The organism is Pseudonocardia nematodicida (assembly GCF_040105385.1).
GTDB classification, from domain to species: Bacteria; Actinomycetota; Actinomycetes; order Mycobacteriales; family Pseudonocardiaceae; genus Pseudonocardia; species Pseudonocardia nematodicida.
This window is the reverse complement of the sequence record NZ_JBEDNQ010000004.1, coordinates 110,110-339,052: the sequence shown is the minus strand read 5'-3', so window position 1 is coordinate 339,052 and position 228,943 is coordinate 110,110. Positions and strand designations below refer to the sequence as shown.

General features: G+C 73.1%; 202 protein-coding genes, 6 tRNA genes, 1 other RNA gene, 1 pseudogene and 1 riboswitch (2 of these 211 running past the window's edge). Of the genes and pseudogenes, 110 read left to right on the top strand and 100 right to left on the bottom strand.

The annotated features are described in order from the left end of the window. Together WIS52_RS11995 and WIS52_RS11990 are read left to right on the top strand one after the other, a co-directional pair. A protein-coding gene (locus tag WIS52_RS11995) for a hypothetical protein (protein ID WP_349298259.1) crosses the window boundary here: on the top strand, positions 1–136 show its 3' portion. It extends 680 nt beyond the left edge of the window; only the last 136 of its 816 coding nucleotides appear in the window; its start codon lies off the left edge, out of view; its stop codon occupies positions 134–136. 68 nt (positions 137–204) lie between these two features. Then, positions 205–876 (top strand): hypothetical protein, encoded by a 672-nt coding sequence (locus WIS52_RS11990; RefSeq protein ID WP_349298258.1) that lies wholly within the window; start codon positions 205–207, stop codon positions 874–876. Between the two features lie 90 nt (positions 877–966). Here the strand turns inward: WIS52_RS11990 and WIS52_RS11985 are convergent, their stop codons facing one another. Both WIS52_RS11985 and WIS52_RS11980 read right to left on the bottom strand, forming a co-directional pair. Continuing rightward, the gene (locus WIS52_RS11985) at positions 967–2,853 is read right to left on the bottom strand and encodes a glycosyltransferase (RefSeq protein ID WP_349298257.1); all 1,887 of its coding nucleotides are present in this window, start codon (positions 2,851–2,853) and stop codon (positions 967–969) included. 66 nt (positions 2,854–2,919) lie between these two features. Next, complete coding sequence (locus WIS52_RS11980; RefSeq protein ID WP_349298256.1) at positions 2,920–6,144, bottom strand: arabinosyltransferase domain-containing protein; 3,225 nt, start codon at positions 6,142–6,144, stop codon at positions 2,920–2,922. A gap of 194 nt (positions 6,145–6,338) precedes the next feature. Between WIS52_RS11980 and WIS52_RS11975 the strand changes: the two genes are divergently transcribed. The 3 genes from WIS52_RS11975 to WIS52_RS11965 all read left to right on the top strand — a co-directional run bounded on the left by WIS52_RS11975 (position 6,339) and on the right by WIS52_RS11965 (position 10,676). Next, positions 6,339–9,182: an acyltransferase family protein gene (locus WIS52_RS11975; protein ID WP_349298255.1), complete on the top strand. Its 2,844-nt coding sequence runs from the start codon at positions 6,339–6,341 to the stop codon at positions 9,180–9,182. Between the two features lie 53 nt (positions 9,183–9,235). Continuing rightward, positions 9,236–9,910, top strand: a complete 675-nt coding sequence (locus WIS52_RS11970) for a class I SAM-dependent methyltransferase (protein ID WP_349298254.1) — start codon at positions 9,236–9,238, stop codon at positions 9,908–9,910. Positions 9,911–10,025: 115 nt separating this feature from the next. Beyond that, positions 10,026–10,676, top strand: coding sequence for a nitroreductase family protein (locus tag WIS52_RS11965; RefSeq protein WP_349298253.1), 651 nt, complete (start codon positions 10,026–10,028; stop codon positions 10,674–10,676). 191 nt (positions 10,677–10,867) lie between these two features. Here the strand turns inward: WIS52_RS11965 and WIS52_RS11960 are convergent, their stop codons facing one another. Next, positions 10,868–11,623, bottom strand: a complete 756-nt coding sequence (locus WIS52_RS11960) for a decaprenylphospho-beta-D-erythro-pentofuranosid-2-ulose 2-reductase (RefSeq protein ID WP_349298252.1) — start codon at positions 11,621–11,623, stop codon at positions 10,868–10,870. A 19-nt stretch (positions 11,624–11,642) separates the two neighbouring features. Further along, positions 11,643–13,043, bottom strand: a complete 1,401-nt coding sequence (locus WIS52_RS11955) for an FAD-binding oxidoreductase (protein ID WP_349298251.1) — start codon at positions 13,041–13,043, stop codon at positions 11,643–11,645. Between the two features lie 99 nt (positions 13,044–13,142). On the opposite strand from WIS52_RS11955, the gene WIS52_RS11950 reads away from it, so the two are divergent. Beyond that, positions 13,143–14,972, top strand: coding sequence for a hypothetical protein (locus tag WIS52_RS11950; RefSeq protein ID WP_349298250.1), 1,830 nt, complete (start codon positions 13,143–13,145; stop codon positions 14,970–14,972). A 21-nt stretch (positions 14,973–14,993) separates the two neighbouring features. On the opposite strand, the gene WIS52_RS11945 is transcribed toward WIS52_RS11950, so the two are convergent. From WIS52_RS11945 to WIS52_RS11930, 4 genes are read right to left on the bottom strand one after another with little or no spacing between them, the layout of a single operon-like run. After that, the gene (locus WIS52_RS11945) at positions 14,994–15,752 is read right to left on the bottom strand and encodes an ABC transporter permease (protein WP_349298249.1); all 759 of its coding nucleotides are present in this window, start codon (positions 15,750–15,752) and stop codon (positions 14,994–14,996) included. Then, positions 15,749–16,621: an ABC transporter ATP-binding protein gene (locus WIS52_RS11940; RefSeq protein ID WP_349298248.1), complete on the bottom strand. Its 873-nt coding sequence runs from the start codon at positions 16,619–16,621 to the stop codon at positions 15,749–15,751. Before WIS52_RS11940 ends, WIS52_RS11945 begins: the two co-directional genes overlap by 4 nt. Beyond that, entirely contained in the window at positions 16,618–16,932 is a 315-nt protein-coding gene (locus tag WIS52_RS11935; protein ID WP_349298247.1) for a transcriptional regulator, read from the bottom strand. The genes WIS52_RS11940 and WIS52_RS11935 overlap by 4 nt, the downstream gene beginning before the upstream one ends. Beyond that, positions 16,929–17,552 carry a hypothetical protein gene (locus WIS52_RS11930; RefSeq protein WP_349298246.1) on the bottom strand — a complete coding sequence of 208 codons (624 nt, stop codon included), beginning with the start codon at positions 17,550–17,552 and terminating at the stop codon, positions 16,929–16,931. Before WIS52_RS11930 ends, WIS52_RS11935 begins: the two co-directional genes overlap by 4 nt. A gap of 159 nt (positions 17,553–17,711) precedes the next feature. Here WIS52_RS11930 and WIS52_RS11925 point away from each other — a divergent pair, with 159 nt between their 5' ends. Further along, positions 17,712–18,167 carry a GtrA family protein gene (locus WIS52_RS11925; RefSeq protein ID WP_349298245.1) on the top strand — a complete coding sequence of 152 codons (456 nt, stop codon included), beginning with the start codon at positions 17,712–17,714 and terminating at the stop codon, positions 18,165–18,167. A 69-nt stretch (positions 18,168–18,236) separates the two neighbouring features. Here WIS52_RS11925 and WIS52_RS11920 read toward each other — a convergent pair whose 3' ends face one another. The 6 genes from WIS52_RS11920 to WIS52_RS11895 all read right to left on the bottom strand — a co-directional run bounded on the left by WIS52_RS11920 (position 18,237) and on the right by WIS52_RS11895 (position 23,617). Further along, the gene (locus WIS52_RS11920; RefSeq protein ID WP_349298244.1) at positions 18,237–19,064 is read right to left on the bottom strand and encodes a hypothetical protein; all 828 of its coding nucleotides are present in this window, start codon (positions 19,062–19,064) and stop codon (positions 18,237–18,239) included. A gap of 290 nt (positions 19,065–19,354) precedes the next feature. Then, complete coding sequence (gene glfT1 / locus WIS52_RS11915; RefSeq protein ID WP_349298243.1) at positions 19,355–20,260, bottom strand: galactofuranosyltransferase GlfT1; 906 nt, start codon at positions 20,258–20,260, stop codon at positions 19,355–19,357. Next, on the bottom strand, positions 20,257–21,021 hold the full coding sequence (wzt, locus tag WIS52_RS11910) for a galactan export ABC transporter ATP-binding subunit Wzt/RfbE (protein WP_349298242.1): 765 nt from the start codon (positions 21,019–21,021) through the stop codon (positions 20,257–20,259). The genes glfT1 and wzt overlap by 4 nt, the downstream gene beginning before the upstream one ends. A gap of 6 nt (positions 21,022–21,027) precedes the next feature. Continuing rightward, positions 21,028–21,897 (bottom strand): galactan export ABC transporter permease subunit Wzm/RfbD, encoded by an 870-nt coding sequence (gene wzm, locus WIS52_RS11905; RefSeq protein WP_349298241.1) that lies wholly within the window; start codon positions 21,895–21,897, stop codon positions 21,028–21,030. Between the two features lie 138 nt (positions 21,898–22,035). Continuing rightward, complete coding sequence (locus WIS52_RS11900; protein ID WP_349298240.1) at positions 22,036–22,593, bottom strand: bacterial proteasome activator family protein; 558 nt, start codon at positions 22,591–22,593, stop codon at positions 22,036–22,038. A gap of 34 nt (positions 22,594–22,627) precedes the next feature. Continuing rightward, the gene (locus WIS52_RS11895) at positions 22,628–23,617 is read right to left on the bottom strand and encodes an NAD(P)H-quinone oxidoreductase (protein ID WP_349298239.1); all 990 of its coding nucleotides are present in this window, start codon (positions 23,615–23,617) and stop codon (positions 22,628–22,630) included. A 96-nt stretch (positions 23,618–23,713) separates the two neighbouring features. On the opposite strand from WIS52_RS11895, the gene WIS52_RS11890 reads away from it, so the two are divergent. Then, the gene (locus tag WIS52_RS11890; RefSeq protein WP_349298238.1) at positions 23,714–24,421 is read left to right on the top strand and encodes a GNAT family N-acetyltransferase; all 708 of its coding nucleotides are present in this window, start codon (positions 23,714–23,716) and stop codon (positions 24,419–24,421) included. A 7-nt stretch (positions 24,422–24,428) separates the two neighbouring features. On the opposite strand, the gene ypfJ is transcribed toward WIS52_RS11890, so the two are convergent. Further along, positions 24,429–25,361 (bottom strand): KPN_02809 family neutral zinc metallopeptidase, encoded by a 933-nt coding sequence (ypfJ, locus tag WIS52_RS11885; protein ID WP_349298237.1) that lies wholly within the window; start codon positions 25,359–25,361, stop codon positions 24,429–24,431. A gap of 90 nt (positions 25,362–25,451) precedes the next feature. Here ypfJ and WIS52_RS11880 point away from each other — a divergent pair, with 90 nt between their 5' ends. Beyond that, the gene (locus WIS52_RS11880; protein ID WP_349298236.1) at positions 25,452–26,579 is read left to right on the top strand and encodes an endonuclease/exonuclease/phosphatase family protein; all 1,128 of its coding nucleotides are present in this window, start codon (positions 25,452–25,454) and stop codon (positions 26,577–26,579) included. 17 nt (positions 26,580–26,596) lie between these two features. Beyond that, positions 26,597–26,681: transfer RNA gene (locus WIS52_RS11875), tRNA-Ser, on the top strand. Between the two features lie 959 nt (positions 26,682–27,640). On the opposite strand, the gene WIS52_RS11870 is transcribed toward WIS52_RS11875, so the two are convergent. The 4 genes from WIS52_RS11870 to WIS52_RS11855 all read right to left on the bottom strand — a co-directional run bounded on the left by WIS52_RS11870 (position 27,641) and on the right by WIS52_RS11855 (position 31,851). Next, entirely contained in the window at positions 27,641–28,993 is a 1,353-nt protein-coding gene (locus WIS52_RS11870) for a protein rep (RefSeq protein WP_349298235.1), read from the bottom strand. A gap of 295 nt (positions 28,994–29,288) precedes the next feature. Further along, positions 29,289–30,260 (bottom strand): FtsK/SpoIIIE domain-containing protein, encoded by a 972-nt coding sequence (locus tag WIS52_RS11865; RefSeq protein ID WP_349298234.1) that lies wholly within the window; start codon positions 30,258–30,260, stop codon positions 29,289–29,291. A 209-nt stretch (positions 30,261–30,469) separates the two neighbouring features. Continuing rightward, the gene (locus WIS52_RS11860; protein ID WP_349298233.1) at positions 30,470–30,853 is read right to left on the bottom strand and encodes a hypothetical protein; all 384 of its coding nucleotides are present in this window, start codon (positions 30,851–30,853) and stop codon (positions 30,470–30,472) included. 221 nt (positions 30,854–31,074) lie between these two features. After that, positions 31,075–31,851 carry a hypothetical protein gene (locus tag WIS52_RS11855; RefSeq protein WP_349298232.1) on the bottom strand — a complete coding sequence of 259 codons (777 nt, stop codon included), beginning with the start codon at positions 31,849–31,851 and terminating at the stop codon, positions 31,075–31,077. Positions 31,852–32,017: 166 nt separating this feature from the next. Between WIS52_RS11855 and WIS52_RS11850 the strand changes: the two genes are divergently transcribed. The 3 genes from WIS52_RS11850 (at position 32,018) to WIS52_RS11840 (ending at position 34,638) form a co-directional block, all read left to right on the top strand. Next, entirely contained in the window at positions 32,018–32,257 is a 240-nt protein-coding gene (locus WIS52_RS11850; protein WP_349298231.1) for a winged helix-turn-helix domain-containing protein, read from the top strand. After that, complete coding sequence (locus WIS52_RS11845; protein ID WP_349298230.1) at positions 32,254–33,147, top strand: hypothetical protein; 894 nt, start codon at positions 32,254–32,256, stop codon at positions 33,145–33,147. Before WIS52_RS11850 ends, WIS52_RS11845 begins: the two co-directional genes overlap by 4 nt. 1,053 nt (positions 33,148–34,200) lie before the next feature. Next, on the top strand, positions 34,201–34,638 hold the full coding sequence (locus WIS52_RS11840) for a hypothetical protein (RefSeq protein WP_349298229.1): 438 nt from the start codon (positions 34,201–34,203) through the stop codon (positions 34,636–34,638). Between the two features lie 282 nt (positions 34,639–34,920). On the opposite strand, the gene WIS52_RS31690 is transcribed toward WIS52_RS11840, so the two are convergent. From WIS52_RS31690 to WIS52_RS11825, 4 genes are all read right to left on the bottom strand, one after another. Next, on the bottom strand, positions 34,921–35,241 hold the full coding sequence (locus WIS52_RS31690; RefSeq protein WP_432422473.1) for a hypothetical protein: 321 nt from the start codon (positions 35,239–35,241) through the stop codon (positions 34,921–34,923). A 3,413-nt stretch (positions 35,242–38,654) separates the two neighbouring features. Beyond that, positions 38,655–39,731, bottom strand: a complete 1,077-nt coding sequence (locus tag WIS52_RS11835; RefSeq protein ID WP_349298228.1) for a hypothetical protein — start codon at positions 39,729–39,731, stop codon at positions 38,655–38,657. Between the two features lie 289 nt (positions 39,732–40,020). After that, complete coding sequence (locus WIS52_RS11830) at positions 40,021–40,359, bottom strand: hypothetical protein (protein WP_349298227.1); 339 nt, start codon at positions 40,357–40,359, stop codon at positions 40,021–40,023. Between the two features lie 403 nt (positions 40,360–40,762). Further along, entirely contained in the window at positions 40,763–41,680 is a 918-nt protein-coding gene (locus WIS52_RS11825) for a tyrosine-type recombinase/integrase (RefSeq protein WP_349298226.1), read from the bottom strand. Positions 41,681–41,890: 210 nt separating this feature from the next. On the opposite strand from WIS52_RS11825, the gene WIS52_RS11820 reads away from it, so the two are divergent. From WIS52_RS11820 to WIS52_RS11800, 5 genes are all read left to right on the top strand, one after another. Next, positions 41,891–42,451: a DUF1707 SHOCT-like domain-containing protein gene (locus WIS52_RS11820; RefSeq protein WP_349298225.1), complete on the top strand. Its 561-nt coding sequence runs from the start codon at positions 41,891–41,893 to the stop codon at positions 42,449–42,451. A 93-nt stretch (positions 42,452–42,544) separates the two neighbouring features. Further along, the gene (locus tag WIS52_RS11815; protein ID WP_349298224.1) at positions 42,545–42,901 is read left to right on the top strand and encodes a nuclear transport factor 2 family protein; all 357 of its coding nucleotides are present in this window, start codon (positions 42,545–42,547) and stop codon (positions 42,899–42,901) included. Next, positions 42,898–43,458 (top strand): GNAT family N-acetyltransferase, encoded by a 561-nt coding sequence (locus WIS52_RS11810; RefSeq protein WP_349298223.1) that lies wholly within the window; start codon positions 42,898–42,900, stop codon positions 43,456–43,458. Before WIS52_RS11815 ends, WIS52_RS11810 begins: the two co-directional genes overlap by 4 nt. Positions 43,459–43,563: 105 nt before the next feature. After that, entirely contained in the window at positions 43,564–43,857 is a 294-nt protein-coding gene (locus tag WIS52_RS11805; protein ID WP_349298222.1) for a putative quinol monooxygenase, read from the top strand. Between the two features lie 130 nt (positions 43,858–43,987). Then, the gene (locus WIS52_RS11800) at positions 43,988–44,464 is read left to right on the top strand and encodes a DinB family protein (protein WP_349298221.1); all 477 of its coding nucleotides are present in this window, start codon (positions 43,988–43,990) and stop codon (positions 44,462–44,464) included. Between the two features lie 7 nt (positions 44,465–44,471). Here the strand turns inward: WIS52_RS11800 and WIS52_RS11795 are convergent, their stop codons facing one another. Together WIS52_RS11795 and WIS52_RS11790 are read right to left on the bottom strand one after the other, a co-directional pair. Next, positions 44,472–46,319, bottom strand: coding sequence for an alpha/beta hydrolase family protein (locus tag WIS52_RS11795; protein WP_349298220.1), 1,848 nt, complete (start codon positions 46,317–46,319; stop codon positions 44,472–44,474). Between the two features lie 333 nt (positions 46,320–46,652). Further along, the gene (locus WIS52_RS11790; RefSeq protein WP_349298219.1) at positions 46,653–47,096 is read right to left on the bottom strand and encodes an SRPBCC family protein; all 444 of its coding nucleotides are present in this window, start codon (positions 47,094–47,096) and stop codon (positions 46,653–46,655) included. Between the two features lie 51 nt (positions 47,097–47,147). Here WIS52_RS11790 and WIS52_RS11785 point away from each other — a divergent pair, with 51 nt between their 5' ends. Then, complete coding sequence (locus WIS52_RS11785) at positions 47,148–47,513, top strand: VOC family protein (RefSeq protein WP_349298218.1); 366 nt, start codon at positions 47,148–47,150, stop codon at positions 47,511–47,513. On the opposite strand, the gene WIS52_RS11780 is transcribed toward WIS52_RS11785, so the two are convergent. The 3 genes from WIS52_RS11780 to WIS52_RS11770 all read right to left on the bottom strand — a co-directional run bounded on the left by WIS52_RS11780 (position 47,467) and on the right by WIS52_RS11770 (position 49,348). Then, on the bottom strand, positions 47,467–47,691 hold the full coding sequence (locus WIS52_RS11780; protein WP_349298217.1) for a hypothetical protein: 225 nt from the start codon (positions 47,689–47,691) through the stop codon (positions 47,467–47,469). The two genes, WIS52_RS11785 and WIS52_RS11780, sit on opposite strands and share 47 nt — an antisense overlap. Positions 47,692–47,724: 33 nt before the next feature. Beyond that, positions 47,725–48,570: an NAD(P)-dependent oxidoreductase gene (locus WIS52_RS11775; protein ID WP_349298216.1), complete on the bottom strand. Its 846-nt coding sequence runs from the start codon at positions 48,568–48,570 to the stop codon at positions 47,725–47,727. A gap of 79 nt (positions 48,571–48,649) precedes the next feature. Beyond that, entirely contained in the window at positions 48,650–49,348 is a 699-nt protein-coding gene (locus WIS52_RS11770) for a FadR/GntR family transcriptional regulator (protein ID WP_349298215.1), read from the bottom strand. 286 nt (positions 49,349–49,634) lie between these two features. On the opposite strand from WIS52_RS11770, the gene WIS52_RS11765 reads away from it, so the two are divergent. From WIS52_RS11765 to WIS52_RS11755, 3 genes are all read left to right on the top strand, one after another. Beyond that, entirely contained in the window at positions 49,635–50,492 is an 858-nt protein-coding gene (locus tag WIS52_RS11765; RefSeq protein WP_349298214.1) for a transketolase, read from the top strand. Beyond that, positions 50,489–51,478: a transketolase family protein gene (locus WIS52_RS11760; RefSeq protein WP_379610562.1), complete on the top strand. Its 990-nt coding sequence runs from the start codon at positions 50,489–50,491 to the stop codon at positions 51,476–51,478. Before WIS52_RS11765 ends, WIS52_RS11760 begins: the two co-directional genes overlap by 4 nt. 83 nt (positions 51,479–51,561) lie before the next feature. Then, positions 51,562–51,963: a YccF domain-containing protein gene (locus WIS52_RS11755; RefSeq protein WP_349298449.1), complete on the top strand. Its 402-nt coding sequence runs from the start codon at positions 51,562–51,564 to the stop codon at positions 51,961–51,963. Here the strand turns inward: WIS52_RS11755 and WIS52_RS11750 are convergent. Further along, positions 51,936–53,282, bottom strand: coding sequence for an MFS transporter (locus WIS52_RS11750; RefSeq protein ID WP_349298213.1), 1,347 nt, complete (start codon positions 53,280–53,282; stop codon positions 51,936–51,938). The genes WIS52_RS11755 and WIS52_RS11750 overlap by 28 nt on opposite strands. A gap of 80 nt (positions 53,283–53,362) precedes the next feature. Next, entirely contained in the window at positions 53,363–54,619 is a 1,257-nt protein-coding gene (locus WIS52_RS11745) for a M18 family aminopeptidase (protein WP_349298212.1), read from the bottom strand. Positions 54,620–54,653: 34 nt separating this feature from the next. Between WIS52_RS11745 and WIS52_RS11740 the strand changes: the two genes are divergently transcribed. The 3 genes from WIS52_RS11740 (at position 54,654) to WIS52_RS11730 (ending at position 58,815) form a co-directional block, all read left to right on the top strand. Then, positions 54,654–56,132 carry a GMC family oxidoreductase gene (locus WIS52_RS11740; protein WP_349298211.1) on the top strand — a complete coding sequence of 493 codons (1,479 nt, stop codon included), beginning with the start codon at positions 54,654–54,656 and terminating at the stop codon, positions 56,130–56,132. Between the two features lie 41 nt (positions 56,133–56,173). Then, entirely contained in the window at positions 56,174–56,671 is a 498-nt protein-coding gene (locus tag WIS52_RS11735; protein WP_379610565.1) for a GNAT family N-acetyltransferase, read from the top strand. 83 nt (positions 56,672–56,754) lie between these two features. Continuing rightward, a complete protein-coding gene (locus WIS52_RS11730) occupies positions 56,755–58,815 on the top strand; it encodes a M3 family metallopeptidase (RefSeq protein ID WP_349298210.1) in 2,061 nt (686 codons plus the stop codon). A gap of 66 nt (positions 58,816–58,881) precedes the next feature. Here WIS52_RS11730 and WIS52_RS11725 read toward each other — a convergent pair whose 3' ends face one another. After that, a complete protein-coding gene (locus WIS52_RS11725; RefSeq protein WP_349298209.1) occupies positions 58,882–60,234 on the bottom strand; it encodes a glycoside hydrolase family 16 protein in 1,353 nt (450 codons plus the stop codon). A gap of 320 nt (positions 60,235–60,554) precedes the next feature. On the opposite strand from WIS52_RS11725, the gene WIS52_RS11720 reads away from it, so the two are divergent. Continuing rightward, positions 60,555–61,244 carry a response regulator transcription factor gene (locus tag WIS52_RS11720; RefSeq protein WP_349298208.1) on the top strand — a complete coding sequence of 230 codons (690 nt, stop codon included), beginning with the start codon at positions 60,555–60,557 and terminating at the stop codon, positions 61,242–61,244. Here WIS52_RS11720 and WIS52_RS11715 read toward each other — a convergent pair. Beyond that, positions 61,229–62,302 (bottom strand): pyridoxal phosphate-dependent aminotransferase, encoded by a 1,074-nt coding sequence (locus tag WIS52_RS11715; protein ID WP_349298207.1) that lies wholly within the window; start codon positions 62,300–62,302, stop codon positions 61,229–61,231. The two genes, WIS52_RS11720 and WIS52_RS11715, sit on opposite strands and share 16 nt — an antisense overlap. Before the next feature lie 60 nt (positions 62,303–62,362). On the opposite strand from WIS52_RS11715, the gene WIS52_RS11710 reads away from it, so the two are divergent. The 6 genes from WIS52_RS11710 to WIS52_RS11685 all read left to right on the top strand — a co-directional run bounded on the left by WIS52_RS11710 (position 62,363) and on the right by WIS52_RS11685 (position 68,515). Continuing rightward, complete coding sequence (locus WIS52_RS11710) at positions 62,363–63,049, top strand: dienelactone hydrolase family protein (protein WP_349298206.1); 687 nt, start codon at positions 62,363–62,365, stop codon at positions 63,047–63,049. A gap of 74 nt (positions 63,050–63,123) precedes the next feature. Beyond that, positions 63,124–65,118: an acetoacetate--CoA ligase gene (locus tag WIS52_RS11705; protein ID WP_349298205.1), complete on the top strand. Its 1,995-nt coding sequence runs from the start codon at positions 63,124–63,126 to the stop codon at positions 65,116–65,118. Between the two features lie 77 nt (positions 65,119–65,195). Continuing rightward, positions 65,196–65,285: transfer RNA gene (locus tag WIS52_RS11700), tRNA-Ser, on the top strand. A gap of 54 nt (positions 65,286–65,339) precedes the next feature. Beyond that, a tRNA-Arg gene (locus WIS52_RS11695) sits at positions 65,340–65,412 on the top strand. A 117-nt stretch (positions 65,413–65,529) separates the two neighbouring features. After that, a complete protein-coding gene (locus tag WIS52_RS11690; RefSeq protein ID WP_349298204.1) occupies positions 65,530–67,101 on the top strand; it encodes an FAD-dependent oxidoreductase in 1,572 nt (523 codons plus the stop codon). Between the two features lie 25 nt (positions 67,102–67,126). Continuing rightward, the gene (locus WIS52_RS11685) at positions 67,127–68,515 is read left to right on the top strand and encodes a diacylglycerol/lipid kinase family protein (protein ID WP_349298203.1); all 1,389 of its coding nucleotides are present in this window, start codon (positions 67,127–67,129) and stop codon (positions 68,513–68,515) included. A 19-nt stretch (positions 68,516–68,534) separates the two neighbouring features. On the opposite strand, the gene WIS52_RS11680 is transcribed toward WIS52_RS11685, so the two are convergent. Genes WIS52_RS11680 through WIS52_RS11670 form a run of 3 tightly spaced genes read right to left on the bottom strand, consistent with a single transcriptional unit; the run spans position 68,535 to position 71,898 of the window. After that, a complete protein-coding gene (locus WIS52_RS11680; RefSeq protein WP_349298202.1) occupies positions 68,535–69,926 on the bottom strand; it encodes a DUF2252 domain-containing protein in 1,392 nt (463 codons plus the stop codon). Then, positions 69,923–70,372, bottom strand: a complete 450-nt coding sequence (locus WIS52_RS11675) for a DUF1622 domain-containing protein (protein ID WP_349298201.1) — start codon at positions 70,370–70,372, stop codon at positions 69,923–69,925. Before WIS52_RS11675 ends, WIS52_RS11680 begins: the two co-directional genes overlap by 4 nt. Then, positions 70,369–71,898: an MFS transporter gene (locus WIS52_RS11670; RefSeq protein WP_349298200.1), complete on the bottom strand. Its 1,530-nt coding sequence runs from the start codon at positions 71,896–71,898 to the stop codon at positions 70,369–70,371. Before WIS52_RS11670 ends, WIS52_RS11675 begins: the two co-directional genes overlap by 4 nt. Before the next feature lie 237 nt (positions 71,899–72,135). Between WIS52_RS11670 and WIS52_RS11665 the strand changes: the two genes are divergently transcribed. From WIS52_RS11665 to WIS52_RS11655, 3 genes are all read left to right on the top strand, one after another. Next, complete coding sequence (locus tag WIS52_RS11665) at positions 72,136–74,898, top strand: AAA family ATPase (RefSeq protein WP_349298447.1); 2,763 nt, start codon at positions 72,136–72,138, stop codon at positions 74,896–74,898. A 140-nt stretch (positions 74,899–75,038) separates the two neighbouring features. Then, entirely contained in the window at positions 75,039–77,234 is a 2,196-nt protein-coding gene (locus WIS52_RS11660; RefSeq protein WP_349298199.1) for an LLM class flavin-dependent oxidoreductase, read from the top strand. After that, positions 77,231–78,130, top strand: coding sequence for an LLM class flavin-dependent oxidoreductase (locus tag WIS52_RS11655; RefSeq protein WP_349298198.1), 900 nt, complete (start codon positions 77,231–77,233; stop codon positions 78,128–78,130). The genes WIS52_RS11660 and WIS52_RS11655 overlap by 4 nt, the downstream gene beginning before the upstream one ends. Positions 78,131–78,152: 22 nt before the next feature. Here WIS52_RS11655 and WIS52_RS11650 read toward each other — a convergent pair whose 3' ends face one another. The 4 genes from WIS52_RS11650 to WIS52_RS11635 all read right to left on the bottom strand — a co-directional run bounded on the left by WIS52_RS11650 (position 78,153) and on the right by WIS52_RS11635 (position 80,849). Next, on the bottom strand, positions 78,153–78,488 hold the full coding sequence (locus tag WIS52_RS11650) for a DUF3040 domain-containing protein (RefSeq protein WP_349298197.1): 336 nt from the start codon (positions 78,486–78,488) through the stop codon (positions 78,153–78,155). A gap of 199 nt (positions 78,489–78,687) precedes the next feature. After that, positions 78,688–79,524, bottom strand: coding sequence for a MerR family transcriptional regulator (locus tag WIS52_RS11645; protein ID WP_349298196.1), 837 nt, complete (start codon positions 79,522–79,524; stop codon positions 78,688–78,690). Between the two features lie 49 nt (positions 79,525–79,573). Further along, positions 79,574–79,732, bottom strand: coding sequence for a hypothetical protein (locus tag WIS52_RS11640; protein WP_349298195.1), 159 nt, complete (start codon positions 79,730–79,732; stop codon positions 79,574–79,576). Positions 79,733–79,748: 16 nt separating this feature from the next. Then, on the bottom strand, positions 79,749–80,849 hold the full coding sequence (locus WIS52_RS11635) for a sodium:calcium antiporter (RefSeq protein WP_349298194.1): 1,101 nt from the start codon (positions 80,847–80,849) through the stop codon (positions 79,749–79,751). A gap of 116 nt (positions 80,850–80,965) precedes the next feature. On the opposite strand from WIS52_RS11635, the gene WIS52_RS11630 reads away from it, so the two are divergent. Next, positions 80,966–82,261, top strand: coding sequence for an aspartate aminotransferase family protein (locus tag WIS52_RS11630; RefSeq protein ID WP_349298193.1), 1,296 nt, complete (start codon positions 80,966–80,968; stop codon positions 82,259–82,261). A 17-nt stretch (positions 82,262–82,278) separates the two neighbouring features. Here the strand turns inward: WIS52_RS11630 and WIS52_RS11625 are convergent, their stop codons facing one another. Continuing rightward, a complete protein-coding gene (locus tag WIS52_RS11625) occupies positions 82,279–83,118 on the bottom strand; it encodes an SDR family NAD(P)-dependent oxidoreductase (protein ID WP_349298192.1) in 840 nt (279 codons plus the stop codon). Between the two features lie 159 nt (positions 83,119–83,277). Between WIS52_RS11625 and WIS52_RS11620 the strand changes: the two genes are divergently transcribed. Next, positions 83,278–83,682 (top strand): hypothetical protein, encoded by a 405-nt coding sequence (locus WIS52_RS11620; RefSeq protein ID WP_349298191.1) that lies wholly within the window; start codon positions 83,278–83,280, stop codon positions 83,680–83,682. A 13-nt stretch (positions 83,683–83,695) separates the two neighbouring features. Here the strand turns inward: WIS52_RS11620 and WIS52_RS11615 are convergent, their stop codons facing one another. From WIS52_RS11615 to WIS52_RS11600, 4 genes are all read right to left on the bottom strand, one after another. After that, positions 83,696–84,088, bottom strand: a complete 393-nt coding sequence (locus tag WIS52_RS11615; RefSeq protein ID WP_349298190.1) for a group I truncated hemoglobin — start codon at positions 84,086–84,088, stop codon at positions 83,696–83,698. Between the two features lie 120 nt (positions 84,089–84,208). Continuing rightward, the gene (locus WIS52_RS11610) at positions 84,209–88,600 is read right to left on the bottom strand and encodes a Pls/PosA family non-ribosomal peptide synthetase (RefSeq protein WP_349298189.1); all 4,392 of its coding nucleotides are present in this window, start codon (positions 88,598–88,600) and stop codon (positions 84,209–84,211) included. A 248-nt stretch (positions 88,601–88,848) separates the two neighbouring features. Further along, positions 88,849–89,556 carry a hypothetical protein gene (locus WIS52_RS11605; RefSeq protein WP_349298188.1) on the bottom strand — a complete coding sequence of 236 codons (708 nt, stop codon included), beginning with the start codon at positions 89,554–89,556 and terminating at the stop codon, positions 88,849–88,851. Then, positions 89,557–89,976 carry an STAS domain-containing protein gene (locus WIS52_RS11600; protein WP_349298187.1) on the bottom strand — a complete coding sequence of 140 codons (420 nt, stop codon included), beginning with the start codon at positions 89,974–89,976 and terminating at the stop codon, positions 89,557–89,559. A 274-nt stretch (positions 89,977–90,250) separates the two neighbouring features. Between WIS52_RS11600 and WIS52_RS11595 the strand changes: the two genes are divergently transcribed. Then, positions 90,251–91,201, top strand: coding sequence for an NADP-dependent oxidoreductase (locus WIS52_RS11595; protein WP_349298186.1), 951 nt, complete (start codon positions 90,251–90,253; stop codon positions 91,199–91,201). 54 nt (positions 91,202–91,255) lie between these two features. Next, complete coding sequence (locus WIS52_RS11590) at positions 91,256–92,236, top strand: zinc-dependent alcohol dehydrogenase family protein (protein WP_349298185.1); 981 nt, start codon at positions 91,256–91,258, stop codon at positions 92,234–92,236. Between the two features lie 4 nt (positions 92,237–92,240). Here WIS52_RS11590 and WIS52_RS11585 read toward each other — a convergent pair whose 3' ends face one another. From WIS52_RS11585 to WIS52_RS11570, 4 genes are all read right to left on the bottom strand, one after another. Further along, the gene (locus WIS52_RS11585) at positions 92,241–93,461 is read right to left on the bottom strand and encodes a macrolide family glycosyltransferase (RefSeq protein ID WP_349298184.1); all 1,221 of its coding nucleotides are present in this window, start codon (positions 93,459–93,461) and stop codon (positions 92,241–92,243) included. Positions 93,462–93,562: 101 nt separating this feature from the next. Beyond that, positions 93,563–94,978, bottom strand: coding sequence for an APC family permease (locus WIS52_RS11580; protein ID WP_349298183.1), 1,416 nt, complete (start codon positions 94,976–94,978; stop codon positions 93,563–93,565). Between the two features lie 167 nt (positions 94,979–95,145). Next, positions 95,146–95,739 (bottom strand): large conductance mechanosensitive channel protein MscL, encoded by a 594-nt coding sequence (gene mscL / locus WIS52_RS11575; protein ID WP_349298182.1) that lies wholly within the window; start codon positions 95,737–95,739, stop codon positions 95,146–95,148. A gap of 200 nt (positions 95,740–95,939) precedes the next feature. After that, positions 95,940–96,653, bottom strand: a complete 714-nt coding sequence (locus tag WIS52_RS11570) for a FadR/GntR family transcriptional regulator (RefSeq protein ID WP_349298181.1) — start codon at positions 96,651–96,653, stop codon at positions 95,940–95,942. A gap of 55 nt (positions 96,654–96,708) precedes the next feature. On the opposite strand from WIS52_RS11570, the gene WIS52_RS11565 reads away from it, so the two are divergent. From WIS52_RS11565 to WIS52_RS11525, 9 genes are all read left to right on the top strand, one after another. After that, entirely contained in the window at positions 96,709–97,941 is a 1,233-nt protein-coding gene (locus tag WIS52_RS11565) for a CynX/NimT family MFS transporter (RefSeq protein ID WP_379610606.1), read from the top strand. A gap of 237 nt (positions 97,942–98,178) precedes the next feature. Further along, positions 98,179–99,423 (top strand): tryptophan synthase subunit beta, encoded by a 1,245-nt coding sequence (gene trpB, locus WIS52_RS11560; protein ID WP_379610608.1) that lies wholly within the window; start codon positions 98,179–98,181, stop codon positions 99,421–99,423. Next, on the top strand, positions 99,420–100,214 hold the full coding sequence (trpA, locus tag WIS52_RS11555) for a tryptophan synthase subunit alpha (RefSeq protein WP_349298178.1): 795 nt from the start codon (positions 99,420–99,422) through the stop codon (positions 100,212–100,214). Before trpB ends, trpA begins: the two co-directional genes overlap by 4 nt. Positions 100,215–100,892: 678 nt before the next feature. After that, positions 100,893–102,275: a ferredoxin reductase family protein gene (locus WIS52_RS11550; protein WP_349298177.1), complete on the top strand. Its 1,383-nt coding sequence runs from the start codon at positions 100,893–100,895 to the stop codon at positions 102,273–102,275. 26 nt (positions 102,276–102,301) lie between these two features. Beyond that, the gene (locus WIS52_RS11545) at positions 102,302–103,327 is read left to right on the top strand and encodes a DUF4142 domain-containing protein (RefSeq protein WP_349298176.1); all 1,026 of its coding nucleotides are present in this window, start codon (positions 102,302–102,304) and stop codon (positions 103,325–103,327) included. Positions 103,328–103,332: 5 nt separating this feature from the next. Further along, positions 103,333–104,286, top strand: a complete 954-nt coding sequence (locus tag WIS52_RS11540; protein ID WP_349298175.1) for a hypothetical protein — start codon at positions 103,333–103,335, stop codon at positions 104,284–104,286. Between the two features lies 1 nt (position 104,287). Next, positions 104,288–104,782 (top strand): hypothetical protein, encoded by a 495-nt coding sequence (locus WIS52_RS11535; protein WP_349298174.1) that lies wholly within the window; start codon positions 104,288–104,290, stop codon positions 104,780–104,782. After that, positions 104,782–106,173, top strand: a complete 1,392-nt coding sequence (locus tag WIS52_RS11530; protein WP_349298173.1) for a DUF6529 family protein — start codon at positions 104,782–104,784, stop codon at positions 106,171–106,173. Before WIS52_RS11535 ends, WIS52_RS11530 begins: the two co-directional genes overlap by 1 nt. 35 nt (positions 106,174–106,208) lie before the next feature. Beyond that, positions 106,209–106,673 carry a Rieske (2Fe-2S) protein gene (locus WIS52_RS11525; protein ID WP_349298172.1) on the top strand — a complete coding sequence of 155 codons (465 nt, stop codon included), beginning with the start codon at positions 106,209–106,211 and terminating at the stop codon, positions 106,671–106,673. Between the two features lie 21 nt (positions 106,674–106,694). Here the strand turns inward: WIS52_RS11525 and WIS52_RS11520 are convergent, their stop codons facing one another. After that, positions 106,695–108,170, bottom strand: a complete 1,476-nt coding sequence (locus WIS52_RS11520; protein ID WP_349298171.1) for an aldehyde dehydrogenase — start codon at positions 108,168–108,170, stop codon at positions 106,695–106,697. A 93-nt stretch (positions 108,171–108,263) separates the two neighbouring features. On the opposite strand from WIS52_RS11520, the gene pcaD reads away from it, so the two are divergent. Beyond that, positions 108,264–109,022, top strand: a complete 759-nt coding sequence (gene pcaD, locus WIS52_RS11515; RefSeq protein ID WP_349298170.1) for a 3-oxoadipate enol-lactonase — start codon at positions 108,264–108,266, stop codon at positions 109,020–109,022. Positions 109,023–109,035: 13 nt separating this feature from the next. On the opposite strand, the gene WIS52_RS11510 is transcribed toward pcaD, so the two are convergent. Further along, positions 109,036–109,620, bottom strand: coding sequence for a CGNR zinc finger domain-containing protein (locus WIS52_RS11510; protein ID WP_349298169.1), 585 nt, complete (start codon positions 109,618–109,620; stop codon positions 109,036–109,038). 55 nt (positions 109,621–109,675) lie between these two features. On the opposite strand from WIS52_RS11510, the gene WIS52_RS11505 reads away from it, so the two are divergent. After that, positions 109,676–110,680 (top strand): EamA family transporter, encoded by a 1,005-nt coding sequence (locus WIS52_RS11505; RefSeq protein WP_349298168.1) that lies wholly within the window; start codon positions 109,676–109,678, stop codon positions 110,678–110,680. Here the strand turns inward: WIS52_RS11505 and WIS52_RS11500 are convergent. Both WIS52_RS11500 and WIS52_RS11495 read right to left on the bottom strand, forming a co-directional pair. After that, positions 110,626–111,078 (bottom strand): PTS sugar transporter subunit IIA, encoded by a 453-nt coding sequence (locus WIS52_RS11500; RefSeq protein ID WP_349298167.1) that lies wholly within the window; start codon positions 111,076–111,078, stop codon positions 110,626–110,628. The two genes, WIS52_RS11505 and WIS52_RS11500, sit on opposite strands and share 55 nt — an antisense overlap. Then, entirely contained in the window at positions 111,075–111,308 is a 234-nt protein-coding gene (locus WIS52_RS11495) for a PTS glucose/sucrose transporter subunit IIB (RefSeq protein ID WP_349298166.1), read from the bottom strand. The genes WIS52_RS11500 and WIS52_RS11495 overlap by 4 nt, the downstream gene beginning before the upstream one ends. Positions 111,309–111,408: 100 nt before the next feature. On the opposite strand from WIS52_RS11495, the gene WIS52_RS11490 reads away from it, so the two are divergent. Beyond that, the gene (locus WIS52_RS11490; protein WP_349298165.1) at positions 111,409–112,737 is read left to right on the top strand and encodes a PTS transporter subunit EIIC; all 1,329 of its coding nucleotides are present in this window, start codon (positions 111,409–111,411) and stop codon (positions 112,735–112,737) included. Between the two features lie 198 nt (positions 112,738–112,935). On the opposite strand, the gene WIS52_RS11485 is transcribed toward WIS52_RS11490, so the two are convergent. Next, positions 112,936–113,619 (bottom strand): DsbA family protein, encoded by a 684-nt coding sequence (locus WIS52_RS11485; protein ID WP_349298164.1) that lies wholly within the window; start codon positions 113,617–113,619, stop codon positions 112,936–112,938. Between the two features lie 135 nt (positions 113,620–113,754). Here WIS52_RS11485 and WIS52_RS11480 point away from each other — a divergent pair, with 135 nt between their 5' ends. Continuing rightward, on the top strand, positions 113,755–116,055 hold the full coding sequence (locus tag WIS52_RS11480) for a heavy metal translocating P-type ATPase (RefSeq protein ID WP_349298163.1): 2,301 nt from the start codon (positions 113,755–113,757) through the stop codon (positions 116,053–116,055). A gap of 8 nt (positions 116,056–116,063) precedes the next feature. Here the strand turns inward: WIS52_RS11480 and WIS52_RS11475 are convergent, their stop codons facing one another. The 5 genes from WIS52_RS11475 to WIS52_RS11455 form a co-directional block, all read right to left on the bottom strand. Then, positions 116,064–117,101: a YdcF family protein gene (locus WIS52_RS11475; RefSeq protein WP_349298162.1), complete on the bottom strand. Its 1,038-nt coding sequence runs from the start codon at positions 117,099–117,101 to the stop codon at positions 116,064–116,066. 76 nt (positions 117,102–117,177) lie between these two features. Next, a complete protein-coding gene (locus WIS52_RS11470) occupies positions 117,178–117,843 on the bottom strand; it encodes a class II aldolase/adducin family protein (protein ID WP_349298161.1) in 666 nt (221 codons plus the stop codon). Further along, complete coding sequence (gene otnK / locus WIS52_RS11465; protein WP_349298160.1) at positions 117,840–119,096, bottom strand: 3-oxo-tetronate kinase; 1,257 nt, start codon at positions 119,094–119,096, stop codon at positions 117,840–117,842. The genes WIS52_RS11470 and otnK overlap by 4 nt, the downstream gene beginning before the upstream one ends. Before the next feature lie 35 nt (positions 119,097–119,131). Then, positions 119,132–120,505 (bottom strand): GntP family permease, encoded by a 1,374-nt coding sequence (locus WIS52_RS11460; protein ID WP_349298159.1) that lies wholly within the window; start codon positions 120,503–120,505, stop codon positions 119,132–119,134. 42 nt (positions 120,506–120,547) lie between these two features. Next, a complete protein-coding gene (locus tag WIS52_RS11455; protein ID WP_349298446.1) occupies positions 120,548–121,900 on the bottom strand; it encodes a homoserine dehydrogenase in 1,353 nt (450 codons plus the stop codon). A 91-nt stretch (positions 121,901–121,991) separates the two neighbouring features. Between WIS52_RS11455 and WIS52_RS11450 the strand changes: the two genes are divergently transcribed. After that, the gene (locus tag WIS52_RS11450; protein WP_349298158.1) at positions 121,992–122,795 is read left to right on the top strand and encodes a DeoR/GlpR family DNA-binding transcription regulator; all 804 of its coding nucleotides are present in this window, start codon (positions 121,992–121,994) and stop codon (positions 122,793–122,795) included. A gap of 38 nt (positions 122,796–122,833) precedes the next feature. Here WIS52_RS11450 and WIS52_RS11445 read toward each other — a convergent pair whose 3' ends face one another. From WIS52_RS11445 to WIS52_RS11405, 9 genes are all read right to left on the bottom strand, one after another. Further along, a complete protein-coding gene (locus WIS52_RS11445) occupies positions 122,834–124,867 on the bottom strand; it encodes a cytochrome c oxidase assembly protein (RefSeq protein WP_349298157.1) in 2,034 nt (677 codons plus the stop codon). Positions 124,868–124,946: 79 nt separating this feature from the next. Beyond that, complete coding sequence (locus WIS52_RS11440) at positions 124,947–126,584, bottom strand: serine/threonine-protein kinase (protein WP_349298156.1); 1,638 nt, start codon at positions 126,582–126,584, stop codon at positions 124,947–124,949. 321 nt (positions 126,585–126,905) lie between these two features. Next, positions 126,906–127,751 (bottom strand): alpha/beta fold hydrolase, encoded by an 846-nt coding sequence (locus WIS52_RS11435; RefSeq protein WP_349298155.1) that lies wholly within the window; start codon positions 127,749–127,751, stop codon positions 126,906–126,908. A 32-nt stretch (positions 127,752–127,783) separates the two neighbouring features. Next, on the bottom strand, positions 127,784–129,121 hold the full coding sequence (locus WIS52_RS11430) for a geranylgeranyl reductase family protein (RefSeq protein WP_349298154.1): 1,338 nt from the start codon (positions 129,119–129,121) through the stop codon (positions 127,784–127,786). A gap of 139 nt (positions 129,122–129,260) precedes the next feature. Then, positions 129,261–129,614 carry a hypothetical protein gene (locus tag WIS52_RS11425; protein ID WP_349298153.1) on the bottom strand — a complete coding sequence of 118 codons (354 nt, stop codon included), beginning with the start codon at positions 129,612–129,614 and terminating at the stop codon, positions 129,261–129,263. A 42-nt stretch (positions 129,615–129,656) separates the two neighbouring features. Continuing rightward, complete coding sequence (locus WIS52_RS11420) at positions 129,657–130,358, bottom strand: TIGR04282 family arsenosugar biosynthesis glycosyltransferase (protein ID WP_349298152.1); 702 nt, start codon at positions 130,356–130,358, stop codon at positions 129,657–129,659. Further along, the gene (locus WIS52_RS11415) at positions 130,355–131,002 is read right to left on the bottom strand and encodes a glycosyltransferase family 2 protein (RefSeq protein ID WP_349298151.1); all 648 of its coding nucleotides are present in this window, start codon (positions 131,000–131,002) and stop codon (positions 130,355–130,357) included. Before WIS52_RS11415 ends, WIS52_RS11420 begins: the two co-directional genes overlap by 4 nt. 44 nt (positions 131,003–131,046) lie before the next feature. Then, positions 131,047–132,108, bottom strand: coding sequence for an NAD-dependent epimerase/dehydratase family protein (locus WIS52_RS11410; RefSeq protein WP_349298150.1), 1,062 nt, complete (start codon positions 132,106–132,108; stop codon positions 131,047–131,049). A 42-nt stretch (positions 132,109–132,150) separates the two neighbouring features. Beyond that, entirely contained in the window at positions 132,151–132,924 is a 774-nt protein-coding gene (locus tag WIS52_RS11405; protein WP_349298149.1) for a nucleoside phosphorylase, read from the bottom strand. A gap of 287 nt (positions 132,925–133,211) precedes the next feature. Here WIS52_RS11405 and WIS52_RS11400 point away from each other — a divergent pair, with 287 nt between their 5' ends. After that, entirely contained in the window at positions 133,212–134,417 is a 1,206-nt protein-coding gene (locus tag WIS52_RS11400) for an LCP family protein (RefSeq protein WP_349298148.1), read from the top strand. A gap of 55 nt (positions 134,418–134,472) precedes the next feature. On the opposite strand, the gene ku is transcribed toward WIS52_RS11400, so the two are convergent. Further along, complete coding sequence (ku, locus tag WIS52_RS11395; RefSeq protein WP_349298147.1) at positions 134,473–135,585, bottom strand: non-homologous end joining protein Ku; 1,113 nt, start codon at positions 135,583–135,585, stop codon at positions 134,473–134,475. Positions 135,586–135,671: 86 nt separating this feature from the next. Here ku and ligD point away from each other — a divergent pair, with 86 nt between their 5' ends. Both ligD and WIS52_RS11385 read left to right on the top strand, forming a co-directional pair. Next, positions 135,672–136,604, top strand: coding sequence for a non-homologous end-joining DNA ligase (gene ligD / locus WIS52_RS11390; RefSeq protein ID WP_349298445.1), 933 nt, complete (start codon positions 135,672–135,674; stop codon positions 136,602–136,604). An 87-nt stretch (positions 136,605–136,691) separates the two neighbouring features. Beyond that, positions 136,692–137,279 (top strand): putative glycolipid-binding domain-containing protein, encoded by a 588-nt coding sequence (locus WIS52_RS11385; RefSeq protein WP_349298146.1) that lies wholly within the window; start codon positions 136,692–136,694, stop codon positions 137,277–137,279. Positions 137,280–137,284: 5 nt separating this feature from the next. On the opposite strand, the gene WIS52_RS11380 is transcribed toward WIS52_RS11385, so the two are convergent. From WIS52_RS11380 to WIS52_RS11360, 5 genes are all read right to left on the bottom strand, one after another. Beyond that, on the bottom strand, positions 137,285–138,229 hold the full coding sequence (locus WIS52_RS11380; RefSeq protein WP_349298145.1) for a prephenate dehydrogenase: 945 nt from the start codon (positions 138,227–138,229) through the stop codon (positions 137,285–137,287). 211 nt (positions 138,230–138,440) lie between these two features. Continuing rightward, on the bottom strand, positions 138,441–139,043 hold the full coding sequence (locus WIS52_RS11375; RefSeq protein ID WP_349298144.1) for a hypothetical protein: 603 nt from the start codon (positions 139,041–139,043) through the stop codon (positions 138,441–138,443). After that, entirely contained in the window at positions 139,040–140,401 is a 1,362-nt protein-coding gene (locus tag WIS52_RS11370; protein ID WP_349298143.1) for an amidase, read from the bottom strand. The genes WIS52_RS11375 and WIS52_RS11370 overlap by 4 nt, the downstream gene beginning before the upstream one ends. 37 nt (positions 140,402–140,438) lie before the next feature. Beyond that, positions 140,439–141,839, bottom strand: a complete 1,401-nt coding sequence (locus WIS52_RS11365; RefSeq protein ID WP_379610591.1) for an MFS transporter — start codon at positions 141,837–141,839, stop codon at positions 140,439–140,441. A gap of 373 nt (positions 141,840–142,212) precedes the next feature. After that, positions 142,213–143,424 (bottom strand): M20 metallopeptidase family protein, encoded by a 1,212-nt coding sequence (locus tag WIS52_RS11360; RefSeq protein WP_349298142.1) that lies wholly within the window; start codon positions 143,422–143,424, stop codon positions 142,213–142,215. A gap of 111 nt (positions 143,425–143,535) precedes the next feature. Here WIS52_RS11360 and WIS52_RS11355 point away from each other — a divergent pair, with 111 nt between their 5' ends. From WIS52_RS11355 to WIS52_RS11345, 3 genes are all read left to right on the top strand, one after another. Continuing rightward, positions 143,536–144,051, top strand: coding sequence for a tRNA adenosine deaminase-associated protein (locus WIS52_RS11355; RefSeq protein ID WP_349298141.1), 516 nt, complete (start codon positions 143,536–143,538; stop codon positions 144,049–144,051). A gap of 2 nt (positions 144,052–144,053) precedes the next feature. Beyond that, entirely contained in the window at positions 144,054–144,533 is a 480-nt protein-coding gene (locus WIS52_RS11350; RefSeq protein ID WP_349298140.1) for a nucleoside deaminase, read from the top strand. Positions 144,534–144,554: 21 nt separating this feature from the next. Then, positions 144,555–144,642 (top strand) — tRNA-Ser (locus WIS52_RS11345). Positions 144,643–144,659: 17 nt separating this feature from the next. Here the strand turns inward: WIS52_RS11345 and WIS52_RS11340 are convergent. Further along, the gene (locus WIS52_RS11340; protein ID WP_349298139.1) at positions 144,660–145,331 is read right to left on the bottom strand and encodes a class I SAM-dependent methyltransferase; all 672 of its coding nucleotides are present in this window, start codon (positions 145,329–145,331) and stop codon (positions 144,660–144,662) included. A 128-nt stretch (positions 145,332–145,459) separates the two neighbouring features. Between WIS52_RS11340 and WIS52_RS11335 the strand changes: the two genes are divergently transcribed. From WIS52_RS11335 to WIS52_RS11315, 5 genes are all read left to right on the top strand, one after another. Next, positions 145,460–145,834: a hypothetical protein gene (locus tag WIS52_RS11335; protein WP_349298138.1), complete on the top strand. Its 375-nt coding sequence runs from the start codon at positions 145,460–145,462 to the stop codon at positions 145,832–145,834. 44 nt (positions 145,835–145,878) lie between these two features. Then, the gene (locus tag WIS52_RS11330) at positions 145,879–146,703 is read left to right on the top strand and encodes a S1 family peptidase (RefSeq protein ID WP_349298137.1); all 825 of its coding nucleotides are present in this window, start codon (positions 145,879–145,881) and stop codon (positions 146,701–146,703) included. A gap of 318 nt (positions 146,704–147,021) precedes the next feature. Further along, the gene (locus tag WIS52_RS11325) at positions 147,022–149,367 is read left to right on the top strand and encodes a molybdopterin cofactor-binding domain-containing protein (protein ID WP_349298136.1); all 2,346 of its coding nucleotides are present in this window, start codon (positions 147,022–147,024) and stop codon (positions 149,365–149,367) included. A gap of 9 nt (positions 149,368–149,376) precedes the next feature. After that, a complete protein-coding gene (locus tag WIS52_RS11320) occupies positions 149,377–149,847 on the top strand; it encodes a (2Fe-2S)-binding protein (protein ID WP_349298135.1) in 471 nt (156 codons plus the stop codon). A 65-nt stretch (positions 149,848–149,912) separates the two neighbouring features. Continuing rightward, positions 149,913–150,218, top strand: coding sequence for a hypothetical protein (locus tag WIS52_RS11315; protein ID WP_349298134.1), 306 nt, complete (start codon positions 149,913–149,915; stop codon positions 150,216–150,218). Positions 150,219–150,267: 49 nt separating this feature from the next. Here WIS52_RS11315 and WIS52_RS11310 read toward each other — a convergent pair whose 3' ends face one another. Beyond that, entirely contained in the window at positions 150,268–150,582 is a 315-nt protein-coding gene (locus tag WIS52_RS11310) for a DMT family transporter (protein ID WP_349298133.1), read from the bottom strand. A gap of 13 nt (positions 150,583–150,595) precedes the next feature. After that, positions 150,596–150,659, bottom strand: a riboswitch (guanidine-III (ykkC-III) riboswitch). A gap of 139 nt (positions 150,660–150,798) precedes the next feature. On the opposite strand from WIS52_RS11310, the gene WIS52_RS11305 reads away from it, so the two are divergent. From WIS52_RS11305 to WIS52_RS11275, 7 genes are all read left to right on the top strand, one after another. After that, positions 150,799–151,692 carry a metal ABC transporter solute-binding protein, Zn/Mn family gene (locus tag WIS52_RS11305; protein ID WP_349298132.1) on the top strand — a complete coding sequence of 298 codons (894 nt, stop codon included), beginning with the start codon at positions 150,799–150,801 and terminating at the stop codon, positions 151,690–151,692. Further along, a complete protein-coding gene (locus WIS52_RS11300; RefSeq protein ID WP_349298131.1) occupies positions 151,689–152,423 on the top strand; it encodes a metal ABC transporter ATP-binding protein in 735 nt (244 codons plus the stop codon). Before WIS52_RS11305 ends, WIS52_RS11300 begins: the two co-directional genes overlap by 4 nt. A 35-nt stretch (positions 152,424–152,458) precedes the next feature. After that, positions 152,459–153,274 (top strand): metal ABC transporter permease, encoded by an 816-nt coding sequence (locus WIS52_RS11295; protein ID WP_349298443.1) that lies wholly within the window; start codon positions 152,459–152,461, stop codon positions 153,272–153,274. Positions 153,275–153,332: 58 nt separating this feature from the next. Beyond that, complete coding sequence (locus WIS52_RS11290) at positions 153,333–154,346, top strand: YoaK family protein (RefSeq protein WP_349298130.1); 1,014 nt, start codon at positions 153,333–153,335, stop codon at positions 154,344–154,346. 81 nt (positions 154,347–154,427) lie between these two features. Further along, positions 154,428–154,835 (top strand): RidA family protein, encoded by a 408-nt coding sequence (locus WIS52_RS11285; protein ID WP_349298129.1) that lies wholly within the window; start codon positions 154,428–154,430, stop codon positions 154,833–154,835. Continuing rightward, positions 154,828–155,712 (top strand): amidohydrolase family protein, encoded by an 885-nt coding sequence (locus WIS52_RS11280; protein ID WP_349298128.1) that lies wholly within the window; start codon positions 154,828–154,830, stop codon positions 155,710–155,712. Before WIS52_RS11285 ends, WIS52_RS11280 begins: the two co-directional genes overlap by 8 nt. Beyond that, a complete protein-coding gene (locus WIS52_RS11275) occupies positions 155,709–157,055 on the top strand; it encodes an MFS transporter (RefSeq protein WP_349298127.1) in 1,347 nt (448 codons plus the stop codon). The genes WIS52_RS11280 and WIS52_RS11275 overlap by 4 nt, the downstream gene beginning before the upstream one ends. A gap of 4 nt (positions 157,056–157,059) precedes the next feature. Here WIS52_RS11275 and WIS52_RS11270 read toward each other — a convergent pair whose 3' ends face one another. Then, a complete protein-coding gene (locus WIS52_RS11270) occupies positions 157,060–157,962 on the bottom strand; it encodes a LysR family transcriptional regulator (RefSeq protein ID WP_349298126.1) in 903 nt (300 codons plus the stop codon). 31 nt (positions 157,963–157,993) lie between these two features. Here WIS52_RS11270 and dapA point away from each other — a divergent pair, with 31 nt between their 5' ends. From dapA to WIS52_RS11240, 6 genes are read left to right on the top strand one after another with little or no spacing between them, the layout of a single operon-like run. Continuing rightward, entirely contained in the window at positions 157,994–158,902 is a 909-nt protein-coding gene (dapA, locus tag WIS52_RS11265) for a 4-hydroxy-tetrahydrodipicolinate synthase (RefSeq protein ID WP_349298125.1), read from the top strand. Further along, the gene (locus WIS52_RS11260; protein ID WP_349298124.1) at positions 158,899–159,612 is read left to right on the top strand and encodes an RraA family protein; all 714 of its coding nucleotides are present in this window, start codon (positions 158,899–158,901) and stop codon (positions 159,610–159,612) included. The genes dapA and WIS52_RS11260 overlap by 4 nt, the downstream gene beginning before the upstream one ends. Continuing rightward, positions 159,609–160,757 carry a CaiB/BaiF CoA transferase family protein gene (locus tag WIS52_RS11255; protein WP_349298123.1) on the top strand — a complete coding sequence of 383 codons (1,149 nt, stop codon included), beginning with the start codon at positions 159,609–159,611 and terminating at the stop codon, positions 160,755–160,757. Before WIS52_RS11260 ends, WIS52_RS11255 begins: the two co-directional genes overlap by 4 nt. Next, positions 160,754–161,392, top strand: a complete 639-nt coding sequence (locus WIS52_RS11250) for a flavin reductase family protein (RefSeq protein WP_349298122.1) — start codon at positions 160,754–160,756, stop codon at positions 161,390–161,392. Before WIS52_RS11255 ends, WIS52_RS11250 begins: the two co-directional genes overlap by 4 nt. After that, positions 161,389–162,564 carry an acyl-CoA dehydrogenase family protein gene (locus WIS52_RS11245; protein ID WP_349298121.1) on the top strand — a complete coding sequence of 392 codons (1,176 nt, stop codon included), beginning with the start codon at positions 161,389–161,391 and terminating at the stop codon, positions 162,562–162,564. Before WIS52_RS11250 ends, WIS52_RS11245 begins: the two co-directional genes overlap by 4 nt. Further along, positions 162,561–163,325 (top strand): hypothetical protein, encoded by a 765-nt coding sequence (locus tag WIS52_RS11240; RefSeq protein WP_349298120.1) that lies wholly within the window; start codon positions 162,561–162,563, stop codon positions 163,323–163,325. The genes WIS52_RS11245 and WIS52_RS11240 overlap by 4 nt, the downstream gene beginning before the upstream one ends. Before the next feature lie 22 nt (positions 163,326–163,347). On the opposite strand, the gene WIS52_RS11235 is transcribed toward WIS52_RS11240, so the two are convergent. Then, complete coding sequence (locus WIS52_RS11235) at positions 163,348–163,914, bottom strand: GyrI-like domain-containing protein (protein ID WP_349298119.1); 567 nt, start codon at positions 163,912–163,914, stop codon at positions 163,348–163,350. A 104-nt stretch (positions 163,915–164,018) separates the two neighbouring features. Between WIS52_RS11235 and argG the strand changes: the two genes are divergently transcribed. Next, positions 164,019–165,443, top strand: a complete 1,425-nt coding sequence (gene argG / locus WIS52_RS11230; RefSeq protein ID WP_349298118.1) for an argininosuccinate synthase — start codon at positions 164,019–164,021, stop codon at positions 165,441–165,443. Between the two features lie 56 nt (positions 165,444–165,499). On the opposite strand, the gene WIS52_RS11225 is transcribed toward argG, so the two are convergent. Then, positions 165,500–166,801 carry a DUF222 domain-containing protein gene (locus WIS52_RS11225; protein ID WP_349298117.1) on the bottom strand — a complete coding sequence of 434 codons (1,302 nt, stop codon included), beginning with the start codon at positions 166,799–166,801 and terminating at the stop codon, positions 165,500–165,502. Positions 166,802–166,911: 110 nt separating this feature from the next. On the opposite strand from WIS52_RS11225, the gene WIS52_RS11220 reads away from it, so the two are divergent. Further along, complete coding sequence (locus WIS52_RS11220) at positions 166,912–167,217, top strand: nucleoside triphosphate pyrophosphohydrolase family protein (RefSeq protein WP_349298116.1); 306 nt, start codon at positions 166,912–166,914, stop codon at positions 167,215–167,217. Between the two features lie 56 nt (positions 167,218–167,273). Here WIS52_RS11220 and WIS52_RS11215 read toward each other — a convergent pair. Beyond that, positions 167,274–167,361, bottom strand: a tRNA-Ser gene (locus tag WIS52_RS11215). An 80-nt stretch (positions 167,362–167,441) separates the two neighbouring features. On the opposite strand from WIS52_RS11215, the gene ffs reads away from it, so the two are divergent. Together ffs and WIS52_RS11205 are read left to right on the top strand one after the other, a co-directional pair. After that, an RNA gene (ffs, locus tag WIS52_RS11210) (signal recognition particle sRNA small type) lies at positions 167,442–167,536 on the top strand. Between the two features lie 62 nt (positions 167,537–167,598). After that, positions 167,599–170,064: a DNA polymerase III subunit gamma and tau gene (locus tag WIS52_RS11205; RefSeq protein ID WP_349298115.1), complete on the top strand. Its 2,466-nt coding sequence runs from the start codon at positions 167,599–167,601 to the stop codon at positions 170,062–170,064. A 5-nt stretch (positions 170,065–170,069) separates the two neighbouring features. On the opposite strand, the gene WIS52_RS11200 is transcribed toward WIS52_RS11205, so the two are convergent. Further along, the gene (locus tag WIS52_RS11200; protein ID WP_349298114.1) at positions 170,070–170,837 is read right to left on the bottom strand and encodes an N-acetylmuramoyl-L-alanine amidase; all 768 of its coding nucleotides are present in this window, start codon (positions 170,835–170,837) and stop codon (positions 170,070–170,072) included. Between the two features lie 129 nt (positions 170,838–170,966). Here WIS52_RS11200 and WIS52_RS11195 point away from each other — a divergent pair, with 129 nt between their 5' ends. Together WIS52_RS11195 and recR are read left to right on the top strand one after the other, a co-directional pair. Then, positions 170,967–171,281: a YbaB/EbfC family nucleoid-associated protein gene (locus WIS52_RS11195; protein WP_349298442.1), complete on the top strand. Its 315-nt coding sequence runs from the start codon at positions 170,967–170,969 to the stop codon at positions 171,279–171,281. Position 171,282: 1 nt separating this feature from the next. Beyond that, a complete protein-coding gene (recR, locus tag WIS52_RS11190) occupies positions 171,283–171,900 on the top strand; it encodes a recombination mediator RecR (RefSeq protein ID WP_349298113.1) in 618 nt (205 codons plus the stop codon). A gap of 94 nt (positions 171,901–171,994) precedes the next feature. On the opposite strand, the gene WIS52_RS11185 is transcribed toward recR, so the two are convergent. Together WIS52_RS11185 and leuA are read right to left on the bottom strand one after the other, a co-directional pair. Next, complete coding sequence (locus tag WIS52_RS11185; protein WP_349298112.1) at positions 171,995–172,210, bottom strand: hypothetical protein; 216 nt, start codon at positions 172,208–172,210, stop codon at positions 171,995–171,997. A 434-nt stretch (positions 172,211–172,644) separates the two neighbouring features. Then, positions 172,645–174,441 (bottom strand): 2-isopropylmalate synthase, encoded by a 1,797-nt coding sequence (gene leuA, locus WIS52_RS11180; RefSeq protein ID WP_349298111.1) that lies wholly within the window; start codon positions 174,439–174,441, stop codon positions 172,645–172,647. Positions 174,442–174,724: 283 nt separating this feature from the next. Between leuA and WIS52_RS11175 the strand changes: the two genes are divergently transcribed. Beyond that, positions 174,725–175,030 carry a hypothetical protein gene (locus WIS52_RS11175; RefSeq protein ID WP_349298110.1) on the top strand — a complete coding sequence of 102 codons (306 nt, stop codon included), beginning with the start codon at positions 174,725–174,727 and terminating at the stop codon, positions 175,028–175,030. Here the strand turns inward: WIS52_RS11175 and WIS52_RS11170 are convergent. Further along, positions 174,993–176,423 (bottom strand): YlbE family protein, encoded by a 1,431-nt coding sequence (locus WIS52_RS11170; protein WP_349298109.1) that lies wholly within the window; start codon positions 176,421–176,423, stop codon positions 174,993–174,995. The two genes, WIS52_RS11175 and WIS52_RS11170, sit on opposite strands and share 38 nt — an antisense overlap. Continuing rightward, positions 176,420–177,811, bottom strand: coding sequence for an FdrA family protein (locus WIS52_RS11165; protein WP_349298108.1), 1,392 nt, complete (start codon positions 177,809–177,811; stop codon positions 176,420–176,422). The genes WIS52_RS11170 and WIS52_RS11165 overlap by 4 nt, the downstream gene beginning before the upstream one ends. Positions 177,812–177,946: 135 nt before the next feature. Here WIS52_RS11165 and WIS52_RS11160 point away from each other — a divergent pair, with 135 nt between their 5' ends. From WIS52_RS11160 to bar, 12 genes are all read left to right on the top strand, one after another. Continuing rightward, positions 177,947–179,185, top strand: coding sequence for a PucR family transcriptional regulator (locus WIS52_RS11160; protein WP_349298107.1), 1,239 nt, complete (start codon positions 177,947–177,949; stop codon positions 179,183–179,185). 200 nt (positions 179,186–179,385) lie between these two features. Further along, entirely contained in the window at positions 179,386–180,813 is a 1,428-nt protein-coding gene (locus WIS52_RS11155; protein WP_349298106.1) for a uracil-xanthine permease family protein, read from the top strand. Next, positions 180,810–181,634 carry an FAD binding domain-containing protein gene (locus WIS52_RS11150; RefSeq protein WP_349298105.1) on the top strand — a complete coding sequence of 275 codons (825 nt, stop codon included), beginning with the start codon at positions 180,810–180,812 and terminating at the stop codon, positions 181,632–181,634. The genes WIS52_RS11155 and WIS52_RS11150 overlap by 4 nt, the downstream gene beginning before the upstream one ends. Beyond that, the gene (locus WIS52_RS11145; RefSeq protein WP_349298104.1) at positions 181,631–182,119 is read left to right on the top strand and encodes a (2Fe-2S)-binding protein; all 489 of its coding nucleotides are present in this window, start codon (positions 181,631–181,633) and stop codon (positions 182,117–182,119) included. Before WIS52_RS11150 ends, WIS52_RS11145 begins: the two co-directional genes overlap by 4 nt. After that, complete coding sequence (cutA, locus tag WIS52_RS11140) at positions 182,116–184,494, top strand: aerobic carbon-monoxide dehydrogenase large subunit (RefSeq protein ID WP_349298103.1); 2,379 nt, start codon at positions 182,116–182,118, stop codon at positions 184,492–184,494. The genes WIS52_RS11145 and cutA overlap by 4 nt, the downstream gene beginning before the upstream one ends. Beyond that, positions 184,491–185,144 carry an SRPBCC family protein gene (locus tag WIS52_RS11135; RefSeq protein ID WP_349298102.1) on the top strand — a complete coding sequence of 218 codons (654 nt, stop codon included), beginning with the start codon at positions 184,491–184,493 and terminating at the stop codon, positions 185,142–185,144. The genes cutA and WIS52_RS11135 overlap by 4 nt, the downstream gene beginning before the upstream one ends. Continuing rightward, the gene (locus tag WIS52_RS11130; protein ID WP_349298101.1) at positions 185,141–186,553 is read left to right on the top strand and encodes an amidase; all 1,413 of its coding nucleotides are present in this window, start codon (positions 185,141–185,143) and stop codon (positions 186,551–186,553) included. The genes WIS52_RS11135 and WIS52_RS11130 overlap by 4 nt, the downstream gene beginning before the upstream one ends. 88 nt (positions 186,554–186,641) lie before the next feature. Further along, complete coding sequence (locus tag WIS52_RS11125; RefSeq protein WP_349298100.1) at positions 186,642–188,720, top strand: hydantoinase/oxoprolinase family protein; 2,079 nt, start codon at positions 186,642–186,644, stop codon at positions 188,718–188,720. Continuing rightward, positions 188,717–190,645 carry a hydantoinase B/oxoprolinase family protein gene (locus WIS52_RS11120; protein ID WP_349298099.1) on the top strand — a complete coding sequence of 643 codons (1,929 nt, stop codon included), beginning with the start codon at positions 188,717–188,719 and terminating at the stop codon, positions 190,643–190,645. Before WIS52_RS11125 ends, WIS52_RS11120 begins: the two co-directional genes overlap by 4 nt. An 87-nt stretch (positions 190,646–190,732) precedes the next feature. After that, on the top strand, positions 190,733–191,428 hold the full coding sequence (locus WIS52_RS11115; RefSeq protein WP_349298098.1) for an SDR family oxidoreductase: 696 nt from the start codon (positions 190,733–190,735) through the stop codon (positions 191,426–191,428). Positions 191,429–191,552: 124 nt separating this feature from the next. Then, a complete protein-coding gene (locus WIS52_RS11110; RefSeq protein WP_349298097.1) occupies positions 191,553–192,488 on the top strand; it encodes a carbamate kinase in 936 nt (311 codons plus the stop codon). Between the two features lie 22 nt (positions 192,489–192,510). Continuing rightward, complete coding sequence (gene bar, locus WIS52_RS11105; RefSeq protein WP_349298096.1) at positions 192,511–193,614, top strand: barbiturase; 1,104 nt, start codon at positions 192,511–192,513, stop codon at positions 193,612–193,614. A gap of 73 nt (positions 193,615–193,687) precedes the next feature. Here bar and WIS52_RS11100 read toward each other — a convergent pair whose 3' ends face one another. Beyond that, positions 193,688–193,879, bottom strand: a complete 192-nt coding sequence (locus WIS52_RS11100; protein WP_349298095.1) for a hypothetical protein — start codon at positions 193,877–193,879, stop codon at positions 193,688–193,690. A gap of 26 nt (positions 193,880–193,905) precedes the next feature. Here WIS52_RS11100 and WIS52_RS11095 point away from each other — a divergent pair, with 26 nt between their 5' ends. The 3 genes from WIS52_RS11095 (at position 193,906) to WIS52_RS11085 (ending at position 197,149) form a co-directional block, all read left to right on the top strand. Then, the gene (locus WIS52_RS11095; protein WP_349298094.1) at positions 193,906–194,433 is read left to right on the top strand and encodes a CGNR zinc finger domain-containing protein; all 528 of its coding nucleotides are present in this window, start codon (positions 193,906–193,908) and stop codon (positions 194,431–194,433) included. A gap of 374 nt (positions 194,434–194,807) precedes the next feature. Then, complete coding sequence (locus tag WIS52_RS11090; RefSeq protein ID WP_349298093.1) at positions 194,808–196,070, top strand: aspartate kinase; 1,263 nt, start codon at positions 194,808–194,810, stop codon at positions 196,068–196,070. Between the two features lie 5 nt (positions 196,071–196,075). Next, positions 196,076–197,149: an aspartate-semialdehyde dehydrogenase gene (locus tag WIS52_RS11085; protein ID WP_349298441.1), complete on the top strand. Its 1,074-nt coding sequence runs from the start codon at positions 196,076–196,078 to the stop codon at positions 197,147–197,149. 77 nt (positions 197,150–197,226) lie between these two features. Here WIS52_RS11085 and WIS52_RS11080 read toward each other — a convergent pair whose 3' ends face one another. Both WIS52_RS11080 and WIS52_RS11075 read right to left on the bottom strand, forming a co-directional pair. Next, positions 197,227–198,252 carry an endonuclease/exonuclease/phosphatase family protein gene (locus WIS52_RS11080; RefSeq protein ID WP_349298092.1) on the bottom strand — a complete coding sequence of 342 codons (1,026 nt, stop codon included), beginning with the start codon at positions 198,250–198,252 and terminating at the stop codon, positions 197,227–197,229. Positions 198,253–198,330: 78 nt separating this feature from the next. Beyond that, positions 198,331–199,545, bottom strand: coding sequence for an MFS transporter (locus WIS52_RS11075; protein WP_349298091.1), 1,215 nt, complete (start codon positions 199,543–199,545; stop codon positions 198,331–198,333). A gap of 126 nt (positions 199,546–199,671) precedes the next feature. Here WIS52_RS11075 and WIS52_RS11070 point away from each other — a divergent pair, with 126 nt between their 5' ends. Beyond that, a complete protein-coding gene (locus tag WIS52_RS11070) occupies positions 199,672–201,129 on the top strand; it encodes a catalase (protein ID WP_349298090.1) in 1,458 nt (485 codons plus the stop codon). Between the two features lie 57 nt (positions 201,130–201,186). On the opposite strand, the gene WIS52_RS11065 is transcribed toward WIS52_RS11070, so the two are convergent. Beyond that, complete coding sequence (locus WIS52_RS11065; protein ID WP_349298089.1) at positions 201,187–202,461, bottom strand: MFS transporter; 1,275 nt, start codon at positions 202,459–202,461, stop codon at positions 201,187–201,189. A gap of 116 nt (positions 202,462–202,577) precedes the next feature. Here WIS52_RS11065 and arsC point away from each other — a divergent pair, with 116 nt between their 5' ends. After that, on the top strand, positions 202,578–202,922 hold the full coding sequence (gene arsC, locus WIS52_RS11060; RefSeq protein WP_349298088.1) for an arsenate reductase (glutaredoxin): 345 nt from the start codon (positions 202,578–202,580) through the stop codon (positions 202,920–202,922). Here arsC and WIS52_RS11055 read toward each other — a convergent pair. Beyond that, positions 202,919–204,763 carry a prolyl oligopeptidase family serine peptidase gene (locus tag WIS52_RS11055; protein ID WP_349298087.1) on the bottom strand — a complete coding sequence of 615 codons (1,845 nt, stop codon included), beginning with the start codon at positions 204,761–204,763 and terminating at the stop codon, positions 202,919–202,921. The genes arsC and WIS52_RS11055 overlap by 4 nt on opposite strands. 64 nt (positions 204,764–204,827) lie before the next feature. On the opposite strand from WIS52_RS11055, the gene WIS52_RS11050 reads away from it, so the two are divergent. Further along, the gene (locus WIS52_RS11050; RefSeq protein WP_349298086.1) at positions 204,828–205,229 is read left to right on the top strand and encodes a hypothetical protein; all 402 of its coding nucleotides are present in this window, start codon (positions 204,828–204,830) and stop codon (positions 205,227–205,229) included. 33 nt (positions 205,230–205,262) lie between these two features. Here the strand turns inward: WIS52_RS11050 and WIS52_RS11045 are convergent, their stop codons facing one another. After that, positions 205,263–205,853 carry a TetR/AcrR family transcriptional regulator gene (locus WIS52_RS11045; RefSeq protein WP_349298085.1) on the bottom strand — a complete coding sequence of 197 codons (591 nt, stop codon included), beginning with the start codon at positions 205,851–205,853 and terminating at the stop codon, positions 205,263–205,265. Between the two features lie 166 nt (positions 205,854–206,019). Between WIS52_RS11045 and WIS52_RS11040 the strand changes: the two genes are divergently transcribed. After that, positions 206,020–207,186 carry an LLM class flavin-dependent oxidoreductase gene (locus WIS52_RS11040; RefSeq protein WP_349298084.1) on the top strand — a complete coding sequence of 389 codons (1,167 nt, stop codon included), beginning with the start codon at positions 206,020–206,022 and terminating at the stop codon, positions 207,184–207,186. A gap of 7 nt (positions 207,187–207,193) precedes the next feature. Here the strand turns inward: WIS52_RS11040 and WIS52_RS11035 are convergent, their stop codons facing one another. After that, positions 207,194–207,622, bottom strand: coding sequence for a DUF1707 SHOCT-like domain-containing protein (locus tag WIS52_RS11035; protein ID WP_349298083.1), 429 nt, complete (start codon positions 207,620–207,622; stop codon positions 207,194–207,196). Between the two features lie 48 nt (positions 207,623–207,670). Here WIS52_RS11035 and WIS52_RS11030 point away from each other — a divergent pair, with 48 nt between their 5' ends. Continuing rightward, positions 207,671–208,165, top strand: a complete 495-nt coding sequence (locus tag WIS52_RS11030) for a class I SAM-dependent methyltransferase (protein ID WP_349298082.1) — start codon at positions 207,671–207,673, stop codon at positions 208,163–208,165. Positions 208,166–208,402: 237 nt separating this feature from the next. Here WIS52_RS11030 and WIS52_RS11025 read toward each other — a convergent pair whose 3' ends face one another. Beyond that, the gene (locus WIS52_RS11025; protein WP_349298081.1) at positions 208,403–209,320 is read right to left on the bottom strand and encodes an excalibur calcium-binding domain-containing protein; all 918 of its coding nucleotides are present in this window, start codon (positions 209,318–209,320) and stop codon (positions 208,403–208,405) included. 114 nt (positions 209,321–209,434) lie between these two features. Continuing rightward, positions 209,435–210,376, bottom strand: coding sequence for a zinc-binding dehydrogenase (locus WIS52_RS11020; RefSeq protein WP_349298080.1), 942 nt, complete (start codon positions 210,374–210,376; stop codon positions 209,435–209,437). A 156-nt stretch (positions 210,377–210,532) separates the two neighbouring features. On the opposite strand from WIS52_RS11020, the gene WIS52_RS11015 reads away from it, so the two are divergent. The 4 genes from WIS52_RS11015 to lnt all read left to right on the top strand — a co-directional run bounded on the left by WIS52_RS11015 (position 210,533) and on the right by lnt (position 216,919). Beyond that, the gene (locus WIS52_RS11015) at positions 210,533–211,774 is read left to right on the top strand and encodes an ATP-grasp domain-containing protein (RefSeq protein ID WP_349298079.1); all 1,242 of its coding nucleotides are present in this window, start codon (positions 210,533–210,535) and stop codon (positions 211,772–211,774) included. A 31-nt stretch (positions 211,775–211,805) separates the two neighbouring features. After that, entirely contained in the window at positions 211,806–213,809 is a 2,004-nt protein-coding gene (locus WIS52_RS11010; protein WP_349298078.1) for a hypothetical protein, read from the top strand. Beyond that, the gene (gene mptB / locus WIS52_RS11005; protein ID WP_349298077.1) at positions 213,806–215,302 is read left to right on the top strand and encodes a polyprenol phosphomannose-dependent alpha 1,6 mannosyltransferase MptB; all 1,497 of its coding nucleotides are present in this window, start codon (positions 213,806–213,808) and stop codon (positions 215,300–215,302) included. The genes WIS52_RS11010 and mptB overlap by 4 nt, the downstream gene beginning before the upstream one ends. A gap of 72 nt (positions 215,303–215,374) precedes the next feature. Further along, positions 215,375–216,919 carry an apolipoprotein N-acyltransferase gene (lnt, locus tag WIS52_RS11000; protein WP_349298076.1) on the top strand — a complete coding sequence of 515 codons (1,545 nt, stop codon included), beginning with the start codon at positions 215,375–215,377 and terminating at the stop codon, positions 216,917–216,919. Between the two features lie 14 nt (positions 216,920–216,933). On the opposite strand, the gene WIS52_RS10995 is transcribed toward lnt, so the two are convergent. The 3 genes from WIS52_RS10995 to WIS52_RS10985 form a co-directional block, all read right to left on the bottom strand. Next, positions 216,934–218,394: a glycosyltransferase family 39 protein gene (locus tag WIS52_RS10995; RefSeq protein ID WP_349298075.1), complete on the bottom strand. Its 1,461-nt coding sequence runs from the start codon at positions 218,392–218,394 to the stop codon at positions 216,934–216,936. 178 nt (positions 218,395–218,572) lie between these two features. Continuing rightward, positions 218,573–218,646: transfer RNA gene (locus WIS52_RS10990), tRNA-Pro, on the bottom strand. A 35-nt stretch (positions 218,647–218,681) separates the two neighbouring features. Next, the gene (locus tag WIS52_RS10985; protein ID WP_349298074.1) at positions 218,682–219,632 is read right to left on the bottom strand and encodes a metallophosphoesterase; all 951 of its coding nucleotides are present in this window, start codon (positions 219,630–219,632) and stop codon (positions 218,682–218,684) included. Positions 219,633–219,670: 38 nt separating this feature from the next. Here WIS52_RS10985 and WIS52_RS10980 point away from each other — a divergent pair, with 38 nt between their 5' ends. Beyond that, positions 219,671–220,141: a GatB/YqeY domain-containing protein gene (locus tag WIS52_RS10980; protein ID WP_349298073.1), complete on the top strand. Its 471-nt coding sequence runs from the start codon at positions 219,671–219,673 to the stop codon at positions 220,139–220,141. Between the two features lie 69 nt (positions 220,142–220,210). On the opposite strand, the gene topA is transcribed toward WIS52_RS10980, so the two are convergent. From topA to WIS52_RS10960, 4 genes and pseudogenes are all read right to left on the bottom strand, one after another. Further along, entirely contained in the window at positions 220,211–223,087 is a 2,877-nt protein-coding gene (gene topA, locus WIS52_RS10975) for a type I DNA topoisomerase (protein WP_432422472.1), read from the bottom strand. Positions 223,088–223,304: 217 nt separating this feature from the next. Beyond that, positions 223,305–223,904: a hypothetical protein gene (locus WIS52_RS10970; RefSeq protein ID WP_349298439.1), complete on the bottom strand. Its 600-nt coding sequence runs from the start codon at positions 223,902–223,904 to the stop codon at positions 223,305–223,307. Positions 223,905–223,991: 87 nt separating this feature from the next. Then, positions 223,992–224,594 carry a hypothetical protein gene (locus tag WIS52_RS10965; protein WP_349298072.1) on the bottom strand — a complete coding sequence of 201 codons (603 nt, stop codon included), beginning with the start codon at positions 224,592–224,594 and terminating at the stop codon, positions 223,992–223,994. A 754-nt stretch (positions 224,595–225,348) separates the two neighbouring features. Beyond that, positions 225,349–227,505, bottom strand: a pseudogene (locus WIS52_RS10960) (sodium-translocating pyrophosphatase); the annotation flags it as partial. A gap of 392 nt (positions 227,506–227,897) precedes the next feature. Here WIS52_RS10960 and WIS52_RS10955 point away from each other — a divergent pair. Continuing rightward, positions 227,898–228,943: the start of a DEAD/DEAH box helicase gene (locus tag WIS52_RS10955; protein WP_349298071.1), read on the top strand. The gene runs 1,477 nt beyond the window's last position; only the first 1,046 of its 2,523 coding nucleotides appear in the window; its start codon is at positions 227,898–227,900; the stop codon falls past the right edge of the window.

The following is a 228,943-nucleotide window of genomic DNA, read 5'->3' as shown; positions in this document are numbered from 1 at the left end:
GGACGCTCCGGCCCACCTCCGGTTGCTCGTCCGACTCGACGGTGTGGTCCCGGATGGCTACCGGCCGATGGCCGGACCTCGCTGGGAACTCTGGCCAGACCGACCGCGGCCGTTCGGGATACGTGATCGGACGTAGGCCGATCCCGGGATGGCTCGGGGTCGGCACCCGATGATCGCCTCGACCGGCGCGGCGAGGATCGGATCATGCCCTCGACCCGGACCTGGCGCCGTATCACCGTCTGGCTGCACGTGCTCACGTCGGTCGGCTGGATGGCGCTGGCCGCGTCGCTGTCGGCCTCGCTCGCCCTCGCCGTCACCACCGACGATCCCGCGCTGCGACACGGCGTGCTGCTCACCGCGCACCATCTCGACGGCGTGCTGCTCGCGCCGCTGGCGGCCGGCTCCGCGCTGACCGGGATCGTCCTCGCCGCCGCGACCCCGTTCGGGTTCTTCCACCACTGGTGGGTGGCGGTGAAGTTCGCGATCACCCTGGTGCAGCTCTACGTCGGGATCTTCGTGCTGTCGTCCGCGCTCGGCGACGCGCTCGCCGACCCGGCCGCGGCACCGACCGGATCGCTGGTCGCCGCGAGCGCGCTGATGGCGTCGGCGATCGCGTTCCAGGCGTGGGTCTCGATCGACAAGCCGTGGGGGCGCTCGCCGTGGGGCGAGCGCCGGCCGAAGCCGGTGGCCGGGCCGCGGTGGATGTTCGTGGCGTGTTCGGTCGCCGTCGTCACCGACATCGGGCTCGCGTTCGCGCTCGGGCACCCGATGCCGGTCGCGGCGATCGTCGTCCTGGTCGCCGTCCTGGTCGGGCGGCGGCCGCGTGCCGTCGGAGCGCGCGGCCGGGCTGCCCCGCTCGCGTCGTCCGGCGGATGAATCCGCCGAGATGCAGCTCCGGGTCGTTGCCGGGACGCGCCGGCGACCGTGGTCTGCATCTCGATGCGGAGCGGTCCGGCGAGGGACCGGTCAGGCTCCGTCGTAGAGCCTGGCCCAGGTGTCGCGGGCGGTGAGCCGCGGCTCGGCGGCCTTCCAGGCCCGGGCGGCGCCGGGGCCCTCGGCGTACAGCCGGCGCACCGTGCGAACTCCGCGCTTCGAGAGCTCGCGCAGCCGCTCCCGGTCCCGGGTCCGGATCCGGACGCCGGTCTCGGCCATGTCGGTCACGATCGCCCGCTCGAACAGCGCGACGTGCCACCAGTGCGCCTCACCGGCGGGCACCATCCCGGACCGGAACGGCACCCGTCCGGACGCCTGCATGACGGCGCGCTTGAGCCAGGTCAGCAGCATCCGGCTCGGCTCGCCCCCGGACAGGTGCACCACGCTCTCCCGCGGGTCCGGTCCCAGCTCGGCGATCGGCACCGGGGTCGTCTCGGGGTAGGCCGCGCGGATCCGGCGGATCTCCGCCGCGGCGGCGGCGGAGCCGTCGTCGAGGATCTCCGGACCCCGGAGGAAGTCCTCGACGGCGGTCAGCAGCGTCGCGGCCAGCCCGTACTGCATCGCGACCAGGTACTGGGCCAGCAGCTCCACCACCGTCGTCGTGACGGTGCGCCGGTCGAACCCGGTCCGCAGCGCCGCGGTGATCAGGCCGTTGCGCTGGTTGAAGTAGCGGTGCCACTCGTCCCAGTCCTTCCAGCCGAAGTCGGCGTGCCACACGCCGGCGCCGGGGAGGGAGACGGTCGGGAATCCGTGCTCGCGGGCGCGGTAGCCGAACTCGACGTCGTCCCACTGGAAGAACAGCGGCAGCGGGTAGCCGATCGCGCGCACGATCGGCGCCGGGATCAGGCAGGACCACCAGCCGTTGTACTCGGTGTCGACGCGGCGCTCCTGGACCATCGGCAGCTGCCGCTCGTCGCGGCCGAGCAGGTAGCCCTCCTCGAGGGCGCCGGGCACCGGCTTGCCGACCCGCAGCCGCTCCGGCTCGGCGTACTCGGCGGTGATGTGCACGTGCCCGGGGTGCAGCAGGTTGAGCATCTGGCCGCCGACGATCGTCGGCCGCTCGGTGCAGGCGGCGAACCCGGTCAGTCGGACGACGATCTCCGGGTCGAGCAGCACGTCGTCGTCCATCAGCAGGACGTCGTGGTCGTCGGCCGGGTCCCCGGCGGTCGCCTCGTAGAGCCCGCGGGTGAACCCGCCCGCGCCGCCGAGGTTGGGCTGGCGCACGTAGGCCAGCCGGTCGCCGAACGCCTCGGTGATCGTCGCGAACCGGTCCCGGGACTCCAGCGGGTCGCTGCCCTGGTCGACCACCCGCACGAGCTCGACCCGGTCCAGTGCCACCGGGTCGTCGAGCAGCGCCTGCAGGGTGTTCAGGCAGTCGGAGACCCGGTTGAAGGTGCAGATCGTGATCGAGGTGGGGCGGGGCGGACGCGGTACGACGACCGACCACTCGACGTCGGACACGGTCAGCTCGCCGGTGTCGGTGGCGAACTCCAGCCACATCCCGCCGCCGTCGAGGAACCGGTCGATCGCACCGGTCAGTGTCACCGGGCCGGGCCCGGCGACCTCCGCGGTGTCCACCGCGCGGGCCACCTTGTTGGTGTCCGAGGCCATCAGCCACACCCGGCCGCGACCGCTCGCGGCCAGGTCCACCCGGACGTCGGACACCGCGGTCCAACGCTGCCAGTACGTGGCGTGCAGCCGGCCCCAGTAGGTGTTGGTGACGACGTGGGTGGCCGGGGTCAGCTCCAGCCGGTTCCGCTCGCGTCGCGCCGCGCCCCTGAGCACCTCCGCGTAGAGGTCCTCGGGGACGAGTGCGGTCGGACCCGTGAACGGTCCACGTTGGACGATCAGGCGTCCCGGCCGGGGATCACCGGCGCGGGTCTCGGTCTCGCCGTGGGTGGACCGGGCCGTGTCCAGCATCTCTCTCCGAGTGCCTCTCGTCGTGGAACGTGTGTCGTACAGGTCGGGATCGAGTCTGCCGTCACCTCAGCCCGGGAGTGGACCCGGGTCACCCGGTGCGGCACCGATCTCACCCACCTGTTGCCACCCCCACATGGTGCGCTGATCCCGTTGCACCGGCGCGGGAACGGCATTCGGGACATACGGCTCGTAGATCCGGAACTGGCCCCAGTCGAAGTCCCACTCACCCGGCAGGTAGGTCGGCAGCACCCGCTCGGCGGCGACCATGTCGGTCCAGCCCAGCGGGCCGCCACCGGAGGCCGAGCCCCACTCGTCGCCGACCGAGCGCTGCTGGGTGTCGGCCAGCAGCCGGAACGCCGGCACGTCGGCGATCCCGGCGTTCACATCGAAGCGGCGCAGACACGGGTGGACGAACGCGGTCGGCCAGTCCAGGTAGCCCGGCCGGCCCGCCACGACCTCGGTCAGCGGGGTCAGCTGCGGAACCCGCGGCTGTGCGACGGCGATCCAGGCGTTCGGCCCGATCGCACCGTCGGTCGCGACGACGCGCACCCGGTCGGCCTCGGCCGCCGGCGTGCCGCTGAGGTCCAGCCGGACATCCCGCCAGGCCCGGCCACCGGCGGCCGTCCCGGCCGGGTCCGCGGTACTGGTCACGGTGCCCGCGTTGCCGTCCGGGACGACCTGCTCGACGACCCGGCCGCCGTCGGCGAACTCCAGGGTCAGTGTGTTGCCGCCACCGATCGCGCCGGCGACGCCGAGCACCAGCGGCGCCTCGCCGGTGCGGGCGGCCTCGGGCAGTGCGTACCAGCCGGAGCGGTACTCGCCCGTGTGGTCCGGGTCGCCCGACCAGCTGCCGAGGACCGGGCCACCCTGCGGGCCGGTGCCGCGCACACCGGGCAGCTCGTCACCGGTGCCGTCGCGGTCGCGCAGCGAGCCGGGGCCGGTCGGCGGCAGCCCGTCCGGCCGGAAGCCCTCGACCAGCGGGGGCTGGTCCAGCGGGCCGGGCGCAGCGGGGCGCAGCACGCCGGCGGCCGGGTCGGTCTCGACCAGCAGGCGTCCGGCGAGACCGCACCGCGACCCGGTCGGGTCGGTGATGATGTCGGCGCCCAGCGAGTAGGAGCCCACCTGTTTCTCCAGGCCCTTGGCCAGCGAGGCGACCTGGAACAGCACCATGAACGCGCAGATCAGCGCGACCGGGGCGGAACCGAGCCGGACGGCCTGGGCCTGGCCGATCCGCCGCCGTCGCGACCCGCCCGTCGACGCACCGGCGACCACCGGGCGGGGGACGTCCGGTGTCCGCAGATGCTCGACGAGCCCGACGACCAGCGAGACCGCCGCGAGCCCGAGCAGCAGTGACGTCGCCGCGAACCCGTTGACCGACGGCGCCTTGTCGAACCACGGGACGCCCCAGTTCGAGACGTACCACCAGGTGTTCGGCCCGGTGAACGCGAGCGCGGTCACCGCGAGCACGGCGGACAGGAACAGCGCCTGGTTGCGGCGGGAGCGCAGTACACCGGTGCTGGTGGCGAGCGCGGCCAGCGCGGCGACGCCGGCGCCGAGCGCGGCGAAGGCGCCGAAGTGGTGGGTCCACTTGGTCGGGGTCAGCGCCAGCACCGCGAACGACAGCACGGTGCTGCCGAGCAGCCGCCGGGAGAACCCGAGCGCCGCGCCGGGGATCCGTCCGCGGCGCAGCAGCACCATGGCCGCGACCGCGAGGCACGTCAGGAGCAGCAGCACCGGGAAGCGCCGCTGAAGGGAGCCGTCCCGGGAGTCGGTGAACAGTAGCTCGTACCGGTAGATCTCCTGGTACCAGGGCAGGTTCGGGCCGAGCTCGGTGCGGACCCGGGTCGCCTCGGAGATGGTCGCCCAGGTCTGGTCGCCGAACACCGCGACCAGCACGACGAGCCCGGCGGCGAGCAGCGGCGCCAGCGTCGGGACCCAGCCGGCGACGCGGGCCCGTTCGGTGAACAGCCGCAGCAGCGGGCGCGCCGCGGCCAGGAACGGGGCGAGCGCGATCAGCCCGGTCGGGGTGGCGGCGACGGCGAACGCGCCCGCGATCAGCGCCCCGGCGACCGGGGTCAGCCGGCGGACGGCCAGCGCGCGTTCCAGCAGCACGAACGACAGCAGCGCCGCGATCACGACGACGCTCTCCGGGCGCAGGCCGTTGTCGAACGGCAGCCAGAAGCACAGGAACACCCCGGCCGCCGCCCAGCCGGCGGAGCGGCTGCGGCGGACCCGGGTGCCGAGCCGGGGCAGCAGCACCCGGCTGATCAGGAACCAGGACGCGATACCCATCGCCAGCGCGGGCAGGCGCAGCCACAGCACCGCCTCGGAGACCCCGCTCCACAGCGAGTAGAGCTGGTAGAACCAGCCGAACGGTGCCTCGGGGGAGTTGAACCAGCGGTAGTAGTTGCCGATGTAGCCGGCCGCGTCGTTGCCCCGGGAGATGGCCAGGATGTAGCCGTCGTCCGAGGTCATCGAGCCGATCACGGCCCACACCGCGAGGACGCCGACGACGACGGCGTCGCGCACGGTGTCCCGGCCGCGCAGCGCTCCGGACAGCCGGCGGCCGTGCACGATCCGGCGGCCGTCGCGCTCGTCGAGCCGGCGTAGGTAGAACAGGCAGCCGGCCAGGGTCAGGACGGCGAGGACCCCGGCGGTCGTCTTGAGCCAGCCCGCGGAGCTGTCGTAGCGGTTGTCGGCGTCGAACGAGACCGAGGTCGCGCCCATCGGGTCGGTCCGGGCGTCGAGGTCGGAGTAGACGCCGACGATCTGCGGGCGGACGTCGCCGTCCTGCTCGTACAGCGTCCGCCCGTCCAGGGTCACGGTGGTGGACCCGCCCGTCGAGGTCACGTCGAGCGTGCCTCCCGAGCCCAGCGGCTCGTCGACGATGCGCTGCCCGCGGTTGTCGATCGTGAGCAGGCCGCCGTCGACGCCGATCCGCATCCCGACGGTCTCGCCGTAGTCCGCCTGTTGCGGCACCGTGGTCAGGACGGTCGCGGGGCCGGGTGTCCGGTCGTCGAGGCTGCGGATCGCCGTGTCGTCGATCGAGACCTGCAGTGACTCGGGGCGGTAGGCGACCAGCGGTGCGTCGAGCGGCGCCGGGCCGGTCTCGGCGTTCGGCCAGGTGACCGTCGCGGTGGTCTGCTCGACCGGCAGGAACGGCACGGCCAGCGCCAGCACCGCGGAGATCAGGCCGAGGCAGGCGGCGACCCACCGGTCCGCGCGGCGGGAGCCGAGACGCTCGGCGGGGGTCCCCCGCCGATGGTCGAGCTCCGAGTCTGCGGTCAACACGCCGCCGAGGCTAGACAGGCCTTCGGGATCGTTCCCGACGGCCCCGCGGGTGTTGCCGCGCCGGGTTTCGCCCGGCCGGGGCCTCAAGTCCCGGCTCTACCGACGGTGATCACTGTGTGTCACCGGATGCGACATTCGGGCTCACTTCGGGTGTCACCGGTGACGGTGATCGGGACCTCTCGTTGGCCCCTCACGTGAGCATCCGCACTTCCGAGCGCCCCGCGTCCGAGCCCGCCGTCGCGGCCGGGCCGGGTGTCGCCCGTACCACCCTCGACCGGGGCGGACGTCCGGGCGGCGGGTCCCCGGCGGGGCGCGGCGAGGTGCACGCGCTGACCGGGCTGCGGCTGCTCGCCGCGCTGTGGGTGGTCGCGTTCCATTTCCACTTCACCCCGCTGGCCGGGGTCGCGGTGGTCAGCGACTGGCTCGGCCCGCTGGTCACGGAGGGTGCACTCGGGGTCGACCTGTTCTTCGTGCTGAGCGGATTCGTCATCGCCTGGACCTACCTCGAGCAGCTCGGTCCGCGGTTGCGGGCCCGCGACGCCGGTGAGTTCGTGTGGGCCCGGGTGGCGCGGATGTGGCCGGCCTACGCGGTCGTGTTCCACCTGTTCGGGGTGTGGCTGGTCGCCCGCGCGCTGTTCGGCTCGGGCGACGAGATCGCCTACCAGGCGGTCCAGCCGGAGCTGAGCGTCGGCGCCTGGCTCGAGCAGGTGTTCCTGGTCCAGATGTGGACCCAGCCGTACCTCGACGGCGCGTCCTGGGTCGGCCCGACCTGGTCGGTCAGCGCCGAGTGGCTGGCGTACCTGTTGTTCCCGCTGCTCGCGGTGGTCTTCTTCCGGCTGCGCCGGCTCCCCGCGGTGGTGCTGGCGGCCGGCTCCCTGCTGTGCCTGACCCCGATCGCGGCGGCGTTCGTCGTCGTCGGGTCGCCGTACTACCCGTACAGCTGGCTGGTCCGGATCCTGTGCGGGTTCTCCGCGGGCGTGCTGGCGATGCTCGCGGTGCGCCGGATGCGCGAGACCGAGCGCGTCCGGGCAGCCGCGTCGTCGACCGCCACGGTGGCCGCCGCGGCCGTGCCGTTCGTCCTGCTGGCCGGCGGCGTGCACGGCGGGGGACTGCACGGGCTCGCCGTGCTGCTCTTCCCGGTCCTGATCGGCGCGCTCGCGCTCGCCGACCGCGGACCGGTGCACCACCTGCTCACCCGACCCTCCGTCGTGCACGGCGGGCGCATCTCGTACGCGCTCTACCTCGTCCACATCCCGATGTTCGAGATCTTCTGGCTCCTGAGCGACTCCGGTGTCCTCCCCGCTGGCGGGGAGACCGGGCACCTGATCGCGCTCACCGTCTTCGTGGGGACCCTGCCCGTGGCACACCTGCTCTACACCCTCGTCGAACAGCCCGCCCGTCGCTGGATGCGTGGCCTGCCCTCCCGCGCCGCCGCGGCGCCGGCCCGTCCCACTGCTGCTCCGGCGCAGGTCGAGACCGCCCCTCCGGCGTACGTCGACACCGAGGCGGCGCGGCAGGATCCCGTGACGTCGGCGCTGCCGGTCGCCGTGACCCGGGAACACACCGCTGTGGACAGCTCTGTGGACGGGTGCGTCCGGCGGCCCGTCACGACGGACGACGCCCGGGTCGACCCGGAGACGGCCGTGCTGCCGCGGATCGACGACGAGCCGGTGCCGGAGGCTCTTCCGGTCCAGGCCGGCCGCGGGCCGGGGGGCCGCACCGAGCCGGCGCGGGACGTCGTGCCGGCCGGGGCGGACCCGGTCGACGCCGAGCCGGCTCCGGTCGGGGTCGCCGGCGCGGCCACGGCGGTTCCGTCGCCGGTCGCGTCCGGGTGGGCGCCGGCGGGCCCGGTGCCGGCCCAGCAGGTGCCGGACGGGGTGGTCGCGGCCCCGCACGCGCCGGACGGGGTGGTCGCGGCTCCGCACGCGCCGGCGGAGGTGCAGGTCGTGGCGGAGAACGCCGCCTGGCCGGTCGTGTCCGGGTGGGCACCGGACCCCTCGCTGGTGGCCGACCCTGCTCCGGCCGGATGGTTCGAGCCCGCCGCCCCGGTCGTCGCCGAGGCCGTCCCCGTCGCTCCGATCGCTCCCGCGCCCGTGCCGGTGGCACCTGTCGCCGCCGGGCCCGCCCCGGCCGCGCCGGTCGCCGGCGAGCCCGTGCGCGTCGCTCCGGTCACCGCCCGGTCCGTACCCGACGCGCCGGTCGTCGCCGAGCCCGTCCCGGTTCCCGCCGTACCGGCCCGGACGGCTCCGGTCGTGCCCGGTGCCCGGCCGGCTCCCGCCGTGACCGAGCCGCGACCGACGCCCGCCGTGACCGGGGCCGGGCCGGCCGCCGTCGTCCCGGTGGTGACCGGGTCCGTCCCCGGCGGTGCCGCCGAGCCCGGCCGGGGCGGTGCCGCGGAACCCGCCCCGGGCGGCGTCGCGCCTGCCGGTCCGGTCGCCGAGCCCGAGCCGAACCCCCCGGCGAGCGAGCCGCAGCCGGCCGAGCCGGAGATCGTGCCGGTCCTCCCGCTGCCGACGTCGCCGGTCCGGACCCCGCGGCACGTCGAGGAGCCCGCGGCCCCGGCCGCGGCGGAGACCGGCCTCGACATCGATCTGGACGGCGTCCCGGACGACACGACCCGCCGGATCCTGCGCCGGCTGGCCGTGGCCCGCGCGGCCGGGTCGGGGGACCGCGCCGACCAGGGGCTGTGCGCCGACCTGGTGGCCACCGCGCTGCTGCGCGACCGGCGGTTCGGCGACGACGTGCTCGTCGACGGTCCCGGCGTGTCGACCGGAGCCCACCGGATCGAGCGGCTGCGCGAGCTGCAGGTCGCCGCGCGCGAGCTCGCGGGGGAGGGCGACGGTCGCGGCGGCGTCGTGCCCGCGCCGCGCGCGCTGCGCTCGGCGGCCGCGCTGCCGGGCACCCGCACCGGGGTCGAGCACTGCGGCCGGGCCGCCCGCCGGCGCGACGACGCGCACGGCAGCGCCGCCACCCCGATCGTCGCCGCCTCGGCGGCAGCGGCCCGGCGCCGCCGGAAGCGGCCCGCGCACGGAGCCTGAGCACCGGGCCCGGGCCGCCCTCGTCCCGGGGCGGTCGGGAAGGATGGGGATCGATGATCCCCACCACCCCGCCCGGTTCCGACCTGCCGGGCCCCGCACCCGTCGCGCCGGAGCGCGCGGCCCTGCACTGGTTCCTGCGCCTGGTCCACAACATGGTCGGCCGGGGGCCCTACCTGGACGTCGCGGGTACCGGCGGCGCGATGCTCGCCGGTCTCGCCCGGCTGGGTCCGGCGGCGGGACTCGCCGGATCCGACGCCGAGGCCGCGGCGATGCGGGAGGGTGCGCCCGGCTGCCCGGTGCACCACGCGATCGACGAGCTGCCCGGTCCGGTCGCCTCGCTCACCGCCGTCGAGGTGCTGGACCGGCTGCCGGACGCCGGCCTCGACGGCGACACCGGCCCGGGCGGCTGGTTCCGCGCGCTGGAGCCGGGGGGCTGCGCGCTCGTCGTGGCCGCGGATGCGGAGGGTCGCGGCCGAGATCTCGCCGGCGCCCGGTGGTTGCCGCCGCGCGTGCCCCGGGGGCACGTCCGGATCCGGGAGATCCTCGTCGAGCGCGGGTTCGAGATCGTCCGGGAGGGGTCGGACGGGCTCACCGCCGGCCCGTACGGCGGTATCCCCACGCGGCTCGACCCGCGCACCGCCCCGGCCCGGGCCCAGCGTTCCTCCGGCCGGATGACCCTGGAGGTCGGGGCAGGCGAGCGCGCCGTCCTGATCGCCCGCCGCCCCTGACCCCACGCACGATCTGCGGACACGCGCGCCGGATGCGAGAACGCGCTCCCGATCCGGCGCGTGTTCGCGTCGGTCGTGCGCGCGTCGAGCCGGTCGGGGAGGCAGGATCGCCGGTATGACCGATGTGCTGGCACTGGGGCCCGACGAGCTGCTGACCACGACCCGATCCGTCCGCAAGCGCCTGGACCTGGATCGGCCCGTGCCGATGCCGCTGATCCGGGAGAGCCTGGAGGTGGCGCTGCAGGCGCCGAGCGGGTCGAACCGGCAGGGGTGGCACTGGATCGTCGTCACCGACCCCGGGAAGCGGAAGGTGATCGGCGACTACTACCGCGAGGTGTTCACCGCCTACCGCAACTCGGACGCCTACCCGGCCAACCGGACCTGGGGCGACGCCGACCGGGACGCCACCCAGAACCGCGTCGCCGACAGCGCGTCCTACCTCGCGGAGCACATGGCCGACGTCCCGGTGCTGATCATCGGAGCGCTGAAGGCGTCGGCCGAGCTGCCCGCGTCGAACCAGGCCGGGTTGTGGGGGTCACTGCTCCCGGCCGCGTGGAGCCTGCAGCTCGCGCTGCGCGCCCGCGGCCTGGGCAGTGCGTGGACCACCCTGCACCTGCAGTACGAGAAGGAGATCTCCGCGCTGCTCGGTATCCCCGACGACGTCCGGCACGGCGTCCTGCTGCCGGTGGCCTACTACACCGGTGAGACCTTCAAGCCGGCCAAGCGCCAGCCCCTCGACGAGGTCCTGCACGTCGACACCTGGTGACCACGGCCCGGCCCTCGCCCTCCGGGCTCCGGCTGCCCGGCCTCCGGCTGCCCGGCCTCCGGCTGCCCGGCCTCCGGCTGCCCGGCCTCCGGCTGCCCGGCCTCCGGCTGCCCGGCCTCCGGCCGCCCCACTCATGACGCTTCAGTTCGGTATGGCCGAACTAAAGCGTCATGAGTGGGGGGCCGGGAGGGTCAGATGGGGAGCTTGCGGAAGATCGGGCGGGGGACGTGGCGCAGTGCGCTCATCACGAAGCGCATCGGGGCGGGGGCCCAGACGAGCTCCTTGCGGTTGCGCACCGCGTCGGTGATCACGTCGGCGACCGCCTCCGGGGTGGTCGCCAGTGGCGCGGCGTCCAGGCCTTCGGTCATCTTCGTGCGCACGAAGCCCGGCCGGACGATCGTGACCCCGACCCCGCTCGGCCGCAGCGCCTCGGTGAGGCCGGTGTAGAACGCGTCCATCCCGGCCTTGGTGGAGCCGTAGACGAAGTTCGACCGCCGGGCCCGCTCGCCGGCGACCGAGGAGATCGCCACGATCGAGCCGTGGCCCTGCTCGCGGAAGCGCTCGGCCAGCGCGACGCCGGTGGACACCGTCGCGGTGTAGTTGACCTGGGCCAGCTCGACGGCGTGGTCGACGTCGGTCCAGCCCTTCTCGTTGTCGCCGAGCAGCCCGAACGCGACGATCGCGACGTCGACGTCCCCGCCGGCGAAGGCCTTCTTCACGACCTCGGCGTGCGTGTCGATCTTCATGGCGTCGAACTCGACGGTCTCGACGCCGCAGCCGAGACCCTCCAGTTCGGTGCGGGCGGCATCCAGGCGCGGGCCGGGGCGGGCGGCGAGCACGACCCGCATCGGGCGGTCCGCGGCGAAGGCACGGACGGTGGCCAGGCCGATCTCGGAGGTCCCGCCCAGGAGGAGGATGCTCTGCGGGTTGCCGACTGCGTCGATCATGGTGGGGAGAACTCCAGGTCTACAGGGTCAGGCGCAGGCGCCGGGACATGTCGGAGGCGAAGACGCCGGTCGGGTCGGCGGCGTCGCGGGTCGCCTTCCACTCGTCGAACCGCGGGTAGCCGGCGGCGAAGCTCTCCGGCGACGTCCGGGACTCCTTGGCCAGGTAGAGCCGGCCGCCGGCGGCGAGCACCATCTCGTCGAGCTCGGCGCAGAACCGGGACAGCCCGGGCGCGATCGGGAAGTCGACCGTGATCGTCCAGCCCTGGGTGGGGAACGACAGCGGGGCGGCGTTGCCCTCGCCGAAGCGCTTGAACACGTTCAGCCCGGACTTGTGCGGCGACCGCGAGATCTTCTCGACGATCCGGCGCAGCGCCGCCTCCTCGCCCGTCGGGACGACGAACTGGTACTGCAGGAACCCCTTCGACCCGAAGATCCGGTTCCACTCACCGAACAGGTCGAGCACCTGGTAGAAGGCGGTGATGTTCTGCACCGAGCCGCGCTGGCGTCGCGGGGCCTTGCGGAACCACAGCTCGGAGAACGCGGTGAGCGAGAGCTTGTTGGCCAGCCCGTTCGGGAAGACGTCCGGGAAGGTCAGCAGCTGCGGCGCGTCGAACTTCAGCGGGTCGGCCTTCAGCTTTGCCGGGAGCTGGTCGACGGTCGCGAGCGAGCCACGGGTGAGCACCGAGCGGCCCGTCCTGGCGCCGGTCGAGGTGGTGTCGAACCAGGCCGCGGAGTAGCCGTAGGTGTCGTCGGAGCCGTCGGTGAGCAGCTCCAGCAGGCCGTCCAGGTCGTCGGTCCGGTCGGTGTCGACGACGAAGTACGCCGACTCGGTCCGGTGCAGCTGCACCTTCGCGCGGACGATCACGCCGGTCAGGCCCATGCCGCCGACGGTGGCCCAGAAGAGGTCGTCGCCGGGGGTGAGCTCGGTGACCGACCCGTCCGCCAGGACGAGCTGCAGCCAGGTGACGTGGTTGCCGAAGCTGCCCTTGGTGTGGTGGTTCTTGCCGTGCACGTCGGCGCCGATCGCGCCGCCGATCGTGACCTGGCGGGTGCCGGGCAGCACCGGGACCCACAGGCCCAGCGGCAGTGCGGCGCGCATGAGCTGGTCGAGACTCACCCCCGCATCGACGTCCGCGACGCCGGTGTCCGGGTCGATCGCGTGGATCCGGTTGAGCGCGGGCATCTCCAGGACGGCGCCGCCGGCGTTCTGCGCGGGGTCGCCGTAGGAGCGGCCGAGGCCGCGGGCGATGATCCCGCGCTCGCTCGCGGTGCGCACCGCCTCGGCGACGTCCTCGACGCCCTGGGGGGTGACGACCTGCGCGAGCGTGGGTGCGGTCCGTCCCCAGCCGTGCAGGGACTCGACCCGGCGCGGCGGCGACCCGGTCCTGATGCTGCTGGTGGGGGCGGTGGTGTCCGACATCGTGGCTCAGGCTACCGAGGGGGCGTTGCGCACTCGTGAGTGGTTGTCGTGGCCAGGACCGCGATAACCACTCACGAGCCCGGAGGGCACGATGGGGGTGTGCCGCAGACGGTCGAGACCGCAACACCGCCTGGTGGCCGGCACGCACGTCTCCCGCTCCCGGCGCGTCCGCGGTTCACGACCGCCGGGATCTACGTACTGCTCGGTGTCGGCTACCTGCTGGTGTCGTTGTGGCTGCAGCGCCGGGTGCTGGACGACCCGTCCGGGCTGCTGATCGGGCACGTCACCGCGGACGCCGACATGTTCGGCTGGTGGCTGAACTGGTTGCCGTTCGCCGTCGCGCACGGGCACAACCCGCTGCTCACCGACTGGATGCACTGGCCGTACGGGCTGAACGCGCTGTGGAACACCGCGGTGCCGCTGCTGGCCGTGCTGCTCGCGCCGGTCACCGTGACGGCCGGGTCGGTGGCCGCGTTCAACGCCGGCGTCGTCCTCGGGCCGGTCGTGTCCGGGCTGCTGCTGGTGGTGGCGCTCGGGCCGTACGTCTCGTCGCCGGGTACCCGCGGCTGGGTCGCCCGAGCAACCGCGGGGGCGTTGTACGCGTTCTCCCCGTTCCATCTGGCGCACGCGGTGGCCGGGCACCTCAACCTCGTGTGGTCGGTGCTCCCGCCGCTGCTGCTCCTGCTGGCCCACCACCTCTTCGCACGTGGACCGCTACGACGCCCGTGGTTGCTCGGCGGGCTGACCGGGCTCGTCCTGGTCGGCCAGCTCGTGCTCTACACCCAGACGCTCGCGATCGGGGTGATCGCGCTGGTGCTGGCGGCCGCGGTCCTGGCCGTGCGCTTCCCGCGGCGGGTCCCGGAGCTGCTGCCCGGGCTGCTGCGCGCCGGTACCGCGTGCGTCACCGTGTTCGTCGCGGTCGGGGCCTACCCGCTCTACCTGGTGCTCGCCGGCCCGAACCGGCCCCGCTCGGCGATCCGCGACGTGCACTCCACCGGCGCGGACCTGGCGAACATCCTGATCCCGACCCGGATGACGGCGCTGCGGTTCACCCCGGACGCGACGGGGGACCGGCTCACCGGGCACATCGGTGAGCAGGGCGGGTACGTCGGCGTCGCGATGATCGCGCTGGTCGTCGTCGCGGTGCTCGTGGTGCGGTCGACGGCGCTGCGGCTCCTCGCGACCCTGGGCGCGCTGACCTGGCTGTGCTCGCTCGGGACCGGGATCGTGCTGCTCGGTTCCGACACCGGCATCCCGCTGCCCTGGCTCGTGCTCGCCGAGGTGCCGCTGCTGGGAGACATCGAGCCGGTGCGGATCCAGGTCGTCACCGCACTCTGCGTGGCCGCCGTCGCCGGGTTGTGGATCGACCGGATGCCGCTCACCACGGGCCCGGCGACGGTCGCGTCGCTGGCCCTCACCGGCTTCGCGCTGGCGGGCTGGCTGCCCGCTGACGGCCAGCAGGTGCGGCCCGCGCCGGTCCCGGCGTTCTTCCACCAGCCGGGCGACGCCGTCGGCCCGGACGACGTCGTCGAGATCTACCCGCGGATCTCGGCGGCCTGGGACGACGGCGCGCAGGGCCTGCGCTGGCAGGCCGCATCCGGTCCGGACTTCAAGATCCGCGGCGGCTACTTCATCGGCGCCGACCCGGAGGACGACGTGGTCACCCAGTCCCGGTGGAACCGCTTCCAGATCGGCGCGCAGTGGGTGGCCGAGGGGAAGAACGACCCGAGCGACGACTACACCGGGCGCGCCACCGAGGAGCTGCGTGGGCTCGGGGTCACCGCCCTGGCGGTCGTGCCGGGACGGTCTCCGGACGGCGGCGGCGACGACCGCGTCGTCGAGTGGAGCCGGCGGGTGACCGGCGATCCCGGCCGGTTCGACGGCGGTGTGTGGATCTTCCGGCTGCCGCCGGCGGGACCGGTGGGCTGAGACCTCACCGCGGACCGTGGCTCAGCGGAAGCGGCGGCCCTCGTCGCGCCGGTAGGCCCAGACCGCGAGCCCGGCGAGCGCGACCGTCCAGACCACGAACGTGACGACCGCCAGTGCCATCGGCGCCGCACCGCCGAGGGTCCAGATCAGCAGGTCACGGGCGCCGCGGGAGGGCAACAGCCCGGAGGCCACCTGCAACCAGTCGGGGAAGATCTCCGGCGGCATCAGCAGCCCGCCGCCGAAGGCCATGGGGAAGAACACCAGCTGGGTGACCGGCAGCGCCGCCTTCGTCGGCAGCGAGTAGCCGATCGCCAGCCCGCCGAACAGGAAGGGCAGTCCGGCCACGAGGAGCATCGCGACGGCGGCGAGAAGCCGCTCGGGCGCGACCGTCGCGGGGGTGAACAGCGCCCCGATCACCACGACCGGCAGCAGTCCGAGCAGCGCGAACGACGCCCCGACCGCGAGCCGGCCCACGATCCGGGCGACCGGCGGCGCCGGCAGGGTGCGCAGGTAGGGGTCCCACGGCTTCTCCCGGTCGTCGGCGACCCCGACCCCGAAGGTGAACAGCAGACCGCTCAGCACCCCGAACAGGGCCAGCTGTGCGACCGATGTCGTCGCCTGCACCGGGTCGTCCACCCAGTCGAACGGCAGCACGAAGAAGACCAGGGCCAGCGCCGGGAACAGCGCGGTGGACAGCACCGCGATCGGCACGCGCATCTGTTCGAGGACCAGGTAGCGCGCGTGCGCGGCGGCGAGCCGGCTGGTGTCGATCGTGGTCATCGGTCGGCTCCGGTCAGGGTCAGGAACGCGTCCTCGAGCGAGGCCTGCGCGACGCCGAGGTCGGCGAACGGGGCACCCGAGCCGACCAGGTCGCGGACCAGCTGGTCGGCGTCGGCGGTGTGCAGGGTCCAGCGGTCGCCGTCGCGCTCGGTGTGCTCGACGCCGGGCAGCTCCGGCAGGGTGGCCGCCCGCAGCGTGACCCGGCTGCGCCGCACCGTCCCGCGGACGGTGTCGACGTCGCCGTCGGCGCGGATCCGGCCCCCGGCCAGGACGACGACGCGCTGCGCCAGGCTCTCGATCTCGTCCAGGTAGTGGGTGGTCAGCAGGACCGTGCCGCCGCCGGCGTGGAACTCCCGCACCGCGTCCCACAGCGCCCGGCGTCCCTCGACGTCCAGCCCGGTGGTGGGCTCGTCGAGCAGTACCAGCCGGGGACGTCCGGCGAAGGCCAGCGCCAGCACGAGCCGCCGCTTCTGCCCACCGGACAGCCCGCCGGTCTGCCGGCGCTCCAGCCCGGCGAGGCCGAACCGGTCGAGCAGCTCACCGGCCGGGACGGGGTCCGGGAAGTGCCCCGCGACGAACCGGACGACCTCGCCGACCCGCAGCGTGTCGGGCAGGCCGGTCTGCTGGGGCGTCATGCCCAGCGCGACCCGGTTCACGGCGTCGCGCGGGTCACCGCCGAACAGCCGCACCGTCCCGGCGTCGGCCCGCCGCAGCCCGGCGGCCAGGTTCACCAACGTCGACTTCCCGGCGCCGTTCGGGCCGAGCAGCCCGGTCAGGCTGCCCGACTCGAGTTCGAAGCCGATGTCGTCGAGGGCGGTGACCTCGCCGTAGCGACGGGTCACCCCGTCGAGCCGCAGTGGCGGAGTCACGGGCTCACCTCCTCGTCGACCTGCGGGGACAGCAGTGAGCGCAGCGTCGCGGTGTAGTCCTCGAACGCGCGCCGGCCGGTTCTCGTCAGCTCGACGTAGGTGACCGGGGTGCGGCGCTGGTGGGTCTTGGTGATCGCGACGTAGCCGGCGTCCTCCAGCTTGCGCAGGTGGGTGGACAGGTTCCCGGCGGTCATCGAGAGCAGCTCCTGCAGGCGGGGGAACGTCATCCGGTCGCCCTGCTGCAGGGTCGCGAGCGTCGCGGTGACCCGGAGCCGGGCCTGGGCGTGGATGACGGGATCGAGCTCGGTCATCGCCGGGCTCCGCGCGCCAGCCCGACGGCGACCAGCGCGCCCCCGCCGCCGATCGCCATGACCAGGTTGTTCCACGGGAACGGGGCGAGCGCGGTGGCGACGGCGACGACCTGCAGTGCGATGCCGAGCCCGTAGTCGATCGGGCTCCGCCACAGCGCCCCGCTCACTGTGTAGACCACGCCCGCGACCAGCACGAACAGCGCCGGAAGGAACGCACCCGGGGCGGTCGCCGCGAGCTCGGGGGCGACGAACCGGAGCAGGGCGACGGCCGTCACCCCGGTCGAGATCATCGCGACCATCCAGCCGACGCCGTACATCGCGCCGTAGGTCCGCGACGGCCCCTGCACCCCGCGGTCGGTCCGGACGCCGAGGACCACGCTGAACACGACCCCGACGACGACGGCGACGAGCGTCGCGATCCCGGCCGCGGTGGGCGACCAGAGTCCGGCGCCCGCCGCGAACCAGGACAGGCCGATCACCAGCCAGCTCACGCCCCAGACGACGAAGTACGGCCCGAAGCCGGGCTCGTTCCTGGCCTGCTCCCGGTCGATGATCGCGAGCGCCTCGGCCGGTGACGCCGGCGGTCGCTCGTCGAACTCTCCGGTCCGTCGCTCGTCCACGGTCCCTCCCGGGTCATCCGTCAACTGGTTTGCCGACACACGTACTTTGTAGCGCAAAGTTGTTCGCAATGTCCAGGCCGGGCGGCGTACGGGCAGGTGGAAGAGGGTTGGGTCGGGCCGGGAGGTGGTCTCGCGTTGCGCGCCGCTACCCTCGATGACGTGACCGCCACCGAGCCCTCGCGGGCCGAGAGCCCGGCTCCCGACGGTGCCGCCGCCCCCGCGCCGCGCCGCGGTCTTGTCCGCCAGCTGGGCAGCTTCGTCGCGATCGGTGTGCTGGCCGCGATCGTCGACTTCGGCGTCTACCACCTGCTGCTGAACCTCGGCCTGTGGGTGCCGGTGTCGAAGGGGATCAGCTTCATCCTCGGCACGACGACCGCCTACCTGCTCAACCGCCGGTTCACCTTCACCGGCGCGAACACCGGCGGGAAGGGCCGCTTCGCCGGCTTCGTCGCCCTCTACGGCACGACGTTCGCGGTGAACGTGGGGATGAACTCCCTGGTCCTGTACCTGCTCCCGCCCATGGACTGGGACATCACCCTCGCCTGGGTGATCGCCCAGGGCACCGCCACAGCGATCAACTTCGTGATGCTCCGTTACGTGATCTTCAAGGACTGAGCTTCGCACCCCTGCGCGTCGCTTCGCACCCGTAGCAGCAGGTGCGAGGTATCGCGTAGGGGTGCGAAGTCAACGGCTCAGGACGAAGCGGAGCCTGGGGAGCATCCCGTCTGTGGTTGTCGATTCGATGTCCTTCCAGGTCCAGCGGACGACCGTGAGACCGGTCGCGCGGATCTGGTCCTCTCTGAGCTTCTCCTCCCACAGCACGTCCTCCAGGTTCTGGCCGCGGCGCAGCGCTCGTCCGTACTTGATCCGTCCGTCGAACTCGCCCACGACTCCTCGCCCCGGCCAGGCGAAGTCGGTGCGGTGCCGGGTTGTGGGAACGGACCACTGCAGGAGCGGAACCGGCAGGCCCGACGCGAGCATCCGGTAGCGGCTCAGAGTCTCGCCGGGGCTCTCGCTGAGCCCGTCGGCCAACGCGATCGCCCTCCTCGCGGTCGCTGCACCCGGGGTTCCGGCTGCTCGCTCGATGATCCGGTCGACCTCGTCAGGCGTCGCCGCTCCGGGATCGGGGCTCCTCGTCCGCGCCGCGACGACTGCTCGGTGCAGCGCACCGTCAAGGGGCACGAGAGCCTTCGGGACCGGCAAGGTCCGGGCCATGTCGACGACGGTCCGGGCCGGAGTCGTCACCCGGATCCCGTCGACTGTGAGCACGTCGTCGGGCGGGAGTCGACCCGCGTGTATGTGGACGTCACCGCGGAGCCGTCCGCCGTAGGACCGGTCGCGGATGACGTGCAGGCGTTGCAGTGGAATCTTCCACAGCGGCAGCCGGAGGAGCACCGCAGCGGTCGCGAAGCCGAATGCGGCGTCGGACGCGAGGCCGGGGCCGGCTGCTCTGCTGCGGAGCGCGTGTTCCGTCGCCGGATCGTGCGCGGCGTCGTCGGCGAGCCGGTACACCCCACGTCGCACCGCGACCAGGGTGCCCGTGCGCAGCAAGCGGTCGATCTCGGCGCCGTCGAATCCGGAGTCCCTGAGCACCGCGCGGTGCAGTAGCCCGTCGGCATCTGGCTGGAGGAGCGCATCCACCCCGCCACAGTCCCGCGCCAGATGCCTCTCGCCGAGCCGAGTATCCGGCCTGTGGATGGCCGCGCAGGGTTGTGGATGGCTTCTTCGCACCCCTTGCCCTCGCTTCGCACCCGCCGCTACGGGTGCGAAGCACAGCGAACCGGTGCGAAGCGCGATCCGGGTTACGGTGCCCGGTGGAAGTGTTCGTTGCGGCCCTTGCGGAGCAGGCTGAGCCAGTCTCGGAAGGCGCGAGGGTCGCGCTTGGTGATCAGGAAGTACCAGGCGAACCTCGGCAGCTCGAGCAGGCCGATCCTGCGCATCCCGGGCTGGGCCATCAGATAACCCCGGTTGCGGTAGGTGTAGTAGCGCTTCACCGGGTCACCCGGGTCCTGCGCGTGCAGCCGCCCACCGAGCATCGGCTTGAACTCGTCCGAGCCCTGCGGGTGCAGGTAGGCGGCCTGCAGCGCGGTGCCGAAGGCCAGTCCGGAGCGCTGCATCCGGCGGTGCATCTCGACCTCGTCGCCGCGGACGAACAGCCGCAGGTCCGGCACTCCGATGACCTCCAGTGTCGAGGCCCGGAACAGCGCACCGTTGAAGAACGAGGCGATCCCCGGGAGGAAATCGGAGTCGGCGCCGAGCGCGGACCGGGTGCGGTGCCAGGTCACCCCGCGTCGCAGCGGGAACGCCAGCCGGTCCGGGTCGGCCTTGTCCGCCACCACCGGGGACACCGCGGCGAGGTCCCGGCGCTGCGCGACGTCCAGCAGCGTGGCGAGCGTCGAGGAGTCGGCGGCGTGGCCGTCGTCGTCGGCCAGGAAGATCCAGTCCGCGCCCATCGCGAGCGCGTGCAGCATGCCGAGCGCGAACCCGCCGGCGCCGCCGAGGTTGGTCCAGGACGGCAGCCACGTCGTCGGGAGACCGCAGGCCTCGACCGCCTCGCGGGCCGGCTGGTCCGGACCGTTGTCGACGACGATCAGGTGCGCGAGCGGGTGCGTCTGCTTCGCCATCGCGGTCAGCGAGTCGACGAGCATGTCGGCGCGGTGCCGGGTGACGATCACCCCGACTACCGATCCGGGGGCGAGAGGACTCACGCGCTGTCCTCGGTGGGCGTCCGGCCCTTGTAGTGGTCGAGGACGTCCTGCAGCGGGCCGTACTCCTTGATCGTCCCGTGCTCCATCCACAGCGCGGTGTCGCAGAGGTCGGCGAGGAACTCGTCGGAGTGCGAGGCGAAGACCAGGATCCCGGAGCGCGCGACGAGCTCGTGCAGCCGTCCGCGGGCCTTGTTCAGGAACTCGGCGTCGACCGCGCCGATGCCCTCGTCGAGCAGGAGGATCTCCGGGTCGATCGAGGTGACGACGCCGAGCGCGAGCCGGACCCGCATGCCCGTCGAGTACGCCCGCAGCGGCATCTCGAGGTAGTCGCCGAGCTCGGTGAACTCGGCGATGTCGTCCATCCGGGCTTCCATCTGCTTGCGGGTCATGCCCAGGAACAGCCCGCGGATGATGATGTTGTCGAAGCCGGAGATCTCCGGGTCCATCCCGACGGCCAGGTCGAAGACCGGCGCCACCTTGCCGTGCACCAGCGAGCGTCCGCGGGTCGGCTCGTAGATCCCGGCCATCAGGCGCAGCAGCGTCGACTTGCCCGCGCCGTTGTGCCCGACCAGCGCGACACGGTCCCCGCGCTGCAGGCTGATCGTCACGTCGTTCAGCGCCTCGATGATCGGCACCTTCGACCCGGTGCCGATCCGCCCGCCGGCGCGGCCGAGCACGGCCTTCTTCAGCGAGCGGGTCTTGGCGTCGAAGATCGGGAAGTCGACGGCGGCCCGGTCGATCCGGATCCGGGGTTCAGGCATGTCGGCTCACACCCAGTACGCGACGCGGGAACGGTAGTTGCGCAGGCAGACCAGTGCGGCGGTCCAGCCGACGATCGTGATGGCCCCGGCGACCAGCCAGTACCGGCCGACGATCTCCTGGCCGAGCAGCGGCTGGCGGAGGATCTCGACGAAGTGGAACACCGGGTTCAGCTCGACCAGCTGGGCGCGCTCGCGGACCGCCGGGTTGTCGCTGAGGATGTCCACCGACCAGACGATCGGGGTCAAGTAGAAGATCAGCTGGGTGACGCTGGCGATGATCGGCGGGATGTCCCGGAACCGGGTCGCCAGGATGCCGGCGAGGATCGCGATCCAGGCACCGTTGAGTGCCAGCAGCGCGAACGCCGGGAACGCCAGCAATGACGTGAGGCCCAGCGGGTGCGGGAAAATGATCATCAGCGCGAGCCAGACGACCATGTTGTGCAGGAAGAACAGCGTCTGGCGCCACACCAGCCGGTAGATGTGCAGGCTCAGCGGCGCGGGCAGGAACTTGATCAGGCCTTCGTTCGAGATGAAGACCTCGCTGCCCTCGATGATGCAGCCGGAGATGAAGTTCCAGATCAGGAGGCCGACCGCGACGTGCGGCAGGAACTGCGCGATCGACACCTGGAACAGCGCCGAGTAGAGGATCCCGAGACCGAGCGCGATGACGCCCATGCTGATCGAGATCCACAGCGGCCCGAGGACCGAACGGCGGTAGCGCTGCTTAATGTCCTGCCAGCCGAGATAGCCCCACAGCGGCCGCTGCCGCCAGCCCGCGGCGAGATCCGCGAACGCCCGCTTCCAGCTGCGCGGGCTCGACACCTCCACCGGGTCGACGAGGTCGCCCGGCTCGTTGTCGGTCACGGTCACGGCCACCCGACGAGGGTACTCACGGCCCTGTGCCGGGTCCGGCCGGGGATGGCCCGGTCCGCCGACGGGGTCGCGCTGGTCGGACCGCGTTGCCGCGGTCCCCGTGAAGATCGGGGGACCGCGACCGCGGACCGATATGGCCCGTCAGAGGTACTGACCGGTGCCCCGGCCCATGCCCTCCGGCATCCCGCCCTGCTCCGGACCGGGAATCGCGCCCGGCGGCAGACCCTTGCGCATCTGCTCCAGCTGGGCCCGCGCGGCCATCTGCTGGGCGAACAGCGCCGTCTGGATGCCGTGGAACAGCCCCTCCAACCAGCCCACCAGCTGGGCCTGCGCGATCCGCAGCTCGCTCTCCGACGGCGTCGCGTCGGCGGTGAAGGGCAGGCTCAGGCGGTCCAGCTCCTCGCGCAGCTCGGGCGCCAGGCCGTCCTCGAGCTCCCTGACCGAGTTCTCGTGGATCTCCTTGAGCCGGCTGCGGGACGCCTCGTCGAGCGGGGCCGCCTTCACCTCCTCCAGGAGCTGCTTGATCATCGTCCCGATCCGCATGACCTTGGCGGGCTGCTCGACCATCGACGCCGGGCTCTGCTGCTCGGCCTCGTCGTCGGACTTCGGGACGCGGGCCATGCCGACCGGGCGGCCGTCGGCGCCGACCACCACGACCTGCTCCTCGGGGGTCTCCTGCTCGTCGCTCATGGGCGTCATTCTGGCCCCGGCGCGCCCGGTCCCGCAGTGAGGATCAGGCGTCCGGGTTCACCAGCAGGAGCTTTCCGACGACGCCGCCCTCGGCCAGCCGGCGGTGCGCGCCGGCGGCGTCGGACATCGGGTACCGCTCGAAGACGACCGGGCGGACCGTCCCGGCCGAGAGCAGCGGCCAGACGTTCTCGCGGACCCCGAGCACGATCTCCGCCTTGGAGTGCGGGCCCTTCACCGGACGCCCGCGCAGGCCCATCGCGGAGACGTGCCCCCGCTTGGCGAGCAGCGCGCCGATGTTCAGCTCGGCCTTCACCCCACCCTGCATCCCGATGATCATCAGGCGGCCGTCGCGGGCCAGCGCGGACAGGTTGTTCGCCAGCCCCTTGGCGCCCATGTTGTCCAGGATGACGTCGGCGCCGTGGCCGTCGGTGGCCTTCTTCAGCTCCTCGGCGACGTCGAGGTGGTAGTCGATGACGATGTCCGCGCCGAGCTCCCGGCAGAACTGCATCCGGTCCGGGTGGACGGTCGCGGCGACCCGGGCCCCGAACGCCTTGGCGATCTGGATCGCGTGCGTCCCGATGCCGGACGACCCGCCCTGGACCAGGAACGTCTCGTCCTCGGCGAGCCGGCCCTCCAGGAACACGTTGGACCACACGGTGCAGGCGACCTCGGGGAGCCCGCCCGCATCCTCCAGCGACACACCGTCCGGGACCGGGAGCAGCTGCGGGGCGGGGACGGCGACCTTCTGGGCGTAGCCGCCGCCGGCCAGCAGCGCACACACCTCGTCGCCGACCGACCAGCCGTCGACGCCCTCGCCGAGCGCTGAGATCCGTCCCGAGCACTCCAGCCCGAGGATCTCCGACGCGCCCGGCGGGACCGGGTAGTTCCCCTGCACCTGGAGCAGGTCGGCCCGGTTCACCGCGGACGCGACGACGTCGATGACGACCTCGCCGGGTCCCGGGACGGGATCGGGGACGTCCTCCCAGGCCATCTGTTCGGGGCCGCCGTACTCCGCCAGGGTGATCGCCTTCATAGGAGGCACCGTAGGTGCCTGTGAGTGGTTTTCGTGGCCCCAGCCCCACGAAAACCACTCACAGGCCGGAGGTCTGCGACGGCACACTCCCCGGGCATGGCGACGACCGACGAACGCGCGGACTGGCTCCCGGCGCCGATCGACCCGGTGCCGGACCCCTGGCCGATCGGCGGTCTCGTTCTGCGCACGCCACGCCTGGAGCTGCGTCCCGAGGACGACGCGTCGGTCCGCGAGCTCGTCGCGATGATCCACTCGGCCGGGGTCCACCCGGCGGACGACATGCCGTTCTCGGTCCCCTGGACCGAGGCCGAGCCGCAGCACCTGGGCCGCGGCGTCCTGCAGTACATGTGGTCGCTCCGGGCGAAGGCCTCACCGGAGTCGTGGAGCCTGCAGTTCGTGGTGCGCGCCGGGGGCGAGGTGATCGGCACACAGGGTCTGAGCGGGGACCGGTTCGAGGCGCTGCGCGAGGTGTCGACGGGGTCCTACCTGGGACGACGGTTCCAGGGGCTCGGTCACGGCACCGAGATGCGCGCCGCGGTGCTGGCGTTCGCGTTCGACCACCTCGGGGCCCGCACGGCGCGGTCGGAGTACAACGAGGGCAACACCGCCTCGGCCCGGGTGTCGGCCCGGCTCGGCTACGTCCACGACGGCACGACGCTGCTCGTCAGCCGCGGCGAGCCGGTGACGCAGCACCGGCAGCTTCTCGCCCGGGAGGCGTTCGCCCGGCCCGGGTGGCACCTCGGCGTCGAGGGTTACACGGATGACCTGGCGGGCTTCCTCGCCGCCGACCCACCGGCCCGCTGAGGGCGGCTCAGCCCAGGTCGCGGGCGGCGAACGTGTCGCAGGCGTTGGCGTCGCCGGTGTCCAGCCCGGTGGTGAACCAGCGTTCCCGCTGCGCGGACGTGCCGTGCGAGAACTGCGACTCGTCGACCCGCCCGCTGCCCAGGGTCTGCTGGATGTGGTCGTCGCCGATTCGGGCCGCGGTGTCCAGGGCGGCGTCGATGTCGGCCTGGTTCAGCTCGGTGATCAGCGGCCTGCCGGACGGCCCGGGCGTCGTGGTCGCGTGGTGTGCCCACACCCCGGCGTAGCAGTCGGCCTGCAGCTCCAGGCGGACCGAGCCGGACGTCGGCCCGGTCTCCCGGCCGACCTGCCGGTTGGTGCCGACCAGGTTCTGGATGTGGTGGCCGTACTCGTGCGCCATCACGTAGGCCTGCGAGAACGGCCCGCCCTGCGCACCGAACCGGGTCTGCAGGTCCTGGAAAAACGTGAGGTCGATGTAGATCTCGGAGTCGGCCGGGCAGTAGAACGGCCCGCTGTCCGACGACGCCGACCCGCAGCCCTGGGTGCTGACGCCGCCGGCGAAGAAGTTCGTCCGCGGCGGCACGAACCCGGAGGAGAACTGGCCCTCCCAGAACTCGTCCAGCGAGTTCACGACGGCGACGACCCGGCAGTCGGTCGAGGTGTTCGCCGACGCCCCGGTGGCGCAGTTCTGCTGCAGCGACGAGTTGTCGGCGGTCTGCCCCGCACCGACCTGCTCCAGGCTCGGATAACCGCCCCCGGCGGCCATGCCACCCATGTCGACGCCCGCGAACTGGGACAGCAGCAGGTAGATGATCACACCGACGATGCCGAGCCCACCGCCCGCGCCGGCCACCCGGCCACCGACCCGTGGCCCGCCGCCCCCGGACCGCCGTAGATCGTCCACACGGGACGTGTCCAGGCGTGCGTTCTCGTCGAACCGCACAGCGACCTCCCCCAGTTTCCCGGTGAGGATCCCACCACAACCCCGGGCAGGGTCACCCGCCGTTCACGTTCCCCTGACAGGGTGACGGCCGTGCGCTCCCGATTGCTCCCCGCCGTCCTGGTCGCCGCGCTCGTCCCGTCCGTGCTCGGGGCCGGTTCCGCGGAACCTTCGCCCGAGGTCAGGGTCGCGACCTTCAACGCGTCGCTGAACCGGGCGGCGGAGGGCGAACTGCTCGCCGATCTGTCCACACCGGACGACCCGCAGGCCCGCCTGGTCGCGGACACGATCCAGGAGGTCCGCCCGGACGTCCTGCTGGTCAACGAGTTCGACCACGACCCGGCCACGGTCGAGAAGTTCCGGGACAACTACCTGGCCACCGGCGCGAACCCGATCGACTACCCGTACGCGTTCGTCGCGCCGTCCAACACCGGCGTCCCGAGCGGGTTCGACCTGAACGGCGACGGCGTCGTCGGCGGCCCGGACGACGCGCTCGGCTTCGGCGAGTTCCCCGGCCAGTACGGGATGCTCGTGCTCTCGCGCTTCCCGTTGGGCGAGGCGCGGACCTTCCAGAACTTCCCGTGGAAGGACCTGCCCGGCAACCGGATCCCGCCGGGCTTCTACGACCCCGCCGCGCTCGAGGTGCTGCCGCTCTCGTCGAAGTCGCACTGGGACGTGCCGGTCGAGGTCGGCAGCGAGACGGTGCACCTGCTGGCGTCGCACCCGACTCCGCCTGCGTTCGACGGCCCGGAGCAGCGCAACAAGCGCCGCAACGCCGACGAGATCCTCTTCTGGCGGCACTACGTGACGCCGGGTCCCCTGGCGGAGGCCCTGGTCGACGACGACGGGGTGCCCGGCGGCCTCGCGGACGACGCGCCCTTCGTGATCGTCGGGGACCTCAACTCCGACCCGTTCGACGGCGACTCGTTCCCCGGCGCCGCCGACCAGATCCTCACCGCGCCCCGGGTGATCGACCCGGAGCCGCGTTCGACGGGCGGGGTCGAGAACGCGAACCCGGACCACGCCGGTGACCCCGCGCTGGACACCGCGGACTTCGCCGACCCGGTCCCGGGGAACCTGCGGGTCGACTACGCGCTGCCGTCCGAGCCGATGGAGGTGCGCGGTTCCGGGGTGTTCTGGCCGGAGTCGGGTGACCCGCTCGCGCGACTGAACGAGGCGTCCGACCACCGGCTGACCTGGGTCGATCTTCGGGTGCGCTGAGCGGTACCCTGCCCGGCGGAAGCGTGGCAGAGCGGCCGAATGCACTCGCCTTGAAAGCGAGCGTGCCGAAAGGCACCGGGGGTTCGAATCCCCCCGCTTCCGCAAATCCCAGGTCAGGGCTCTGTTAGCCCTGACACCGTAGCAGCCCAGCGAGCCGGTCTCGGCTCACTGTGCGCTCGCCTGTGGCGCGTGCGTAGCCGCCTGCGGGATGTCCGGTGGGGCACTCCTCGACTTTCAGCCGCTCTGCCACGCAAGGGCCTGACATGTCGCGACCCGAGGCACGGTCGAAAATCAGGACTTGCAATCAAGGCCCACCGGAAGGCATGGTGCTGGTCCGACAGACGGACGAGACTCGCAAGGGCTGCCACCCGTACGAGCCCCGTCCGCGACCTGGCCAGGTCAGGGCACGCTGTCGAAGAACTCGCGTAGGACTCCGTACACGTGCACGGCGATCAGGCCGAGTCGGGTCCAAGTGATCATCTTGGACTCGTCTCGATCGTCCTGCCGTCCCTTCCTGTGCTTGCCCTTGCGGGGCCTTTCCACCACTCAACTCACCTCCTCTGGTGGCCACGTGGACCACCGGAGGACGCTTGCCAACTGGCTGCTCAGGCAGGTGCCGCAGAAGGTACGGCAGGGTCGAAAATCCGCCAATCTTCGAATACGTGTTCGGCATCACTGTAACGGCAGTGTAATCTCAAGCGAGTGCACAAATTGGCAGCTCAGCGAGACTGCATCACGAACGAATCACCAGTTTAGGAACATTTCCGCTCTGGAAGCACTCCCTGGCGCCGTTCCCTACGACGGTCCAGAGTGCTCCGCGCCGTACCGGCTTGCAAGCCTGTACTGCAGACCCCGGGCGCGTAGCCACTGCTCGGCTGCCTCGATCCCATCAGCCTCGACCAGCGCGAGGAACTCCTCCGCCTGGTCCCGGATGGCCTCCCAGGTCTCCGGGGCCAACCACAGCTCACGGGTTCCCGGAGTGGCCCGACGGGGCCCCTGGCGCCGTGCCAGAGCCCGACGCTCTGCCCGGTTCAGGGGGAGACCGGAGGCCCGTCCCCGGTTCACGCCGTCATCCCGAGCGCCAGCAGGGCCCTCGACCCCGGGGCTACCCGTGGTCCGGGAGGCGGGGGAAGTCGCTTGAACGGCGTCGCCCAGGACCAGGACAACCCCCGATCGTTGAGCCACACGATTGCGCCCGATGCGCCGTCGCGCTCAGCAGCGGTCAACAGCTCCTCAGAGTGGTTGCGGATCTCGCGCCAGCTCTCCCGAGGCAGAACGAGCGTGTCCTCTCCGCCCATGTCGTCTTCCACGATCTCGTCGTCGGTGATGATCTCGACCCCGTAGCGCTCACGGGTACCGACCGACCACGTCATGGTCCGGCGACGAGGCATCGCCCGTTCGTACTCGGCGAACAGGTCCCAGTCGTCCGCGTTCCCGGTGGCAGCGAAGTCGGCGAGGATCTGGAACGGGGTCCGGGACGCGGTAGGGCATCGCCCGTCGCACTCGTGACCCGGCTGTCCGATCCGGGTACACCCACCCCGGCCGCGCTTGTGAGCGGACCCAGATAGCTCCAGCTGGATCTTGGACAGGTACGACCCGAGCACGCCGGGACCATCGGCCCGGCGGACGTCCAGACCACCTTTACCGGCGATCGGTTCATAGACCGATCGGCAGGATTCCGAGCACCGGCGGTGCGTCGTCTTCCCGTTGTCCTCGGCGTCGGGGCAGCCGTAGCGGACCAGGCCCCGGCGCCAGCGCTCGAACCACGCCCCGGCAAGTTCCTCCACCATCTCCTGAGACATCGGGGAGTCGAACAGCACCAGGGCGTGACGGTGCGGGTGGAACCCGGCCGCTTCGCTGTGAGTGGTCTCTAGGACGCACACCCACCCGGTGATGCCGTAGCGGGCTACCTCTGCGGCGTAGGCCGCACCGGAGGTGACCCGGCCCCAGGCGTAGGTCACTGCCTCCACCGTGGACACCAGAGACAGCCCGGAGTGATGCCGGGCGGTCAAGGTGATCAGAGCAGCGGAGCCACCCTCAGCGTGGACACGCTCGACCACGGTCTCGATCTCAGCCGCACGGCGAGCACCGACCTTGCTCGCACAACACGGGCAGGACATGACACCGCAGGACACGAGACCCGCGTAACCGGCGACCCGGGAACCCTCGGGCCCGGTGATCCTCAGCGTCGGACCACCCTCACCGGTACGGGAGACCCGGCCACACTTACGGACCCCGGCCAGTCCGGAGACTTCCCACAGCACCCGACGGAGCCGGTAGCGGTCCGCCCGGCGCTCAGCAGCCGTGAGGGCCGTAGACGGGTTAGCCACGTTCTTACCGAGAGGCGCCTGCGGCGCCTGGCCCCGCGCCCCCGACCTGCGGCCGGGCGCGGTGCCGACGTCCAGGGCGCTCACAGGACGCCTCCGGCAACCGACACGACGCCACCGGCGAGACCACCGGACCGGTCGCACCACCGACCGTGTGCAATGGGCGACAGACTGCCTCCGGCGGGACCTCCGGTCGGGGCCTCGGCTCGGACAGGGTGGGTTTCCCTGTCCTCACGACGGCATCCCAGGGACAGCACGGCCGCCGTAGGACCCGCAAGCCTGGCAGCGTCGGCCGCCGGATGGGCCCGGAGGTTGCGGGCCCTACGACGACCGTGCCAGCACTTCGTGTGCCGACGTGAGGACAGGGAAACAAGAAACGAGGTCACGCGGCATCACGACCAGAAACACGAGAGACGTAATCGGAATACGACAGAAACGGGGAACGAATACGGGTGAGTGGCTTCCCGGGTGAGGACACCAGGGCGACGCCAGGCAAGGCCGATGCGTGAGCAGCAGCCGTGTCCTGGTCCGCGTCAGGGTGGAGCAGCTTCACGGCGTCGTAGTTGTCGACGCGTAGTGATATGCGAGTAGAGCACTGACCTCTTTCAGTGGAACCGACGACACTGGCCTCACTGCGTTGTGCGACCAGTACGACCCGGATACCGGCCTTCCGGCCCTCGGCGAGTAGGCGAGCCACGTACGAACGGACCCGCTTACCGATCTTGCTATCGGCAGCGTCCAGGTAGCGGAGCAGTCCCGGGTATTCCTCGAACACCAGGAATCGCAGACCCTCGGATTCCGGCAGGGAATCCCGATCGTGCGGAATGCGAGAAATGCGCTGATCCATCTCCGTGACGTAGCGGCTAATGCGATCCTCGACAATTGCAGGATCAGGTAATCCGAGCACGGAATGCGAGAATGGCCGGAGCAGGATTCCGGACGGGTCTATTCCGTCCACGGTGATGTTGTCCCGCTCGGCGAGTTGCGACAGCAGCGAGTACAGGAACACGGATTTGCCGGAGCCGGTGGCGCCCTGGACCGCGATGTGCCCCAGGTCTCCGGGTTCGGCGGTGACGTCCTGGCCGTGCTCATCGGAGCCCAGGGCCACCGGGCCGGACAGTGGGCCGACAGGCAGGCTCAGGACGGTTGCTAGCGGGTCCTCTGCCAGCAGGGTCACCAGGACGTGGCTGTAACCCCTGGGCTCGACCCGGAGGGACTGAGCGCCCATAGAACGGGCGATCCTGCGAGCCTGGCCGGTAACGTCCTCGGGCAGCATCCCGGGGGTCAGCCGGACCGTGAGCACAGTCGGCGGGCCCAGCCGGACGAACTCGACACGCGGGACGACGTGCGTCACGCCGGTGACGGTGTCGACGTCGTTTGTGAGTCCGATCGACTCACAGCACCGGTGCCAGGTCTCGACTACCGCGTCTACTTCCGCCTGGTCGGCGGCGTCGGTTCGATTCCTCGACCACCAACGCATAGCGGATTCCTCTCTAAATGTGGGACGGCCCCGTCCCCGGAGTAATCACAGGAACGGGGCCGCGTTTACGGGATCAGTTAGAGCTAGGCGGCATTCTCGGCGGGCTTGTGCCCACGCCCGTGTCCTCCGATTTCGATACCGGCAGCGCGGAAACTCATCTGGACGCGACGGGCGTCGTCCACCCATGGCACGGCGACCAGGTCGCGGAACTGGACCGGCTGCCCAAGCTGAGTCTGCGGAGCCTCGGCGGCGGCGATCTTCACACCGGCGATCTCTGCCCGGTTGTTCTCCGGGTCATTGACCAGGACGTCCACGACGAACACGGGGAGCCCAGTCGTCTCGTCCTTTGCCTGATTCCCGGACCGCTTACGGGAACCATCCGAGAGCTGGACGTACTCGGCGCGCTCGGCAACCTTGCCGGTGCCGATGAACTGAACCTTGCTGGTGTCAACCGGAATCGAACGCATTTTAGACAGCCCTCTCGTGTGTTTTGAATGCGGGGAATCGGGCCCTCGGGCCAGCCCTAGAGTTAGGGCTCAGAACTCAGCTAGCGAGAATGCAGAATGCGAGAATGAGAATCAGAGCGGCGAGACAAGCGCCGGAAAGAACGGGGACGACGAACGATTGTCGGGGGCGGACTGTCGGTGTCCAGCGGTCGTGACCGTCGGACGGCCAGTGCTTAGGCACGTCAACCGGCCAAGCTGAGCGCGAGCTGAGCAGGGTCCGTCCGCAGCGGGGTTGAGGGCGGCATGGTCAAGGTCCCGTGAAGCGTGCTGATCACGACGTCTCCGCGTTCCGTCCAGGTCCCGAGCACGGTCCGACGCTTGCCAGCGTGGATCAGGACGTCACCGGAGCGAACCTCGTCCGCTCTGGTGAGCGTGGTTCGCGAGGGCTCGTGTTCAGCCTCCGGGGGCTGGCACTCACCGGCGTGGATCTCGTCGGCCCGCCGGAGCTCAGCGGGGGAACGGGGTTCCGGGACGATGGGGGTCGGGGACTGGCGGTCCCCGGTGTCGGGCTCGATCCAGCATCCGGGGCACTTCGCGCCGCACCACTGACCGGCGGTGCACTCGACCGTCCAGGAACCATCCTCGGTACGGGTCATGGCGGTGTGCGGGAACCACGCGGCAGCGTCGCCGAACTCGACCAGCGACCCGAGCACTCCTGACCGGCCGGAGACCTCACGGACGACGCCGGAGCGGGAACCGTGGACCACCGCATCCCGGATCACCGGACCGTCGTACGCGGGGTCAGCCTCGGTCTCCTGGTCCTTGGACTCCGCAGGACCGTCCTCGGTGGGCGTCTCCTGGACCTCAGCGGCCAGGGCCTCAGCGACGCGCTGACCCTCAGCGGTGAAGTCGTAGAGCGCCGGACCGTTGCCGGACACCTTGTCGGCCAGGCCCCGCCGGACCAGCGCGGCCCAGGTGGACGGGCGGACGGTGCCGACCTGAAGCAGGCAGAGGCTCATAGCGAGGGTCAGGCGGTGGGCCTGAGCGGTTGGGGTCTGGTCGTACACGAACATCGGGGCTCCGTCCTCGCGGCCAGGCTTCGATGACCCGGTCTAGTCATCTAATTTACATGACCAGGTTTGGTCAGGCAAGAACCGGGCCACCTAGACGCTAAACTGCCTGGTCATGCCCACCGGCCAGTACGAACGTCCCCACCAGCGGATCACCGCTGAGCTACGGGACAAGATCACCGGTGGGCGCTGGCAGGTCGGGGACCGTCTGCCGCCGATGGCTCAGCTACAAGCCGAGTACGGGGTCGCCAAGGGCACGATTCAACGCGCCCTCAGGCAGCTGGAAGCCGACGGCCTAGTCGTTGGCAAGGCGGGGTCAGGAATCTACGTACAGAGAGTGGAACTGAGTACGTGACGATCTCTAACACGCCCGCCGGGCGCCTTCTTGAGATTTTCGATGAGTTCCGAGGGGTCGGAACCTCTCACTTTCGAGAGATCTGGGCGATTACCCTCGATCATGCAGTTGGGTCGTCAACCGAGGTTAGGAATATGGGCGAAGTTGCCCACTTGCTACGTCAGGTTGAACTTACGACGCTGGGCCTATCGGAGAGCGAACTAGGCTATGATACGGCTGGATTGCTACATGCATACCCACAGTGGGCAGCCGCTATTTTTGAGTGGAACATAACTATTCACGAAGGCCATCGGTATGCCAGCACCGGGATTCTGAGCCGCGAGGCACGCGATGCCCTTGCCTCAACGCACAATACCCTGCGATCCGCAGCCCGCGAAGGCGTCCTGCCTCGCAACTCACGAGATGAAATACTGACCCAAGTTTCGGAAACCATCTCGGAAGTTCTCGGTCAGGTTCAGACCGAGGATCAGTTGCCCGAGTGGAGCCGAATCCAACTTGCCGCGAAATTGACTGAAGTTCGCGAGGCAATTCGGAACATTCGGTTTCGAGGGGATCAAGCTGTCGGCGACGCTTTGATCGGTGCTGTCGCTAGCTTCGGCACCATGGAGGATCCGAAGCGGCACCTCCCGAATCACGGAGCCAAATCACCGCTCCACATCCGGATCGAGTCCTGGTCAACAACACTCAAGACCACAGCCCAGAACTACTACTCAGCTCTCGCGTCACCTCTCGCCATCTCTTACTTTCTCGCCACTAGCGACCCTTTAGGTGCGGGACTCATCCTCGCTACTCAGTCGCCAGAGGCAATTGCCAAGGCAACACAAGCCCTGCTCGGACGTTCGGATCCCCAGATCACCGACGGCTCCGACGGGAGCACCTCTGCCGAGTAGCTGGTTTGATGGGAGCTGCTCAGTCCGCTGAGATTGTCGAAGCCCGGACTAGAACCTCGCTCAATGACGTAGACCACCAGCTGATCCGGTGGTGCGCTAACGGCGAAGGCCATCGAAGCGACTACTTGTCCGTGCAAACGATCTCCTGGCTGGAAGCCTGGTCGATCTGGTACTTGGGCCAGGAAGTACCGCCAGACTCCATCATCTGGTCACGAACCGTTCGTTGGTGGGGCCGCGTAGGTAAAGCGCTCGCCTTCGCAGGAGGTGCAACCGTCCTGCTGGACTTAATCGGACCCGACCGGCTTCGACGAACTGGGGCCAGCCTCCGAAAGACTCTTCTTGCTCAGGTAATGGAGGACGCCGGAGCAGCCGTCAAGGCGATCGTGACGGCGTTTGGACTTATACTCGTCGGTTCTATGTCGCTTGGATTCTGGCTAATGTCCAGATCGAACGGCGGACTACTGGTGTACGTGCTCCCAGGTTGGCTCATCGGCATTCTCAATGCGACATTAGGCGCGTTCATGAGCTTAATGTTCTTGTGGGGAACGATGCTAATCGTTGTTGTCATTATGAGCACCGTCGCCGACGCACTTGATCGGCCAGTGCCAGCGTATACCTTACGCTGGTTTGCAGCCTCGCTCCTACTAATCGGATTCGGACTAGACATGCTCGCGTCCTAGCGTTGCCGGAATCGCTCTATCGCCTGTAGTCCCATCGGCGTCAGTAGTCCGCTGTCAGTCAGGAAGCCTCGTTGGACCAGGCGTCGGCGCGCTCCGTCGGCGTACCGGTTGTCCGGCCGGGGCCAGCGGTCGGGATCAGTACCGGTCTGCTCTGCGTAGAGGCGGAGCAGTACTCGGAGCTGAGAGGGGGTGAGGACAGAGCGATCCACGCGAACAAGCTTGCCACCTCCAGCACCCAGAAGCGACCCCCAGAATCAATCATCAATATTGAGTATATGACGCTCGACTAAGTCTAAACGCCAGTCGTGTAACTAGTCCGAGCCGGTGACGATCATTCCGTAACCGGCCATCGGTTACGTAGCGTGTGTTCCTCGTGACCAAGATTCTCACTAAGAAACGTGCTCGGTTCCTCCGCAAATTCTGGGGCTACCTTCTCCTGCCAATCATCGGTATTGCGATCTGGTCCGTCCAGGTTGGTGCCGCGCCTATCGCGATCATGTCGGGCGTCGCGGCCCTGTACATGTTCTTTCAGGCGCCGGTGCCCTGTGGTGCCCCGATCAGGAAGCGGTACCGAGACAGCGAGCAAGAGTACTGCCGTAGGAATGCGAGGGGACTGCTCGGCGGCTGCAATCAGAACGTCCAACATAAGTGGGCAAATGCAAAGCTGCTCGCTAGTCGCAGCAAGTGGGGTGAATTCCTTCGAAACGTCATGAGTAACGGCAAGGGCGTAGCCGCCGGTGTCAGTGCCCTTGCCGCTTGCCTGTCCACCCTTATCGCGGCGGGTGCCTTATTGGTAAGCCTCGTAAACTAGCCGTTCACGGCAGCCTCCGGGCGACGTCGAACATGTCGCCCATGGTGGTTCCGAGGGATTGCATGACGTCCAGCGAGCGATACTCCGGTGCGTTGGCCCCTAGCCACCTCGTCAGGTCCCGGTGGTAGGTCACGAAGGCCTCAAACGCTGCCCACTGCCGGGCCCCAGCAGGGGCGTCGGGGTCCAGCTCCATCACCGGTGCCCGGAGAGCCTCAGGGAGTCCAGGCGGGACGCCCGGTGCAGGGTCGTCCCGTCGGCGTAGGCGATGGATCAGGGGAGCCATCAGGCACCCTTAGCGGGGTGCCAGCGGGCACGTGCGGCTGTGCGTGCTGAGTCGGTCCGGGACATCGGTCCGGACCTTCCTGCCGGAGACACGTCCGGCTCAGCGCTTAGCTTCTCCAACCGGAGGCGAGCGGCCATCGAAGCCATCTCCTGGCGGTGAAACCTCAGCTCAGTGATGAGGGGGTGTGTGACCTCCTGACCCCGGCTGCCCTTGGTTGTCATCGGCGACCCGGCCGCACGCCAAGCCGCGTTAAGCTCAGCGACCATATCGGCGAGAGACGCAATATCGTAGAGGGTGCGAGCCTCGGCGTTAGTAAGCATGTGCTGATTGGCTACATCGTAGTAATATGTAGACCCGGCAGGTCCCAAGTCTTCCGGTGTAGCCGGGGGAACGTAGTCCGTTTGGTTGTTATCGATCATTCGTTCTCTTAGTAAATCCCAGTTCTTGATGCGTCGATCCTGACTAAGGTGCCGCAATACCGCCCGGGCAGGGGACGGCCGGGGCAGGAGCTACCCCCGTACCCGCCCTGGCCCTGCCCGCTTAGCGAGAGCGGACAGCTCCGGTGTGTGGCTAAGCTAAGCCTGAATGCGTAAGCCGAATCAGCTCGAAGCTGAAGCGCTGTTGTTAACGGTACACGCGAATACCTAAGCATCAACACATTCTGCTCTAGCTGCTTACATCTTGTCGCGAATCTGAACGCGCTTGCAGCGATAGCTGCAACGAGAACAAGCTGAATCCGAAACGCTTAAGACTCTGCGCTCGTCACGCTTTCTCCGCTGCTTAACGGACCAGCCGCTGACCGTTCGGTGCGTCTGCTAGGACTACGAGCCGCGCCCGTGCCTCGGCTGGCATCACCAGGTCCAGCGTGCCACCTGCCCTTACCACGGCGGAATGTGGTGCGAAGTGGGTTAGTGCTAGCGACTTGTCCTTGTTCGAATAGCGGTGAACGAGGCTAACCGCCTCGTGGTGATTCTCTTCGGTATAGCCGGTACCTAGCGTTGCCACGATCTTGCTAGCCGACGGTCCACTACGGCCCGTTCCGGGGTCGTAGCCTAGCGGCTTAGCGACCGCTAGATATGCAGTCCAGAGGCTGCTAAGGGGTGCGACGGTGGCACGTGCGTCGGCTAGGGCCTGGGCTTCGTCAACCGACAGGTCCCCGGCCCCACGCCCGGTGAGGTCCGGGACACGAGTAATGGCGTCGGTAAACGCCGGAGAGGCATCGTTATAACGAGTGATGATCTCGGCGAGTAGATCATCGGCTACCGGGAGGAAAGCCTCGGCGAGTAGCCGGTCATGAATCTTAGTGATCGCACCCTGGACGGTTGGGCGGTCTAGCCGTGCGTAAGACAGGGCCCGGTGAAGGTCCAGGACGGCGGCGTCAAACTCCTCCTGAGTCTCGGCATTGGCGATGCCTGCCTCTGCTTCCTCGGTGGTCAGGATACGGGTGACAGTCCTCTTGGACTGCTCATGGGCCGTAGCGAGGCTATGGGGCAAGTCAATGCCAGCATTAGTAATGGCATTGATAGCACTTACGTGCTGACGGTTAATCATTGGTTTGATTTCTTACTTAGTTCCGGGCGGGAGCTTGCGACCCGAAGTAATATCGTTGAAGGTCTGCTTGTCATCCCACCTGCCATGTGTGAGCGGGTACATCATTCGCGAGAACTGGACCTCCGGCGAATCGTCCTCGGGTCGACGGGGACCAGGACCATGACCGGCCGACGGGTCGTAAGCTCGCTGTCGAACCGGTGGTCCGTCGTCCGGGTGCCCACCATGACCGGAAATCGCCTCATCGGTGGCGGAGTGCGGGGGCAACGGCTCCCCGCTAGTAAGGCGCCGCTTCAGACGTGCGGCAGCGCCGTTCTCCTGCTGCTCTCGCAGCATCTGATTAAAGTTGAGCACTTATGATTCCTTAATGGCGTCGATTATCGACGACGCCAATCGCATTAGGCGTTAGTGGAGGTCCGGCGAGGACTACTAGGGGTAGCTCCGCCTCGATAGCGGCGAGCCGAGTATGAGCACTGTCCGAAGGCAGGCACTTATGAGCCCTGCCGAAGGAGTAATAGGTGAGGCAACTTCGGTTAGGGCACTGAACACTCCCGGGAGCCCCAGCTAGCCGACACTGTTCGCAGCTAACCTGATTCCACCGTGCGAGTGGTTCCCCGCAGGCACACGGTGATGGTTCAGCGGCTCGACAGTCGTCACATCTACCCCGTCCGGGCCGGGTAGCAGTGAACTGCTGCCCGCACTGGGCGCAGTTCCGTTGGTACTTCATTCATTCCTGATTTCTCCCTCTCCTGTTGGTGATTTAAGAGTGCATGCCCGTTTGGGCCTACCCTGAGGTACCCGAGAGCAAAAAAGTCGCTCTATGTGCCTCTGCGGAGGCAGCAATGGCCCTTCTAGCGGGTCGTATGGGTGAATCCCGAGTGGCTCTGATGAGCCATCCGATCAACTCCTCGCGGTCCTGCTCGTCGAGGGTGAGCGCCAGGGCATAAACGATCTCAGCCGAGGACCGACGGCGATCTGTGCGGCACGGCATGCACCGGGTAGATAGCCCGGTCCGCGTCCTGCGGTCCTTAGTAAAGCTAGCCTGTTGCGATGTCCTGCCGCAGTCCCGGCAGCGAGCGATCACCAACACCGGTAATGGATCATTACGGTGATGGCGACGGCGTAGACGACGGTGATCATTCACCACCCTCGCGGATCGTCTCTTGATCAGTCCCGGACACGCGCGCCAGGCGGGACATGTTCTTCTCGCTCGGGAAGCCAATCCCTGACTGCCAGTTCGCAAGCGTTGCCGGAGAAACCTCTAGCCGCTTGCACTTCTCTGCACGTGTTCGCTCCTTCATCCGGGCGATTGCCCATGCCACGCCCCGGCGGAGCTTCTCGCGCTCCTCAGTATTCATTGAAACCTCTTGTTGTGGTTGACATTCTTGGGGAAATGAAAAGGGCCGCACCGGTGCCAGACGAACACCGGTACGACCCTAGGGGTGATCTATTGAGACGGATGGATGATTAAAGATCGATCAGGTCCTTAACTACCACTACTATGTCTATTAGTCCTAGTACTTACTGGTCAGCGATGGTAATCATTGGGAATCGCCGTAAGAATTCCATCAGACCAGTGTTCTAGGCGCGTTCGATCCTCATCGCAGTCCGCTAGATAGTCGGCTGCCTGACGGTGAGCCGTTGGGGACGATGTGACGTCCCCTCGGACGATTGCCTCTGCGGTCCAATACCGCTCACCGGCCGGAACCTGATCCGGCGCGAACCGGGACCAGGTAGGCCGCCTACGGCCGTCTGTAGCGCTCTCAGCGGCCCTGCGGTTACTACGCCGCTTAGCGATGCCCTGGGAGCGTTCACGGCACGACGTTGAACAGAACGACGGCCACCGACCCCGGACCGTGACAGGGAAGCGCTCGACCATGAACCACTGCTGGCAGCCGATGGCCTGACAGCAGCCTGTGAAGACCAGGAGGAGATCGCCATAACGATCTACGACACCGTTGGTCACTTTCCACCGGGTGTGGATCACATCGGCTTCCAGGCGACGGGCACGGAGCCACTCCCGGCGCTCAGCCGGAGTCTTGTCCTCCGGGACGACGTACTTGCCCTTGTTGTAATGACGTAGGTCCGGCTTTGAGACGATAACGGGGTCAGAAGTTGTACACCTATCTCCGGCCTTGTTGTGCTTACGTGGATTAAGCATGGTTCCTCTTGATGCTCAAATGGGTTAATTACTAAATGGGTCGGCTGTTCGCCAACTAGGTCGACACCACACAAGTTGCGGTACCTCCAACCAATCTTGCAGGACGGACGTGTACTCGACTTCTATGGTCTCGTAAACAGCGTCGTCCCCAAAGGGTGAACCGGATACAAGGCGGCGTTCCTCAATGAGCCGAGTCTCGCCGACTCTGTCTGAGAGCGACGCTAGAAGCTCAGCACGATCATTGGTCTCTTTATCGTGCCGATCCCGGTAGCCCTGTTCAACCGCCTCACGGTTCTTGGCCTGTTCGTCGGCGAACCTATTGGGGATCGCATCTAGCGCGGGGGTGTACATGCCGGTCCGGTGATAGACCTTGCCAACCTTGGTGAGCAGCCCCAGGTCTGCGAGCTTCCCCACCGCCTTCTCTGCGGTGGACTTCGATACCCCTAGTGTGGCCGCTGCCTGCGACGTTGTGGTCTCCGGCAGCATGTGATGAATCCATGCCGGTACGTGTCCCAACTCCAACCCCGTACGAACCACTACAAATAGATTATACCGGTATAGTTTATTTGTAGTCCTTGGTACGCATTCCAGGTTGATCCGGTACTGGTTGCCGTAGCGGCGGGTGGAGGCAACCAGCGTCATGAATCCGTTCTGGACCAGCCTCTCCCGGATCTTCCCTGCGGCTACCTGGTCAGTCATTCCAAGCTGCGAGGCCAACCACCGAGCAGAGACGTTCGGGGAGTACGCCCCCATTTCCTGGCAGCGGGCCAAGATGGCGAGGCAGGCAGCCCGCTCATTAATACCAGCCCTGCCTTTTGACCACTCATGGTCAAAAACCCACTGCACCATGCCGTCGATCTTCTCAGGAATATCGTTGCCATAGTTGAACTTGTTATCGCACCAGGCATAGACTTTCCGTGCCTTCGTCTCCAGGGACTCGGACCGATGTTCCGAGTCCAACGCTAGGGGAGACTCGTGCACCTGGGCGATGAACTCGTCTTCTGTGAGCCCTTGCCGTATCGCTTGGAAGCAAGCCGTACGCAGGGAATCAAATACCCAATTACTGCCCACCATGCTATAGCTCTGCAGAGCGTCAATCATGCTGCGTCCTGTCGCTTAGGTCATTCATTTAGTTGCGTTGTAGAGCCAAGCCCGGTAGAGGTGCTTCTCTACGTACAGGTCTTTCTCATCCTGACGGAGTGGAAGGTCCATCTTTCCTAGCATTTCTAGGACTTTCTTTCGTGGCATGTCCCACGACTTCACGATGTATTTGATGTACCAGCGGTTCTTATGGTCGTCGATAGTTTCCATATCTGGTGTCCTTTATGGCATAAGAATGACCGGTAGCCGCTAAAGGGCTACCGGCCCGTGGCTAGTTCGTTCCTCTCTGCTAGTACGGTGTTGCGGATGCGTAAGCCTGCGACCAGGTTTCCCGCCGGTGGTCGCAGTCGACCCCTGGGCAGTCCGGATACAGGTCCAGGATCGTGAACCAACACCGGTGGAACGTCATGGTCCTGTCGTCCAGGATTGTCGAGTGCTGTTCCGACCAGCAGACGGAACGGCAGTAGTCGTCAACCTCGTTGAACACCGCGTCGTACGGGTAGAGGATAACGCTGGCCCTGACTGAGAGCGCCGCGCCGTCGCCGATCGTCCTAGCGAACAGCAGGGTTCCGTGATCGGACACGATGAACTTGCGGCACCGATAGTTCTCCCACCGTGCCAGTGTCATGCCGTACAAGTACCAGTATATCCGTGAGAGCAACGTCCATCCTCCGGTTCGTTAGGGGAGCCGTTAGATAGGACGTCGCAAAGCCGAGGCGGTTCCTGGTCCATTCGAGTGCTGCTCATTCTCTATTCGCTAGCAATGGCGCGTGGCGAGTGCGTCCCTTCGTTCCTGAATCGCCGACACGGGGGACGGTACAGAGGAAATAAGCGGTGTCCAGGCACCGCTAAGCGGAGAGGGTTAACAGGGGCTTAGCGGGCTTAGTGATTAAGCAGATCGGCATGTGAGAGGTATTTACGATGTGCAACTGTCGACCGCGTCACAGTCGGTTCGTGGTGCCTGGGAGGCGGGCTTGGAACCGCTAAGGGTGGTTAAGCCGGGCTAACAGGACCTCCCACGGTCCTGCGGGTCAGAGGCGATCTCCTAGCCCGGCTCGGCGGTGCGCCGCTAACGCCCGTTCATCGGCAGCGGATGCCCCGTACCGCTCGACCATGGCGCGTGAGCGCCAGCCGGTAAGCCGCATGAGGTCTGTCTCGCCGTTGCCATCGGCGAGCCATCGGTGAGCAAACGTGTGCCGGAAGCGGTGCGGGTACAGACCGACGATCCCGGCAGCCTTGCCCCGCCGCAGTAGAACCATCCTGACCGCGTTGCCCGTCAAGGGCCCCTGAGCGCCCAGCCACAGGGCGTCGGTCGTCCCGGCCAGGCGGTGACGCCTGCGGGACCGGAGGTAGCGGCTCAGCGACTCTGCGGACCTGTCGCCGAACGGGATCACTCGGGACCGGCGTCCCTTGCCCAGCACAGTCATGGCCCGGACGGTCATGTCCACGTCGGAGATGCGGAGGTCCAAGAGCTCAGCCCTGCGAGCACCGGTGTCCAGGAACAGTCGCACCAACGCGGTGTCCCGCCGGTCATCGAACGACCGGCCCCGGCATACGTCCAGCAACCGGCTGATCTCATCGTCGGACAGGACCGGGGTCAGCTTCTCGGGCACGGCCGGGGGCGACAGCCGACGAAACGGCGACTCGTCGATCTCCTCTTCTACGTCGGCCAGCCACCGGAACCACTGCTGCAACGATCGGTAGTGCTGGTTGACGTAGGCGGGGGACAGGCGGCGCCCCGCGTGGTTGCCGGACGGCCGGTCCGCCATCCATGCGAGGTACCGGGTGATCTCGCGGTGCGTGACCTCCTCCGGGGTCACCTCCGGCCCCAGGAACTCCACCAAGGAGTGAGCGGCGCCCAGGTAGATGCTGATCGTCCGCTCGGACTTCCCGGCCGCTTGTAGATGTTGCTGCCACAGGGGCAGGAACTCCGTTAAGGTGTCTTCCATCCGTGCACTCGCCTCCGTTGATAGCGAGAGCCTGACCCGAGTAGATCCGCAGGTGGCGAGACAAGTTGATCATCTCGCCTTGAAAGCGAGCGTGCCGAAAGGCACCGGGGGTTCGAATCCCCCCGCTTCCGCCAGGTCGGGGCGGTCCCCGAGAGGTGATCGGGGGAAACCCCGGTCTCCCGAACCGATCCCGTCCCTATCGTCGGTCCGGTGACTGCAGACGATCGCCAGGACGGCCCGGTCGCTCCCCGCGATCTCCGGGTCTCGCACGCCGAACGGGACCATGTCGCGGCGCTGCTCGACCGGCATCACGCCGAAGGCCGGCTCGACGGCGCCGAGCTCGCCGAACGTCTCGCGCGGGTGTCGGCGGCGGTCACGCGCGCCGACCTGAACCGGACCGTCGCCGACCTGCCCGGTGCGCTCGAGACCGTCCCGACCCGGGACGTGCTCGAACTGACGAACATCGGCGGGAACCTGCGCCGCTGGGGCGAGTGGCTCGTGCCGCCGCGGGTGATCGTGCGGTCCCGGTTCGGCAACGCCCACCTCGACATGCGGCGCGCCCGGTTCGTGACCGGCGAGGTGCTGATCGAGTCGGACCTGACGTTCGGGAACCTCGACGTGCGGCTGCCGAAGGGGGCCACGGTCGATGTCACCGATGCGCGCACGAAGGTGGGCATGGTCCGAGACAAACGGGGCGCGTCGGCGAAGCGCGGCGATCCCCACGTCATCGTGGTCGGCGGGGTGCAGTGGGGGAACGTCACCGTCCGATGAGAGCTATGACGCACGCCACATTCTCGGCGGAATCCGACGATCGGGACGTCCTCGCGGGGGTCGGCACTGACGTATCCGTGGGAGGAGCCGAAGATGAGCGAGAGTGCCCGCGCCGAGGTCGTCCGCAGGTTCGCGGCCGCATTCGCCACCTGTGACGTCGACGCGATCGTCGACTCGGTGGACGACGGCGTCGTCTGGGAGCTGAACGGCCGCAAGGTCGGCGAGTCCAGCACGGCGTTCGCCGAACAGATGCGTACCGACCTCTCGGCGGGCAGCGCCGAGGTGACGATCGAGCAACTGATCGAGGACGGCGACACGGTCGTCGCGCTCAACCGGGGGCGGTTCGTACCGCACGACGGCGGGGAGGCAGCGCAGTTCGTGTCCGCCGAGGTGTACACCTTCGCCGGCGACACGATCACCCGCATCCGGACCTACCAATCGCTCGGGTGAGCGGGCGGGACGCCCGGATCGTCACCGTGCGGACCCGGCGGCTCGTACTGGAGCCCCTCACCGTCGAGCACGCCCGGGAGGCGGTGGACCTGCTGAGCGCGCCGTCGCTGCACGAGTTCATCGGTGGCGAGCCGCCGACCCTGCGCGACCTCGTCGAGCGGTATGGCCGCCAGAGCGTCGGACACTCGCCGGACGGCACCGAACGCCGGCTCAACTGGATGCTGCGGCACCGCACGGACGGGTTCCTGGTCGGCACGGTGCAGGCGACCGTGCGGGACGACGACCGCGCCGACATCGCGTGGGTCGTCGGCGAGCCCCATCAGCGGCGCGGGTACGGCACCGAGGCCGCGAGCGCCATGACCTCGTGGCTGTTCGCCACCGGGGTCGTCGAGGTCGCCGCGATGATCCATCCGGGGAACCGCCCGTCCGAGGCGCTCGCGCGCACGCTCGGACTGGTGCCGACCGACCGCACCGTCGACGGCGAGCGGGTGTGGTCCGCTACGACAGCGCGACCAGCAGCGCCAGGACCGACAGGACGAGCGGGACCGGGGTCATGACGCGACGCTCGCCGGGCGACGGGGAGATCGCGTTCTGGCTCCACCGATGATTCCGCGTTCCGGGCCGAGTCGCCTCTGGTGACCGCCCAGCCAGGAGGACCTGACGTGATCATCGTTGCCGGACACCTGATCGTCGATCCCGCGAAACGGGACGCGTACCTGAGCACCTGCACCGAGGCCGTCCGCGCGGCCCGGTCGGCGCCGGGCTGCCTCGACTTCTCGCTCACTCCCGATCTGCTCGACGACTCCCGGGTGAACGTGTTCGAGCGGTGGGAGTCCCCGCAGCATGTCGCGGCGTTCCGTGGCGAGGGGCCGGGTGAGGATCAACAGGCGGCGCTGCGTGGCGGCTCCGTCGCGGAGTACGACGTCGGGGGCACGCGCCCACTGCTCGGTGGATGAGCACGGCGATGTCGGTGATGTGCAATCGCGGGAAGCGCGATGTCAGTGAACTGGCCGTTGTGTGACATCGCGAGGACTGTCGGTCCCGGCTGACACCATCCCCGCCATGACCGCCCGCACGATCCCCCCGATGACCGCCGACCCCGTCACGACGCTGTCCGCCTGGCTCGACTTCTACCGCGCCACCCTGATCGCCAAGTGCGACGGCCTCACCGACGATCAGCTGTGCACGGCGTCGGTGCGGCCGTCGTCGCTGACGCTGCTCGGCCTGGTCCGGCACCTCGCCGCCGTCGAACGGCACTGGTTCCGGGAGGTGCTCGCCGGCGAGGACGTCCCGCCGCTGCACGGGCGCGAGGCCGGCACCGGGCACGACGGCGGGATCGTCCTCGACGGCACCGGCTTCGCCGAGGCCCGCACCACCTGGGACGACGAGGTGGCGCGGGCCCGCGCGATCTGCGCGGCCGCGGCGCCGGACGCGGTGGGGAGCCTCGACGGCAACGAGGTCTCGCTGTGCTGGGTGCTCACCCACGTGACCGCCGAGTACGCCCGGCACGCCGGGCACGCCGACCTGATCCGGGAGCGGATCGACGGCCGCACCGGCGTATGAGCCGCGATCACGCCGCCGTCAGGGCCGTGGAGGCGGTCATGACGGTCGCGACGATCCCCATCGCGACGGCCGGCAGGTACGGGTTGCGCGTCGCCCGGTACACCACCCGGGAGAGGACGGTGGCGATGGGCACGATCGCGAGCACGTTGATGACGACGTTGAGCGGCGTGAAGACGGCGAATCCCACGCTGTCCAGCGGCGTGTTCCCGGTGGCGACGAAGTAGCCGAGCGCCAGGACGAGCAGCAGGATCGCACCCAGGGTGTTGAAGAACGCCAGCACCGCGACGTCGATCCATTCCCGGCCGCTGATCCGCACATGGTTGAACACGTTCGTGGCGATCGAGAGGGCGACAGAGAAGGCGAGGAAGAAGGGGAGGTACTTGACCGCCTCGAGCGCCGTGTCGGCTCCGAAGGCGTGGAAGTTCAGGATCGTCCAGACGTGGAGACCGGTGCCGAACAGGTGATGCACGAGAAGGACGACGACATACATGCACACCGGCGCGAATACGCCGAGCGCCAGCGTCCGCCACGTCGCGCCGTTCGTGAGCACGACGCCCTGCTCCCGCAGATCGAGACCACGGTCCCTGGCGTATCGGCGGTAGTTGAGGAACAGGACGAGGAACGTGAAAAGGGCGACGAGCAGTGACCACGACGCCAGGGCGAACGATGCGGTCTGGCGGAAGAATCCCGGCGCGAGCGCACTGGCGATCCAGAAGACGGGGACGAAGGTGCCCATCGCGAAGACCGCCGTCGCCGACAGGCCTCCCCAGAGCCAGATCCTGCCCCTCCGGTCGACGGCTCTGGGGGTCACCGGCCCGTCCGCCCGGAGGGTGCCGAACCCCCTCGTCCGGAGTACGGCGAGGACGACGCCGGTCATGAACACGAAGAGGCCGGCGATGCCGATGGCGCTGAAGAACGTCTTCCACAGCCAGATCTGATCGTCCGGACCCAGCGGGTCGGGGGCCGGAAGGGATGCCTGGAAGAACTCGATGCCGTCACCGGCCACCCCCGGCGACAGCAGGCTCCAGGGGTGCAGGATCGGCCGGTCGTAGAGGACCCGGATGACCTCCTCGCCGCCGACGTCCTCCCGGTGGAGCGTGTGGCTGTCCCGGAATTCGAGCCCGGCAGGGTTCCTGCCGAAGTGCAGGAAGGACTGGGCGACGTCTTGGTGCAGGAAATCCCGGGGTGCGCTGACCGTGCCGTCCTCGAGTACGACGCGGTGGAACGTCACGTCGTACTGCGCGGCGGCGACCCCGACGTCCCGTCCGCCGTAGATGTCGACGTAGTCCCGGTTCGACTCGGGGATGAACGACGCGATCGCCTGACCCTCGACCATCACGGGGTCGTTGACCACGTAGAGCGCGGAGGAGATCAGCGGCCGCTCGGCCTCGTCGTCCAGTGCGACGGCCTCACTGACGGCGAAGGCGCCGTTCGAGTTCCCGGTGATCCCGATGCCGGCCCGGTCGACGTGGGGCAACGCGGCCACGTACTGCACGCCGTCGTAGAGACCACGGTATGCGGACTCGTCGTCGACGGTGTCGGAGTTCCCGTGCCCGTACATGTCGATGGAATGGACCACGTATCCGCGGCGGGCCAGCTCGATGTAGTGCTGAGCCGGGTACTCGCTGTTGAGGCTCCCGCCGTGCGCGATCACGACGGCCGGTGCCGGGGTGTCGGCCGTCGCGTTCTCCGGGACGAAGAGCTGGCCCGCCTGCCGGTGGCCTTCGGGCGTCTCCCACGTCGTCCGGCTGACGGTGACCGAGCCTCCCACGGTCTTGATCAGACCGGCGCCGAGCCCGCCGATGAGGCAGAGGATCAGCCCGACGACCAGCATCGACACGGGGTTCGTCGACACGGCGTTCGTCGACACGGGGTTCGTCGATGCTGTGTTCCGCACCGACAGGGCCTGACCGCCGGCGGATTCCCGCGACGTCCTTCCGGGCATGCTCGTGTCCTCGTCGTTCTCGGTCGCTGCCGCGGTCGGCCCGGTGTGCCTCGTTCACGCAGGTCGGATCGGTCGGTCGGCGGGCCCGGTCGGCGGGCCGGCCTGATTCGACGGTATGCCGCAGGCACACGGTCAAGATTGACCCGTGATGATCACCGGAACGGGGGAGCCGTGAGCTGCGTGAGCGGCGTGCGGGTGTGAGGGTCGCCGGGTGCCGGGACCGGCGGGGAGCCGTATGCGACGTCAGCTGTCGACGAGTGCTGCGAGCCGGTCCAGCGAGGCCCGCAGACGTTCGGCGGTGGTGTCCCGGGCCCGGGGCAGCCGGTTCTCGTCGGTGAGCCGCGACCAGTCGTAGGTGTGGGTGACCAGCGTGCGCGTCCCGTCGACCGGTTCCAGCTCCCAGCGCCAGAGGTGACCCGGGGGTCGCTTGCCGGGCTCGGACGGCAACCAGGCGATCAGCCGGCCCTCGACGAACTCGGTGACCCGGTTCTCCCGATCCGATCCCATGGTCAGGGTGGTGGTGAAGACGTCGCCGACCCGGCGGACGCGCTGGCCGGGCGCGGCCTCGGCGAGGTTGTCGTTGCCGTCCCACCGGGGCTGCTGCGCCGGGTCGGCGATCAGCTCGAAGATCCGGTCCGGGGTCGCGGGAATCTCCCGGCTGCTGGAGACGACGGTCGGCTCGGCCACCGACACAGTCAACCACCGTCGCGCAGGCTCCGGCGCCACTACGCTGCCCCGATGATCGACCGCATCGCATGGGCGACCGTCGCCGTCGCCGACCAGGACGTCATGCGCGGCTTCTTCGTCGACGTCCTCGGGTTCGAGGTCCGGACCGACACCGAGATGTGGCCGGGCGCCCGCTGGCTCGAGGTCGCCCCACCGGGGGCCGAGACCGGCCTCGTGCTGAGCGGCGCCGCCGACTTCGGGCGCGAGCCGGACACGCAGTACCCGATCGGCCTGGTCGCGCGGGACCTGTCCACCGTGGTCGACGCCGCTCGCACGCGGGGCCTCACCGCGACCGATCCGGAGTCGCAGGGCTGGGGCACGTTCGTCCGGGTCACCGACCCGGAGGGCCGGGACCTGCTGGTGCGGGCAGCGGACTGAGGCCCAGCACGCCGACGATCGGGTTCTCGGCCTGGAAGAACACCGCGCCGAAGTAGGCGGCGGCCGCGGTGCCGTAGATGAAGAAGTCGTAGCTCTCCACCGCCGTCCCGATCATCGACGCCATCGAGACCTTCTTCGGATCGTCCTTGCGGGCGTCGGTGCCTGCGGGCGTGGACATGGACCTGCTCCTGTCGGGGAAGGGGAGGAAGGGTCAGTAGGTCTCGACGACGCGGGAGTCGTCGCGGTCGAGCAGGCCGGCCTCGGCCGCACGCAGGTAGCGCTCGCGGGCGAGGTCGAGCAGGGGAGCGTCGGCGCCCGCCGCGGCGGCGGCGTCGGCGACGAGGCCGGAGTCCTTGACGAAGATGCCGATCGTGCTGGTGACCTCGACGTCGGTGCCCTGCAGCATCCGCGGGCCCCGGTCCGAGAGCATCCAGGACCCTGCCGCGCCGGTCTCGATCAGCGAGAGCACCTCGGCGCGGTCGAGTCCCAGCCGTCCGGCCAGCGCGAGCGCCTCGGCCGCGGCGACGATGTGCACCGAGCACAGGTGCTGGTTGACCACCTTGATCGCCTGACCGGCGCCCGGGTCGTCGCCGACCTCACGGATCGTGCCCAGGCACTCCAGGACCGGGGTGACCGTCGCAATGGCGTCCTCCGGGCCGGAGGCGAACAGGGTCAGCTCGCCGGTCCGCGCCCGGGCGACACCGCCGGTGACCGGCACGTCCAGCACGGTCGCGCCGGCATCGGTGAGCCGGGCCGCGGCGGCCCGGACGGCGTCCGGACCCACCGTGCTCATCACGACCCAGTGCTTCCCGGCGACCTGTGCCGCGGGAGTCGCGCTCACCAGCGTCCCGAGCTGGTCGCCGGTCGCGACCATCACGACCACGACGTCGGCGTCGCCGGCGGAGGAGAGGTCGGGCACCACGGTGAGCCCCGCGCCCGCGGCGCGCTCGGCTGCGCCGGGCGACGGGTCGACGCCGGTCACCTGGTGGCCGGCGGCGAGCAGGCGGGAGGCCATCGGCAGCCCGATGGCCCCGACGCCGACGAAAGCGACACGCATGGGACTCGTTCCCTCTTCTCGGTACGGCAAGGACGGGGTCGCCGGGGCGACCCCTGCGGGGTGTGGATCCGGTGGGGCGTCAGGGCTCGCCGACGAGCGAGGACCAGACCTCGAAGTGCCGGCGCATCGCGATCCGTGCGCCGTCGGCGTCGCGCTCGCTGATCGCCTCGACGATCCCGTAGTGCACGGTGTCGATCACCCGGGTCTGCCCGGGCTCCAGCGGGGTCCGCTCGACCGCCCGTCGGCGGCGTTCCACGACCTCGTCGCGCAGGGCGTGGCTCAGACCGTCGTGCACGATCGAGAAGATCGGGTTGTCGACGACCCGGAACAGCCGCCGGTGGAACTCCAGGTCGGTCTCGACGGCGGCCGCCCCGTCGTTCGCCGCGCTCTCGGCGACCATCCGGTCCACCAGGGCGCGGAGGTCGTCGACGTCGTCGGCGGTGGCCCGCCGCGCCCCCGCCTCCGCGACCGACAGCTCGAGCATCTCCCGGGCGGAGCGGAACTGGCCGCCGTCGAGATGACCGAGCTGCTGGGCGAGGTCGAAGTAGAGCCGGATGAAGCCGGCGTCCGGGGTCTGCAGGTAGGAGCCGCGGCCCTGGGCCCGCTCCAGGAAGCCGAGCATCTCCAGCATCGAGAGCTGCTCGCGCAGCGAGCCGCGGCTGACGTCGAGGGTCGCGACGAGCTCGCGCTCGGTGGGCAGGCGCAGCCGGCCGCTACCGGGCTCGCGGGTCGCGGCCGCGGCGAGCTGCTGCACCAGGTGCGACAGGTCGACGCCCATCGAACGGACCTCCTCGTCTCCGTTGCCCTGGCGGGAGATTGGTCGAACCAGAGCGATCGAGACAGTAGGGCCAGGCCTCGTCGCGGTCAATGAATTGGTTCGACCTTCTTCGTTCACGCTGCAAGAGGGGCGTGGTTCACGGTCGTCGCTGTCGTTGACAGCGGAGCGCTCCGCGGCCTACCTTCCCGGTATTGGTTAAACCAATCCTGCGGAGTCGCCGGTGGTGCGATGTGACCGGTGCGCAGGACGTGCATCGACACGATCGACACCGGAGGTGGCCCCACCCATGACCTCGCCAGTGACCAGCCCGCCCGACACCCAGGCGGACCGGGTGCGCGCGGCAGCCACCCGGATCCGCCGGCACGCACTGACCATGGGTGAGGTGCAGGGCCAGGGCTACATCGGCCAGGCACTCGGGGCGGCCGACGTGCTGGCCGCGTTCTACGCGCGCGAGGGCGGCGAGCTCCGGCTGCGCCCCGAGGACCCGGAGTGGGACGACCGCGACCGCTTCCTGCTCTCGATCGGGCACTACGCGATCGCGCTCTACGCCGCGCTGGCCGAGGCGGGCACGATCGCGGTCGACGAGCTCGGGACCTACGGGTCGGACGACTCGCGGCTGCCGATGTCGGGCATGGCGTCCTACACCCCCGGGATGGAGATCTCCGGCGGGTCCCTGGGGCACGGCCTCGGCGTCGCCTGCGGCATGGCGATGGGCCTGCGCCACCGCGGGAACTCCGCGCGGGTGATCAACCTGCTCTCCGACGGCGAGCTCGACGAGGGCTCCACCTGGGAGGCCGCCCTGGCCGGGGCGCACCACGAGCTGTCCAACCTGGTCGCGGTCGTCGACGTCAACGGCCTGCAGGCAGACGGCCCGACGCCCGGCGTGCTGCGGACCGAGCCGGTCACCGACAAGTGGCGGGCGTTCGGCTGGCACGCGGTGCGGGTGGACGGCAACGACGTCGACGCGCTGCTCGCCGGGCTCGACGAGATCCGCGAGCACACCGCCGGCCCGTCTGTCCTGATCTGCGACACCCGGACCGGCCGCGGCGTGCCGTTCCTGGAGACCCGGGAGAAGGCGCACTTCATGCCGGTCGCCGAGCACGAGTGGGCGGCCGCCCGCGCCGCCCTGGAGGAGCAGCAGTGAGCACGCCGACGACCAAGCGCCTCACCACCTCGGCGATGATCGCCTCGTTCGCCGATCCCGACCAGCGCACCATCACCGCGCCGTTCGGGCACGCGTTGAACGCGGTCGCCGAGCAGCGACCGGAGATCGTCGGGCTGTCGGCCGATCTGGCGAAGTACACCGACATGCACGTCTTCCGGGACGCCAACCCGGACCGGTTCTTCCAGATGGGCATGGCCGAGCAGGCGATGCTCGGCGCGGCCGCCGGGATGGCCGAGGTGGGCCTGGTCCCGTTCGCGTCGACCTACTCGGTGTTCGCGACGCGCCGCGCCTACGACTTCCTGTGCCTGGACATCGCCGAGCCCGGGCTCAACGTCAACGTCGTCGGCGCCCTGCCCGGGCTGACCACCGGCTACGGGCCCAGCCACCAGGCGACCGAGGACCTGGCGATCCTGCGGGGCTGCCCGAACCTGACGATCGTCGACCCGTGCGACGCGATCGACATCGAACAGGCCGTGCCGCAGCTCGCGGCGCACGCCGGGCCGACCTACCTGCGGCTGCTGCGCGGCAAGGTGCCCGCGGTGCTCGACGAGTACGGCTACACCTTCGAGCTCGGCAAGGCCACGGAGCTTCGCGGCGGGCGCGACGTCCTGTTCGTCTCGACCGGCCTGATGACGATGCGCGCGCTGCAGGCCGCGGCCCGGCTGGAGGCCGACAGGATCGACGCCGCCGTCCTGCACGTGCCGACGATCAAGCCGCTGGACACCGAGACGATCCTGGCCCAGCTGCGGACCGACCGGCTCGTCGTGACCTGCGAGAACCACACCGTCGTCGGTGGGCTGTCCGAGGCGGTCGCCGCGGCGGCCGGGTACGCCGGGATCTCCACCCGGATCCGGACGGCCGCGCTGCCCGACGAGTTCCTCGCCGCCGGGGCGCTGCCGACCCTCCACGACCGCTACGGGCTCTCGACCGACGCGCTCGTCGAGCAGGTGCGGACGTCGCTGTAGCGCGGCCCCGAGGCGTGATCCCGGGACGGGCTCAGGGGGAACCCTGAGTGCCGGCCGGGGATCCCGGGCATCCTGGAGCCATGCTGCGGCTGATCCTCAACGTCATCTGGCTGGTGCTCTCGGGCTTCTGGCTGTTCCTCGGCTACATGGCCGCCGGGATCGTCGCCTGCCTGCTGATCGTCACCATCCCGTTCGGCATCGCCTCGTTCCGGATCGGGGTCTACGCACTGTGGCCGTTCGGCCGGGACGTCGTCCGCGACCCGTACGCCGGGGCGATGTCGATGATCGGCAACGTGCTGTGGGTCGTGCTGTTCGGCTGGTGGCTGGTCATCGGCCACATCGTCACCGCGGTCGCGCTGGCCGTCACGATCATCGGGCTGCCGCTGGCCTGGGCGAACCTCAAGCTGATCCCGGTGTCGCTGCTGCCACTCGGCGCCCGGATCGTCGACGCCGACCGCTACGTGCCCACCTCGCGCCTCATCTGACCGACCCCGGCCTGACGGGCGGCGGCCTCGACCGACTTCTCGACGGTCTGCGGGGCCTTCGGCATCAGCAGCAGCGCGATCATCGACACGACGCAGGTGCCGACGATGTACCAGCTGATCCAGGTGCTCCGCCCGGTGCTGCCGAGGATCGCCGCGGCGATCAGCGGGGCCGGTCCGCCGGCGATCACCGACGCGAGCTGGTAGCCGATGCCGGCGCCCGAGTAGCGGATGTTCGCCCCGAAGCTCTCGGCGATCAGCGCGGCCTGCGGCCCGTACTGCATGTCGTGGAACACCAGCGACACCACGATCGCGAGCAGCACGAACCCGGCCGTGCCGGTGTTGAGCAGCCCGAAGTACGGGAACGCGAACAGCGCGGTGCAGACGATCCCGATGCCGTACATCAGCCGGCGCCCGATCAGGTCGGACAGGAAGCCGAACAGCGGCACGCTGATCAGCCCGACCGCCGAGGCGACGAGCGTCGCGTTCAGGATCTGCCCGCGCGGCAGGTCGAGCGCGCGGGTCCCGTAGGTCAGCACGAACGTGATGAACAGGTAGAACGGTGCCTGCTCGGACATCCGGACGAACGCCGCGGTGAGGATCTCCCGCCACTGTCCGCGGAAGGCCTGCGCGAACGGGTTGCGCACGACCTCCTGCCGCTCGCGCACCGCCGCGAACTCCGGGCTCTCCAGCACCCGCAGCCGCACGTACAGCCCGACCGCGACGAGCACCAGGCTGACCAGGAACGGGATCCGCCAGCCCCACGTGAGGAACGCCGGGCCGGTCGCCGCCGAGGTCACGATCACGACGGCGGTCGAGAGCAGCAACCCGAGCGGGACGCCCATCTGCGGCCACGACGCCATGAACCCGCGCCGCTTGACCGAACCCCACTCCATCGCCAGCAGCACCGAGCCGCCCCACTCGCCGCCGACGGCGACGCCCTGCGCGATCCGCAGGACGGTGAGCAGGATCGGCGCCGTGACCCCGATGGCGGCGTAGGTGGGCAGCACGCCGATCAGTGCGGTGCCGATCCCCATCAGCAGCAGCGTGACGATCAGCGTGGACTTGCGGCCGATCCGGTCGCCGTAGTGCCCGAAGATCGCCGCGCCGATCGGCCGGGCGGCGAACCCGACGAACTGGGTGCCGAAGGCCAGCAGGATCCCGGTGAACTCGTTCTCGCCGGGGAAGAACAGCTGCGGGAACACCAGCGCCGCGGCCGTGCCGTAGAGGAAGAAGTCGTACCACTCGATCGTCGTGCCGACGGTCGAGGCGAAGACCGCCTTCCGCCGCTGCGAGCTCTGTAGAACCGCCTGATCCGCCATGTCGCGCCCCCCGGGCCCCGGCACCGTTGCCGCTGGGGAGCACTGTCCACCCGAATTGTTGCGCAGTGCAACTTAAGGGGTCACTGGGGGTCGGAGAGGAACTCCACGCCGGCCCGGGACAGCAGGGCCGGGTCGTGCACCCCGCAGAGCTCGCGGGCCGAGTGCATCGACAGCACCGGGATCCCGACGTCGACGGTCCGGATCCCCAGCCGGGTGGCCATGATCGGTCCGACGGTCGACCCGCAGGGCACGGTGTTGCGCGAGACGAACACCTGGTTCGGCACCTCGGCGGTGCGGCAGGCGCGCTTCCAGGCCGCCGCACCGGGGGCGTCGGTGGCGTAGCGCTGGATCGCGTTGACCTTCAGCGACGGGCCGCGGTTCGGCACCGACAGGTGGTCCGGGTCGTGCTTGTCCAGGTGGTTCGGGTGCGCGGCGTGCGTGACGTCGACCGACAGGCACCGGGACCGGGCGAAGACCGGCTGCCGGGCGTCGAACCCGCCGGCGAGCCGGGTCAGCACCGTCTCCAGCAGCGGCCCGGCGGCGCCGGTGGCGCTGTCCGACCCGATTTCCTCGTGGTCGAAGCCGACGAACACCGGCACCGTCCCCGGGTCGCGCTCCGCCGCGGCGATCAGCGCGCCGACCCCGGCGTGCACCGAGGCGAGGTTGTCCAGCCGGGGCGCGGCCAGCAGTTCGTCGTCGCGGCCGAGCGTGGCCGGCGGGGTGAGGTCGTAGGTGAACAGGTCGTGCGCGGCGACCTCGGACGGGTCCACGCCGGCGCTCCCGGCCAGGAACTCCAGCAGGTCCCCGTCGCGCGCGTCGCCGAGCCCCCAGACCGGCAGCAGGTGCCGCTGCGGGTCGAGGGTCAGGCCCTGGTTGACGCCGCGGTCGAGGTGGATGGCCAGCTGCGGGATGCGCAGCAGCGGGCGGTCGACCCGGACCGGGACGACCCGGCCGTCGTAGAGCGCGAGCCGCCCGGCCAGCCCGAGGTCCCGGTCCAGCCAGGAGTTCCACAGCGCACCGCCGTAGACCTCGACGCCGGCCTGTCGCCAGCCGGCCGTGCCGACGTCCGGGTTGGGCTTGACCTTGAAGCCGGGGGAGTCGGTGTGCGCGGCGAAGACCCGCAGCGGCCGCTCGCCGGGGGTGGCCGGCTGCGACCAGGCCAGGATCGTGCCGTCGCGCACCAGGTAGCGGCCGCCGGCACCCTCGACCCACGGCCCGTCGGCGGGCTGCTCGACGAACCCGGCCGCGGTCAGGCGGCGGACGGCCTCGGCGACGGCGTGGTACGGGGACGGGCTCACGGTCAGGAACGAGGCGAGATCACGGGCAGCGTCGGTCACGTCCGGCATCCTCTCAGTAGGAAGGAGCGCAGACGTGACCGACAGCTTCGACGTGGTGGTGGTCGGCGCGGGCTCCGCCGGGTGCGCGCTGGCCGGCCGCCTGGCCGGGCGCGGCGTCCGGACCGCGCTGGTCGAGGCGGGCGGCGCCGTGCCCCCGGGGGACACCCCGATCGCCTCGCTCGCCGCCACGGCGCCGGGACACGCCCTGAACTGGGCGTACCCCGTCGCGCTGGCCCGGGGCCGGGAGGGCACCGTCCCGCGCGGCCGGGCGCTCGGCGGGTCGAGCGCGATCAACGGCGGCTACTTCGTCCGCGCGGTGCCCGCCGACTTCGCCGGCTGGGCGGTCCCGGGATGGTCCTACGACGACGTCCTGCCGTACTTCCGGCGCCTGGAGGACGATCTCGACCTCGGGTCCGACACCGCACGGCACGGTGACCGCGGACCGTTGCGGATCTCCCGGCCCGCCGGCCGGCTGCGTGCCCCGGCGACCGACCCGTTCCTCGCCGCGTGCGCCGCGCTCGGGTACCCGTCCGAGCCGGACAAGAACGCGGGCGGACCACCCGGGGCGGGACCGGTCCCGACCAACGCCGTCGACGGGCAGCGGGTCAGCGCGGCCGTCGCCTACCTCCCGCCGCCGTGGGGCCGGGCGGCCCCGCTGGACACCCTGACCGTCCACAGTGACCTGCTGGTGGACTCCCTGGTGCTCGAGGGCGGCCGGGTCGCCGGGGTGCGGGCCGGGGACGTCGAGCTGCACGCCGAGGAGACCGTGCTCGCCGCGGGCGCGGTCGGCACCCCGGCGCTGCTGCAGCGCTCCGGGATCGGCCCGCCGGACACGCTGCGTGCGGCCGGTGTCGTCGTCCGGCACGAGCTCCCCGGCGTGGGGCGTGGCTGGTCGGACCACCCGTCGGTCTACCTGCCGCTGCGCAGCGGGCTGCCCGCCCCGCACCCGGACGCCGTCGCCGGGCAGGCCTCCCTGAACTGGGACTCCGGCACCGATCCCGCCGGTGACCTGGAGGTCCTGCTCTTCGCCCGGCCGTTCGCGCCGGGCGGGCCGGAGCACCTGATGTGCGCGCTGCAGCGCCCGGACAGCCGCGGGACGCTCGAGATCGTCTCGCCGGATCCCGCCGCGTCGCCGCGACTGGACTACCGCTACCTGCGCACGGTCTCCGACCGGCACCGGATGCGCGCCGCGGTGCGGGTGGGTGCCGAGGTCCTGCGGGCGGCGCGATGGCGCCGCGCCGAGGGCGGTCCGGACGGCTCCGTCCTGGGCAACGACACCCGGCTCGACGAGTGGATCCAGGCCCGGCTGACGACCTCGGTGCACCTGTCGGGCAGTGCGGCGATGGGGAACGGCCCGGACGCCGTCGTCGACGCCGGGCTGCGCGTGCACGGACTGTCCGGCCTGCGCGTCGCCGACACCTCGGTGCTGCCCACCGTGCCGCGCCGCGGACCGGCCGCGACCGCGATCATGCTGGGCGAGCGGACCGCCGACCTGGTATCCGGGCAGGGGTGAAACCCCTGGCCCGCAACCGGTCACCGGCGTACGGTCCTCGCGTGATCCGGGCGGCGACAGCCGTGGACGCCGCGGCGATGCGGGCGATCGAGCGGGCGGCCGGTGAGCCGTACCGCGAGATTGGGCTGGCCGTCGTCGCCGACGACGACCCGCCCCCCACCGCCGTGCTGGTCGCCTTCGCGGCGGCCGGGCGCGCGTTCGTCGACGAGCGAGCCGGCGAGCCGGTCGGGTACCTGCTGACCGAGATCGTCGACGGCTGCGCGCACGTCGAGCAGGTCTCGGTGCTGCCCGCGCTGCGCGGCCGCCGGATCGGGGCCGGGCTCGTCGAGCACCTGGCCGGCTGGGCCCGGGACCACCGGCTGCCCGCGCTGACCCTGACCACCTACCGGGACGTGCCCTGGAACGGGCCGTACTACGTCCGGCTCGGCTTCCGGGAGCTGGTCGAGCTCACCCCCGGGCTGCGCGCGATCCGGGCGGCCGAGGCCTGCCGGGGTCTGGACGTCTGGCCGCGCCTGGCGATGCGCCGGGACCTGACCTGAGGCGGCTGCGCCGCCCGTGAGTACTTTTCGGGGCTCTGGCCACGAAAAGTACTCACGGGCGCGCAGCGCCTAAGGTCGCCGCCATGACGAGCGCGGACAACCCGTTCCTGACCCCGAGCGCGCTGCCGTTCGGGCTGCCCGACACCACCCGGATCACCGACGCGCACTACCTGCCGGCGTTCGAGGCCGGCATGGCGCAGCAGCGCGACGAGGTCGCGGCCGTCGTCGCGGCGGGGGAGCCGACGTTCGAGAACACGGTCGTGGCGCTGGAGCGTTCCGGCGCGGTGCTGGACCGGGTGTCGCGGCTGTTCTTCACCCGGGTCTCCGCGGACACCTCGCCGGCGGTGCAGGAGATCGAGGCCGAGGTCGCCCCGAAGCTCGCCGCGCACGCCGACGCGATCTCCCTCGACCCCGGCCTGTTCGCCCGGGTCGACGCGCTGCACACCCGCCGGCACGAGCTCGGCCTCGACGCGGAGTCGCTGCGGCTGCTCGAGCGCCACCACCGGGACATGGTGCGGGCCGGGGCGCGGCTGCCCGCCGCCGAGCAGGACCGGCTGCGCGCGCTCAACGAGGAGCTCTCGGCGCTGTCCACCGAGTTCGGCCGGAAGCTGCTGGCGGGGGCGAACGGCGCCGCGGTGCACGTGACCGACCCGGCCCGCCTCGACGGCCTGTCCGCCGACGCGATCTCCGCCGCGGCGGCCGCGGCCACCGACCGCGGGTACGACGGCGGCTACCTGCTGACCTTCGTCCTGCCGACCGCGCAGCCGGTCCTGGCCTCGCTCACCGACCGCTCCCTGCGTGAGCAGGTGTACCGCGCCTCGGTCTCGCGCGGTCTGGGCGGCGAGCACGACACCCGCGACGTCGTGCTGCGGATCGTGACGCTGCGCGCGGAGCGGGCCCGGCTGCTGGGGTACCCCGACCACGCGTCCTACGTGATCGGCGCGGCCGACGGCGGCTCCGGGGTCAGCACGGCCGGCACGGCGGAGGCCGCGGGGCAGATGCTGGCGGGCCTGGTCCCCGCGGCGACGGCGAACGCCGACCGGGAGGCCGCCGAGCTGGCCGGGCTCGCGGGCGGGGAGATCGAGCCGTGGGACTGGGCGTTCCACGCCGAGCGCTACCGCCGGGAGCACTACGCGGTCGACGACGCCGCGCTGCGCCCGTACCTGGAGCTGGAACGGGTGCTGCACGACGGCGTCTTCCGGGCCGCCGGGCTGCTCTACGGCATCACGCTGACCGAGCGGCACGACCTGCCCGCCTACCACCCGGACGTCCGTTTCTGGGAGGTGCGCGACGACGACGGTGAGGTGCTCGGTCTGTTCGGCACCGACCTCTGGGCGCGGGTGTCCAAGCGCGGTGGCGCGTGGATGAACGCGCTGGTGTCGCAGTCGTCGCTGCTGGGCACGGCGCCGGTCGTGATGAACACGCTCAACCTGGTCAAGCCGGCCGCGGGGGAGCCGGCGCTGCTCACCCTCGACGAGGTGCGCACGCTGTTCCACGAGTTCGGGCACGCCCTGCACGGGCTGTTCTCCCGGGTCCGCTACCCGACGTTCTCCGGCACCTCGGTGCCGCGCGACTTCGTCGAGTTCCCCAGCCAGGTCAACGAGATGTGGCTGGAGGACCCGCAGATCCTCTCCTCGTTCGCCCGCCACCACGCCACCGGCGAACCGCTCCCGCCCGAGATGCTGACCGCGGCGCTCGCCGCCCGCGGCTACGGCGAGGGCTTCGCGACCACCGAGTACCTGGCCGCGTCCCTGCTCGACCAGGCATGGCACCGGCTCTCGCCGGAGGAGGCGGCGGCGGTGACCGACGTCGCCGCGTTCGAGCAGCAGGCACTGGAGGCCGCCGGGATCGCGCACCCGCAGGTCCCGCCGCGCTACCGGACGACCTACTTCAACCACGTGTTCGGCAGCGGCTACGCGGCCGCCTACTACTCCTACATCTGGGCCGAGGTGCTCGACGCCGACACCGTGGCCTGGTTCGGCGAGCACGGCGGGCTGCACCGGGACAACGGCGACCGGTTCCGCGCCGAGCTGCTGTCCCGCGGGGGCGCGGTCGACCCGATGGAGGCCTACCGGTCGTTCCGCGGGCGGGACCCGGAGATCGGCCCGCTGCTGGAGCGGCGCGGGCTCACCAGCACGACCTGAGACACGACCGCCCGCCGTCGTCCGATGGGGAGCGCCGGACGACGGCGGGCGGTGCGGGCCTTCGGGTCAGGAGTACTGGCGCATCCAGGCGACCCGCATCTCCGAGGGCTGCACCGGGCTGCCGTTCGGGAAGTAGTCGAGCTGGATGGTGGCGTGCATCGGCCCCGGCGGGAGGGTGGCCGGGTCCTCGGAGCGGAACCACTCCTCGCCGTTGATGTAGCCGATGATCGCGTTCGGCGTCCACTCGACGGCGTAGTTGTTCCACTGCGTGATGTCGATCCGGCGGGTCGACTGCACCTGCCGGTTGTCGTCGCCGTAGTGCAGGAAGAACGACACGTCGTCGCTGGCGCTGGTGGTCTCGGCGAAGTCGACCTCGCCGCCGCGCGGCCAGGGGATCTCGCTGGGCCAGAGGATCAGCACCGGGTGGTATTGGACGTCGCCGGCCGGGAACTGGGCCCGCATCTCCCACTTGCCGTACATCTGCGGGGTGCCCCAGGAGACGCCGCCGGTGTTGCCCTGCGAGTCGCCCCGGATGACCAGGTTGCCGTTCTCGACCGAAACGGCGTCCGGGGTGCGGCGGCCCTGGCCGTCGTGCCCCTCGCTGTCGTAGGCCGACCAGTTCCCGCCGAGCGAGCTGCCGGGGAACTCGTCCCCGCCGGCCGCCTGCCAGCCACGCTGCAGCGCGGCCTGGATGCCGTCGCCGGGGTTCTGCGGGGCGCCACCACCACCGCCCGTGGAGCGCGGGGCCGGGGCGTCGCCGGACGGCGCGTCCCCGGATCCGGAGCCCCGCTCGGCCCGCTCCCGGGCGGCCTCGGCGGCGGCCAGCGCCGGCCCGATCTGCCCGGCGGCACCCTCGGCGGCGTCCCCGAGCGCGTTCGCGCCGCCGTTGCCGATGGCCGGGTTGGTCGCGAGGGTGTTCTCCGAGGAGGACCGCCGGGACGAGTCGTCGACGAGCGCGGCGTCCAGCGACGGGTCCTCGGCGCCCGGCTGCAGCAGGGTGAACACCATCGCGGCGGCCAGCACCGCGGCCACACCGACGCCCAGCGGCGCGAAGCGGCGCAGCCGGGAACGACCGGCGGGAGCGGAGCGGTCGACCGCGACCAGCGAGGAGTCCGTGTCGTGCAGGTCGGCGAGCGCGCCGCCGGAGGTCTCGACGGCGGCGTGCCGCCCGGTCCCGGTCACCGGGCCGGCGTCGAACGAGTCCCCGCCGGCGAAGTCGTCCTCTGCGGACCAGGCGCGGTGCCGGCCGGAGGCGGACACGCCCTCCTCCTGCAACAGGACCGCGGCAGGAACGGCAGCGGACGCGTCGCGCCCGGCCCGGGAGGACGGCACAGAGGGGGAGCTGTGCTCTGCGGCGACCCGCTCGACCGGCTCCCGGGTGTCGAGCCGATCCACCGCAGCGGAACTCTTCCGTCGCATGGAGCAAGACTCTAGGTAAGGTGACCTAGGGTGAACACCCCTGCTGAGAACGGTGGTCGCTCCCGGGCGCTAACAGGTAGATCATGTGCGCCCACAGACGAAATCGGACCTTTCGAGGGGTTGTCTTACGCCGAACGGAGCAGCCGATTTCTCAAGGTAACTCTAATAGACCAGTAGTGTCGGGTGAATCGCACCGTTAGTCGATTGTGACCGGCTCCAGGTCGCGACAGTGTGGACACGATGCTCTCGCACGCTCCCCTCGAAGGCCACCACGCACCGTGAACGGCCGCGCCGCTCCCGCCCCGACCCTCCCCATCCCCGTGCCCCGTCATCCCGCACCGCCGCTGACCGTGCTCCTCGCGCTGCCGTCGTCGGCGACCTCGGTCTCCTTCGCGCGCGGGCTGCGCCACGACCTCGCCGCCGAGGGGGTCGATCTCGTCGCCGTCGGCGACGGCATCGAGCTGCTCGACTCCGTCCGTGCCGGTCGCGGCGACCTGCTGGTGCTCGACATGGAGCTCCCCGGGCCGGACCCGTCGGTGCTCGTCGGGGCGGTGCAGGCCGAGTCCCCGTCGACGCCGCTGATCGCGGTCGTCCCGCGCGAGCGCCGGGCCGGCATCCTCACCCTGCTCCGCGGTGACCGGGACGACTTCCTGATGCGCCCCTTCATGCCCGACGAGCTCGCGGCCCGGATCCGGCTTCGGCTGCGGGCCGCGGCCGGGCTGCCCGCGCCGACCGTGCTCGGGCACGGCGGGCTGGCGGTGGACGCCGACGCCGGCCAGGTCTTCGTCGACGGCCACCGGGTCGCGCTCTCGCCGACCGAGTACGCCCTGCTGCTCGCCCTGGTCGAGCGGGCCGGAGAGGTCGTCACGCACGGCGAGCTCGCCGGCCGGGCCTGGTCCGAGCCGGTGTCGGCGAACCTCGTGCAGGTCTACATCTCCTACCTGCGGCGCAAGATCGGGTCCGAGCGCATCCGGACCGTCCGCGGGGCGGGCTATCAGCTGGAGGGGTGACCGGGCCGGCCCGGGAACGACGCGGCGGCGTCGAGCAGCAGGTCGTTCTCCGGCGGGTGGCTGATCGAGACCCGCACGCCGTCCGGCTGGAACGGCCGCACGATCACCTTGCGCTCCAGGCAGTGCGCGGCGAACTCGGCGGCACGGTCACCGAGCGGCAGCCAGACGAAGTTGGACTGGGTCTCCGGCACCGGATAGCCCTCGCCGCGCAGGGTCGCGGCGACCCGGTCCCGCTCGGCGACGAGGTCGGCGCACCCGGCGAGGATCTCGTCGCGGTGCTCCAGGGCGGCGATCGCGCCGGCCTGGGCGACCACGCTCACGCTGAACGGCGGGCACACCTTCCGCAGCGCCGTGGCCACCTCCTCGGACGCCAGCGCGTACCCGACCCGCAGCCCCGCCAGCCGGTAGGCCTTGGAGAAGGTCCGCAGCACCACCAGGTTCGGGTGCTCGTCGAGCAGCGGGCGTCCGGAGACCGCGTCCGGGTCGGTGACGTACTCGGCGTAGGCCTCGTCGAGGACGATCAGCACGTCCGGCGGGACGGCGGCCAGGAAGCGGGCGAACTCCTCACGGTGCACCGCCGGCCCTGTCGGGTTGTTCGGGCTGCACACGAACACCAGCCGGGTCCGCTCCGTGATCGCGGCGGCCATCGCGTCCAGGTCGTGCCGGTGGTCATCGGTCAGACCGACGGTGCGGGCCTGCGCCCCGCCGATGTGGGTGACGATCGGGTAGGCCTCGAACGAGCGCCAGGCGAAGAGCACCTCGTCGCCGGGGCCCAGGCAGGTGATGTTGACGAGCTGCTGGCAGATCGTCACCGAGCCGCAGCCGACGGCGACGCGCTCCGGGGCGATCTGCTGGAACCCGGCGATCCGTCCGATCAGCTCGACGGCCGCGAGATCGGGGTAACGGTTGGCGCCCGCGGCGGCCCGGGCGACCGCCTCCAGCACCGGCGGCGCGGGCGGGTCCGCGACCTCGTTGCTGGCCAGCTTGATCGCCCCGGGGATCGCGCGGCCCGGTACGTACGCGGGCAGGGTGTCCAGATCGGGACGGATCGGTGTCATACCGGCAACCGTAACCGTCAGGAGTCGAAACGCGGGCCGACGCTCTGGTTGAGTGAACCCATGACCGGGACCCGGACCGAGGCCGTTCCGCTGACCGACGGTGGTGAGCTTCCGCTGACCGTCGCCGAGCCCGACGGGCCCGTCCGCGGTGGGGTCGTCGTGCTGCACGAGGCGCGCGGCGTGACCGACTCGGTGGTGGGGCTGCTGACCGGGCTGGCGGCCGACGGCCTGCTCGCCGTCGCCCCGCACCTCTACCACCGCCGTGGCACCGACGATCCCGCTGGCACCGACGCCGAGGTGGCCGAGCGGGTCGGCGGGCTCCGGCTCGACGAGGTGATGGACGACTGCGACACCGCGTTCGGCTGGCTGGCCGACACCGGGCTCCCGTCCGACCTGATGGGGGTCCTCGGGTTCGACCTCGGCGGCACGGTGGCGTTGCAGGTGGCGGCGAACCGGACGCTCGGTGCCGCGGTCACGGTCGCCGGGCAGGGCATCGAGCACTCGCCGTCGCCGAGCGTGCCGGCGCTGGTCGAGACCGCGCCGGAGCTGACCTGCCCGTGGCTGGGGATCTACTCCGAGGGCGACAGCGCCGCCGTCGGACGGCTGCGGGACGCGGCGGCGAAGTCGGAGGTCGCGACCGACGTCGTCGTGTACCCGAGCACCGGATACCGCTTCGACGACGACCCGGACGCCGCCGCCGAGGCCTGGGAGCGCGTCCTGAACTGGTTCGACTCACACCTGCGCTGAGCACACCGCGCCCCTCGCCGGTGTGGTGTCCGACCACTGGTGCGCGGCATGCAGGTTCGGGGAAGCTGGCCCCTATGACGTCAGTGCAGACCGTGACCGATCCGGACACCCCCGAGGTGGTGTGGCGGCCCGATCCCGAGAAGCTGCCGGACACCGAGATCGCCGCCTTCGCCCGCTGGGTCCGGGACGAGCGCGGCGCGCCGGTCACCGATGTCACCGACTACGCCCAGCTGCACGACTGGTCGGTGCGGGACTCCGACGGCTTCTGGGCGGCCGTCGCCGAGTACTGCGGGGTGATCTTCCACGACCGGCCGACCGCGACGCTGGGTTCGCGGGACATGCCGGGCGCGGAGTGGTTCCCGGGCTCGACGCTGAACTACGCCGAGCACGTCCTGACCCCGGGGCCGGGCCGGGCCGACGACGACGTCGCCGTCGAGTTCGCACGCGAGGACGGCCTCGAGCGCACCGTCACGCACGCCGAGCTGCGCGAGCAGGTCGCCCGCGCCCGCGCCGGGCTGGTCCGGGCCGGGGTCGGCGAGGGGGACCGGGTCGTCGCGCTCGCGCCGAACTCTCCCGAGACCCTGGTCGCGTTCCTGGCGACGGCGAGCCTGGGCGCGATCTGGTCGTCGTGCTCACCGGACTTCGGCGCGCGGGCGGTGCACGACCGGTTCGCCCAGATCGAGCCGACGGTGCTGGTGGCCGTCGACGGGTACCGCTACAACGGCAAGGGCTTCGACGTCCGGAAGAACGTGGCGGTGCTGCAGGAGCAGATGCCGTCGCTGCGCCAGACCGTCCTCGTGCCCTACCTGGACCCGGACGCGACGCTGGACAACACGACGTCGTGGGCGGAGTTCACCGCGGAGTCCGCCCCGCTGGAGTTCACCGCCGTCGGGTTCGACCACCCGCTGTGGGTGCTCTACTCGTCGGGCACGACGGGCCTGCCGAAGGGCATCGTGCACGGCCACGGCGGCATCGTGCTCGAACACCTCAAGGCGATGCGCCTGCAGCACGGCCTCGGGCCGGGGGACCGGTTCTTCTGGTTCACCACGACCGGCTGGATGATGTGGAACTTCCTGGCCGGCGGGTTGATGGCCGGGGCGACGATCGTGATGTTCGACGGCAGCCCGGGCCACCCCGACCTGAACGCGCTGTGGGCGCTGGCGGCGAAGCACCGGGTGAAGCTGTTCGGGGTGTCGGCACCGTTCGTGCAGTCCTGCCTCAAGGCCGGCCTGCGCCCCGGCGACGACCACGACCTGTCCGCCATGGAGGCGCTCGGCTCCACCGGCGCGCCGCTGTCGTCCGACGGGTTCCGCTGGATCGCCGACGCCGCGGGCAGCCACATCCAGATCTGCTCGGTGTCCGGCGGGACCGACGTCTGCGCGGCCTTCCTGAGCTCGGCCCCGACCGTGCCGGTGTGGCTCGGTGAGCTGTCCTGCGCCGCGCTGGGCGCGGACGTGCGGTCCTTCGCCGAGGACGGCACCGACCTGCTCGACGACGTCGGCGAGCTGATCATCACCAACCCGACGCCGTCGATGCCGGTGATGTTCTGGAACGACCCGGACGGCACCCGGCTGCGCGAGTCCTACTTCGAGGACTTCCCGGGTCACTGGCGGCACGGCGACTGGGTGCGGCGCACCCCGCGCGGCTCGTACGTGATCTACGGCCGGTCGGACTCGACGCTCAACCGCGGCGGGGTCCGGATGGGGACCGCGGACTTCTACTCGGTGGTGGAGAACTTCGCCGGCGTCGCCGACTCGCTGGTGATCGACACCACCGCGCTGGGAGCCCGGGAGGAGGGGGCGCTGCTCTGCTTCCTCGTGCTCGACGACGGCGTGACCCTCGAGCAGGTCGAGCCGGACCTGCGGAGGGCGCTGCGTTCGGAGCTCTCGCCGCGGCACGTGCCGGACCGGTTCGTCGTCGTCGACGCGGTTCCCCGGACGCTCAACGGCAAGAAGCTCGAGGTCCCGGTGAAGAAGATCCTCTCCGGCGTCGCGCCGGAGAAGGCGGTCAGTGCCGGGGCGCTGCAGAACCCGGACGCGCTCACCCCGTTCGTGGAGTGGGCCCGGTAGCCCGCGCGGGCCCCCCGGTCGATCGTCGGCCGGGGGGCCGTGTACTGTTCTCCTCGCTGGTGGCCGTGAGGCACCGGGGAGGCTTCGCCTAGTCTGGTCTATGGCGCCGCACTGCTAATGCGGTTTGGGGTAACCCCCCATCCCGGGTTCAAATCCCGGAGCCTCCGCACCGGCGCGACGGGGTCGACACGAACCGGCGAGCCGACAACTGGATAGTTCACGCGCCCGTAGCTCAACGGATAGAGCATCTGACTACGGATCAGAAGGTTAGGGGTTCGAATCCCTTCGGGCGCACAAGACACGGAATCGAGCCCCGACCGGCAGTTGCGGTCGGGGCTCGATTCTTTTCCCGCTCTCCTGCCTCCCGTGCCTGGTCCGTGTGCTGAGATCGATCACGGGGGTGGCAGTCCTGTGGACGATGAGTACGACCTGATCTGTGTCGGCTCCGGGATCGGCGGCTGCGCGGCGGCCGCCGTGGCCGCCGACGCCGGAGCGCGCGCACTCGTGATCGAGCGGGCCGACGTCGTCGGTGGAGTCACGGCGGTCTCCGGCGGACAGATCTGGGTCCCGGGCAACCGGTGGGCCCGGGAACTCGGGATCGCCGACTCCGCCGAGAACGGCGCCCGCTACATCGACGGGGTGGCCCGCGGCCACAACGACCCGGACCGGACCCGCGCGCTGCTCGGCGCGGCCGGGGAGGCGATCGAGTTCTTCACCGGGCGGGGCCTGGCCCTCCGGGTCATCCGTGGCCTGCCCGACTACTACTTCCCCGACGCGGCCCACTCCGTGCCGGACGGCCGCTATCTCGACCCCGTCCCGCTGCCGGCGAGCGCGCTCGGCGACTGGGCCGGCCGCCTCCGGCGCACCGCGGTGTGGAGCATGGGCGGCGGCCTCGGACCCGGTACCGGCGACGACGGACCGTCCGATCCCGTGCTGACGACCGGGCAGGCCCTGGCGGCCTACTTCCTCCGGGCGGCACTCGACGCCGGCGCGCAGGTCATGACCGGGGCGACGGCGACGGGCCTCCTGACCGGCGACGGCGGCGTCACCGGGGTCGTTCTCGACGACGGCCGGGAGATCAACTCTCGTGCCGGCGTGGTCCTGGCGACGGGCGCCTACGACCGCGACCCGGACCTCGTCCACCGGTTCGAGGGCGTGCTCGACGACCACGGCACCGGCGCGCCGCCGGGGATCATGGGGGACCACCTCCGGATGGCCGCCCCGCTCGGCGCGTCGATCTGGTCGCTCCCGGCGGCCCGGAACACCGTGCAGGTGGGCTTCCCGACCGGTGGGACCGACGAGGCGGGCGAGGCCCGCTACCGCACCCACTGGGTGATGCACCCGCACGAGATCATCGTGAACTCCCGCGGCGAGCGGTTCGCCGACGAGAGCTTCTACCCGGCGATCAACGCCGCGCTCCAGCAGCTCGACGGGGCGTCCCAACGTCTGTCGAACTGGCCCGCGTGGCTGGTCTTCGACCAGGACCTCGCCGAGCGCGGAGTGGTGGAGGTCGACCCGGAGCGGGTCGTCAGCGCGCCGTCGGTCCTGGAGCTCGCGCGGACCGCCGGTATCGGCGAGGCCGGCCTCGCGTCCACAGTGGCTCGGTACAACGACGCCTGTGCCCGGGGCCGCGACGACGCCTTCGGTCGCGGGGAGCGTCCTTGGTCGGTGGCGATGAGCCGGATGGCCACGGGCGGCGGGCCCGGGAACCCGATGCTGGGGCCGATCGCGCGACCGCCCTTCCACGCCGCCCGGCTGGCCCGGGTCCAGGCGGGGCTGGGATCGGCCGGGCTCGAGGTGGACGGCTCGGCGCGCGTCGTCACCTGGGTGGGCGAGGCGATCCCCGGGCTCTACGCCGCGGGCAACGCGACCGCACGCAACGACATGGGCTTCTCCGCGCAGAGTGGGACGTCGAACCTCCGGGGGCTCGTCCAGGGCTACCTGGCCGGGCGTGACGCCGCCCGCCGCCTGGCGGGCACCTGACCGCGGACGTCATCCGAGGAGGGTGATGCCCGATGCCGCCCCCGGCGGCACGGTCTCCGGCGTGCCCCTCCCACCACCGATCGTCGGACGCAGGCTGGCCGCGGCGGGCGCGCTGCTCGCCCTGCTCGCGGCGGTGGTCACGGTCCTGACGTTCCTTCGGGACCCGCTGGCGACGGCGCTCGCGCTGGTCCTCGTCGTCGTCGCGGTGGTCGCGGGCTGGGACGCGCTCGTCCACCGCGGCGGCCGGCGGATCCTCGCGGCCGCGACGGCGGGCGCGGCGCTCCTGGTGGCGCTCGCGGTCCTGCTGGTCACCGGCTCGGTGCTGCGGCTGGTGACCGTCCTCGTGCTGGCCGCCGTCGCGACCGCCGCGGCCCGGGCGGCGATCGGCCGTGATCTGGCGCCGGTGCCCGTCTCGTCGACGGCCGTGGGCCCGGCGGGGGCGGGGGTGCTGATCGTGAACCCGCGGTCGGGCGGCGGGAAGGCCGACCGGTACGGCCTGGTGGGGCTCGCCTCGAGCCGCGGTGTCCGGCCGGTGGTCCTCGAGCCGGGGGACGACCTGCGCGCACTCGCCGAGGAGGCGGTGGCCGGCGGGGCCGACGTGATCGGGATGGCCGGCGGCGACGGCTCCCAGGCGCTGGTCGCCGACGTCGCCCGACGGCACGACGTCGCCCACGTGTGCGTTCCCGCCGGTACCCGCAACCACTTCGCGCTCGACCTGGGGCTGGACCGGGACGACGTCGTCGCCGCGCTGGACGCCTTCGGACCGGCCGTCGAGCGCCGGGTCGACCTCGCGCTGCTCCGCAACCGCGCCGGCGACCGCGTGTTCGTCAACAACGCCTCGCTCGGGGTGTACGCCACGGTCGTACGTTCCGGTGCCTACCGCGACGCGAAGCTGGCGACCACCGCGTCGGCGCTGCCCGAGCTGCTGGGGCCCGGGGCGCCGCGGCCCGACCTGCGCTTCACCGGCGCCGACGGTGTGCCGGTGCACTCCGCCGACGTCCTGCTCGTGTCGAACGGCGCCTACCGGCTGAACCGGCTCGACGGCTTCGGCACCCGCGAGCGTGTCGACGGCGGTCTCCTCGGCGTCGTCACGGTGACGGTCGACCGCGCCCGGGACCTTCCCGCCGTGCGCACGGCCGAGGCGCGTGGCCGGATCGGGCTCCTGCACGGCTACCGGGAATGGACGACGCGCGAGTTCGAGGTGGGCTCCGCCGAGCGGACCCTCGCCGTCGCGCTCGACGGGGAGGCGCTGCGGCTGGCCCCACCGCTGCGGTTCCGGTCGCTGCCCGGGGCGCTCCGCGTCCGGATCCCGGTCGGCGCCCCGGGCGTCGCGCCCGCGGCGCGCGCACCGGCCGGTCTGTGGAGCGGGGTCACCGCCCTGATGCGGGTGCTGGGCGGTCGGCCGGCGCGGTGACGAGCCGCACGCCACCGCCTCACACGCCGGCCTCCGCCACGATCCGGCCGTCGGAGATCGCGCCGAGCAGCGCGCGGTGGTCCCGCTCGTTCCGGTCGGCGCAGGTCGTCGCGAACCTGACCATGGCCTGGTCGAAGGCCGTCCCGGACCCGAGGTAGGACGCGATGGCCACGCAGTCGCCGGAGCGGGCGTGCGCGCGGGCCAGCGTGCTGCCGCACAGATCGGCGTACACCCGCATGCCGCGCGGGACCATCGCCTCGACCTCGACCGATCCCTTCCAGTCCCGGAGCTGGCGGACGTAGAAGTCGCGGGTCACGCCGTCGATCCCGGGCTGCCGCTGCCAGCCGAGGAAGATGTCGCCGACCGCCTGCATCAGCCGCTGGCCCTCGACCACCCGGCGTCCGGCCGAGTCCTGCGGTGCCGGCCCGAGGTAGCGCTCCAGCACCGACGGACCGGCCTCCTTGGCCTGCAGGAACAGCGGGTCGCGGGAGTCGCGGCCGAGCAGCAGCAGCATCCACGAGCGGGTGCCGACGCTGCCCACCCCGACGACCTTCCGGGCGATGTCGACGAGCCGGTACCCGTCGAGCAGGAACCGGCGGTCGGCCGGGAGCGTGTCCCGGTAGTCCCGCAGCAGTCCGCGCAGTGCGGCCTCCTGGCTGGTGTCCCCGGGCAGGAGGTCGCGCAGCGGGACGATCAGCGGCGGGGCAGCCGCGAGCCGGAGCTCCCCGCCGTCGCCGGTGGTGAACCGGTGCAGCGCCCCGATGTTGTCCCGGCTCCGCGACCGGGCCACCCCGCGTTCGACGCGCGTGCGGCGCCGGCCCAGGTCGCGGGCGTAGCGGGCGCGGATCTCCTCGGCGTCGGCCCGGGTGTACCAGACGTCGAGGGTGGTCATCGCGGCGAACCGGCGCATCGCGAGCCGGTAGGACCGGGCCGCGACCGCGACCGTGGCGCGTCGGTCCCGCCCCCGGAACCCGCGCTCCCGCCCGGCGATCTCCAGGCTCGCGACGAGCCGCTTCACGTCCCACTCCCACGGGCCGCGCAGCGTCTCGTCGAAGTCGTTGAGGTCGAACACCAGACGCCGCTCGGGCGAGGCGAAGAAGCCGAAGTTGGACAGGTGCGCGTCGCCGCAGAGCTGGACCGTGAACCCCGAGACGGGTGTGCCGGCCAGGTCGTGGGCCATCACCGCGGCCGCCCCCCGGTAGAAGCTCAGCGGCGAGACCGCCATCCGTCCGTACCGGATCGGCAGGAGCTCCGGGACGCGGCCGGCGTCGTCGGCGGTGAGCAGGGCGAGCGCGTCCCGGTCCGTCCCGACCTCGGCGTGCGCGCTGCGCGGCGCCTCCTTCCGGGCCGCCCGGCCGCGCTCGGTGCGTTCCCGCACCGTGCCCCGCGCGGGCCCCGGCGCGCCGGTCACCGGGCCTCCTGGTGGTGACCCGGACCGGCCGGGGTCGGCGAGGCGGCGGACCCGGCCGCGGCGGCCCGGGACACCGCCGCCGACAGCTGCCGCCCGCCCCCGGCCAGTGCCCGCCGCCACGGCGGGACCCCGTCGATCTCGATCTCCAGCGAGAAGCTCAGGAACGTCCGGATCAGCACGATCAGCCCGAGCACCGCCACGTTCTCCCACGTCGGTTCGACGGCGACGGTCCGGACGAGGTCGGCGGCCACCAGGATCTCGAGGCCGAGCAGCAGCGCCCCGCCGAACGTCTCGCGCAGGCTCCGGTAGGCGGTGTGGCCGCTGCCTGTGCGCCACCAGACCCGGCCCGACAGCGCGGCCGCGAGCACCAGGCCCAGCACGAGCACCGCCGCGGCGACCACCTCGAACACGGTCGCGACGTGCTCCATCCCCACTGCGACCGTCATGGCCGAGCGGCGCGGCCCGCCGGCACGCCCAGGGTGTGCGTGGTCGATGCGGCGGCCGCGGCGTAGTCGATGGTGTGCGGCCGCCCTGGCCGGTGCGCGGCGAAGATCGCGATCATGATGCTGAGCCCGGCGAAGACCGTGAGCACGACGGAGCCGGCCGAGAACCCGGCGGCGAGCGCGTCACCAGGTGCCGCGCCGCGCGCCGCCCGGGCCGAGATCACGTTCCCGTAGACACCGGCGGCGACCGCCGTCATGACCGCACCGCCGACGTAGCGGGCCATGTTGGAGATCCCGGACGCCTGCCCGACCTGCTCGGCGGTGACGCACGAGGTCGAGATCGACGACGCCGGCCCGTTGGTCAGCGAGAGCCCGGCGGCGACGCACAGCAGCGGGACGAGGAACGTGCCGTAGGTCCACGACGGCGTGACCAGGGTGAGCAGGGCGAAGCCGGCGGTCAGCACGACGAACCCGCCGAGGACGGCCGTCCGGGTGCCGAACCGGTGCGCCAGCGGAGTGACCAGCGGCGCCAGCACGATCACCACCGCGGCCAGCGGCAGCATGGCGAGGCCGGCGAGCAGGCTGGAGAGCCCGAGCGTGGCCGGGTCCTGCAGGTACAGGCTGAGCATGAAGCTGAGCGCGGCGATCGCCCCGGCCCCGACGAAGATCACCCACGTGGCGGCGACGAGCCGGGTGTTGCGCAGCAGCCTCAGGTCGACCAGCGGGGACGCCACCCGCCGCTCGACGGCGACGAAACCGACCGCGGCCACCACCGTCAGGACCAGGCAGGCCGTCGTGGGCACCGAGAGCCATCCCCAGCTCGGCCCCTCGGTCATGGCGAACACGAACGGCACGAGGACGCAGGCGATCAGCGCCGTGCCGGCCAGGTCGATCGTCGGCGCCCGGTTCGGGTCGCGGGACTCGGCGACCGTGCGCACCGTGAGCGGGATGCAGGCCGCCGCGACGACGGCGTCGATCCAGAACAGCCCCTGCCATCCGGTGAGCTCGTTCAGGACACCCCCGAGCACCGGGCCGCCCGCCGCGCCGGCCGCGGCCGCCGCGCCCCACAGGCTGACCGCGCGCATCTGGGCCCGGCCCGACGAGGCGACCGAGAGCAGGCTCAGCCCGCAGGCGAGGATCGTGGCCCCGGCCGCGCCCTGGATCAGCCGGCCGAGCACGACCATCCAGCCGCTCCCGGCCAGCGCGATCAGCACGCACGAGATCACGAACAGCGCCAGCCCGGCCACGAAGACACGGCGGCGGCCGAAGACGTCGCCCAGCGCACCCGAGGTCACGATCACGGCGGCACCGACGAGCAGGTACCCGGTCACCGCCCACTGCAGCACGTCCACTCCGACACCGAGGTCGGCGCTGATCGAGGGCAGCAGGATGCTCACCGCCGAGGTGTTGGCGTTCACCACCAGCGTCGACACGCAGGCGGCGGTCATCACGCCCAGCCCCGGACGGCGACCGGCGTCGTCCGGGCCACCGCTCGTCCGGGCGCCGGCCGCGCCGTCGTCCGTCGTCATCGCTCGGCCGTCGTCATCGCGGAGCCGTCGTCGTCACAGAGCCCTCCCGGGTCGCCGGCGGTCGCAGCGAGGCGATGGTCTCCCGCCGACCGCGGCCGGGCCTCACTCGTGGAGGGCGAGACGCCGCGCCGAGGGGCACGTGGGGGTCGTGGGCGGAAGGGCGAGACGCCGCGCTGCTGCACCCCTCAGGGGCCGGACGGCCCGGCGCGGGACTCTAGGGTGGGGGCGGGGGTGGACATGCAGCTGTTCGGGCGACGAGCGGAGACCGGAGCCCTCGACCGGCTGCTGGTCCGGGCGGCCGGCGGCGCCGGTTCCGGGCTGGTGCTGTGGGGCGAGCCGGGGGTCGGCAAGACCGCCCTGCTCGAGTACGCGGTGGGGGCCGCGCCCGATGCCACCGTGCTGCGGTGCCGGGGCACGCGGATGGAGGCCGGGCTGGCGTTCGCGGCGCTGCACGAGCTGCTGTGGCCCGTGACGGATCGCCTGGAGGCCCTGCCCGGCCCGCAGGCCGCGGCGCTGCGTGGTGCGCTGGGGCTGAGCCGGGACACGGCCAACCGCTTCCTCATCGGCGCGGCCGTGCTGTCGCTGCTCTCGGGCCTGGCCCGGGAACGACCGGTGCTCGTGGTGGTGGACGACGCCCAGTGGGTCGACGAGGCGACCGCGCACTGCCTGGGCTTCCTGGCCCGGCGGGTCGCGACCGAGGCGGTCGCGGTCCTGCTCACCGGTCACGAGGATCCCGCCTCGGGCCCCTGGGAGGGGTTGCCGGCACTGGAGGTCGTGGGCCTCGCCGACGACGACGCCCGCTCGCTCGTCGCCACCGTTGCGCCGGACGCCGACCCGGGCCTGGTCGAGGACACGATCCGTGCGGCGGGGGGCAACCCGCTGGCGTTGCACGAGCTGCCCACCCTCGACCGGGAGGCCGGCGACGAGACCCTCCTGCCGTCCGGGGACCCGGTGCCGGTGGGGCCCCGGTTGCGACGGGCGTTCTGCGCACGGGTCGATGCCATGACGCCACCGGCCCGGGCGTTGCTGCTCCTGGCCGCCGCCGAGGACCGGGGCGACCGCGACGTCGTGCACCGTGCCGGGGCCGGCTGGGGTGTCGACCGGCGCACCTGGGACGAGGCCCTGCGTTCCGGGTTGCTCGAGGTCTCGGGTTCCCGCGTGGAGTTCCGGCACCCGCTGATCCCGGCGGCCGTCTACGACGGCGCGCCCTTCCTGGACCGGCAGGTCGCGCACCGGGCACTGGCCGCCGCCCTGCCGCCCGATGCCGTCGAGGAACGGGCCTGGCACCTGGCGGCCGCCGCGGACGGTCCGGACGAGGCGGTCGCCGTGCTGCTCGAGCGCGCGGCCGAGCAGTGCCTGCGGCGCAGTGCGGGGCCGACGGCGGCCCGGACGCTGCGGCGGGCGGCCGAGCTGTCCCCGGTGCCGTCCGACGCCGCGCGCCGGCTGGCCGCCGCCGCCCGCGCCGCGTGGGACGCCGGTCGCGCGCAGGAGGCGCGACAGCTGCTCGACGACGCCGAGCGCCGGGACGACGAGGCCGCCGTCGCCCGGTGGAGCGGCGGGCTGCGCGGGATCCTCGAGTTCGTCCACGGCCGGCCGGAGCGTGCCCAGCGCTACCTGGTCTGCGACATGGCCGCCGTCCCGGACGCCCGCGGAGCGGTGGAGCTGGGCGCGGTGGCGGTCCGCGCCGCCTGGTCGGCCGGCCGGCCCGATCTCCAGCAGGAGGCGCTGCGGCGGCTGCTGGACGTCGACGCCGGCGACGACCGGTCCCTGGCGGAGCTGCTGCCCGCCCTGCGGGGCTGGTGGGCCTGCTACGACGAGACCGGCGAGCTCACCCCGGTCGCCCCGGACGGGGCCGGGGACCTCGTCGCCCGGCTCGGGGCGGCGGCGTGGAGCCTGCTGCCACCGGTGCCGCTGGCCCAGGCCTGGGGGATCGAGGGACCGCTGGCCGACGTGCTCCGCGTGCAGGCCGCCCAGCTGCGGCGCCGGCACGAGCTCGCCGCGCTGGCGATGGTGCTGTCCCAGACCGCGGTCCTCGATCTCTTCGCCGGCCGGTGGGGTGAGGCCGAGGCCGGGGCCGCCGAAGGTCTCCGGCTGGCCGGCGAGGTGGGCGCCGACCACGTCGTCACCCAGTGCCGCACGTCCCTCGCGTGTCTGGCCGCGGCGCGTGGCGACGACCGCACCGTCCACGAGCACACCACCCGGACCCTGCAGGTCTCGGTCCCGCGCGGGGTGCGGGCGCTCAGCGCGGCGGCGTACTGGCACCGCGGCCGGGCCGCGCTGTTCGACGGGCGCCCGCAGGAGGCACTGGAGCACCTGCTGCCGATCACCGACGCCGGCCACGAGGCCGCCCATCCCACCGGCGCGCTGTCGGCCGCCGCGGACACCGTCGAGGCCGCGGTGCAGGTCGGGAGCGCCGAGGTCGCCGAGGCCGGGGCCGCCATGGTGGCGTCGTGGGCGCAGCGCACGGGTGCCACCTGGGCCCGGGCGACCGCCCACCGGCTCCGCGCCCTCGTCGGCGGTGGGATCGAGGCGGAGGCGGAGTACCGGGCTGCCCTCGACGTGCCGGGTGCGACGGACCAGCCGCTGGAGCACGCCCGCACGCGGCTGCTGTACGGCGAATGGCTGCGGCGGGCCCGCCGCCGGGCCGACGCCCGGCTCCAGCTCGCCGGGGCCGCGGAGGTCTTCGAGCGGCTGGGCGCGGAACCCCTGCGGGAACGGGCGCTCCGCGAGCAGGCACTGGCCGAGGGGCCGACCGCCCGACGGGAGCCCGGTCCGCCGGGCCGGGCCGGGCTGACCGCGCAGGAGCTACGGGTCGCGCGGCTCGCCGCGGACGGCCTGACCAACCGGGAGATCGCGGCCCAGCTGCTGATCAGTCCCCGCACGGTCGGCCATCACCTGGCCAACGTCTACCCCAAGCTGGGCATCGACTCCCGCGCCACGCTCGCCCGGATCGACTTCGCGGGCGACCTGCGGCTGGGCGGGGCCGCGCCGGGCCGGTGACAGGTCCCGGCCGTCCGCGGATGACCGATTGCGTGCCCGATCCGGCCGCGCCCGGTTCTCCGTAAGGTCGGTCGCGACCACCGTCGGCGCCGTCCCGATCGACGGCCCGCCGCCGCGACGACCACGGAGTGGGCTGCGACGTGAACCACGGGCACGCACTCGAGTTCGGTGTGCGGCTGCCGGCCACGGGATCCGACCCCGAGCGGTCCGTCCGCTGGGCCCGCTCGGCCGAGGACCTGGGTCTCGACCTCGTCGTCGCCGGTGACCGGCCGGATCTCCCCGCCCCGGAGGCGTGGACGCTGCTGTCCTGGATCGCCGGCGTCACCACCCGGGTCCGGCTGACCACCGGCGGGCACGACGACACCGCCCGGAACCCGGCGATGCTGGCCCGGGCGGTCGCGGGCCTCGACCACCTCAGCGGGGGCCGGGTCGAGCTCGGCCTCACGGCCGGGGGCGCCGCCTGCGAGACCCTCGACGTGGTCGAGGAGCTGTGGAACGTCCTGGACGGCGGGCTCGCCCGCGTGCAGGGCGACCGGCACCGGCTCGCCGGGGCGCAGAAGGCCGCGCCCGCGCACGAGGTGCCGGTCACGGTGGGCGGACCGGACCCGACCGACCCCGGCCTGGCGCGGCTGGCGGGTGCCCGGGCCGACGGCTGGTCGGTGCCCCTGACGACCACCGAGGATCTCGCCGCGGGGATGCGCCTGGTCGACCGGGCGGCCCGGGACGCCGGCCGCGACCCGCGCGAGATCCGCCGGTGGATCACCGTGCAGCGGCGGGCCGGGCGGCGGACCGTCGAGGCCTGGGCGACCGAGCTGCGGGAGCTCGTCGTCGAGCACGGGGTGGGCACGATCGTGCTCGACACCGACGACCACGACACCCTGGTCCGGTTCGCCCGCGAGGTGGTCCCGGCCGTGCGCGCGGGCGCCGGCGCGGCGTTCCCGCGGGGCGCGGCCGGGGTCCGGGTGCGGCGCTCGTCCGTGCTCGCCCGGCGCCGTCCCGGCATCGACTACGACGGCGTCCCCGCCGGGCTGGCCGCGGTCGTCGAACCGGGCGACCTCGGCTACGCGCGGCTGCGGTCGGGCTACCTGCGCGGCGGGTCCCCGGGCATCGTCCTGCAGGCGGCGACGACCGGGCAGGTGGTGAAGGCCCTGGGGTTCGCCCGTCGCCACCCGGACCTCCCGCTGTCCCGGCGCAGCGCCGGGCACGGCGTCTCCGGCCGTTCCACCAACGACGGCGGCATCGTCATCGACGTGTCACCGATGAACACGATCGAGGTGCTCGACGAGGCGACCCGCCGGGTGCGCATCGGTCCGGGCGCGCGCTGGACCGACGTCGCGACCGCGCTGGCCCCGCACGGCTGGGCGATCAGCTCGGGCGACTACGGCGGCGTCGGCGTCGGCGGGCTGGCCACGGCGGGCGGCCTCGGCTACCTGGCCCGCGCGCACGGGCTCACGATCGACCACCTGCGCGCGGTGGAGATGGTGCTCGCCGACGGCGAGGTGGTGCGCTGCAGCGAGCAGGAGAACCCCGACCTGTTCTGGGCCGTCCGCGGCGCCGGGGCCAACTTCGGGATCGTGACGTCGTTCGAGTTCGAGGCCGACGTCGTCGGCCCGGTGGCGTTCGCCGCGCTCACCCAGGACGCCCGGGACACCGCGCGCTACCTCGTCGAGTGGGGCCGGTTCGTCGAGAACTCCCCACGCGACCTCACGAGCTTCCTCATCGTGCCGCCGTCGCGCCGCGGACGGTCGACACTGGCGATCTCCCGCACCGTGATCGACTCCGGGGACCCGGACACGGTGCTGGCCCGGCTCGAGCCGCTGGCGGCGATCTCACCGATGTACGAGCAGGACGTGACCGTCACCACCTACGCCGACATCATGGGAGGGGCGAGCGACGACGCCCCGGTCTCCCGCGGCGAGCCGATCTCGCGCAGCGGGCTCCTGCGGCACGTCACCCCCGAGTTCGCGTCGGTCGCGAGCCGTGTGCTGCGCAGCGGTGACGTGCACTGGTTCCAGCTGCGATCGGTCGGCGGCGCGGTCGCCGACGTCGACCCGGACGCCACCGCCTACGCCCACCGGGAGGCGAACTTCTCGCTGGTCGTGATGGGCGCCGACGCCGACGCCGTCGACGCGCAGTGGGCGCTGCTCGCCCCGTACCTCGACGGCATGTATCTCAGCTTCGAGTCGGGCCTGCGGCCCGAGCGCATCGAGCAGGCATGGCCGCCGCGGACCCTCGCCCGGCTGCGCGAGCTCAAGGCGACCTACGACCCCGACGGCGTGTTCGACGACAACTTCGCCCTCACCCCGTCCCGATCCCCGGAAGAGAGCCCGCGTTGACCGACTACGGACACGAGCTGACCTTCGGCTGCTTCGTCACCCCGGTCGCCCGCCCGCCGATGCGCCCGGTCGAGCTCTCGCTCGTCGCGGAGCGCGCCGGTCTCGACCTCGTGACGTTCCAGGACCATCCGTACCAGGCCGCGTTCACCGACGCCTGGACGCTGATGTCCTTCGTCGCCGCGCGCACCGAGCGGATCCGGATCAGCGGGAACGTGCTCAACCTGCCGCTGCGCCCGCCCGCGGTCCTCGCCCGTGCCGCCGCGGGCCTGGACCGGCTCAGCGGCGGCCGGGTCGAGATGGCGCTCGGTGCCGGGGCGTTCTGGGACGCGATCGTCGCGATGGGCGGCCGCCGGCTCGAACCGGGCCAGGCGGTGCGGGCCACCGAGGAGGCGATCGCGATCATGCGGGGGATCTGGGCGGTCGACGAGCCCGGCGTCCTCCGTGTCGACGGCGAGTTCCACCGTGTCGACGGCGCCAAGCGCGGTCCGGCCCCGGCCCACCCGGTGCCGATCCACATCGGAGCGCTCAAGCCCCGGATGCTCCGGCTGACCGGCCGGCTCGCCGACGGCTGGCTCCCGTCGCTGAACTACCTGCCGGACGGTCCGGCGTCGCTGCCCGACATGAACGCCCGCATCGACGAGGCCGCCACCGCGGCGGACCGGTCCCCGGCCGCGGTCACCCGGTCGCTCAACATCGGCGGCGAGTTCACCCGCTCCGGCACCGGGCTCTTCGCCGGGCCGCCGGAGCGGTGGGCCGAGCAGGTGGCCGGGATCGCCCTCGAGCACGGGACCTCGGGGTTCGTCCTCACCTCCGACGACCCGGGCGCGCTGGAGATCTTCGGCCGCGAGGTCGCCCCGCGGGCCCGCGAGATCGTCGCCGCCGCCCGGAAGGGCTGAGGGCGCCGGCCCGGCCGTGGATTCAGGGGTCCGTGGAGCGGGGCTCGGCCACGAACCAGGCGATCGGGGCGATGACCAGCGCGGCCAGCATGCCCCACAACACGAGCCCGGCCCCGGACAGGGCGAAGCCGAGGACGATGAGGACGACCCCGGTGACCAGCGACCACCGGCACGCCCGCATCAGCACGGTCCGGCGCGTCGCGCCCGCGTCCCGGCCGAACAGGAGCCGCATCGTGGGATCGCCGTCGAGGGCGGCCTCGATCTCGCGCAGCCGCCGTCGTTCGCGGCGCGTCAGCGGACCCGTTCCGGGCGGTGGTCTTCCGTTCGGCGGTGGTGTGCCGTTGGTGCTGCTGCTCACGGCGCCTCCGGTGCAGACGACGGCGGACGCGGTGATGCTCCCGATCCGGGCCGGGGCCGGGCCTCATCCGATGCGGGTGAATCGCTCCCCGAGCCGCCTCTGATCACCGCCTCGGTGCCGATCGGTGCCGACGGCGGCACCGGACGGAACCCGGACGACGATCGCGGCACTCGCCCGGTCGGAGTGATCGGGCGAGCGCTCACCGGACCGGGGCGTGGGCCTCCGGGAACAGGCCGGCTACGAGGGCGTAGGCGTCGGGTGGGGCCGTCACGTCGAGGCGGGCGCCCCGGCCGGTCACGGTCAGCGTGAGAGTGAGGAACGGGCAGCACTCCGCCTCGGCGGCGATCAGGGCCGCGATCGCGGGGATCCGGGCGTGCGGGATCTCGGCCCGGACGGTGCCGTCCGCGAGCCGCCCGGACGGGATCCCGGCCAGGGCGGCGTGCCAGTCGCGGGCCCGGTCGGCGTACCCACCGGCCGGGAGCGAGCAGGCGATCGGCGGGTCCGCGGCGGCGACCGCCACCGCCCCGTCGCCCGCCGGCGAGGCCCACCGAGCGCTCGCCGCTCCCGCCGGCGGGGGACGGCGTGATGCCGCCGCCGCGTCTCCGCCCGTGCGGACGGTCTCCGCACCCCGATCGGCGGGGAACGCGCAGTCCGGACCGCACGGCCCGTCCCGCTCCGGCATCGCGTCGAGCCGGGCGCGGGTCGCGGTCAGGCGGTGCCGGATGCCGGACAGCGCCCGGCTGCGCGCGTCGACGTCGGTCGCCCGGTCGGCGACCAGGCGCAGCAGCCGGTGCCGCACGTCCCGGCAGGGGCCGTCCCGCCGGGCGTCGAGCAGCTCCCGGATCCCGGCGAGCGGGACGCCGAGCTCCTTCGCGGCCGTGATGAACCCGAGCCGTTCGAGGTCGCCGTCGTCGTAGCTGCGGTAGCCGGCCGCGGTACGACGGGCGGGGAGCAACCCCCGCGCCTCGTAGTAGCGCAGCGTCGTGGCGGGGACCCCGGCCTTCTCGGCGAGGCCGGAGATGCGGTAGCCGGTCATGGCGGCGACGGTAGGCCTTCGACCGGGTGGAAGGTCCAGCCCGAGCCGGTCAGTCGTCGTCGGCGGGTGGTGGCGCGACCTGCGACGTGCCGACCTGGCTGCCGGCCGGTGAGGAGTCGTCGTCGCCGGAGGTCCCCAGCACCAGCACGAGGCCGGCGATCGCCGCCACGATCGCCAGGGCGGCCCACACCCGGTCCCTCGTCAGCATGGCTCCTCCCGCCGGGTCAGTCGGTGTCGATCGGCACGCCGCCGAACGCCGTGAGGCTGACGACGAAGTAGGCGAGGTACAGGATCAGCAGCACGACGCCGTGCCACCGGCGCAGCCGCCCCGTCGCGAGGAAGATCGCGGAGAGCACGGTCATGCCCAGCAGCACGGGCAGGTGCCAGATCAGGGTCTGCCGTTCGACGGTGATCGCCCCGCCGACCAGCAGGATGATCCCGAGCTTGCCGGTCACCGAGAACACGACGCTGCCCAGGACGTTCGCGACGGCGATCTCCGGGGCGCCCCGCCGGGACGGCTCCACGGTGATGAAGACGTCCTCCAGGGACAGGGCGATCGTCGCGATCGTGACCCCGAAGACGGTGCCGTCGATGTCGAACGTGGTCAGGATGCCCTCGGTGCCCCGCCCGGCGACCACGGCGCCGACGACCAGCCCGGCCAGCGCGACGACGGCGAGCCCGATCGAGGCGCCGCGGGACTGCCGCCGGGCCTTGAGGAAACCCTGGTCGACGCGCAGGTCCGGCGGGAGGTCGAATCGGGCGGGCCGGCCGGGGCCGCTCCCGGTCGTCGCCGTGCCGGTGGTGCCGTTGCGGGCCGCCGTCCCGCCGGGTGTGACCCCGGCCCGTTCGAGCTGCTCGTAGAGCTCGGCGTTGCGCCAGATCGGCCGTCGTGACGAGTACTCGCGGTAGGCGATCCAGCCGACGAACGCCACGAACAGCAGCACGAGGACGACGCCGACCGCGACCGTCAGCGCCCCGGCCAGCGCGAGCAGGAACATCACGACCGGCGCGAGGACGTAGAGGACGAGATAGTCCCGCGGCACCTCCACCGGTGTCGGCGCGATGATCGCCGCGAGGGCGAGCACGATGCCGGTCAGCGCGATCGTCGTGCCGATCACCGTGCCGAGCGCGACGTTGCTGAGGTCCTCGAGGTTCAGCACGATGCCGAACGCGAGGTCGTCGAACTCGATGCCGGTGAAGACGACCGCGACGAGGAACAGCGACACCGTCCAGCGGCTGGCCACGCGGACCAGGTGGCCGATGAGCTTCTCGGCGCTGTAGACGAGCACCGCGACGCCCAGGACGAACTCGACCACCGGGATCATGCGTCCACCCCTCGCCGGCTGCCGGAGATCGAACGATGATGCGACCAAACGTTGCGCTATGCAACGCCAGGCTGATGTGTGGACACGCAGGTGGGGTGGTTCGTAGCGTTCCCGCCATGTCGGACACCAGTGCTCCCGAGGCCCACCTGATCCGCTACTCGGGCCACGGGCCGTTCGCCCCGGGCGTCGTCGACCGGGCGGTGGGGAGCTCGGTGTTCCTCGAGGACGGCCGCGAGCTGCTCGACTTCACCTCCGGGCAGATGAGCGCGATCCTCGGCCACTCGCACCCGGAGATCGTCGCGTGCGTGCGCGAGCAGATCGGCCGGCTCGACCACCTGCACAGCGGGATGCTCTCCCGGCCCGTCCTGGAGCTCGCCGAGCGGCTGGCGGCGACGCTGCCGGACCCGCTGGAGAAGACGATGCTGCTCTCGACCGGGGCGGAGGCGAACGAGGCCGCGCTGCGGATGGCCAAGCTCGTCACCGGCGGGCACGAGATCGTGTCGTTCGCCCGGTCCTGGCACGGGATGACCCAGGGCGCCGCGGGGGCCACCTACGTCGCCGGGCGGACCGGCTACGGCCCCGCCGCTCCGGGCAACTTCGCGCTTCCGGTGCCGGACCGGTTCCGCCCCGACGTCGTCGACGCCGACGGGAACCTGGACTGGCGCCGCCAGCTCGACCTGGGCTTCGACCTGGTCGACGCCCAGTCGTCCGGCAGCCTCGCCGCGTGCCTGGTCGAGCCGATCCTGTCCTCCGGCGGCGTCGTCGACCTGCCGCCGGGCTATCTGGCCGCGCTGCGGGACAAGTGCCACGAGCGCGGCATGCTGCTCATCATCGACGAGGCCCAGACCGGGCTGTGCCGCACCGGCGACTGGTACGCGTTCCAGCGCGACGGCGTCGTCCCGGACATCCTCACCCTGTCCAAGACCCTCGGTGCCGGGCTGCCGCTGTCCGCCGTGGTGACCAGCGCGGAGATCGAGGCCCGGGCCCACGAGCGCGGCTACCTGTTCTTCACCACCCACGTCAACGACCCGCTGACCGCCGCGGTCGGCAACACCGTCCTCGAGGTGCTGGGCCGGGACCGGCTCGACCTGCGCGCCCGCGAGCTCGGCGGGCTGCTGCAGCGCGGTCTCGACGAGCTCACCGGCCGGCACGCGGCGATCGCCGACGTCCGCGGCCGGGGTCTGATGGTCGGGCTGGAGCTGGCTCCCGACGACGACCGGGCCGGCGGCGCGGACCGGCTCGGCGCGGCCGTCACCCGGCGCTGCGCCGAGCTGGGGCTGCACATGAACATCGTGCAGCTGCCCGGGATGGGCGGGACCTTCCGGATCGCCCCGCCGCTGACCGCGACCGAGGCCGAGATCGAACGCGGGGTGTCCATCCTGGACAAGGCCCTGACCGACACCTCCCCGTAGCGGCGCCGCCGGCCGCGTCAGCGGGTGCGGCGGGAGCGGACGGCGCGGGTGACGATGCGCTGGTAGCCGGTGGGCAGTACCCGCACGAGCGCGTCGAGCACCCGGGCGTCGGGGCCGATCAGCACCCGGCGCCGGTCGTGCCGGACCCCGTCCAGGATGGTCCGCGCCGCACGGTCCGGGCTCGTCCGCAGCAGCTTCTCGAAGCCGGCCGCCGCCGCGCCGGCGTCCTGTCCGAGTGCGGCGCCGGCGCTCGGGTCGACCCGGGCCGAGCGGGCGATCGCGGTCCGGATCCCGCCGGGGTGCACGCAGGTCGCCGACACGGGGGAGCCGGTCAGCTCCAGGTCCTGCCGCAGTGACTCGGTGAACCCGCGCACCGCGTACTTGCTGGCGTTGTACCCGCTCATCAGGGGCTGCGCGAACAGCCCGAACACGCTCGACACGTTCACCACGTGCCCCTCGCCGGACGCCTCCAGGTGCGGCAGGAACGCCGTCGTCCCGTACAGCACGCCCCAGAAGTTGACGTCCATGACCCAGCGGTAGTCCGCAGTGGACAGGCTCGCGACGGTCCCGGACAGCGCGACGCCGGCGTTGTTGACCAGCAGGTTCACCCCGCCGTGTTCCGCGACGACCGTCGCCGCCCAGCCGTGCACGGCCTGTTCGTCGGCGACGTCGAGCACCGTGCTGGTGACCCGCACGCCGGTGCCGGTGAGGCCCGCGGTGGTGGCGGCGAGCCCGTCGGCGTCGACGTCGGCGAGCGCGAGGTGGCAGCCCTCGCGGGCCAGCCGGCCGGCGAGCGCGCGGCCGATGCCGGACGCGGCTCCCGTGACGGCGGCGGTGCGGTCGGCGAACGTCCTCATCGGGCTCCCGGGTCCGTGCGGTGGATGGAGCCCCATGATCGTCGCCGGGCCGCCGGGCCGCACGACTGCTCCGATCGGTCGGACTTGCCGCCACAGTGGAACGACCCGCTAACGACCCCGCACCGGACGCGATGCTCCGGGTGCGAGAACGGCAGGTGCATGCGGAACGACGGACCCTACGAGCGGTACTACGCGGAGCGCGCGCGAGCGGGCGGGTACGCGACGAGCCGCCGCTGGCTGCTGCTGGTGCTCACCCTCCCGGTGGTGATCGCCACCGGTCTCGTCCTGCTGCGAGGACTGCTCCTGGAGGCGAACGGCACCGACCGGGTCACGGCGCCCGTCGCCGTCGCCGAGATCGGCGAGTACCTGGTCGGGGCGGATCTGCACGCAGGCGACTACGTCACCCCGGGGCCCGGGCCCGACGGTCAGTCGTGCCGCTACCAGCGCTCCGGAACCGGCGGCGAGACGGTCGCGGAGGCGACGGTGCACGGCCCGGCCGCGGCCCGGCTGCTCGACGGCGAGACCGTCGTCTTCGACGGCGGGTGCGTCTGGTCGTTGCGGTGACGGGGCGCCGCGTTCAGGCCGCCGCGCCCGCGACGACCTGCGGCCGGAAACTCTCGATGATCTCCATGAACTCCGCGCGCTCGGCCGCCGGGACGGCGAGGAAGTTCAGGGTCGCGTCGATCTCGGTGGCGACGGCGTCGAACTGCTCGTCGGTGATGTCGAGGGTCGCGTGCGCCCGTTCCATGTCCAGGCCGGGATAGCACGACGGGCCGCCGGTCGCCTCGATCGACCACGCCGTGACCAGGAACTTGTAGCCCGGGGCGTTCGCCGGGTCACCGTGGTGGGCGTGCACCGCCTCGTTGGCGTTGACCGAGGCGCTCGCGAAGAGGCGGTCGACGAGCACGTCCACCGCGCCGGCGATGGCGTAGGTGCCACCGAGGCGCTCGAACAGGGACTTCTCGGGCATGCGCTGCTCCACTCCGTCGTGCAGGCGGCGGTACCGGGACGCGATCGTATGACGACGATCACATCCACGGTGCCCGGTCCGGCCGACGACGTCAATGGTGCACAACCGGTCCGTCCGGCCTCAGTCGGCGATCGCGTGCTGCCCGGGGGAGTGCAGTCCGTCGTGGAGGGCCGGGACCCGCGCGCGCAGCCCGGGCGGCAGCCGGTCGGCCAGGGCCGCCCGCCCGCCCGCGTCGAGGCTCCCGGCGACGGTCTCCAGCACCGCCACCGAGGCGGAGGTCGCCTGGTCCAGGTCGTGCACCCCCAGCTGCCGCTGGACCCGGGACAGGAACACCTCGTCGGTCAGACGGCGCGGGCCCGCCGGGTCCTCCGATCCCGGGATGTCCTGCCCGGCGTCGGACACCGGCGCAACGGAGCGGTGATCCGGCGCCGGCGGCTCGTCGGCGGACTCGGGCTCGGCCGGGTTGCCGCCCCAGGACTCACCGGGGCCGACCTGCTCGCCCTTCATGAGGAACGAGTCGGCGGCCAGCCGCGCGCCGTCGCCGATCTCGGTCGAGTAGTGCACGAACGCCTGCACCCCGATCGACGCGCCGTCGCCGACCCGCACCCGTCCGGACTCGAAGCGGCCGTCCTCCAGCGAGTGGCACTGGATCACCGAACCGGCGTTGAGTACGGCGTCGTCGCCGATCGTGACCAGGCTCTTCTCCGGCAGCGAGGCACCGTCGTCGAACACCCGCCGGCCGGCGGGCAGACCGGCGAGCCGGTTGCGCCAGACCAGCAGCGGGCTGCCGGCCAGGACCGGGCGGACGTAGAGCTTCCAGAGCCGTTCGTGGAACCAGAAGTAGCGGTCGTAGATCGACGCGGTGCGCGGCTGCAGCCCGCGGAAGCCGAGGGTGGCCCGTTCCAGCAGTGCCGACCAGGCCATCAGCAGCAGCGGGCCGAGGAACACCGCGGGCCCGAGCGCCCACAGTCCCCAGGACGGCCACAGCGCGACGGTGAAACCGATCGGGACCAGCGCCAGCGCGACACCGAACGCGCGGACCAACAGGGTCGTGAGCAGCGTCGTCGTGTTGTAGAGGTTCTTCGACCGCAGCCGCCGGGCCAGCTCCTCGTCGGTGTCCGGGTGGTTCGGGTGCGGGCCCGCGCCGGTGCGCGGGATCTCCATCGGCGGGGACCCGAGCAGGCCGACGTCGGAGCGGACCGGGCCCTCGGTCGGCACCATCACCTTCGTCGCCAGCAGGACGTTCTCCCCGGTCCGGGCGTCCGGCGGGAAGTGCACGTCGTTGCCGACGAAGTTCCGCTCGCCGACCTCGACCGGGCGGACCCGGAACGAGTCGTGCGACAGGTCGGTGTTCATGATCCGCAGCCCGTCGGACACCATCGTCCCGCCGCCGACCGACGACAGGTGCGGTGCCTCCTGGCGCAGCTGTGTGCCGAAGTTCGACCCGGTCTGCTGCATCCGTCCCAGGTCGTAGCCGAGCGCGCGCAGGTAGCCGGTGACGAACGAGCTGTCCCCGAGCATCAGCACCAGGAACCGGGAGTTCGACAGGCCCGTCACGATCTGCTGGGCGAGGTGCCGGATCCCGAACAGTGCGTAGGTCTCGCCCGGCCGCACCAGCAGCGACGCCACCCGCGGCACCACCAGGACGACGAGCGTCGCACCCAGTACCGCGAGCAGATAGAGCGCCATCACGGCGAGGGCGCCGACGGCGAAGAACCACCAGTGCATCCCGAGCTGCGCGGCGGTCAGGCCGATCCAGCCGGCCACCTCGGGCGCGAACCGGGAGAACAGCCAGGTCGTCAGCGCCAGCAGCGCGGTCCCGAGCAGCCACCCACCGCCGACGACGAATCCGCTGTAGACGAACCGGCGGGCGCGCCCCGCTCCCGACGGGGGCGCGGTCCGGTAGTCGGCGTCGGCGGCGCCGGCGGGTGAGCCGTGCCAGACCTCGCCGGCCGGGACGGTGTGCCCGGAGCGCAGCGCCGAGGCGTGTCCCAGCTGGGCACCGCCCTCCATGCCGGTCCAGGTGTCCAGCACCGACGCCTCACCGACCACGCAGTCGTCGCCGATCTCGACGGTGCCGAACTCAAGCGCCCCCGGCACCGCCCGGTACCCCTGCAGCGACGTCTCCGGGTACACGACGGTGCGACGTCCGATCCGGATCAGGTCGGTCGCGACCGGGACGTTGCGGGTGAAGATCGCGGTGTTCCGGCCGATCCGGGCACCCAGCAGTCGCAGCCACCACTGGTACGGCGGGGTGCCCGCGAGCAGCACCATCGGGCTCGACCGGATCAGCGTGCTGACCACCCAGAACCGAAAGTGCCCGAACCCCCACAGCGGCACGGATCCGGTCCGGAACCGGCCGACGACCGTCCACTTGACGAGCACCGGGAGGAGCACGACGGCGGCGAGCACCCCGGCCGACCAGACGGCGGACCGTCCGACGAGGGCGCCGGCGTCCGGTCCCGCGGAGATCCAGCGGTAGCCGGCGACCATGGTGACCGCGAACGCGAACCCGCCGGCGAGCAGGAACAGCAGCTGCCCGGTCCCGGTCAGCGCGTGCGCCACCGGCCGCGGCCGCACCGGCTCGACCCGCGGCGCCGGGGCGTCCCCGGTCGTGGCCGGCGGATCACCGAGCGCGGCCGCGAGCCCGCGGACCGTCGGGTTCCGGTAGACGTCGCGGGCGGCGACGGTGGGCAGGTCGCCACGGCGGCGCACGGCCGCGGTGAAGCCGGCCATCAGCAGCGAGGTGGCGCCGAGGTCGTCGAACACGTCGGCGGTCACCGAGATCTCGGCGACGTCCGCGCCGAGCGCGGTGGCGAGCTCGGCGGCCAGGCCACGCTCGACGTCGGTCTCCGGCGCGACGACCGGCCCGGAGCTCGCGATCCGGCCACCGGACGGGGCGGGCAGGTTCTTCCGGTCCGCCTTGTCGCTGGTCGTCATCGGGATGCGGTCGAGGTGCTCGAGGTAGGTCGGCACCATGTAGGACGGCAACCGGTCCCGGAGGGTGTCGCGCAGCTCGTCGGGGTCGGGGGCGTCCGCGTCGCGGGCCACGCTGTAGTAGCCGACCAGCTCCGGGGTCCCCGGCGTCGCCTCGTAGGTGTCGACGACGGCCATCGCGACCGCGGGGTGGTCCTGCAGCACGGCCTCGATCTCGCCGATCTCGATCCGGTACCCGCGGATCTTGACCTGCAGGTCGATCCGGCCCTGGTACTCGATCTCCCCGGAGGAGTCGACCCGGCCGAGGTCCCCGGTCCGGTAGAGCCGTCCCGACGGGTTGTGCGGGAGATCCAGGACGTCGTCGACGAAGACCTCGGCGGTCTTCTCGTCGCGGTTCAGATAACCCTCGGCGAGCCCGACACCCGCGATCGCGATCTCACCGGTCTCGCCGAACGGCAGCGCCCGCGCCGGACCGCCGGCGCCGGCCGCCGGGTCGTCGTCCCCCGGGTCGTCGTCCCCGGTGTCCAGCACGACGACGGCGTAGGTCGGCAGCGGCTCGCCGATGGTGACCGCCCGGTCCGGGTGCAGCTCGGTCCAGGTCGCGGTCACGGTGGCCTCGGTCGGCCCGTACACGTTGAGGAACCGCCGGTCGTCGCGGTACCAGCGGCGGACCAGGTCCTGCGGGCAGGCCTCGCCGGAGACGAGCAGGAAGCGCAGGTCGTCGAGGTCGGCGTCGAGGGTGGCGAGCAGGGTCGGGACGCAGCACATCGCGGTGACCCGGCGCTCGGCGAGGAAGTCGTGCAGCTCCTCGCCGACCATGGAGGCCCCGGGCGGTTTCGGCACCAGGGTGGCCCCGACCAGGAACGCGGTCCAGATCTCCTCGACCGAGAAGTCGAACGCCAGGGTCAGGCCCTGGTACATCCGGTCGTCGCCGCGCACGCCGTACTCGTCGGCGGCGACCCGGACGAAGTTGCAGATCGCCGGGTGTCCGATCACCACGCCCTTGGGGCGGCCGGTCGAGCCGGAGGTGTAGATCAGGTAGGCGGGGTGCTCGGTGCCGTCGCGCCGGTCGGCGGGGTCGAGCCTGGTGGCCGGACGGTCCGCGATACCCCCGGCCTCGTCGCCGTCGACGACCAGCGTCTCGACCTCGGCGCCGATCCCCTCGACCGCGTCCCGCGCGGAGCGGGTGGTGAGCAGCAGCCCGGCCGCGGAGTCGTGGAGGATGTAGTCGATCCGGTCTCCGGGGAAGCCCACGTCGAGCGGCACGAAGGTGACGCCGGCCTTCAGCGCGCCGAGCATCGCCGTGTAGGTCTCGACCGGGTCGTCGAGCAGCAGCCCGGCGACCGTGCCGGGCCCGTGCCCGCGGTCGCGCAGGTGCCGGGCCAGCCGGTCGGCACGGCCGTCGAGGTCGCGGTAGGTCAGCTCCCGGTCGCCGGTGTCGACGGCGACGGCGTCCGGGTGCCGGTCCACGGCCTCCTCGAACACTTCGGCCAGGTGCTCGCCGGGGCGGGTCCGCGGTGCCTCGAGCGTCGCGCCGGGCACCAGGACGCGGCCGTCGAGCTCCCGCCGGGGCATCGGGCTCGGCGTGGGCCTGGGCTCCGGCGACGGGGTGTACGGGAGATCGCGACGGACGACCAGCGGTGCGCTCCCCGGGCTCCCGTCGTCGCCCACCCCACCGGGCACGGCTCGTCTGGACACGTCGGACATGAGCCAGGACTACCCACCGAAACGTGTACGAAATGGACCGGAGGGAGGTGGGGATTATCACTCGCAAACAGGTGAACCAGCGCGGGCCGGCGTACGTAGGAGTAGATCCCCGCTGGTCAGCGGCGCGCCATGAGCGTGTCGAGGAGATCCTGGCCCAGGTCGTCGGCGTCCCCGGGGTGGTCGAGTCCGTGGTCGTCGAACCAGGACCGCGGGGCGTCCGGGTGCGGCCCGACGAGCCCGATCGCGCCGTCGCCGAACGAGGTGACCACCGCCGCGGCCGGACCGTCCGGATAGGTCGCCAGTACCTCGGCGTCCCGCCGGGTCCGGCGGGGCAGCACGATGGCGCCGCCGTCCTGGAAGTACAACGTCCGGTCCCGGCCGCGCCAGCTGACCGTCACCAGGGAAGGGTCCGGTGTGGTCACCGTGGCCCCCTTGCGGGACCAGTACTCCTCCACCCGGCCGTCGAGCAGGTCGAGGAAACCGCGTTCGGCGAGGAACGCGCCCATGCAGACCCCGAGGTAGCGGCCGCCGCCCCGGACGAAGCGCCGGATCGCGCCCCGGTCGCGGCGCAGCCGCCGGAACGCGGTCTCGTCGTCGCCGTCCGCGCCCGGGTAGGCGAACAGCACCGTCGACGGGTCGGCCAGCGCGTCCCGCAGCGATCGCTCCCCGGCCGGGCCCGCGGTCCGGACGTCGAAGCCGTGCCGGCCGGCGCGCAGCAGCGCCGCGACGGACTCGGTGTCGTCGGTGTGATCGGACTCCGACGGGCGGGTCCACGCGTCGGCGAACACCACCGCGACCGGGCGGCCGTCGGGAGCCACGGGCACTCAGGCGTCCTCGGCGAGCGCGGCGTCCAGGTCCGGGAACCAGGCGATGAGCTGGTCGAGACCGGTCATCCGGACCGGCCTGATCACCGCTCGGTTCCCGGGACCGGTGACCCCGTCCAGCCGGATCCCCGCCTCGGTCGCGGCGCGGGAGGAGTGGACCACCGCGGTCAGGCCGTGCGAACCCAGGAAACCGACACCCGAGAGATCCAGCACGGCCCGGCCGGTCCGGGCCTCACGCAGCAGCTCGGTCATCCGCTCACGGATCGCGTCGGCCTCGGTTAGGTCGACCTCGCCGATGACCTCGAGCACGCTGACCCCGGACCGGGGCTCGTGCGCCCGCAGCTGCACCCGCGACGCCGGCGCCGGCCAGCTCGTCCGGTCGGCGGGGCGCAGCTCCCGGGCGCGGTCGGCGGTGCTCACGCCGGCCCTCCGTATCCGGGCAGCAGCGGGCGCCGGCCCTGCGGAGCGTGACGGGCGGGGCCGTGCGTCCGGGACGGAGCGGCATGGTCTGCGATGCGCTCACGGTACCGAGATCGGGCCGGATCCGCACCGGCCCACCTCCGGTTCGACCCTGCCGGTGGAGCCCTGGTCACCGCCCGTGCGGACCGGCCCGCGATCCGGCCTGCGCGGGCCTGGTGCGACCGGGCCCGTCGGGTGCGAGTGCATCGCCGCGGAGCGGGGAACCCCAGCGGTCATGAGCACACGGACCGGCCGCGCGGTGCGTTTCGACCGCTACGGCGATGTGGACGAGCTGTACGTGACCGACGTCGAGGTGGAGGACCCGCCGCCCGGCAGGGTGCTGGTCGAGGTGGGTGCCGCAGGCATCAACCCGGGGGAGGCCTTCATCCGCTCGGGCGCGCTGGCCGAGGTGTTCCCCACGACGTTCCCGTCCGGGGAGGGCAGCGACTGGGCCGGCACGGTCGTCGCGGTCGGGGACGGTGTGACCGGGCTCGAGCCCGGCGACGACGTGTTCGGCTGGACCGACGAGCGGGCCTCGCACGCGACGTACGTGACCGTGCCCGCCGAGCAGGTGCTCCCGCGGCCCGCGGGTCTGGACGTCGCGACCGCCGGTGCGCTCTACGTGGCGGGGATGGCGGCCGTCGGGTCGGTGGAGGCGGTCGACCCGCAGCCGGGCGAGACCGTCGTCGTCTCGGGCGCGGCCGGCGGCGTCGGTCAGATCGCGGTGCAGCTGCTCGCCGCGCGCGGCGCCGAGGTCGTCGGCATCGCCTCGGAGCCCCACCACGCCCGGCTGCGCGCGATGGGTGTGACCCCGGCGGCCTACGGCGCCGACGCCGCGGAGACCGGGGCGAACGTGCGCGCCGCCGCGCCGGAGCACATCGACGCCTGGGTCGACCTGTACGGCGGTGGCTACGTCGCGATCGCCCGCGAGCTGGGCGTCCCGGCCGCCCGGATCAACACGATCGCCGACTTCGACGCCGTCTCGGAGTACGGGGTGAACGGGGACGGCACCGCGGCCGCGGCGAGCCGGGAGAACATGGCCGAGCTCGGCGAGCTGGTCGCGGACGGCGTCGTCGAGATCCCGATCGCGGCCGGCTACCCGCTCGACGACGTCCGCGACGCCTACACCGAGCTGGAGAAGCGGCACACCGCGGGCAAGATCGTCCTGCTGCCGCAGGGACGCTGATCCGGGCCGTTCGGACGGGGCGCCCGGCCCGGTGCGGTGGGCAGGGTGGTCGTCATGAACAGGGTCGTTCGTTTCCACGAGCTCGGCGGGCCCGGGGTGCTGACGGTCGTCGAGGAACCCGATCCGGTCCCGGGGCCCGGTGAGGTCGTCGTCGACGTCGAGGCGATCGGGCTCAACCGGGCCGAGTCGATGTTCCGGCGCGGCGAGTACATCGAACCGACCCGGCTCCCGGCCGGGCTCGGTTACGAGGCCGCGGGCACGGTCGCCGCCCTCGGGGACGGGGTGACCCGCTGGGCGGTGGGGGACCCGGTCAGCGTCGTCCCGGCGTTCTCGATGAACGACTTCACCGTCTACGGCGACCGGGCCCGGGTGCCCGCCCGCGCGCTGGTCGCGCGTCCGGTCGACGCGGTCACCGGGGCCGCGACCTGGATGCCGTTCCTGGTCGCCTACGCGGGGCTGCTCGAACCTGGGGTGCTGCGGCCCGGCGACCACGTCCTGATCACCGCGGCGTCGTCGAGCGTCGGGCTGGCCGCGATCGCCACCGCGAACCGGATCGGCGCCGTCCCGATCGCGACCAGCCGCAGCCGGGCCAAGGCGGGCGCGCTGCTCGACGCCGGCGCCGCGCACGTCGTCGCGACCGGGGAGGAGGACCTGGTCGCGCGCTGCCGGGAGATCACCGGCGGGCGGGGCCTGGACGTGGTGTTCGACGCCGTCGCCGGCCCCGGGGTCGAGACGATGGCCGGGGCGGTCCGCCCGGACGGCACGATCGTCATCCACGGCCGGCTGTCCGGCGAACCCACGATCTTCCCGACGGCGACACTGCCGGACCTGGTCGTGCGCAGCTTCACGCTGTTCGCGATGACCCACGACGAGGAACGGTTGCGCCGGGCCGCCGCGTTCGTCGCCGCCGGGATGCGCGGCGGGGACTTCACCCCGCAGGTCGACCGGGTCTTCGAGGGGCTCGACCGGGTCGTCGAGGCGCACGAGCACCTGGAGTCGAACGCCCAGGTCGGCAAGATCGTCCTGACGCCGTAGCTGGTCAGCACCGTGCCGTGAAGCGCTGTGCCGTGAAGCGCTCCAGGGCGTCCGCACCGACGGCCGGCCCGTCGACCTCCCGCATCCGCGCGCCGAACGCCTCGACCGCGGCGCGGATCGCCGGGTCACCGGCGACCGCGTCCACTGCCGCCCGCAGGGTCGGCGCGTCGAGGGTCGCGGGGTCGAGCCGGCGACCCAGCCCGAGCTCGTCGACCCGGCCGGCGTTCACGTACTGCTCGACCATCTGCGGCACCCCGACCTGCGGCACGCCGAGCAGCAGCGCCTCCAGCGTCGACCCCATCCCGCTGTGCGTCACGAACGCCCGTGCCCGGCGCAGTACCGCGATCTGCGGCACGTACGGCGCCGCGACGACGTTGCCCGGCAGCGGGCCGAGCGCCGCCGGGTCGACCCGGTCGCCGATGGACATGACGACCTGCCACACGCCGTCGTCGAACGCCTCGACGCAGGTCCGGAAGAACTCCGGCCGGTCGTTGAACGTGGTGCCCAGCGACACCAGCAGCAGCGGCCCGTCCGGGTCGGCGAGCGGCGGCGGGTGCCACTGCTCGTGCGCGCGGGACCCGAGCGCGTGGCCGAGGAACGCGAACGAGTCGTCGAAGGTGTCCCCGGCGATCTGGAACTCCCGGGGGACGAACACCAGCGTCAGGGCGGCCGGGACGTCGAAGCCGACCGGCTCCAGGCCGTGCTCGCGCGCGAAGGCGGCGATGCGTTCCCCGTTGTGCGCGAAGACCTCGGCCATCGCCCGGGTCATCGGGTCGTCCGGGGTGAGCATGTCGCGCATCGAGAACCCGCCGCCGGTGGCCAGCGTCGGGCGCAGGGTCACGTAGGGCAGCTCCCGTGCCCGCGCGACCAGGGCCCCGACCGGGATCAGCGCGTCGCCGCAGACCGCGTCCGGTGGGTCGTCGGCCAGCATCGCGGTCAGCACCGGGAACACCGACTCGACGGAGCCGGCGAAGACCTCGAGGCGGGTGCGGAGCTGCTCCTGTGTCGGCGGCTCACCCGGCGGCGGTGCCGGCGCGTGCTCGGGCATCACGAACGGCACCTCGACGGCGTCGGCGCCGGCGGACCGGACCGCGTCCAGCAGCGCCGTCCCGGTCGCGTAGGTGACCCGGTGCCCGCGGCGCACGAGCTCGGCGACCAGCGGGAGCGTCGGGAACACGTGCCCGACGGCGGGCATGCAGACGAAGGTGAAGTGCCTGCTGCGCATGGCGTCGATGCTGGCAGTGATCCCGGCGCAGGTCGTCCGGACGAACGGGCACCGGCCGGGCATCGGGCCTCCCGCCGGACGAACCCGGCGGGAGACCTGGCTCACCCGTCCAGCTTCGACGGGTCCAGCGTCGACCGCCGCACCCCGAGCCGGCGGTTCAGCAGGATCGTCACGCCCCAGAGCACCAGTCCGAGCACCAGCAGCATCCCGGCGATCTCGTACTGGATCGCGTCCCGTCCGGAGATCGGCAGCACCAGGTAGAAGCTGGTGATCGCGCCGACGACCGGCAGGCCGGGTGGGGCACGGAAGTGGTCGGCGTCCACCCGGTCCTTCCGCAGTACCAGCACCGCGACGTTGACGATCGCGAACACCGCGAGCAGCAGCAGGGAGGTGGTCCCGCCGAGCGCGGCGACGACGTCGGAGTCGGTGTCCAGCGACACGTAGGAGATCAGCGCGAACGAGATCAGCGTGGTGAACACGATCGCGACCCACGGGGTGCGCCGGAAGGGGTGCACCCGGGCCAGCTGCTGGGGCAGGACGGCCTGGTTGGCCATCCCGTAGAGCAGCCGGGAGGCCATCAGCATGTTGATCAAGGCCGAGTTGGCCACCGCGAACATCGAGATGAACGGCAGCACGACGTCGGCGGGGATGCCCGGCGCGCCGGCCCGGACCACCTCGACCAGCGGGGTCTCGCTCGCGGCCAGCGGGCCGACCGGGACCAGCGCGACCGAGCAGATCGCGACCAGCACGTAGATCACGGCGGTGATGGTGAGGCCACTGATCATGATCTTCGGGAAGATCCGGCGTGGTTCGTGGCACTCCTCGGCCATGTTGACCGAGTCCTCGAACCCGACCATGGCGAAGAAGGCCAGCGAGGTGGCCGAGGTGATCGCCAGGAACACGCCCTTGTCCTCGGGTGTGTCGAAGGCGATCACCCGGGACCAGTCGGCGTTGCCGCCGGCGATCGCGAACACCCCGACGAGGATCACCAGCAGCAGGCCGGAGAGCTCGACGAGGGTGAGCACGACGTTGAGCCGCACGCTCTCGCCGACGCCGCGGAAGTTCACCGCCGCGACCACCGCCATGAAGCCGAGCGCGATCAGCACGATCCCGCCGTTGCCCAGGTCGAGGCCGAAGCCCTCGTTGAGGTTCGACGCGAACGCCCGCGACGCCGTCGACGCCGAGGTGATGCCCGAGCACATCACCACGAAGGTGACCATGAAGGTCAGGAAGTGGATGCCGAACGCCTTGTGTGCGTACAGCGCGGCGCCCGCGGCCTGTGGGTACTTGGTCACCAGCTCCAGGTAGGAGAACGCGGTGAGCATCGCGACCGCGAAGGCGACCAGGAACGGCAGCCACGCCGCGCCGCCGACCTCCTCGGCGACCTGGCCGACCAGGGCGTAGATCCCGGTGCCCAGGATGTCGCCGACGATGAACAGCAGCAGCAGCTTCGGGCCCATCACCCGGCGGAGGGTGGGCTGGCCCTCACCGGTCGTCGGTGCGGTGGCCTCGGCCATCGGAGCGATCCCCTCCGCGGCGGGTGTGTCCCGTCGTCGCCGAACATCCTGAATGGGGGATGTCGCCGTGTCGACCCGAAAGGGTTGCGTGCCGGATTCGAGCCGGGGCCCGGGGTGTCACCGTGCCGGGCCGGCGGGGTCGCACGCCGCCGGCCCGGCCGAAGGTCTCAGCGCGCGTGCCGGGGCGGGACAGGGGCTCCGGGGCCTCCCGGGGCGCCCATCGGGGTGTCCGGGTACGGCTGCCGGACGGGGCCGCCCGGGTGGCCACCGGGGTAGCCGCCCGGGACCCGCGCGACGGCGTCCGAGCCGGGTGCCGGCGGGACCCCGAACGGGTCACCCGGACCACGGCCCGGCGTCGCCGACCGTGCCGCGTCCCGCTCGGCCTGCGCGCGCAGCAGGTCGCGGATCTCGGTGAGCAGCTCGGAGTCGGTCGGCGGGACCTCTTCCTCCTTGCCCAGGATCCGGCGCTCCTGCAGCCACTTCATCGGGAAGACGACCAGGAAGTAGATCACCGCAGCGGTGATGAGGAAGGTGATGATCGCGTTGAGGAAGCTCGCGTAGTCGAGCTGCACCGCGTCGGTGAGCGGGATCGTGCCGGGCGGGATCGCGTCGGTCCCACCGGAGAACAACCGGAGCAGCGGCTCCAGGAACGACCGGGTGAACGACGTCACCACGGCGGTGAACGCCGCGCCGATGACGACCGCCACGGCCAGGTCGATCACGTTCCCGCGCAGCAGGAATTCCTTGAAGCCCTTGAGCACGCCGGAGCACTCCTCGTGGATCGTCGGGGGACGGAGATCCTCTCCGGCGAGGGAGGCTAACCCGGGTCCGGCGCCGCTGCCGGGCGTGGCCGCCGGACCGCGGCGGGTGGGACGGCACGAGCGACGAGCGGGGCGGACACCGGCGACGGGCGGCTGCCGTCCGGGGGCGCCGGCGTCCGGCGACCGGCCGCGTTCGGCGATCAGCCGCGTTCGGCGATCAGCCGCTCGAGGAAGTCGCCGGCCTCGCGGGCGGCTCGCTCGACGTCACCGTCGGCGATCGCCTCGACCAGACCGTCGTGCGAGACGTCCCGGTCGGTGCCCACCGTGTCCGGCATGGTCGCGGCGACGCTGCCGGCCACCGCCTCCACGACGCCGCGGTAGAGCTCGGTGAGCAGCCCGTTGCCCGCGCACCCGACGACCGCGAGGTGGAAGTCGGTGTCGGCCCGGGCTGCCCGCTCCATCGCAGCGGTCCCGGCCGGCCCGCCCTCGTGCGGGGCCACGGTCGCGGCGTCGGCCACGGCGGCGTCCCGCTCGGCGAGTGCCGCCCGCAGCGCGGCCACGTCGGCGTCCGTGCGACGGGTGGCGGCGAGCCGCGCGGCCTCCACCTCGAGCGTGCGCCGCACCTCCAGGACCTCGCGGAGCTCGGCCCCGCACAGCGCGCGCAGGGCTCCGGACAGCTCGGTGGTCGCGCGCACGTAGGTGCCGTCGCCCTGCCGGACCTCCAGCAGCCCGCCGTGTGCGAGGGCCCGCACGGCCTCCCGGACGGTGTTGCGCCCGACGTCGAGGGTCGCGCTCAGCTCCGCCTCCGGCGGGATGCGGTGGCCGACCGGCCACTCGCCGGAGGAGATGGCGTCCCGGAGCTGGGCGATCACCTGGTCGACCAGGCCGCCGCGTCGTGTTGTGACCAGAGGCACCGGATCATCCTTCCATCCGAACATCCTACGTCTGTAACAATACTGTTTCGTGAGCATTGCTGATCAGCGGACCGACGCGGAGGAGATCACCACCGGACCGGCGGGCACCCGGGGGCGCCGGCGGCGGGCCGCGCTGATCGCGACGCCACTGCTCGTCGTCGGCGTCGCGCTGGCCGCGACCAACCTGCGCCCGGCCGTCACCAGCATGGCATCCGTGCTCGGCGAGGTCCGGGACGATCTCGGCGCCTCGACCGCCTGGATCAGCGTGCTCACCGCCGTCCCGACGGTCTGCTTCGGGCTGGCGGCCATCGCCGCGCCCTGGCTGGGCCGACGGCTCGGCGCCGGGCGGGCCATCGCGCTGGCCCTGGCCGTGCTCACCGCCGGTCTCGTGCTCCGGATCGTGGACGGCCCCTGGGTCGTGCTCGGCGGGACGTTCGTCGCGGCCGCGGGGATCGCGATCGGCAACGTGCTCATCCCCGCGGTGGTCAAGGAGTCGTTCCCGCACGCCATCGGCCGGATCACCGGCATCTACACCGCGGGGCTCGCGGCCGGCGGCGGGATCGGTGCGGCGCTGACGCCGCCGATGGAGCAGCTGCTCGGCGGCTGGCGCGGCGCGGTCGGTGCCTGGGCGGTGCTCTCCGCCGCGGCGCTGGTCGTCTGGCTGCTCGGTGCCCGGCACGGCGAGGACCGGGGCCCGGTGGTCGCGACCGCGGGCACCCGGCGGTCGATGCTGCGCCGGCCGCTGGCCTGGGTCGTCACCGCGTTCTTCGGGCTGCAGGCCTGCGTCGCCTACGTGGCGATGGGCTGGCTCTCCGAGCTGCTGTTCTCCGAGGGCGTCTCCCGTACCGACGCCGGCCTGATGCTGGCGCTGATCAGCCTGATCGGTATCCCGCTGAGCTTCGTCGTCCCCCCGATCGCGCTGCGGCAGAAGTCGCAGTCGGGCTGGATCGTCGGTCTGGCCTGCTGTTCGCTGGTCGCCGTCCTCGGCCTCGCGGTGGCCCCGGCCGCGGCACCCTGGCTCTGGTCGGTGCTGCTCGGCGTCGGCATGGGCGTGTTCCCGCTGGGGCTGGGCGTGATCGCGCTGCGGACCCGGGAGGTGTCCGAGACGACCGACCTGTCGGCGATGGCGCAGGGCTTCGGCTACCTGCTCGGCGCGGGTGGGCCGTTCCTGTTCGGGATCCTCTACGGCGCCACCGGCGGCTGGACGGCGTCGCTGATGCTGCTCGCCGCCGTGATCGTCGCGGAGATGGCCCTGGGCTGGGCCGCCGGACGCCCCCGCTTCGTGTAGGCGCTCCGCGCTCGTGAGTGGTTGTCGCGGTCAGGACCGCGATGACCGCTCACGAGGGCTGGGAGTACCGTCGCACCCGCACCCGAGTGGCGGAGCCCGGCAGTCGACGAACGGCCGCCGCGCCGGTGTGCCGTCGCCGTCGCGGGGGCCGGTCGTGCCCGGAGTCCGCGGCACCGCAGACCGTCAGGAGTTCCCGTGACCGACACCGCCCTCCCCCCGGCCGGGGACACGGCGCGGCTGGTCGAGCAGACCGGCCCGTACTTCGGCCGCTTCGGCGGCCGCTACGTCCCGGAGGCGCTGGTCGCCGCGCTGGACGAGCTGGAGCAGGCCTACCACTCGGCGATGACCGACGAGGCCTTCCAGGCCGAGCTCGCCGAGCTGCACCGCACCTACTCCGGCCGCCCGAGCCTGATCACCGAGGCGCCCCGGTTCGCCGAGCACGCCGGGGGCGCACGGGTCCTGCTCAAGCGCGAGGACCTGAACCACACCGGCTCGCACAAGATCAACAACGTGCTGGGCCAGGCGCTGCTCACCAAGCGGATGGGCAAGACCCGGGTGATCGCCGAGACCGGCGCCGGCCAGCACGGTGTCGCCTCGGCCACCGCGGCCGCGCTGCTCGGTCTCGAGTGCGTCGTCTACATGGGACAGGTCGACACCGAGCGGCAGGCGCTGAACGTGGCCCGGATGCGGCTGCTCGGCGCCGAGGTCCGCCCGGTCGCCTCGGGGTCGCGCACCCTCAAGGACGCGATGAACGAGGCCATGCGCGACTGGGTGACCAACGTGGTCGACACCCACTACCTGATCGGCTCGGTCGCCGGGCCGCACCCGTTCCCGGCGATGGTCCGGGACTTCCAGCGGATCATCGGCGTGGAGGCCCGGCAGCAGGTCCAGGACCTGATCGGGCGGCTGCCGGACCTGGTCGGGGCGTGCGTGGGCGGCGGCTCGAACGCGATGGGCATCTTCCACGCGTTCCTCGACGACGCCGGGGTCGAGCTGGTCGGCTTCGAGGCCGGTGGCGACGGCGTCGAGACCCCGCGGCACGCGTCCTCGATCGGCGGCGGCGACGTCGGCGTGCTGCACGGCTCGCGCAGCTTCATCCTGCAGGACGAGGACGGCCAGACCCGGGAGAGCCACTCGATCTCGGCCGGCCTGGACTACCCGGGCGTCGGGCCCGAGCACTCCTGGCTGCACGACATCCACCGCGCCCGCTACGAGTCGGTCACCGACGACGAGGCGATGCAGGCCTTCCGGCTGCTCTGCCGCACCGAGGGCATCATCCCGGCGATCGAGAGCGCGCACGCGCTGGCCGGGGCGCTGCGCGAGGGCCGCCGGCTCGGCCCCGGTGCCGTGCTGCTGGTGAACCTGTCCGGCCGCGGCGACAAGGACGTGGACACCGCCGCGCGGTATTTCGACCTGATCGATGACGACGGCGAGGCCGTCACCGACGAGACCGTCGGAACCGGCGCGGGGGTGGAGCAGTGAGTGTCGCGCAGCGCATCGCGGCGGTCCGGGAGCAGGGCCGCGCGGCCCTGATCGGTTACCTGCCGGTCGGCTTCCCGGACGTCGACGGCTCGGTCGAGGCCATGCGGGCGATGGTCGAGGGCGGCGTGGACGTCGTCGAGGTCGGCCTCCCGTACTCCGACCCGCTGATGGACGGCCCGGTGATCCAGCGGGCCACCCAGCAGGCGCTGGACAACGGTGCCCGCTCCCGGGACGCGTTCACCGCGGTCCGCGGGGTCGTCGACGCCGGCGCCCCGGCCGTCGTGATGACGTACTGGAACCTGATCGACCGCTACGGCATCGAGCGGTTCGCCGGCGACCTCGCCGCGGCCGGCGGCTCCGGCCTGATCACCCCGGACCTGCTGCCCGACGATGCCGAGGACTGGCTGGCCGCGTCCGGGAAGCACGACCTGGACCGCATCTTCCTGGTCGCGCAGACCACCACGCCGGAGCGGATGCGGCTGACCGTCGGCGCCGGTCGCGGGTTCCTCTACGCGGCCTCGCTGATGGGGGTCACCGGCGTCCGCTCGATCGGCGCCGAGGCCCGCGAGCTGGTGGGCCGCTGCCGCGAGTTCTCCGGCGAGCTGCCGGTGTGCGTCGGGCTGGGCGTGCGGACCGCCGAGCAGGCCGCGGACGTCGCGTCCTACGCCGACGGCGTCATCGTCGGCACCGCCTTCGTGCAGGCCCTCGAAGCCGGTGGGCCGGTCGCCGTGCGCGAGCTGGCGGCGGACCTGTCCGAGGGTGTCCGGGCGGGGGCTCCGGCTCCGGCCTGACACGCGCTCGATCGTCATCCGGGTTCCGGCCGGTGCCATCCGTGGCACCGGCCGGAACTGTTTCGGCGATCATCGGCCGCCGGGCCGGGCCGCCGGAGCCGGGCCGCCGGGCCGGGGCCGGGGCGTCCGAGTCGGGCCGGAGCCGGGCCGCCGGGCTGCCGGGTCAGGGGCGGCCGGTGATCGTCCGGGGGCGGGTGCCGGCTCGGTCGCCGGTGGGCCGCCGGAGATCACCGGTCGTGCTGTGGGGGCCGTCTCCGCCGATCGGCGGTGTGCGCGGGCGCGGCCGTGCGAGCCGCCCGTCCACGGCGACCGTCCACGGCGACCGAGCGGGCCGACCGGCGTCGAGCGGTCGAAGCCTGAGACCGGAGCGGGTGACCGGACGCCGCGGTGTACTCCACTCGGAGTGATCCGGGCCCGTTTGGCGCGATCCGGAAGCCGACCGGCGGTGATGACTCTCAGGAAAGCAACCTCGGGGGCGGAGGGTTCCTAAGGTCGATCCCGTCGCGCTGCGGACCGCTCCCCAATCGAGCCGCGGGCGACGGCCGGGACTCCCCACCCGGCCCGCTCCCGACCCGGAAGTGATCCCATGATCCGTCCCGTGCTGCGCGGACGCGCCCCCGGCGTCCGCCCGACCGTACCGCGTCACACCGATCCCGCCGGGCCTCGGCCCGGCGAGCGGTGACCCGCGCGGCCCTGCATCCGGTCACCGCACCGGTCCGGCGCGAGGCGCCGGCAGCCGACGCCTGGCTGGCGCACCGTCGCGCCCGGCTGATCTGGCACTCCGTGCTCGTCACGGTGCTGGTCGGCCCGTCGCTGATCTGGATGCTGCGCTCCGAGCCGCAACCGCTGGGCCACCACCTGTCCGTGGTCACCGGTCTGCTGGCGCTGTCCGCGATGGTCGTCGTGGCGGTGCTCCCGTCCCGGGTACGCGGGCTGTCCCGCGCGCTCGGACTGGAGACGCTGCTCGGCCTGCACCGCAGGCTCGGGATGCTGGCCGGGGCGCTGGTCGCGCTGCACCTGGCCGTCGTCGTCGCCGCCGATCCGGCGCGGGTGTGGCTGCTGGTCCCCGGCGTCGCCCCCGCCCGAGGGCAGGCCGCGACGATCGGGACCGTCGCGATCGGGGTGCTGCTCGTGCTCGCGACCCGGGGGGTCCGCAAGGGCGCGTCGCACGAGCTCTGGCGGTGGCTGCACCTGAGCCTCGCCGCGCTGGTGCTCGGCGGATCCGTGCTGCACGTGTTCTGGCTGAACAACCTGGTCACCGACGCCGTCATGGGCCCGGTGCTCACCGTGCTCGGCCTGCTGCTGCTGGTCGTGCTCGGGCTGCGCTGGGGCGGGCGGGGCCTGTCCGAGAGCGGCGAGTACCGGGTGCACGTCGTGCGCCCGGAGAGCGAGACCGTCTCCACCCTGGTGCTGGTCCGCCGGGGCCGGCACTCCGGTCCGTGGTTCCGGCCCGGTCAGTTCGCCTGGCTGCGCACCGAGCGCATGTCGGTCGAGGAGCACCCGTTCACGATCGCCTCCAGCGCCGAGGACGGCGGCCGGATCGAGTTCACCGTCCGGCACACCGGTGACTACGTGTCCCGGCTGCGCGAGCTGCAGCGCGGCGACCCGGTCTGGGTGGACGGCCCGTACGGGTCCTTCACCCCGGACGCGGTCCCCTCGACCGGGCTCGTGCTGATCGCCGGCGGGGTCGGGATCACGCCGATGATGAGCATGCTGCGCACCGCGGCGGACCGCGGCGACCGGCGTCCCTACCGGCTGGTGGTGCACGCCCGGGACCGCGCCGACCTGCTGTTCCGGTCCGAGCTCGAGCACCTGCGCACCATGCTCGACCTCGAGGTCACCGAGGTGCTGCGGACGCCGTCTTCGGACTGGGGCGGTGCGACCGGGCCGATCGACACCGCATTGCTCGCCGCCGTCCTGACCGATCTCGACACCCCCCGGGTGCGGCTCGACTACTTCATCTGCGGGAACCCGCGGCTGGTCGGCGACGTGCTGGACACCCTCGCCTCGCTCGGCGTGCCGGACGAGCGGGTGCACACCGAGCAGTTCGCCCAGGTCTGACCGACCGACATCTGAGGAGAAGATTCATGTCCCGCCGGATGCCGGGCCCCCTGCGCTGGTCGATCCTCGCCGCGCTGGCCGGGGTCGTCGCCGTCGCGCTGGCGCAGTCGTGGGTGGCCGCCGCCCCCACCGCGCCCGAGCAGGGATGGCAGGAGACGCAGTGGGGTCCGCTCGGTCCCGCCGACCGCGACCTGTTGCAGAAGGTCCGCCTCGCCGGTCTGTGGGAGGCGCCGACCGGGCAGCAGGGTGAGCAGCAGGCCAGCTCGCCGGCCGTCCGCGAGGTCGCGCGCAACCTGGGCGTCGAGCACCACGACCTGGACGAGATCGTCCGCACCACCGCCGAGCAGCTCGGTGTCGCGCTGCCCAGCCGGCCGACCGACGAGCAGATCGGCTGGATGAACGACCTGACCGCGCGCAGCGGCACCGACTACGACCGGCAGTTCGTGCAGATCCTGCGGGCCGCGCACGGCAACGTGCTGCCGGTGATCACCGACGTCAAGGTCGGTACCCGCAACGACCTGATGCGCGAGTTCGCCAACGAGGCGTCGGTCTACGTCACCCGGCACATCGGCTACCTGGAGTCCACCGGGCTGGTCGACTACTCGGCGCTGCCGGCCCCGCCCGACCCGGTGCCCGCGGACGCCCGCACGTTCACCGACGTGATCGTCCCGGCCGTGGTCGTCGGCCTCGCGTTGCTCGCCGCCGGTGGCCTGCTCATGACCCTCTACCGGCGGGGGCGCCCGGGCGGCGGCGCGATGGCGAAGCTGCCGAACCTGCTCCCCGCCGGCCGTCCGATCCCGTCGCCACGCCGATCGGCCGACGCCGCACCGGTGCTGGGCCCACCCGACCCGTGGGAGGAGCTCGCGCACGTCCCACCGTCCCGGCACCGCCGGGACGGTGACCCGGAGAGCTCCGGCGAGCACCACCTCCCCACCTTCACCGGCTACGAGTTCGACGACCGTCCCGACAGCGGAGCGGTCCAGCCCGACATCCATTCATCCGGAGCGCACCGACGTCGCGCCCGGTCCAGCACGAGGAGCCGTCACCGATGAGTCCCATGCCCAGCCGCACACGCCGGATCGGCGTCGCCGCGGCCTTCGCCGCCGCCCTGCTGATCGGTGCACCGGTGGCCTACGCCGCCGGGAGTGCCACCAAGGACGGGGACGAGGTCGTCAGCAGCAGTGAGTCCGCGGAGGGGACCGGCCTGCTCGGCGGGTCCCGCGGAGGCGGTCACGACCACTCGTCGGGCGGCAGCTCGTCCGGTCAGGACGACGGCTCCGACGAGGAGAACGGCGCGGACGGCGCCGGGGGATCGGGCGACCCCGACGGCGGGAACGCCGACGGCGGCGACGACGCCGGTGCCGAGGGTTCCGGCCGGGACGACGCCGAGCGCGAGGAGTCCGAGGACGGGAACCGTGCCGACTCCGACGGCGGGAACGAGCAGGGTGGCGGTGACGACGTCCAGGGCCTGGACATCCTGGCCTCCGACTGCTCGAACAGCAGCCTGATCCCGCACAACGGCTTCCAGGAGTCGCCGCGCTGCGTGGACACCTCGTTCGGTGAGGTCGCCGCGGTCGACAAGAGCCCGTCGCTGCTGATCACCGAGGCGCCGACCGAGGTCGCGCCCGGCGAGGACTTCAGCATCACGGTGAGCACCCGCAACCTGGTGCGTGACCGGTTCCTGCCGGCCGCGCAGGGTGGCTACTACGTCGAGGCGTCGCTGCTGAACGGCGAGGGCCTGCAGCGCGGTCACTTCCACACCGCCTGCCGGGTCCTGCCGAACCCGGGTGAGGCTCCCGACTCCTCGCCCGCCCCGGCCTTCTTCGAGGCGACCGAGGACGGCGGCGGTGGCGCCGCCCCGGACGAGGTCACGATCAACGTGCCCGGCGTGGACGAGGCCGGTCAGCTGCAGTGCTCGTCCTGGGCCGGTGACGGCTCGCACCGCATCCCGATGATGGAGCGCGCCAACCAGACGCCGGCCTTCGACTCCATTCGGGTCCAGGTGGGCTGACATGCGGATCAGTGGTCCCCTGCTGACGCTGGCCACCGTGGGCGCGGTCGGCGCGGGCGTCCTCGCCGCCAACGTCGTGCTCACCGCCGAGCCGGGAACCTCGGTCGTCGAGCAGGCCACCGGCCTGCTCGCCCTCGACCAGGAGGTCCCCGGCGAGGCGGCCACCGATCAGCCGGGGGCCGCTGGGCCCGCCCCCGCCGACGCCGTCTACGAGGGACGGTCGGCGGGGGACGAGGTCACCGTGTCGATCACCGTCTCCGACGGTGCCGCGACCGCCCGGGTCCGCGGCGAGCTGCTCGACACCCGGGCCGACGGCGAGATCGACCCGTCCGGCCGGACCGTGCTGACCAGCTCCGGCGGCGACCGGGTCGAGTACTCCGTGCAGGACGGCACGGCGTTCGGGACGGTCACGGGCTCGGGCCGGAGCTGGCCGTTCTCGGCCGCCGCGGCCGACGACCCGGCTCCCGCCGCCGCCGCGTCCGGGGGTGGCTACTGATGGCCCACCCCCGCCGTTCCGGGCACGCCGACCGTCGCGAGACCGACCCGTTCGGGATCCCGCCGGTGCCCACCGACCCGCGTGCCGGCGTGCCGGCGCCGCGGCGGTCCGGGGAGGGCACCGGGAGGCGCTCCCGCGCCCGGTCGCGGGCCGCCGGGCAGCCGTTCGACGACCTCGACCCGCGTGCCGGGTCCGGTCCGGCTCCGGGGTTCGGCCGGCGCGACGGCTTCGACCCGGGATTCGACCCGCGCGACGGGCTCGACCCGCGCGACGGGCTCGACCCGCGCGACGGACGCCACCTGCCCGGCGAGTACGACCTGCGCGACGGGTATGACCCGCGCGACGAGTACGACCTGCGTGACGCCTTCGACCCGCGCGACGAGTACCCGCGCGAGCCCGTCGACCCGCGCGCCCGGCCGGACCCCCGGGCCGGATCCGGCGAGCTCCCCGCGGTTCGACCCGCTCGTCGTGCACCGCGGGCGAGCTTCGGCGACGACCGGGCCCGCGACGAGCGCTGGGCCGGACCGGAGCCGGCGGGCATGTTCACCCCCGCGGCGGACGGCCCTGCGCCCGACTCCCGGGGCGACGACGTCCCGGCCGGGATGCGTGCCGACGCGCGCGTCTGGGCCGGGGAGCACGAGCCGGCCGGGGGCCCGTCGCGCCGCTCGCGGCGGGACGCCCGACGGGGCCGCCCGCCGCGGGACGCCGACCCCGCAGGGCCCCCGGCCGGCCGGCGCACCGCGACCCGCCCGGCCGCCGACCTCGACGACCCGGCGGCCGGTCCGGATCCCGACACGGAGTCCACAGGCCACCGGGACGGCCGGTCCCGCAGGGTCCGGCGCCCGTTCCGTTCCGGGAACGCGGACGGCCCGTCCCTGCGGGCGGTCGTGATCCCGGCGGCGGTCGGCACCCTCGTCGCCGTCGCGCTCGGGGTCTGGGCCCGCCAGCACGAGGGCACCGGCGTCGCGGTGAACCTCGCCGGGTTCTCCAGCGGCGCCGCCGTGAAGGCCTGGCTCGGCTCGCTGGCCCTGCTGCTGGCGCTGGTGCAGGGCGTGACCGCAGCGATGATGCGTCGCGCCGACTACGGCGACCCGCTGCTGGGCACCGTGCACCGCTGGTCCGGGCGGGCCGCGGTGCTGATCACGGTCCCGGTCGCGGTGCAGTGCCTCTACGCGTTCGGCTTCTCCGCCGCGACGCCGTCGACGCTGGCCCACTCGGTGCTCGGCTGCGTGTTCTACGGCGCGTTCGTCACCAAGATGCTGCTGCTGCACAAACGCGGGGTCCCGGGCTGGGCACTCGCGGTCTGCGGCGGGCTGCTGCTCGCCGTGCTCGCCGGAGTCTGGCTCACCTCGGCGCTGTACTTCTTCAGTGGCCAGGGCCTGACCTTCTGACGACCTCCCGACCCACCACCCACGGAGATTCCACGATGTCCCCGATCACGCCGTCCCCGACCCGCGGGTTGACCCGGCGCGGCGTGCTCGCCGGTGCCGGCGCCCTGGGCGCCTGCTGCGCCGCGGGCTGCGCCACCTACGGCACCCCGAACGCCGGCCCGGCTCCGGAGCAGGAATCCGGCGGCGACGCCGCGGCACCCCCGCCCGGCGACGACGGCTCGCTGGCCGCGGTGGACGACATCCCGGTCGGCGGGGGCCTGGTGTTCGCCGACCAGGGCGTCGTCGTCACCCAGCCGCAGGCCGGCACGTTCGCCGCGTTCGACGCCGCCTGCACGCACCAGGGCTGCCTGGTCGACCAGGTCACCGACGCCGGTATCACCTGCCCGTGCCACGGCAGCGTGTTCGACCTGGCCGACGGCTCCCCGCTGGCCGGACCCGCGAACGGCCCGCTGGGCGAACGCGGCGTCACCGTCGACGGCGACCGCATCCTCCTCGCCTGAGCCCGGGCGGGAGCGCGCGGATCAGCCCAGCGTGAACGGGTCCCGGGTGCCGCCGGACAGCTCGACCCAGATCGCCTTCTCCTCGGTGTACTCATCGATCGCGTGCACCCCGTTCTCCCGGCCGAGCCCGGAGTGGCCGAACCCGCCGAACGGCACGCCGGGCGCCACCACCCGGTAGGCGTTGATCCACACCGAGCCGGCCCGGATCCGGGCGGCCACCCGGTGCGCCCGGTGCACGTCCTTGGTCCACACCGCGCCGGCCAGGCCGTACGGGGTGTCGTTGGCCAGCGTCACCGCCTCGTCCTCGTCGGTGAAGGTCAGTGCCGCGAGCACCGGCCCGAAGACCTCCTCCCGGTACACGGTGGACTCCGGCGTCACCCCGGTGATCACCGTCGGCTGCACGAAGTACCCGCCGAGCGACGACTCGGCCGCCCCGCCGTAGGCGATCGTGTTGCCCTCCGAACGGGCGGTGTCCAGATAGCCGAGGACCTTCTCGTACTGCGGCGCGTTCGCCACCGGTCCCATCTCGGTGCCGGAGGCGTTCGGGTCGCCGAGGGTGATCGTCGCCGCGCGCTCGCCGATCAGCCGGACGAGCTCGTCGTGCACGTCGGCGTGCACGATCAGCCGGGATCCGGCCATACAGGTCTGCCCGGTCGCGGCGAACACCCCGGCGATCACGCCGTTCGCGGCGGCCTCCAGGTCCGCGTCCGGGAACACCACCTGCGGCGACTTCCCGCCCAGCTCCAGCGTCACCTTGTTGATGTTCTCGGCGGCGGCCTTCGCGACCGCGCGACCGGTGGCCGTCGACCCGGTGAAGGCGATCTTGTCGACGCCCGGGTGCCCGGCCAGGTGTGCCGCGGTGTCCCGGTCGTTCGTGGTCACCACGTTGACGACGCCCGGCGGGATCCCGGCCTGGGAGATCAGCTCGGCGAAGCGCAGGGTGGAGGCCGGGGAGTGCTCCGACGGCTTGATCACGACGGTGCAGCCGGCGGCCAGCGCAGGCGCGAGCTTCCAGGTCATGAGCAGCAGCGGCGAGTTCCACGGCGTGATCGCCGCGACCACCCCGACCGGCTCCTTGCGGGTGTAGACCAGGTAGTTCGGGTTCGGCGAGGGGATCTGGCGGCCCTCGCTCGTGGTCGCGACGCCGGCGAAGTAGGTGTACCAGCCGCCCAGCCCGTTCAGCTGGCCGATCATCTCCCGGTAGAGCTTGCCGGAGTCGTTGACCTCGGTCCGGGCCAGCGCCTCGGCGTTCTCGGCGACCAGGTCGCCCAGCCGGCGCAGGCAGGCGGCACGCTGGAAGGCCGTCGTCGAGCCCCACTCGCCGTCCAGGGCTCCGCGGGCGCACGCGACGGCGGCGTCGACGTCGGCCGGGCTGCAGTCCGGGACGGTGGCCCACGGCCGTCCGGTGTAGGGGTTCTGGGTCTCGAACACCGCCCCCGACGCGGCGTCCGCCGGCGTGCCGCCGATCAGCATCCGGAACGTCTCGAGCTCGGCCATGGCGATCCTCCTCGGGTGCCGCGGTGCATCCTGCGCGTGACCCTACGAACTCGGGGTCGGCCCCGCAGCGGTCCGCACGGCAGGATGATCGGCATGGCACCGCAGCTGCACCACGTCGTCGACGGCCCCGAGAACGCCCCGGTCGTGCTGTTCGGTCCCTCGCTGGGCACCGACCTGCACCTGTTCGACGCCCAGGTGGCGGCACTGTCGGACCGCTACCGCTGCGTCCGCGTCGACCTGCCCGGGCACGGTGGGTCCCCGGACGCCACCGGGGACCTCACCATCGCCGACCTCGCCGAGGGGGCCCTCGCCGCAGCGGGGGTGGACTCCTTCCACTACGTTGGCGTCTCCATCGGCGGTGCGATCGGCCAGTGGCTCGGCGTGCACGCGCAGCCCCGGGTACGCAGCCTCGCGGTGCTCGCGACGGCCGCGCGGTTCCCCGGCCCCGACACCTGGCCGCAGCGGGCCGCGACCGTCCGGGAGAAGGGCACCGAGGCGATGGTCGCCTCCCGGAAGGGCACCTGGTACGTCGAGGACTGGGCCCGGCGCGACCCGGCGGGGGAGACCCGGCTGCTCGACATGCTGCGTGCGACGAAGGCCGAGGGGTACGCGGCCTGCTGCGCCGCGATCGGTGCGTTCGACGTCCGTGCCGACCTCGGCACGATCACCGCTCCCACCCTGGTGGTGGCCGGCGCCGACGACCCGGCGACGCCGCCGTCGTCGCTGCGGGAGATCGCCGACGGGATCCCCGGCGCCCGCTACGCCGAGGTCGCCGACGCCGCGCACCTGCTCAACTACGAGCGCCCCGACGAGGTGAACACCCTCCTTCGTGAGTGGTTGTCGCGGTCCTGACCGCGAGAACCACTCACGAGCGGCGCAGCCGCCGCCTGTACGCGGCGACGTGCGCGCGGTTCGCGCAGTTGCCGGTGTCGCAGAACCGCTTCGAGCGGTTCCGGGACAGGTCGACCAGCACGGCCGCGCAGTCCTCGCCGGCGCACCGGCGCAGCCGGGAGACGTCGTCGCCGCGGACCAGGTCGGCGACCGACATCGCGATCTCGGCGCCCATCCGGTCCGCCAGTGGCGCCCGTGCCGTACTGACGTGCAGGTGCCAGTCCCAGCCGTCGTGCCGGGCCAGGCGCGGCCGGGCGTCGGTCTCGTCGAGCAGCGTGTTGACCAGCTCGACGAGCCGGTCCCGGTCGGGCGCGCCGGCTCCGGCGTCCCCGTCCGGCTCGGCCGGCCAGAACGCCGCGATCCGCGCACGCAGCGCCCGCACCGCCGTGCGCTCGGCGGCGGTGCGCGCCCGCGTGCCCGTGTAGGGCTGCTCGGCCATCCACGCCTCGAAGACCGCGAGATCCACGGTGTCGTCGAGCGGGTCGGGCTCGGCGAGCGCGCTGTTGACCAGCGACGCGGCCGCGGCGAGCACGACCTGCGTGTCATGGGCGAATTCCATGTTGACCCCTGACATGGTCGGTTCCTACTGTCAGGAGTCTATGGCTACTTCGGTCGTGACACGGGACACCATGGTCCGCGGTCTCGTGTGGGCGCTGGTCTCGGCGGCCGCCTACGGTTTCTCCGGCCCGCTCGGGGCCGCCTTCCTCGAGGCGGGCTGGTCGCCCGGCCTGACGACGCTGATGCGGATCGCCGGCGCGGCGCTCCTGCTGCTGCCGGTGATGATCGTGCTGCTGCTGCGGCACCCGCTGGACCGCACCGGCACCCGCAAGGTCGTCGTGTTCGGCGTCGCCGCGGTCGCCGGCGTGCAGCTCTGCTTCTTCCAGGCCCTGCAGTACCTGTCGGTCGGGGTGGCGTTGCTGCTGGAGTTCCTCGCCCCGGTGCTGCTCGTCGGCTGGACCTGGCTCACCACCCGTCGGACGCCGTCGGCGATCACCCTGGCCGGCTGCCTCGTCGCGCTCGCCGGGCTGGTGCTCGTCGTCGACCCGTTCGGGCCGCAGCGCGTCGAGCTCGTCGGGATCGCCTGGGGTCTGGCGTCCGCGCTGTGCGTCTGCGTGTACTTCCTGCTCCCCGGCGGCAGCGGCGAGGGGCAGATCCCGCCGCTGCTGATGATCTCCGGCGGGATGCTGGTCGGGGCGGTCACCCTCGGGACGACGTCGCTGCTCGGCATCACCCGGGTCGAGGTCGGCGAGGCCACCGGGACGCTCGCCGGGGCCGAGCTGCACTGGATGGCGCTGCTGGCGATGCTCGTCGTGCTCGCGACCGCGCTGCCGTATGTCACCGGGGTGATCGCGATCCGGCTGCTCGACACCCGGGTGGCCTCGTTCGTCGGGCTCTCCGAGGTGATGTTCGGGGTGATCGCGGCCTGGCTGCTGGTGGCCCAGGCGCCGAGCGTGATCCAGTTCCTCGGCGGGGGACTCATCCTCGGCGGGATCGTGCTGATCCGGCGGGCCGAGAACCGGGCCGCGGCGACGCCGAGCGAGGTGGCGGCGGAGGCCGCCGGGTCTCAGGCCTCCCAGGAGAACAGCGGATCACCCGGGCGGACATCGCCCGACGCGTGATCGCGGGTGCCGTCCGGTCCGGACTCCATCAGCACCACCGGGCAGATCGCGGACAACCCCCGCGCGCGGACGGCGTCGACGTCCATCGTGACGACCGGGGCCCCGGCCGCGACGTCGTCGCCCTCGGAGACGTGCACGGTGAACGCCGCGTCGCCGAGCCCGACGGTGTCGATCCCCAGGTGGACGAGCACACCCGCGCCGGAGGGCTCGATGACGACGTACGCGTGCGGATGCACCTTCGCCAGGTTCCCGGCGACCGGAGCCACGGCCGTCACCGATCCCGCGGCCGGCTCGATCGCGACGCCGGACCCGAGCATCTGCTCGGCGAACACCGCGTCCGGGACGTCGGCCAGCGGGACGGCCCGCCCCGCGAGCGGTGCGGCCACCTGCACCGTCACAGCAGGTCCGCGATGTCGTCGGCGATCATGTCGGCCTCCGGGCCGACGACGACCTGCACCACCGTCCCGGCCATCAGGACCCCGTGCGACGAGCGCTTCAGCGCCGCCTCGTCGACCAGCGCGGGATCGCGCACCTCGGTCCGCAGCCGGGTGATGCAGCCCTCGACCTCGACGACGTTCCCCGCCCCGCCGAGGGCCGCGAGGATCGCGCCGGCCTTCTCGTCCGCCATTCCCGACCTCCTGGTCCGCGATCCGTCCGAGCGTTGACACGGATCAGTGCGTCACTGAATGGTGCCGGTACCCCGGCTCCGTCCACACGCGAGGTTAACCATGACCGCCACTCCGGCCGAGCCCCGGCGCGGGCTCGCGGGGCTGCAACGCCTCGGCCGCAGCCTGATGCTCCCGATCGCGGCCCTGCCGGCCGCCGGCCTGCTGCTACGGCTGGGGCAGGACGACCTGCTCGGCCGGTTCGACGCGCTCTCCGCCGTTGCGTCGGTCATCGGGGCCGCGGGTGCGGCGCTGTTCGACAACCTGGGACTGCTCTTCGCCGTCGGCATCGCGATCGGCTGGGCCCGCCGGTCGGACGGCTCGACGGCGCTGGCCGCCGTCGTCGGGTACCTGGTGCTGCAGGGCGTGTTCGAGGCGATGAGCCCGCTCGTGCTCCCCGATCGCCTGGACCCCGACGGCGCCCAGCAGATGATCGACTACGGGGTGCTCGGCGGCATCGTGGTCGGCCTGCTCGCGGCGGTGCTGTGGCAGCGCTTCTACCGGATCACGCTCCCGACCTACCTGGCGTTCTTCGGCGGTCGGCGGTTCGTGCCGATCGTGACCGCGGTCGTCGTGATGGTGGTGGCGGCCGGGATGGGCCTGCTCTACCCGCTGTTCGACGCCGGGCTGACCGCTCTCGGGCAGGCGATCACCACCAACGCCGTGATCGGCGGTGGGATCTACGGGTTCGCCAACCGGATGCTGATCCCGCTGGGGCTGCACCACATCCTGAACTCGGTGGTGTGGTTCGTGGTCGGCGAGTACGACGGCGCCCGCGGCGACCTCTACCGCTTCTTCGCCGGCGACCCGGAGGCCGGCATCTTCATGACCGGCTTCTTCCCGATCATGATGTTCGCGCTGCCGGCCGCGGCCCTCGCGATCTGGCACGAGGCGCGCCCGGAGAACCGCAAGGTCACCGGCGGGATCATGCTGTCGGTCGGGCTCACCGCGTTCGCCACCGGGATCACCGAGCCGCTGGAGTTCGCGTTCCTGTTCGTCGCCTGGCCGCTCTACGTGATCCACGCGGTGCTCACCGGCACCGCGCACATGCTGGTCAACGCGCTCGGGATCCGGGACGGCTTCGCCTTCTCCGCCGGGGCGATCGACTACCTGCTGAACTTCGGGCTGGCGACGCAGCCGCTCCTGCTGATCCCGATCGGGCTCGGCTACGCCGTCGTGTACTACTTCCTGTTCCGGTTCGTGATCAGGCGATGGAACCTGCGTACGCCCGGCCGGGAGGAGCCGGAGCCGGAGACGGCCGCGGTGTCGGCCACCGCGACACCGGAGCCCTCGGGTACGGCGACCGGTTCGGGTACGGCGACCGGTGAGGACGGGGCCGTCGCGTCGCCGGATGGCGGGACGCGGAACGACCAGGAGGAGGGACGTAGGTGAAGCCGGACAGGACCCGGGCGGCGTGTGGTGATCATCGTCCGGGTGCCGACCGGTGCCGTTCCTGGCATCGAGCGGAACCGATTCGATGATCACCGGTGGGCCGTGGGGCGGCCCAGCCTCCGGAGGCGCGCAGATCCGGGGGATGCGCCGGCTGGGCGCCCACCGGCGTGACTCGTCCGCGTCCGGCACACCACGGCCTCAGCGGGCGGCGGCCACGGCTTGGGTGATCGCCTGCGGGGTCGGGTTCTGGAGTGGCGCGCCGTTCACCAGGACCGTCGGGGTGCCGCTGATCCCGTCCTTCGCCGCCTGCGCGGTCGCCGCGCCGATCCACCCGGCGTAGGTCTGGTCGTCGACACACTGCGCGAAGCCGGGGCTCCCGCCGGCCTGGGTGCCGAGCTCGGCGAGCTTCTGGTCGGTCAGCCCGGCCGAGCCCTCGGCGGGCTGGTTCGCGTACAGCGCCTTCGCGTACTGCGGGAAGACCCCGTCGGCGGCGGCACAGCCGGACGCGGCGCCGGCGCGCGTCGAGTACCGGTCCGGCGAGGTCCGGTCGAGGATCGCGATCGGGTGGTAGGCGACCCGGGCCTGCCCGCCGGCGACCAGCTTGTCCACGGTCGGGCCCGACGTCGCCTCGAACTGCTTGCACACCGGGCACTGGAAGTCCAGGTAGACGTCGATCGTCGCCGGTGCGCCGGCGTCGCCGACCGGCACGGAGTACCCGGACGCGTTCGGCGGCGTGACCACCTCGGCCGGCCGGGTCTTCGCGTAGACCGCGGCACCGACCAGCACGGCGAACACCAGCACGACGACGGCCCCGATCACGGTCGCCTGCGACGGCCCCCGCCGCTCGGTCACCGGCGGGCCGGGTGCGCTGCGTCTGCTCATCGTCGTCCTCCTCCGGAAGGGACCTCCCCACTGTTGTACGTTGCAACGGACCGGGGTGTTTCACCGAGGGTGCTGTTCCGCAGGTCACCGGGGGTGGGTGTGAAATCTCCGACGACGTGTAGAACCATCGACGTCGTGAGTACCGAGCCGGCCGTGACGCCGTCCGACGTCCGGACCGTCGAGCTGCGCATCGACGGCATGACCTGCGCCGCCTGCGTCGGACGGGTCGAGCGCAAGCTCGGGAAGCTCGACGGGGTCCACGCGACCGTCAACCTCGCGACCGAACGGGCGCTGGTCACCTACCCGGCCGGCACCGAGGTCGGCGCGCTGGTCGCCACCGTGCAGAAGGCCGGGTACGGGGCCACCGAGGTGCGGGCGGACCCGTCCGACACCGGCGACGCGGCCACCGAGGACGACACCGCGCTGCGCCGGCTGCGTCTGCGGATGGCTGTCGCGCTGATCCTGTTCATCCCGCTCGCCGACCTGTCGCTGGCGATGTCGCTGGTCCCGACGCTGCGGTTCCCGTACTGGCAGTGGGTGATCGTCGCGCTCGCGCTGCCGGTGGTGGTGTGGGCGGCCTGGCCGTTCCACCGCACCGCGTTCTCGAACCTGCGCCACGGCAGCACCTCGATGGACACCCTCGTCTCGCTCGGGGTGATCTCGGCGTCCGCCTGGTCGCTGGGCGAGATGGCCTTCCTCGACTCGCGGGTGACCCTCACCGGCTGGGACGCGGTGCTGTCCCCGTCCGGCCCGCTCTACCTGGAGGTGGCCGCGGGCGTCACGACGTTCGTGCTGGCCGGGCGGTACTTCGAGGCCCGCGCACGGCGCACCGCGGGGCGGGTCATGCGCTCGCTGGCGGCGCTGGAGACCGACGAGGTCACCGTTCTCGGCGCGGACGGCACCGAGCGGAACCTCCCGGTAGGACGCCTGCGGGTCGGTGACCGCTTCCTGGTCCGGCCCGGCGAGCGGGTCGCCGCCGACGGCGTCGTGGAGACCGGCCGGGCCGCCGTCGACACCAGCGCCATGACCGGTGAGCCGGTGCCGGTCGAGGTCGGCCCGGAGGATCGGGTCACCGGCGGCACCATCGCCTCCGGGGGGCGGCTGGTCGTCGTCGCCGAGCAGGTCGGCGCGGACACCCGGCTGGCCCGGATGATCGCCGCCGTCGAGCGCGCACAGACCGAGAAGTCCGCGACCCAGCGCCTGGTCGACCGGGTGTCGTCGGTGTTCGTGCCGATCGTGCTGGGCCTGGCGCTGCTGACCCTCCTCGGCTGGCTGCTCGCCGGGGCCGGCTGGGCCGGGGCGCTGGCGCCCGCGATCGCCGTCGTGATCATCGCCTGCCCGTGCGCGCTGGGCCTGGCGACGCCGACCGCGCTGATGGTCGCGACCGGCCGCGGCGCCGAGTTGGGGATCTTCGTCAAGGGCTACCGCGCGCTGGAGACCACTCGGGCCGCCGACACCGTCGTGCTCGACAAGACCGGCACGCTCACCACCGGCCGGATGACCGTCGCCGACGTCGCCGTGGCCGCCGGCACCGACCCGGACCGGCTGCTGGCCCGCGCCGCGGCCGTCGAGTCCGGGTCCGAGCACGCCATCGCGGAGGCGGTCCGGGAGCACGCCCGCGCGAGCGGGGTGCCGGTCCCGGCGGTCGACGAGTTCGTGGCGCTGCCCGGCCTCGGTGCCCGCGGCACGGTCGACGGCGTCGTGGTGACGGTCGGCCGTCCCCCGGAGGACACCGGTCCGCTCGCCGGCCGGATCGACGAGTGGGAGGCCGCCGGGCACACCGTGGTGGCCGTGCACACCGGCGACCCGGGCGAGCTCGCCGGGCTGATCGCGCTGTCCGACCCGGTCAAGGAGTCCGCGCCGATCGCCGTCGCCGAGCTGGTCGCGGCCGGGCTCCGGCCGGTGCTGCTCACCGGGGACCGGCCCGCCGCCGCGCACGCCGTCGCCCGCGCCTGCGGGATCACCGAGGTCGTCGCCGGCGCGCTGCCGGACGGCAAGGTCGACCACGTCCGCGCGCTGCAGGCCCAGGGCCGCACGGTCGCGATGGTCGGCGACGGCGTGAACGACGCCGCCGCGCTCGCCGCCGCCGACCTGGGCATCGCGGTCGGGTCGGGCACCGATGTCGCGCTGGAGGCCGCCGACGTCGTCCTGGTCCGGGACGACCTGCGGGTGCTCCCGGCGACCGTCGAGCTGGCCCGGGCCACGATGGGCACCATCCGCGGGAACCTGTGGTGGGCGTTCGGCTACAACACCGCCGCGATCCCGGTCGCGATGGCCGGCCTGCTGAACCCGCTGCTGGCGGGGGCGGCGATGGCGCTGTCGTCGTTCCTGGTGGTGACGAACTCGCTGCGGCTGCGCAAGGCCGCGGCCTGGGCCGACCCGACGCTGGGCCCGGTCCGGACCCCGTCCCGGGACGAGGAGTACGTCGAGGCCTGACCCCGCTCTCAGGCCACCAGCAGGACGGCCAGTGGCGGCGGGACCGACACGACCAGCAGCAGGACGGTGTTCGCCACCCGGTGCTCGCGCAGGATCGCGACGAACTCCCGCAGCACCGCGCTCGGCCAGTAGTAGCCGGCGGTGGGCGCGCCGACGGCCTGCGCGTCGACCCCCAGCCGCTTGGCGAGCACGGCCGCCCGGAACGCGTGGTAGTTGCTGGTGACGATCAACCCGGTGGTCCCGGCGACGGCCGGGTCGGCGCGCACCAGCTCGTCGGTGAACCGCAGGTTCTGCTCGGTGTTGCGGGACGCGGTCTCGGCGCGCAGCGTGTCCGGCTCGGCGCCGTGCTCGCGGGCCCACCGCGCCATCGCCTCGCCCTCGGCGAGCCGCTCGTCGTCACCCTTCCCGCCGGAGAGCACCAGCAGCCGTGCACCGCGGCGGGTGAACTCCGCCAGCCCGGCCCGGATCCGCGACGCGAGCAGCGGCGGCACCTCGCTGCCGTGCAATCCGGACCCCAGGACCACCACCCAGCCGACGGGCGTCTCCCGGACGAGCCACGCGTAGAACCGGGCGTAGGCCAGGAACGCGACGAACTGGAACGCCAGGACGAACGTCGCGAGCAGGCACAGCAGCCAGAGCACCCGCACCACCAGGTTGCCCGCGAACACCACCGGCACCGTGCCGGCCAGCAGCGCGAGGATCCCCAGCCCGGCGAGCAGGGACAGCGAGTTGCCCGGGCTCGCCCGCTCGCGGTGCAGCATCACCATCCCGTTGAGGAGCAGGAACACCGCGAGCACGACGGCGATCAGCGGCGAGAGCACGAGCAGCGTGAGGGCGGCGCCGAGGACCGGGTTGCTCCCGACGAAGCCGAGGTACCCGACCGCGTTGCCGACGAGCAACGCCGCGGCCAGCAGCCAGTACGCGTTGCTCAGCCGCCGCGGTTCGGTCCGGACGCGCCGCCGCACGTACAGCGTGACGGCGACCGCGAGCACGATCGGCAGGGCGAACGCGAGGACGATCAGGGGTGTCAGCCAGGGCTCGTACATCGCGCCCGATCCTCGTGGCGCCGCGCCCGGACCGGCGGCGGCGCGCCGCCGGTCCATCCCATCGTGGACCGAGCTGTCAGCCGGCCAGGTCCCAGTGCGTGCCGTACCGCCCGGTGAGCTCGCGGACGGCGTCGTCGTTCAGCCAGCGCGCCGGACGTCCGCCCAGGAGGATCACCACCCGGGCCGCCTCCTCCAGCTCGACGGCCGCGTCGACGGCCCGGTCCAGGCCGGTGCCGCCCGCGAGCGAGCCGTGGTGGGCCAGCAGTGCCGCGGTGAAGCGGCCCGGCAGCGCGGCCAGCCCGTCGGCCAGCGCCTGGGAGCCGGGCGCCGCGTACGGCGCCAGCGGGGCCTGACCGACCCGCATGACCAGGTACGGCGTCGCGGGCGGGAGCGCCGAGCTCGCCGAGTGCGGCGGCAGGCAGGACGCCGCGACCGCGTGCGGGGAGTGCAGGTGCACCACGGCGGCCAGCTCCGGCTCCCGGCGGTACATCGCCAGGTGCAGCGGAACCTCCTTGGACGGCCGGTTCCCGGCGACGTGCGCGCCGTCGGCGTCGGTCACGCTCAGCAGGTGCGGCTCCAGGTCGGCCAGGCCGATGCCGGTCGGGGTCACCAGCAGGTGGTCCCCGGCCCGCTCGGACAGGTTGCCCGACGAGCCGGGGCTGAGCCCCAGCGCGGCCAGCCGGTGCCCGGCCGCGCACAGGCGCTGCGCGACGGGCAGCAGGTGGTCGGGAACCGGGGTCACCGGCCCGCTCCGGTCCAGGCACGCACGAACAGGTCCTCGCCACCGAAGTTGCCGGACTTGAGCAGCAGCGCCAGCGGCTCGGAGGACCCGGACCGCTCGGCGAGCGACCAGGCCACCCCCGGGTCCAGTCGCGGTCCCACGGCCAGGCTCTCGACGCCCAGCGCCGCCACCACGGCGCCGGAGGTCTCCCCGCCCGCGACGGCGATCGCCCGCACGCCCCGGGCGACGAGCTCGCGGGCCAGCGCGGCCAGCGCCTCCTCGAACAGCGGCGCGTCCGCCGGGTCGCCGACGTCGCCGGGTTCGGCCGTCGCGTAGACCACCACCGGGCCGTCGCCGGCGCCGGCGTCGAGTACCCGGTCGGCCAGCGCGGCGTGCTCGGCCGCGGCGTCGGCGCGCAGCGCGGCCGGGTCCAGCTTGATCCCGCGCCCGGCCGCGACGCCGGCCCGGACCTGGCGCTGGGTGGCCTGCGAGGCACTGCCGGACAGCACCACGCGCGGCCCGTCCCCGACGGCGACGGTGACCTCGGCGACCTCCCGCGGCCCGGACAGACCCTGGGCCACCGCGCTGCCGCCGGTCAGCAGCGGCAGGTCGGCGGTGGCCTCGACCAGCGTGACCAGGTCGGCGTCGCGCACGGCGTCGACCACGAGGTACCGCGCACCGGCGGCCACCGCCTCGTCCAGCGCTCGGCGCAGCGCCTCCGGCCCGGCCTCGACGTGCGGGAGCCCGACGTGCCCGACGGCCGCCGAGCCGTCGCGGACCTGCGGGGCCAGCAGCCGCACCAGGCTGGAGTCGCGCATCGGCGTGAGCGGGTGGTCCCGCATCGGCGACTCGTCCAGCGGGTCGTTCCCGACGAACAGGTGCCCGGAGTAGACGGTCCGGCCGTTCGCCGGGAACGCCGGCGCGATCACGGTCCAGGGGGCGTCCAGCGCGTCGCACAGCGCGTCCGCGACCGGGCCGATGTTGCCGGCCGGGGTCGAGTCGAACGTCGAGCAGTACTTGAACAGGAACCGGGTGCACCCGGCCCGGCGCAGGCCGTCGAGCGCCGCGAGCGACTCCGCCACCGCCTGGTCGACCGGGGCGGTGCGGCTCTTGAGCGCCACGACCACCGCGTCGGCGTCGGCGGCCGAGGTCGGTGGGCCACCGGCCATCACCTCACCGGGCACGACGGCGGTGCGGAACCCGGACGCGGTGAGGATGATCGCGAGATCGGTGGCGCCGGTGAGGTCGTCGGCGATGGCGCCGAGCTGGGGCACGTCTGCCTCCTGTGTGGACGGACTGTGGACCGGCGTCACACGACGCCGAGGACGAGCAGCAGGTAGAGCACGGCGAACCCGGTCACCCCGGAGATGATCGACGCGACGCCGATCGACCGGATGCCCTGGCCCACCGTCATGTTGGACAACGAGGTCGTCACCCACCACCCGGACGAGTTCGCGTGCTTCATGATCTGCGCGCCGGTGGCGCAGGCGAGGTAGACCACGATCGGCGACAGGCCGAGCGTCCCCATGAGCGGCTCCATGATCGCGGCCGCGGTCATGACGCCGAGGATGTTCGACCCGGTGATCGTGCAGACCACGGCGGCGACGATGAAGGGGATCACGACCGGCGAGACGCCGATGCCCTGGATGCCCTCGACGATGTTCTCGGCCACGCCGGTCTCGCGGATGGTCAGCGCGAAACCGCCGCCGACGCCCGTCAGCACCAGTGGCAGCGCGGCGAGCCGCAGTCCGCTCTCGAACAGGTCGTTGAGGGTCTCCTTGTCCTTCCACCGGCCGCGGAACAGCGGCAGACACAGGATGCAGGCGAGGAACAGCGCGACGGTCGGTGCGCCGACGAAGCCCAGGACCTGTGCGACGGCCCCCTCCTCGTCCAGCACCGGCTCGAGCAGCGACGCCACGCTGATCAGCAGGATCGGAGTGATGATCGGGGCGAGGCAGGCCGCGATCGGCAGCGTGGCCGTGGTCCGGGCGGCCGTGGTGGTGTCACCGTCGCCGCCCGACGCGCCGCCGGTGGAGCCGGTGATGGTCGCGACGAACTCCGGCTTCGGGTCGACGTGGGTCGTGATCGTGTTCAGGTAGAGCGTCGCGGCGATGATGCCGGGGATGCCGACGGCCAGCCCGAGCAGGATCGCCTCGCCGATCGGCACGCCGAGCAGCGCGGCCGAGGCCAGCGGCCCCGGTCCGGGTGGCAGCACCGAGGTCATCACGTAGGCGCCCATGTAGAGGATCGGGCCCAGCTTCATCATCGAGATCCCGGTGCGGGCGGCGAGCGCCGACACGATCGGGATGAGCATGACGACGACCGAGTCGGCGATCAGCGGGATGCCCACGACCGACGACGCGAGCGCCACCGCCCACGGGACCTTGCGCTCGGAGAACAGCTGCAGGCAGCGCTCGGTGATCGCCTGCGCGGCGCCCGACAGCTCCAGCATCTTGCCCAGCACGCAGCCGAAGACGACGAGCAGCCCGACGCTGGCCATGGTGTTGCCGAAGCCCTCGGTGACCAGGTCGACGGTCCCGGGACCGCCCATGCCCAGCGCGAGGCCGAGGGTCACCACGACGAGGAACAGCGTGGCGACCGGGTGCACCTTGAAGCGGGCGATGAGCAGCACGAGAGCGCCGATCGCCACGAGGAAGGCGGCGAGTACGTAGATGTCCGACACGACGGTGTATCCGATCGGGGGAGAAGGGGAGCGGGGGGAGGATCAGCTCGGCGCGCCGGCGCGCCAGGCCTCGAGCAGTGCGGGGTCGGGGTCGGCGAGGTCGTCGATCCGGACCGGTTCACCGGCGGCGACGTCGCGGGCGAGCGTGGCGTGCGCGGCGAGGTAGAGCGGGGCGGCCCCGGCCGGGGCCTGCGTCACGTCGAGCAGCACCGGGGCGACGCCGTCGACGTCGTGGTGGTGCCCGCCCATCGCCAGCGTCCGCCCCGCGGGCAGCGCCTCCCGGGCGCGGCCGCCCAGCAGGACGTGCCGGCCCCGGTTCGCGGGCGCGGCGGCGGCACCGCGCGCGGCGACGTCGAGGATCGACAGCGGCGTCTCGACGCCCATCATGTGGTAGGGCAGGTAGAGGCAGGCGTAGCGGCCGTCGCGGCTCACGACGTGGCCCTTGCCGGCCAGGGTCTCCCAGGTCACCGGGTCGTGCGTGCGGACGACGACGAACACGCCGCCGGCGAAGCTGGCCTCGTCCGGGCGGCGCAGCACGGTGAACACGTCGACGACGCCGGGCCGGGTGAGCACCCCGCCGTCCCCGGCGAGGGCGTAGACGTCGGCGAGCTCGGCGACCCGGGCCACCGGGTAGTGCAGGGTCTCGACGTCCGGGACCAGCCCGGTGGCGTCGGCGACGACCGCCATCTCGCACAGGTCCGCCGAGGCGCTGCGGGGGAGCCCGGCCACCGCCTCGGCGCGGGTGCCGAGGATCCCGGCCACACCGGCGTCCGGTGTGGACAGCAGCGTCGCCGGGTCGGCGACGGTGATCTCGCGGTCGAGGTGGCGCAGCCGCCCGGTCGCGGGGTCGAGGACCAGGTCGTACTCGCCCGATTTGCCGGCCGCGATCACCTCGAGCCCGACCTGCAGCGTGCGCTCGTACCACTCGACGAGGTTCGCGGGCTGGTCCCCGGCGCCGGGGACGTAGCCGAGGCCCTTCGCCCCGGCACGCGCGGCGAGGTCGGCGCCGCCGACCGTCTCGACCTCCTTGGACACCATCACCACGTGCCGGTCGGTGTCGAGGGCGTCGGCGGCGGCGCGGTAGCCGGCGGCCGGGCTGCCGGTGGCCTCGACGAGGACGTCGAAGCCGGCCTCGGCGAGCAGCCGCGCGTCGGGGACGACCGCGACGGTGCCCGCGGGCCGGGCGGCGAGCTCGTCGGCGGTGGTGCAGACGGTCAGCTCGTCGGTGCCGAAGCCGAGCTCGCGGCACATCGCGACGGTGCCGTCGACGTCGAGATCGCAGAGCACCGACGGCGCCACCCCGGGAGTGAGCCGGGTCTGGGCGAGCAGGGTGCGGCCGAAGCCGCCCTTCGCGCCGGTGAGCGCGTAGCGCACGGGCTGCGGAGCGGATCGCATCACGGTGGGACGCTAACACAAGAATTCACATCAGAGTCAATGATGTTCACGTCTCAGAACACACTGTGTGCAATGGGCTACGGTCGAGCACGTGATCCCCGACCAGCGGCGCGAGCGGTTGCTCGTCGAGCTCCGCGGGGCCGGGGTGCTGTCCGTGCGCGAGCTCGTCGACCTGCTCGGCGTCTCGCACATGACGGTCCGCCGCGACATCGCCTCGCTGGAGACCGAGGGCCGGGTGGCGTCGGTGCCGGGCGGCGTCCGGCTGGTGGACCAGCTGCACAGCGAGCCGCCGTACCGCACCAAGGCCTCGGTGCGGCTGGAGGAGAAGCGGGCGATCGCCCGCGAGACGGTCGGGCTGATCGGCAACGACCAGGTCGTCTACCTCGACGCCGGGACCACCCTCGGGCAGGTGGCGCCGCTGCTGTGGTCGCACACCGGGCTGACCGTGGTGACCAACGACCTGACCACCGCCGTGCTGCTCAGCGAGCACCCCGGCCTGGAGCTCTACCACCTGGGCGGGCGGGTGGACCGGGCCAACCGGTCCACCGTGGGGGAGCTGACGGCCCGCGCCGTGCGCGAGCTGAACCTCGACGTCGCGCTGATATCGACGAGCTCGTGGGACGAGCGCCGCGGGAGCACCACCCCGCACGAGGCGAAGGTGCCGGTGAAGCAGGCCGCGATGCAGGTCGCGACCCGGTCCTACCTGGTGGCCGGGTCCGAGAAGTACGGGACGGTGGGCACGTTCCGGGTCGCCGACCTGACCGGGTTCGACGCCGTGGTGACCGACTCCGGCCTGCCGGCCGCGGTGGCGGCGCGGCTGCGGGAGCACGGGGTGACGCTGCGGACCGCCGCCCCGCCGCCGGGAGAAGCCTCGGCGCCGATGTTCGCTCCGTGAACTGCGCTCAGCGCCGATGTTCGCTCCGTGAACTGCGCTCAGCCGCCCTGCCGTAGCCGCGCCAGCATCTCGTTGTAGGCCTTGAGCTCCGCGTCGTCGTCCCGGTCGGCCTGCCGGTCCTTGCGCACGGCCTCCCGGCTGTCGTCCCGGGACCACTGCACGACCAGCACGATCATCACCAGCAGCATCGGCAGCTCGCCGGTGGCCCAGGCGATGCCGCCGCCGACGTTCTGGTCCGACATCAGGTTCAGCCAGGGCAGGTCGACCTGGCGGTAGAAGTTCTCGCCGAGGATGTTCGACGAGCTCATCACCGCGATGCCGAAGAACGCGTGGAACGGCATCGTCGCCAGCAGCACCGCCAGCCGGCCCAGGTGCGGCAGCTTGTGCGGGGCGTTGTCGACCCCGATCAGCGGCCAGAAGAACAGGTAGCCGACCAGCACGAAGTGCAGGTTCATCAGCTGGTGCGACCAGTGGAAGCGCAGCGCGCCGTCGAACAGCGGGGTGAAGTACAGGACGTAGAACGAGCCCACGAACAGGATCGCGGCGCACGCCGGGTGGGTCAGCACCCGGGCGACCCGGGAGTGCACCGCGGCCAGCAGCCACTCCCGCGGTCCGGGCTGGTTGCCGCGCCCGGCCGGGCGCAGCGTCCGCAGCGCCAGGGTCACCGCGCCGCCCAGGGCCAGCAGGATCGGCGTGAGCATGTTCAGCGTCATGTGGCTGATCATGTGGACGCTGAACATGGCCGGGGAGTAGAAGCCGAGCCCGGACGACGTCGCGATCAGCAGCGCGGCGCAGCCCAGCATCCACGCCCAGGTCCGGCCGACCGGCCAGTGCACCCCGCGGGCGGCGAGCCGCCGCACGCCCAGTGCGTAGAGCCCGGCCAGCACCAGCGCACCGGTGCCGAACAGGATGTTCCAGCGCCACTCGACGAGCAGCGTCAGCACCGAGAACGGGCGCTCGACGTTCCAGCCGATCAGCGTCTCCAGCGCGCTGTCGGAGTGCACCAGGAACCGTGGCGGCACCAGCCGGGTGCCCGCCACAGCGAGCGCGGCGACCGCGCCGCCGGCCAGGGCGAGGACGGGCAGCAGCCGCCCCGTGGCCCGGCCGTCCGGGGCCGTGCCGAGCGCGCGGGCCAGCAGCCCGGTGCCGGCGACCAGGAACGCGAGCAGCACCGCCGAGGTCACCGCGGTCCGCACGTAGGCCGAGCCGGGCAGCAGGTCCGCCCCGATCACGACCGACTGCAGGACGACCTCGCCGACCAGGTAGAGCGCCCCGGACCCGATCAGCAGCGCGCGGCCGCGCCGGGCCGGTGTGCCGGTGAGCGACCCACCGTGTGCCCGGTACGCGGCGAGCGCGGCGGCGACGCCCAGGAACGTCACCCCGGCGACGGAGCGGATCATGCTGGCGTCGCCGCTCCAGTCGTGGTCCGCGCCGGTGGCCGCCGGGTGCACCGCGGCCGGGATCACCGCCGACGCCGCGGCGAGCAGGCCGAGCGCGGATGCGGCCCGCCAGCTCAGCCCGAACGCGGCTCCGGCGGAGACCAGGAGCAGCAGCACCCCGGCCAGCGTCCAGCCCATCGGCGACTCGAGCGTCGCGGCGGCGTCCAGCCAGCCGAACGGCCCGGCCGCGGCCAGCACGCCCGGCGCGGTACCGGTCAGGTCGGCGACCTCCAGCCATCCCGCGGCGACGGCGGCGACACCGCCGGCGAGCGCGGCGACCGCGCCGCGGCGCAGCCCCCGGTAGCCGTGCACGGCGACCGTCCCGGACGACTGCGGGGCCGCGACGAAGCCGGCGACCAGCAGCGATCCCGCGGCGAGCGCCGTCCCGGCGACCGCGACGACCTTGGCCAGCAGCCCGGCGATGCGCACGCCGTCGCCGGGGACGGGCAGGCCGCTGATCGTCCAGAAGCCGTCGTCGCCCAGCGCCGCCGCGACCGCGACCGCGCCGCAGCCCGCGACGACCAGCAGGGTGAGCAGGGTGAGGGCGGCGCGGTGGTCGCGCCGTCGTCCGGTGACCGGTCCCGCCGGATCGGGTGCGGTGGCCGGGGCGGCCGGCTCCGTGCTCGCGCTCACCGAGAAACTCCTCCGCAGCTGGTGACGTGCTCCCACGATGGTCCCCGATGGGGCCGGGCGCGCGCCGCCCCGGGTCTCCTCAGCCGCCGGTGAGGCGTTGCCACCACGATTCGATCGTCTGCCAGACGCCCTGGGCGTCCTCGCCGACCTGTCCGGGGTCGGGCAGGTTCGACGGCAGCTCGGTCGGGATCGACGGCAGGTTCGTGGGGATGTCCGGCAGGTCGGTCGGGATGCCCGGGATGTCGGTCGGGATCGGGAACCCGCCGCCCTGGTCGCCGTCGCCGGTGGGCTGCTCGGGCTCGGTGGTCGGTTCCCCGGTGGTCGCCGGGGGTGCGCTCGTCTCGGAGGTGGGGACGGGCGGGGCCTCCGGTGCGGGGTCGTTCCCGCCGAGCAGCCAGTACCCGAGCATCAGCACCAGCAGCGCCACCACGATCGCGCCGACCGCGATCCACTTCCCGGAGCCCGACGAGCCCCGGCCCGCAGGCTCGGGCTCGGGGTCCGGCTGCGGCGCGACCGGCGCCGGGGCGGACTCGGCGAGCATGTCGGCGACCCGCCCGGCGTCCGGACGGCGGGCCGGGTCGGTCGCGGTGGCCCCGGAGATCGTCGAGCGCAGCGGCTCCGGCACGTCGCCGGGCACCACCGGGGAGCGGTGCACCCGCTCGGCCGCACCCTGCAGCCCCTCGCCCTGGTACTCCTGCCGGCCGGTCCAGGCCTCGAGCATGACGAGACCGAGCGCGTAGACGTCGGTCGGCGGGCCGACGCCGGAGCCCCGGACCTGCTCCGGGGACAGGTACGCCGGGGTACCGAGGATCTCCCCCGCGGCCGTGTGCCCGTCGGCGCCGAGCAGCGCGGCGATACCGAAGTCGGCGAGCCGGGCCCGGCCCTCGGCGTCGACGAGGATGTTCGACGGCTTCACGTCCCGGTGCGTGATCCCCTGCCCGTGCACGTAGGCCAGGGTCTGCGCGACCTCGGCGCCGAGCCGGCGGATGTCGTCGGGCGGCAGGTCCTCGCCGGCGATCACGTCGCGCAGCGTCGGCCCGTCGACGAGTTCCATCACCAGGTAGGCGCGGCCCGGTTCGACCGCGAAGTCGTACACCGCGACCAGGCCGGGGTGGCGCAGATTGCCCATGACCTGCGCCTCCTGCTCGAAGCGCTGGTCGGCGGTCGGGTCGTTGCCCGGACCGAAGATCTTGACCGCGACCGGCCGGTTGAGCCGGGTGTCGGTGGCGCGGTGGACGTCGGCCATCCCGCCCTGGCCGAGCAGCCCCTCCAGCCGGTACCGGCCGCCGAGCAGCTCCGGCTCGGTGACCGGCGCGGGCATCATCCGGGTGGCGTCCGGCCGGGGCGGGCGGCCCGCCGCGTACGCCGCGGTCGGGGGCGGTCCGGCGTGCCGCGTGGCGTCGTCGCCGGGACCCATCCGGCGGGTGCCGTCCGGTGCCGGACCGACCCGGCGGGTCGCGTCCGCGGGCGGGGGCATCCGGTGGGTGGGTCCGGCCGGCGGTGCACCGTGCCCGGGCCCGCCCTGCCCGGCGCCCGGCGGCATGCGGCGGGTCCCGTCGGCGGGCGCGCCCTGCGGCGGCGGTCCGGCGTGCCGGGTCCGGCCGGGGTCCGGCTGCTGCCGGGTGGCCGGGTCGGCGCCGGCCGGACGGCGGTTGCCCGTCTGCCACGGCCCGGGCGCGCCCCGGCGGGTGCGGTCCGGATCGTCGCCGCGCTGCACTGGCCCTCCCGGGTGTCTCCGGCGTCGCCGGAGCCGGCGACCCTCACATCGGCGCCGACGGTACCGGCACGGTGCGTGCGGACCACCGGTCGGCGCGCCGCCTCGATCGGGGACCGGGCCTCCCCGCCACGGTCGACGGTTGCCCGGCGACCCGGCGACCCGGCGACCCGCGCCGATCCGGGCCTCGCGGCCCCCGCCGCGGATCCGCCGGTGCTCGCGGTCACCGGTCGCCGTCATGATCGAGCGTTCCGGAGCGGAGCGTTCGCGACGCGGACGGTTCGCTCCGGAACGGGTGATCAACGGGCCGGCCCGGGGCCGGGGTCAGCCCCCGACGATCCGGGACAGCACGTCGGCCAGCGGGCCGGGCCGGACCTGGACCCCGGCGTGCGAGGCGTCCAGGTCGTGCACGGTGAACGGGTTGTCCGGGGTCAGCGCGTCGGCCTCGGCGACGAACCGGTCCTGCAGCGCCACCGGGACCGCGCGGTCCGCCGGGAGCCGGACGTAGTGCCGCGGGATCCGGCCCCAGGTCGCCGCGTCGGCGCGGACCAGGTCGTCGTCGATCAGGATCGACTCGTCCGGGTCCTGGGCGTGCAGGTAGGCGAGCAGCTCGTCGCGGGTGCCGTCGGCGAGCAGCGCGGCCTGCAGGGTGTCGAGCGTCGCGGGATCGGCGGTGCGCCAGTCGAACCGCAGCGCACCGATCACCCGGGGGTCGGCGAGGACCAGACCGGGGAGGTCGTGCAGCAGGCTGGCCGCGTTCTCCGGGCTCGCGTGGTAGTCGAACGCCCCGGCCCGCACCGGGCACTGCGCGGAGACGTAGACGAGCAGGTCCACCAGCTCGGGGTGGGCGTTGCCGACGGCGTTCAGGGTGAACCCGCCCCGGCTGACCCCGACCAGGACGACCGGGCCGTGCTCCCGCGCCCGCCGCAGGACGGCCGCGACGGCCGCGACGTCGTCGGCGGTGCCGATGCCGGCCATCCCGCTGGGTTCGGTCGTCGCCGGCCCGGCGCCGCGGGAGGTGTTCGGGATGCGCGCGCCGAACCCGTGCCCGGGCAGGTCGACGGCCAGCGCCCGGTGCCCGCGCAGCGCGAGCTCGCGCACCACGGGGCCCCAGGAGGCCGAGTTGCAGCCCGCTCCGTGCACGAGGACCAGGGTCGGAGTGGCGGTCACGGCGCCATCGTGCCGACGCCCGTCGGCGATGATCAACCGGATTTCAGCGGGCTCCGCAGATCGGCCGCGGGGAACGGCGGGCGCTCGTCGAGCCGCACCGACAGCCGCCCGGCGGCCCGCCAGGCCCGGGCGGTGAGGTCCCGGTCCTCGTCGGTGACCAGGTTGCCCATCACCCGCAGCGCGACGGTCATCAGCGCCCGCGACCGCATCCCGACCGGCCCGGCCAGCGGCAGCAGCCGCGGGATGGTGATCAGTCCGGCGAGCCGGCGGGCGATCGAGAACGCCAGGCCGTAGTGCGAGCGCAGCGTCGCGGGCCAGGCCCGGTCCAGGTCGGAACCGGCCGCGAGCAGCTCGGCGACCAGCCGTCCGGTCTCCAGTCCGTAGTCGATGCCCTCGCCGTTGAGCGGGTTCACGCAGCCCGCGGCGTCGCCGATCAGCGCCCAGTTCGGCCCGGCGACGCCGGACACCGCACCGCCCATCGGCAGCAGCGCGGAGCGGACCAGCTCGACCTTCGCGCCGAGCTCCCACTCGTCGCGGCGGGCCTTGGCGTAGTGCTCGATCAGGCCGCGCAGCCGGATGTTCGCCGGCCGCCGGTCGGTGGCCAGGGTGCCGACGCCGATGTTGAACCGGCCGTCGTTGAGCGGGAACAGCCAGCCGTAGCCGGCCAGCACCTCGTCGGACTCGCCGCGCAGCTCGAGGTGCGAGCTGATCCACTCGTCGTCGCTGCGGCCGGAGTCGATGTAGCCGCGCGCGGCGACGCCGTAGGCGGTGTCCTGGTGCCACTCCCGGCCGAGCACCCGGCCGAGCGTGGACCGCGCGCCGTCGGCGACGACGAGGCGGCGGCAGCGCACCGACCGCCCGTCGGCGAACAGCACGGACCCGACCCGGTCGCCGTCGAACACGACGTCGACGGCCTTGGCCCCGTCCATCGGGGTCGCGCCGGCGGCCAGCGCGACCTCGCGGATGCCGGCGTCGAGTGTGCTGCGCGGGATCGCCGAGCCGTGCGCGGGCAGCGAACCACCGGGCCACGGCAGCTCCAGCACCTGCCCGAAGCCGTGCGCGCGCAGGCCCTTGTTGGTGCCGTGGCCGTCCACCCAGTCGCCGAGCCCGAGCCGGCCCAGCTCCTCGATCGCCCGCGGGGTGAGGCCGTCACCGCAGGCCTTGTCCCGGGGGAACGTCGCCGAGTCGGCCAGTACGACGTCGCACCCGTGCCGGGCCGCCCACGCCGCGGCCGCCGACCCGGCCGGGCCCGCCCCGACGACCAGGACGTCGGTCTTCTCCGGCCCGGCGGGGACCTGGTCGTCGGGGACGGCCGGCGACGACGAGGCCGGGGCCGGGACGGTGACGCCCGAGGTCGGGACTGCGCTCATGACGCCCAGTGTCGCAACCCGGCCGGGGTGCCTGCCGGGGAGCGTGCCGCCGGTCACGACACGCCCCCGCGGCCGGAGGATGGCCGGGAGCGCGGCGGCTACCGTTCCTGGCCGCCCTGCGCGACGCCTGACCCCCCGGCTACCGGGTCAGGTGCCAGAGGATCACGTCGTGCGCGTGCCTCGCCTCGTCGTCGCCGCGCAGGCCGACCTCCCAGGTCCGCCCGCCGGCGGTGATCGCGACATGGCTCGCGACCGGCCGGCGGCCCGCGGCCGGGCGGTCGTCGACCAGCGAGACCGAGCCGAGTCGCGAGTACGGCACCGAGGTCAGCGCGGTCCGCTCGCCGGCGTCCTGCAGCACCACCCGGCGATCGGTCAGGCCCAGGAATCCGGTCGCGCCGGGCGTGTCGTAGACCGCGATGATCCGCTCACCGTCCAGCAGCCCGGCCGCGACCGTGTCGAGCTGGTCGCGCCTGTCGAAGACCGGTCCGTCCATGCGGGACATCCTGCACCCGAAGATCGTCGGCGTGCGCCCGGCTCATCCGGCCACCCCGCTGACCCCGGCCGCGAGCGTCCCGGCGAGGGCCGCGACGCACGCGGCGAACCGGCTGCCGGGTACCTCGCGGGCGACGGCCAGCGCGTCGGCGGCGGTGTCCACATCGGTCAGCGTCTGCGCCGGGGCGACGCGCAGCCCGGCCGCCCAGAGGGCCGCCAGGGTCCGCTCGCCGGTGTCCTCGCACGACATCGGGACCCCGGCCAGTGCGCTCGCGGCGGACGGGTCACGCAGGCCCAGCACCCACCAGCCGCCGTCCGTGGCGGGGCCGAGCACGGCGTCCACCCCGGGGTCGGCGAGCCGGTCGGCGCACCGGGCGAGCACCGCGGGGCCGGCCTGCGGGGTGTCCATGCCGATCTGCTGGGTCGGGCGTCCCGGGTGCAGGGCCGCGGCGTCGGCGTGGGCCGCGGCGATCCGGGCGGCCAGGCCGTCGCCGCGCTGCGCGACGACGTCGACGCCGGCCAGCCGGGCGGTCAGCTCGGCGGACCCGACGGCGTCGGCGAGGTCGCCGGTCAGCGCCACGACCGTGCCGCCGGGGACGGCGGTCGCCGCGTCCAGGGTGTCCAGCAGCAACGCGGACGCGAGCGCGGCGGCCTGCTCCGGGGTCGCGGGCGGGCACAGCCGGGTCTTCGCCCGTCCGGGAACCGGGGCCTTGGCCAGCACGACGGTCGTGACCTCGCCGGTCATCGCAGCAGCCTGATCATGTCCCGGCCGGCCCGGACGGTGCCCGACACCGACCCGGACACCTTCGACCGCCCGCCGGCGCGGCGGGCGTAGGCGACCGGGACCTCGTCGATCCGCCAGCCGGCCCGCCCGGCGCGCAGCAGGAGCTCCAGCGGGTAGCCGAACGCGCGGTCGGTGACCCCCAGGTGGAGCAGGTCCCGGCGGCGGGCGACCCGGATCGGCGCGATGTCGTGCACTCCGACCCCGCGGGCGCGCAGCATCGTCGCGATCACCGTGTTCGCGGCCCGCGCGTGCCACGGCCACACCCCGGCCGAGTCGGGGACCCGGCGCCCGACGGCCAGGTCGGCCCGCCCGGACGCGACGGCGGCGGCCATCGCGGGCAGCACGTCCGGGTCCAGGGACCCGTCCCCGTCGAGGAACGCGACGAGCTCGCCGGTCGCGGCCTCCAGCCCCGCGTGCACCGCGGCGCCGTACCCCCGCCGCGGCTCGTGCACGACCCTGGCCCCGAACTCGCGCGCGACCTCGGCGGTGCGGTCGGTCGACCCGTTGTCGACGACGATCACCGGCCACCCCGCGGGCATCCGCGCCAGGACGTGCGGCAACGCGTCCGCCTCGTCGAGGCACGGGAGCACGATCTCCGGCTGCATGTCCTGTGTTCGGTCGGCGTCCCGCGACGGTTCGGGCGACACCGTCAGCCCCGCACTCCGACCGCCGGCCGCAGCGGGTCGGTCGCGAACGCGGCGACGCCGTCGGCGAACCGGGTGCGGGCGGTGAAACCCAGCCGCCGGGTCGCGTACGCCGGGTCGGCGACGACGTGCCGCACGTCGCCCGGCCGCGCCCCGCCGACCACCCGCGGCTCCGGGCCGCCGGTGGCCCGGGCGAGCTCGGCCGCCAGGTCGCCGATCGTGTGCGGCTCGCCGGAGCACACGTTCGCGGCACCGAACCCGGACGGCTCCGGGTCGGCCGTCAGCGCGGCCGCGTTCGCCTCGGCGACGTCGGTGACGTGCACGAAGTCGCGACGCTGCCGGCCGTCCTCCATCACCCGCGGGGCCTCGCCGCGTTCCAGCGCGGACCGGAAGATCGACGCGACGCCGGCGTAGGGGGTGTCGCAGGGCATCCGCGGGCCGTAGACGTTGTGGTAGCGCAGCGACCAGACGGTCCCGCCGGTCTGCCGGGCCCACGCGCTCGCCAGGTGCTCCTGGGCGAGCTTGGTGGCCGCGTAGGTGCTGCGCGGGTCGACGGGGGCGGTCTCCGGCACGAGCCCGGGCACCAGGTCCGCGCCGCACTCCGGGCAGCGCGGCTCGTAGCGCCCGGCGGCGAGATCGTCCGCGGCGCGCGGCCCGGGACGGACGACTCCGTGGGAGGGGCAGTCGTAGCGCCCCTCGCCGTAGACGACCATCGACCCGGCCAGGACCAGCCGTCGCACCCCGGCGGCGTGCATCGCCGCGAGCAGGACCGCGGTGCCGAGGTCGTTGTGCGCCGCGTAGTCCGGCGCGTCGGACGGGTCGACGCCGTGCCCGACCATCGCCGCCTGGTGACTGACGGCGTCCACACCGGACAGCAGCCGGGCGAGCAGGCCGGTGTCCCGGACGTCGCCGACGACCAGCTCGTGCGGGCTCTCCGGTGCGGCGCCCGGCCCGTGCGCCTGGGGGAGCAGCGCGTCGAGCAGGACGACGTCATGGCCGTCGGCGACCAGCCGGTCGGCCACATGGGACCCGATGAAGCCGGCTCCGCCGGTGACGAGGACGCGCATCGGCCCGACCGTATTGCCGCCCGCGCCCCGCCGCCCGGTGGATCATGCCCGGGCGTCCCACTCCTCGGCGGCGGCCAGGGCGATGCCGAACAGGCCGGCCCGGGCCTCGCGGGCCGTCGTCCAGCCGCGGTGCTCCCACTCCGGACCGGCCAGCGAGTCGGCGGCCAGGAACACCTGGCCGAACCGGAGGTTGGTCCGCCGGGCGACCGCGACCGCCGCCGAGGCCTCCATGTCGACGACGGCGCAGCCCTCCGCCCTCCGGCGCGCGACCCGCTCCGGCGTCTCCCGGAAGACCGCGTCGGTGGTCCAGCAGCGCCCGACGACCCACGGGAGCCCCGCCCGGTCCAGCACCCCGGACAGGACGTCCACGCCCTGCGGGTCGGCGTCCACCGTCCGCGACGGCGGCAGGTAGTGCAGTGAGGTCCCCTCGTCGCGCAGCGCGTCACCCAGGACGACGGCGTGCCCGAGGGTGAGCTCGTGCCGCAGCGCCCCGGCCCCGCCGACGCCGACGACCGTCCGCACCCCCATCGCCGCGACGCTCTCCAGGAACATCGCCGCGAGCGGGGCGCCGACGCCGGGGTGCAGCACCGCGACCGGGCGCCCGGCCGGACCGGGCACCCGGCGGATCGGGGTCCGGCCCAGCTCGGTCCGCAGCACGGTGACCGTGTCGTCCCCGAGGCCGTCGACCACCTCGGGGAACCAGCAGAAGACCGCCGCGGTGGGCATGTCCGCCGGGTGCGGCACGACGGCCTCGGCGCGGATCACCCCCTCGGCGCCGAGATCGTCCTCGAGCAGGGGCACCGCGGAGAGGTCCACGGTGGGGATCCTGCCCTGACCACCGGAGCCGGTGATCCCGCCGTGACGGGGTGTCGCCGGGTGGATGCGGTCGGCGACGACGGGGCGGGATCCGCTGTCCGCGTGGCGGGTCGCAGTATGGTCAGCGGCAGGGCCCCGCACCCCGAGGGGCCGGTGGGGACGGTGGACCAGTGGCCGGAGACTTCCGCGGGCCGCCCCCGCGTGGTGGTCCCCCGCCGCGTGGCGGTGGCCCGGGGCAGCAGCCCCCGCGTGGCCCCGGACCGCTCCCCGGACGCGGTGGGCGGCCGATGCCGCCGCCGTCGCCGCCCCAGCAGCCGCCGGCCCCCCGCCGGCCGCCCGGGCAGGCCCCGCCGCCGGCGCCCCCGCAGCAGGGGCGTGGTGCGCTGCGCCGGCCGCCGCCCGGACGCGCCGGGAACCCGCCGCCGCGCAACGCCGTGCCCCCGGCCGGATCGGCGATGCCGCGCCCGGCCGGCGCGGGGGGAGCGCCGCCGGTGCACCCGGCGTCGCAGGCACCCCGGGACGGCCGGATCACCAAGGGCCCGACGCTGCCGGACTGGCACCGCGTGCGACGCGCGATGCGCGGGCGCTGGAAGCTCGTGCCGATCGTGCTGGTGGTCGCGATCCTCGGGTTCGGGATCTACCTGGACCGCAACATGACCCGGGTGGAGGCGCTGCCCGCGGACAGCGCGGCGACCTCGGCGGGGACGAACTACCTGATCGTCGGCTCGGACAGCCGGGAGGGACTGTCCGCCGAGGACGAGGACCGCCTCGCCACCGGCGATGCCGCCGGGCAGCGCACCGACACGATCATGCTGCTGCACAGCGGGCGCTCCGGCGACGTGCTGATCTCGCTCCCGCGCGACTCGCTCGTCCCGATCCCGGGTCACGGCAACAACAAGATCAACGCCGCGTTCGCGTTCGGCGGGGCGCCGCTGCTGGTGCAGACCGTCGAGGACGCGACCGGGCTGCGGATCGACCACTACGTCGAGGTCGGCTTCGGCGGTTTCGTCGGCGCCGTCGACGCGGTCGGCGGCGTCGAGATGTGCATCCCGGAGGCGATGAACGACCCGCTGGCCGGGCTCGACGTCCAGGCCGGTTGCCAGGACCTGGACGGCCAGAACGCGCTGGCCTACGTCCGTACCCGGGCCACCCCCGGATCGGACTTCGACCGGGTCCAGCGCCAGCGCGAGTTCCTGTCCGCGCTGCTGGGCAAGGCCACCAGCCCGCTCACGCTGATCAACCCGTTCCGCACGGTGCCGCTGGCCTCCGCGGTCACCGACACGATCACCGTCGACGACTCGGACCACATCTGGCACCTGGCCGGGCTGGGCTGGGCGATGCGCGGGGCGTCGGGCAGCGACGGGGTCCAGACGACCGTCCCGATCGGCGGCAGTTCGGGATCGAGCCTGCGCTGGGACCGGGAGCGGGCCCAGGCGCTGTTCGGGGCGTTGCAGAACGACGAGCGTCCGCCGGAGTCGAGCTTCGGTCCCTGACGGGCCCGGGGTCTCCCGGGGCCCGGCCCGTTCCGGCTTCCCACGAACGATCGGGTCAGGCGGACTTCCGGGAGGACCGGCGCCGGGTGGTGGAGGTCCCCTCGGTCCCGGTCGCCGCGGTCCCGGTGTCCTCCGACTCCTCCGACGAGGACTTCCGGGTGCGCGAACGGCCACCGGAGCCGGACGACGATCCGGACTTCGACGCGGTGCCGGACCGGGACGCCGAGCCGGACCTCGACCCCGAGCCGGACTTCGTGCCCGACCCCGACCCGGACCCCGACGCGGCCTTCGACCGGCTCCGGGACGCGCTCGTCGACCCGGAGTCCGACGTGTCCGTCGATCCGGACGCCGACTTCGACGAGGACCCCGACGACGAGGACCCCGACGAGGATCGCGCGGCGTCCACACTGGCCTCCAGCGCGGCCAGCAGGTCGCTCATCGAGTCGGCCCCGTCCTCGGACTTCTCCGCGGCCGGCGCCGGCCGGGCGTCGCCGTCGGACCGCTTGGCCTCGATGAGGTCGACCATCGCGTCCCGGTACTCGTCGTGGAACTCACCGGGGTCGAAGTCCGCGCCCATGCTCTCGACCAGCGAGGACGCCATCTTCAGCTCCTGCGGCTTGAGATCGACGTCGCCGGAGAGGATGTCGAAGTCCGGCTCCCGGATCTCGTCCTGCCAGATCAGCGTCTGCAGCACGATCGCCTTGCCGCGCACCCGGAGCAGAGCGAGGGTCTCGCGCTGGCGCAGCGCCACCTTCACCACGGCGGTCCGGTCGGTCTCGTTCAGCGCCTCGCGCAGCAGCGCGTAGGGCTTGGCGGCCTTCGTCTCCGGCTCCAGGTAGTAGCTCTTGTCGAACAGCATCGGGTCGATCTGCTCGTTCGGCACGAACTCGATCACGTCGATCTCGTGCCCGGTGGACACCGGGAGCGACGCGAGATCGTTCTCGTCGAGGGTGATCAGCTCGCCGTCGGGGGTGTCGAAGCCCTTCGCGATGTCGGCGTAGGCCACCTCCTCGCCGCACACCTCGCAGGTCCGCTTGTAGCGGATCCGGCCGCCGTCGGCGCTGTGCACCTGGTGGAACCTGACGTCGTGGTTGGTCGTCGCCGAGTAGACCTTGATCGGGACGCTGACCAGACCGAACGACACGGCCCCGCTCCAGATCGCCCGCACGATGCCCCCCGCCTGCCCCGCTGGGCCACGACGCTTCTCCGCGTGGCACGCCGGGCGTTCGGTGACAGCATGACGGTGTGTTGCCCATGCTCGCCACCCCCGGACCGCTCCCGACCGGGCCCGGTTGGTCGTTCGAGGTGAAGTGGGACGGCATGCGCGTGCTGGCATCGACCACCGGGGACGACGAGCCGGTACTACGGCTGCACACCCGTTCCGGACGGGACGTCACCGCGAACTTCCCCGAGCTCACCGGCATCACCGGCCTGGCCCCGGACGTCCTGCTGGACGGCGAGATCGTGCTGCTCGACGGCGGCGTCCCCAGCTTCGCGGCGCTGGCGCACCGGATGCAGGGCGTGGTCGGGACGGCCGCGGCGCTGCGTCGCCCGGTCGTGTACATGGTGTTCGACGTGCTGCGGCTCTACGGGGTGTCGCTGCTGGACCGGCCGCTGTCGGAGCGCCGTGCCACGCTGGAGCGGCTGGACCTCGGCGGGGTCGACCACGTCGAGGTCTCACCGCGCTACCCGGACGGTGCCGCGCTGCTGGCCGTCACCGCCGAGCGCGGGATGGAGGGCGTCGTCGCGAAGCGCGAGACGTCGTCGTACCGGCCCGGGCGGCGCAGCCCGGACTGGGTCAAGGTGACCCACCGGCACTCGCAGAGCTGCGTGGTCGGCGGGTGGAGACCCGAGAGGAGCTCGACGACCCGGATCGGGGCGCTGCTGCTGGGCGTCCCCGGTCCGGACGGTCTGGAGTTCGCCGGACGGGTGGGGTCCGGTCTCGCCGGCGAGGCCGTGCAGCAGGTCCTGCGGGACCGTCTCGGCCCGCTCGCGGCCGAGTCCGCACCCTTCGCGGCAGCGCTGCCGCGGGAGGACACCGCCGGTGCACGCTGGTGCGTCCCGGCGGTCGTCGTCGAGGTCGCACACCTGGGGTGGACGGCGGCCGCGCGGCTGCGCCAGCCGGTGTTCCGCGGGGTGCGTGACGATGTCGAACCGGCCGACGTCCGCCGTGAACCCGAGGGATGACACGATCATCACTCTTTCGAGGGACGTAGGCTCCCGGCCGATACGTCCGATCCTTCCGTGATCGATCTCCACGGTGGAGGTGGAAGCATGGCGGTCATGCTCAGCTGGCGCGCGCCCGGCGGGGCGGGGCTCGAGTCGGCCCGCATCACCCTGTCCGGCGGCGGGTTCCGCGCCGTCGGGCGGATGATCCGCGGCACCGGGCGGGGTGTGCTGACCGCGTCCTACCGGCTGGTGGTGGGCGGCGACGGCGCGCTGTCCCGGTTGGCCGTGGACGTGGCGACGGCCGACGGCGAGGCGCAGCTGACGCTGTCCCGCAGCCGGGACGGCGTCTGGCTGGTCGACGAGGGCGCCGGCGGTACCCGCGGCGCGTTCGGCGGGGCGCGCGACGTCGACCTGGCGTTCAGCCCGGTCTTCAACGCGCTCCCGATCCGCCGCCTCGGGCTGCACCGGGAGCCGGCCGAGCACGTGCTGCCGATGGTGTTCGTGGACCTGCCGACACTGCGGGTGACGGCGGTCGAGCAGACCTACCGCACGGTGAAGCCCGTGTCGGACACCGAGTCCGCCCTGGTGGGCTTCGCCGCGGGGGACTTCACCGCCGAGATGACCGTCGACGCCGACGGGTTCGTCCTCGACTACCCGGGCATCGCGTCCCGGACGGACCTGGCCGGGGCCTGACCGGCCTACTCCTTCGGGGGCTCCACCACGTCCCCGCGACGCCCGAGTTCGCGCAGCTCGGCGAACACGTCGTCGCCGTGCAGATCGACCGGCAGCGCCAGCGGGTCACGGGTGGAGGACCACCGCATCCGCGCCTCGTGCCCGGCGTGCACGGTCGCCGCCAGCCCACCGGTCGAGGCCAGCGCCCCGCGCATCGCGCCGAGCCGGCCCAGCGCGTCGTCGACGGCCCCCAGCAGCGCCGCCCGGTTGCCCTCGCACATGGCCAGCACCAGCTCGGGGCGGGTGCCCGCCACCCGGGTGCCGTCGGCGAACGAGCCCGCGGACAGCGCGAGCGCCAGGTCGTCGCCCTGATCGCCGGCGCCGACCGCGGCCAGCACCGCGGCGAACAGGTGCGGCAGGTGCGAGATCCGGGCGACGGCCGCGTCGTGCTCGTCGATCGCGGCCGGGACCACCCGCGAGCCGCAGGCCCAGGCCAGGTCGGCGACGTCGCGCCAGACGTCGAGGTCCAGGCCGTCGTCGGCGGCGACCACCCAGGCCGCGCCGTCGAAGAGCCCGGCGTCCCCGGCCGCCCACCCGGACTCGGCGGTCCCGGCCATCGGGTGGCCGCCGACGTAGCGGGCGCGCGGGGCGTGCTCGGCGACGAGGTCGGCGACCGCGACCTTGACGCTCACCGCGTCGGTCAGCCGGCAGGTGGGCGCGACGGCGTCGATCCGGCGCAGCACCGGCTCCAGGGCCGTGAGCGGGACGGCGACGACGACCAGCGCGTCCGCCTCGGCGGCCCGGGCCAGCGCGGCGTCGGTGTCGGTGGTGACGTCGAACCCGTCGGCGACGGCCGCCGCCGCGGTGGCCTCCGACGCGGCGGTGCCCCACACCGGGCGCCCGGCCCGCGTCGCGGCTCGCATCAGCGACCCGCCGATCAGCCCGGTTCCCAGCACGCACACCGCTCGCATGACCCGAACAGTAGAGCCGTCACCCGGGGTGGCCACGCTCACCCGATCAGGCGACCCGGAGTGCCCGCGCGCCGACCGTTTCGGCGCGCGTCCCGCGGATCAGCGCGTCGCGCGTCATACCACCGGCCGCCGATCCGCCGGTCCGCCTCATGATCGCGATCCGGGTTCCGGTGGGTGCCGTCGATGGCATTGATCGGAACCGGGCCGACGATCACCCGGCGCCGTGGCCGCGTCGTGCCGCGCTCGACCCACGGTGATCACGAGCTCGGTCCCGATCGATGCCATCGACGGCACCCATCGGAACCCGAACGATGATCACCCCGGCGCGCGGCCGGCTCAGATACCGGCGGCCAGGACGGCGGCGCCGTGCGGCGAGATCGGCGGCCCGCTCGCCGGGGTGCTCGGCGACCAGCCGCAGCACCTCGCGCGTCCACGGCCCGCGCCGCGACGCCCGGTCGAGGCGGTCCAGCCGCCGGCCGATCTCGACGATCTCATCGGGCTCCAGCCGGTCGTCCGCCCGCAGCGCCTCCCGCGGATCCGGTCCGACCGCGCGAAGCCTGATCCGGAACACCGGGCCGCCGTCCCTCCCGCGGAACGCCGAGCGCACCGCGTCGGCGGAGGCGAGGCCGGCGGCACGGGCGTCCTCGTCGGCGATCGAGTCCGCGGCGACCTCGTCCACCGCGACGATCTCCACGACGCCGGCCGCCGTGCGCAGCGTCGACCCCGCCCGGATCCGCGGGCGCGACCAGCGCCGGTAGGCCCGGTCGACGGTCCCGGCGGCGACGCCCCGGGCCACCGCGACCGGGAGGATCACCGCAGCACCCCCTCCAGTGCCCCGGCCAGGTCGAGCAGCGCGTCCTCCCCGGCGGTGATCCCCACGAGCTGCACCCCGGCGGGCAGGCCGGGAACGGGGACCGGCAGCGCCACCACCGGACGGTCGGTCAGGTTGAACGGCGAGGTGAGCTCCAGCATCGACGGCCGGACCGGGACACCGTCCACATCGGACGCGCCGATCGGCGTCGCGCGCAGCCGGGTGGTCGGGCAGAGCAGGACTTCGCAGCGCAGGTGTGCGAGCAGTGCGGCGGAGCACCGCGTGCGGGTGCGCCGGGCGTCCACATAGGTGTGTGCGGGCAGCTCGGCGTTCGGGGCGATGCGTGCGGCGGTGACCGGCTGGTACTCGTCGCGGCGGGTCGCGAACCACTCCCGGTGGGTGGCGTACGCCTCGGCGCCGGTGATCAACGGGTAGGTCGCGGCCAGCTCCTCGATCCCGGGGGTGTCCTGTTCGGACAGGTCTGCACCGAGTGCGGTGAGCGCGTCGGCCGCGGTCCGCACGGCGTCGGCGATGACCGGGTCGTGCGGCCGCCACCACGCCCCGCTCGCGACCCCGATCCGGAGCGGCGGTCCGGAGCCGGGTCCCGCGCCGGGCCTACCGGGAACCGGCGGCCGGCGATCGCCGTTGCCGGATCGGTGAGCGGCGCCGGTGCCGCTTCCCGAGGCGAGCGCCCGTCGCGCGACGGCGAGGGACGCCGCGTCCGCGGCCAGCAGCCCGACCGTGTCGAACGACTCGGCCAGCGGGAACACGCCCGCGCCGGGCAGCGCCCCGCGTCGCGGCTTCAGCCCGGCCACCCCGCACAGCGCCGCCGGCGTCCGGACGCTCGCCCCGGTGTCGGTGCCGACGGCCAGCGGCAGGTGCCCGGCCGCGACCGCCGCGGCCGGCCCCGACGACGACCCGCCGGTGATCCGGGCCGGGTCGTGCGGGTTCCGGGCCGGCCCGCTCGCCGCGGCGTCGCCGGTCGGGCCGTAGGCGAACTCGTGGGTGTGCAGCTTCCCGACGACCACCGCACCGGCCGCGCGCAGCATCGCGACCACCGGAGCGTCCACGGCGGCGGGCGGGGCGCCGTCGAGGATCCGCGACCCGCAGCGGGTGGGCAGGCCCTCGACGTCGACGACGTCCTTGATGCCGACGGCGACGCCGTGCAACGGCCCGGCCCACTCGCCCCGGGCCGACATCGCGGACAGCTCCGCGGCCCGGGCCCGCGCCCGGTCGGCGTCCAGGAGCACGACGCTGTTGGTGCGGTCGGCGTCGAGCCGGGACAGCACGTCGTCGACGTGCTCGGACGGCGAGAGCTCACCGGAGGCGATGGCGCGCAGCAGATCGGGGAGCGACAGCACGTGGTCAGCCTGCCGTCGCCCCCCGGGGCCGACAACCTCAGGTTCCGGAGCGGGCGAGCTCCCGGGCCTCCGCCTCGGACGAGGCGGCGGGCCTCGAGTCCCGCAGCGGCCGCCGCGCGGTCTCGGGCAGGAAGTACAGCGTGATCGCGCCGATGACGCCCGCCGCGATCAGGTAGTAGCCCGGCCACAGCAGGTCGCCGGTGGCCAGCACCAGCGCGCTCATCACCAGCGACACGGTCCCGGCGAACGCCGAGACGAAGATGTTGAACGCGATCGACAGGCCGCCGTAGCGGATCTCGGTCGGGAACAGCGCCGGCAGCGTCGACGGGCTGGTGGACGAGAAGCAGATCAGCAGCGCGCCCATCAGCAGCAGCCCCAGGAACACCGTCGGGACCGAGCCGTTCTGCATGAGCAGGATCATCGGGACGCCCAGCACGATCAGCCCGGCCGCACCGGTCCACATGATCGGCTTGCGGCCGATCCGGTCGGACAGCCGTCCGAGCAGCGGGATCACGAACACCGCGGCCCACAGCACGATGATCTGCAGCCAGGACGACGTCGTCGAGTCGATCGAGGTGCCGCCGTGCTGGTCGACGGTGGTCTCCAGGTAGGTCGGCATGTAGCTGGTGAGCATGTAGTTGGTGACGTTCCAGACCACGACGATGCCGCCGACCATGATGAACGTCGGCAGGTACCGGGTGAAGATCAGCTTCAGACCGTCCTTGACCGCGGTGCCCTCGCGCTTCTCCGACTCCGCGAGCAGCGTCTGGAACGCGGGGGTCTCCTCCAGGCGGACCCGCAGGTACACCCCGACGATGCCGAGCGGGAGCGCCACGAAGAACGGGATGCGCCAGCCCCAGGAGGACATGATCTCCGGGCTGAGCACCAGCGGGAGGACCGTCGCGATCGTGGCGCCGAGGGCGTAACCGACGAACGTGCCGAGTTCGAGGAAGCTGCCGAAGAAGCCGCGACGCCGGTCCGGGCTGTACTCGGCGATGAAGGTCATCGCGCCGGCGTACTCGCCGCCGGTCGAGAAGCCCTGCAGCACCCGCGCGCAGACGAGCAGGATCGGCGCCGCGAGCCCGATCGAGGCGTAGGACGGGATGAGCCCGATGAGGAAGGTCCCGAGCGCCATCAGGATGACGGTCATCGACAGGACCTTGGTGCGGCCGATCCGGTCACCGAGCGGGCCGAAGAACAATCCGCCGAGCGGACGGAAGAAGAAAGCGATGGCGAACGTCGCGAACACGGCGACCTGGGACAACGGGCCGGGTGGGAAGAACTCCGCCTCGATGGTCGTCGCCAGGTAACCGTAGACGCCGAAGTCGAACCATTCCGTGACATTGCCGATCGCGGCGGCGCTGACGGCTCGCTTCATCGTCGCCGGATCGGTCACGGTGACGCCATCGACCGTCCCACCTGCTGTTGCTTCGTCCACGCCAACCTCCTGGAAGAGATCGTCACGGGGGACGCTTTCGTCATGTAACTGTCAGTCCGTGGCGATGTGTCCGGTCTCCGATTAGCTATGAAAAAAGAGTAGACCCAGCGCTCGGAGACTGCGCGACGTAGCGGTGTGGATCTGTGAGGGGAGTCATCACCGTGAGCCGCTTTCCGGGGCGGACAGCGGGCGCCACGAGTGGGACCGTCGAGGGCGTCGGCGCGGAAGGCGTCGCGAATCCACTCGTGAGGAGGAGCCGTCATGGCGGTCGTGTTCATGTCGATCATCGGAAGCGCGGGGGTGGGCCTGGCGGTCACCTCGGCCCTGGCCGCGTACGCGCAGCGGAACTGGAAGGGCTACCGCCGGGACACGGTCAGCTGAGCGCGGCCAGCGCGAGGCCCGCGTAGACCGCGACGCCGGCCGGGAACGCGGCCTCGTCGAACACCACCCGGTTCGAGTGGTTCGGCGGGGCCGTCGCCGGGTCGACCGCCGGTGGCCGGGCGCCGAGGAACGCCAGCGCGCCCGGGACCCTGGCCAGCACGTAGGAGAAGTCCTCGGCGCCCATCATCGGCGCCGCCATCGGCACACAGGCCCGCTCGCCGAGTACCGCCTCGCCGACCCGCACCAGCGCGTCGTTCGCGCCCGCGTCGTTCTCGGTGACCGGGTAGCCGCGGGCGATCCCGACCCGGGCCGTGCACCCGTAGGCGCGGGCGAGGTGCTCGCAGTGCGCGGTGATCTCGCCGTGCAGGAGTGTCCGGACCGGCTCGGACAGGGTGCGCAGCGTGCCGGTCAGCTCGGCCGTCTCCGGGATGATGTTGTCGGTCGTGCCGGCCTGGATCCGCGCGATCGTCAGGACGGCCGGGTCGTGCGGCCCGACCCGGCGGGACAGCAGCGTCTGCAGCCCGCCGACCATCGCCGCGGCGGCCGGGACCGGGTCGCAGGCGTCCTGCGGGGCCGACGCGTGCCCGCCCCGGCCGGTCACCGTCACCCGCAGCACGTCGGCCGCGGCCATGATCGGCCCGGGCCGGTGGTGCAGCTCGCCGGTCGGCACCGTCGAGGAGATGTGCAGCGCGTAGGCCAGCTCCGGCCCGTCGTCGAGCAGCCCCTCGTCGATCATGTGGCGGGCGCCGTGGAACCCCTCCTCACCGGGCTGGAACATCAGCAGCACCCGCCCGGCGATGCGGTCGCGGTGCGCGGCCAGCAGGTGCGCCGCCGAGGCGAGCATCGCGGTGTGCGTGTCGTGCCCGCAGGCGTGCATCGCGCCGTCGACCGCGGAGGCGAACTCCAGGCCGGTGTCCTCCTGCAGCGGCAGTGCGTCCATGTCCCCGCGCAGCAGGACCGTCGGTCCGGGCCGCGCGCCGTCGAGCACCGCGACGACCGAGCTGCACGACGACCCGGTGCGGACGTCCGCACCGAGCCCGTCGAGGGCACGCAGGACCGCGTCGCGGGTCCGCGGCAGGTCCAGTCCGAGTTCCGGGGTCCGGTGCAGGTCACGCCGCAACGCGACCGTGTGGGGCTGCAGCCTGCGGGCCTCCGCCAGGAGGTCACCCGGGAGGCCGGCGACGGACGCGGAGGAGATCGGCATGGACCGATCGTCGCCCACGGCCGCCCGCCCGGCGACCAGCGGCCCTGATGTGACCGCCCATACCTGGTTGTGGCGTGGCCCACAAGGCTTCCGCGACGTACCGTTGTCGCCGTGCCCACACAGAGCGTCGAGGCCACCCCGGACACCCGGGGCGCCGCCCTGCCCGGATTCGCGGTCGCCGCGATCCGGGAGGAGGGGCGCTGGCGCTGCGTCCGCCTCGATCCGGTCGCGCTCGTCGATCTGGACGCGGCGATCACGGCGCTGCGCGCGCAGCGTTCCACCGGGGCGGTGCTCGGCCTGCTCGACGTGGACGACGAGTTCTTCGTCCTGCTGCGGCCCTCGCCGGGCGGGGTGCGGCTGCTGATCTCCGACGCGGTCGCCGCGCTGGACTACGACGTCGCCGCGGACGTGCTGGACCTGCTGCGCGTGGAGCTCCCGCCGGACGACGACGCGCTCGACGACGCCTGGCCCGAGGGCGACCTGGGCATCCTGTCCGATCTCGGCCTCCCGGCCGACGAGCTGGAGATCCTGGTCGACGACCTCGAGCTCTACCCGGACGAGCAGCTCGAGACGATCGCCCGCCGCTGCGGGTTCGACGGGCCGCTGGACGAGGTCGTCAACCGCTGACCGTGGTCCGTCCGTCCCCGGGTGACGAGGCCGTCCTCGGCCGCGCCCTCGACGTCGCCCGCTGGGCCGGGCGCACCGGCGACATCCCGATCGGCGCGGTCGTCCTCGCCGCCGACGGCACCGAGCTCGCCGCCGCCTGCAACGCCCGGGAGGCCCTCGGCGACCCCACCGCGCACGCCGAGGTGCTGGCCCTGCGCGCGGCCGCGGCCGTGGTGGGGGAGTGGCGGCTGGACGGCGCGACGCTGGCCGTGACCGTCGAACCGTGCACGATGTGCGCCGGCGCGATCGGGCTGGCCCGGGTGGCCCGGGTGGTGTTCGGCGCGTGGGAGCCCAAGACCGGTGCCGCCGGATCGCTGTGGGACGTGCTGCGCGACCGGCGGCTCACGCACCGGCCGGAGGTGGTCGGCGGCGTCCGCGCCGGCGAGGCGGCCGCCCTGCTGCGGGACTTCTTCGGCCGCCCCCCGTCGATCGACGCGCGGTAGCGGTCTAGTAGCCTTCTCGGCGGTAGCGTGTCCGAGCGGCCGAAGGAGCGCGCCTCGAAAGCGCGTGAGGTTCACGCCTCCGTGGGTTCAAATCCCACCGCTACCGCCAGCCGGGAAGCCGGGTCCTTATTCAGGGCCCGGCTTCCGGTCTTTCCGGCGGAAGACCGCCGTCCACCGCACCGGCAGGCCCGACGACCGGGCCGGTGAGACCGGCTCCAGCCCGTGGCCGGCGAACGCGGTGATCTCCGCCCGGGTGAACGCCCACGGCGGCCGGGACGACGGCGGGTCACCGTCCCCGCGCACGTTCTCCACGACCAGCAGGTCCCCGCCCGGCGCGACCAGTGCGGCGACCGCCGCCGTCGCCGCAGGCCGCAGCGACACCGGCAGCGCCTGCACGTTGATGATCTCCACGACCACGTCGAAGGCCCGGGCCCACTCGTCGGGGAGGTCCAGCAGATCGGCGACCCGGTAGTCGACCGGAGAGCCCGGGTAGCGGCCGCGGGCGGTGGCGACGGCGGTCGGGGCGATGTCGAACGCCGTTGTCGTGAACCCGGCCGCGGCGACGAACTCGGCGTCACCGCCCAGCCCGCACCCGACCACGACGGCCCGGCGCCCATCGGGATCCCCCAGCGTGGGTACCCAGTCCGTCAGCTGCGGTGCCGGTGCCGTCCGGTTCCAGGGCACCGTCGTCTCCCCGCGCTCACCCGCCGCGTAGAGCTCCTCGAACCAGCCGGTCGGACGGCCCTCGGCCAGTGCGCGTGCGGCGAGGACGGCGCTCTCGGCGTCCCAGTCCTTCATGCCCCCATCCTCCTCCCGGTCGCCCGGCTCCGACCACGGTCCGAGTCCCGTGATCGGTCCCCGCTCCGATGTGTCCGACCCCCCTCGACAGCGAGGGTGGTGTCACCTGGAGGAGGAAGGAGCTGGAGATGACCACCATGACCGTGAACCCGCCGACCGCCGCGGACCGCCCGGCCGATCCGGACGCCTACGCCGTCGTCACCGTGCTGATGCTGATGCTGGGCGGGTTCGTCCTGCCGGTCGTCGGCTGGCTGGCCGGCGTCGTGATGCTCTGGACCGGTCGCGCGTGGACGGTCGGGGAGAAGGTGCTGGGCACGCTGGTCTGGCCGCTCGTCGTCGCGATCCCGGTGGCCGCCGTGTTCCTGCTCGGCGGGCCGCTCGGCGGACCCCTCGACGGCGACCCGGCGATCCGGCTGACCGTGCTCGGCGTGGCCGCACTGATCGCGCTGATCCTGCTGCCGTGGACCTTCGTCACGCTCCTGTGTGCCGGTCGCCGGCGCTGACCCGAGCCGACGAGATCCCGAGCCGACGAGAGAGGACACGACGCGTGAGCGAGAACCGAGGGCTGCGCAGGTCGGTGGCCGCGGCGGTGGCCGGAGCCGGCGCCCTGCTGGCGGCGACCGTGCTCGCCCCGCAGGCGAACGCGATCATCGGTGGGACCGACGCGACCGAGGAGTATGCCTTCGTGGCGACCCTGCGCGACGCAGGAGGGCACCACTTCTGCGGCGGCGCGCTCGTCGACCCGCAGTGGGTGCTGACCGCCGCGCACTGCACCGGACCCGGTGTCCCCACCGACGGGTTCACCGTCGCCGTCGGCAGCACCGAGCGCACCGGGGGCGACGAGCGCGGAGTCGCCGAGGTGATCACACACCCCGACTTCCGCGCCGACCCGACGCCACATCCGGAGTTCCCGGAGCTGGAGCTGGTGTGGCTGCACCAGGATCTCGCGCTGCTCCGGCTCGACGCGCCGGTGCCGCAGGCACCGGTCGAGCTCGCGAGGCGGTCCGCCGAACCGGGGACCCCGGTCCGGGCCCTGGGCTGGGGCATGGTCTGCGAGGTCGGTGAGGACTGCCCGGAGGAGCAGCCGCCGGCTGTCCTGCAGCAGCTCGACACCGAGATCGTCCCTCGTGAGCGCTGCGAGATGGACGCCCGCGATCTCTGCACGGAGCACCCGACCGGGGCGGCGCAGGCCTGCATCCTCGACTCCGGCGGCCCGGTCGTCCGGGCCGGGAAGGACGGTTGGGAGCTGGACGGCGTCATCAGCCGGGACGGGAACTACCTGGAGGACCCGCGCTGCGTCGGGCCGATGGTGCTGACCGACGCGTCGGCCTACGGGGAGTGGATCGAGGCCACGATCGTCGGACGCACCTGACGAGGCCGGGGTGGGCGCCACGTGGCCCCCCACCGCTCACTCGAAAGAGTGGAGATCGTCGTTGCCCGTTTCTTCTGTTCTGCGGGCGATTGATCGGTGTAAGTTCCGTATCTGCGGATGAGGCTGCCCTCATCGACGATCTTGTGACCTGCGAAACAGTCGATCACCGGTGATCGTTCACGCGGATTCGTGCGACACCTGCGGGGCGCTCCGCCACGTCACCGTCGACCCACGGAGATCGTTTCGTCCTCGACAGCTCCGGACCCTGCTCCCCGGGTCCGCGGGCCGTGCACCGCAGCACCCCCCGAGAGGACGACGATGCCCGCTCCCCGCGCCCCCGAGCGTCCGGCGCCCGACTCCGGCCGCAGCAACGTCAGCCGGCGGCGGTTCCTCGGCTACCTGGTCGCGGCCCCGACCCTGGTCGTCGCCGCCGAGATGGGCCGGCAGGCCTGGTTCCCCGGTACCCCGCAGGCGAACGCCGCGGCCATCCCGTCGGCACCGCTGCCGGCCGAGGTCTACGACCTGCTCGACGTCATCCGCGACACCGCCCGGCCGACCGCGAACCTGATCCGGGTCGAGGTCCGCCGCGACGGCACGGTGTCGTTCGCGCTGCCCCGCTCCGACAACGGCCAGGGCATCATCACCTCGACCCAGATGATCATCGCCGAGGAGATGAACCTGGACCCGGACCAGGTCGAGGTCACCCTCGCCGACGCCCGTCCGGAACTGGTGTTCAACCAGCTCACCGGCGGCTCGACCACCACCTTCTCCACCTACACGCCGATCCGGGTCGCCGCCGCGCTGGCTCAGGGTCGGCTGCTCGCAGCCGCGGCCAACGAGCTCCGCCAGGACGTCAACGTGCTGCGCAGCCGGCAGGGCCTGATCACCGGCCTGAACGGCGAGGAGCTGCCGTTCGGCGAGCTCACCGAGCTCGCGTCGAGCTCGGTGAACGAGGCCGTCGACGTGGTGCTGAAGGACCGTGAGGAGTTCACGGTCATCGGCACCCCGCGGACCAAGTCGGACGCGCGGGCGATGGTGACGGGGCAGAAGAAGTTCCTCACCGACCTGCAGATCCCGGACGCGCTGCCGACGGTCATCTGCCGGGGGCCGAACCTGAACTCCGCCCCGCTGGGTGTGAACAACCTCGCCGAGGTCCGGGCCATGCCCGGCGTCACCGACGTCGAGCAGGTCCCCACCGGTGTCGCGGTGCGGGCACAGACCTTCGGCCAGGCCGTCGACGCGGTGAACGCGCTGGACGTGAGCTGGGACGGCGGCACCGTCCCGGGTGAGAACGACGAGTCCGTGCTCGCCGCGGTCCGGCGCGGCGAGCTCCCGCTGGCCGTGCCGCAGGTGCCGGGCGAGACCGTCGAGGGCGAGTTCGCCTTCTACTTCCGCAGCAACTCCGCGCTGGAGACCAACTGCGCGATCGCCGACGTCCGCAACGGCCGCGCGGAGATCTGGGGCCCGGTCAAGTCCCCGATCGCCGCCCAGGCCGAGATCGCCAAGGACCTGGGCATCCCGCAGAACGCGGTGACCGTGCACGTCACCGAGGGCGGCGGTTCGTTCGGCCGGCGGCTGTTCTACGACGCCCTGCAGGAGTCCGCCCAGGTCTCGCAGGCGATGGGCAAGCCGGTCAAGCTCATGTGGACCCGCGCCGACGACTCCCGGCAGGGGCGGGTGCACCCGCTGGCCACCACCCGGGTCCGCGCGCAGGTCTCCGGCGAGTCGGTGACCAGCTTCGAGATCCGGCACACCAGCGTGGCCACCGAGATCAACCCCGGGCTGTCCGAGGCGATCTCCGCGGCGGCGAACAAGGCGCCGCTGGGCAACCTGACGATCTCGCAGAGCATCTACGCGACCACCCAGGCCAACCCGTACAACGTCGGCGTCGCCACCTCGCTGCTCAACGAGGTCGACATGCGGTTCAACACCTGCTCGATGCGCAACATCTACTCGCCGGACACCGCCACCGCCCGGGAGCTGATGATCGACCAGGTTGCGGCGCAGATGGGCCGCGACCCCTACGAGTTCCGGTCCGGGTTCACCAAGCTCACCCGCTGGAAGAACGTCGTGGATCGGGCGGCGCGGGAGGCGGACTGGGGCAAGTCGATGCCCGAGGGCACCGCCCAGGGCATCGCGATGCACGTCGAGTACAAGGGTGTGTCCTGCGCGGTCGTCGAGATCGACTGCCGCCCGGAGACGGTGAACCGGCAGATCCGCGAGGCCCGGACCGGGCCCCGCGTCACCAAGGTGACCTTCGTCGTCGACGTCGGCCTCGTGATCAACCCGCGCGGGCTGGAGGCCCAGATGATGGGCGGCATCAACGACGGCATCGCGATGACGCTGACCTCCGGGCTGCACCTGGACGACGGTCACTTCATCGAGGCCAGCTGGGACAACTACTTCTACACCCGGCAGTGGAACACCCCGCCCGAGATGAACATCGTGATCATCGAGGACTCCGAGGCCCCCGAGCCGGGCGGCGCGGGTGAGATGGGCGTCCCCGCGACCTGCGGCGCGGTCGCCTGCGCCTACGCCCGCGCGACCGGCACCGTCCCGGAGTACTTCCCGATCATGCACAAGGACCCGTTGCCGTTCGAGCCGTACCCGACGGTCCCGCCCGTCCCGCCGGCCCCCACCAACGGCCTCGACCTGGCCCGTTAGGAGTCCCCCGTGCCCACACAGACCTTCCAGCTCAACGGCGAGGCCGTCTCGGTCGAGGTCGAGGACGACGTCCGGCTGCTCTGGGTCCTGCGCGACCTGCTCGGCGTCACCGGCCCGAAGTACGGCTGCGGCATCAACGTCTGCAAGGCGTGCACGTCGCACATCAACGGCCTGGCCTTCAACCCGTGTGCGACGCCGGTCGGCGACCTGTCCGAATCGGACGAGGTCACGACGATCGAGGGCCTCGCCGACGGCGACGAGCTGCACCCGATGCAGCAGGCCTGGATCGACAACGACGTCGCGCAGTGCGGCTACTGCCAGCCCGGCCAGATCATGGCCGCGGTCGCCCTGGTCCGCCGGGCGCAGGCCGAGGGCTTCGCGATCGACGACGAGTCCCTCGACACGATCCGCAACATCTGCCGGTGCGGGACCTACAACCGCATCCGCGAGGCGATCCAGGAAGGCGCCGACGCCATGTGACCCGTGAGTGGTTTCCGGGGCCCCGGCCACGACAAGCACTCACGGGTCCGACGAAGGAGGACAGGATGAAGAAGCGGATCTCCCGCTCGATGATCGCCGCCGGCGCGGTCGGCGCGGTCGCGTTCCCGCTGGCCGGCGTGGCCGCGGCGCAGGACGACGACTCCACCCAGGGTTTCCCCAGCACCCAGAGCCCGACCCAGGGTGTCGACGCCACCGGCGCGACGCTCGACACGGTCGCGTTCAACCTCACGAACGTGTTCGACGACCGGCCGGACGGCGTGAACGGCACGGACGTCGAGCTGCCGGCGGCGGACCCGCGGTTCGTCGAGGGCCCGCTCGGCGGGCTGCTGGTGAACGGGCCCTTCGAGTAAGGGGTCCTCGGGAGGTGGCGGGGCGGGACGACCGCCCCGCCACCGTCCGTCAGTGCAGGAACTTCAGCCCGGCCACCCCGCCGACGATCGCGAGCAGGCACAGCAGCCGCGCGGTCGTCGCCGGCTCGCCGAGCACCGCCATCCCGTAGAGCGCGGTGCCGACCGCGCCGATCCCCACCCAGATCGCGTACGCGGTGCCGACCGGCAGGTCGCGCAGGGCCAGCGCCAGCCCACCCATGCTCAGCACCAGCGCGACGCCGAACACGGCCGACGCGCCCGGGCGGGTGAACCCCTCGCTCCGGGACAGGGCCGCGGCCCACACCGTCTCCAGTAGACCCGATACGACCAGGTAGAACCATGCCATGACGCGCTCCCGGTGAGCGTCGTCTTGGCGGTCCGGGTACGGCGCGTCTCGTCCGGGGTGCCGCCGTCCGGCGGTCCGGGGTCCACGATGCCCGACCGGCCGCTCGGGTTCGAGCGATGGTGAGCTGCCTGACCGGAGGTTGCCCCCGGGGGAACGGTCGGGCAATGTTTCGGCATGCCTAACTCTGGGTTGTCGGGTTGGCGAACTCTGCTGCCGGTGCTGCTCGCCGCCGTCGTCCTGGGAGCCGGGTGTGCCGGGCCGGCCGGTGACGGCCGGGCGGACGACCCGCGCCCCGTCGTCCTCACCACCTTCACCGTGCTCGCCGACATGACCCGCGAGGTCGCGGGCGACCGGGTCCGGGTCGAGTCGATCACCCGGCCCGGCGCCGAGATCCACGACTACGACCCGAGCCCGGACGACCTCGTCCGCGGGGCCCGCGCGGACCTGCTCCTGGAGAACGGGCTCGGTCTGGAGCGCTGGTTCGAGAGGTTCCTCGACCGCGCCGAGGTGCGCTCGGCCGTGCTCAGCGACGGCGTCGACGTCCTGCCGATCACCGGGGGCGAGTACCGCGACCTGCCGAACCCGCACGCCTGGATGTCGCCCCGGGCCGGCGTCCGCTACGTCGAGAACATCCGCGCGGCGCTCACCGACCTCGACCCCGACGGCGCCGCGGAGTACGCGGCCAACGCCGAGCGCTACACCGGCGAGCTGACCGCGCTGGCCGACGAGCTCGAGGCCGCGCTGGCCGCCCTGCCGCCCGGACAGCGGGTGCTGGTGACCTGCGAGGGCGCGTTCTCCTACCTCGCGCGCGACGCCGGGCTCGACGAGGCCTACCTGTGGCCGGTCAACAGCGACGCCGAGGGCACCCCGCAGCAGGTCGCCGCGGTGATCGAGCGGGTCCGGGCCGACGCCGTGCCCGCGGTGTTCTGCGAGAGCACGGTGAACGACTCCGCGCAGCGCCGGGTCGCCGCCGAGACCGGGGCGGCGTTCGGCGGGACGCTGCACGTCGACTCGCTGTCCGAACCGGACGGACCCGTGCCGAGCTACCTCGAGCTGCTGCGGCACGACGTGCACACCGTCGTCGAGGGACTGACCGGGACCGCCCCGTGACCGCCGCGCTCGAGATCACCGGGCTGTCGGTGCGCTACGGCGAGGTCCGCGCGCTCGACGACGTCGACCTGCGGCTCGACGCCGGCACGGTCTGCGGGCTGCTGGGTACGAACGGCTCGGGCAAGTCGACGCTGTTCCGGTCCGTGATGGGCCTGCTCCGGCCGACCGCGGGGACGGTCCGGGTGCTCGGCTCGACGAGCGCGCAGGCCCGCCGGGCCGCCCGGGTGGCCTACATGCCCCAGGCCGAGGCGATCGACCCGGACTTCCCGATCCTCGCCCACCAGGTCGTGCTGACCGGCCGCTACGCCCGGATGGGCCCCACCCGCCGGGCCCGGCGGGCCGACCGCGACGCCGTCGACGCCGCGCTGGCGCGGACCGGGCTGACCGGGCTCGCCGACCGCCAGATCGGGCAGCTGTCCGGAGGGCAGCGCAAGCGGGTGTTCCTGGCCCGCGCGATCGCCCAGGACGCGCCGCTGCTGCTGCTCGACGAGCCCTTCGCCGGCGTCGACCGGGGCACCGAGCAGGACATGACGACGGTGCTGCACGAGCTGCGGGACGCCGGGCGCAGCGTGCTCGTCTCCACCCACGACGTGCACGGGGTGCACGAGCTCTGCGACCGCGCGGTGCTGCTGGCCGGTCGGGTACTCGCCGACGGCCCGACCGACCAGGTGATCACTCCCGAGACCCTGGGCCGGGTCTTCGGCCTGCGCACCCCGGAGGCGGGCACGTGACGGAGCTGTTGCTGGAGCCGCTGCAGTACGGGTTCATGCAGCGGGCGCTGCTCGTCGCGGTCGTCGCGGGCACCGTCGGCGCGTTGCTGTCCTGCTGGCTGACCCTGGTCGGCTGGTCGCTGATGGGCGACGCCGTCTCGCACGCGGTGCTGCCCGGGGTGGTGCTGTCCTACATCATCGGCATCCCGTTCGGGGTGGGCGCGTTCGTGTTCGGCGCGGGCGCGGTCGCGCTGATCGGGGTGGTGCGGCGGACGTCGCGGGTGAAGGAGGACGCCGCGATCGGCGTCGTGTTCACCGGGCTGTTCGCGCTCGGGCTGGTGCTGGTCTCGGCCACGCCCAGCGACACCGACCTCGGCCACATCCTGTTCGGCAACCTGCTCGGGCTCTCGACCGCCGACGTCGTGCAGATCCTCGTACTGGGGGCCCTCACGATCGCCGTGGTGGCGCTCAAGCACCGCGACTTCACCCTGGTCGCGTTCGACCGGACGCACGCGCACGCGGTGGGCATCGACCCGCGCCGGACCGAGACGCTGCTGCTCGGGCTGCTCGCGCTCGCCGTCGTCGTGGCGTTGCAGGCGGTCGGGATCGTGCTGGTCGTCGCGGTACTGATCATCCCGGGGGCGACCGCGTTCCTGCTCACCGACCGGATGGAACGGATGCTGCTGGTGGCGGTCGCCGTCGCCGTCGTCTCCGCCGTGGCCGGCACCTACCTGAGCTTCTGGGCGGACGTGTCCACCGGCGGCGCGGTCGTCGTCTGCCTCGCGCTGGCGTTCACCGGCGCGTACCTGTTCGGGCCGCGGCACGGCCTGCTCGGGCGGCGGCTGCGTCATCGGGCGGCAGCCGAGAGGTAACCCACTTCTCACCTGTTTCGCCGACGAACGACGGCCGACCGTTGCACGATCGATGATCATGAGCGGATTCGATCGACCGGAAGCGGCGCCCCGGCTCCTCGGGGCCGTCACCGTGGTCCTGACGGCTGCCGCCGGCGCGCTGGACGCGGTGACGTTCTTCGCCTTCAACGAGGTCTTCGCCAGCACGATGACCGGCAACCTGGTCCTGCTCGGGCTCGACGTCGGCCGCGGCAACTGGCTGGGTACCGCCGAGGCGCTGTGTGCGATCGGCGGCTACGTGGTCGGCCTGGCGGCGGGGACCGTGGTCGCCGGGCTGGTGATGCGCCGGCTGCCCTGGCGCAACGCGGTCGGCGTGGCACTCACCGTCGAGCTGGCGCTGCTGGTGCTGGTCGGCGCCGGCTGGTACGGACTGTCCGATCCGGACACCCAGACGATGCGCGCGATCCTCATGGTCGCCGGCGGCGCGGCCGCGATGGGTGTGCAGGCCGCGGCGCTGCGCTACGTCGGACCGACCGGCACCCCGACCAACTTCCTCACCGGCACCGTCACCAACTGGGTCTCGGCCATGGTCGAGCTGCACAAGCCGCGCTGGGACGGCAACTCCGCGCTGCGGATCGTGGTCATCGCCGTCGCGGCCGGTGCCGGTGCGGTGATCCAGCTCAACGCACCCGCCCTCACCTACGCGCTGCCGGTGCTGCTGGTGCTGATCGCCATCCTGCTGATGGCCCGGGTCACCCGGCTCAACCACGGCGGCCTCGTCGAGGGCGGGCCCGAGTTCGCGCACGCCCCGGAGCCCGACGACGACGAGGAGCTGCGCGCCGTCGTCGGGCGGGTGCACGGCCCGGACGGCCACGGCACACAGGCCGTGCTCACCCTGGTCGGCCCGGACGGGAACCAGGTCGGGCGCGAGGAGACCGACCACGAGGGGCGCTACCGGCTCCACGCGCCGTCGCCGGGGGTGTTCACCCTGCTCTGCCTGCCCGTGGACGGTCCGCCGCGGGTGGCGACGGTCGCGCTCGAGTCCGGGACGACGGTGTACGACGTGAAGAGCACTCATGCACTGGATGCATGAAAGACGGCCCACAAGCATTTGAAGGTCCACAGCGCCGGTCCTTAGCGTCGACATCGTTGTCGGCAGGACGAAGGAGTCCGCATGGACAGGCGCAGCATCCATCTCGACGGGTTCTCCCACGAGAACCCGGTCCCGGCGGCCTGCCGGGTCGGTGACGTCCTGGTCACCGGGGCGATCCACGGCGGCGGTCGCGGCTCGGCGGCCGAGGACTTCCCGGACGACGCCGGGGAGCAGGCCCGGGTCATGTTCGGCCGGGTCGCGTCGCTGCTCGCGTCCGAGGGCGGCTCGCTCGACGACGTCGCGAAGTTCTCCGTCCGGATCGCCGACCGCGGCGTCCGCGACGAGCTGAACCGCCAGTGGCTCGACCTGTTCCCCGATCCGGGGTCCCGCCCCGCCCGGCAGGTCACCGTCGGCACCACCCAGCCGCACATCCTCGTGCAGTGCGAGGTGCTCGCCGTGCTCACCACCGACGGAGGTCGTGATGCCTGAGTACGCCCCCTTCGACCCGGACACCCGGGAGCCGGCCGACCCGGCCCCGCCGTTCGCCTGCGACAGCCAGACCCACATCTTCGGCGACCCCGAGCGGTTCCCCACCAGGCCCGACGCGGCCTACGTCACCTACGACGCGACCGTCGAGGCGATGCTTCAGATGCACAAGACGCTCGGCATCGAGCGCGGGGTCATCGTGCAGTCGACCGCCTACGGCACCGACCACGCGGCCCTGATCGACGCGCTGAGGATCGCCGGGCCGGGCTACCAGGGCTGCGGCGTCGTCAACGACACCGTCTCCGACACCCACCTGGCCGAGATGCACGAGGCCGGCGTCCGCGGCGCGCGGTTCAACTTCCACCCCAAGCTGAAGAATGCACTGCCCACCCCGGAGGACGTGCGACGGACCGCGGCCCGGGTCGTCCCGCTGGGCTGGCACCTCAAGCTGCACATGAACGGGCTCGACCCCCGCGAGGTCACCCCGTTGCTGGAGGACGTCGAGACCGACGTCGTCATCGACCACTTCGGACCGCTGCAGTACCCGCACGGTCTGGACGATCCGCACTTCGCGCACGTCTGCGAGCTGCTGCAACGCGGCAACTGGTGGATCATGCTGTCCAACGGGGACCGTCGCTCGCAGACCGGTTACCCGTGGGACGACGCGACCGCCTACGCCCGCGAGTACGTCGCCCGCGCCCCCGAGCGGGTGCTGTGGGCCACCGACTGGCCGCACCCGCTGCACGCCGGGCCGATCCCGAACGACGGCGAGCTGATGGACCTGCTGTCCCGCTACGCCCCCGACCCGGCCGACCGCCGTCGCATCCTGGTCGACAACCCCGCCCGGCTGTTCCGGTTCGACGACGGGGGCGTGGCATGACCCGCGGTGACACGACCACCGGCCGGGAACCGCGGAGCGACCGGCTGACCGGCCGGGACCGCCGGTCGCTCGGCGCGGCCGTGCTCGGCTGGACGGTCGACATGTACGACCTGCTGGTCATCCTGCACGTCGCCAGCTACGTCGCGGTCGCCTTCTTCCCGTCCGAGGGGAGCCCGCTGCTCGGCCTGACGGCCACCTACGCGGCCTTCGCGGTCAGCCTGGTCGTCCGGCCGCTGGGGGCGCTCGTCTTCGGTTCGCTCGCCGACCGCACGGGCCGGCGTCGCGCGATGGCGATCTCGGTGCTCGGCGCGGGCCTCGCGACCGCGGCGATGGGCTTCCTGCCCGGCGTCGCGTCGATCGGCATCGCCGCCCCGGTGCTGCTGCTGGTGCTGCGCGTGGCCCAGGGCCTGTTCGTCGGCGGCATCACCGCCTCCACGCACACCCTGGCGACCGAGACGCTGCCGGAGCGCTGGCGGGGCATGGCCGCCGGACTGATCAAGGGTGGCGGCGCGAGCCTGGCCGTCGTCCTCATCAACCTGATCATGATCGGGCTGGTGGCGGTGCAGGGCCAGGAGACCTTCGCCGCCTGGGGCTGGCGCATCCTGTTCGTCGTCGCGCTGCTCGGGTCGGCGGCGAACCTGCTGGTCCTGATCAAGGTCGAGGAGTCGCCGGCGTTCGTCGAGCGGCGCGCCCAGCTGGCCGCGCAGGGACCCGGGACACCCGCGCCCAGCCCGGTCACGGCGCTGTTCTCGGCCCGCTGGCGGATGCTCACGCTGGCCACCGTCGCGATCGTGTTCACCGCGTCGGCGCCCTACTACCTGACCACCGGCATCCTGCCGACGGTCTACAAGCAGGCCCTCGGGCTGGAGCAGTCGGCGGCGAGCGCATTCCTGATCATCAACGTGGTGCTGTCCGCGACGATCGCGGTGCTGTGCGGTCATCTCAGCCAGCGGATCGGCCGTCGTCCGGTGTTCGTGACCTCGGGTGTGGCCTGCCTGGTCCTGATCCCCGGGCTCTACCTGGTCATGGCGTCGGGCCCGGCGGACTGGCTGCTGCTGGTCTGCGGCGCACTGATGGTGATGGCCTCCGGCGCGATCAGCGCCCCGCTGATCATCTTCATCAACGAGCTGTTCCCGACCGAGATCCGTTCCACCGCGACCGCGTTCTCCTGGAACGTCGGCTACGGGCTGTCCGGGATGCTCCCGACGTTCGTGACCGCCGTCAGCAGCGGGGTGGAAGCGATCATCCCGGTGCTGATCGGGACCAGCCTGGTCCTCGCGATCGGCTTCCTCGCCCTGATGGCCAAGACCCGGGAGACGCGTGGTGCGCTCGAGACCGCGTGAGAGCTCAGCCGGTCCACCGCCGCCGGCGGGCCTCGCGCAGCACGGTGTCGGCCAGCAGCTGCACCGCGGCGCCCGCGTCGGCGCGGTGGACCAGGTGGACGGGCAGGGCGGCGAACTCGTCGAGCACCGGGACCGCCGCGATCCCCGGCGGGTGCAGCAGCCGCGCCGACGCCGGCAGCAGCGCGACCGCGTTCTGCTGGCGGCGCAGCGCCATCATCCGGTTGCCGGGTGCGGTGTTGGGCACCGTCTCGGGGACGAACCCGGCCTCGGCGAACACCCCGTCGAGCAGCGCCCGGAAACCCGGCGCCAGCGACGACGGCGTCATCACGAACCGCTCGTCGCGCAGGTCGGTCAGGTGCACCGCATGGCGACCGGCGAGCGGGTGCGTCTCGGGCATCGCGACGACCAGGGGCTCGCGGCGCAGCAGGACCGACACCAGCTCGGCGTCGGCGGCGTCGTAACGGACGAACCCGGCGTCGTGCCGGCGGTTGCGCACACCGTCGAGGACGTCGGTCTCCCAGGCCTCGACCGCCTCGAAGCCCAGCCGCGGCAGCGCCTGCTCGACCCGGCCCAGCAGCTCCGGCAACGCCTCGTAGCCGACGCTGAGGGTGTAGGCGATGCGCAGCGCGCCACGGGCGCCGGCCGCGGTCTCCCGGGCCCGGTCGACCGCGGCGTCGAGCCGCTCCAGCACGTCGGTGACGGCCGCCGCGAACTCGAGCCCGGCCTCGGTCAGGTGCACGTTCCGGGTGTCCCGCACGAACAGCTGGACGCCGGTGCGCCGCTCCAGCCGCTTGATCCGCTGGCTCAGCGCGGGCTGCTCGATGTGCAGCCGCACCGCCGCCCGGGCGAAGTGCTTCTCGTCCGCCAGCACCACGAACGACCGCAAGACGGCGACGTCGACATCCACGAACCGACGGTACCCACGACGGAGGCCCACCGTGACTGACCCGACCACCCGCCTGCGGGGCTCGATCGCCCCGCTGGTCACCCCGTTCCACGACGACGGCACGATCGACCACGCCACGCTGCGCCGGCTGATCGACCAGCACGTCGAGCGGGGCAGCCACGGCATCTCGGTCACCGGCACCACCGGCGAGCCCGGTGCGCTGACCCTCGACGAGCGCCTGGAGATGATCGACGTCGCGGCCGAGGCGCTGGACCGGCGGCTGCCGTTCGTCCCGGGAACCGGGACCCACCAGCTGCCGGACACGATCGCGATCACCCGCCGGGCCGCCGAGGCGGGCGCGGACGCCGCGCTCGTGATCGTCCCCTACTACGCGCGACCCACCCAGGAGGGTCTCTACGCCTGGTACAGCGCGGTCGCCGAGGCCGTCGACATCCCGATCGTGATGTACAACATCCCGTCCCGGACCGGCGTCGAGCTGGCCCCGGAGACGGTCGGGCGGCTGTACCGGGACGTCCCGAACATCATCGGGATGAAGGAGGCGAGCCCGGACTTCGCGCACGCCAACTTCGTGCTCCGCGAGACCGGCCCGGACTTCCTGCTCTACTCCGGACTCGAGGCGCTGTGCTTCCCGATCCTCGCCATCGGCGGGGCCGGGTTCATCAGCGTCACCGCCAACCTGGTCCCGACCGAGATCGCCCGGATGTACGACGCAGTCGCCGACGGCAAGTGGGACGAGGCGCGCGAGCTGCACTACCGGCTGCTCGACCTCAACGACGTCGTACTCACCGAGACCAACCCGACCGCGGTCAAGTGGCTGATGTCGCAGGTCGGGACGATCGGGCCGGCGCTGCGCGCGCCGCTGGTGCCGCTCTCGGCGGCCGGGCAGCAGAAGGTGCGCGCGGCCGCCGCGACCTGGGGCCTGCTGGACGGCGCGCGGTGACGGCCTGGGAACCGGTCCCCGAGCGGGTCGCCGGGCTCCTGTCCGGGGTCGGCACCCCGACCGTGGCCGGGCAGCTGCTGCAGCGCGGGCTGCGCGACCAGTTCGTCACCGGCGCCGTGCCCGTCGCACCCGGCCGGCGGATGGTGGGGGCGGCATGGACGGCCCGCACCATCCCGTCCCGGGAGGACCTCGACGGCCTGCTGCCGGGCACGAAGCCGGTCCCCGGGGTCTCGCTGTTCGACGTGATCGAGTCGACCCCGGCCGGCGCGGTGCTGGTGATCGACGGGCGCGGCGAGTCCCGCACCGCCACCGGCGGCGACATCCTGGTCGAGCGGCTGAAGGTCCGCGGCGCGGCCGGCCTGGTGACCGACGCCGGTGTCCGGGACGCGGCCGGCGTCGCCGCCACCGGGCTGCCCTGCTGGTCGGCCGGGGCGACGGCCAACGTCAGCCGCGCCTACCTGCGCGTCGTCGAGCAGGACGTCCCGATCGGCTGCGGCTCGGTGGCCGTGTTCCCCGGCGACGTACTGCTCGGCGACGACGACGGCGTCGTGGTGATCCCGCGCGCGCTCGCCGCCGAGGTGGCCGAGGCCGCCGCCGAGCAGGAGGCACTGGAGGAGTTCATCGCCGGGAAGGTCCGCGCCGGGGCCGCGCTGCCCGGGGTGTACCCGCCGTCGCCGGAGCTGCGCGCCGAGTTCGAGGCCCGCCGGTGACCGCCGGCCCGCTGGACGGCCTGCTGGTCGCCGACTTCAGCCGGGTGCTCGCCGCGCCGTATCTGACCATGCTGCTCGGCGACCTCGGCGCCGACGTGGTCAAGGTCGAACGGCCCGGGACCGGCGACGACACCCGCGCCTGGGGCCCGCCGTACGACGACGGCGAGGCCACCTACACGCTGTCGGTCAACCGCAACAAGCGCTCCGTGTCGCTGGACCTCGCCACGTCGGAAGGGAGGAGGGCGGCCCGCGAGCTCGCACTGCGGGCGGACGTCCTGATCGAGAACTTCCGCCCCGGGACCATGGCCCGCCTCGGCCTGGACGAGGAGTCGCTGCGCGACGGCAACCCCGGCCTCGTTCACTGCTCGCTCTCCGGCTTCGGGGACGGTCCGGGCGCCGCGCTGCCCGGCTACGACCTGCTGGTGCAGGCCACCGGCGGCCTGATGAGCATCACCGGCCCGGGACCCGGGCAGCCGACCAAGGTCGGCGTGGCCCTGGTCGACGTCCTGGCCGGCCTGCACGCCGGGATCGGGGTGCTCTCGGCACTGCGCCACCGCGACCGCACCGGGGAAGGGCAGGCCGTCGCCCTGGACCTGCTCTCCACCCTGCTGTCCAGCATGACCAACCAGGCCGGCGCGCACACGATGACCGGCGCCGTTCCCGGGATCATGGGCAACCGGCACCCGTCGATCGCCCCGTACGAGGTGTTCCCGGCCGCCGACCGGCCGATCGCGCTCGCCGTCGGCACCGACCGGCAGTTCCGGTCGCTCGCCGACGAACTGGGCCGGCCCGAGCTCGCCGACGACGCCCGGTTCGCCACCAACACCGCCCGGGTCGCGCACGTCGACGAGCTGGCCGCCGTCCTCGGATCGCTGCTCGCCGCGCACACCGCCGACGAGTGGTTCGCCCGGCTCACCCCGCGCGGGGTGCCGTGCGGGCCGGTGAACGACCTCGGCGAGGCGTTCCGGCTCGCCGAGGACCTGCAGCTCGCACCCCGGGTTACCGTGGGCGGACGGGACCTGGTCGCCAACCCGATCCGGCTCGCGGCGACACCGGTGTCCTACCGGCGCCCGCCGCCACGGCTCGGTGAGCACACCGACGAGATCACCCGCTGGCTCGCGCCGGTGGCGGAGGAGGTGTCATGACCGTCGTCGCACCCGGGTCGCTGAGCCCGGAGCAGACCTACCGGCTGCTGACCGGCGTCGTCGTCCCGCGGCCGATCGCCTGGATCACCACGCTGTCCGGTGACGGGGTGCTCAACCTCGCGCCGTTCAGCTGCTTCACCTTCGTGTCCAACGCCCCGCCGATGATCGGTGTCAACATCGGCCGCAAGGCCGGGGAACGCAAGGACACCGGGCACAACATCCACACGACCGGTGAGTTCGTCGTGCACATCCCGGACGAGTCGATGATCTCCGACGTGCACGCCAGCGCCGTCGAGCATCCCGCCGACGCCAGCGAGGTCGAGATCCTCGGGCTCGCCACCACGCCGTCCGAGCACGTCGCCGTGCCCCGGCTCGCCGGCCCCGCGATCGCGATGGAGTGCCGGCTGCACTCGGCGACCGCCTACGGCGCGACCGGCGCCGAGTTCGTCGTCGGGGAGGTGCTCGCCTTCCACGTCCGGGACGGGCTGCTCACCGACGGCAAGATCGACACCGCGGCACTCGCGCCGATCGCCCGGCTCGGTGGTCCCACCTACGCCGGGCTGGGTGCGATCACCCGCATGCAGGCCGTCGTCCAGACCCCCAAGTCCGTTCTCCCCGTGGAGGCAGGTCAGTGACCACACCCGTGACCGATCCGCTCGCGCTGCTCGACCTGCGCTCGTCGCTGAGCGACACCGAGCGGGACATCCAGTCGGCCGTCGCCGGATTCCTCGCCGACCGCGTCCGGCCGTCGATCGGGGAGTGGTTCGACGCGGGCGTGTTCCCCCGCGACCTGGTCCCCGAGCTGGGCAAGCTCGGGCTGCTCGGCATGCACCTGCAGGGCTACGGCTGCGCAGGGACCAGCGCGGTCGAGTACGGCCTGGCCTGCCTGGAGCTGGAGGCCGCGGACAGCGGGCTGCGCAGCTTCGTGTCCGTGCAGGGCTCGCTGTCGATGTTCTCGATCCACCGCTGGGGCTCCGAGGAGCAGAAGCAGGAGTGGCTGCCGCGCCTGGCTGCCGGCGAGGCGATCGGCTGCTTCGGGCTGACCGAGCCCGACCACGGCAGCGACCCGGCCGGGATGCGCACCCGTGCCCGGCGCGACGGCACCGACTGGATCCTCGACGGCACCAAGATGTGGATCACCAACGGCGGGATCGCCGACGTCGCCACGGTCTGGGCGCAGACCGAGGACGGCATCCGCGGATTCCTGGTCCCGCGCGGCACGCCGGGGTTCACCACCCGCGACATCAAGAACAAGATGTCGCTGCGCGCGTCGGTGACCTCCGAGCTGGTCCTCGACGGCGTCCGGCTGCCCGACTCGGCCCGCCTCCCGCTGGCCGAGGGGCTGCGCGGCCCGCTGTCCTGCCTGAGCGAGGCCCGGTTCGGGGTGCTCTGGGGCGCGGTCGGCGCGGCCCGGGACTCGGTGCGCTCGGCGATCGAGTACGCCACCACCCGTGTCCAGTTCGGACGGCCGATCGCCGGGTTCCAGCTGACCCAGCAGAAGATCGCCGACCGGGCGGTCTCGGTGAGCACCAGCGCGCTGCTCGCGCTGCACCTGGGACGGCTCAAGGACGCCGGGACGCTGCGGCCCGAGCAGGTCAGCCTGGGCAAGCTCAACAACGTCCGGGAGGCGATCGAGACGGCGCGGGTGTGCCGGACGATCCTGGGCGGCAGCGGGATCACCACCGAGTACCCGCCGCTGCGGCACGCCGCGAACCTGGAGTCGGTGCTGACCTACGAGGGCACCTCGGAGGTGCACACGCTGACCATCGGGCGGGCGCTGACCGGGATCTCGGCGTTCGAGGGGTGACCGCGATCGACGTCCGGGACGACGCGCCGGTCGGGGCGGGAGAGTACCGGCACGTGACCACCCGGGCCTGGTGGTCCGCCCACATGAGTACGCCGGACGGCAAGCCGTTCGTCTGCCTGTACGAGCAGCTGCTCACCGAATGGGTCCCGACGGATCCAAGCGACGACTGGATGTGGGACCGGCGGACGACCGGGCGGCACGAGTGGCTCGCCGGTGACGAGGAGCGGGCACGGGCACAGGGCCTCGACACCGGCCCTCGCTGGCCGACCGGGCGCTGGCGCGCCGCGTACGGCGACTACTTCGCCGCGGGATCCGGGCGCCCCGCGCGACCGCGGGACGCGTCCTGGGATCTGCCGGCGCCGGAGTTCCTCGCCGAGCTGCCCCGCGAGCCGGATCTCCTCCGGGACCGGCTGCTCGCGGACACCGGCCCGCGCCACCCGCTGGCCACCGCGCGGACGTTGCTGGCGTCCGGCCAGGTTCCGGCGGACCTGCGCGGATCGCTCTACGCGGTGCTGCGCACGCTGCCCGGGATCGTGGTCGCGGCCGCCGGCAACGCCGACGGCGAGCCCGGCGTCGCCTTCGTCGCCGACGACGGCCCCCGACGTCAGGAGGTGGTCGTCGATCCGGACGGTGGCGGATATCTCGGCGAGCGGCAGACCATGCTCGTCGCGGACTTCGGGCTCGCGGAGGGCGCCGTCGTCTCGGCCACCGCGGTCACCGTCGGGGTGGCTCCGGGGATCGGTGAGCCGGCGTCGCAGTGAGGCCCGGGCAGCGCGGTGAGGATCAGGCCGGTGCCACCGGCTGGCGCAGGATCGTGCGCAGCTTCGCGGGCTCGACCCGGCGCGGGTCGCTGAGGTAGATCTCGTGGTGCCGGCCGGTCAGCCGCAGGTCGGGGCCGATCCCGTCGTGCATGCGGCGGATCAGCGCGGCCTCGTCGTCGTAGGGCCCGACGTGCAGGGCCTGTACGCAGCGGCCCTCGGAGAGCGTCTCCAGTCGCGGACCCCCGGTCACCATGCCGGGCTCGATCCAGTCCGGCTGCATGATCATGACGGTCCAGTGCCACCGCGACTTGTCCCGTGCGTCTGTGAACGACGCCATGTCGTCGGCCCACCAGAGCGCCTCCAGAGGCATGACGACGTGGTCGCGGCCGAGCTCGCGCCTCGCGGCGGCCTTGAGCCGGTAGGCGGCGGGGAACAGCGTCGACACCGCGTCGGTCCAGGCGGCGGTGTTCGGGTCGCCGTGGCCGTCGAGCATCAGGTACCGCAGGTCGGGGACGTCGACCAGCTCCGGGGTGTCGCGGCGCGCCCGGTAACAGGGGAGGGTCCGTTTGAGGTCGACCTTGTCCGGCACGGCTCCTCCTCGTCGGCTCGCCGCTCGACACCGATCATGCCGCGGCCGCGCGCCGAACGACACCGGCTGACCTGCGTGTCAGCCGCATTGTTAGCGTCGCTCGCGTGCCGAAGATCCTGACCAGCCTTCCCGCCGGCGAGCGCGTCGGTATCGCCTTCTCCGGTGGCCTCGACACGTCGGTCGCGGTCGCGTGGATGCGCGAGAACGGCGCGATGCCCTACGCCTACACCGCCGACCTCGGACAGCCCGACGAGCCCGACCTCGTCGCCGTCCGCGAGCGCGCCCTGGAGTACGGCGCCGAGGTCGCCCGCGTCGTCGACTGCCGTCGCGCGCTGGTCGACGAGGGCATCGCCGCGATCGCCTGCGGCGCGTTCCACATCCGCGCCGGCGGCATGCCGTACTTCAACACCACCCCGATCGGGCGGGCCGTCACCGGCACCCTGCTGGTCCGGGCGATGGCCGAGGACGGCGTCTCGATCTGGGGCGACGGGTCGACCTTCAAGGGCAACGACATCGAGCGGTTCTACCGCTACGGCCTGCTCGCCAACCCGGCGCTGCGCATCTACAAGCCGTGGCTGGACGAGGTGTTCGTCGACCAGCTCGGCGGCCGCACCGAGATGAGCCACTGGCTCGGCGAGCGGAACCTGCCGTACCGGGCGTCGGCGGAGAAGGCGTACTCGACCGACGCCAACATCTGGGGCGCCACCCACGAGGCGAAGCGCCTCGAGCACCTCGACACCTCGCTGGAGATCGTCGAGCCGATCATGGGCGTGCGGTTCTGGGACCCGGACGTGGCGATCGAGACCGAGGACGTGACGGTCGAGTGGGAGGCGGGCCGGCCCGTCGCGATCAACGGCACCCGCTACGACGACCCGGTCGCGCTGGTCGAGGAGGCCAACGCGATCGGCGGCCGGCACGGCCTCGGCATGACCGACCAGATCGAGAACCGGATCATCGAGGCCAAGAGCCGCGGCATCTACGAGGCCCCGGCGATGGCATTGCTGTTCGTCACCTACGAGCGGCTCGTCTCCGCGATCCACAACGAGGACTCGCTCGCCGCCTACTCCGAGCAGGGCCGCCGGCTGGGCCGGCTGCTCTACGAGGGCCGGTGGCTGGAACCGCAGTCGCTGATGCTGCGCGAGTCGCTGACCCGCTGGGTCGGCAACGCGATCACCGGGTCGGTCACGCTGCGGCTGCGGCGCGGCAACGACTGGTCGGTGCTCGACACCCGCGGCCCGGCGCTGGCCTACGCCGAGGACCGGCTGTCGATGGAGCGCGTCGAGGACGCCCCGTTCACCCCGGGTGACCGGATCGGGCAGCTCACCCTGCGCAACCTGGACCTGGCCGACTCCCGCGCGAAGCTGGAGCAGTACGCGGCCACCGGGATGCTCGGCGGGTCGTTCCGGACCTTCGTCGGCGACGTGGAGGCCGGGCGCGCGGCGGAGATCACCGCGACGCCGTCGGACCCCGAGGCCGAGCACGCCGAGGAGTCGCTGGACCGGGCGGCGATGGAGGCGGGCACGGACTGAACGGACCCGCTGGTCGAGCGAGATCACCTACCGCGATCGATGTCCTCGTCGTGCCGTCATCCCGGCGGCGCGTTCGGGTAGGTGTGCCCGGTGGGCGTGGTCGTCGTGACGCCGTCGGGTGTGTGTTCGACCTTCCATCCGGGTTGTTCGCGCAGGTAGTTGTGGAATTCGCAGGTTCCGCGGCCCTGGTCGAGGGTGGTGGTGCCGTGGTCGGCGGCGCGGGTGATGTGGTCGATGTGGCGGATGGGGGCGTCGCAGTAGGCCTCGGTGCAGCGGTTGCGGGTTCGGGCGCGGATGAGTTCGTCGAGGAAGCGGGTGAAGCGGCGTTGGCGGGTGTCTCCGCCGATGACGATGCCCTTGCGGGTGATGAGCCGGCGTAGCGTCGTGCGGCCTTTGTTGGTGGCGAGCAGGTCGGCCGGGACGGGTCCGTAGCCGGGGATCTCGGCGGGGAGTGGGGATTCGGGGTCGATCAGTGCCTCGACCGGCACGATGACCTGGACGTGCAGGTCGATGTCGGTGGCGTGGGTCTTGCCGGTGAGGCGTTCGACGAGGGTGTCGGCCATGACCTGCCCCCGGGTGCGGGGCAGCGGCTCGGGGCTGGCCGAGAGGTCGCGGTGAGCCTTGTCCAACGCGGCCACGCAGCCGACGGCCTGCTCGACGGGCAGGTAGGCGGTCAGGAACGCCATCCCGTCCGCGGCGGGGCGCACGGTGACCCGCCGCGTGTTCTTCGCGGCCTCGCAGCGCTTGGCGAAGTCGGCGGGGGCGATCTCGGCGACCAGCCGCCGGGTCAGGTCCCGCAGCCGCCCGATCCCGAGCCGGGTCAGGTCGTGTTCGGCCAGGCGCCGGTCGAGTTCGGCGCGCTGGGCGCGCGACAACGTGTCGGCGGCGGTGACGATCGCCGAGACCTTGTCGGCGTCGAGTTCGCCGGCGAGGAACAGGGTGTGCAGGTGGTCGAATCCGTTGTGCAGGTCGCGGGCGACGCGGATCCGGGTGCGGCCGTGGTGGACCGAGGTGCGGCAGGCGAGGGCGATCTGGGCGGCGACACTCTGCTCGAGCTTGTCCGGGTCGAGTGTTTCGGCGGCCTGGGCGCCGGCGGTGTCGAGGCGCGCGGCGACGTGGGTGCGGGCGAAGTCGTGGGCGGTGTCGTGCAGGGCGGCGTCGAGGCGGTTGAGCTGGGTCTTGATCCGGCGGATCCGGTCGATGCTCTCGGGGGCGGTGCGCCCGGCGCCGGCCGAGGCCAGGAGCCGATCGAGGGCGGCTTCGACGAACACCAGGTCGAGGTCGTCGTCGGGGAAGGTGGGCAGCTCCTCGTCGTCCGGGTCGAGTGCCCAGATCGGGGGTTCGAGGAGCGCGGTCATACGCCCCATTCTACTCGAACGCCGGTTCGATTGCGAGACCGTGTTCGTGATCGAGCACGATGATGACGCCGAGCCGGCGTCCATCGGCGAGCGCCGGGCGCAGGAGGAGAGTGGGCAAGCTGGTCCGCGACAGGATTCCGGATCGCATCCGTCGGGAGGGCCGCGAGTCCGACGTGCGGGTGCTCGACGGAGCCGAGTTCGTCGAGGCTCTGAAGGCGAAGCTCCGGGAGGAGGCGGACGAGGTCGCGGCCGCGGAACCGGAGCTGGTCCCCGAGGAGCTGGCGGACGTGCTGAAGGTGCTGCGGGCGCCGGCGACGGCGCACGGTCTGACGCTCGACCGGATCGAACAGCTCGCTGTGGACGAGCGCGCGCGGAGCGGGACGTTCGACGGGCGCGTCTACCTCGACTCCTGGTAGCAACGACGAACGCCGGGCCACCTCTGCGGTGTGCCCGGCGCTCTGCCCGTACGGGCTGGCGGAGGATAGGGGATTTGAACCCCTGAGGGATTGCTCCCAACACGCTTTCCAAGCGTGCGCCCTAGGCCACTAGGCGAATCCTCCGCAGAGGAGGCTACCCGTCGCCGGTCGTGATCCTCCCGCCGCCCCCCGCCGCTCCGGGGCGGCGTCCGTGGCACACTGTCCGTGGACCCCGTGCGGCGTCCATCCTGTGAACTCCCCCAGGGCCGGAAGGCAGCAAGGGTCAACAGGCTCTGGCGGGTGCGCGGGGTCCCCTTCTGTCTCCAGGCCCTTTTCACGTCCGTGCCGTGACTGTCGGGGGCGCTCGGTAGCCTCGCGGCCGTGGCACTGGCTCTGTACCGCAAGTACCGTCCGGCGAAGCTGGCCGACGTCGTGGGGCAGGAGCACGTCACCGAGCCTCTGGCCACGGCGCTGCGCGCCGGGCGCATCAACCACGCGTACCTGTTCTCGGGCCCGCGCGGCTGCGGCAAGACGTCGTCGGCCCGGATCCTGGCCCGGTCGCTGAACTGCGTCGAGGGACCCACACCGGAGCCCTGCGGGGTGTGCAACTCCTGCGTCGCGCTGGCGCCCGAGGGGCCCGGCAACATCGACGTCATCGAGCTCGACGCGGCCTCGCACGGTGGTGTGGAGGACGCCCGCGAGCTGCGGGACCGCGCGTTCTACGCGCCGGCGGAGTCGCGGTACCGGGTGTTCGTCGTCGACGAGGCGCACATGGTCACCACCCAGGGCTTCAACGCGCTCCTCAAGATCGTCGAGGAGCCGCCGGAGCACCTGGTCTTCGTGTTCGCGACGACCGAGCCGGACAAGGTGCTGCCGACGATCCGGTCGCGCACCCACCACTACCCGTTCCGGCTCATCCCGCCGGGCACCATGCGTTCCCTGCTGGAGAAGATCTGCGGCGAGGAGGAGGTCACCGTCGCGCCGCCGGTGTTCCCGCTGGTCATCCGGGCCGGCGGCGGCTCGGCCCGGGACACCCTCTCGGTGCTCGACCAGCTGCTCGCCGGGGCCGGGGAGCAGGGCATCAGCTACGAGCGCGCGGTGGCGCTGCTCGGCGTCACCGACTCCGGGCTGATCGACGACGCGGTGGACGCGCTCGCCGCGGGTGACGGCGCGGCCGTCTACGCCGCGGTGGACCGGCTGGTCGAGGCCGGGCACGACCCGCGCCGGTTCGCCTCCGACCTGCTGCAGCGCGTCCGCGACCTGATGCTGATCCAGGCGGTGCCGGACGCCGCGGAGCAGGGCATCGTCGACGGCGCCGCCGACGAGCTGTCCCGGATGGCCGACCAGGCGGCGCAGCTCGGGCCCGCCACGCTGACCCGGTACGGCGAGATCCTGCACCAGGGCCTGATCGAGATGCGGGGCGCGACCGCGCCCCGGCTGCTGCTCGAGCTGCTGTGCGCCCGGATGCTGCTGCCCGCCGCCACCACGTCCGACGGCGGCCTGCTGGAGCGGCTGGAGCGGATCGAGCGGCGCAACGCGATCGCCCCCGGTCCGGTGGACGGCGACGAGGGGGGCGCGTCCCGCCGGTTCGTGCGGCCCAGCGAACGGCCTTCCGGGGCCGCGGCGCCGCGCGGTGGCGACGAGGGCGGCTCCGGCGGTGCGACGGACGGGGGTCGTGCGGCGGCTACGTCCGACAGGGGTCCGGCCGCGACCACGGCTCCGAGCCGCCGCGGGACGACAGCCGGCACCGGGACGGACGTCGGTACCGGCACAGCAGCCGACACCGGTACGGCAGGCGGCGACGGTACGGCAGCCGGTGACGGCCGCGGTGACTCCGGGTCCGGTGGCTCGGGGGCCGCTGCCCCGGAGACCGCCCCCGAGGCGGGCGCCCCGGCTCCGACGGCCTCTGAGCCGGGTCCTGTGACCGCGGGCGCCACGATTGAGCCGGAGCCGGCCGGCGGCACCGGAGCCGGGCGCGCCTCGCAGCCCGGCGGGTCGGCAACGGGGGACCGGAGCGCCTCCACCACCGAGCCGGCGGGCCCGGGCGTTGCCTCCTCCGACGCGACGGCCGCCACCGGCGAGCCCCCGGCGGACCGGGAGGCGCCGGGAACGTCGGCCGATCGCGAACGCCCGGCCCCCGACGCGTCCCGCCCCCGCCCCCCGCGCGACGGCGCCCCGCCCGACGCGGCACCCCCGGCGTCCGCCCAGCCCGCCCCGGCCGCCGCGTCACTGGACGCCACCGCCGTCCGCCGGGTCTGGCCGGAGATCCTCGCCGCGGTCCGCCAGCGCAGCCGCAGCACCGAGGCGCTGCTGGTGAACGCGACCGTGCGCGCCGTCGACGGCGACGTCCTCGTCCTGGCCATCGGCGCGCCGCCGCTGGCCCGGCGGCTCTCCGAGCAGCGCAACACCGACGTCATCAGCGACGCCCTGCGCGCGGTGCTCGGCGTGCAGTGGCAGGTCCGGTGCGACCAGGGCGACGCCGGTGGTGCCCGCGCCCGGCCGGCTGCCGAGCGTCCGCAGCGGGCCGCCCCGCAGCGGCCGTCGCAGCGGCAGGCGCCCTCCGGTGATCAGCAGCAGGGCGCTGCTCCGCGGCGCCGCGAGGGCGGTGCGGACACCGGCATCCCGCTGCCGCCCGAACCCCCGCCGGACGACGCGCCGCCCGACCCGGCCGCGGGGGACGGCCCGGTCCGTGCATCCCCGCCCCGCAACCAGCGCGACGAGGAGGAGGCGATGATCGCCGAGGCCGCGGCCGAGGCGGCGACGCCCGGCGCCCGCCGGGACCCGGAGGCCGCCGCGCTGGAGATCCTCACGACGCACCTCGGGGCGCGCACGATCGACCCGACGTAGCCCTCTCAGCGGCCGAGGAAGGCGAGGACGCCCGCGCTGATCGCCTCGGCGTAGCGCTCCCGCCCGGCGGGATCCGCCAGCAGCCGCGCCTCCTCGGCGTTGCGCATGTTCCCGGCCTCGACCAGCGCGGTCGGGACCGTGGACAGGTTCAGCCCGGCCAGGTCGTCGCGGCCGTCCAGCCCGTCCTGGCCGATGTAGTCCGCGGGCGGGAAGGAGCCGTCCCGCAGCGCGTCGCGCAACGCGGTCGCCAGCCGCGACGACTCCGGCCCGGCGTGCACCGCCGGGTCGGCGTGGGCGACGTGGAACCCGCGGGCGGCCGGAGCGGCGCCGTCGGCGTGCAACGACACCGCCGCGGCGGCACCGGCCCGGCCGCCCGCGGCGCCGCGCTCGTCCACGCAGGGGCCGACGCCGTCGTCGTCGGGGCGGGTGAGCACCACCCGCAGACCGGCGGCCTCCAGCCGCGTCCGGACCCGCTGTGCGAGGTCCCAGTTGAACGCGTGTTCCGGGTAGCCGGCGTCGGAGGCGGTGCCGGTGGTGTTGCAGGACTTGGTGCCGCCGCGCCCGTCCGGCACCGGGCGGTTGATCTCCGCGGTCGCCGCGGCGTTGCCGCCGTTGTGGCCCGGGTCGAGCAGCACCACCGGAACGGGCGCGGCCTGCGCGACCGCCGACGCCGGAGCCGCCTCCCGGTCGGCGGGCGGTGGCTGCCCGGGCACGCAGGCGGCACACAGCGCGAGGGCGACGAGCGCGGTGACGGACCGGATCGGGGCGTGCACGGTGGTAGAGCCTGACACGGCTACCCTGGCGGGGAGACGTCCGTGCGGTCCGCGTCGGGGTGAACGACCACCGGGGCGGGCCGAGAGCGACAGCGAGGGGTACGCGTGCAACCCGGTCAGCAGCCCGACATGCAGATGATCCTGCAGCAGGCGCAGAAGATGCAGCAGCAGCTCCAGCAGGCCCAGGCCGAGCTCGCCGCCGCCGAGGTCACCGGCCAGGCCGGGAACGGCCTCGTCGAGGTCACCGTCACCGCGGGCCTCGAGCCGCGCTCGGTGAAGATCGACCCGAAGGTCGTCGACCCGGAGGACGTCGAGACCCTCCAGGACCTCGTGGCCGGCGCGCTCACCGACGCCGTGCGCCGCGCCCAGGAGCTGCAGCAGGAGAAGATGGGCCCGCTCGCGGGCGGGATGGACATGGGCGGCCTCGGCCTCCCGGGCGCCTGAGGTGTTCGAGGGCCCGGTCCAGGACCTGATCGACGAGCTGGGCCGGCTGCCCGGCGTCGGGCCGAAGAGCGCGCAGCGGATCGCGTTCCACCTGCTCGCCGCCGACCCGGCGGACATCGCCCGGCTGCAGGACGTCCTGCAGACGGTCAAGCAGGGCGTCAAGTTCTGCGACGTCTGCGGCAACGTCTCCGCCGAGACCCGCTGCCGGTACTGCGCCGACGCCCGCCGCGACCCGACGCTGGTCTGCGTCGTCGAGGAGCCGAAGGACGTCCTCGCCGTCGAGCGGACCCGGGAGTTCAAGGGCCGCTACCACGTGCTCGGCGGTGCGCTGGACCCGCTCGCCGGGGTCGGCCCGGACAGCCTGCGGATCCGGGAGCTGCTGGCCCGGCTCGGCGGGACCGGTCCCGCGTCGGACGAGACCGCGATCGCCGAGGTCATCATCGCGACCGACCCGAACACCGAGGGCGAGGCGACCGCGACCTACCTCGTCCGGCTGCTGCGCGACTTCCCGGGGCTGACCGTCACCCGGCTGGCGTCCGGCCTGCCGATGGGCGGGGACCTGGAGTTCGCGGACGAGATGACGCTCGGCCGGGCCCTCGCCGGCCGCCGCTCGCTGTAGCCGGTCCCGGGCACGACGGCGGCCGGTCCACCTCCGATGTCGTCGGATGTGAACCGGCCTCGGCGCAGCAACCCCCCGCCGCTGCGCCGTCTCCTCAGTCGTCCTCGTCGCCCCAGGACTCGGTCTCCCTGCCGCGGTGCATCTGGCGCTGCCGGTTCACCTGGCGCTGCCGGTGTTCCCACGCCCTGCGCCGCTCGGCCGCGATCCGGCGCCATGCCGAGCGTTGCGCGGCCTCGGCCAGACCGATCCCGATCGCGAGCAGCACCAGGACCGTCAGGCCGATGACGACGACCGTCGTCAACGGGATCATGGTGACCACCGCCCGGTACGCGCTCGCCCGCGCTTCCCTGCGCGGTGCCCCTGTGTCCTGCGGTTCATGTGTTCTCCCCTCTGTCCTCCTCGTTCCTGCAGTGGCGCCCGTCACCGGGCACTTCCAGATTGCACAAGGTCGTATCCCGGTGCAATCGCGTACAGGTGACGGGGGCACGGCAGGGGGATGACACCGGCAGGGGATGGACGGTGCACGATCCGTGTGCGTGTTGCGCCACTCGTCCGGTGAGCCGGATCGGTGTCGCCCGGACGGGCTACGCCGACGCCGACGATATGGCCTGCCGGGCTGCGCCGTCCGGGGGCAGTAGGCCAGGGGGTGGGAATCGGGCGGGGCCGGGTCACGAATCGGACACCCTGTGCCGAACGGCCCGGCCGACCGGCGCGCCGCGGTACGGCGCGCCGGTCACCGGAGGACTACCGCAGCGCGCGGTTGACCGCCGACACGACCGCCTTGAGCGTCGCGCTGGTGATCGAGCCGTCGATCCCGACGCCCCAGAAGACCTTCTCCTCGACGGCGCACTCGACGTAGGCGGCGGCGCGGGCGTCGTCGCCCCCGCCCATCGCGTGCTCGTGGTAGTCGAGCACCCGGACGTCGAACCCGATCCCGGCCAGCGCGTCGACGAACGCGGCGAGCGGGCCGTTGCCGGCGCCGCTGATCTCGTGCAGGTCCGACTCCACCCGGACGGTCGCGACGATCTCGTCGCGGCCCTCGCCGTCGCTGGTGACCCGGTGCCGGATCAGCTTGAGCGGGGTCTCCCGGCCGAGGTACTCGACGTCGAACGCGTCGCGCATCGCCTTGGGCTCGACCTCGCCGCCCTCGGAGTCGGTGTAGGCCTGCACCACGTGCGAGAACTCGATCTGCAGCCGGCGCGGCAGGTCCAGCTGGTGCTCGGTCTTCATGATGTAGGCGATGCCGCCCTTGCCGGACTGCGAGTTGACCCGGATGACAGCCTCGTAGGTGCGGCCGATGTCCTTGGGGTCGACGGGCAGGTACGGGACCTCCCACGGGTGCTCGGCGACCGGGTGCCCGGCGCCGGCGGCCTCGGCCTCCATCGCCGCGAAGCCCTTGTTGATCGCGTCCTGGTGCGAGCCGGAGAACGCGGTGTAGACCAGGTCGCCGCCCCACGGGTGCCGCTCGTGCACCGGGAGCTGGTTGCAGTACTCGACGGTCCGGCGGACCTCGTCGATGTCCGAGAAGTCGATCTGCGGGTCGACGCCCTGGGTGAACAGGTTCATCCCCAGCGCGACCAGGTCGACGTTGCCGGTGCGCTCGCCGTTGCCGAACAGGCACCCCTCGATCCGGTCGGCGCCGGCCTGGTAGCCCAGCTCGGCGGCCGCGATGCCGCTGCCGCGGTCGTTGTGCGGGTGCAGCGACAGGACCAGGGAGTCCCGGCGGTCCAGGTTGCGGTGCATCCACTCGATGGAGTCGGCGTAGACGTTCGGGGTCGCCATCTCCACCGTCGCCGGCAGGTTGACGATCATCGGCCGCTCCGGGGTCGGCTGCCAGACGGCGCTGACCGCGTTGCAGATCTCGACGGCGTACTCCAGCTCGGTGCCGGTGTAGGACTCCGGTGAGTACTGGAAGGTCCAGTCGGTGTTCGGGTACTTCTCGGCGAACCGCTGCACCTCCTCGGCGCCGTCGGTCGCGATCTTGGAGATGCCCGGGCGGTCGGAGCGGAACACCACCCGGCGCTGCAGGATCGACGTCGAGTTGTACAGGTGCACGATCGCCGAGTGCGCGCCCTCGCAGGCCGCGAAGGTGCGTTCGATCAGCTCGGGCCGGGCCTGGGTGAGGACCTGGATCTGCACGTCGTCCGGGATCGCCCCGTCTTCGATGATCTCGCGGACGAAGTCGAAGTCGGTCTGGCTGGCGGCCGGGAAGCCGACCTCGATCTGCTTGTAGCCCATGCGTACCAGCAGGTCGAACATCCGCCGCTTGCGCAGCGGGCTCATCGGGTCGATCAGCGCCTGGTTGCCGTCCCGCAGGTCGACCGCGCACCACAGCGGCGCCCGGTCGATGACCTTGTCGGGCCAGGTGCGGTCGGGCAGCGAGACCGGCTCGACCAGCTGGTGGAACGGCTTGTACCGGTGGACGGGCATCTGCGAGCCGCGCTGCCGGTTCCAGGCGGGCTGGGCGGAGTGCGCGGGGCCCGCCGGGGTGCGGACGTTGCTGGCGGGGCGCGACGAGTAGGCGTCCGGGGACGTGGTCATCCGGGGTGCTCCTGGGGTGTCTGACGGTGTACTGACCGGCGGACACGCCACACCCCGCGACGAGGGGCCGGTCGGATCAGACCCCGCCGCGGCGGCGAAGGAGCAGGCGCGCCATGGGTCCACCGTAGCCGGGGACCCCCGTTGCACGGCAACCCGGTGGCCCGTCCGATCGACATCTCGGGGCAACGAACCGGTCACAGTCCGGCCCGGCCCGCCCTGTCGCGGCCGACAGGAGGGGGTGTCGGTGCGATCATGGCGTGCGTCTCGACCGGAAGGGTGAGCGATGGCGGCAACCGTGGGGTCGACCCTGCGCCAGGGCATCGGGCTCGTCGCGACCCTGGTGAACGTCGCCGGCCTGGCGATCGTCGCGATCCTGGTCGGGCACATCGTGCTGACGCTGCTCGAGGCGAACCCGCAGAACTTCCTGACCGACTTCGTCGCCCGCTGGGCCGCGGAGTTCAACCTCGGCCTGGGGGACCTGTTCACCCCCGAGCAGCCGAAGACGGCCGTCGCGCTGAACTACGGCGTCGCGGCCGCCCTGTGGCTGACCCTCACGACCGTGGTGGTCCGGCTCCTGCGCCGGATCTAGAACGGGCCCGCGCGGCCAGTGCGGCGAGCGCCGCCGGGAAGATCTCCGCGGGCGGGGTGACCAGCCCGGCGCCGACCTGCCCGACGCCCGCGACCCGACCGGCCATCCCGGTGTTGATCTGCGGGAGGATCCCGGTCCGGCAGACCTTCGTGACGTCGATGCCGGTGGGGACGCCGGCGAACTCCAGCACCGGCACCGTCCACCGCGGGTTCGCCCCCAGGGTGATCTCCCGCATCCGGCGGGTGGTCGCCAGCGCGTCCGGGACGGTCCCGCCGACGAGCCGGACGATCGCCGGCGCTCCGGCCATCGCGAACCCGCCGATCCCGGCCGTCTCGGTGATCGCCGAGTCGCCGATGTCCGGGTTGGCGTCGGCCGGGCCGTAGTCGCCCAGGAACAGGCCCTCGGCCGTCTGCGCCGGGCCGGTGAACCACTCGTCGCCGGTCCCGGAGACCTGGATGCCGAAGTCGGTGCCGTTGCGGGCCATCGCGACCACCGCGGTCGACCCCTCGATGTCGCGGGCGGCGTCCAGCGCGAGCTTGCAGGCCGGCATCGCGAGGTTGAGGAAGAAGTGGTCGTTCCCGCCCACGAAGCGCAGCGCGTCGGCGACGTCGGCGCTCGGGCGGTCCCCGGCGCCGACCATCGCCGGTGCCAGGTCGCGCAGCAGCATCAGCGTGCCCGCCCGGTTGCGGTTGTGCGCCTCGTCGCCCATCTGCAGCATCTGGGTCAGGATCGCGGTGACGTCGATCGGGTCGCCGGCGTCGCGGACGGACCGGACGGCCGTGCGCAGCAGGGGGCCGAGGACGTCGCCCATCCAGCGCAGCCGGTCCAGGACCCCGGGGCCGTACGCGCCGTAGCGCAGCACCTTGCCCAGCCCCTCGTTCAGCGAGCAGTGCGTGCGACGCCCGGTGGCCGGGTCCTCCAGCACGAACATCCACATGCCCGGGGTCACCACACCCGCCATCGGGCCCACCGTCCCGCGGTGGTGGCACGGCTCGAGCGACACCGAGGTCCCGGACTCGAACAGTGCGACGGCGTCGTCGGGGTCGGCGACCAGTCCCTCCAGGACGGCGCCGCCCATCAGCGCGCCGCGCAGCGGCCCGGACGCCCGGTCCCAGGTGATCGGCGGCCCGGCGTGCAGGAACTCGCCGGGGCCCAGCCCGAGCACCTCCGAGGCCGGCGCGACGTCGACCAGGGTGGCGGTCACGCCGAGCATCGCCTCGAGCGCCCGGGCGTTCGCGGCCCGGCGCAGCGGGTCGAGGGCCACTGTCACGAGGTCGCCGGCGGTGCCGTCGGCCGGCGGTCGCCACTCCACCCGGGTGACGTCCAGGCCCTGCCCGGCGACGGCGTCGGCGAGCAGGTCGGTGCCGGTGCTGACCATGGTGGGACGGTTCACGAGGCGGCTCCGGTCGTCGAAGGGAGCAGGGCCAGCGCCCGCCGGGTGGCGCCGGCGTGCGACAGGTGGACCTCGGCACCGGCCGCGACCAGCGCGGCGACCTGGGCGTCCCGGTCCTGCGGGTCGGCGGGCGTCCCGACCACGGTGACGACGACCGGGACCCCGGCCCCCGCGATCGCCGGGGCGAGCCGGGCCGCCGGGTCGGCCTCGGCGCCGTGCCCGAGCACGACGTCCAGCAGGACGACGGCGGTGTCCGGGTCGGCGAGCGCGGCCGCGAGGTGTTCCAGCCGCACCGTCGGGTCGATCATCGGATGGGCCCGGCCGGCGGTCCAGGCGTCGTCGCCGAAGTCGACGAAGTCCCCGGCGCCGGCGATCTGCGCGGCCTCTCCTGCCAGGGTGCCGCCGACGAACAGGCCGCGCAGCCGCGTGCCCCGGGTCGTGGGCCGGGCGCTGCCGTGTACGGGCCAGTCCGGGACCGGGCGCCCGAGCCGGCGTAGGACGGTCTCCGCGGCGGCGGTCAGGTCCGGCCGGCCCGGTCCGAGCAGTGCGAACCCGACCGGCGTCGTGAGATCCGCCGCGAACCCCTCGATCGCGGCGGCCACGTCGTCGGCCGGGGGCTTGGAGACCAGCGTGATCAGCTCGACCGCCGGGTCGGCGTCGAGCCGGCGCAGCGCCTCCCGGGTGGCGAGCCCCCCGACCGGCGACGACAGGTCCCGGCCCCCGACGCCCAGCGCGGCGCTCACCCCGACGCCGGCGTGGTCGAGCAGGGCCAGCATCTGCTGGCAGCCGGTCCCCGACGCGGCGACGATCCCGACCGGTCCGGGCGCGACGGCGTTCGCGAAGCCGAGCCCGACCCCACCGACGACGGCGGTCCCGCAGTCCGGGCCCATCACCAGCAGGGAGCGCTCGGCGGCCACCCGTTTGAGCGCGACCTCCTGCTCCACCGGCACGTGGTCGCTGAAGATCATCACGTCGCTGCCGGCGTCCAGGGCGTCCATCGCCTCGACGGTCGCGTGCGGCCCCGGGACCGAGACGAGCACGGGCGATCCCGGCGCCCGGTCCAGCGCGCCGGCGGTGGTGCGGGGCGGGACGGCGGTCTCGCCGCCCGGGGCGGGACGGTTCGCCTCCTCCAGGGCGCGGTCCACTCCGGCCAGCGCCGCCGGCAGGGCGTCCGCGCGGTCGAGCCGCAGCGCCACCACCAGGTCGTTCGCGTCGGCCCCGGCGGGGACCTCGAAACCCATCCCGGCCAGGACGTCCACATTGAGCGGGGTGGCCATCGTGACCTGCGCGGCGGTCACCCCGTCGAGCCGTGCCGCGGTCCGGCTGACCAGCATCAAGGTGATCGAGTCGGCGTAGGCGCCGGGCCTGACCTCGACGTGCGTCGTCATGGGAGTGACTCCTCGGGGCCGGATCACGGATTCCCACGCTAGCCTGGGCAACCGCCCGTTCCGATGTTAATTTCTGCCATCTTCGGCGGCGGAGGGCGGCAACAGTTGCTGACGAATGATCGGGACGAGGCCGAGATGCCGGCGCGGGCCGCGCTCGCGCGCCTCGACGCCCTGCACACCGGTCTCACCCGGATCGCGCTGGACGGCGGTGACCTCGCCGGGATCGCGGCCGAGGTCGGGCGGGTGCTGGCCGTCGGCGTCGCCGTCACCTCGACCGACGGGCGCGAGCGGGCCTCGGCCCTGGACGACGACGAGCGCCGGCTGCTCACCGAGCACGACCTCGTCGACCCGACCGGCCGGCTCCGGGTGGAGCGCATCGGCGCCGGCGGGCTCGCGGTCGGCGGCGGCGAGGCCCGCACGCTGCGCGTCGCCGCCGGCGGGCAGAACCTCGCCCGCCTGGTGTGCGTCCGTCGCGACGCCCGCCTCACCCCCGACGACGTGCACGCCCTCGAGCGGGCCGCCGGGGTCGCCGCGCTGCTGATCACCCGCGAGGAGGCGGTCACCGCGGTCGAGACGAAGTACCAGGGCGACTTCCTGCGCGACCTGCTGCTCCGCCGGACCGCCGACCCGGCCTACGTCGCGGAGCACGCGGACACCTTCGGCTGGGACCTGCGCCGCCCGATGGTCGTGGTCTCGGCCGAGCTCGACGCGGGCGACGACCCGGTCACCGCCGAGCAGCGCCGGGCCTTCCAGAAGCGCTTCGCCGCGGCGTGGCGGCAGGTCTGCGCCGGGCTCGGCGAGGGCATCCCGACCGTCGACTTCTCCTCCGAGGTGGTGACGCTGCTGCCGGTGACCGACGGCGACGGCACCCCGCCCGGGCACGACGTCGTCCGCCGCGCGGTGACCGCCGTCGCCGGCGACAAGGGTGGTGGCCGGCGGCCGTTCTCCGCCGGGGTCAGCAGGCCGGTGTCCGATGTGGACGCCCTGCCCGGCGCCTACGGGCAGGCCCGGCGGGCCGTCGAGGTCGGCCGGCGGATGGGCGGTGGCGGGGGCACGACGTTCTTCGACCGGCTCGGGCTGCACCGGCTGCTCGCGCTCGTGCCCGACCGGGCGGAGCTGACCTCGTTCGTGCGCGATGCGCTGGGGCCGCTCGCCGAACAGACCGAGGAGGCCGCGGAGCTGCGGGAGACGCTGAAGGTGCTGCTCGACACGAACTTCAACGTGGCCGAGGCGGCCCGGCTGCAGTTCTTCCACTACAACACGATGCGGTACCGGGTCTCGAAGCTGGAGCGGCTGCTCGGTCCGTTGTCGACGGACCCGAACCTGCGCCTCGATGTCGCGGTGGCGCTGCAGGCCATGCGGATCGGGAACTAGCGACCCGGGCCCGGCCGACACGAACCGGTCATACCCCGGAAACCTGCGTCCGACCGCATGCGTGCACCGTGCGGAGCGTCATCAATTCGTGCCAGCGGATCCACGGTTCAATCGGCAGCAATCGCCGTCGAGGTGCGACCTGGGTCTCACTAATTTGAGTCGGTATCGCGAGATGCCGGAGCGGAGGGATCGCCATGTCGATGTTCAAGTGGGAAGTGGTCGATCCCGCGCCCGGCCAGCCGGTCGGGGCCATGCAGCGGCTGCGGTGGGGCAAGACCGTCGGGCTGGGAGTGCAGCACGTCGTCGCGATGTTCGGTGCGACGTTCGTGTTCCCGGTGGTGATGGGGCTCGACCCGAACCTCGCGATCCTGTTCTCCGGGCTCTGCACGATCCTGTTCCTGGTCGTCTGCAAGAACCGGGTGCCGAGCTACCTCGGCACCAGCGCCGCGTTCGTCGGCGGCGTCGCCGCGATCCGGGCGCTGGGCGGTGACTCCGCCGACGTCACCGGGGCGATCATGGTCTCCGGCCTGGTGCTGCTCGCGGTCGGTGTGTTCGTGCACGTCGCCGGGCCGCGGATGGTGCACAGGGTCCTCCCGCCCGCGGTGACCGGCGCGGTCGTGATGCTGATCGGGTTCAACCTGGCCCCGGTGGTCGCGTCGGTCTACTGGCCGGTGGACCAGTGGACGGCGCTGCTGACCGCGACCTTCCTGGTCCTCGCCGCGATCCTGTTCCCCGGCTTCTGGGGCCGCATCGCGGTGTTCCTCGCGCTGGTCTTCGGGTTCGTGCTGTCCTACCTCCTCGACGTGCTGACCGGACCGATCACCTCCTGCGGCGGCGACGGCTGCACCCCCGAGCCGCACAACCGGGTCGCGTTCGACGGCCTGGGCGACGCCGCCTGGTTCGGCCTGCCCAGCGGCACCCTCGACGACGGCGTGGCCGCCGTGCACGGCCCGAGCGTCCAGCTGGTGTTCGTGCTGCTCGTGCTGCCCGGCGTGATCGCGCTGATCGCCGAGAACCTGGGACACGTGAAGGCCGTCGCGGAGATGACCGGCGACGACCTGGACCCCTACATGGGCCGCGCGCTCGGCGCGGACGGCGCGGCGACCGCGCTGGCCAGCCTGTTCGGCGGGTCGCCGACGACGACCTACGCCGAGAACATCGGTGTCATGAGCGCGACGCGCGTCTACTCGACGGCGGCGTACTACATCGCGGCCGCCGTCGCGATCCTGCTCGGCCTGTGCCCCAAGTTCGGGGTGCTGGTGGCCTCGATCCCGGGTGGTGTGCTCGGCGGGATCACCCTGGTCCTCTACGGGATGATCTCCCTGGTCGGCGCGAAGATCTGGGTGGAGAACGGCGTCGACTTCGCCGAGCCGCGCAACCTGGTCGGGCTCGCGGCGGGCATGGTCGCCGGCATCGGCGGCGTGACGCTGGACTTCGGCAACGGCTTCGAGATCGGCGGCATCGCGCTGGGCACGATCCTGGTGATCGTCTACTTCCACGTCGTCGCGCTGCGGGACCGGCGCACCGGGCCGGGCGTGCCGGCGGCCGGGACGCCGGTCGTCGGGACGACGGGATCCTCGGAGAAGCCGGCGAGCCCCGACGACGGGGAGGCGACGCAGTCACCGTGAAGCCCGCTCCGTTCGACTACGTCCGGCCCGACCGGCTCGCCGACGCCGTCGCGGCACTCGCGGTGCCCGAGGGCAAGGTGCTGGCCGGCGGGCAGAGCCTGATCCCGCTGCTGTCGATGCGGCTCGCCGCGCCGGCGCTCGTCGTCGACATCAACGGGCTACCGGGTCTCGACACGATCTCGGTCTCCGGCGAGGGCGTGCACGTCGGCGCGCTGGCCCGGCACGCCGCGGTGCTGGCCTCGCCCGAGGCCGCCCGGGCCCAGCCGCTGGTGCCGATGGCGCTGGCTCACGTCGCGCACGACACGATCCGCAACCGAGGGACGACGGTGGGCTCGCTCGTGCACGCCGACGCCGCGGCGGAGATGCCGGTGGTCCTGAGCCTGCTGGGCGGGACGGTCGAGGTCGAGGGGCCGGCCGGGCGCCGCACCATCGCCGCGGACGAGCTGTTCGTCGGCCCGCTGCAGTCCTCGGTGGGGCCGGACGAGATCGCGGTCTCGGCGTTCTTCCCGGCCCTGCCGGCGGGCGCCGGTGTCGCCTTCGACGAGGTCGCGCGCCGGCACGGCGACTACGCCCTGGCCGGGGCCGCCGCGGTCGTCGACGGCGACCGGGTCCGGGTCGGCTACCTGTCGGTGAGTGACGTCCCGGTCGTCGTCGACCTGACCGGGGTCGCGCCGGCCGAGCGGGCCGACGCCGCGCTGGAACACCTCGACCCGGCGACGGACATCCACGCGACCGCGGCCTACCGGCGGCAGCTCGTGCGGGTGCTGACCGACCGGGTCGTGACCGCCGCGACCGCGCACGCGAGGGAAGGGGCCACATGAGCGAGGCGCTCCACGACGTGCGGCTCACGGTGAACGGTGTGGTGCACGAGATCCGGGTGCCGGCCCGCCGGCTGCTGTCCGACGCGCTGCGCCACGACCTGGGGCTGACCGGCACGCACGTCGGCTGCGAGCACGGGGTGTGCGGGGCCTGCACGATCCTCGTCGACGGTGGGACCGCGCGCGCGTGCCTGATGCTCGCCGTCGCCGCCAGGGGCTGCGAGATCACCACGGTGGAGGGGCTGGCCGACCCCGACGGTGCGCTCTCCCCGGTGCAGCGGGCGTTCGCGGAGTGTCACGGCCTGCAGTGCGGGTTCTGCACGCCGGGCTTCCTGACCACGGTCACCGCCGGGCTCCGGCGCGATCCGTCCCCGACCCACGACCGGGCCCGGGACATGATCGCCGGGAACCTCTGCCGCTGCACCGGGTACGTCAACATCGTGAGGGCAGTGGAACGGGCCGCATCGCTGCAGCGGGACGTCTCGTGACCACGAAGCTGATGGGGCAGCCCGTCCAGCGGGTCGAGGACCAGCGGTTCCTGACCGGCGGCGGGCGCTACGTCGACGACATCGACCCCGGCTCGCCCGCCCTGCACGCGGCCGTCCTGCGCTCCCCGCACGCGCACGCCCGCATCCTCGACATCGACGTCTCCGGCGTCCTCGACGTGCCGGGCGTGCACGCCGTCTACACCTACGACGACCTGGCCGGCCCGATGGCCGAGCCGCTGCCGGTGCTCATCCCGCACCCGGCGCTCACCCACGGCCGCACCCAGTACGCGCTGGCCCGCGACGAGGTGAACCACGTCGGGGAGGCGATCGCGTTCGTCGTCGCCGAGGACCGCTACCTCGCCGAGGACGCCGTCGACCGGATCGTCGTCGACTACGAGGTGCTGCCCGCGGTCGTCGGGATCGACGCGGCCCGGTCGGCGGAGCGGCTGGTGCACGACGACGTCCCCGGCAACGTCGGCGCCCGCCTGGAGCAGACCGTCGGCGACGCCCCGGCCGCGATCGCCGCCGCCCCGCACCGGCTCGAGCTCGACCTGGAGATCGAACGCAGCGCGTGCCAGCCGATCGAGGGCCGCGGCACGGTGGCCCGCTGGGACCCCGACGCCGGCCGGCTGGTCGTGTGGACCGCCACCCAGAGCTCGACCGGCGTCCGCGCCGCCGTCGCCGCGAAGCTCGGCCTGGACATCGGCCGGGTCGACGTGATCACCCCGGACGTCGGCGGCGGCTTCGGCGTCAAGATCGTCCACCCGTGGCCGGAGGAGCTGCTGGTGCCGATGGCCGCCCGGGCGCTGCGCCGGCCGGTGAAGTTCGTCGAGGACCGCCGCGAGCACTTCATCTCCTCCGCGCACGAGCGCGGCCAGGTCCAGCACGTCGAGGTCGGGTTCGACGACGACGGCCGGCTGCTCGGCCTCGACGTCGAGTTCTGGCACGACCACGGCGCCTACACCCCGTACGGCCTGATCGTCCCGATCATCACCTCGACCCAGCTGCTCGGCCCGTACAAACCCGGCGCGTACCGGGTGGCCTTCGAGTCGCTCTACACCAACACGGTGATCGTCACGCCGTACCGCGGCGCCGGCCGCCCGCAGGGCTGCTTCGCGATGGAGCGGACGATGGACGCGATCGCGGCGTACCTCGGACGGGACCGCACCGAGGTCCGCGCGGCCAACTTCATCCGGCCCGACGAGTTCCCCTACGACCACGGCCTCGTCTTCCAGGACGGCCGCGCGCTGGAGTACGACTCCGGCGACTACCCGGCGTGCCTGGAGAAGCTCCGCAAGCTGATCGACTGGGACGGGTTCGGGTCCTTCCGCCGGGAGTGCGCCGAGCAGGGCCGGACCGTCGGGATCGGGCTGGCCTGCTACGTCGAGGGCACCGGCGTCGGCCCCTACGAGGGTGCGCACGTGCGCGTCGACACCACCGGCAAGGTGCAGGTCGCGACCGGGCTCACCACGCAGGGCCAGAGCCACCGGACCGCCTTCGCCCAGATCGTCGCGGACGAGCTCGGAGTGCCGTTCGACGACGTCGAGGTGGTCACCGGCGACACCCGCCGGATGCCCTACGCGGTCGGCACGTTCGCGTCCCGGGCCGCGGTCATGTCCGGCTCCGCGGTGTTCAAGGCGGCCCGGCGGACGAAGGAGAAGGCGCTGCGCCTCGCCGCCGACGCGCTGGAGGCGGACGTCGAGGACCTGGAGATCGTCGACGGGAAGGTGGGCGTACGCGGCACCGGGCTGGGTATCCCGCTCGGCACGCTGTCGGTGCTGTCCAACCCGCTGCGCTATGCCTTCGACGAGGCCTCCAAGGCCGCCACCCAGTTCTCGGTCGGCGACTCGAACCTGCCCCCGGTGGCCGAGGACGAACAGCCCGGGCTGGAGGGCACCGACTTCTACAGCCCGGTGCACGCCACGTTCGCCGCCGGGATGCACGCCGCGGTCGTCGAGACCGACCCGGACACCGCCGAGATCCGGATCCTGCGCTACGCCGTCGTGCACGACTGCGGGAACCTGATCAACCCGATGGTCGTCGAGGGGCAGATCCACGGCGGCGTCGCGCAGGGCGTCGGCGGCGCGCTCTACGAGCGGATGGCCTACGACGAGTCCGGGCAGCTGCTCAACGCGTCCTTCATGGACTTCCTGATGCCGTATGTCACCGAGATCCCGGACGCGATCGAGATCGACCACCTGCAGACGCCGTCGCCACTGAACCCGCTGGGCATCAAGGGCGCGGGAGAGGCCGGCGTCATCCCGGTCTCGGCGGTGATCGCGGCCGCGGTGGAGGACGCCGAGGGCATCCCGATCACCGCGATGCCGATCTCGCCGTCCGACCTGTTCACCCTCCGGGAGGAGCGCCGCGCATGAGGATCACCGGTAGCAACGTCGTGCCGCACCCGGTCGGGCAGGTGTGGGACGCGCTGCTCGACCCGCGGGTGCTCGTCACGACCATCCCGGGGTGCGAGCGGCTGGAGGCCACCGGGGAGAACGCCTACGCGATGACCGTCACCGCCGGGGTTGCGGCGGTGAAGGGCACCTACACCGGCGGGTGCGCGCTGACCGATCTGAAGCGGCACGAGTCGCTGGTCATGAACCTCCGCGGGGCGGGCGCGCCGGGGACGGTCGACGCGGTCGTCGACGTCGCCTTCGACGACCTCGGACCCGAGGGCACCCGGATCTCCTACGCCGCCGATGCGACGGTGGGTGGCATGGTCGGCGGTGTGGGACAGCGAATGCTCGCGAGCGTGTCGAAACGGATGGCGGCGGAGTTCTTCGGGAACGTGGGGACGGCGATCGGGGCGCCGGTGTCCACACCGGACGGGCCGGCGGCGCAGGCCGCGTCCGCCGGCGCCGGGCCCGGATCCGGGACCGGGGTCGCGGCGACCGAACCGGGGGTGTTCACCGCGCCTCCGCCGCTACCCGGCCGCCCGGGTGAGCTCACCCGGGGGATCGGCATCGGTGCGGCCGTCGCGCTGCTCGGGGTGCTGGTCGGCGCGGCGATCGGACGCCGCCGATGAGCCCCGCCCGCGAGCTCGGCGTCGACTCCCCGGCCCGCGAACAGGCCGCCGCGGTCCGCGCCAAGGAGATCTCCGCGCGCGAGCTGCTCGACCTGCACATGGCGCGGATCGCGGTGCGCAACCCGCTGCTCAACGCGATCGTCTCGCTCGACGAGGAGCGCGCCCGGGCCGGCGCGATGGCCGCCGACGAGGCGCTGGCCGCCGGGGTGGAGCCCGGCCCGCTGCACGGTCTGCCGTTCGCGTTCAAGGACACCCACGCCGTCGCCGGCTGGCGCACCACCTACGGCTCGCCGCTGTTCGCCGAGCACGTCCCGGACGCCGACGACCTGATCGTCGAACGCATCCGGGCGGCCGGGGCGGTCCCGATCGGCAAGACCAACGTGCCCGAGTTCGCCGCCGGGTCGCACACGTTCAACACCGTCTTCGGCACCACGCGCAACCCGCACGACCCGGAGCGGTCGGCCGGGGGCTCCTCCGGCGGGGCGGCCGCCGCGCTGGCGGCCGGGATGGTGCCGCTGGCCGAGGGCTCGGACATGGGCGGGTCGCTGCGCAACCCCGCGTCGTTCTGCGGGGTCGTCGGCCTGCGGCCGTCCTGGGGACGGGTGCCGGCGTGGCCGCAGCCGAACATGTGGGAGACGACCTCGACCGGCGGGCCGATGGCCCGCTCCGTCGACGACCTGGCGCTGCTGCTGTCGGTGCTCGCCGGGCCGGACCCGCGGGCCCCGCACGCGCTCGGCGACCCCGGTGCGGTGTTCGCCCCACCGGTGCATCCGGCCCCGCTCGCCGGGCTGCGGGTCGGGCTGAGCGCCGACCTGGACGGCGCGTTCGCGGTCGACCGGAGCGTCGCGGCCGTCGTCGACGCCGCCGGGGCCGACCTGACCGGCGCCGGGGCTGCCGTCACCGGCACCGTGCCCGACCTGACCGGTGCCGACGAGTGCTTCCGGACCCTGCGCGCCTGGCACTTCCAGGCCACCTTCGGCCTGCAGCTCGCCGTGCAGCCGACGGCGTTCAAGTCCTCGCTGGCCGCGAACATCCGGGCCGGCGAGTCGCTGACCGGCGCCGACATCGCCGTCGCCTACCAGCGGCGGACCACGCTGGCCCAGCGGATGCGGGAGTACTTCACCGACCACGACCTGCTCGTGCTGCCGACCTCGCAGGTACCGCCGTTCCCGGCCGACCAGGAGTTCCCGTCCATGGTGGACGGCAAGCCGATGGACTCCTATCTGGACTGGATGCGGTCCGCGTACCTGATCACCGTCACCGGCTGCCCGGCGATCTCGGTGCCGTTCGGCAGTACGCCGGACGGGTTGCCGGTGGGAATCCAGCTGGTGGCCCCGCACGGTGCGGACCGTCGCCTGCTGGAGGTCGCGGCGGCCGTCGAGGCACTGGCGGGTTCTGCCAACGGATAGTCGTGCCGACGGCAGGAGTTGACATGTCTTGCCGGTCGGTGCGCCGGTTGAATCGGCAGTCGTAGCCACCGCCCAGGGAGGACATCCGATGACCCGGCGCATCCGGATCGGCATCGACACCGGTGGCACGTTCACCGACGTCGTCGCGTTCGACGAGCAGGCGGGCGAGCTGGTCAGCACCAAGACCCCGTCCACTCCCGCCAACCCGGCGGACGGGTTCCTGGCCGGGATCGACAAGGTGCTGGAGCTGCTGGGGGCTTCCGGGAGTGCGATCGAGGCGGTCAGCCACGGGACCACCGTCGCGACCAACCAGCTGCTCGAGGGCAAGGTCGGCCGGCTGGGGTTCGTCACCACCGCCGGCTACGAGGCCATGCTGGAGATCGCCCGCCAGTCCGTCCCGGACGGCTACGGCAACTCCTACTTCTGGGTCAAGCCGAGCCGGATCGTGCCGCGGGACCTGGTCCGCGGCGTCGAGGGCCGGCTCGACTTCACCGGCGCCGAGGTCCGCCCGTTCGACGAGGCCGGCGCGCGCGAGGCCGCCCGATGGTTCCGCGACCACGGGGTCGACACGCTCGGGGTCTGCTTCCTGCACGCCTACGCCGACCCCGGCCACGAGCAGCGGATGCGGGAGATCCTCGCCGAGGAGCACCCCGGCGCCGTCGTGTCGCTGTCCAGCGAGGTCCTGCGCGAGTACCGCGAGTTCGAGCGGGCGACGACGGTGCTCGTCGACGCCGCGGTCAAGCCGCGGCTGTCGGCCTACGTCTCGAACATCAAGAACCGGCTGACCGCCTACGACGACCGCGAGATCCCGTTCTACGTGATGAAGTCCAACGGCGGCGTGCTCTCCGCCGACGAGGTCGTGCACCAGCCGATCACCACCGTCCTGTCCGGACCGGCGGCCGGGGCGCTGGGCGCCGCGCTGATCGCGGCCGAGGCCGGGTTCGACCGGGTCCTGACCTCCGACGGCGGCGGCACCTCCACCGACGTCTCCGTGGTCGTGGACGGCGAACCGAGCCTGACCACCGAGGGCACCATCGGCCGGTTCCCGTCCAAGATCCCGATGATCGACGTGGTCACCGTCGGCGCCGGCGGCGGGTCGATCGCCTGGATCTCCCCGGAGGGCACGCTCAAGGTCGGCCCGCACTCGGCCGGCGCCGACCCCGGGCCGCTCTGCTACGGCACGGGCGGCACCGAGGTGACCATCACCGACGCGCACGTGTTCCTCGGCCGGATCCCGCCGCACCTGCTCGGTGGCGAGATCCCCCTGGATGTGGGGGCCGCGCGGGCCGGGATCGAGGCGCTCGCCAAGGAGCTCGGACTCACCCCGGAGGCCTGCGCCACCGGCGTCCTGGAGATCTCGGCCTGGAACCAGGCCAACGCGCTGCGCCAGGTCACCGTCCAGCGCGGGCTCGACGTCCGCGACTTCGCACTCACCACCTTCGGCGGATCCGGATCGCTGCTGCTGTGCCGGCTGGTCGACGTGCTCGGCGTCCCGACCGTGCTGGTCCCGCCGAACCCCGGGAACGTCTCCGCGTTCGGGTTGCTCACCGTGGACGTCAAGAACGACTACGTGCAGACCCACGTCGCGCTCGCCGACGTGCTCGACGCGGCCGACGTCACCCGCATCGTCGACGGCCTCACCGCGCAGGCCGCCGCCGCGCTGGACCGGGAGGGCTTCCCGTCCGACCGGCACGGCTTCGTCCGTTCCGCCGACCTGCGCTACTTCGGGCAGGCGTTCGAGGTGCGCGTCCCGGTGCCCGACGGGCCGGTCACCGCGGCCACGCTGACGGAGGTCGCCGACGCGTTCCACGCCGCGCACCGGGGGCTCTACGGCTACGACTTCGCGGGCGAGGAGAGCCAGCAGGTCGAGTGGGTCAACCTGCGGGTCTCGGGCATCGGCCCGATCCGCCGCCCGGAGATCCCGCGCTACGAGATCGTCGCCGACCCGGTGGTCACCGAGGTATCCCGGCGCCCGGTCTGCTTCGACGCCGCCGACGGGTTCGTCGACACCCCGGTCCACCGGCGCGACGACCTCGTGCCCGGCGCGGTCGTCGACGGGCCGGCGATCGTCGAGGAGTTCGGCTCGACGGTCCCGCTGCACCCGGGCTTCACCGCCCGGGTCGACTCCCGCCTCAACATCCTCGTGACCCGGAAGGCGACGTCGTGAACTCCCGCCGTGCCCCGACGCAGTTCCCCTTCGGCCCGCTCACCGACGACGCGGGCGCCGGCGCCGACCCGGTGCTCGTCGAGATCGTCCAGGGCTCGCTGGCGAGCGTGGAGGCCGAGGTCGAGACCGCCATCGCGCGCACCAGCCGCAGCCCGATGATCCGCGACGCACACGACTTCCGGGCCGGCATCCACGACCGGAAGCTGCGCAAGCTCACCGGCCGTTCCTACTCGGCGCTGGTGCACCCGATCGCCCGCGAGTTCCCGCTCGAGGAGATGCGCGAGGGCGACGTCTTCTTCCACAACGACGTCTACCGCTCCGAGGGCGGCATCGGCCACCTGCCCGACCTCTGCGTCACCGTGCCGGTGTTCGCCGGTGTCGCGGACGAGCGCCGGGTCGTCGCCTTCGTGCAGGCCTTCGGCCACCACGACGACATCGGCGGCGCCGTCCCCGGCTCCATGCCCTCGAACGCCACCAGCGTGTTCTCCGAGGGGCTGATGGTCCCGCCGATCCGGCTGTGGGACGCCGGCGTCCCGAACCGGGCCGCGCTGGCGATCATGACCCGGAACTCGCGGATGCCCGAGTCGCTCGCCGCCGACCTCGACGCCGAGTGCTCGGCCTGCCTGATGGGCGCGCGGCGGCTCGGCGAGCTCTTCGACCGCTACGGCGTGCAGACCGTCGAGTCCTGCTTCGACGCGATCATCTCCCGGACCACCGAGACCTACCGCCGGGAGATCCTCGGACGGATCCCGGTCGGCAGCTGGACCTGGGAGGACTACGCCGAGCACGACGGCGTCGACGCCCCCCGGCTGCACGCCCAGCGGATCACGCTCACCCGCACCGGCCCGGACGACCCGGACGGCGAGCGGCTGATCCTGGACTTCGCCGGCACCTCCCCGCAGGCCAAGGGGCCGATCAACCACTGCGGCGACTACTCCGACGGCGTGTTCCTGAAGAAGTGGCTCGCGCCGATCCTGCGCAACCTCGCCGACTCCCCGGAGCGGATGGCCGAGCTCGACGTCAACGAGGGCATCGTCCCGCTGATCGAGATGCGGTTCCCGGCACCCGGGACGCTGCTGACGCCGGTGTTCCCGGCCCCGACCAACGCGCGCACGTTCGTGATCCTGCGGCTGCTCGGGGTGCTGGCCGGGGTCGTCGCGAAGGCCGTCGACGGCCGGATGCCCGCCGACCAGGAGACCATCCGCTACACCGGCGTCTACGGCGAGGACCTCGAGGGGCGCCCCTACCTGATGCGCGAGGTCCTCGGCGGCGGCTCCGGCGGGCGCTACTACGCCGACGGCGAGGACACCATCCACGTCGTCCCCGACTCCCGGAACCTGCCGACCGAGTTCACCGAGGCCCGCTTCCCGTTCCGGGTCGAGTCGCTGTCGCTGGCCGTCGACTCCGGCGGGGCGGGGGAGTACCGCGGCGGCCTCGGCTACGAGAAGCACGTCCGGATGCTGCGCGACGCCCACTTCATGTCGATCGCGGACCGGTCGATCCTGGCCTGCTGGGGCGTGCGCGGCGGGAAGGCCGGCCGGCCGTTCGAGGTCGTGATCGACCCGGGCGGCCCGCACGAGCGGGAGGTCGACGCGCTGGCCGACGCCGAGCCGGTCGCCGCCGGCGAGGTGATCCGGATCCGGACCACCGGGGGTGGCGGCTGGGGCGACCCGCTGCGCCGCGACCCGGCCGCGGTGGTGCGCGACGTGTTGTGGCGCAAGGTCTCCGCTTCCTCGGCGCGGGCGGACTACGGCGTCGTGCTCACCGGGGACCTCGACTCGCTCTCCTTCGACGCGGCGGCCACTGAGGCCGAACGGGCCGGGCGCGCCGGCTGGTCCCGCGACGACGACGCCTTCTTCGACCGCGGCCCCGGCTACGCCACCCTCGCCGGCGGCGCCGCTCACGCCGACGTCGACCGGCTCTGAGGCTCGGACCGTGAGGGGTACATCAGGGTCTGTCGATCATGCGACGACAGCGCTCCCGTACCCCTCACGGCCTCGGAAGGAGGTCTGGTGCGGGTCGTGATCCCCGGGGGGAACGGGAAGACCGGGCGGGCGGTGGTCGGGGCGCTGCGGGCGCGCGATGTCACCGCGGTCCCGCTGGGGCGCGGCGACGTCCCGGGCGTGGCCGACGCCGCCTACCTCATCGCGCCGAACATGCACCCGGACGAACCGGCGCTGGTCGCGGGCCTGCTCGACGCGTTGCGCGCGGCCGGCGTGAGCCGGGTCGTCTACCACTCGGTGGCCTCGCCGTACGCCCCCGACATGCCGCACCACCTCGGCAAGGCCCGCGCGGAGGACCTGGTCCGCCGCAGCGGGTTGAGCTGGACGATCCTGCAGCCCGGCCCCTACCTGCAGAACCTCGACCTGACCGCACCCGTCCGGGTGCCCTACGACGTGCACGCGGTCTTCGGGTTCGCCGACCTGCGCGAGGTCGCCGAGGCCGCCGCGACCGTGCTCACCGAACCGGGGCACGAGGGCGCCACCTACGAGCTCGCGTCGCGCACCGCGACCGTCGCCGGGCTCGCCGCCGAGGCGGGCGCCACCGCCGAACGCGTGCCCGGTCCGTCCGGGCTCGGCCCGTGGTTCGACGCGATGTTCGCCTACTACGACCGGCACGGCCTGCCCGTCGGGACCCGTACCCTCGCCGCGTTGCTCGGTCGCGGCGCCGCCGCGGGCCCGTCCGACACACGGCCGACACCGCCGTGACGCATCCGGGCGCGCACGCCGACACGGGCTCCGCGCGATTCGGCAAGATCTGCCAGCGATCCAGTCCGCTTTCCGTCTCCGACGACGGTGAGACGCGCGGGACGCCGCTCCTAGGTTGCTCGGCATGAGGGTCCTGGTGGCGCTGGGCGGCAACGCGATGACCGCCGCCGACGGCCGCGCCCGGCCCGAGGACCAGGTCGCCGCCGCCCGGGTCGCCGCCGCCGCGGTCGCCCGGCTGCTCGCCGACGGCGTCGACGTCGTGATCACCCATGGCAACGGCCCGCAGGTCGGGAACCTGCTGGTCAAGAACGAGCTCGCCGCCTCCGTCGTCCCGCCGGTCCCGCTGGACTGGTGTGGCGCCCAGACCCAGGGGACGCTCGGGTTCGTCCTCACCACCGCGCTGGACGCCGCGCTCGCCGCGGCCGGTGTCGCGCGCCGCACCGCGGCCGTGGTCACCCGGACCGTCGTCGCGGCCGACGACCCCGGCTTCACCCGCCCGACCAAGCCGATCGGGCGGTACCTGCCCGCCGCCGAGGCCGCGGTGCTGATCGAACACGGCCAGACCTGGGAGGAGCGGGGCGAGCGGGGGTGGCGCCGGATGGTCGCCTCCCCGGAACCGCTGGAGATCGTCGACGCGGCCGCCGCCCGGGCGCTGGTCGACGCCGGGTTCGTCGTGATCGCCGGTGGCGGGGGCGGCATCCCGGTCGTGCGCGCCGCCGACGGCACGCTGTCCGGCGTCGAGGCCGTGATCGACAAGGATCTCGGGGCCGCGCTGCTCGGCGGGGCCGTCGGTGCGGACGTCCTGGTGATCGCCACCGACGTGCCCCGGGCCGTGCTCCGCTTCGACACCCCGTCCGCCGAGCCGCTGCGTGTCGTCGGCACCGCGACGATGCGCGCGCACGCCGCCGAGGGCCACTTCGCCGGCGGCTCGATGGGCCCCAAGGTCGACGCCGCGTGCCGGTTCGTCGAGGCCGGCGGGACCCGGGCCGTCATCACCGACCTCGACCACATCGCCGACGCGATCACCGGCGACGCCGGCACCGTGATCGTCCCGTCCTGACCCCTACGGAAGGAACCCCGCCATGCCCGAGGCCATCGAGGTGCGCAAGATCCCGATCCACTCCGTCGCGGACGCGAGCGAGCTGTCGGCGCTGATCGACTCCGGTGTCCTGCACGCCGACCGGGTGATCGCGATCATCGGCAAGACCGAGGGCAACGGCGGGGTGAACGACTACACCCGGATCATCGCCGACCGCGCCTTCCGCGAGGTCCTGGTCGCCAAGGGCGCGCCGGCGGAGCAGGTGAGCCAGATCCCGATCGTCTGGTCCGGTGGCACCGACGGCATCATCAGCCCGCACGCGACGATCTTCGCCACCGTCCCGCCGGAGGACGTCGTCCCCAGCGACGACCTGCGGCTGTCGGTCGGGTTCGCGATGAGCGAGCAGCTCGCCCCGGAGGACATCGGCCGCACCCCGATGATCACCAAGGTCGCCGACGCCGTGCAGGTCGCGATGAAGCGCGCCGGGATCACCGACCCGGCCGACGTGCACTACGTGCAGACCAAGACCCCGCTGATCACCATCCATACCATCCGGGACGCGAAGTCCCGCGGGAAGACCGTGTTCACCGAGCACACTCTCGAGTCGATGGACGTGTCCAACGGCTGCACCGCGCTGGGCGTCGCCGTCGGGCTCGGCGAGATCGAGATGCCCTCCGACGACGACGTCATGAACAACCGCGACCTCTACTCGGCCGTGGCGTCCTGCTCGTCCGGGGTCGAGCTGGACCGGGCCCAGGTCGTCGTGGTCGGCAACGCCCGCGGCGTCGGCGGCCGCTACCGGATCGGGCACTCGGTGATGACCGACGCCCTCGACGCCGACGGCATCTGGAACGCGATCCGCGACGCCGGACTGGAGCTGCCCGACCGCCCGCACACCTCCGACCTCGGCGAGCGCCTGGTCAACGTGTTCCTCAAGTGCGAGGCGTCCCAGGACGGCACCGTGCGCGGCCGGCGCAACGCCATGCTCGACGACTCCGACGTGCACTGGCACCGCCAGATCAAGGCCGCCGTCGGTGGCGTGACCGCGGCCGTGACCGGCGACCCGGCGGTCTTCGTGTCGGTGTCGGCGGCCCACCAGGGCCCCGAAGGCGGCGGCCCGGTCGCCGCCATCGTCGACCTGGGCTGACTCGACCCGGACCCCTTTCCCGGAACGGATCGCGTCCATCGCCGAAGGGTTGTGGGGGACGGTTGCGGGGCCGTCACCGCGCCTGCGCCCGGAAGCGCAGGCTGCCCGGTTCGGCGAGCACTGCGTCGTCCGGCCCGGGGTGCACGCCACCGTGCGTGAGAACGATGCGTCGGGCCCCGCACCGGCACCGCTGGTAGCCGACGACGCCGTCGGTGCTCCGGTGCCGGGAGACCGTCTCCCACTCGTGGTCCAGGGGTGCGCTCATGAGGGCGACCCTGATGTAATGGTTCAGTGCACATCAACCCTTACGGCCGGGATCCGGTGCTGCTCGCCGCGGACCTGGCGAACTCGCCGCCGTCGTCGGTCGCGGAGCTGGCCGATCGGTGCGCCGCCGCGGGCCTGGCGCGCGAGTGGGAACCGGGGCCGGCCGACCTGGTCGCGGTCCGGGGGCTGCTGGAGCGGTGGACCGCCGTCGTCGATGCGGGGTCGGCCGCGGAGCGGGCCCGCCTGCTCAACGCGCTGCTCGCCGAGGGGGCGGGGCCGCCCCGGCTGACCGACCACGACGGGGTGTGGCACCTGCACCACCGTGACGACGGCCTCGGGCTGGCCGGAGTGCTGCACGCCCTCATCCCGATGGGTACCGCCACCCACCTGACGACCCGGGGGATGGACCGGCTCGGGCGCTGCGCGGCCGCGGGCTGCACCCGGATCTTCGCCGACGTCTCCCGCAACGGCCGGCAGCGCTACTGCAGCGCGCGGTGCGGGAACACCGACGCCGTCCGGCGGCACCGCGGACGGCGGTCGACGGACGCGGCATGAACGCAGCGGACGGCGGTCGACGGACGCGGCATGAACGCAGCGGACGGCGGTCGACGGACGCGGCATGAACGCAGCGGACGGCGGTCGACGGACGCGGCATGAACGCAGCGGACGGCGGTCCCCTTACGCGGCGTGAGCCGTCTCTCTCCTTCACTCGTCCGGGTGAATCCCGGGCTCGTGATATCGGAGGGGCGCCCGGCACGCCCGGGCGTGTGTCCTGGGTCATCGTCGCAGGCTCCGGGCCTGAAATCAGGTGCCCCGCGCAGGTAGTGTGCCGTTCCGACCAGCGCCGCGGGCGCGCCACCCACGCACTGCCCGCGGCACCAGGACAGCACCCGGCGGCTCCTCATGTGGAGCCGGGACAGGAGGTCGGCGTGGCCCTCGTCGTGCAGAAGTACGGCGGATCCTCGGTCGAGAACGCGGAGCGCATCAAGAAGGTCGCCGAGCGGATCGTCCGGACCCGCAAGGAGGGACACGACGTCGTCGTCGTGGTGTCCGCGATGGGCGACACGACCGACGAGCTCACCGACCTCGCCGAGCAGATCTCCCCGAAGCCCCCGCTGCGGGAGATGGACATGCTCCTCACCGCCGGCGAGCGGATCTCCAACGCCCTGGTGGCGATGGCCATCCACTCCCTGGGCGCGGAGGCGCGGTCGTTCACCGGCTCGCAGGCCGGCATGCTCACCACCTCGCGGCACGGCGACGCCCGGATCACCGAGGTGAACCCGTACCGCCTGCGTGAGGCCCTCGACGAGGGGCACATCGTCCTCGTCGCCGGCTTCCAGGGCATGAGCGCGGACTCGAAGGACGTCACCACGCTGGGCCGCGGCGGGTCGGACACCACCGCGGTGGCGCTGGCCGCCGCGCTGAACGCGGACGTCTGCGAGATCTACTCCGACGTCGACGGCGTCTACACCGCCGACCCGCGGATCGTGTCGAAGGCGAGCCTGCTGGAGACGGTCACCTACGAGGAGATGCTCGAGCTGGCCGCGTCCGGGGCGAAGGTCCTGCACCTGCGCGCCGTCGAGTACGCCCGCCGCTACGGCGTCCCGCTGCGGGTGCGCAGTTCGTACAACGACAAGCCGGGCACGCTGGTCTCCGGCTCGATCGAGGAGATCCCGTTGGAGAATCCGATCATCACCGGCGTCGCGCACGACCGGTCCGAAGGCAAGATCACCGTCACCGGTGTCCCGGACACTCCCGGCATGGCCGCGAAGATCTTCCGCACGATCGCGGACGCGGAGATCAACATCGACATGGTCCTGCAGAACATCTCCAACGTCTCCGGCAAGACCGACATCACGTTCTCGCTGCCCCGCAGCCACGGCGACACCGCCGTCTCGGTGCTCGAGGGTGCGAAGTCCGAGATCGGGTTCGCCGAGCTGATCTACGACAACGACATCGGCAAGGTGTCGCTGGTCGGCGCCGGGATGCGGAACCACCCGGGCGTCACCGCGAAGTTCTGCGAGGCGCTCTCCGCGGCCGGCATCAACATCGAGATCATGAACACCTCCGAGATCCGGATCTCGGTCATCTGCCGCTCGGACCAGTTGGACGACGCGGTGACGGCGCTGCACGAGGCGTTCGAGCTGGGTGCCGACGACGACGCGGTGGTCGCCGCGGGAACGGGCCGGTGAACGAGATGGCCATGCAGAAGCCCGTCCTGGCCCTGGTCGGCGCGACCGGCGCCGTCGGCAGCACGATGATCGAGATCATGGACTCCCGCGAGTCCGTGCCGTGGGGCGAGATCCGCCTGATCGCCTCCGCGCGCAGCGCGGGCAAGGTGCTGCGCGTGCGCGGCGAGGACATCACCGTCCTGGAGCTCGCACCCGAGGTGTTCGACGGCGTCGACATCGCGATGTTCGACGTGCCGGACGAGGTCAGCGCCGAATGGGCGCCGATCGCCGCCGCCCGCGGGGCCGTCGCGGTCGACAACTCCGGCGCGTTCCGGATGGACCCCGACGTGCCGCTGGTGGTGCCGGAGGTCAACGCGGACAAGGTCACCGACCGTCCGAAGGGGATCATCGCCAACCCGAACTGCACGACGCTGTCGATGATGGCGGCCATGGGTGCGCTGCACCGCGAGTTCGGGCTGGAGTCCCTCGTCGTCTCCTCCTACCAGGCGGCGTCCGGCGCCGGTCAGCCCGGCATCGACCAGCTGCAGGCCGAGATCTCCGCGCTGGCCGGCAAGAACGTCGGGAACGTCTCCGGCGACGTCGCCGAGGTGCTGAAGGCCGCCGGCGTCCCGGTGGGCGGCGACTCGCCGTTCCCGGCCCCGCTGGCGCTCAACGTCGTGCCGTGGGCCGGTTCGCTCAAGGACGACGGCTGGTCGTCCGAGGAGCTGAAGGTCCGCAACGAGTCCCGCAAGATCCTCGGGATCCCGGAGCTGAAGGTCTCCGCGACCTGCGTCCGCGTCCCGGTGGTCACCACGCACGCGCTGGCGATCCACGCGACGTTCTCCCGGGACGTCTCGGTCGATGCCGCCCGCAAGCTGCTCGGCGACCAGCCGACGATCGTGGTGAAGGACGACCCGGCGAACGGCGAGTGGCCGACCCCGGCCGACGCGGTCGGTGGCGACCCGACGGTCGTGGGCCGGATCCGGCAGTCGCTGGACTTCCCGAACACCCTCGAGCTGTTCGTCTGCGGCGACAACCTGCGCAAGGGCGCCGCGCTGAACACCTACGAGGTCGCGGAGACGGTCGCCGCCGCCGGCTGACCCGCAACTCCCACCCGGCCGCCGCCCGCCGATCCGCGGGCGGCGGCCGCGCGCATTCGTGCCCGGTGCGGGACCGCTCAGGGCAGCCGCAGGGTGGCGACGATCGCGCGGTGGTCGCTGCCGGGGACCAGGCGTGTCTCGAACGACTCGGCGACGATCGGCTTGGTCGCGATCACGTGGTCGATCTGCGGACCCAGCCACGCCGGCGCCCAGGTCGGCCAGGTCCCGGTGAGACCGTTCCCGGCCTGCGACCCGGCGTCGCGGCACCCGGCGATCGCCTCGCGGAAGACCGAGTGGTCGAGGGTGGCGTTGAAGTCCCCGGCGATCACTGCGGGCCCCTCGCCCCGGCACCACTGCGGCAGCACGCCGAGGTCGGCGCGCCAGGTCGCGACCGAGCGCGGCATCGGCGCGACCGAGTGGAACGCGACGAACCGCAGGTCGCCGAGGCCACCGCCGGTGGCCTCGATGTAGGGGAAGCGGACCTCGTCGCCGACCCGGAACCGCACGTCTCCCAGCCGCTCGGCGACGATGATGGTGTTCCCGGTGACGTCACGCGCCCGGGTCGAGTTCGACGCCTCGACCCGGTAGCCGTGCGGCTCCAGGTACGGGGCGAGCTCGCGGGCGAACCGGCCGCCGGACTCCGGGATCGACACGATGTCCGGGTCCTCGGCGATGATCAGCGCGGCGAGCGAGTCGGCGTCGGCGCGTCCCTCGTAGACGTTGGCCGCGAGCACCTTCAGCGTCGAACCGCCCGCCGGGGCCGCCTCGGCGACGGTGCGCGGCAGGACCAGGGACGCCCCGACGACCCCGACCAGGGCCAGGACGGCGGGGACCGGCCAGAACCGCCGGTTCATCGCCGTGATCAGCAGGCCGACGAGCGCGAGCACGCCGACGCCCGCCACCACGACCGGCCGGAACGCGATGAGTTGCGCGAACGGTGAGCGGGTGTCGATCCCGAGCCGGTCGGGAAAGGTCGCCACGGACGCTCCGGCGCCCAGGACCACCGCGAACGTCCAGCGCACCACGCCGAACCGGCGACGGCGACGGGCTCGTGGCCGGCGGATCGGCTGGGTCTCGGCCTCGGAATGGGGCGGGGCGCTCACAGGAATCCAGTCTGCCCGAGCGGGGTCCCGCGGCGTCGGCATCCCGGCGTGAGATGCGCCGATCGCCTGTGGACCCTCTCAGCCACCGGCTTGCGCCGGAGGCTCCCGGTCGTTCCGCCGCATCAGGAGAGCCGCACACCCCGCCAGCACGATCGCCACCGACCCGCTGGCCACGATCGCGACCGCGGGGGAGGCGGCGTCGACCAGGAACCCGGACAGCGGCGCGGCGATCGCGAGCCCGATCGTCGTCGCCGAGCCCTGCAGCCCGGTGACCAGGCCGCGCACCGCGTCGGGCGCGAGTTCGGAGACGGTGTCGCTGCCCGCGGCCAGGGTCGGTGCGACCAGCAGCCCGGCCGGGATCACCAGGAGCAGCAGCGTCCACCAGGACCCGGCCAGCGCGACCGGCAGGGTCACCACCCCGAGGATCGCCAGCAGCAGCGGCAGCGGCGCCGCGCGGCGGGCCGCACCGTAGAGGAAGCCGCCCACCAGCGAGGCCCCGCACCAGGCGGCGTTCACGACCGCGATCGCCCACGTCTGTCCGCTCCCGGTCAGCGACGCGATGACGGCCATCTCGGTGCCCATGATGGCGATGACGGCGGCCGTCACCGCCAGCAGTGCGCCGACCAGCGGCCGGTTCAGCCAGCTCCGCAGCGGTGGGCGGGCCACGGTGCGTCCCGGCGCCGCGCCGTCCGCGCGGACCGGCGGGTTCAGCCACCACAGCGCCACCCCGGCCAGCACGAACCCGGCGCCGATGATCCGCATCGCGGTCCCGCTGCCCAGCCACACCGTGAGCAGCGAGCCGAGCGCGGGCCCGGTCATGTAGGAGATCTCGACCGACATCGAGTCCAGCGCGAACGCGGGTCGCCGGTGCCCGGCCGGGACCACCGCGGCGAGGACCTGCCGGATGAGCGAGAAGACCGGCAGCGTCAGCACCCCGGCGACGAAGGCCGCCGCCAGCAGACCCGGGTAGCCGAGCTCCGGCGCGAGCGTCCAGAAGACCAGCCCGGCCGTCGTCGTCAACAGCAGTACCGGCCGCAGGCCGTACCGGTCGATCACCGACCCGAGCAGCGGGGCGCCGATCGCCATTCCGGTCGGGACGGCCGCCGCGACCAGGCCGGCCGCGGCGAAGCCGTACCCGAGGGTCAGCACCGCGTGCAGGGTCAGCGTGACCCCGACGGCGGTGGCCGGGATCCGCGCGGCGACACCGATCGCGGTGACGGAGCCGACCCCCGGACGGCGGAGCACGTCGGCGAAGGCGGCGACCCCCGCCCGGGGCACCTCGGTGTCGGTCACGGCTCCATCCTGCATCCCGGCACCGACAGTTCCGGCGAGCGGGCGGTGGGGAGGCGTTTGACGGGAGAGGAGCCGGGAAACCGAGAACTCCGACGCCCGCACCCACCACGTTCAGGAGGCACGGCCGTGACCACCACGCCACAGCCCAGGCCCACCACGACCGACTCCGGCAGCCCGGTCGCCAGCGACGAGCACTCGCTCTCGATCGGCGCGGACGGTCCGCTGCTGCTCAACGACCACTATCTGATCGAGCAGATGGCCAACTTCAACCGCGAGCGCATCCCGGAGCGCCAGCCGCACGCCAAGGGTGGTGGTGCGTTCTGCCGGTTCGAGGTGACCGGGGACGTGTCGCAGTACACGAAGGCCGCCTTCCTGCAGCCGGGCGCGGAGACCCGCGGCGTCATCCGCTTCTCCACCGTCGCGGGCGAGCGGGGCAGCCCGGACACCTGGCGCGACCCGCGCGGCTTCTCCCTCAAGCTGTGGACCGACGAGGGCACCTGGGACATGGTCGGGAACAACACGCCGGTGTTCTTCGTCCGCGACCCGATGAAGTTCCAGCACTTCATCCGCTCGCAGAAGCGCCGGGTCGCCAACAACCTGCGCGACCACGACATGCAGTGGGACTTCTGGACGCTGTCCCCGGAGTCCGCGCACCAGGTCACCTGGCTGATGGGCGACCGCGGTGTGCCGAAGACCTGGCGGCACATGAACGGCTACTCCAGCCACACCTACAGCTGGGTGAACGCGGCCGGCGAGATGTTCTGGGTGAAGTACCACTTCAAGACCGACCAGGGCGTCGAGTGCCTCACCCAGGCGCAGGCCGACGAGCTGGCGGGGTCGGACGGGGACTACCACCAGCGCGACCTCTACGACTCGATCGAGGCCGGCAACCACCCGTCCTGGACGCTGAAGGTCCAGATCATGCCGTTCGCCGACGCCAAGACCTACCGGTTCAACCCGTTCGACCTGACCAAGGTCTGGCCGCACGGCGACTACCCGCTGCAGGAGGTCGGGCGCCTGACCCTCGACCGCAACGTCGACGACTACCACGCCGAGATGGAGCAGGCGGCGTTCGAGCCGAACAACCTGGTCCCCGGGACCGGGCTGTCGCCGGACAAGATGCTGCTGGCCCGGGGGTTCTCCTACGCCGACGCGCACCGCGCCCGGCTCGGGGTCAACTACAAGCAGATCCCGGTCAACGCGTCGCGCGCGGAGGTCAACAACTACGCCAAGGACGGCGCCATGCGGATCACGAACACCCGTGACCCGATCTACGCGCCGAACTCCTACGGCGGGCCGCAGGCCGACCCGAAGCGGGTCGCCGAAGCGCTCTGGCACGCCGACGGCGACATGGTCCGCTCGGCGTACACGTTGCGCGAGCAGGACGACGACTGGGGCCAGGCGGGCACGATGGTCCGCGAGGTGCTCGACGACGCGGCCCGCGAGCGGCTGGTGGACAACGTCGCCGGGCACCTGTCCGACGGCGTCACCGAGCCGATCCTGCAGCGGGCGTTCGAGTACTGGCGCAACGTCGACAAGAACATCGGCGACCGGATCGAGCAGGCCGTCCGCAACGGCGGCTGACGCCGCTCGTGAGTGGTTGTCGTGGCTCCGGCCGCGACAACCACTCACGAGTCCGGGCTACTCCGCCCCGGCGGGTCCGGCCGGGCCGGCGTCCGCGAACCGGCGCACGTCGACGAGGAGCACGACGGCGGCGCCGGCCAGCGGCAGCACCGTCAGCTGCCACAGGGCGGCGCCGGCCCAGCCGGCGGCCGTGACCAGCGCACCGAACAGGTACCCCGCGAACGCGGCGGGGACGTGGAACGCGGCGATGAACACGCCCGAGGCCCGTCCGGCCATCGGGGGACGCACGGCCCGCTGCATGGCGGCGTGCAGGGTCACGAACAGCACGCCACCGGCCACCGCACCCTCCGCGAACGACAGCCCGAGCTGCCCGCCGAGATCACGCGGGCCGTGGAACAGCAGCCGGCCCACCCCGGCGCCGGCCACCAGGGCGACCGCGACGACCACACGTGGGTCCCACCGGTCGGCGAGCCGGCCCGCGGGCAGCGCCACCAGCGCGCCGAGGCCGAACACGCCCGCGGCGGACGCGGTGGCGGCGGGGCCGAAGCCCAGCTGCTCCTGCAGGAACGTCGGATAGAGCGCGATGTAGCCGTAGGTGGCCACCCCGACGATCGCCGCGGTGATCGAGATCAGGACGAGGTTGCGGTTGTACAGCGACGCCGGGACGTGCGCGACCGTCTCCTCCGGGAGCTCGTCGGACGTCGGCTCGGGCTGCTCGGTGAACCGCCGGCTGACGAAGGTCGCCACCACCACGACCAGGACGAGCCCGAGCATGCCGTACACCCAGAACGGCGCGGTCCAGCCGCCGAGGGCACCGGCGAGCTGCACACCGAGGACGGGGCCGAGGAAGCTGCCGATGCCGTAGGCGACGGTCAGGCCGCCCAGGGCGAGCGCGCGGTGCGCGGCGAAGTAGGCGCCTACCGCGGCGAACAGCGCCACGTTCTGCAGCGCCTCGCCGACTCCCGACAACGCCCGGTAGACCGCCATGTCACCCACGCCGGTCGCGACGGCGGTGAGCACGGTGCACCCGGCGAAGACCAGGATCCCCACGGCCATCACGGCGCGGCGGGAGAGCCGGGCGAGCAGGTAGCCGGCCGGGATCCCGGCCAGCCCGACGCCGAGCGTGGAGACGGTGGCCAGGAAGCCGCCGGCGCCCAGGCCGAAGCCGAGGTCGGCCCGGATCCCCGGCAGGAGCACCGGGAACACCTGACGGCCCATCCCGTGCAGCCCGTAGGCGATCGCGAGCACACCGAAGGTGCCCACGGCCACGGCGCGGCTCAGCCGGGGAAGCGCGTCCGGGGCCGGCACCCGCCCGGCCGGGAATCGAGGCATCGTGTCTCCCCTCGTCGCCGTCCCGGCGATCGGAGGCAGGAGACCCTAGAAACGATCGTTGCAATGCGCAACTCAACGGCCGGCCCCGCGTGGTGCGCACGGCCTAGGCTCGGCCCGTGGAGATCTGGCACAACCCGCGCTGCTCGAAGAGCCGCGCCACGCTCGCCCTGCTGCAGGAGCACGGCGTCGAGCCGGCGGTGCGTCGCTACCTCGACGACCCGCCGTCGCGGGCCGAGCTGGAGGCCGCGCTGGCCGCGCTCGGCACCGACGACCCGCTCGCGCTCACCCGGACCGGCGAGGCCGCGTTCCGCGAGCAGGGGTTGAAGGGGGCCGACCGGGAGACCCTGCTCGACGCGCTGGCCGCCGACCCGCGACTGATCGAGCGGCCGCTGGTGCGCGACGGCGACCGGGCCGTCCTCGGCCGGCCGCCGGAGAACGTGCTGCCGTTGCTGGAGGGTTAGCCCAGGGCCCTCCGCACGAAGTCGACCTCGGTGGCGATCAGGTCCAGCTGGTCGGACACCACCAGCGAGCCGTGCCCCGCGTCGAACCGGCTGACCTCGTAGGCGACGTCACCCCGGGCGGCCAGCGCGTCCAGGTAGTTGTCGATCTGCCGGATCGGGCAGCGCGGGTCGTTCTCCCCGGCCAGCACCAGCACCGGCACCCGGACGGCGTCGACGTAGGTCAGCGGCGAGGCCTCCCGGTAGCGCTCCGGCAGCTCCTCGGGCGACCCGCCGAACAGCGCCCGGTCGAACGCGCGCAGCTGCTCCATCTCGTCGGCGTAGGCGGCGAGATAGTCGGCCACCGGCACCCCGGCGACGACGGCGGCCCACCGCTCCGGCTGGGTACCTGCGGCGAGCAGCGACAGGTACCCGCCCCAGGACCAGCCGTCGACGGCGCAGCGGGCGGCGTCCACGGTCCCGTCGGCGACCAGCGCGTCCTGCACGGCGGCGACGTCGGCCAGCTCGGTCAGCCCGGGGCGGCCCTCGATGGCGTCCCGCCAGGCCGAGCCGTAGCCGGTCGACCCCCGGTAGTTGATCTCGACGACGGTGAACCCGGCCTCGACCCAGGTGGCCCGGCCGGCGTCGAACCGGTCCTCGTCGGCGGCGTGCGGGCCGCCGTGCAGCACGAACACCGCCGGCGCCGGGGCGTCACCGGTGCGCGGGGCCTCCACGACGAGGGCGTGCACGTCGCCGCCGGGGCCGGCGGTCCACACGTCGCGCACCGGCAGCGAACCGGGCGGGCGCTCGCCGGGCGGTGCGAGCAGCAGCTCGTCGGTGCCGTCCGGGCGCAGCGCGCGGATCACCGACGGGGTCGCCGCGGACGACGCCGAGTACTCGACCGTGCCGTCGTCGCGGACCTCGGCCGAGCCGACGCAGCCGGGAGCCACCGGGAGCTCGGTGAGCGTCCCCGGGGCCAGGTCGTAGCGGTACAGCCGGGTGCGGGCGGCATGCGTGTGCGCGACCAGCAGCGCCGAGGCGTCCGGGGTGAAGCCGGCGACGAGCTCGCCGGGCAGGTCGAGCGCCAGCTCGGTGACCTCGCCGGTGGCCGGGTCCCAGATCAGCAGCTCCTCGCGGCCGTGGCGCTCGTGCGAGACCAGCAGCCGCTGGTCCCCGGCGACGGGGGCGAACTCCAGCGCGGCCAGGCCCTTGCCCGGCCCGTCGTGCAGCTCCGCGACGACCTCGGGGTCGCCGTCGGAGACCCGCAGCACCCGCAGCGACGGGTGCCGGGAGTCGCCGTGTTCGGAGTGCGAGATCGCGAGCAGGGTCTCGTCCTCGGACAGTGCGCCGATCCCGGCGTCCTCGGTGTGGGTGTAGACGACGCGGGCGTCGTCGGCGGAGCCGCGCTCGTGCACCAGCAGGGTGGTGCCGTCGTCGGTCGAGACGCCGACGGCGGTGCGCCGGCGGCCGATCTCGAGTCCGGCCGGGTAGCCGTCGCCGGCTCCGGGGACCGCGGGCGTGGTGTCCGCGCCCGGCCCCGCCGACCACGGCTGGGTGACCCAGTGCCCGAACTCGTCGCCGTCGGTGTCGGCGAACCACCAGACGTCCGCACCGTCCGGCGGCAGGACGGCCGAGGTGGTGCCGTTGCGGCGCGCGGTGACCTGCCGGTGCTCGTCGGCGTCGCGGTCCCAGACGTGGATCTCGAAGGTGCCGGTGGCGTTGGAGACGTAGACGTTGTGCGCGGGCGCGTCGAGCGCCCAGGACGGCCGGGACATCCGCACGGCGGTGAACCGGGACCGCCAGCGCTGCTCGCGCTCGTCGTCGAAGAGCTTGCCGGGCACGGGAGCGATCGGGTGCGACGTCACGCACCCGATCGTGCCGAACGCGGCAGCCGGATTCACCGGGCGGGGGTCGTGGGAAGCTGTGTGCGTGCGGAGGCCGGTTCGTCTGCTGCTCGCCGGGCTGCTGGTGGCGACGCCGGCCGTCGCCGGTTGCAGCGTGGTGCACGGCGACGCCGAGGCCGCCGGGCCGACCGTCGTCGCGACGGCGGAGGCCGGTATGACCCGGGTCGACCTCGACCACCGCTCCGGCGAGGACCCCGGACCGGTGCCGCGGGTGATCGTGCCGCGGGGCAGCACGGTGGTGCTGACCGTGGGCAGCGACGTCGCCCGGCGCGTCCTGATCCCCGAGCAGGGACGGGCGGTGGACGTGACCGCGGGCAGCACCGTCACCGTGCGGTTCCTCGCGCTGGGGAACGCCTCGGTCCGGGTCGCCGAGCCCGGCACCGACCGGGGCGGGACGGTGATCGGCCGGATCGAGCCCCGGCATTAGGCGGCTGCGCCGCTCACGAGCGCCGCAGGCGCCTCACGCGAACGCGTCGGCGCGCTCGGCGATCGCGCGCAGCCCCTCCGCGATGTCGACGCCGGTCGGTGCGGTCTCCGGGTCGAGCAGCCACTGCACCATGACGCCGGTGAGCAGCGCCTGGTAGACGGCGCCGAGGACGTGCGCGCGCCGGTCCGCGGCCGCGGGGTCCTCGGGCAGGGTGTGGAAGGTCAGCGCCAGCCCCTCGCGCACCTCGCGCTGGGCCTCGGTGAGCCGGGCCCGCAGCTCGGGGAGCCGCTCGGCCTGGGCGAGGGCCTCGACGTGGGTCGCCCACAGCCGGCGCTGGGTGGAGAACAGCGAGACGACCCGGCCCCAGGTCTCCTCGACGCGGCGGTCCGGGTCCGACGGGCCGGTGGCCGGCTCGGCCAGCGCCCGGTCCAGCTCCTCGCCCCACGCGTCGGTCGCCCGCTGGAGCGCCTCGGTGAGCAGCGCGTCCTTGGACCCGAAGTGGTAGCCGATGGACGCGAGGTTCGTGCCGGAGGCCGCCACGACGTCACGCGCGGTGGTGCGGCCGAAGCCCTTCTCGTAGAGGCACTGCGCGGCCCCGTCCAGCAGCTCCTCGCGGTGTCCCATGATCGGCGAACCTATCGGTCGGGCACGGACGTCCGTACACCGGGCGTTCACCCGCCCCCGGTCGCCCGATTGCGTGATCCTGGTCACGGCGGGTACCCACGGAGGTGGACGGTGCGCGCGACGGAGCGGGTGCCGCGCTCGACGATCTCGACGAGGAGACGACACCGTGGGCAGACTGCGATTCGGCACCTTCCTGGCCCCGTTCCACCAGCCCGGGCAGAACCCGACCCTGGCCCTGCAACGCGACCTGGAGCTCGTCGAGCACCTGGACCGGCTCGGCTTCGACGAGGCCTGGATCGGTGAGCACCACTCGGCCGGCTCCGAGATCATCGCCTCGCCGGAGATCTTCATCGCCGCGGCGGCCGAGCGGACCCGGCACATCAAGCTGGGCACCGGCGTCACCTCGATCGCGTATCACAACCCGCTGTGGGTGGCCGACCGCATGGTGATGCTGGACCACCTGACCCGCGGCCGGACGATGCTGGGCTGCGGGCCGGGCTCGCTGCCGACGGACTCCGCGATGATCGGGCTGAACCCGACCGACACCCGCGAGCTGCTCGCGGTGAACCTCGACATCATCATGCGGCTGCTGCGCGGCGAGGTGGTCACCGAGCAGACGAGGACGCACACGCTGATCGACGCCCAGCTGCAGCTCGCGCCCTACTCGGATCCCTGCTTCGACGTCGCGGTGGCCGCGGTCGCCTCGCCGACCGGGCCGCGGATGGCCGGGCAGCACGGCGTCGGGCTGCTCTCGATCGGCGCGACGCTGACCCAGGACGGGTTCGACGCCCTGGCCCACCACTGGAACGTCGTCGAGGAACGGGCGGCGCACTTCGGGCAGCCGGCGCCGGACCGCTCGAAGTGGCGTCTCGTGGGCCTCATGCACGTCGCCGAGACCCGGGAGCAGGCCTACCGGGAGGTCGAGTACGGCATCGAGCACTGGTTCCGGTACTTCCAGAAGGTCGCGGCGTTCCCGCAGATGGCGGTCGAGGGCGGCGACGTCAAGGAGATGATCGACTTCATCAACGACGCCGGGATCGGCGCGATCGGCACGCCCTCCGACGCCCGGGCCCAGGTCCGCAAGCTGGTCGAGCAGTCCGGCGGGTTCGGCGCGATGCTGCTGCTCGGTCACGAGTGGGCGAACCCGGAGGCCACCAAGCGATCGTGGGAGCTGATCGCGCAGTACGTGATGCCGGAGTTCCAGAACCAGGCCGCGGGCACCCTCGCCGCGCGGGACCGGGCGTCGTCGACCCGGGAGGCACACGCGCAGACCCAGGTCGACGCCGTCGACACCATGACCAAGCGCTACGAGGAGGAGAAGACCGCCCGGTAGGCCGCCGCTACCGGTCGCCGCGCCGCGGCCGCCCGATCCCGGACACGTAGAGCGTGAGCAGGACGGCGGCCGGCGGCGCGGCGACCCACAGGAACCACGGGTAGGTCACGTCCACGGTCAGCGCGAGGATGCCCCAGGCGGACACGGAGACCGCGGTCAGGCACATCCAGATGATCGCCAGCACCTTCATCGTGACGCCGCCCGCGGAGTCGGCGAACACCAGCCCGTCCCGCCGCTGCCGGCGCGGGGCGGGCAGGTCGCGGGTCACCCGGCCCAGCTCGCCGCGGGTGCGCATCCGCCACACCTCGGCGACCCGCTCGTCGAACTCGGACAGGTCGATGAAGCCCTCGTCGTGCGCCGTACGCAGCCGGTCGGCCACTGCCTGCCGGTCGGCATCGGAGATCCGGACGTCCTCGGGGCGGGCCGGCTGGTTCACGCACCCGATGATGCCTGCTGCCGTCCGGCTCGTGCCACGCTGATCGGCGTGGCGGGACGGGTGGTGCCGGAGCGGGTCCGGTTCGCGGCGGCCGTGGTCGACCCGGGGGCGTCGGCCCGGGTGCTGGAGATCGGGTGCGGGCCGGGCGCGGCGGCGGAGGTGCTGTGCCCGCGGCTGACCGGTGGAGGCCGGATGCTGGCGGTGGACCGGTCGACCGTCGCCGTCGCGCGGACGACCGAGCGCAACGCCGTCCACGTCGCGAACGGCGTGCTGGAGGTGCGTCCGTCCACGCTGGCCGGTCTCGAGGTGCCGGGCTCCTCGGTGGACATCGCCTTCACCGTGAACGTCAACCTGTTCTGGACCGGCGACCCGGGCGCCGAGCTCGCCGTGCTCCGGCGGGCGCTGACACCGGGCGGGGTGCTGCACGTGCTGTACGAAGGGCCGCCGCCGGCCGCGGTGACGGCCGGCCTGGAGCGGCACGGCTGGTCGGTGGAGCCGGTCGCCGGCGACGGCGGGGCCGGGGTGACCGCGCGGCCGCGGTGATCCGGTGGCGCAGTGAGCCGTCGCCACCGCGGTGGTCGGGTGGGCTCGGCGATCCGGCCGCGACCCGCCGCCGCGTGCCGCGACCGACCGCCGGCTGCCGCGACCGACCGCTGCCGGGTGCCGCGACCTCCGCGAGGGTCGCGGCGGGCGCGGAAGGGTCGCGGCGCGTCCGGGACGGCGCCGTGTCCGCAGCGGGTGTGGCCACCGGCGGACCCCCGGGGGACGGGGATCCGGGCGTCAGCCCCGCTCGCAGGCGACCCCGTCGCCGTCGCGGTCGAGACCCGCGCGGTAGCCCGGCTGCCCGGCGAGCAGCGGCGCCTTGCCCGCGGCCCGGACGGCGTCGCAGTTCGCGTAGTGAGCCGAGCCACCGCCGGCCGGAGCAGCCGGAGCCGGGGCAGGAGCCGGAACCGGTCTCGGCGCGGGTGCGGCGGCGGGTCTCGGCGCAGGCGCAGGCGCCGGAGCACGGGCGGGTGCCGGAGCAGGGGCCGGCTTCGGCGCCGGGGCGGCGACCGCTCGCGGCGCGGCGGCCGGGCCCGGAGCGCCGTCCTCCGTGGGCGGCGCGGCCGCGAGCGGCGGGGACGGCGGAGGGGCCGGGGCGGCGGCGGCCTCGTTCAGGGTGATCGTGTCGTCCGGGCCGGCGAGGACGTCGGCCGCCGGCTCCTGGGCCGTCACGGTCCCGGGCGCCACACCGTCCGCGGGGCCGGACGCCGGACCGGCGACGACGGAGCGGAACCCGGCCGCCGAGAGCGCCTCCCGTGCCCGCACCCCGTCCATCCCGACGACGTCCGGGACGGCCAGCTCGACCGGTGCGACCGGCGCGACCGGTGCGGCGGAGAGGTCGGCGGCCGGCGTCGGGGCGACGGCCGCCCCGACGAACGCGACGACGGTCGTGAGCACGCAGAGCAGGCTCCCGGCGACACCCATCGCCAGTCCGGCACCGCTGCGCCCCGGCGTCGCGGCACGACCCGTGCGGTGGCGGACGCGCCCCTCCCAGGACAGCGCCACCGCCGGCACCGTGACGACGAATCCGAGCAGCGGGAACCAGCCGACGAGCAGGCTCAGGATCCCCAGCCAGAACCCGGCCGTGGCCCGGGAGTTGCGCCGGTCCGGGACGCGGATCGGCTGGGTGAGGGCGGTGTCGAGCGAGGTCGTCATCGGGTTCCTCTCGCGGTGGCCGGGCCTGTGCCCGGCATGCAGGTATCGCGAGACGTGCCCGTGTCATTACCCACCGTCGTCAACATTGCGGAGGCGGTGACGCAACGCGGTCGATCAGGGGACGAGCACGAGCTTCCCGACGGCGGTCCGCTCGGCGTAGCGCCGCAGCGCGCGGCCCGCGTCGTCGAGCGGCACCGGTTCCGGCTCGGGCGGGCGCAGCTCCCCGCGCCCGATCCGACCCAGCACCGCGTCGGCCAGGTCCCGGGCGGCGGCCGGGTCGGTGCGCGACCAGTCGCCCCAGTCGACGCCGACCACGGTCCGGTTCCGCAGGAGCACCACGTTGGCCGGCAGCCGGGGGATCTCGCCCGAGGTGAACCCGACGACGCAGAACCGGCCGCCGGCATCCAGCGCCCGCAGCGCGGCCTCCGCGGACGGCCCGCCCACCGGGTCGACGACGACGTCCGCGCCGCCGCCGGTGTGCGCCCGGATCGCGTCCTTCAGGTCGTCGTAGCCGATGGCGGCCTCGGCCCCGGCCGCGAGCGCGGCGCGGCGCTTGTCCCCGGTGGAGGCCACGGCGAGCACGCGGGCGCCCCCGGCGCGGGCGCAGTCGACGGCGGCCAGCCCGATCCCGCCGCCGGCGCCCAGCACGACGACCCGCTCACCGGGACGCACCGCGACGCGGTGGGTCAGCGCGTAGGACACGGTCCCGTAGCCCTCCATCGTCGACGCCGCGGTCCCGGCGCCGACCCCGTCCGGGACCGGCACGACGGCGTCGGCGGGCACGGTGACGTGCGTCGCGAATCCGCCGAACGATGGCATCAGTGCGGCCACCCGGCGGCCGGTGCCGGCGACCGTCCCGGCCACCGCGCTGCCCGGGGTGAAGGGCAGCGGCGGGCGGAGCTGGTAGCCGCCGCGCGCGATCAGGCCGTCGACGAAGGCGACGGCCGCGGCCTCCACCTCGACCACGACCTCACCCGGCGCGGGGACGGGATCGGGTTCCTCGACGACCTCCAGCCGTTCCGGATCGGCGAACTCCCGGCAGACCACCCGTCGCACCGCGCCTCCTCGTCGTCGCCCGCGTCGTCGTCGATTGTGGACCGGATTCCGCCCGGGCGTCTCGGCACGGGCCCGGCCGATCCCGCAGGCAGCAGGTAAGGTCCCGGCGGGAAGATCCACAAAATGGACGCCACCGGCGCGGAGGGAAATTCATCGATGCCTCGATCCGAATCGCTCGAGAAGAATCCTGAGAAGGGCTATGTGGCGCTTCTCGGGTGGAGTCTGAACGCGATCGAGGCATTGGACCGGTTCGATCGTCGCTATGTCGTCGTCGCGCCGGACTGGGCCGAGGAGTACTGCACCCAGCACGACATCCCCTACCTGCCGTGGAACTTCGAGCGGCTCAACGACCGGTCGATGGAGATCGCCGAGACGTTGCGCGACCGTGGCGTCGACGTCGCGATCCCGCTGTTCGAGGAGACCGTCGAGTGGGCGGGCGCGATCAACTCCGTGCTGCTGGACAACCCCCGCCTGTTCGGGCAAGCGATGTTGTTGCGGGACAAGGCGTTGATGAAGCGCCGCGCGCAGCTGGGCGGGATCCGGGTGGGCATCTTCGAGGAGGCTCACGACCGTGAGGACGTGATCCGGTTCCTCAAGCGGGTCAACCAGACGCTGCTCAAGCTCGACGGTGACCCGAACGACCCGATCCACCTCAAGGCCTTCGACAAGGCCGGCTGCCTCGGGCACCGGGTGATCCGCACCCCGGACGAGATCGACACCATCCCGGACGAGGAGTTCCCGGTCCTGATGGAGTCGCACCTGGACGGCTGGGAGTTCGCCGTCGAGGCGTGGATCCACAACGGCAAGATCAAGTTCCTGAACATCTCCGAGTACGTCACGCTCGGCTATTCGGTGTTCGTCCCGGCGACTCCCGAACTGGAGCGGTACCGGGCGCAGATCACCGCGCAGATCGAGAAGCTCATCAAGACCTTCGACATCGAGTTCGGGTTCGTGCACCCGGAGTACTTCGTCACCAGCGACGGCGAGATGTACTTCGGCGAGGTCGCCTACCGGCCGCCGGGCTTCAAGGTCTTCGAGCTGCTGGAGCGGGCCTACGGGTTCAACGCCTATCAGGGGCTCGTGCTGGCGTTCGACCCGAAGACCACCGAGGAGGAGATCGACGCGTTCTTCCCGCGGGAGGTCGTCGACGCCGACGGGGTCGCCGGGTGCTTCGGCGTCTACCCGCGCCGCCGCGTCGTCAGCAACCTGCAGATCCCCGAGGAGACCGAGGACCACGACTACTACGAGTCGCACGACCTGTCGGCGCCGTTGGAGGAGACGGTCACCAAGAGGACGGCGTTCGGCACCCACTGGGGTCTGCTCTACTTCTTCGGCGACGACCCGTACACGATGCGGGACCTGTTGAAGAAGCAGGAGGACCTCGACTTCTACGTGTGAGCACGCCGACGTCCCGACAGAGAGAAGCCGTGTGAAACCGAACGTCGACGTCGCGAGCGGGTCGCCGGTGCTCCAGCGGCGCCTGACCTCGCTGGACGACGCCATCCGGGAGCTGGACCGGACCCCGGACTTCGGCAAGACGACGAAGCTCCGCCGGGTGCTGGAGCAGCTACGCCGCGTGCTGCTGCAGCCCGGCGGCGCCGCCGCCGTCCAGACCCGGGCGCAGGGCCTCGAGGAGGCCGGTCTGTTCCTCGGGACGGACTGGGCCTCCCCGGAGATCCTGGTGCCCTCGTTCGTCGGGCCGGGCCTGCACAGCGGCGAGGCCGACACCGTGGTGATGGAGGCGACCAGCGAGCTGCGGATGCTCGCGGTCGCCCGCGGGGAGTACGACCACCCGAGCATCTCCGCGGCCGATGCGCGCCAGTTCCTGTCCCAGGTGCTGGCGATGAACCTCGAGCTGCTGTTCACCCCGCCGACCGAGGCGGAGCGGACCCGGCAGGGCCGCACCGCCCAGCTCATCCGGGACCTGTTCCGGCACATCGCCGACGAGATCGGCTACGACGTCGTCCTGGACAAGCTGGTCGACGAGATCTGGCGGATCCTGCGCCAGCGTCCCATCCAGGTGGACCAGGTGGTCTCGCTGATCACCCGGATCGCGGTGTGGCGGGGGGACCCGAGCGTCGACCTGGTGTCGTCGGGCCAGGGGGTGGACCGGCTCATCACCGCCCTGTTCGGGACCAGCGAGGCCTCCCGCGACGACCCCGGTCTGGAGGTCTTCCGGTCCCGGCTGGAGGCGATGGACTCCGCGGGCCTGCAGTACGAGGCCTCCGGGTTCGCCCGGGCCATGCACGACACCGGGCTGGTCTCGCCGTACCACGCGGAGCTGCTGCAGTTCCTGCGGCACGAGAGCGACTACCTGCTCGCCGAGGCGCTCGGCCTGTCCGACACCGGCAAGAACTGCCTGATGCGGTTCCGGGACCTGGTGCACCGGCTCGTCGAGGAGGCGGTGACCCCGCAGACCGCGCAGTGCATCTACGGGCTCGCGCTGCTGCTCGACCGGGGCATCCTCTACGAGCCGCCGGTGGTGCCGGGGCTGTGGCGGCAGATCGCGCTGACCCTCTCGCCGTCCGCGCGCGAGCGGCTGACCGAGGCGTTCGGCGACACCCCGGGGCCCGAGACGCGACTGCTCGCGGGTGTGCTGTCGATGCTCGGCCTGCCGCTCGGCGTCGGGCAGGGTGACAACCCGACCTGCCAGTCGGCGCGCGCGCTGTCGATGTGGGCCTACAACGACCCGGACTACCTGCTGCAGATGGTCGTCTGGGCGGCCCGCGACGACGAGATCACCATGCACTTCGAGGGGAAGCCGATCTCGTCGGTGCAGAGCACCGGCGGGGTCGCGACGGCGATGCCGATCGACCTCGACCCGGTGTCGCTGCTGGTCGTGCCGCACCTGGACCGGATCTACGCCGAGATGGGGCGGCAGTGCGCCGGCCGCCCGGGCGACCCGCACCGCTGGGTCAACCCCGAGTTCCACGGCTGGTGGGCGGCCCGCGGGTTCCACATCAACGTCGACGTCGGCACCGGGAACCTGGTCGACCTCGACGGGTTCGTGCGCGCCTTCCACGCCGGCTACCACCCGTCGTACAACGGGGGGCAGCCGCTGATCCACCCGCAGCCCGCCGGGGTCGCCGTCACCGACTCGGCGGCCCGCTACGTCGGCTGGCACGCGATCACGATCCTGCGGGTGGCGCCGGACCCGCAGAACGTCATGCGGGTCTACTTCTACAACCCGAACAACGACAGCGGGCAGGACTGGGGCGACGGCGTCGTCGTCGGCACGGCGGGCAACGGCGAGCGGTTCGGTGAGGGCTCGCTGCCGTTCGACCAGTTCGCGTCGCGGCTCTACATCTTCCACGTCGACCCGCTGGAGCGCGGGGAGCCCGAGCGGGTGCCCGCCGAGGACGTCGAGGGGATCGTCGGCTACATGCGGCGGAGCTGGGGGGCCGACCGGCTCCCCGACGACCAGCCCGGGTGAGCGCGGCGGGCCCGCCGCGCCCACCCCGCGGTGCCTCGGCCCTGCGGTGGACGGGGGCCGGGGGCGCGGCGCTGCTGACGGTGTCGGCCTGGGCGGGGGTGACGGCCGGGGCACCGGTCGTGGGCGCGTTCGCGCTCGCCGGCGGCGTCGCCGGGACCGGGTTGCTCGTGCTGGCCTGGGCCCTGCTCGGCCGGCCCGTCCTGCGCGGACCGGCACCGTCGCCGGCCTGGTCGGTGCGGACGCTGGCGGCGTGGACCGCGCCGCTGCTGTTCGCCCCGCCGCTGTTCAGCCGGGACGTCTACAGCTATCTCGCCCAGGGTGAGGTGGCCCGCCGCGGCCTGGACCCGCACGTCGTCGGACCGGCCACCGGGCTCCCGGCGGACTCCGCGGTGCTCGGCCGCGTCGACGGGTACTGGACGGACTCGCCGTCGCCGTACGGGCCGGTGTCCACCGTGCTCTCCCGGTCGATCGCCGGGATCGCCGACGGCGACCTGGTCGTGGGTGTGGGACTGCACCGGCTCGCCGCGGTGCTGGGCCTCGTCGCGCTCGTCTGGGCGGTGCCGCGGCTCTGCGCGCTGTCCGGTGCCGCACCGGCGACCGCGCTGTGGCTCGGGGTGCTCAACCCGCTGGTGCTGTGGCACCTGGTGGCGGGCTTGCACAACGACGCGCTGATGCTGGGGCTCGCGCTCGCCGGGACGGTGCTGGCCCTGCAGGCGCTCCCGGGCCGTGCCGACGCCCGTTCCGGCAGGCCCGCTCCCGGCGATCGGCCGAGGTGGGGGCCGCTCGCGCTCGGGGTCGTGCTCGTGTGTCTCGGTGCGCTCGTCAAGGCCCCGGTGGTGGTCGGCCTGGCGGTGATCGGCGTCGCGCTCGCCGACCGCGCCCGCACCCTTCTCGTCAGTGCGATGGGAATGCTGCTGTCCCTGGTGGCGGTGGCGGTCGCGGTGTCGGGGCCGACCGGAGTCGGGTTCACCTGGACCCGGTCGATGACGACCCCGGGCACGCTCGACAGCTGGATGGCGCCGACCAACTGGCCCGGATTCCTGGCCGGCGGGGTCGGAGCGGTGCTCGGCGCGGACGGCGCCGCGCTCTCCCGGGCCGTGATCGACGCCGGCCGGGTCACCGGGCTCGTGCTCGTCGTGGCCGGTATCGGGTGGCTCCTGCTCCGGCAGTGGCGCGGCCGGATCGGCCCGGTCACCGCGCTCGGCGCGATCCTCGCGGTCGCGGTCGCCCTGGGGCCGGTCCTGCACCCCTGGTACCTGCTGTGGGCCGTGCTGCCGCTCGCCGCGGCGCCGCTCGCGGTCCGCACACACGCCCGGATCGGCGTCGTCGCCGGAGTGTTCGCCGTGCTGCTGCCGCCGCTCGCGGGGGACTTCAGCGGGCGGGCCGGGTTGCTGGTCGGCGGCTACGCGGTCGCCGCGCTCGTCGTCGCCGTCGGGTACGTGCTGCTCCGCCGGACCGCCGCCGACGCGCCGGCCGAGCTCGCACCGGTGTGACGTCCCACCCGGGAGAACCCCGCCCGGGCCGGTGACCGAGCATGGTGGTGTCGGGCGATCTCGGAGGAAGCGATGAGCAGCGTGGTGGGCGGGCGTCCGGCCGTGCAGCCGGACCGGCTGCGCAGGGCGGCCCGCGTCCTCTGGCGGGACGGCGCCGTCGTCCTGGCGGGCCTGCTGCTCTTCCTCGCGTTCCCGCCCCGGACGCTGTGGTGGACGGCGCTGCCCGCCTTCGCGCTGCTCTGGTGGGCCCTGCAGGGCGTGCGCGCCCGCCGCGGCGCGGTGCTCGGGTTCGTGTTCGGGATGGCGTTCTTCCTGCCGCACCTGCTCTGGATCCAGGACTTCCTCGGCGCCCAGTTCGGGCCGTGGCCGTGGCTGGGCCTGTCCGCGGTGATGGCGGCGTTCCTGGCCGCCTACGGCGCCGGGGTCACGCTGGTGACCCGGCTGCCCGGCGCGCCGCTGTGGGCGGCGGCGCTGTTCGTGCTCCAGGAGTCGCTGCGCGGCCGGACCCCGCTCAACGGCTTCCCCTGGGGCAGGGTCGCGTTCGGCCAGGTCGACGGCCCGTACCTGCCGCTCGCGCATTACGGCGGTGCCACGCTGGTGACCTTCGCCGTCGTCGCGAGCGGGTTCTGCGTCGCCGCGCTGCTCACCCGTCCCCGCGAGATCCGGCGGGCGGTGCCGGTGCTGGTGATCGCGATCGCCCTGGTGGTCGTGCCCGCCCCGCCGACCGACGCCCAGGCCGGGACCCGGACCGTCGGGACGGTTCAGGGCAACGCGCCGGACGACGGCCTCGGGCTGCTCGGCCAGCGCGCCGAGGTCCGCCGGAACACGCTGTCCGTCAACGCCGGGCTGGCGGGCGAGATCCGGGCGGGCACCGTGCCGCGTCCGGACTTCGTGGTGTGGCCGGAGGGATCCACCTCGACCGACGGCCGGGACCCGGTCGTCGACCGGGCGGTGGCCGACCTGGGCGTGCCGGCCCTGGTCGGCGCGATCTTCCGTGGGGACGGGGGCACCGAGAACTCGGTCGTGGAGTGGGACCCGGTCACCGGGGCGGGGGAGCGGTACGCCAAGCAGGAGCTCGTCCCGTTCTCCGAGCGCATCCCCTTCCGCTCGATCTCCTCCGCCGTCACCCCGTTCGTCGACTTCGACGAGTGGGCCGACATGCGGGCGGGGACCCGGCCGGGCGTGCTCGACGTCGCGGGCACCCGGGTCGGCCTGGGGATCTGCTACGAGGTCGCCTACGACTGGGTCCTGCGGGAGGGCACCCAGGACGGGGCGCAGATGCTCGTCGTGCCCACCGACAACGCCTGGTTCGGGCAGAGCGAGATGACCTACCAGCAGCTCGGCATGGCCCGGCTGCGCGCGGTCGAGAACGGCCGCGCCGTCGTCGTCGCGGCGTTGAGCGGGGTGAGCGCGGTGGTCGAGCCGGACGGCAGCGTCGCCCGGTCCACCGGGATGTACACCGCCGACACGATGGTCGAGACCGTGCCGCTGCGCACCGACATCACGCCGGCGACCCGGATCGGTGGGTGGGTCGAGGCCGGCTTCGCGGCCACCGCGCTGGCGGCGTGCATGGCGGGGTTCCTGGCCCGACGCCGGCGGGGCGCGGCCGGCGGGTGACGCGCCGGCGGTCGTCAGCCGACGTGACGCACGTGCGGCCACAGCTCGGCCCACGACACCAGCTGCCCGCGGACGACGTGCACCTCGGTGCCCCGTTCCTGGTTCCGGACCCCGGTGTCGATCACCGCGGCGAGCCGGACGTCGGCGAACACCCGGCGCAGCTCACCCTCCGGCATCCCGACGACGATCACCGCCTCGGTGTCCGCCGGCGGCGGCCCCCAGTCCCAGTAGGAGTTGTGCCCGCTGTACGCCGGGCCGAGCTCGGGGGCGAGGTGGTCGACGGCGCCGGCCTGGCCGTAGTTCGCGGTCAGCACCGCGACCCGCGACTCCGGCTGCGCCGCCCGGACGTCGCGGATCGTGGCGACGTAGGCGGGCCAGCCGATCTGTTCACCAGCGTCGGGGTTGATCACCCGCAGCGGTCCGGCCGTCGCCATCCGGTCGGGCAGGACCGGGAGCGACAGCACGGTCATGATCGCCGTCGAGACCGCCAGCGTGGACACCGTGGTGCGCACGCTCAGGGCGGCGAGGATCGTTCCGGCGCCCGCGGCGAGCAGCACCGGGTAGAGGCCGGCCAGGTAGTACGGCTTGCCGCCGGTCACCGTGAACACCGCGACGAGCAGCACGTAGGCCACGGCGAACCCGCGGAACGGGGCCAGTCGCGGGTTGCGCAGCAGCTGCCACCAGCCCACCGCCCACACCGGGAACAGCAGCGGGCTGACCAGCACCAGCTGATAGGGGGCGAACAGGTACCAGGGCTCGCTGGTGTGCGAGCCGCCCGCGGCGATCGCCGACGACAGCTCGAGCTGGGGCCAGCCGTGCGTCGCCTGCCACCAGAGGTTCGGTGCCCACAGCAGCAGCGCGAGCAGTCCCGCGAGCCACGGCCAGGGCGAGCGCAGCGCCGCGCGCGGGCCGAGGAGCAGGATCCCGACGAGCAGGGCGGCGAGCAGGAACGCGGGCTGCCACTTGTTCTGCAGGCCGATCCCGGCGACCAGGCCGGCCAGTAGCCAGTCCCGGGCGGACTCGTCCCGCAGGGCCCGCACGGCCAGCCAGGACACGGTCGTCCAGACGAGCAGGTCCAGCGACGCCGTCGCCAGCGTGTGGTCGACCCGCATCAGCACCGCCGAGCCGCCCATGCAGGCCGCGGCGAGCACCTGCGCGCCGCGCCCGGCCCCGAGCTCGCGCGCGATGACCCCGGTCAGGACGACGGTGAGCACCGCCATCAGCACCGCCGGCAGTCGCAGCCCCACCAGCGACCCCTGCGTGATCGTGTCCATGGTCCGGGCGATCAGCGGGGTGAGCGGACCGTTGTCGGCGTGGCCCCATCCCGGCTCCCGGCCCGAGCGGAGGAAGTAGAGCTCGTCGCGGTGGTAGCCGTACCGGCCCGCGGTGACGAGCAGGAGCAGGCCGGACCCCACGCCCGTCAGCAGAAGGCTCCGCCACGCGATGTCGGCCAGCGGATCGCGGAGCGCCTGCACGGAACTCGACTCTAGATCGTTATCGCGCCCCGGTCGCCGGTCCGCACGAAAGGTAGGGGCCCCTGCTCTCCGGCCGGTGTCGTCGATCGCGGCGACCGGTCGTCGCGTTGCACGCCGGACACGACGAAGCCCCTGGCCGGATTCCTGTTTCGAGGAACTGACCAGGGGCTTCGTGTTGTCGGGGTGACAGGATTTGAACCTGCGACCTCTTCGTCCCGAACGAAGCGCGCTACCAAGCTGCGCCACACCCCGATGGCCCGTCGGTCTCCCGTGAGCCGTAGGAAACTCTACCCGACGCCCCGCGCGGCCTGCGCGGGGGTTCCCCCACGTTCCCCTGCCCCGGCCGGGCGCGCGACGAGGGTCAGCAACGACGCCTCGGGCGGGCACGCGAACCGCACCGGTGCGTACGGCGAGGTCCCCAGTCCGGCGGACACGTGCAGCCGGGTGTGGCTCCCCCACCGGCTCGCGCCCCGGGCCCGCGAGCGGTCGATACCGCAGTTGGTGACGATCGCGCCGTAGCCGGGCAGCCGCAGCTGGCCGCCGTGCGTGTGCCCGGCCAGGACGAGGTCGTAGCCGTCGGCGGCGAACCCGTCGAGCACCCGCGGCTCGGGGGAGTGGGTCAGGCCCAGGCGCAGGTCGGCGTCCGGGTCGTGCCCGGCGACGCGCGGGTAGCGGTCCCGGTTCAGGTGCGGGTCGTCGACGCCGGCGATCCGCACCGACCGGCCGTCGACGGTGAGCAGGTGCCGCTGGTGGGTGGCGTCCACCCAGCCGTGCTCCCGGAACGCGGCCCGCAGATCGGTCCACGGCAGCGGGTCGCCGTGCGACCGCTTGGTGTGGCCGCGGCGCAGGTAGCGGGCCGGGTTCTTCGGCGTCGGGCCGAAGTAGTCGTTGCTGCCGAACACGAACGCTCCCGGCCGGTCCAGCAGTCGGCCGAGCGCCGCGATCACGCCGGGCACCGCGTCCGGGTGGGCGAGGTTGTCCCCCGTGTTGACGACGAGGTCCGGCTCGAGCTCCTCCAGCGCCGCGATCCAGCGGATCTTGCTCTTCTGGCGCGGGGTGAGATGGAAGTCCGACAGGTGCAGGATCCGCAGCGGCCGTGCACCCGGGTCGAGGACCGGCAGCTCGACCTGCCGCAGCGTCCAGTGCCGACGTTCGATCCCGGCCGCGTAGCCGAGACCGGCGGCTCCGGTCGCGACGGTGCCGACGGCCAGGCGGACGAGGGTCGCAGCGGTGCTCACGGGGGCCAGGGTACGGCGCCGGACTATCGTGAAGCGTCGTGAGCACCCTCAAGGAGCAGCTGCGGACCGACCTGACCGCCGCCATGAAGGCCCGCGACGAGCTGGTCCGCACCACCCTGCGCTCGGCGCTGACCGCGATCGGCAACGCCGAGGTGTCCGGCGAGGCCGCACGCGAGCTGTCCGACGACGAGGTCCGCGCGGTGATCACCAAGGAGGGCAAGCGCCGGGCGGAGTCCGCCGAGGCGTTCGCCGGGGCCGGCCGCGACTCCCAGGCCGCCCGCGAGCGGGCCGAGGGCGAGGTCCTGGCCCGCTACCTGCCCACCCAGCTGTCTGACGACGAGGTGGCCGGCCTGGCCCGCGCCGCCGTCGCCGAGGTGGCGGCGGAGACCGGCGAGGCCCCGGGCATGCGCCAGATGGGGCAGGTCATGAAGAAGGCCAACGCCGCCGCGGCCGGTCAGGCCGAGGGTGGCCGCGTCGCCGCCGCGGTGAAGAAGGCTCTGGCCGGCTGACCCCGTCGAGGGGCACCTCAGAGCTGTCAATTCATGATCGAACAGCTCTGAGGTGCCTCTCGACGTCGCTCAGTTCGTCGGGGTCTTGCGGGTCCGCGATGTGGTGGGCTTCTTCGCGGTCGACGACGAGGTGGTCTTGCTGCGCGTGGTCGTCCCGGTCTTCTTCGCCGCCGCAGGCTTGCGCGCGGCCGGCTTCTTCGCCGGGGCCTTCGCCCGGCGCTCGGCCAGCAGCTCGGAGGCCCGCTCGTCGGTGATCTCCTCGACCGAGTCGCCCTTGCGCAGGCTGGCGTTGGTCTCGCCGTCGGTGACGTACGGCCCGAACCGGCCGTCCTTGATCACCATCTTCTTCTGCGTCGAGGCGTCCTCGCCCAGCTCGCGCAGCGGCGGCGTCGCGGCCCCACGGCCACGCCCGCGCTGCTTGGGCTGCTTGTAGATCTCGACCGCCTCGTCGAGTGTCACCGTGAACAGCTGCTCCTCGTCGGTCAGCGACCGCGAGTCGGTGCCCTTCTTGAGGTACGGCCCGTAGCGGCCGTTCTGCGCGGTGATCTCGTCGCCGGACTCGGGGTCCGTGCCGACGACCCGGGGCAGCGACAGCAGCTTCAGCGCGTCCTCGAGGGTGATGGTGTCGACCGTCATCGACTTGAACAGCGACCCGGTACGCGGCTTGGGCTTTGCCGGCTTCTTCTTCGCGCCCTCGGGCACCTCGGGCTCGGGCAGCAGCTCGGTCACGTAGGGGCCGAACCGGCCCTCCTTGGCGACGATCTCGTGCCCGGTCACCGGATCGGGGCCCAGCTTGCGGCCCTCCTGCGGCACCGAGAACAGCTTCTCGGCGATCTCCTCGGTCAGCTCGTCCGGCGGCAGGTCGTCGGGCAGGTTCGCGCGCTGCGACTCGCCGTCGACGATCCGTTCCAGGTAGGGGCCGTACCGCCCGACCCGCACGACGACGTCGCGGTCGGCCGCGTCGGTGTACATCGTGATCGAGTTGATCGTGCGGGCGTCGATCTCCTCGAGGTTCTCCCCGACGAGCTTCTTCAGCCCGCCGGCCTGCGCGACCGAGCCGTCCACGTGTGTGCCTGCACCGAAGTAGAAGCCGTTGAGCCAGTCCACCCGGGAGTCGTTGCCCGAGGCGATGGAGTCGAGGTCGTCCTCCATGCCGGCGGTGAAGTCGTAGTCGACGAGCTGGCCGAAGTGCGCCTCCAGCAGCCCGACGACCGAGAACGCCACCCACGACGGGACGAGCGCGGAGCCTTTCTTCCAGACGTAACCGCGGTCCAGGATCGTCTTGATGATCGACGCGTAGGTCGAGGGCCGGCCGATGCCGAGCTCCTCCAGGGCCTTGACCAGCGCCGGCTCGGTGAACCGGGACGGCGGGTTGGTCGCGTGCCCGTCGGGGACGAGCTCGTCGGCGGTCAGTGCCTGGCCCTCGGTGAGCTCGGGGAGCCGGGACTCGGCGTCGTCGGCCTGGCCGGGCGACTCGTCCTCCACCGACTCGACGTAGGCCTTGAGGAACCCGGGGAAGGTGATCGTGCGGCCCGAGGAGGCGAACACGACGTCCTCGCCGGTCCCGGCGGTCCCGCCGATCCGGATCGACACCGTGGTGCCGCGGGCGTCGTTCATCTGGGACGCGATGGTGCGCTGCCAGATCAGCTCGTAGAGCCGGAAGTCGTCGCCGTCGACCTCACGGGCGATGTCGCCCGGGGTGCGGAACGACTCGCCCGCCGGGCGGATCGCCTCGTGCGCCTCCTGGGCGTTCTTCACCTTCCGGGTGTACTGGCGGGGCTTGTCGGCGACGTAGGCGTCGCCGTAGAGCTCCCGGGCCTGCGCACGGGCGGCCTGGATCGCGGCGTCGGACAGCGTGGTCGAGTCCGTACGCATGTAGGTGATGTAGCCGTTCTCGTACAGCCGCTGCGCGCTGCGCATCGTGCGTTCCGACGAGAACCGCAGCTTGCGGCCGGCCTCCTGCTGCAGCGTGGAGGTCATGAACGGCGCGTAGGGCTTGCGGGTGTAGGGCTTCGACTCGACCGAGGTGACGGCGAGGTCGCGCCCCTCCAGGCCCTCGGCGAGCCGCCGGGCACCGGCCTCGTCGAGCACCGTGACGCCCGAGTCGGACTTGAGCTGCCCGAGGGAGTCGAAGTCGCGGCCGGTGGCGACCTTGTTCCCGTCGACCTGGACCAGCCGGGCGCCGAAGGTGCGCGGCGTGGCGTCCGGGCCCGCGTTCATCGTCGCGGCGATGTCCCAGTACTCGGCCGAGCGGAACGCGATCCGCTCCCGCTCCCGTTGCACGATCAGCCTCGTGGCCACCGACTGCACGCGGCCCGCCGAGAGCTTCGGCATGACCTTCTTCCACAGCACGGGGGAGACCTCGTAGCCGTAGAGCCGGTCCAGGATGCGGCGGGTCTCCTGGGCGTCGACCAGGTTCTGGTCGAGCTCGCGGGTGTTCTCCGCCGCGGCCCGGATCGCGGACTCGGTGATCTCGTGGAAGACCATCCGGCGGACCGGGACCTTCGGCTGGAGCGTCTCGAGCAGGTGCCAGGCGATGGCCTCGCCCTCGCGGTCGGGGTCCGTCGCGAGCAGCAGCTCGTCGACCGACTTGAGCGCCTCGCGCAGCTCGGAGACGGTGCCCTTCTTCTCCGGCGTGACGATGTAGAGCGGGCTGAACTGGTTGTCGACGTCGACGCCGAGCCGGGCCCAGGACTCGCCCTTGTACTTGGCGGGGACGTCCGCGGCGCCGCGGGGGAGGTCGCGGATGTGCCCGACCGAGGACTCCACGACGTAGTCGTTGCCGAGGTAGGGCTGGATCTTCCGCGCCTTGGTCGGGGACTCCACGATCACCAGCCGGCGCACCGGACGCCCGGTCGCGGACGCCGTCGAGGTGGGCTTGCGCGTGCTGCCACCCGACTTGCGCGTCGTGCCGGTCGTCGCCGTCGTGTCTGTGCCTGCTGCCACGTGGTCCTACCTCATCTCCTCGGCCGTGCCGCGCCTGTGTGCGGCACCTCGCCGTTGCCGGGCCCCGAGTGCAGACGCAGCGTGCCGGGTCGGTCACGCCTCGCATCGCTTCGGGGTCGACGATCGCACGATCTCACACCGTCGCCCTACCTCGCCGTGGGTTCCGCCACCGGTGTGAGGCGAGGCGACACTGTAACCGCCACGCCGGTTCGGCTGGTCAGGCGGCCGGTCGGCCGTGCAAACAGGGCCATTCGGACGCGCCGAGAGCGCCGAGCGATTGGGGTGCGGGCCCCACCAGTTCGACCAGGCGGGCCATCCGCCGGGTGCCGTGCACCCGTAACGCCGGACCGGGGGCGCCGTGTTCCCCGGTCGCGAGCCGGGCCGGAGGCAGCCCGGCCCGGGTCGCGGCGGCGATCAGCGGGTCGTGCGTGCCGGGTGCGTCCGGGTCGAGCAGCAGCAGGTGACCCCCGCGCAGGTCGCGGACGCCGGCGGCGAGCGCCCAGAGCCGCAGGGTGGCGCCGTCGAGCTGGAAGTCCGGTGGGACCCGCTTGCCGCCGTCGGACCCGCACCAGGTGCGGGCGAGCGGCGCCAGGTCGCGCCGGAACGCACTGCGCAGGCCCGAGGCGCCCGGAGCCAGCGTGACGCCGCGCGCGGCGGCGAGTGCGGCGAGGGGTCGCTCGCGGCCCTCGAACGGCAGGGGCAGGTCGAACCGCGCCGTGTCCCCGGCGCCGAAGCGTTCGATCCGGCCGGGCCCGCAGAGCAGACCGGCCAGGTCGGTCAGCCCGGCCGGCCGGGCCTCCGCGGAGAACAGGGACATCTGCGGCACGCGCGTAGCGTAGAACACATGTTCGACGACGGCGAGTACGGCTCGCCGTCGCGTGGCCGTCCGGTGTGGACGCCCACGTCAGGCCGGCGCGGTCAGCTCCTCCAGCTCCCCGCACTGCGGCGCGGCGTCGACCGCCTTGTCCAGCCGCGGGGTGGCGCCGAGCTCCTCGAGACCCTGCGCGGCACCGATCGTGCGCAGCTTCTCCTCGGCGGCGGTGAGCCGGTCCTGGAAGCCGGGGACGTCGTTCGGGTCGGCCTGGTCGACCTCGGCGCGGGCCTCGTCGATCGTCGTGCCGGTGCGGTTGAGCAGGTCGGAGATCGAGGCCTTGAACTGGTCGCCGCCGCTCACCGGGGAAGCCCCGGCGTCGGTCAGCTGCTGGGAGCCGGCGTCGATGCCGCCCCGGACCTCACCGAGGTAGCCGGCCAGCCGGTCCTTGATGCCGGGCAGGTCGGCGCCCTCGTAGTCGGGACGCGCGGTGAGCGGCCGGTAGTAGGACAGCAGCGCGCCGCAGACCTGGTCGCCCCAGGCGACGGGGTCGGCGCCGACCCCTTCGGTGGGCGGTGGCGCCGGGTCCGGCGACGGGGTGCCGGCGATGGTCGTGCTGCAACCGGCGGCGAGCAGTGCCGCCAGCAGCGTGGGGAGCAGGACCCGGGCGGCGCGCGCCGGTCGGGGGGTGGCCATCGTCGGGCTCCAGGGTCGGGGGCCGTACGCGCCCGGGAGGCGCTACCGGCCCGAGGGGGAGGGACCGTGCCCTGACGGTAGCCGCGACCGCTGGTCAGCCGCCGCCGCCCTCCTCGGTTCGGTCGTTCGGTGCAGTATCCCGTACTCCGTCCGGTCCTTCGGGGCCCTGCGCCTCCTCGGAGATCCGGTCCAGTTCACCGCAGGGGGCGGACGCCTCGAACGCCGCGGCGAGCTCCGGGTCGCCGGTGACCGGTTCCAGCGGACCGGTCGTGCTGCCCAGCTGGGAGAGGGGTTCGAGCGCGGCGGGCAGGTCCCGCTGTACCGCGGCCTCGTCGGCCGGGTCGAGCGCGCCGACCCGCTCCCGCGCGCCGGAGAACGCGGAGCGGATCTCGCCGAGCCCGCCCTGCATCCCGGTGGAGACGGCCTCGCCGTTCTCGACCGGGGCCGGCCCGAGTCGGTCCAGGTCGCCCAGCGTCCGGTCCAGCGCATCGGTGGTGCGGTCGAGGTAGTCGCCGATGCCCCGCAGCTGCTCGGCGGTACCGGCACCCGGCTCCGGGGCGGTGACGGCGGTGCGGACGAACGGCAGCACCGCGTCGCACATCCCGTCGGTCCACTCCTGCGGTGTCGGGCCGGGCGCGCCGCATCCGGCCAGCAGGGCGACACCGAGCAGCGCGCCCGCGAACGGTGCCCTCCGCATGCGTCCTCCCGCGGATCTCGGTGATCGGATCGGCGCACAGTAACCCGGATGACCACCGACGACGGCCGGCGCGATCAGCACCGAGACCAGGTTCATCACCTTGAGCAGCGGGTTGATGGCCGGGCCCGCGGTGTCCTTGAACGGGTCGCCGACGGTGTCGCCGATGATCGTGGCCTCGTGCGCGTCGGAGCCCTTGCCGCCGTGGTGGCCGTCCTCGACCAGCTTCTTGGCGTTGTCCCAGGCCCCGCCCGAGTTCGCCAGGAAGATCGCCATCAGCACGCCGCACGCGATCGCGCCGGCCAGGTAGCCGGCCAGCGGGCCGACGCCGAGACCGAACCCGACCGCGATCGGCGCGAAGATCGCCAGCAGGCCGGGGGTGGCCAGCTCGCGCAGCGAGTCCCGGGTGCAGATGTCGACCACCCGGCCGTACTCCGGGCGCTCGGTCCCGTCCATGATCCCGGGCCGGGTGCGGAACTGGCGACGCACCTCGAACACCACCGCACCGGCCGCGCGGGTCACCGCGTTGACCGCCAGGCCGGAGAACATGAACACCACCGAGGCGCCGATGATCACGCCGACCAGGGTGTTCGGGCTGAACACCTCGTAGGCGAAGGCCGTGCCGGCGTCCTCCAGTGCGATGCCGGCCTGGTTCAGCGACTGGCTGATGGCGTCGCGGTAGGAGCCGAACAGCGCGGTCGCCGCGAGCACCGCGGTCGCGATCGCGATGCCCTTGGTGATCGCCTTGGTGGTGTTCCCGACCGCGTCGAGCTCGGTGAGGATGTCGACGCCGTCGCCCTCGACGTCGCCGGACATCTCGGCGATGCCCTGCGCGTTGTCCGACACCGGGCCGAAGGTGTCCATCGCGACGATCACGCCGACCGTGGTCAGCAGGCCGGTGCCGGCGAGCGCCACCGCGAACAGCGACACGACGATCGAGCCCGACAGCAGGAACGCCCCGTACACCGCGGCGGAGATGACCAGCGCGGTGTAGACGGCGGACTCGAACCCGATCGAGATGCCGGAGAGGATCACCGTGGCCGGGCCGGTCCGGGAGGAGTCGGTGACGTCCTTGACGGGCCGGTCCTCGGTGCCGGTGTAGTAGCCGGTCAGCTTGAGGATGACCGCCGCGAGCACGATGCCGATCACGACGGCGGCCGAGGCGACCAGTCGCGGGTCGCCGGTCAGCCCCGGGACCGAGGGGTCGCCGGGGTTGAGCAGCCCGCCGAAGGTCGCGGGCAGGTACACGTAGGCCGCGATGATCGACAGGACGCCGGCGAACAGCGCGGAGAGGTAGAAGCTGCGGTTGATCGCGCGCAGCGTGTTCTCGCCCTGGCGGGCCTTGGTCAGGTACACGCCGAGGATCGCGGTGATCACGCCGATCGCCGGGACGATCAGTGGGAACAACAGGCCCTGCAGGCCGAACGCCGCGGTGCCCAGGATCAGCGCCGCGACCAGCGTGACGGCATAGGACTCGAACAGGTCCGCGGCCATGCCGGCGCAGTCGCCGACGTTGTCGCCGACGTTGTCGGCGATGGTGGCCGCGTTGCGCGGGTCGTCCTCCGGGATGCCCTGCTCGACCTTGCCGACGAGGTCGGCGCCGACGTCGGCGGCCTTGGTGAAGATGCCGCCGCCGACCCGCATGAACATCGCCAGCAGGGCCGCGCCGAAGCCGAAGCCCTCCAGTACCCGGGGGGCCTGCCCGGCGTAGACCATCACGACGACGGCGGCGCCGAGCAGGCCGAGCCCGACGGTGAGCATCCCGACGACGCCGCCGGTGCGGAACGCGATCCGGGTCGCTTTCTCCCGGCCACCCGGTTCCCGCGCCGCGGCCGCGACCCGGATGTTGGCGCGGGTGGCCAGCCACATGCCCATCCAGCCGATGAAGGCGGAGAAGGCGGCACCGATGACGAAGAAGATCGACCGGCCGATGCGCTCCCCGAGATCCTCGGCGGGGAGCGCGAACAGCAGGAAGAACACGACTACGGCGAAGACCGCGAGGGTGCGGAACTGGCGGTTGAGGTACGCCTGGGCGCCTTCCTGGACCGCACGGCCGATCTCCTGCATGGACGGGGTGCCCTCGCCGTGGGCGAGCACCTCCCGCAGCAGCAGACCGCCGACGGCCAGGGCGACGAGGGCGACCACCGCGACCACGCCGACGACGGCGACATCTCCCGCACCGAGCTCGAGGCCCTGGGCGAGGGTGGACTCGGACATCGGTCCTCCTGGTTGAGCAGGGATCGGACCAGCGACACCGGTCACGGCGGACGGCACGAAGGCGCCGTCCGGCCGACGACGGCGTCTCTGGCGTCGACTGGACCCGGGCGGCGTCCGCCGGTGACCGGGCGGGGTGCAGTCTAGAAGTGTGGCGGATCACTCAGTGCGAGAGGCGTCACATCACCCCGGTGCGCACCAGAAGTGATCAATCACACATCTTTCGATGGGTAATCCGGGAACTCCCGGATGCGTTGCGTCGCAATGGATTCGGCCGGAATGCCGATGCGGGCGGCCGGCCGGGCGCGTCGACCGGGACGCGACGCGGCCGCATTCGAACGTCTGTGCCAACCTGGTCGGTTGTGGGGCCGACCAGAGCGAGCGCGCCGGACTCCGTGCGTGCGGACGAGTCGCGGCGCGGCGTGGAGCTGCTGCGCCGGGTGCTCGCGGGCTCGGGTGCGGATCCCGGGCGGGCCGAGGGCGTGCCCGTCGATCCCGGGCCATCGGGTGCTCCCGGCCGGGGTTCCGGTGGCTCCGTTCCGGCATCGGGTCCCGCCCGCCCCGGCGCGGACACCGGGGAGCGCGGACCGGCCGTTCGCCGGCCGGACGCGCCGTGGCTCGCGCCGGAGACCGGCGGACCGGCAGCGGACGACCCGCTCCGGCACGTCGTCCGGATGCCGGCCCGCCCCGGTCGCACCGCGGAGTGGCCGGACTGGACCCCTTCCTCGGTGCGCGAGGCCCTGACCGCCCGAGGCGTCGACCGGCCGTGGGCACACCAGGCCGAGGGGGCGCAGCGGGTCCGTGACGGGGCCGACGTCGTCGTCGCGACCGGGACCGCCTCCGGGAAGTCGCTGGTCTACCAGCTCCCCGTGCTCGCCGCGCTCACCGAGGACGCCCGGGCCACCGCCCTCTACCTCTCCCCGACCAAGGCGCTCGCCGCCGACCAGCTCCGCGCCCTCGACGGCATCGCCCCCGACGGCGTGCGGCCGGCGGCCTTCGACGGCGACACCCCGATGGAGGAGCGGGACTGGGTCCGCCGGCACTGCCGCTGGATGTTCTCCAACCCGGACATGCTGCACCGGTCGCTGCTGCCGCGGCACGGCCGCTGGTCCACGTTCCTGCGCCGGCTGCGCTACGTCGTGGTCGACGAGTGCCACACCTACCGCGGCGTCTTCGGGTCGCACGTGGCGCTGCTGCTGCGCCGGCTGCTGCGGGTCGCCGCCCGCTACGGCGCGCACCCGACCGTCGTCCTGGCCTCGGCCACGGTCGCCCGGCCGGCCGAGTTCGCGTCCCGGCTCACCGGACGCGACGTCGTGGCCGTCACCGAGGACGCGTCCCCGCACGCCGGTCGCACGGTCGCGTTCTGGGAGCCGCCGCTGCTCACCGAGATCACCGGCGACAACGGCGCCCCGGTCCGGCGCTCGGCGGGGAGCGAGGCGGC

Excerpts from the sequence above, each read along its gene's own strand:
- WIS52_RS11990 (WP_349298258.1), top strand. The coding sequence starts at position 205 with ATGCCCTCGACCCGGACCTGGCGCCGTATCACCGTCTGGCTGCACGTG.
- WIS52_RS11985 (WP_349298257.1), bottom strand. The coding sequence starts at position 2,853 with ATGCTGGACACGGCCCGGTCCACCCACGGCGAGACCGAGACCCGCGCC.
- WIS52_RS11970 (WP_349298254.1), top strand. The coding sequence starts at position 9,236 with ATGATCCCCACCACCCCGCCCGGTTCCGACCTGCCGGGCCCCGCACCC.
- WIS52_RS11965 (WP_349298253.1), top strand. The coding sequence starts at position 10,026 with ATGACCGATGTGCTGGCACTGGGGCCCGACGAGCTGCTGACCACGACC.
- WIS52_RS11960 (WP_349298252.1), bottom strand. The coding sequence starts at position 11,623 with ATGATCGACGCAGTCGGCAACCCGCAGAGCATCCTCCTCCTGGGCGGG.
- WIS52_RS11955 (WP_349298251.1), bottom strand. The coding sequence starts at position 13,043 with ATGTCGGACACCACCGCCCCCACCAGCAGCATCAGGACCGGGTCGCCG.
- WIS52_RS11945 (WP_349298249.1), bottom strand. The coding sequence starts at position 15,752 with ATGACCACGATCGACACCAGCCGGCTCGCCGCCGCGCACGCGCGCTAC.
- WIS52_RS11935 (WP_349298247.1), bottom strand. The coding sequence starts at position 16,932 with ATGACCGAGCTCGATCCCGTCATCCACGCCCAGGCCCGGCTCCGGGTC.
- wzt (WP_349298242.1), bottom strand. The coding sequence starts at position 21,021 with ATGCCTGAACCCCGGATCCGGATCGACCGGGCCGCCGTCGACTTCCCG.
- WIS52_RS11900 (WP_349298240.1), bottom strand. The coding sequence starts at position 22,593 with ATGACGCCCATGAGCGACGAGCAGGAGACCCCCGAGGAGCAGGTCGTG.
- WIS52_RS11895 (WP_349298239.1), bottom strand. The coding sequence starts at position 23,617 with ATGAAGGCGATCACCCTGGCGGAGTACGGCGGCCCCGAACAGATGGCC.
- WIS52_RS11890 (WP_349298238.1), top strand. The coding sequence starts at position 23,714 with ATGGCGACGACCGACGAACGCGCGGACTGGCTCCCGGCGCCGATCGAC.
- WIS52_RS11860 (WP_349298233.1), bottom strand. The coding sequence starts at position 30,853 with ATGCGTTCGATTCCGGTTGACACCAGCAAGGTTCAGTTCATCGGCACC.
- WIS52_RS11855 (WP_349298232.1), bottom strand. The coding sequence starts at position 31,851 with ATGAGCCTCTGCCTGCTTCAGGTCGGCACCGTCCGCCCGTCCACCTGG.
- WIS52_RS11850 (WP_349298231.1), top strand. The coding sequence starts at position 32,018 with ATGCCCACCGGCCAGTACGAACGTCCCCACCAGCGGATCACCGCTGAG.
- WIS52_RS31690 (WP_432422473.1), bottom strand. The coding sequence starts at position 35,241 with ATGCTTACTAACGCCGAGGCTCGCACCCTCTACGATATTGCGTCTCTC.
- WIS52_RS11835 (WP_349298228.1), bottom strand. The coding sequence starts at position 39,731 with ATGATTGACGCTCTGCAGAGCTATAGCATGGTGGGCAGTAATTGGGTA.
- WIS52_RS11830 (WP_349298227.1), bottom strand. The coding sequence starts at position 40,359 with ATGACACTGGCACGGTGGGAGAACTATCGGTGCCGCAAGTTCATCGTG.
- WIS52_RS11825 (WP_349298226.1), bottom strand. The coding sequence starts at position 41,680 with ATGGAAGACACCTTAACGGAGTTCCTGCCCCTGTGGCAGCAACATCTA.
- WIS52_RS11815 (WP_349298224.1), top strand. The coding sequence starts at position 42,545 with ATGAGCGAGAGTGCCCGCGCCGAGGTCGTCCGCAGGTTCGCGGCCGCA.
- WIS52_RS11800 (WP_349298221.1), top strand. The coding sequence starts at position 43,988 with ATGACCGCCGACCCCGTCACGACGCTGTCCGCCTGGCTCGACTTCTAC.
- WIS52_RS11785 (WP_349298218.1), top strand. The coding sequence starts at position 47,148 with ATGATCGACCGCATCGCATGGGCGACCGTCGCCGTCGCCGACCAGGAC.
- WIS52_RS11780 (WP_349298217.1), bottom strand. The coding sequence starts at position 47,691 with ATGTCCACGCCCGCAGGCACCGACGCCCGCAAGGACGATCCGAAGAAG.
- WIS52_RS11775 (WP_349298216.1), bottom strand. The coding sequence starts at position 48,570 with ATGCGTGTCGCTTTCGTCGGCGTCGGGGCCATCGGGCTGCCGATGGCC.
- WIS52_RS11770 (WP_349298215.1), bottom strand. The coding sequence starts at position 49,348 with ATGGGCGTCGACCTGTCGCACCTGGTGCAGCAGCTCGCCGCGGCCGCG.
- WIS52_RS11765 (WP_349298214.1), top strand. The coding sequence starts at position 49,635 with ATGACCTCGCCAGTGACCAGCCCGCCCGACACCCAGGCGGACCGGGTG.
- WIS52_RS11750 (WP_349298213.1), bottom strand. The coding sequence starts at position 53,282 with ATGGCGGATCAGGCGGTTCTACAGAGCTCGCAGCGGCGGAAGGCGGTC.
- WIS52_RS11730 (WP_349298210.1), top strand. The coding sequence starts at position 56,755 with ATGACGAGCGCGGACAACCCGTTCCTGACCCCGAGCGCGCTGCCGTTC.
- WIS52_RS11725 (WP_349298209.1), bottom strand. The coding sequence starts at position 60,234 with ATGCGACGGAAGAGTTCCGCTGCGGTGGATCGGCTCGACACCCGGGAG.
- WIS52_RS11715 (WP_349298207.1), bottom strand. The coding sequence starts at position 62,302 with ATGACACCGATCCGTCCCGATCTGGACACCCTGCCCGCGTACGTACCG.
- WIS52_RS11710 (WP_349298206.1), top strand. The coding sequence starts at position 62,363 with ATGACCGGGACCCGGACCGAGGCCGTTCCGCTGACCGACGGTGGTGAG.
- WIS52_RS11705 (WP_349298205.1), top strand. The coding sequence starts at position 63,124 with ATGACGTCAGTGCAGACCGTGACCGATCCGGACACCCCCGAGGTGGTG.
- WIS52_RS11685 (WP_349298203.1), top strand. The coding sequence starts at position 67,127 with ATGCCCGATGCCGCCCCCGGCGGCACGGTCTCCGGCGTGCCCCTCCCA.
- WIS52_RS11675 (WP_349298201.1), bottom strand. The coding sequence starts at position 70,372 with ATGACGGTCGCAGTGGGGATGGAGCACGTCGCGACCGTGTTCGAGGTG.
- WIS52_RS11670 (WP_349298200.1), bottom strand. The coding sequence starts at position 71,898 with ATGACGACGGACGACGGCGCGGCCGGCGCCCGGACGAGCGGTGGCCCG.
- WIS52_RS11665 (WP_349298447.1), top strand. The coding sequence starts at position 72,136 with ATGCAGCTGTTCGGGCGACGAGCGGAGACCGGAGCCCTCGACCGGCTG.
- WIS52_RS11645 (WP_349298196.1), bottom strand. The coding sequence starts at position 79,524 with ATGACCGGCTACCGCATCTCCGGCCTCGCCGAGAAGGCCGGGGTCCCC.
- WIS52_RS11640 (WP_349298195.1), bottom strand. The coding sequence starts at position 79,732 with ATGCTGACGAGGGACCGGGTGTGGGCCGCCCTGGCGATCGTGGCGGCG.
- WIS52_RS11635 (WP_349298194.1), bottom strand. The coding sequence starts at position 80,849 with ATGATCCCGGTGGTCGAGTTCGTCCTGGGCGTCGCGGTGCTCGTCTAC.
- WIS52_RS11630 (WP_349298193.1), top strand. The coding sequence starts at position 80,966 with ATGTCGGACACCAGTGCTCCCGAGGCCCACCTGATCCGCTACTCGGGC.
- WIS52_RS11625 (WP_349298192.1), bottom strand. The coding sequence starts at position 83,118 with ATGAGGACGTTCGCCGACCGCACCGCCGCCGTCACGGGAGCCGCGTCC.
- WIS52_RS11620 (WP_349298191.1), top strand. The coding sequence starts at position 83,278 with ATGCGGAACGACGGACCCTACGAGCGGTACTACGCGGAGCGCGCGCGA.
- WIS52_RS11615 (WP_349298190.1), bottom strand. The coding sequence starts at position 84,088 with ATGCCCGAGAAGTCCCTGTTCGAGCGCCTCGGTGGCACCTACGCCATC.
- WIS52_RS11610 (WP_349298189.1), bottom strand. The coding sequence starts at position 88,600 with ATGCCCCGGCGGGAGCTCGACGGCCGCGTCCTGGTGCCCGGCGCGACG.
- WIS52_RS11595 (WP_349298186.1), top strand. The coding sequence starts at position 90,251 with ATGAGCACACGGACCGGCCGCGCGGTGCGTTTCGACCGCTACGGCGAT.
- WIS52_RS11590 (WP_349298185.1), top strand. The coding sequence starts at position 91,256 with ATGAACAGGGTCGTTCGTTTCCACGAGCTCGGCGGGCCCGGGGTGCTG.
- WIS52_RS11585 (WP_349298184.1), bottom strand. The coding sequence starts at position 93,461 with ATGCGCAGCAGGCACTTCACCTTCGTCTGCATGCCCGCCGTCGGGCAC.
- WIS52_RS11580 (WP_349298183.1), bottom strand. The coding sequence starts at position 94,978 with ATGGCCGAGGCCACCGCACCGACGACCGGTGAGGGCCAGCCCACCCTC.
- WIS52_RS11545 (WP_349298176.1), top strand. The coding sequence starts at position 102,302 with ATGTCCCGCCGGATGCCGGGCCCCCTGCGCTGGTCGATCCTCGCCGCG.
- WIS52_RS11540 (WP_349298175.1), top strand. The coding sequence starts at position 103,333 with ATGCCCAGCCGCACACGCCGGATCGGCGTCGCCGCGGCCTTCGCCGCC.
- WIS52_RS11535 (WP_349298174.1), top strand. The coding sequence starts at position 104,288 with ATGCGGATCAGTGGTCCCCTGCTGACGCTGGCCACCGTGGGCGCGGTC.
- WIS52_RS11530 (WP_349298173.1), top strand. The coding sequence starts at position 104,782 with ATGGCCCACCCCCGCCGTTCCGGGCACGCCGACCGTCGCGAGACCGAC.
- WIS52_RS11525 (WP_349298172.1), top strand. The coding sequence starts at position 106,209 with ATGTCCCCGATCACGCCGTCCCCGACCCGCGGGTTGACCCGGCGCGGC.
- WIS52_RS11520 (WP_349298171.1), bottom strand. The coding sequence starts at position 108,170 with ATGGCCGAGCTCGAGACGTTCCGGATGCTGATCGGCGGCACGCCGGCG.
- pcaD (WP_349298170.1), top strand. The coding sequence starts at position 108,264 with ATGGCACCGCAGCTGCACCACGTCGTCGACGGCCCCGAGAACGCCCCG.
- WIS52_RS11510 (WP_349298169.1), bottom strand. The coding sequence starts at position 109,620 with ATGGAATTCGCCCATGACACGCAGGTCGTGCTCGCCGCGGCCGCGTCG.
- WIS52_RS11495 (WP_349298166.1), bottom strand. The coding sequence starts at position 111,308 with ATGGCGGACGAGAAGGCCGGCGCGATCCTCGCGGCCCTCGGCGGGGCG.
- WIS52_RS11490 (WP_349298165.1), top strand. The coding sequence starts at position 111,409 with ATGACCGCCACTCCGGCCGAGCCCCGGCGCGGGCTCGCGGGGCTGCAA.
- WIS52_RS11485 (WP_349298164.1), bottom strand. The coding sequence starts at position 113,619 with ATGAGCAGACGCAGCGCACCCGGCCCGCCGGTGACCGAGCGGCGGGGG.
- WIS52_RS11475 (WP_349298162.1), bottom strand. The coding sequence starts at position 117,101 with ATGTACGAGCCCTGGCTGACACCCCTGATCGTCCTCGCGTTCGCCCTG.
- WIS52_RS11455 (WP_349298446.1), bottom strand. The coding sequence starts at position 121,900 with ATGCGATCCGCTCCGCAGCCCGTGCGCTACGCGCTCACCGGCGCGAAG.
- WIS52_RS11430 (WP_349298154.1), bottom strand. The coding sequence starts at position 129,121 with ATGAGCGCAGTCCCGACCTCGGGCGTCACCGTCCCGGCCCCGGCCTCG.
- WIS52_RS11425 (WP_349298153.1), bottom strand. The coding sequence starts at position 129,614 with ATGGACGGACCGGTCTTCGACAGGCGCGACCAGCTCGACACGGTCGCG.
- WIS52_RS11420 (WP_349298152.1), bottom strand. The coding sequence starts at position 130,358 with ATGACCGGCGAGGTCACGACCGTCGTGCTGGCCAAGGCCCCGGTTCCC.
- WIS52_RS11415 (WP_349298151.1), bottom strand. The coding sequence starts at position 131,002 with ATGCAGCCGGAGATCGTGCTCCCGTGCCTCGACGAGGCGGACGCGTTG.
- WIS52_RS11410 (WP_349298150.1), bottom strand. The coding sequence starts at position 132,108 with ATGCGCGTCCTCGTCACCGGCGGAGCCGGCTTCATCGGGTCCCATGTG.
- WIS52_RS11400 (WP_349298148.1), top strand. The coding sequence starts at position 133,212 with ATGCCGCCGCCGTCGCCGCCCCAGCAGCCGCCGGCCCCCCGCCGGCCG.
- ligD (WP_349298445.1), top strand. The coding sequence starts at position 135,672 with ATGCTCGCCACCCCCGGACCGCTCCCGACCGGGCCCGGTTGGTCGTTC.
- WIS52_RS11385 (WP_349298146.1), top strand. The coding sequence starts at position 136,692 with ATGGCGGTCATGCTCAGCTGGCGCGCGCCCGGCGGGGCGGGGCTCGAG.
- WIS52_RS11380 (WP_349298145.1), bottom strand. The coding sequence starts at position 138,229 with ATGCGAGCGGTGTGCGTGCTGGGAACCGGGCTGATCGGCGGGTCGCTG.
- WIS52_RS11360 (WP_349298142.1), bottom strand. The coding sequence starts at position 143,424 with ATGCCGATCTCCTCCGCGTCCGTCGCCGGCCTCCCGGGTGACCTCCTG.
- WIS52_RS11340 (WP_349298139.1), bottom strand. The coding sequence starts at position 145,331 with ATGAAGGACTGGGACGCCGAGAGCGCCGTCCTCGCCGCACGCGCACTG.
- WIS52_RS11335 (WP_349298138.1), top strand. The coding sequence starts at position 145,460 with ATGACCACCATGACCGTGAACCCGCCGACCGCCGCGGACCGCCCGGCC.
- WIS52_RS11325 (WP_349298136.1), top strand. The coding sequence starts at position 147,022 with ATGCCCGCTCCCCGCGCCCCCGAGCGTCCGGCGCCCGACTCCGGCCGC.
- WIS52_RS11315 (WP_349298134.1), top strand. The coding sequence starts at position 149,913 with ATGAAGAAGCGGATCTCCCGCTCGATGATCGCCGCCGGCGCGGTCGGC.
- WIS52_RS11310 (WP_349298133.1), bottom strand. The coding sequence starts at position 150,582 with ATGGCATGGTTCTACCTGGTCGTATCGGGTCTACTGGAGACGGTGTGG.
- WIS52_RS11295 (WP_349298443.1), top strand. The coding sequence starts at position 152,459 with ATGCAGCGGGCGCTGCTCGTCGCGGTCGTCGCGGGCACCGTCGGCGCG.
- WIS52_RS11290 (WP_349298130.1), top strand. The coding sequence starts at position 153,333 with ATGAGCGGATTCGATCGACCGGAAGCGGCGCCCCGGCTCCTCGGGGCC.
- WIS52_RS11285 (WP_349298129.1), top strand. The coding sequence starts at position 154,428 with ATGGACAGGCGCAGCATCCATCTCGACGGGTTCTCCCACGAGAACCCG.
- WIS52_RS11280 (WP_349298128.1), top strand. The coding sequence starts at position 154,828 with ATGCCTGAGTACGCCCCCTTCGACCCGGACACCCGGGAGCCGGCCGAC.
- WIS52_RS11275 (WP_349298127.1), top strand. The coding sequence starts at position 155,709 with ATGACCCGCGGTGACACGACCACCGGCCGGGAACCGCGGAGCGACCGG.
- WIS52_RS11250 (WP_349298122.1), top strand. The coding sequence starts at position 160,754 with ATGACCGTCGTCGCACCCGGGTCGCTGAGCCCGGAGCAGACCTACCGG.
- WIS52_RS11225 (WP_349298117.1), bottom strand. The coding sequence starts at position 166,801 with ATGACCGCGCTCCTCGAACCCCCGATCTGGGCACTCGACCCGGACGAC.
- WIS52_RS11195 (WP_349298442.1), top strand. The coding sequence starts at position 170,967 with ATGCAGATGATCCTGCAGCAGGCGCAGAAGATGCAGCAGCAGCTCCAG.
- WIS52_RS11185 (WP_349298112.1), bottom strand. The coding sequence starts at position 172,210 with ATGATCCCGTTGACGACGGTCGTCGTCATCGGCCTGACGGTCCTGGTG.
- leuA (WP_349298111.1), bottom strand. The coding sequence starts at position 174,441 with ATGACCACGTCCCCGGACGCCTACTCGTCGCGCCCCGCCAGCAACGTC.
- WIS52_RS11175 (WP_349298110.1), top strand. The coding sequence starts at position 174,725 with ATGGCGGCAACCGTGGGGTCGACCCTGCGCCAGGGCATCGGGCTCGTC.
- WIS52_RS11165 (WP_349298108.1), bottom strand. The coding sequence starts at position 177,811 with ATGACGACGCACGTCGAGGTCAGGCCCGGCGCCTACGCCGACTCGATC.
- WIS52_RS11160 (WP_349298107.1), top strand. The coding sequence starts at position 177,947 with ATGCCGGCGCGGGCCGCGCTCGCGCGCCTCGACGCCCTGCACACCGGT.
- WIS52_RS11155 (WP_349298106.1), top strand. The coding sequence starts at position 179,386 with ATGTTCAAGTGGGAAGTGGTCGATCCCGCGCCCGGCCAGCCGGTCGGG.
- WIS52_RS11145 (WP_349298104.1), top strand. The coding sequence starts at position 181,631 with ATGAGCGAGGCGCTCCACGACGTGCGGCTCACGGTGAACGGTGTGGTG.
- WIS52_RS11135 (WP_349298102.1), top strand. The coding sequence starts at position 184,491 with ATGAGGATCACCGGTAGCAACGTCGTGCCGCACCCGGTCGGGCAGGTG.
- WIS52_RS11130 (WP_349298101.1), top strand. The coding sequence starts at position 185,141 with ATGAGCCCCGCCCGCGAGCTCGGCGTCGACTCCCCGGCCCGCGAACAG.
- WIS52_RS11125 (WP_349298100.1), top strand. The coding sequence starts at position 186,642 with ATGACCCGGCGCATCCGGATCGGCATCGACACCGGTGGCACGTTCACC.
- WIS52_RS11110 (WP_349298097.1), top strand. The coding sequence starts at position 191,553 with ATGAGGGTCCTGGTGGCGCTGGGCGGCAACGCGATGACCGCCGCCGAC.
- bar (WP_349298096.1), top strand. The coding sequence starts at position 192,511 with ATGCCCGAGGCCATCGAGGTGCGCAAGATCCCGATCCACTCCGTCGCG.
- WIS52_RS11100 (WP_349298095.1), bottom strand. The coding sequence starts at position 193,879 with ATGAGCGCACCCCTGGACCACGAGTGGGAGACGGTCTCCCGGCACCGG.
- WIS52_RS11085 (WP_349298441.1), top strand. The coding sequence starts at position 196,076 with ATGGCCATGCAGAAGCCCGTCCTGGCCCTGGTCGGCGCGACCGGCGCC.
- WIS52_RS11065 (WP_349298089.1), bottom strand. The coding sequence starts at position 202,461 with ATGCCTCGATTCCCGGCCGGGCGGGTGCCGGCCCCGGACGCGCTTCCC.
- WIS52_RS11045 (WP_349298085.1), bottom strand. The coding sequence starts at position 205,853 with ATGGGACACCGCGAGGAGCTGCTGGACGGGGCCGCGCAGTGCCTCTAC.
- WIS52_RS11025 (WP_349298081.1), bottom strand. The coding sequence starts at position 209,320 with ATGACGACCTCGCTCGACACCGCCCTCACCCAGCCGATCCGCGTCCCG.
- WIS52_RS11015 (WP_349298079.1), top strand. The coding sequence starts at position 210,533 with ATGCCTCGATCCGAATCGCTCGAGAAGAATCCTGAGAAGGGCTATGTG.
- lnt (WP_349298076.1), top strand. The coding sequence starts at position 215,375 with ATGAGCAGCGTGGTGGGCGGGCGTCCGGCCGTGCAGCCGGACCGGCTG.
- WIS52_RS10970 (WP_349298439.1), bottom strand. The coding sequence starts at position 223,904 with ATGTCCCTGTTCTCCGCGGAGGCCCGGCCGGCCGGGCTGACCGACCTG.
- WIS52_RS10965 (WP_349298072.1), bottom strand. The coding sequence starts at position 224,594 with ATGGCCACCCCCCGACCGGCGCGCGCCGCCCGGGTCCTGCTCCCCACG.